This window comes from Tardiphaga sp. OK245 (assembly GCF_900108575.1).
Taxonomy (GTDB): domain Bacteria; phylum Pseudomonadota; class Alphaproteobacteria; order Rhizobiales; family Xanthobacteraceae; genus Tardiphaga; species Tardiphaga robiniae.
Genome location: NZ_FNWZ01000005.1, coordinates 345,164 through 573,772 on the forward strand (window position 1 = coordinate 345,164; position 228,609 = coordinate 573,772).

At 60.1% G+C, this 228,609-nt stretch carries 217 protein-coding genes, 1 tRNA gene and 2 pseudogenes (2 of these 220 only partly in view); 106 read left to right on the forward strand and 114 right to left on the reverse strand.

Translation table 11 applies throughout. The features are described 5' to 3' along the window. Positions 1-489, forward strand: partial view of a collagen-like domain-containing protein gene (locus tag BLW80_RS24695; RefSeq protein WP_093760588.1) — the 3' portion only. It extends 108 nt beyond the left edge of the window; 489 of the gene's 597 nt are visible here — the last part of the coding sequence; its start codon lies off the left edge, out of view; it ends in the stop codon at positions 487-489. 79 nt (positions 490-568) lie between these two features. Here BLW80_RS24695 and BLW80_RS24700 read toward each other — a convergent pair whose 3' ends face one another. Continuing rightward, positions 569-1,654: an alpha/beta fold hydrolase gene (locus BLW80_RS24700; protein ID WP_093760590.1), complete on the reverse strand. Its 1,086-nt coding sequence runs from the start codon at positions 1,652-1,654 to the stop codon at positions 569-571. A 234-nt stretch (positions 1,655-1,888) separates the two neighbouring features. On the opposite strand from BLW80_RS24700, the gene BLW80_RS24705 reads away from it, so the two are divergent. The 5 genes from BLW80_RS24705 (at position 1,889) to BLW80_RS24725 (ending at position 4,341) form a co-directional block, all read left to right on the forward strand. After that, positions 1,889-2,242: a hypothetical protein gene (locus tag BLW80_RS24705; protein WP_093760592.1), complete on the forward strand. Its 354-nt coding sequence runs from the start codon at positions 1,889-1,891 to the stop codon at positions 2,240-2,242. Between the two features lie 148 nt (positions 2,243-2,390). Beyond that, positions 2,391-2,636 carry a DUF2188 domain-containing protein gene (locus BLW80_RS24710; protein WP_068732250.1) on the forward strand — a complete coding sequence of 82 codons (246 nt, stop codon included), beginning with the start codon at positions 2,391-2,393 and terminating at the stop codon, positions 2,634-2,636. A gap of 16 nt (positions 2,637-2,652) precedes the next feature. Beyond that, positions 2,653-2,886: a DoxX family protein gene (locus BLW80_RS24715; protein WP_139285927.1), complete on the forward strand. Its 234-nt coding sequence runs from the start codon at positions 2,653-2,655 to the stop codon at positions 2,884-2,886. Positions 2,887-3,028: 142 nt separating this feature from the next. Then, a complete protein-coding gene (locus BLW80_RS24720; protein WP_068732246.1) occupies positions 3,029-3,634 on the forward strand; it encodes an MSMEG_1061 family FMN-dependent PPOX-type flavoprotein in 606 nt (201 codons plus the stop codon). A gap of 116 nt (positions 3,635-3,750) precedes the next feature. Beyond that, a complete protein-coding gene (locus BLW80_RS24725) occupies positions 3,751-4,341 on the forward strand; it encodes a hypothetical protein (protein WP_244528437.1) in 591 nt (196 codons plus the stop codon). Between the two features lie 21 nt (positions 4,342-4,362). On the opposite strand, the gene bfr is transcribed toward BLW80_RS24725, so the two are convergent. Both bfr and BLW80_RS24735 read right to left on the reverse strand, forming a co-directional pair. After that, positions 4,363-4,848, reverse strand: a complete 486-nt coding sequence (bfr, locus tag BLW80_RS24730) for a bacterioferritin (RefSeq protein WP_068732242.1) — start codon at positions 4,846-4,848, stop codon at positions 4,363-4,365. A gap of 150 nt (positions 4,849-4,998) precedes the next feature. Next, entirely contained in the window at positions 4,999-5,286 is a 288-nt protein-coding gene (locus BLW80_RS24735; protein WP_068732239.1) for a (2Fe-2S)-binding protein, read from the reverse strand. 379 nt (positions 5,287-5,665) lie between these two features. Here BLW80_RS24735 and BLW80_RS24740 point away from each other — a divergent pair, with 379 nt between their 5' ends. Both BLW80_RS24740 and BLW80_RS24745 read left to right on the forward strand, forming a co-directional pair. Next, complete coding sequence (locus BLW80_RS24740) at positions 5,666-5,992, forward strand: hypothetical protein (protein WP_093760596.1); 327 nt, start codon at positions 5,666-5,668, stop codon at positions 5,990-5,992. A 238-nt stretch (positions 5,993-6,230) separates the two neighbouring features. Then, complete coding sequence (locus BLW80_RS24745) at positions 6,231-6,527, forward strand: hypothetical protein (RefSeq protein WP_068732235.1); 297 nt, start codon at positions 6,231-6,233, stop codon at positions 6,525-6,527. 95 nt (positions 6,528-6,622) lie between these two features. On the opposite strand, the gene BLW80_RS24750 is transcribed toward BLW80_RS24745, so the two are convergent. From BLW80_RS24750 to ettA, 4 genes are all read right to left on the reverse strand, one after another. Next, positions 6,623-7,870: a lytic murein transglycosylase gene (locus tag BLW80_RS24750; RefSeq protein WP_244528449.1), complete on the reverse strand. Its 1,248-nt coding sequence runs from the start codon at positions 7,868-7,870 to the stop codon at positions 6,623-6,625. Between the two features lie 2 nt (positions 7,871-7,872). Continuing rightward, a complete protein-coding gene (locus BLW80_RS24755) occupies positions 7,873-8,499 on the reverse strand; it encodes a TIGR00645 family protein (RefSeq protein ID WP_093760598.1) in 627 nt (208 codons plus the stop codon). A 108-nt stretch (positions 8,500-8,607) separates the two neighbouring features. Continuing rightward, entirely contained in the window at positions 8,608-9,378 is a 771-nt protein-coding gene (tam, locus tag BLW80_RS24760; protein WP_089267385.1) for a trans-aconitate 2-methyltransferase, read from the reverse strand. Between the two features lie 13 nt (positions 9,379-9,391). Further along, a complete protein-coding gene (ettA, locus tag BLW80_RS24765) occupies positions 9,392-11,041 on the reverse strand; it encodes an energy-dependent translational throttle protein EttA (RefSeq protein WP_089267386.1) in 1,650 nt (549 codons plus the stop codon). 549 nt (positions 11,042-11,590) lie between these two features. Here ettA and BLW80_RS24775 point away from each other — a divergent pair. After that, complete coding sequence (locus tag BLW80_RS24775; RefSeq protein ID WP_093761147.1) at positions 11,591-12,550, forward strand: D-2-hydroxyacid dehydrogenase family protein; 960 nt, start codon at positions 11,591-11,593, stop codon at positions 12,548-12,550. 81 nt (positions 12,551-12,631) lie between these two features. On the opposite strand, the gene BLW80_RS24780 is transcribed toward BLW80_RS24775, so the two are convergent. Then, on the reverse strand, positions 12,632-13,810 hold the full coding sequence (locus BLW80_RS24780) for a L,D-transpeptidase family protein (protein WP_093760602.1): 1,179 nt from the start codon (positions 13,808-13,810) through the stop codon (positions 12,632-12,634). 358 nt (positions 13,811-14,168) lie between these two features. On the opposite strand from BLW80_RS24780, the gene BLW80_RS24785 reads away from it, so the two are divergent. Then, positions 14,169-14,972: a hypothetical protein gene (locus tag BLW80_RS24785; protein ID WP_093760604.1), complete on the forward strand. Its 804-nt coding sequence runs from the start codon at positions 14,169-14,171 to the stop codon at positions 14,970-14,972. A gap of 12 nt (positions 14,973-14,984) precedes the next feature. Here BLW80_RS24785 and sseA read toward each other — a convergent pair whose 3' ends face one another. The 3 genes from sseA to BLW80_RS24800 form a co-directional block, all read right to left on the reverse strand. Continuing rightward, a complete protein-coding gene (sseA, locus tag BLW80_RS24790) occupies positions 14,985-15,839 on the reverse strand; it encodes a 3-mercaptopyruvate sulfurtransferase (protein WP_093760606.1) in 855 nt (284 codons plus the stop codon). A gap of 117 nt (positions 15,840-15,956) precedes the next feature. Beyond that, on the reverse strand, positions 15,957-16,376 hold the full coding sequence (locus BLW80_RS24795) for a rhodanese-like domain-containing protein (RefSeq protein ID WP_093760608.1): 420 nt from the start codon (positions 16,374-16,376) through the stop codon (positions 15,957-15,959). Next, positions 16,373-17,554, reverse strand: coding sequence for a vWA domain-containing protein (locus tag BLW80_RS24800; RefSeq protein WP_093760610.1), 1,182 nt, complete (start codon positions 17,552-17,554; stop codon positions 16,373-16,375). Before BLW80_RS24800 ends, BLW80_RS24795 begins: the two co-directional genes overlap by 4 nt. 44 nt (positions 17,555-17,598) lie before the next feature. On the opposite strand from BLW80_RS24800, the gene BLW80_RS30045 reads away from it, so the two are divergent. The 7 genes from BLW80_RS30045 to BLW80_RS24830 all read left to right on the forward strand — a co-directional run bounded on the left by BLW80_RS30045 (position 17,599) and on the right by BLW80_RS24830 (position 24,163). After that, positions 17,599-17,862 carry a hypothetical protein gene (locus tag BLW80_RS30045; protein ID WP_139285929.1) on the forward strand — a complete coding sequence of 88 codons (264 nt, stop codon included), beginning with the start codon at positions 17,599-17,601 and terminating at the stop codon, positions 17,860-17,862. Continuing rightward, positions 17,859-19,775, forward strand: coding sequence for a diguanylate cyclase (locus BLW80_RS24805; RefSeq protein WP_093760612.1), 1,917 nt, complete (start codon positions 17,859-17,861; stop codon positions 19,773-19,775). The genes BLW80_RS30045 and BLW80_RS24805 overlap by 4 nt, the downstream gene beginning before the upstream one ends. A 217-nt stretch (positions 19,776-19,992) precedes the next feature. Further along, positions 19,993-20,235 (forward strand): GlsB/YeaQ/YmgE family stress response membrane protein, encoded by a 243-nt coding sequence (locus tag BLW80_RS24810; protein ID WP_068732215.1) that lies wholly within the window; start codon positions 19,993-19,995, stop codon positions 20,233-20,235. A gap of 94 nt (positions 20,236-20,329) precedes the next feature. Continuing rightward, on the forward strand, positions 20,330-21,172 hold the full coding sequence (locus BLW80_RS24815; protein WP_068732213.1) for an AAA family ATPase: 843 nt from the start codon (positions 20,330-20,332) through the stop codon (positions 21,170-21,172). A 192-nt stretch (positions 21,173-21,364) separates the two neighbouring features. Next, entirely contained in the window at positions 21,365-22,414 is a 1,050-nt protein-coding gene (locus BLW80_RS24820) for an aromatic ring-hydroxylating dioxygenase subunit alpha (RefSeq protein ID WP_093760614.1), read from the forward strand. Positions 22,415-22,418: 4 nt separating this feature from the next. After that, positions 22,419-23,174, forward strand: coding sequence for a GntR family transcriptional regulator (locus BLW80_RS24825; RefSeq protein WP_093760616.1), 756 nt, complete (start codon positions 22,419-22,421; stop codon positions 23,172-23,174). Between the two features lie 11 nt (positions 23,175-23,185). Continuing rightward, a complete protein-coding gene (locus BLW80_RS24830; RefSeq protein WP_093761149.1) occupies positions 23,186-24,163 on the forward strand; it encodes a PDR/VanB family oxidoreductase in 978 nt (325 codons plus the stop codon). A 3-nt stretch (positions 24,164-24,166) separates the two neighbouring features. Here BLW80_RS24830 and BLW80_RS24835 read toward each other — a convergent pair whose 3' ends face one another. Continuing rightward, positions 24,167-25,306, reverse strand: coding sequence for an MFS transporter (locus BLW80_RS24835; RefSeq protein ID WP_093760618.1), 1,140 nt, complete (start codon positions 25,304-25,306; stop codon positions 24,167-24,169). A 203-nt stretch (positions 25,307-25,509) separates the two neighbouring features. On the opposite strand from BLW80_RS24835, the gene BLW80_RS24840 reads away from it, so the two are divergent. Beyond that, positions 25,510-26,088, forward strand: a complete 579-nt coding sequence (locus BLW80_RS24840; protein ID WP_093761151.1) for a TetR/AcrR family transcriptional regulator — start codon at positions 25,510-25,512, stop codon at positions 26,086-26,088. A 3-nt stretch (positions 26,089-26,091) separates the two neighbouring features. On the opposite strand, the gene BLW80_RS24845 is transcribed toward BLW80_RS24840, so the two are convergent. Beyond that, entirely contained in the window at positions 26,092-26,685 is a 594-nt protein-coding gene (locus BLW80_RS24845) for a GNAT family N-acetyltransferase (protein ID WP_068732203.1), read from the reverse strand. A 70-nt stretch (positions 26,686-26,755) separates the two neighbouring features. Beyond that, entirely contained in the window at positions 26,756-27,691 is a 936-nt protein-coding gene (locus tag BLW80_RS24850; RefSeq protein ID WP_093760620.1) for an SMP-30/gluconolactonase/LRE family protein, read from the reverse strand. Between the two features lie 180 nt (positions 27,692-27,871). Here BLW80_RS24850 and BLW80_RS24855 point away from each other — a divergent pair, with 180 nt between their 5' ends. The 3 genes from BLW80_RS24855 (at position 27,872) to BLW80_RS24865 (ending at position 31,489) form a co-directional block, all read left to right on the forward strand. Continuing rightward, a complete protein-coding gene (locus BLW80_RS24855; protein ID WP_093760622.1) occupies positions 27,872-28,699 on the forward strand; it encodes an enoyl-CoA hydratase/isomerase family protein in 828 nt (275 codons plus the stop codon). A gap of 171 nt (positions 28,700-28,870) precedes the next feature. Beyond that, positions 28,871-30,097, forward strand: a complete 1,227-nt coding sequence (locus BLW80_RS24860) for an ABC transporter substrate-binding protein (protein WP_093760624.1) — start codon at positions 28,871-28,873, stop codon at positions 30,095-30,097. 198 nt (positions 30,098-30,295) lie between these two features. After that, the gene (locus BLW80_RS24865) at positions 30,296-31,489 is read left to right on the forward strand and encodes an ABC transporter substrate-binding protein (RefSeq protein WP_093760626.1); all 1,194 of its coding nucleotides are present in this window, start codon (positions 30,296-30,298) and stop codon (positions 31,487-31,489) included. A 12-nt stretch (positions 31,490-31,501) separates the two neighbouring features. Here BLW80_RS24865 and BLW80_RS24870 read toward each other — a convergent pair whose 3' ends face one another. Further along, positions 31,502-31,882, reverse strand: coding sequence for a hypothetical protein (locus BLW80_RS24870; RefSeq protein ID WP_170849791.1), 381 nt, complete (start codon positions 31,880-31,882; stop codon positions 31,502-31,504). Between the two features lie 118 nt (positions 31,883-32,000). Here BLW80_RS24870 and BLW80_RS24875 point away from each other — a divergent pair, with 118 nt between their 5' ends. Continuing rightward, the gene (locus BLW80_RS24875) at positions 32,001-32,210 is read left to right on the forward strand and encodes a hypothetical protein (protein WP_089267405.1); all 210 of its coding nucleotides are present in this window, start codon (positions 32,001-32,003) and stop codon (positions 32,208-32,210) included. Between the two features lie 49 nt (positions 32,211-32,259). Here BLW80_RS24875 and BLW80_RS24880 read toward each other — a convergent pair whose 3' ends face one another. Continuing rightward, a complete protein-coding gene (locus BLW80_RS24880) occupies positions 32,260-33,399 on the reverse strand; it encodes a hypothetical protein (RefSeq protein WP_093760628.1) in 1,140 nt (379 codons plus the stop codon). 274 nt (positions 33,400-33,673) lie between these two features. Beyond that, the gene (locus BLW80_RS24885; RefSeq protein ID WP_093760630.1) at positions 33,674-34,327 is read right to left on the reverse strand and encodes a glutathione S-transferase family protein; all 654 of its coding nucleotides are present in this window, start codon (positions 34,325-34,327) and stop codon (positions 33,674-33,676) included. Between the two features lie 179 nt (positions 34,328-34,506). Here BLW80_RS24885 and BLW80_RS24890 point away from each other — a divergent pair, with 179 nt between their 5' ends. Continuing rightward, positions 34,507-35,730, forward strand: a complete 1,224-nt coding sequence (locus tag BLW80_RS24890) for a polyhydroxyalkanoate depolymerase (RefSeq protein WP_093760632.1) — start codon at positions 34,507-34,509, stop codon at positions 35,728-35,730. 229 nt (positions 35,731-35,959) lie between these two features. On the opposite strand, the gene BLW80_RS24895 is transcribed toward BLW80_RS24890, so the two are convergent. Both BLW80_RS24895 and BLW80_RS24900 read right to left on the reverse strand, forming a co-directional pair. Then, positions 35,960-37,060 (reverse strand): helix-turn-helix transcriptional regulator, encoded by a 1,101-nt coding sequence (locus tag BLW80_RS24895; protein ID WP_139285931.1) that lies wholly within the window; start codon positions 37,058-37,060, stop codon positions 35,960-35,962. A gap of 239 nt (positions 37,061-37,299) precedes the next feature. Further along, a complete protein-coding gene (locus BLW80_RS24900) occupies positions 37,300-38,478 on the reverse strand; it encodes an MFS transporter (protein WP_093760636.1) in 1,179 nt (392 codons plus the stop codon). Between the two features lie 63 nt (positions 38,479-38,541). Between BLW80_RS24900 and BLW80_RS24905 the strand changes: the two genes are divergently transcribed. After that, complete coding sequence (locus BLW80_RS24905) at positions 38,542-39,342, forward strand: AraC family transcriptional regulator (protein ID WP_244528438.1); 801 nt, start codon at positions 38,542-38,544, stop codon at positions 39,340-39,342. 6 nt (positions 39,343-39,348) lie between these two features. Here BLW80_RS24905 and BLW80_RS24910 read toward each other — a convergent pair whose 3' ends face one another. The 4 genes from BLW80_RS24910 to BLW80_RS24925 all read right to left on the reverse strand — a co-directional run bounded on the left by BLW80_RS24910 (position 39,349) and on the right by BLW80_RS24925 (position 42,989). Next, positions 39,349-39,807, reverse strand: coding sequence for a RidA family protein (locus BLW80_RS24910; RefSeq protein ID WP_089267412.1), 459 nt, complete (start codon positions 39,805-39,807; stop codon positions 39,349-39,351). A gap of 34 nt (positions 39,808-39,841) precedes the next feature. Next, the gene (locus tag BLW80_RS24915) at positions 39,842-41,509 is read right to left on the reverse strand and encodes an AMP-binding protein (RefSeq protein WP_439064593.1); all 1,668 of its coding nucleotides are present in this window, start codon (positions 41,507-41,509) and stop codon (positions 39,842-39,844) included. Between the two features lie 144 nt (positions 41,510-41,653). After that, positions 41,654-42,472: an alpha/beta hydrolase gene (locus tag BLW80_RS24920; protein ID WP_093760642.1), complete on the reverse strand. Its 819-nt coding sequence runs from the start codon at positions 42,470-42,472 to the stop codon at positions 41,654-41,656. A gap of 10 nt (positions 42,473-42,482) precedes the next feature. After that, on the reverse strand, positions 42,483-42,989 hold the full coding sequence (locus BLW80_RS24925; RefSeq protein WP_170849792.1) for a MarR family winged helix-turn-helix transcriptional regulator: 507 nt from the start codon (positions 42,987-42,989) through the stop codon (positions 42,483-42,485). A 339-nt stretch (positions 42,990-43,328) separates the two neighbouring features. Between BLW80_RS24925 and BLW80_RS24930 the strand changes: the two genes are divergently transcribed. From BLW80_RS24930 to BLW80_RS24955, 6 genes are all read left to right on the forward strand, one after another. Beyond that, a complete protein-coding gene (locus BLW80_RS24930; RefSeq protein ID WP_093760644.1) occupies positions 43,329-44,504 on the forward strand; it encodes an ABC transporter substrate-binding protein in 1,176 nt (391 codons plus the stop codon). 102 nt (positions 44,505-44,606) lie between these two features. Further along, the gene (locus BLW80_RS24935) at positions 44,607-45,527 is read left to right on the forward strand and encodes a branched-chain amino acid ABC transporter permease (RefSeq protein WP_093760646.1); all 921 of its coding nucleotides are present in this window, start codon (positions 44,607-44,609) and stop codon (positions 45,525-45,527) included. Between the two features lie 12 nt (positions 45,528-45,539). After that, entirely contained in the window at positions 45,540-46,529 is a 990-nt protein-coding gene (locus BLW80_RS24940) for a branched-chain amino acid ABC transporter permease (RefSeq protein ID WP_093760648.1), read from the forward strand. After that, a complete protein-coding gene (locus BLW80_RS24945) occupies positions 46,526-47,278 on the forward strand; it encodes an ABC transporter ATP-binding protein (protein WP_089267417.1) in 753 nt (250 codons plus the stop codon). Before BLW80_RS24940 ends, BLW80_RS24945 begins: the two co-directional genes overlap by 4 nt. Further along, a complete protein-coding gene (locus BLW80_RS24950) occupies positions 47,278-47,976 on the forward strand; it encodes an ABC transporter ATP-binding protein (RefSeq protein ID WP_093760650.1) in 699 nt (232 codons plus the stop codon). Before BLW80_RS24945 ends, BLW80_RS24950 begins: the two co-directional genes overlap by 1 nt. Before the next feature lie 60 nt (positions 47,977-48,036). Next, positions 48,037-48,492, forward strand: a complete 456-nt coding sequence (locus BLW80_RS24955) for a cupin domain-containing protein (protein WP_089267419.1) — start codon at positions 48,037-48,039, stop codon at positions 48,490-48,492. 151 nt (positions 48,493-48,643) lie between these two features. Here the strand turns inward: BLW80_RS24955 and BLW80_RS24960 are convergent, their stop codons facing one another. The 5 genes from BLW80_RS24960 to BLW80_RS24980 all read right to left on the reverse strand — a co-directional run bounded on the left by BLW80_RS24960 (position 48,644) and on the right by BLW80_RS24980 (position 55,419). After that, positions 48,644-49,894 carry a flavin-dependent oxidoreductase gene (locus tag BLW80_RS24960; RefSeq protein WP_093760652.1) on the reverse strand — a complete coding sequence of 417 codons (1,251 nt, stop codon included), beginning with the start codon at positions 49,892-49,894 and terminating at the stop codon, positions 48,644-48,646. A gap of 137 nt (positions 49,895-50,031) precedes the next feature. Continuing rightward, the gene (locus BLW80_RS24965; protein WP_093760654.1) at positions 50,032-52,383 is read right to left on the reverse strand and encodes a bifunctional salicylyl-CoA 5-hydroxylase/oxidoreductase; all 2,352 of its coding nucleotides are present in this window, start codon (positions 52,381-52,383) and stop codon (positions 50,032-50,034) included. Positions 52,384-52,646: 263 nt separating this feature from the next. Next, positions 52,647-53,489, reverse strand: coding sequence for an enoyl-CoA hydratase family protein (locus BLW80_RS24970; protein WP_093760656.1), 843 nt, complete (start codon positions 53,487-53,489; stop codon positions 52,647-52,649). Positions 53,490-53,542: 53 nt separating this feature from the next. Next, positions 53,543-54,304, reverse strand: a complete 762-nt coding sequence (locus tag BLW80_RS24975) for an SDR family NAD(P)-dependent oxidoreductase (protein WP_093760658.1) — start codon at positions 54,302-54,304, stop codon at positions 53,543-53,545. Positions 54,305-54,390: 86 nt separating this feature from the next. Further along, positions 54,391-55,419: an AraC family transcriptional regulator gene (locus tag BLW80_RS24980; protein WP_093760660.1), complete on the reverse strand. Its 1,029-nt coding sequence runs from the start codon at positions 55,417-55,419 to the stop codon at positions 54,391-54,393. Positions 55,420-55,687: 268 nt separating this feature from the next. Here BLW80_RS24980 and BLW80_RS24985 point away from each other — a divergent pair, with 268 nt between their 5' ends. Both BLW80_RS24985 and BLW80_RS24990 read left to right on the forward strand, forming a co-directional pair. Next, positions 55,688-56,137: a cupin domain-containing protein gene (locus BLW80_RS24985; protein ID WP_093760662.1), complete on the forward strand. Its 450-nt coding sequence runs from the start codon at positions 55,688-55,690 to the stop codon at positions 56,135-56,137. 116 nt (positions 56,138-56,253) lie between these two features. Further along, positions 56,254-57,756, forward strand: a complete 1,503-nt coding sequence (locus BLW80_RS24990; RefSeq protein WP_093760664.1) for a flavin-containing monooxygenase — start codon at positions 56,254-56,256, stop codon at positions 57,754-57,756. Between the two features lie 161 nt (positions 57,757-57,917). Here the strand turns inward: BLW80_RS24990 and BLW80_RS24995 are convergent, their stop codons facing one another. After that, on the reverse strand, positions 57,918-59,093 hold the full coding sequence (locus BLW80_RS24995) for an acyl-CoA dehydrogenase family protein (protein ID WP_093761153.1): 1,176 nt from the start codon (positions 59,091-59,093) through the stop codon (positions 57,918-57,920). Positions 59,094-59,344: 251 nt separating this feature from the next. Between BLW80_RS24995 and BLW80_RS25000 the strand changes: the two genes are divergently transcribed. Genes BLW80_RS25000 through BLW80_RS25020 form a run of 5 tightly spaced genes read left to right on the forward strand, consistent with a single transcriptional unit; the run spans position 59,345 to position 65,064 of the window. Next, complete coding sequence (locus BLW80_RS25000; RefSeq protein WP_093760666.1) at positions 59,345-60,172, forward strand: alpha/beta fold hydrolase; 828 nt, start codon at positions 59,345-59,347, stop codon at positions 60,170-60,172. Continuing rightward, positions 60,169-61,452, forward strand: a complete 1,284-nt coding sequence (locus tag BLW80_RS25005) for an acyl-CoA dehydrogenase family protein (protein WP_231077637.1) — start codon at positions 60,169-60,171, stop codon at positions 61,450-61,452. Before BLW80_RS25000 ends, BLW80_RS25005 begins: the two co-directional genes overlap by 4 nt. A gap of 2 nt (positions 61,453-61,454) precedes the next feature. Further along, positions 61,455-62,993 carry a class I adenylate-forming enzyme family protein gene (locus BLW80_RS25010; protein WP_093760668.1) on the forward strand — a complete coding sequence of 513 codons (1,539 nt, stop codon included), beginning with the start codon at positions 61,455-61,457 and terminating at the stop codon, positions 62,991-62,993. After that, the gene (locus tag BLW80_RS25015; protein WP_093760670.1) at positions 62,990-64,084 is read left to right on the forward strand and encodes an NAD/NADP-dependent octopine/nopaline dehydrogenase family protein; all 1,095 of its coding nucleotides are present in this window, start codon (positions 62,990-62,992) and stop codon (positions 64,082-64,084) included. The genes BLW80_RS25010 and BLW80_RS25015 overlap by 4 nt, the downstream gene beginning before the upstream one ends. Beyond that, on the forward strand, positions 64,081-65,064 hold the full coding sequence (locus BLW80_RS25020; RefSeq protein ID WP_093760672.1) for a 3-hydroxybutyryl-CoA dehydrogenase: 984 nt from the start codon (positions 64,081-64,083) through the stop codon (positions 65,062-65,064). Before BLW80_RS25015 ends, BLW80_RS25020 begins: the two co-directional genes overlap by 4 nt. A 141-nt stretch (positions 65,065-65,205) precedes the next feature. On the opposite strand, the gene BLW80_RS25025 is transcribed toward BLW80_RS25020, so the two are convergent. The 9 genes from BLW80_RS25025 to BLW80_RS25070 form a co-directional block, all read right to left on the reverse strand. Beyond that, positions 65,206-65,970: an ABC transporter permease gene (locus tag BLW80_RS25025; protein WP_093760674.1), complete on the reverse strand. Its 765-nt coding sequence runs from the start codon at positions 65,968-65,970 to the stop codon at positions 65,206-65,208. Positions 65,971-65,977: 7 nt separating this feature from the next. Then, positions 65,978-66,760 (reverse strand): ABC transporter permease, encoded by a 783-nt coding sequence (locus tag BLW80_RS25030; RefSeq protein ID WP_093760676.1) that lies wholly within the window; start codon positions 66,758-66,760, stop codon positions 65,978-65,980. Next, a complete protein-coding gene (locus BLW80_RS25035) occupies positions 66,760-67,602 on the reverse strand; it encodes an ABC transporter ATP-binding protein (RefSeq protein WP_244528451.1) in 843 nt (280 codons plus the stop codon). The genes BLW80_RS25030 and BLW80_RS25035 overlap by 1 nt, the downstream gene beginning before the upstream one ends. 197 nt (positions 67,603-67,799) lie before the next feature. Next, a complete protein-coding gene (locus BLW80_RS25040; RefSeq protein ID WP_089267433.1) occupies positions 67,800-68,054 on the reverse strand; it encodes a DUF3297 family protein in 255 nt (84 codons plus the stop codon). Next, complete coding sequence (locus tag BLW80_RS25045) at positions 68,051-68,527, reverse strand: glutathione peroxidase (protein ID WP_093760680.1); 477 nt, start codon at positions 68,525-68,527, stop codon at positions 68,051-68,053. Before BLW80_RS25045 ends, BLW80_RS25040 begins: the two co-directional genes overlap by 4 nt. A 14-nt stretch (positions 68,528-68,541) precedes the next feature. After that, a complete protein-coding gene (locus BLW80_RS25050; RefSeq protein WP_093761157.1) occupies positions 68,542-69,945 on the reverse strand; it encodes an amidase family protein in 1,404 nt (467 codons plus the stop codon). Positions 69,946-70,745: 800 nt separating this feature from the next. Beyond that, positions 70,746-71,312 carry a c-type cytochrome gene (locus tag BLW80_RS25060; RefSeq protein ID WP_093760684.1) on the reverse strand — a complete coding sequence of 189 codons (567 nt, stop codon included), beginning with the start codon at positions 71,310-71,312 and terminating at the stop codon, positions 70,746-70,748. Between the two features lie 215 nt (positions 71,313-71,527). Continuing rightward, entirely contained in the window at positions 71,528-72,910 is a 1,383-nt protein-coding gene (locus tag BLW80_RS25065) for a PQQ-dependent sugar dehydrogenase (protein ID WP_093760686.1), read from the reverse strand. Positions 72,911-73,157: 247 nt separating this feature from the next. Continuing rightward, positions 73,158-73,415 carry a DUF6894 family protein gene (locus BLW80_RS25070; protein WP_089267437.1) on the reverse strand — a complete coding sequence of 86 codons (258 nt, stop codon included), beginning with the start codon at positions 73,413-73,415 and terminating at the stop codon, positions 73,158-73,160. Between the two features lie 291 nt (positions 73,416-73,706). Here BLW80_RS25070 and pqqA point away from each other — a divergent pair, with 291 nt between their 5' ends. From pqqA to BLW80_RS25145, 15 genes are all read left to right on the forward strand, one after another. Continuing rightward, positions 73,707-73,787 (forward strand): pyrroloquinoline quinone precursor peptide PqqA, encoded by an 81-nt coding sequence (gene pqqA / locus BLW80_RS25075; protein ID WP_089267584.1) that lies wholly within the window; start codon positions 73,707-73,709, stop codon positions 73,785-73,787. Positions 73,788-73,895: 108 nt separating this feature from the next. Continuing rightward, entirely contained in the window at positions 73,896-74,825 is a 930-nt protein-coding gene (gene pqqB, locus BLW80_RS25080) for a pyrroloquinoline quinone biosynthesis protein PqqB (RefSeq protein WP_093760688.1), read from the forward strand. A gap of 32 nt (positions 74,826-74,857) precedes the next feature. Further along, positions 74,858-75,628: a pyrroloquinoline-quinone synthase PqqC gene (gene pqqC / locus BLW80_RS25085; RefSeq protein ID WP_093760690.1), complete on the forward strand. Its 771-nt coding sequence runs from the start codon at positions 74,858-74,860 to the stop codon at positions 75,626-75,628. 10 nt (positions 75,629-75,638) lie between these two features. Further along, a complete protein-coding gene (gene pqqD / locus BLW80_RS25090; RefSeq protein ID WP_089267439.1) occupies positions 75,639-75,959 on the forward strand; it encodes a pyrroloquinoline quinone biosynthesis peptide chaperone PqqD in 321 nt (106 codons plus the stop codon). Then, positions 75,956-77,170 (forward strand): pyrroloquinoline quinone biosynthesis protein PqqE, encoded by a 1,215-nt coding sequence (gene pqqE / locus BLW80_RS25095; protein WP_093760692.1) that lies wholly within the window; start codon positions 75,956-75,958, stop codon positions 77,168-77,170. Before pqqD ends, pqqE begins: the two co-directional genes overlap by 4 nt. Continuing rightward, positions 77,160-78,137, forward strand: coding sequence for a prolyl aminopeptidase (gene pip, locus BLW80_RS25100; protein ID WP_093760694.1), 978 nt, complete (start codon positions 77,160-77,162; stop codon positions 78,135-78,137). The genes pqqE and pip overlap by 11 nt, the downstream gene beginning before the upstream one ends. Before the next feature lie 10 nt (positions 78,138-78,147). After that, positions 78,148-78,816, forward strand: coding sequence for a DUF4286 family protein (locus tag BLW80_RS25105; RefSeq protein ID WP_093760696.1), 669 nt, complete (start codon positions 78,148-78,150; stop codon positions 78,814-78,816). A 260-nt stretch (positions 78,817-79,076) separates the two neighbouring features. Then, the gene (locus BLW80_RS25110) at positions 79,077-79,700 is read left to right on the forward strand and encodes a hypothetical protein (RefSeq protein ID WP_093761159.1); all 624 of its coding nucleotides are present in this window, start codon (positions 79,077-79,079) and stop codon (positions 79,698-79,700) included. 29 nt (positions 79,701-79,729) lie between these two features. Beyond that, complete coding sequence (locus BLW80_RS25115; RefSeq protein ID WP_093761161.1) at positions 79,730-80,182, forward strand: DsrE family protein; 453 nt, start codon at positions 79,730-79,732, stop codon at positions 80,180-80,182. A gap of 338 nt (positions 80,183-80,520) precedes the next feature. Further along, positions 80,521-83,373 carry a bifunctional transaldolase/phosoglucose isomerase gene (locus BLW80_RS25120; protein WP_093760698.1) on the forward strand — a complete coding sequence of 951 codons (2,853 nt, stop codon included), beginning with the start codon at positions 80,521-80,523 and terminating at the stop codon, positions 83,371-83,373. A 64-nt stretch (positions 83,374-83,437) separates the two neighbouring features. After that, a complete protein-coding gene (gene gnd, locus BLW80_RS25125) occupies positions 83,438-84,466 on the forward strand; it encodes a phosphogluconate dehydrogenase (NAD(+)-dependent, decarboxylating) (protein WP_093760700.1) in 1,029 nt (342 codons plus the stop codon). A 5-nt stretch (positions 84,467-84,471) separates the two neighbouring features. After that, positions 84,472-85,998, forward strand: coding sequence for a glucose-6-phosphate dehydrogenase (gene zwf / locus BLW80_RS25130; protein WP_093760702.1), 1,527 nt, complete (start codon positions 84,472-84,474; stop codon positions 85,996-85,998). Between the two features lie 4 nt (positions 85,999-86,002). Then, on the forward strand, positions 86,003-86,743 hold the full coding sequence (pgl, locus tag BLW80_RS25135) for a 6-phosphogluconolactonase (RefSeq protein ID WP_093760704.1): 741 nt from the start codon (positions 86,003-86,005) through the stop codon (positions 86,741-86,743). A gap of 55 nt (positions 86,744-86,798) precedes the next feature. Further along, complete coding sequence (locus BLW80_RS25140) at positions 86,799-87,278, forward strand: gluconokinase (protein WP_093760706.1); 480 nt, start codon at positions 86,799-86,801, stop codon at positions 87,276-87,278. 11 nt (positions 87,279-87,289) lie between these two features. After that, the gene (locus BLW80_RS25145) at positions 87,290-88,099 is read left to right on the forward strand and encodes an HAD family hydrolase (RefSeq protein ID WP_093760708.1); all 810 of its coding nucleotides are present in this window, start codon (positions 87,290-87,292) and stop codon (positions 88,097-88,099) included. A gap of 40 nt (positions 88,100-88,139) precedes the next feature. Here the strand turns inward: BLW80_RS25145 and BLW80_RS25150 are convergent, their stop codons facing one another. Beyond that, positions 88,140-89,939, reverse strand: a complete 1,800-nt coding sequence (locus BLW80_RS25150; RefSeq protein ID WP_093760710.1) for a glycoside hydrolase family 15 protein — start codon at positions 89,937-89,939, stop codon at positions 88,140-88,142. 24 nt (positions 89,940-89,963) lie between these two features. Beyond that, positions 89,964-91,916: a 4-alpha-glucanotransferase gene (gene malQ, locus BLW80_RS25155; protein WP_093760712.1), complete on the reverse strand. Its 1,953-nt coding sequence runs from the start codon at positions 91,914-91,916 to the stop codon at positions 89,964-89,966. 198 nt (positions 91,917-92,114) lie between these two features. Here malQ and BLW80_RS25160 point away from each other — a divergent pair, with 198 nt between their 5' ends. Genes BLW80_RS25160 through treY form a run of 6 tightly spaced genes read left to right on the forward strand, consistent with a single transcriptional unit; the run spans position 92,115 to position 106,152 of the window. Next, positions 92,115-94,067, forward strand: a complete 1,953-nt coding sequence (locus BLW80_RS25160) for an alpha-1,4-glucan--maltose-1-phosphate maltosyltransferase (RefSeq protein WP_093760714.1) — start codon at positions 92,115-92,117, stop codon at positions 94,065-94,067. 10 nt (positions 94,068-94,077) lie between these two features. Beyond that, positions 94,078-97,377, forward strand: a complete 3,300-nt coding sequence (gene treS, locus BLW80_RS25165; RefSeq protein WP_093760716.1) for a maltose alpha-D-glucosyltransferase — start codon at positions 94,078-94,080, stop codon at positions 97,375-97,377. Further along, entirely contained in the window at positions 97,374-99,515 is a 2,142-nt protein-coding gene (glgB, locus tag BLW80_RS25170; protein WP_093760718.1) for a 1,4-alpha-glucan branching protein GlgB, read from the forward strand. Before treS ends, glgB begins: the two co-directional genes overlap by 4 nt. A 3-nt stretch (positions 99,516-99,518) precedes the next feature. Continuing rightward, complete coding sequence (gene glgX / locus BLW80_RS25175) at positions 99,519-101,597, forward strand: glycogen debranching protein GlgX (protein ID WP_093760720.1); 2,079 nt, start codon at positions 99,519-99,521, stop codon at positions 101,595-101,597. Further along, positions 101,594-103,360, forward strand: coding sequence for a malto-oligosyltrehalose trehalohydrolase (gene treZ, locus BLW80_RS25180; protein WP_093760722.1), 1,767 nt, complete (start codon positions 101,594-101,596; stop codon positions 103,358-103,360). The genes glgX and treZ overlap by 4 nt, the downstream gene beginning before the upstream one ends. Beyond that, positions 103,360-106,152 (forward strand): malto-oligosyltrehalose synthase, encoded by a 2,793-nt coding sequence (gene treY / locus BLW80_RS25185; protein WP_093760724.1) that lies wholly within the window; start codon positions 103,360-103,362, stop codon positions 106,150-106,152. Before treZ ends, treY begins: the two co-directional genes overlap by 1 nt. Before the next feature lie 230 nt (positions 106,153-106,382). On the opposite strand, the gene BLW80_RS25190 is transcribed toward treY, so the two are convergent. Next, positions 106,383-106,694: a polyhydroxyalkanoic acid system family protein gene (locus tag BLW80_RS25190; RefSeq protein WP_093760726.1), complete on the reverse strand. Its 312-nt coding sequence runs from the start codon at positions 106,692-106,694 to the stop codon at positions 106,383-106,385. Between the two features lie 155 nt (positions 106,695-106,849). Here BLW80_RS25190 and BLW80_RS25195 point away from each other — a divergent pair, with 155 nt between their 5' ends. Further along, on the forward strand, positions 106,850-107,014 hold the full coding sequence (locus BLW80_RS25195; RefSeq protein WP_081422059.1) for a DUF3309 family protein: 165 nt from the start codon (positions 106,850-106,852) through the stop codon (positions 107,012-107,014). 107 nt (positions 107,015-107,121) lie between these two features. Here the strand turns inward: BLW80_RS25195 and ligD are convergent, their stop codons facing one another. Next, the gene (gene ligD, locus BLW80_RS25200) at positions 107,122-109,845 is read right to left on the reverse strand and encodes a DNA ligase D (RefSeq protein WP_093760728.1); all 2,724 of its coding nucleotides are present in this window, start codon (positions 109,843-109,845) and stop codon (positions 107,122-107,124) included. Between the two features lie 144 nt (positions 109,846-109,989). Between ligD and ku the strand changes: the two genes are divergently transcribed. Next, the gene (gene ku, locus BLW80_RS25205) at positions 109,990-110,877 is read left to right on the forward strand and encodes a non-homologous end joining protein Ku (RefSeq protein ID WP_093760730.1); all 888 of its coding nucleotides are present in this window, start codon (positions 109,990-109,992) and stop codon (positions 110,875-110,877) included. A 19-nt stretch (positions 110,878-110,896) separates the two neighbouring features. Continuing rightward, positions 110,897-111,133 carry a hypothetical protein gene (locus tag BLW80_RS25210; RefSeq protein ID WP_139285934.1) on the forward strand — a complete coding sequence of 79 codons (237 nt, stop codon included), beginning with the start codon at positions 110,897-110,899 and terminating at the stop codon, positions 111,131-111,133. Positions 111,134-111,281: 148 nt separating this feature from the next. On the opposite strand, the gene BLW80_RS25215 is transcribed toward BLW80_RS25210, so the two are convergent. Then, positions 111,282-111,533, reverse strand: coding sequence for a DUF6496 domain-containing protein (locus BLW80_RS25215; RefSeq protein ID WP_093760734.1), 252 nt, complete (start codon positions 111,531-111,533; stop codon positions 111,282-111,284). A gap of 184 nt (positions 111,534-111,717) precedes the next feature. Here BLW80_RS25215 and BLW80_RS25220 point away from each other — a divergent pair, with 184 nt between their 5' ends. Next, the gene (locus tag BLW80_RS25220) at positions 111,718-111,987 is read left to right on the forward strand and encodes a hypothetical protein (RefSeq protein ID WP_093761163.1); all 270 of its coding nucleotides are present in this window, start codon (positions 111,718-111,720) and stop codon (positions 111,985-111,987) included. Between the two features lie 10 nt (positions 111,988-111,997). Beyond that, positions 111,998-112,972, forward strand: coding sequence for a 4-hydroxy-tetrahydrodipicolinate synthase (dapA, locus tag BLW80_RS25225; RefSeq protein ID WP_093760736.1), 975 nt, complete (start codon positions 111,998-112,000; stop codon positions 112,970-112,972). A gap of 181 nt (positions 112,973-113,153) precedes the next feature. Here dapA and BLW80_RS25235 read toward each other — a convergent pair whose 3' ends face one another. The 4 genes from BLW80_RS25235 to BLW80_RS25250 form a co-directional block, all read right to left on the reverse strand. Further along, positions 113,154-113,450, reverse strand: coding sequence for a hypothetical protein (locus tag BLW80_RS25235; protein WP_199712044.1), 297 nt, complete (start codon positions 113,448-113,450; stop codon positions 113,154-113,156). Positions 113,451-113,665: 215 nt separating this feature from the next. Then, complete coding sequence (locus tag BLW80_RS25240; protein ID WP_093761165.1) at positions 113,666-113,929, reverse strand: hypothetical protein; 264 nt, start codon at positions 113,927-113,929, stop codon at positions 113,666-113,668. 87 nt (positions 113,930-114,016) lie between these two features. Continuing rightward, entirely contained in the window at positions 114,017-115,675 is a 1,659-nt protein-coding gene (locus BLW80_RS25245) for an OFA family MFS transporter (protein ID WP_093760740.1), read from the reverse strand. A 200-nt stretch (positions 115,676-115,875) separates the two neighbouring features. After that, positions 115,876-116,124, reverse strand: a complete 249-nt coding sequence (locus tag BLW80_RS25250; protein WP_093760742.1) for a sulfurtransferase TusA family protein — start codon at positions 116,122-116,124, stop codon at positions 115,876-115,878. 70 nt (positions 116,125-116,194) lie between these two features. Here BLW80_RS25250 and mobA point away from each other — a divergent pair, with 70 nt between their 5' ends. Further along, positions 116,195-116,827, forward strand: a complete 633-nt coding sequence (gene mobA, locus BLW80_RS25255; protein WP_093761167.1) for a molybdenum cofactor guanylyltransferase MobA — start codon at positions 116,195-116,197, stop codon at positions 116,825-116,827. 54 nt (positions 116,828-116,881) lie between these two features. Then, on the forward strand, positions 116,882-118,090 hold the full coding sequence (locus BLW80_RS25260) for an ABC transporter substrate-binding protein (RefSeq protein WP_093760744.1): 1,209 nt from the start codon (positions 116,882-116,884) through the stop codon (positions 118,088-118,090). A 164-nt stretch (positions 118,091-118,254) separates the two neighbouring features. On the opposite strand, the gene BLW80_RS25265 is transcribed toward BLW80_RS25260, so the two are convergent. Continuing rightward, complete coding sequence (locus BLW80_RS25265; protein ID WP_093760746.1) at positions 118,255-119,226, reverse strand: TAXI family TRAP transporter solute-binding subunit; 972 nt, start codon at positions 119,224-119,226, stop codon at positions 118,255-118,257. Between the two features lie 148 nt (positions 119,227-119,374). Here BLW80_RS25265 and BLW80_RS25270 point away from each other — a divergent pair, with 148 nt between their 5' ends. Beyond that, complete coding sequence (locus BLW80_RS25270) at positions 119,375-120,352, forward strand: Bug family tripartite tricarboxylate transporter substrate binding protein (RefSeq protein WP_170849793.1); 978 nt, start codon at positions 119,375-119,377, stop codon at positions 120,350-120,352. A gap of 31 nt (positions 120,353-120,383) precedes the next feature. Here the strand turns inward: BLW80_RS25270 and BLW80_RS25275 are convergent, their stop codons facing one another. After that, positions 120,384-120,596: a DUF1328 domain-containing protein gene (locus BLW80_RS25275; RefSeq protein WP_093760748.1), complete on the reverse strand. Its 213-nt coding sequence runs from the start codon at positions 120,594-120,596 to the stop codon at positions 120,384-120,386. Positions 120,597-120,747: 151 nt separating this feature from the next. Between BLW80_RS25275 and BLW80_RS25280 the strand changes: the two genes are divergently transcribed. Both BLW80_RS25280 and BLW80_RS25290 read left to right on the forward strand, forming a co-directional pair. Continuing rightward, positions 120,748-120,823, forward strand: a tRNA-Ile gene (locus tag BLW80_RS25280). A 750-nt stretch (positions 120,824-121,573) separates the two neighbouring features. Further along, positions 121,574-122,098, forward strand: a complete 525-nt coding sequence (locus tag BLW80_RS25290; RefSeq protein WP_093761171.1) for an antitoxin Xre-like helix-turn-helix domain-containing protein — start codon at positions 121,574-121,576, stop codon at positions 122,096-122,098. Between the two features lie 165 nt (positions 122,099-122,263). Here the strand turns inward: BLW80_RS25290 and BLW80_RS25295 are convergent, their stop codons facing one another. Beyond that, positions 122,264-122,764: a hypothetical protein gene (locus BLW80_RS25295; RefSeq protein ID WP_093760752.1), complete on the reverse strand. Its 501-nt coding sequence runs from the start codon at positions 122,762-122,764 to the stop codon at positions 122,264-122,266. A gap of 974 nt (positions 122,765-123,738) precedes the next feature. Here BLW80_RS25295 and BLW80_RS25305 point away from each other — a divergent pair. Continuing rightward, on the forward strand, positions 123,739-124,041 hold the full coding sequence (locus BLW80_RS25305; protein ID WP_093760754.1) for a hypothetical protein: 303 nt from the start codon (positions 123,739-123,741) through the stop codon (positions 124,039-124,041). On the opposite strand, the gene BLW80_RS25310 is transcribed toward BLW80_RS25305, so the two are convergent. The 3 genes from BLW80_RS25310 to BLW80_RS25315 all read right to left on the reverse strand — a co-directional run bounded on the left by BLW80_RS25310 (position 124,038) and on the right by BLW80_RS25315 (position 125,140). Further along, positions 124,038-124,232 (reverse strand): hypothetical protein, encoded by a 195-nt coding sequence (locus BLW80_RS25310; RefSeq protein ID WP_093760756.1) that lies wholly within the window; start codon positions 124,230-124,232, stop codon positions 124,038-124,040. The genes BLW80_RS25305 and BLW80_RS25310 overlap by 4 nt on opposite strands. Positions 124,233-124,351: 119 nt before the next feature. Next, complete coding sequence (locus tag BLW80_RS30495; protein ID WP_170849794.1) at positions 124,352-124,525, reverse strand: hypothetical protein; 174 nt, start codon at positions 124,523-124,525, stop codon at positions 124,352-124,354. Positions 124,526-124,636: 111 nt separating this feature from the next. Beyond that, entirely contained in the window at positions 124,637-125,140 is a 504-nt protein-coding gene (locus BLW80_RS25315) for a YciE/YciF ferroxidase family protein (protein ID WP_068738671.1), read from the reverse strand. 193 nt (positions 125,141-125,333) lie between these two features. Here BLW80_RS25315 and BLW80_RS30500 point away from each other — a divergent pair, with 193 nt between their 5' ends. Continuing rightward, the gene (locus BLW80_RS30500) at positions 125,334-125,486 is read left to right on the forward strand and encodes a hypothetical protein (RefSeq protein ID WP_170849795.1); all 153 of its coding nucleotides are present in this window, start codon (positions 125,334-125,336) and stop codon (positions 125,484-125,486) included. Between the two features lie 165 nt (positions 125,487-125,651). Here BLW80_RS30500 and BLW80_RS25320 read toward each other — a convergent pair whose 3' ends face one another. Further along, a complete protein-coding gene (locus BLW80_RS25320) occupies positions 125,652-125,927 on the reverse strand; it encodes a hypothetical protein (RefSeq protein ID WP_139285936.1) in 276 nt (91 codons plus the stop codon). Positions 125,928-126,363: 436 nt separating this feature from the next. Between BLW80_RS25320 and BLW80_RS25325 the strand changes: the two genes are divergently transcribed. After that, on the forward strand, positions 126,364-126,543 hold the full coding sequence (locus BLW80_RS25325) for a hypothetical protein (RefSeq protein WP_093760758.1): 180 nt from the start codon (positions 126,364-126,366) through the stop codon (positions 126,541-126,543). A 108-nt stretch (positions 126,544-126,651) separates the two neighbouring features. Further along, the gene (locus BLW80_RS25330; protein WP_093760760.1) at positions 126,652-126,870 is read left to right on the forward strand and encodes a PepSY domain-containing protein; all 219 of its coding nucleotides are present in this window, start codon (positions 126,652-126,654) and stop codon (positions 126,868-126,870) included. 26 nt (positions 126,871-126,896) lie between these two features. Here BLW80_RS25330 and BLW80_RS30505 read toward each other — a convergent pair whose 3' ends face one another. Then, positions 126,897-127,064, reverse strand: coding sequence for a hypothetical protein (locus BLW80_RS30505; RefSeq protein ID WP_170849796.1), 168 nt, complete (start codon positions 127,062-127,064; stop codon positions 126,897-126,899). Positions 127,065-127,148: 84 nt separating this feature from the next. On the opposite strand from BLW80_RS30505, the gene BLW80_RS25335 reads away from it, so the two are divergent. Together BLW80_RS25335 and BLW80_RS25340 are read left to right on the forward strand one after the other, a co-directional pair. After that, on the forward strand, positions 127,149-127,331 hold the full coding sequence (locus BLW80_RS25335; protein ID WP_093760762.1) for a hypothetical protein: 183 nt from the start codon (positions 127,149-127,151) through the stop codon (positions 127,329-127,331). A 1,259-nt stretch (positions 127,332-128,590) separates the two neighbouring features. Continuing rightward, positions 128,591-129,268 (forward strand): Crp/Fnr family transcriptional regulator, encoded by a 678-nt coding sequence (locus tag BLW80_RS25340; protein ID WP_309948674.1) that lies wholly within the window; start codon positions 128,591-128,593, stop codon positions 129,266-129,268. Positions 129,269-129,618: 350 nt separating this feature from the next. Here BLW80_RS25340 and BLW80_RS30970 read toward each other — a convergent pair whose 3' ends face one another. The 7 genes and pseudogenes from BLW80_RS30970 to BLW80_RS25370 all read right to left on the reverse strand — a co-directional run bounded on the left by BLW80_RS30970 (position 129,619) and on the right by BLW80_RS25370 (position 132,970). Further along, on the reverse strand, positions 129,619-129,852 hold the full coding sequence (locus BLW80_RS30970; RefSeq protein ID WP_139285937.1) for an outer membrane protein: 234 nt from the start codon (positions 129,850-129,852) through the stop codon (positions 129,619-129,621). Positions 129,853-130,150: 298 nt separating this feature from the next. Beyond that, a pseudogene (locus BLW80_RS25350) lies at positions 130,151-130,293 on the reverse strand (CsbD family protein); the annotation flags it as partial. A gap of 599 nt (positions 130,294-130,892) precedes the next feature. Continuing rightward, entirely contained in the window at positions 130,893-131,054 is a 162-nt protein-coding gene (locus BLW80_RS30510; protein WP_170849797.1) for a hypothetical protein, read from the reverse strand. A 15-nt stretch (positions 131,055-131,069) separates the two neighbouring features. Continuing rightward, positions 131,070-131,318, reverse strand: a complete 249-nt coding sequence (locus BLW80_RS25355; RefSeq protein WP_139285938.1) for a hypothetical protein — start codon at positions 131,316-131,318, stop codon at positions 131,070-131,072. Between the two features lie 305 nt (positions 131,319-131,623). Then, complete coding sequence (locus BLW80_RS25360; protein ID WP_093760770.1) at positions 131,624-131,839, reverse strand: hypothetical protein; 216 nt, start codon at positions 131,837-131,839, stop codon at positions 131,624-131,626. Between the two features lie 143 nt (positions 131,840-131,982). Beyond that, positions 131,983-132,177, reverse strand: a complete 195-nt coding sequence (locus BLW80_RS25365) for a hypothetical protein (RefSeq protein ID WP_093760772.1) — start codon at positions 132,175-132,177, stop codon at positions 131,983-131,985. Between the two features lie 181 nt (positions 132,178-132,358). Beyond that, the gene (locus BLW80_RS25370) at positions 132,359-132,970 is read right to left on the reverse strand and encodes a hypothetical protein (RefSeq protein ID WP_093760774.1); all 612 of its coding nucleotides are present in this window, start codon (positions 132,968-132,970) and stop codon (positions 132,359-132,361) included. Between the two features lie 1,062 nt (positions 132,971-134,032). Between BLW80_RS25370 and BLW80_RS25380 the strand changes: the two genes are divergently transcribed. The 6 genes from BLW80_RS25380 to BLW80_RS30520 all read left to right on the forward strand — a co-directional run bounded on the left by BLW80_RS25380 (position 134,033) and on the right by BLW80_RS30520 (position 139,596). Next, positions 134,033-135,190: a sensor histidine kinase gene (locus BLW80_RS25380; protein ID WP_093760778.1), complete on the forward strand. Its 1,158-nt coding sequence runs from the start codon at positions 134,033-134,035 to the stop codon at positions 135,188-135,190. Positions 135,191-135,299: 109 nt separating this feature from the next. Next, positions 135,300-136,121, forward strand: a complete 822-nt coding sequence (locus BLW80_RS30515; RefSeq protein ID WP_170849798.1) for a hypothetical protein — start codon at positions 135,300-135,302, stop codon at positions 136,119-136,121. Positions 136,122-136,260: 139 nt separating this feature from the next. Then, entirely contained in the window at positions 136,261-136,491 is a 231-nt protein-coding gene (locus BLW80_RS25390; protein WP_093761175.1) for a hypothetical protein, read from the forward strand. Positions 136,492-136,999: 508 nt separating this feature from the next. Beyond that, positions 137,000-137,389: a hypothetical protein gene (locus BLW80_RS30070; protein WP_139285939.1), complete on the forward strand. Its 390-nt coding sequence runs from the start codon at positions 137,000-137,002 to the stop codon at positions 137,387-137,389. A 190-nt stretch (positions 137,390-137,579) separates the two neighbouring features. After that, positions 137,580-137,855, forward strand: a complete 276-nt coding sequence (locus tag BLW80_RS25400) for a hypothetical protein (protein WP_139285940.1) — start codon at positions 137,580-137,582, stop codon at positions 137,853-137,855. Between the two features lie 1,564 nt (positions 137,856-139,419). Further along, entirely contained in the window at positions 139,420-139,596 is a 177-nt protein-coding gene (locus BLW80_RS30520) for a hypothetical protein (RefSeq protein WP_170849799.1), read from the forward strand. A 135-nt stretch (positions 139,597-139,731) separates the two neighbouring features. Here the strand turns inward: BLW80_RS30520 and BLW80_RS25415 are convergent, their stop codons facing one another. Genes BLW80_RS25415 through BLW80_RS25425 form a run of 3 tightly spaced genes read right to left on the reverse strand, consistent with a single transcriptional unit; the run spans position 139,732 to position 140,643 of the window. Beyond that, the gene (locus tag BLW80_RS25415) at positions 139,732-139,995 is read right to left on the reverse strand and encodes a hypothetical protein (RefSeq protein ID WP_093760786.1); all 264 of its coding nucleotides are present in this window, start codon (positions 139,993-139,995) and stop codon (positions 139,732-139,734) included. Between the two features lie 59 nt (positions 139,996-140,054). After that, the gene (locus tag BLW80_RS25420; protein ID WP_093760788.1) at positions 140,055-140,408 is read right to left on the reverse strand and encodes a hypothetical protein; all 354 of its coding nucleotides are present in this window, start codon (positions 140,406-140,408) and stop codon (positions 140,055-140,057) included. A gap of 4 nt (positions 140,409-140,412) precedes the next feature. Next, entirely contained in the window at positions 140,413-140,643 is a 231-nt protein-coding gene (locus BLW80_RS25425; RefSeq protein ID WP_093760790.1) for a hypothetical protein, read from the reverse strand. 974 nt (positions 140,644-141,617) lie between these two features. Between BLW80_RS25425 and BLW80_RS25430 the strand changes: the two genes are divergently transcribed. Genes BLW80_RS25430 through dinB form a run of 5 tightly spaced genes read left to right on the forward strand, consistent with a single transcriptional unit; the run spans position 141,618 to position 144,590 of the window. Then, the gene (locus tag BLW80_RS25430; RefSeq protein WP_093760792.1) at positions 141,618-142,022 is read left to right on the forward strand and encodes a hypothetical protein; all 405 of its coding nucleotides are present in this window, start codon (positions 141,618-141,620) and stop codon (positions 142,020-142,022) included. A 43-nt stretch (positions 142,023-142,065) separates the two neighbouring features. Beyond that, positions 142,066-142,515: a hypothetical protein gene (locus tag BLW80_RS25435; RefSeq protein ID WP_093760794.1), complete on the forward strand. Its 450-nt coding sequence runs from the start codon at positions 142,066-142,068 to the stop codon at positions 142,513-142,515. Positions 142,516-142,517: 2 nt separating this feature from the next. Continuing rightward, the gene (locus BLW80_RS25440; RefSeq protein ID WP_093760796.1) at positions 142,518-143,240 is read left to right on the forward strand and encodes an SOS response-associated peptidase; all 723 of its coding nucleotides are present in this window, start codon (positions 142,518-142,520) and stop codon (positions 143,238-143,240) included. Then, positions 143,230-143,499, forward strand: a complete 270-nt coding sequence (locus BLW80_RS25445) for a hypothetical protein (RefSeq protein ID WP_139285941.1) — start codon at positions 143,230-143,232, stop codon at positions 143,497-143,499. The genes BLW80_RS25440 and BLW80_RS25445 overlap by 11 nt, the downstream gene beginning before the upstream one ends. Beyond that, positions 143,478-144,590, forward strand: a complete 1,113-nt coding sequence (dinB, locus tag BLW80_RS25450; protein ID WP_093760800.1) for a DNA polymerase IV — start codon at positions 143,478-143,480, stop codon at positions 144,588-144,590. The genes BLW80_RS25445 and dinB overlap by 22 nt, the downstream gene beginning before the upstream one ends. Before the next feature lie 5 nt (positions 144,591-144,595). Here dinB and BLW80_RS25455 read toward each other — a convergent pair whose 3' ends face one another. Further along, positions 144,596-146,983, reverse strand: a complete 2,388-nt coding sequence (locus BLW80_RS25455; RefSeq protein WP_093760802.1) for a PAS domain S-box protein — start codon at positions 146,981-146,983, stop codon at positions 144,596-144,598. Positions 146,984-147,145: 162 nt separating this feature from the next. Between BLW80_RS25455 and BLW80_RS25460 the strand changes: the two genes are divergently transcribed. Further along, positions 147,146-147,514, forward strand: a complete 369-nt coding sequence (locus BLW80_RS25460) for a hypothetical protein (protein WP_093760804.1) — start codon at positions 147,146-147,148, stop codon at positions 147,512-147,514. Positions 147,515-147,523: 9 nt separating this feature from the next. Here BLW80_RS25460 and xth read toward each other — a convergent pair whose 3' ends face one another. From xth to BLW80_RS25480, 4 genes are all read right to left on the reverse strand, one after another. Then, complete coding sequence (xth, locus tag BLW80_RS25465; RefSeq protein ID WP_093760805.1) at positions 147,524-148,294, reverse strand: exodeoxyribonuclease III; 771 nt, start codon at positions 148,292-148,294, stop codon at positions 147,524-147,526. A 118-nt stretch (positions 148,295-148,412) separates the two neighbouring features. Continuing rightward, a complete protein-coding gene (locus tag BLW80_RS25470; protein WP_093760808.1) occupies positions 148,413-150,668 on the reverse strand; it encodes a xanthine dehydrogenase family protein molybdopterin-binding subunit in 2,256 nt (751 codons plus the stop codon). Positions 150,669-150,688: 20 nt separating this feature from the next. Next, positions 150,689-151,702 carry an FAD binding domain-containing protein gene (locus BLW80_RS25475; protein ID WP_093760810.1) on the reverse strand — a complete coding sequence of 338 codons (1,014 nt, stop codon included), beginning with the start codon at positions 151,700-151,702 and terminating at the stop codon, positions 150,689-150,691. Beyond that, on the reverse strand, positions 151,699-152,208 hold the full coding sequence (locus BLW80_RS25480) for a (2Fe-2S)-binding protein (protein WP_244528439.1): 510 nt from the start codon (positions 152,206-152,208) through the stop codon (positions 151,699-151,701). The genes BLW80_RS25475 and BLW80_RS25480 overlap by 4 nt, the downstream gene beginning before the upstream one ends. 293 nt (positions 152,209-152,501) lie before the next feature. Here BLW80_RS25480 and BLW80_RS30075 point away from each other — a divergent pair, with 293 nt between their 5' ends. Then, on the forward strand, positions 152,502-152,855 hold the full coding sequence (locus BLW80_RS30075; protein WP_139285942.1) for a hypothetical protein: 354 nt from the start codon (positions 152,502-152,504) through the stop codon (positions 152,853-152,855). A gap of 119 nt (positions 152,856-152,974) precedes the next feature. Here BLW80_RS30075 and BLW80_RS25485 read toward each other — a convergent pair whose 3' ends face one another. The 3 genes from BLW80_RS25485 to BLW80_RS25495 all read right to left on the reverse strand — a co-directional run bounded on the left by BLW80_RS25485 (position 152,975) and on the right by BLW80_RS25495 (position 157,743). Next, entirely contained in the window at positions 152,975-153,583 is a 609-nt protein-coding gene (locus tag BLW80_RS25485; RefSeq protein WP_093760812.1) for a cysteine hydrolase family protein, read from the reverse strand. A 285-nt stretch (positions 153,584-153,868) separates the two neighbouring features. Then, positions 153,869-154,207, reverse strand: coding sequence for an integration host factor subunit beta (locus BLW80_RS25490; protein WP_093760814.1), 339 nt, complete (start codon positions 154,205-154,207; stop codon positions 153,869-153,871). Between the two features lie 353 nt (positions 154,208-154,560). Then, on the reverse strand, positions 154,561-157,743 hold the full coding sequence (locus tag BLW80_RS25495) for a GAF domain-containing hybrid sensor histidine kinase/response regulator (RefSeq protein ID WP_093760816.1): 3,183 nt from the start codon (positions 157,741-157,743) through the stop codon (positions 154,561-154,563). A gap of 567 nt (positions 157,744-158,310) precedes the next feature. Here BLW80_RS25495 and BLW80_RS25500 point away from each other — a divergent pair. The 3 genes from BLW80_RS25500 to BLW80_RS25510 all read left to right on the forward strand — a co-directional run bounded on the left by BLW80_RS25500 (position 158,311) and on the right by BLW80_RS25510 (position 160,929). Further along, complete coding sequence (locus BLW80_RS25500) at positions 158,311-158,763, forward strand: Hsp20 family protein (RefSeq protein ID WP_093760818.1); 453 nt, start codon at positions 158,311-158,313, stop codon at positions 158,761-158,763. A 110-nt stretch (positions 158,764-158,873) separates the two neighbouring features. Continuing rightward, positions 158,874-159,749, forward strand: coding sequence for an RNA polymerase sigma factor RpoH (gene rpoH, locus BLW80_RS25505; RefSeq protein ID WP_093761179.1), 876 nt, complete (start codon positions 158,874-158,876; stop codon positions 159,747-159,749). Positions 159,750-160,218: 469 nt separating this feature from the next. Then, on the forward strand, positions 160,219-160,929 hold the full coding sequence (locus tag BLW80_RS25510; protein WP_093760820.1) for an outer membrane protein: 711 nt from the start codon (positions 160,219-160,221) through the stop codon (positions 160,927-160,929). Between the two features lie 321 nt (positions 160,930-161,250). Here the strand turns inward: BLW80_RS25510 and BLW80_RS25515 are convergent, their stop codons facing one another. The 11 genes and pseudogenes from BLW80_RS25515 to BLW80_RS25560 all read right to left on the reverse strand — a co-directional run bounded on the left by BLW80_RS25515 (position 161,251) and on the right by BLW80_RS25560 (position 168,117). Continuing rightward, positions 161,251-161,730, reverse strand: coding sequence for a TspO/MBR family protein (locus BLW80_RS25515; protein WP_231079536.1), 480 nt, complete (start codon positions 161,728-161,730; stop codon positions 161,251-161,253). A 182-nt stretch (positions 161,731-161,912) separates the two neighbouring features. Continuing rightward, positions 161,913-162,527 (reverse strand): cupin, encoded by a 615-nt coding sequence (locus BLW80_RS25520; RefSeq protein ID WP_093760824.1) that lies wholly within the window; start codon positions 162,525-162,527, stop codon positions 161,913-161,915. A 127-nt stretch (positions 162,528-162,654) separates the two neighbouring features. After that, positions 162,655-162,837 carry a DUF3175 domain-containing protein gene (locus BLW80_RS31020; protein ID WP_502688636.1) on the reverse strand — a complete coding sequence of 61 codons (183 nt, stop codon included), beginning with the start codon at positions 162,835-162,837 and terminating at the stop codon, positions 162,655-162,657. A gap of 22 nt (positions 162,838-162,859) precedes the next feature. Continuing rightward, positions 162,860-163,018: pseudogene (locus BLW80_RS31025) on the reverse strand (hypothetical protein); the annotation flags it as partial. Positions 163,019-163,185: 167 nt separating this feature from the next. Continuing rightward, entirely contained in the window at positions 163,186-163,416 is a 231-nt protein-coding gene (locus BLW80_RS25530) for a hypothetical protein (protein WP_093760826.1), read from the reverse strand. Between the two features lie 141 nt (positions 163,417-163,557). After that, complete coding sequence (locus tag BLW80_RS25535; RefSeq protein WP_093760828.1) at positions 163,558-164,247, reverse strand: alpha/beta hydrolase family protein; 690 nt, start codon at positions 164,245-164,247, stop codon at positions 163,558-163,560. Then, a complete protein-coding gene (locus BLW80_RS25540; protein ID WP_093760830.1) occupies positions 164,244-165,485 on the reverse strand; it encodes a DUF763 domain-containing protein in 1,242 nt (413 codons plus the stop codon). The genes BLW80_RS25535 and BLW80_RS25540 overlap by 4 nt, the downstream gene beginning before the upstream one ends. 27 nt (positions 165,486-165,512) lie before the next feature. Beyond that, a complete protein-coding gene (locus BLW80_RS25545; RefSeq protein WP_093760832.1) occupies positions 165,513-166,070 on the reverse strand; it encodes an alpha-ketoglutarate-dependent dioxygenase AlkB in 558 nt (185 codons plus the stop codon). Positions 166,071-166,317: 247 nt separating this feature from the next. Beyond that, positions 166,318-166,932 carry a cell envelope biogenesis protein TolA gene (locus BLW80_RS25550; protein ID WP_093760834.1) on the reverse strand — a complete coding sequence of 205 codons (615 nt, stop codon included), beginning with the start codon at positions 166,930-166,932 and terminating at the stop codon, positions 166,318-166,320. Then, the gene (locus BLW80_RS25555; RefSeq protein WP_093760836.1) at positions 166,932-167,180 is read right to left on the reverse strand and encodes a hypothetical protein; all 249 of its coding nucleotides are present in this window, start codon (positions 167,178-167,180) and stop codon (positions 166,932-166,934) included. Before BLW80_RS25555 ends, BLW80_RS25550 begins: the two co-directional genes overlap by 1 nt. Positions 167,181-167,709: 529 nt before the next feature. Continuing rightward, positions 167,710-168,117, reverse strand: coding sequence for a BLUF domain-containing protein (locus BLW80_RS25560; RefSeq protein WP_093760838.1), 408 nt, complete (start codon positions 168,115-168,117; stop codon positions 167,710-167,712). A 375-nt stretch (positions 168,118-168,492) separates the two neighbouring features. Here BLW80_RS25560 and BLW80_RS25565 point away from each other — a divergent pair, with 375 nt between their 5' ends. After that, positions 168,493-169,983 (forward strand): PAS domain-containing HWE histidine kinase family protein, encoded by a 1,491-nt coding sequence (locus BLW80_RS25565; RefSeq protein WP_139285943.1) that lies wholly within the window; start codon positions 168,493-168,495, stop codon positions 169,981-169,983. Between the two features lie 820 nt (positions 169,984-170,803). Here the strand turns inward: BLW80_RS25565 and BLW80_RS25570 are convergent. Next, positions 170,804-171,196: a response regulator gene (locus BLW80_RS25570; RefSeq protein WP_093760842.1), complete on the reverse strand. Its 393-nt coding sequence runs from the start codon at positions 171,194-171,196 to the stop codon at positions 170,804-170,806. A 358-nt stretch (positions 171,197-171,554) separates the two neighbouring features. After that, on the reverse strand, positions 171,555-174,098 hold the full coding sequence (gene uvrA / locus BLW80_RS25575; protein ID WP_093760844.1) for an excinuclease ABC subunit UvrA: 2,544 nt from the start codon (positions 174,096-174,098) through the stop codon (positions 171,555-171,557). A 123-nt stretch (positions 174,099-174,221) separates the two neighbouring features. Between uvrA and BLW80_RS25580 the strand changes: the two genes are divergently transcribed. Further along, on the forward strand, positions 174,222-174,461 hold the full coding sequence (locus tag BLW80_RS25580) for a DUF2171 domain-containing protein (protein WP_093760846.1): 240 nt from the start codon (positions 174,222-174,224) through the stop codon (positions 174,459-174,461). 151 nt (positions 174,462-174,612) lie between these two features. Here the strand turns inward: BLW80_RS25580 and BLW80_RS25585 are convergent, their stop codons facing one another. Beyond that, a complete protein-coding gene (locus BLW80_RS25585; protein WP_502688632.1) occupies positions 174,613-174,936 on the reverse strand; it encodes an autotransporter outer membrane beta-barrel domain-containing protein in 324 nt (107 codons plus the stop codon). Between the two features lie 328 nt (positions 174,937-175,264). On the opposite strand from BLW80_RS25585, the gene BLW80_RS30525 reads away from it, so the two are divergent. Beyond that, positions 175,265-175,441 carry a hypothetical protein gene (locus BLW80_RS30525; protein ID WP_170849800.1) on the forward strand — a complete coding sequence of 59 codons (177 nt, stop codon included), beginning with the start codon at positions 175,265-175,267 and terminating at the stop codon, positions 175,439-175,441. Positions 175,442-175,712: 271 nt separating this feature from the next. Here BLW80_RS30525 and BLW80_RS25595 read toward each other — a convergent pair whose 3' ends face one another. The 10 genes from BLW80_RS25595 to BLW80_RS25645 form a co-directional block, all read right to left on the reverse strand. Then, positions 175,713-176,360 (reverse strand): hypothetical protein, encoded by a 648-nt coding sequence (locus BLW80_RS25595; protein ID WP_139285944.1) that lies wholly within the window; start codon positions 176,358-176,360, stop codon positions 175,713-175,715. 20 nt (positions 176,361-176,380) lie between these two features. Further along, a complete protein-coding gene (locus BLW80_RS25600) occupies positions 176,381-177,634 on the reverse strand; it encodes an efflux RND transporter periplasmic adaptor subunit (RefSeq protein ID WP_093760854.1) in 1,254 nt (417 codons plus the stop codon). Then, positions 177,631-180,813, reverse strand: coding sequence for an efflux RND transporter permease subunit (locus BLW80_RS25605; protein ID WP_093760856.1), 3,183 nt, complete (start codon positions 180,811-180,813; stop codon positions 177,631-177,633). The genes BLW80_RS25600 and BLW80_RS25605 overlap by 4 nt, the downstream gene beginning before the upstream one ends. A gap of 71 nt (positions 180,814-180,884) precedes the next feature. After that, the gene (locus BLW80_RS25610; protein WP_093760858.1) at positions 180,885-181,115 is read right to left on the reverse strand and encodes a hypothetical protein; all 231 of its coding nucleotides are present in this window, start codon (positions 181,113-181,115) and stop codon (positions 180,885-180,887) included. A 204-nt stretch (positions 181,116-181,319) separates the two neighbouring features. Beyond that, entirely contained in the window at positions 181,320-182,693 is a 1,374-nt protein-coding gene (locus tag BLW80_RS25615) for a sensor histidine kinase (RefSeq protein ID WP_170849801.1), read from the reverse strand. A 93-nt stretch (positions 182,694-182,786) separates the two neighbouring features. Then, the gene (gene rpoH, locus BLW80_RS25620; protein ID WP_283805525.1) at positions 182,787-183,797 is read right to left on the reverse strand and encodes an RNA polymerase sigma factor RpoH; all 1,011 of its coding nucleotides are present in this window, start codon (positions 183,795-183,797) and stop codon (positions 182,787-182,789) included. Between the two features lie 166 nt (positions 183,798-183,963). Next, a complete protein-coding gene (locus tag BLW80_RS30880) occupies positions 183,964-184,413 on the reverse strand; it encodes a hypothetical protein (protein WP_244528440.1) in 450 nt (149 codons plus the stop codon). A 124-nt stretch (positions 184,414-184,537) separates the two neighbouring features. Further along, positions 184,538-185,920: a sensor histidine kinase gene (locus BLW80_RS25635; protein WP_093760864.1), complete on the reverse strand. Its 1,383-nt coding sequence runs from the start codon at positions 185,918-185,920 to the stop codon at positions 184,538-184,540. After that, complete coding sequence (locus BLW80_RS25640) at positions 185,880-186,557, reverse strand: response regulator transcription factor (protein ID WP_093760866.1); 678 nt, start codon at positions 186,555-186,557, stop codon at positions 185,880-185,882. The genes BLW80_RS25635 and BLW80_RS25640 overlap by 41 nt, the downstream gene beginning before the upstream one ends. 95 nt (positions 186,558-186,652) lie before the next feature. After that, positions 186,653-187,069, reverse strand: coding sequence for a hypothetical protein (locus tag BLW80_RS25645; RefSeq protein ID WP_093760868.1), 417 nt, complete (start codon positions 187,067-187,069; stop codon positions 186,653-186,655). A gap of 363 nt (positions 187,070-187,432) precedes the next feature. Here BLW80_RS25645 and BLW80_RS25650 point away from each other — a divergent pair, with 363 nt between their 5' ends. The 4 genes from BLW80_RS25650 (at position 187,433) to BLW80_RS25665 (ending at position 191,931) form a co-directional block, all read left to right on the forward strand. After that, a complete protein-coding gene (locus BLW80_RS25650; RefSeq protein ID WP_093760870.1) occupies positions 187,433-188,509 on the forward strand; it encodes a type III polyketide synthase in 1,077 nt (358 codons plus the stop codon). Between the two features lie 112 nt (positions 188,510-188,621). Then, positions 188,622-189,251 (forward strand): methyltransferase domain-containing protein, encoded by a 630-nt coding sequence (locus BLW80_RS25655; RefSeq protein ID WP_170849802.1) that lies wholly within the window; start codon positions 188,622-188,624, stop codon positions 189,249-189,251. Beyond that, positions 189,248-190,396 (forward strand): NAD(P)/FAD-dependent oxidoreductase, encoded by a 1,149-nt coding sequence (locus tag BLW80_RS25660; RefSeq protein WP_093760874.1) that lies wholly within the window; start codon positions 189,248-189,250, stop codon positions 190,394-190,396. The genes BLW80_RS25655 and BLW80_RS25660 overlap by 4 nt, the downstream gene beginning before the upstream one ends. Further along, complete coding sequence (locus BLW80_RS25665; protein WP_349633253.1) at positions 190,393-191,931, forward strand: DHA2 family efflux MFS transporter permease subunit; 1,539 nt, start codon at positions 190,393-190,395, stop codon at positions 191,929-191,931. The genes BLW80_RS25660 and BLW80_RS25665 overlap by 4 nt, the downstream gene beginning before the upstream one ends. Positions 191,932-192,067: 136 nt before the next feature. Here the strand turns inward: BLW80_RS25665 and BLW80_RS31030 are convergent, their stop codons facing one another. The 5 genes from BLW80_RS31030 to BLW80_RS25685 all read right to left on the reverse strand — a co-directional run bounded on the left by BLW80_RS31030 (position 192,068) and on the right by BLW80_RS25685 (position 206,288). Then, positions 192,068-192,370 (reverse strand): DUF3551 domain-containing protein, encoded by a 303-nt coding sequence (locus BLW80_RS31030; RefSeq protein WP_139285946.1) that lies wholly within the window; start codon positions 192,368-192,370, stop codon positions 192,068-192,070. Positions 192,371-193,361: 991 nt separating this feature from the next. Beyond that, the gene (locus BLW80_RS25670) at positions 193,362-194,720 is read right to left on the reverse strand and encodes an HlyD family type I secretion periplasmic adaptor subunit (protein WP_093760876.1); all 1,359 of its coding nucleotides are present in this window, start codon (positions 194,718-194,720) and stop codon (positions 193,362-193,364) included. Positions 194,721-194,738: 18 nt separating this feature from the next. Next, on the reverse strand, positions 194,739-197,081 hold the full coding sequence (locus BLW80_RS25675) for a cadherin-like domain-containing protein (protein WP_093760878.1): 2,343 nt from the start codon (positions 197,079-197,081) through the stop codon (positions 194,739-194,741). Beyond that, positions 197,078-198,853, reverse strand: coding sequence for a type I secretion system permease/ATPase (locus BLW80_RS25680; protein WP_093760880.1), 1,776 nt, complete (start codon positions 198,851-198,853; stop codon positions 197,078-197,080). The genes BLW80_RS25675 and BLW80_RS25680 overlap by 4 nt, the downstream gene beginning before the upstream one ends. A 76-nt stretch (positions 198,854-198,929) precedes the next feature. Then, positions 198,930-206,288, reverse strand: coding sequence for a peroxidase family protein (locus BLW80_RS25685; protein ID WP_093760882.1), 7,359 nt, complete (start codon positions 206,286-206,288; stop codon positions 198,930-198,932). A gap of 505 nt (positions 206,289-206,793) precedes the next feature. Between BLW80_RS25685 and BLW80_RS25695 the strand changes: the two genes are divergently transcribed. The 3 genes from BLW80_RS25695 to BLW80_RS25705 all read left to right on the forward strand — a co-directional run bounded on the left by BLW80_RS25695 (position 206,794) and on the right by BLW80_RS25705 (position 209,715). Then, complete coding sequence (locus tag BLW80_RS25695; protein WP_170849803.1) at positions 206,794-207,465, forward strand: response regulator; 672 nt, start codon at positions 206,794-206,796, stop codon at positions 207,463-207,465. A 48-nt stretch (positions 207,466-207,513) separates the two neighbouring features. Further along, on the forward strand, positions 207,514-208,896 hold the full coding sequence (locus BLW80_RS25700) for a sensor histidine kinase (protein ID WP_093761185.1): 1,383 nt from the start codon (positions 207,514-207,516) through the stop codon (positions 208,894-208,896). Between the two features lie 159 nt (positions 208,897-209,055). Then, entirely contained in the window at positions 209,056-209,715 is a 660-nt protein-coding gene (locus tag BLW80_RS25705; RefSeq protein WP_093760888.1) for a response regulator, read from the forward strand. A gap of 282 nt (positions 209,716-209,997) precedes the next feature. Here the strand turns inward: BLW80_RS25705 and BLW80_RS25710 are convergent, their stop codons facing one another. The 8 genes from BLW80_RS25710 to BLW80_RS25745 are packed head-to-tail and all read right to left on the reverse strand — an operon-like array spanning position 209,998 to position 217,698. After that, positions 209,998-210,915, reverse strand: coding sequence for a dihydrodipicolinate synthase family protein (locus BLW80_RS25710; protein WP_093760890.1), 918 nt, complete (start codon positions 210,913-210,915; stop codon positions 209,998-210,000). A gap of 11 nt (positions 210,916-210,926) precedes the next feature. After that, a complete protein-coding gene (locus tag BLW80_RS25715; RefSeq protein WP_093760892.1) occupies positions 210,927-211,712 on the reverse strand; it encodes an SDR family oxidoreductase in 786 nt (261 codons plus the stop codon). A gap of 46 nt (positions 211,713-211,758) precedes the next feature. Continuing rightward, on the reverse strand, positions 211,759-212,442 hold the full coding sequence (locus tag BLW80_RS25720) for a GntR family transcriptional regulator (protein ID WP_093760894.1): 684 nt from the start codon (positions 212,440-212,442) through the stop codon (positions 211,759-211,761). Continuing rightward, complete coding sequence (locus BLW80_RS25725) at positions 212,439-213,458, reverse strand: Gfo/Idh/MocA family protein (protein WP_093760896.1); 1,020 nt, start codon at positions 213,456-213,458, stop codon at positions 212,439-212,441. The genes BLW80_RS25720 and BLW80_RS25725 overlap by 4 nt, the downstream gene beginning before the upstream one ends. Continuing rightward, positions 213,455-214,591 (reverse strand): ABC transporter ATP-binding protein, encoded by a 1,137-nt coding sequence (locus tag BLW80_RS25730; RefSeq protein WP_093760898.1) that lies wholly within the window; start codon positions 214,589-214,591, stop codon positions 213,455-213,457. Before BLW80_RS25730 ends, BLW80_RS25725 begins: the two co-directional genes overlap by 4 nt. Before the next feature lie 9 nt (positions 214,592-214,600). After that, positions 214,601-215,443 carry a carbohydrate ABC transporter permease gene (locus BLW80_RS25735; RefSeq protein WP_093761187.1) on the reverse strand — a complete coding sequence of 281 codons (843 nt, stop codon included), beginning with the start codon at positions 215,441-215,443 and terminating at the stop codon, positions 214,601-214,603. 11 nt (positions 215,444-215,454) lie between these two features. Next, positions 215,455-216,405: a carbohydrate ABC transporter permease gene (locus BLW80_RS25740; RefSeq protein WP_093760900.1), complete on the reverse strand. Its 951-nt coding sequence runs from the start codon at positions 216,403-216,405 to the stop codon at positions 215,455-215,457. 9 nt (positions 216,406-216,414) lie between these two features. Continuing rightward, on the reverse strand, positions 216,415-217,698 hold the full coding sequence (locus BLW80_RS25745) for an ABC transporter substrate-binding protein (RefSeq protein WP_093760902.1): 1,284 nt from the start codon (positions 217,696-217,698) through the stop codon (positions 216,415-216,417). A 194-nt stretch (positions 217,699-217,892) separates the two neighbouring features. On the opposite strand from BLW80_RS25745, the gene BLW80_RS25750 reads away from it, so the two are divergent. The 4 genes from BLW80_RS25750 (at position 217,893) to BLW80_RS25760 (ending at position 222,967) form a co-directional block, all read left to right on the forward strand. After that, positions 217,893-219,593, forward strand: coding sequence for an IlvD/Edd family dehydratase (locus BLW80_RS25750; RefSeq protein WP_093760904.1), 1,701 nt, complete (start codon positions 217,893-217,895; stop codon positions 219,591-219,593). Between the two features lie 201 nt (positions 219,594-219,794). Then, positions 219,795-220,001 (forward strand): hypothetical protein, encoded by a 207-nt coding sequence (locus BLW80_RS30090; RefSeq protein ID WP_139285947.1) that lies wholly within the window; start codon positions 219,795-219,797, stop codon positions 219,999-220,001. Positions 220,002-220,109: 108 nt separating this feature from the next. Further along, entirely contained in the window at positions 220,110-221,921 is a 1,812-nt protein-coding gene (locus BLW80_RS25755; protein ID WP_093760906.1) for an adenylate/guanylate cyclase domain-containing protein, read from the forward strand. Beyond that, positions 221,918-222,967 (forward strand): ABC transporter substrate-binding protein, encoded by a 1,050-nt coding sequence (locus BLW80_RS25760; protein WP_093760908.1) that lies wholly within the window; start codon positions 221,918-221,920, stop codon positions 222,965-222,967. Before BLW80_RS25755 ends, BLW80_RS25760 begins: the two co-directional genes overlap by 4 nt. A 270-nt stretch (positions 222,968-223,237) precedes the next feature. Here the strand turns inward: BLW80_RS25760 and BLW80_RS25765 are convergent, their stop codons facing one another. From BLW80_RS25765 to pdxR, 3 genes are all read right to left on the reverse strand, one after another. Beyond that, positions 223,238-223,558: a DMT family transporter gene (locus BLW80_RS25765; RefSeq protein ID WP_093760910.1), complete on the reverse strand. Its 321-nt coding sequence runs from the start codon at positions 223,556-223,558 to the stop codon at positions 223,238-223,240. A gap of 108 nt (positions 223,559-223,666) precedes the next feature. Next, positions 223,667-224,131, reverse strand: a complete 465-nt coding sequence (locus BLW80_RS25770; protein WP_093760913.1) for a carboxymuconolactone decarboxylase family protein — start codon at positions 224,129-224,131, stop codon at positions 223,667-223,669. Positions 224,132-224,281: 150 nt separating this feature from the next. Then, positions 224,282-225,703 (reverse strand): MocR-like pyridoxine biosynthesis transcription factor PdxR, encoded by a 1,422-nt coding sequence (pdxR, locus tag BLW80_RS25775; protein ID WP_093760915.1) that lies wholly within the window; start codon positions 225,701-225,703, stop codon positions 224,282-224,284. A 163-nt stretch (positions 225,704-225,866) separates the two neighbouring features. Here pdxR and BLW80_RS25780 point away from each other — a divergent pair, with 163 nt between their 5' ends. After that, positions 225,867-226,517, forward strand: a complete 651-nt coding sequence (locus BLW80_RS25780; RefSeq protein ID WP_093761189.1) for an FMN-dependent NADH-azoreductase — start codon at positions 225,867-225,869, stop codon at positions 226,515-226,517. 117 nt (positions 226,518-226,634) lie between these two features. After that, entirely contained in the window at positions 226,635-227,585 is a 951-nt protein-coding gene (locus tag BLW80_RS25785; RefSeq protein ID WP_093760917.1) for an alpha/beta fold hydrolase, read from the forward strand. 244 nt (positions 227,586-227,829) lie between these two features. On the opposite strand, the gene BLW80_RS25790 is transcribed toward BLW80_RS25785, so the two are convergent. Further along, a protein-coding gene (locus tag BLW80_RS25790; RefSeq protein ID WP_093760919.1) for an SDR family NAD(P)-dependent oxidoreductase crosses the window boundary here: on the reverse strand, positions 227,830-228,609 show its 3' portion. The gene runs 12 nt beyond the window's last position; only the last 780 of its 792 coding nucleotides appear in the window; its start codon lies off the right edge, out of view; its stop codon occupies positions 227,830-227,832.

Below are 228,609 nucleotides of genomic sequence, written 5' to 3' on the forward strand. Positions count from 1 at the left end.
GGCAAACCGGGCGTGGCCGGCAAGGCCGGCGCCAACGGCAAGCCGGGGCCTCAGGGCAAGCGCGGCGAAGCAGGCCCCCAGGGTAAGGCTGGCGTCAATGGTAAGGCTGGCGCCGACGGCAAGCCTGGTCCGATCGGACCGCAGGGCAAGGCCGGGCCGCAGGGACCACGGGGTGAACAGGGCCTTCAGGGCAAACCCGGTGTGCAGGGTGAAGCCGGGCCGCGCGGCGAGCAGGGTCCTCCCGGCACGCTGCCGAGCCTCGAGCAGATCATGCCGTGGCTGCACATGGTGTTCGACGCCTGGGAAGATCACCGCCAGATGCGCCTGCGCGAAGCCCAGGAGCGCGAAGAGGCCCTGCTGCGCGAGCAGCAGGAAGCCGTCGAACGCGTCGCTGCGATGATCGAGGCCGAAGCCGCCATCGCGGATGAGTCCGATGAAACCGACGACGGCAAGAAAAAGAAGAAGCGCAAGAAGAACAAGGACGACTAGCACCGCTGCGTCGTTCGATACGGACGCGCGACAACAGATCAGGCGACGCGCCGCAATGCCGGCCCGTCGCCTTTACTTTTTACATGGTCCGCTGCGGTGCGGTCTGCAGCAGCTCCTGAAGCTGCTGTTTGTAGAATTTCGCACCGCCTGTCGTGAGATGACCGCGGGTCTCGGTGCTCGCCGGGATCAGCAGCATCCTCGCATGTTTGATCCGCTTCAGCGCGGCATCCATCAACCCGGTCTCCGGCGGATTGCGCTCGTCATCGGCAGCGTTGATCGCGAGCACGACGGATGTGATCTTCTCCAGGCCTGCTGATGGATTGTAGTCGCGCGACGATTCCCACTGATAGAGGAAATCATTTGCATCGGCGACGAACGGCGCCTTGAGCCGGTCATCGACATTCTTGTCGGCGCCCTCGCCGGTCGGCGCCAGCATCTGATAGGCCAGCGTGCCGCCGGCTGTTGCGATGCCATACATCACGCTGGCAAATTTGATCATGCCAGGCTGCGATGTGTAGTTGCCGCCCTTGTAGTCGGGATCGGCGCGCACGGTCTCGATCATCATGCGCCGCATCATCCAGTTTCGCGCGCTCATCTCGGTTGGCTGCGAGGCCATCGGCACCAGGGCGTCCATCACATCAGGATATTTCGTGCCCCAGATCCACGCATGCATGCCGCCCATGGAATTGCCGATCACCATCCGCACATGCTTGATGCCGAGCCCTTCGATCAGCAGCCGATGCTGGGCATCGACCATGTCGTCGTAATTGTACTTCGGAAATGCGGTCTTCATGCCGTCAGAGGGTTTCGACGATTTGCCGTGGCCGACCGCATCGGGAATGATGATGTAGTATTTTGTGGCATCGAGCGGCTGGCCCGCGCCGAATAACTCGCCCGCAAAAGCAGGCGTCAATATGCTCTGCGCCGAACCGCCGGTGCCATGCAGCACCAGCACCGGCTGGCCGCTCGGCTCACCCACCGTCGTGTAATGCAGCTTCAACTCCGGCATCACATGGCCGGTATGAAACTTGAAATCCTTCGCGATCCAGTCGCCCTGCTTTGGCGCCGGATAATCAGCGGCGAACGCGGTCACGGCAGCAAGCGAAGCACATGTCACGACAGCAGCAGCGCACAACGCGCGCACAGAACGGCTGGGCATCGTCATCCTCCCCGGCGCAGCCATTTGATCGGGCCGCTTGACACAGATGCTAGCATGGCAGCACGAGCCAGGAGACCAACAGATCGATACTGCAGCGCAGCGATCCCCAGCTCGTCGCGCCGGGTATAATTTTTGGGCAGGCGTCGCCGCCATAGCTCGGGCTTAATCATCGCAAGAATCCGACTCGTCCCGTGCGGCACCCGGCGTCCGCGCGTGATGCAACACCGATGTGAGGTTCGCATGCGGGGATTGATTCAAGTGGTGCTGCTGGCAGCGCTTACCGTGATGGCGACGACCGCTCACGCCATCGATCGCGGCCAGTTCAGCGATGTGCCCGACGATATCCGGAACTGGTTCAAAAGCGTCATCAGCCCTAATGGCGTGCCGTGTTGCGATATCTCCGACGGCCATCGCACCGAATATGACGTCCGCAACGGCGCCTATTGGGTACCGATCGAAGGCATATGGACGGAGGTGCCGACGCGTGCCGTAATCCGCGATCGCGGCAACCCCGTCGGCGAAGCCGTCGTCTGGTATGTGCGCCATCGCGGCGAGATCATCATCAGCTGTTTCGTTCCGGCTGACGCCGCATGATGACGATCACGAAACGGTGCCAGGGTGCGGCCTTGCAATCCACAGGCAATCGGGCCCAATTTGAGGCTAATTCTGCGCGCGGCGCGTTAGGTCACTCTGGCCCCGCCGTCACCTCGCCGCGGGCACTACAGGATAAAGAGAGACTGATATGACGGAAGTGACCTATGTGATCGTCGAGCATGATGGCGGTTGGGCCTATAAGGTTGGCGCCGTCTTCTCCGAGCCGTATGCGACGCACGCACTCGCCACCGCAGCCGCCAAGCGCGCCGCGGCCGAGCAGAGGGTGCCGGGACGCACCGAGGTGATTGCCTATGAGGACGAAAAAGGGCAGTGGCACGAGGAAACTGCCTCGGGCAGTGATCGTCCCAACACCCACATCATCGACAAGGCCTGATCGCGAAGACAGGTGAATGATCCAACTGACATCAATGCGTCCAATGGCGCCGGCATTGCCGTATCTCGCCATGCCGGAGAAGTTGTTGCTCATCACGCCCGCCTGGGTGCCCTTCGCACGCGAACTCATCATCGCCAGCGGCGTCATTGAAATCGCCGCATCGCTTGCACTTGCGACACGCACACGGTTGCATTGCTGGGCCGGCGTCATCAATTGGCCCGGGCCACACAAAGACGCCACAGACTCATAACGAACGGGCCAAATCGGCAAACAACATTCGTTATGGAGTCGCGTGGTGACTCCGGCGTCGGTTGCGGTGCTGTCTGCGCGACTTTTCCGCAAGGCGCCGCCATGCTAGTTTTGCGTTATCAAATCACATCGGGAGAGCAGGCGTGACCGACGTCGCCGCAGACGAACTCCGCACCATTTATCCAACGCCGCATCCGCGCGTGATCGCCAAGGCGCGACCGACGCTCGATATGCACTCCAGCAAGTTCATCTCGCTGTCGCCGTTCTGCGTGCTTGCCTCATCGGGTCCCGACGGCACCGTCGACGCCTCACCGCGCGGTGGCGGCGTCGGCTTCGTGCGGATCGCCTCGCCGACCGAATTGCAGATGCCGGACCGTCCCGGCAACAACCGCATCGATACGTTCCAGAATCTGATGGCGGGCAGCGGCCATGTGCAGCTGATCTTCTTCGTTCCGGGCATCGACGACACCTTGCGTGTCAGCGGCGTCGCCAGGCTGATTAAAGACCCGGAACTGATGGCGTCGATGGAAGAGTTCGGCAAGCTCCCGCGCGCAGTGTTGAGCATCACCGTGACCGAAGCCTATTTCCATTGCGGCAAGGCGCTGATGCGCTCGAAGCTGTGGTCGCCGGAAGTACAGGTGAAGCGCTCCGTGATGCCGAGCATCTCCGAAATGGTTCACGACCAGACCAAACTCGGTGAGCCGATGACCCAGGAACAGATCGACGTCGCCTATCGCCAGCAGTTGTAGCTCGTCGGCCTCGTCCGGATCCAAAAGGAGATCCGGCAGCCGCGGCCATCCACGCACAACCTCTATTTGAAATTATCACCTAAGGTTGTATTGTCACGGCACTTGGGGAGAGCGTTGTGCGTGGCGTTGCGTTGATCCAGTTGATGACGGTCGCGGGCCTCATCCTAGGCGGCTGCGTGCGTGATCCATTCGTAACGGAGCGGGACGAAACCTATGCGGGCGAATGGCTGATCCCCCACCAGATCGACCGCATCACCGGCGCCGAATTGCCCAGCGCCTATGTCTTTGCCGAAGCGTCAAACAGCAATGTGGATTTTCCACGCGTCTCGTCATTGCTGCTGACATGCATCGATGGCGCGCCGCTGATCCGCTTCGCCTTTGATTTCAAGATCGGCAGCAACCGCAACACGGTGCTCGGCTATCGCTTCGATGGAAAAACTGGTCACGACGACGTCGGCTCGCGGGTCGTGCGGGGAAACCAGATCATCGTCATTGAAGACAAGGCAGAGATCGCAACCTTTGTCGGTGAGCTTGCCGGTTCAAAGACGTTGTATGTCCGGATCAGGTCGATCAACGGAGGCCGAACGGCCGTCGAATATCCGCTGGAGGGATCGACTGCCGCGATCCGCGCGGCATTCTCCAAATGCGATATGCCTAAACCGCCCCTGCCGGAACAGGGGCGGACGACATTGTCCGGCGTCTATTGAGACGCCGGAGATGATCCTGGCTTAGAACTCGCTCTCAAGGCCACCCATGTGCTTCTGGGTATAGAGATCGATGCCGATCCGCTCGATCAGGTCGAGCTGGGTTTCGAGGAAGTCGATGTGACCTTCCTCGTCCTTCATCAGCTTTTCGAACAGATCGCGCGAGACGTAATCCTTGACGCCGTGGCAATAGGTGGCGGCTTCTTCATAAAGCGTGCGGGCGCCGATTTCGGCAGCGAGATCGCATTCGATGATTTCCTTGACCGTCTGGCCGATGCGCAACGGATCGAGAACCTGCATGTTCGGGAAGCCGTCTAGGAAGAGAATGCGATCGGTAAAACGATCCGCGTGATTCATCTCTTCAATGGATTCCTTGCGCCACATCTTGGCCATGTCGACCAAGCCCCAGTGATTCAGGAGCCGGAAGTGCAGCCAGTACTGGCTGATCGCGGTGAGCTCGCTGCGCAGGCCCTTGTTGAGGAATTCGATGACCTTCGGGTCGCCCTTCATGATGTTCTCCTGTCTGCTGAACCCGTCCGAAACAGGCCCTCGTCTGAATTTAGAATGTTTCTAAATCAGATTCACCGACAGGACAACCCTTCTTTGCTCAATTCGGCAAGGAGCGTGGAAAAGCTGGAAAGCTGTTGAATTTATAAGTGCTTAGGCTGCTGCTTCGATCGAGGCAATATCTGCCAGTTCGATATGCGCATGAGTCTCGGTGTGAGACTGCCCGTGGGCCGCTGTATGCGGGCATCCGGCACAGCAGGACTTGGCGCAGGCGCCCAGCGCTTCGTCCATGATCTTCTTGATCGTCCGTACGCACCGTCCGCACTGGGCGCTGCAACCGAGGCATCCATAGACCTGCCCCGGCGTACGCGGCGGACGCGCTCCGGCAACGGCACTACGGACATCATGGTCGGAAAAGACGTTGCAGGAACAAACGATCATGAGATGAAGGCGAACTCGCAGGTCAGGACCCCTCTTGGATATGTAAGAGGCCGCCCCGATGCAAAAGGAAAACGCCGACTTTGAAGCTATTCCAAACTACTGATCGCATGAGAGAAATTGGAACGAATCTAAAATTCGTCTGAACCTCGCAAGCGCCGTGATCAGATGACGGCTAGCCGACAGAATGCCCCTATCCAGCAACCGCCTGCAGCGCGGCATGCCCTTGGGAGGGTCGCGGACCTCCGTCCGGAATGGCTTTAATATCAAGATGTAACCTGGATCGCGCGGTCCCGTTCATTGATCATTCAAGTGAAGTATGAAACTTTTCGCGTCAGGCAGCGCTATGTGTGAGCGAAGCCCGATTGAGAAAGGGAATGCCATGAAGAAAACTCTGATGGCCATTGCCGCCGTTGCCACCCTGGCCGTTTCCGCCATGGCTCCTACATCGGCAAGCGCGCAGCACTGGCGTGGACATGGCGGCGGTGGCGCGGTGGCTGCAGGTCTGATTGGCGGCGCCCTGCTTGGCGGCGCGATCGCTGCCGGTTCGGGATACTATGGTCCCGGCTATTACGGTCCCGGCTACGGCTATTACGGCCGTCCTGCCTATGTGGCCGGCCCCGGCTATTACGGCGATTGTTTCTGGCAACGTCAGCGTTTCTGGGACGGCTATGGCTGGCGCATTCGCCGCGTCCGCGTGTGCGGCTGAGATCGCAGGATCATGTGATCTCTGAGATCACTCCTGTCACGCATCGGAAACCTACGACATTTCCAGTGCATGATGCTTGCAATGGCCCGAAAAAACCGCTTTTTCGGATCACTGACTGGCTAACGTTTACATCGAATTGACGGTTGGGCGCTTCTAAGTGAGGCCGTCAGTTCGAATCGCAGCGTGAGTAGACCTTTAACCGTGCGTCGCTTGCGGCGCCCTTCTGGAGAGACTTGAGATGAAGAAGACGATTTCCGCCTTGCTCGCCGCCGCGACGGTTGCCGGCTCGCTGGTTGCTGTTGCGCCTGCCGCAAAGGCCGACGGTGGCCGCATCGCCGCTGGCGTTGCCGGTGGCCTGATCGGTGGCGCTCTCCTCGGTGGCGCCATTGCAGCCAGCCGTCCGGCTCCGGCCTATGGCTACGGCTACGCCCCCGCTCCGGTTTATGTCGAACCGGAATGCCGTGTCGTCCGCCAGCGCGTCTGGGACGAATATCGCGGTGTCTGGCGTTCGCGCCCGGTCGAAGTTTGCGATTGATCTGATCTGACGACCGCGCATTCGCGCGCACGATCCAAATTCAAAACCCGGCCGTTTACGCGGCCGGGTTTTTCGTTGGGCGATTGAAGGTGCGACTATCTTGCGTTCATCGCGCGCAACACCGTCTCGCTGGGCCAGCAATCGACCTTGAGGCCCGCTGACTTCTGATAGGCGCCGAGCGCGGCACGCGTCTTCATGCCGGCCTTGCCGTCCATCTTGTCGGCATAGAGACCAAGCCTCGTCAGGTGCCGCTGCATGGCCTCGACATCGGTGCTGCGCAACTGGTTCGATGCCGACCACGGCGTTGCAAAGGGCTGCGCATTGGCCATTCGATCACTGAGATGACCGACGAACAGCACATAGAGATCGGAGAAATTGTATTCCTTGATGACGAAATAGTTCTTCGTCGTCAGGAAGGCCGGGCCATAGATGCCCTCCGGCTGCAGCAGCGATGCCGACTGCGCCTGCTCCGCCGCGCTGAGCTTCTCGCCACGGACCGGAATGAAGCCGGCACGAATCCACTCCCCAATCGGCCGGGTGACTTCTGGCACACCCATCGTACAGTCGGCATTGGCCGGCGCACGCACTTCATAGGCCCAGCGCAGACCGCGCTGCCAACCCTTGTTCGTGAGTTGCTGCGCCGCTGATGCCAGCGCATCCGGCACCGACTTCCAGATATCGACACGGCCGTCGCCGTCAAAATCGACGCCGTGCTTATCCAGTTCCGACGGCAGGAATTGCGTGAGCCCCGTCGCGCCGCCCCAGGACACGCGCAGATCCTTGCGCGATACGTCGCCGCGCTCGATCAGCTTCAGTGCCGCGATGAACTCGCCGCGATACTGGTCCTTGCGGCGACCGACATAGGCTTGCGTCGCCAGCACGCGAATGCCGTCATAGGGCAACCCATACCGACCGTAATCGGTCTCGCGCCCCCAGATCGCCAGGATGATCGTCGCCGGCACGCCGAAGCGCTGCTCGATGGCGATGAGTGTCGCGCGATGCTTCTGCAACAGCCGCTGCCCCTCACCCGCCAGCCGGATGATGCTGGCTTCCTTCACATAGTCCGCAGGCACCTGCACGAATTCCGCCTGCGACGGCGCGCCAGTCGCAGGACGGCCGGGCAGAATGAGATCCGGAAGCTTGTAGTCCGGCTCCAGCCCGTGCGTGACCTCATCGAAGGTCTTGCGCGAGATGCCGGCTTGTTGGGCTTCCGGCCAGAGCGAAGCAATGAAGGTGGTGAAACCGGCGTCAGGTGCAGCAAACGAATGAACCGGAATGATCACCAGGCACAGGACAACGACGACTGAGAGCGCTCGCAGTGTCGTCCACATGCCCGGCTTCATCTTCAATGCGCGTGGCCTCCATGGCCCTGCTTGCCGTGACCGTTTTCTGGCGAATGCGCAACAACTCCGTTCGAGAGCTTGTCCACATAGGCGATGCCAACGGCCGAGAGAATGAACACGATGTGGATGATAGTCTGCCACATCACGCCTACCTCGGTGTAGTTCGTCGTGCGCGCGCTGGTGCTTCCGAGATTGCCGGCCTCGATGAAGGTGCGCAGCAGATGGATCGACGAGATGCCGATGATCGCCATCGCCAGCTTGATCTTCAGCACGCTGGCATTGACGTGGCTGAGCCATTCCGGCTCGTCCGGGTGGCCGTTCAGATTGAGCCGCGATACGAAGGTCTCGTAGCCACCGACAATCACCATCACCAGCAGGTTGGAAATCATCACAACGTCGATCAGACCCAGCACGACCAGCATGATCTGCTGTTCGCTGAAGTCGAACGAGTGTGCGATGAGGTGCCAGAGCTCCTTGAGGAACAGCACGACATAGACGCACTGCGCCACGATCAGGCCGATATAGAGCGGCAGCTGCAGCCAGCGCGAGCCAAAGATCAGCGCCGGAATCGGTCGCATCGCTCCGCCTTTTCCTCTGGGCGGCAATGGCGTTTCGGGCGTCATGGACATATCGGGGCTCGCTATGGGTCAAATCGGAATGCAATGGAAGCGCCGATCTTATAGCGGCGCGTTCTGGACGCGATGATGTCGTGAATGCGCGGCAACTGGCCGCATCAGCTATTTGACAGCGACAATGAAGATCCGCGGAAATTTCAGCAGAACCTTGCCATCCGCCTGCGGCAGATAGCTGGCGGCGATGCGCGCGGTATACTCAGCGATGTAAGCCTTGCGCTCCGGCGGCTCCAGCGGATCGACGAACGGACGCAGCCCGGTGCCCTTCACCCATTCCACGATCGCGGCGGCATCGGCCAACGCGTGATTGTAGACGGTGTGCCAGATCTCGACGCGGGAACACAGCGGCTGCAGCGCATCGTAATACGCGCCGGGCTTCGGCAGCGAGTCACGCAGCTCCGCAGCCTTTGAGAGCTGCGCGCGCCACGGCTCGAGATAGGCGACCTCGCGCATCAGGATGTGCGAGGGCTCGTCGAGATTATCCGGCATTTGCACGGCCAGCACGCCGCCGTCAGGCAAGGCACCGACCAGACGCTTCAGCTGCTTGATGTGATCAGGCACCCACTGAAACACGGCATTGGCAAACAAGACATCGGAGCCGGCCGGCGCTACCCAATGAGCGATGTTGGCTTCGATGAACGTCTGCGCGGGCAGACGTTCCCGCGCCTGCCGCAGCATATCGGCCGACGTATCGACACCGATGACCGACGCTTGTGGCCAGCGATTGACCAGAAGTTCCGTCGAGTTGCCAGGCCCGCAGCCGATGTCGACGACCTTGCGGGCATCGAGAAGCGGAATCTGCGCGAGCAGATCCCGTGCCGGCCTGGTTCGCTCGTCCTCGAACTTCAGATACTGCTGCGCGCTCCAGTCGGCCATTTGAGAGTTCTCCTCAGCGCGTCAGTTTCTTGTATTTCACGCGATGCGGGATGATCGAATCCTGCCCGAGACGACGCATCTTGTCCTTCTCGTAGTCCTGGAAGTTGCCTTCAAACCATTCGACATGGCTGTCGCCTTCGAAAGCGAGCATATGGGTCGCGATACGGTCGAGGAACCAGCGATCATGGCTGATGATCACGGCGCAACCGGCGAAGTCTTCCAGCGCCTCTTCCAGCGCACGTAGCGTGTCGACGTCGAGGTCGTTGGTCGGTTCGTCGAGCAGCAGGACATTGGCGCCGGACTTCAGCATCTTGGCTAGATGCACGCGGTTGCGTTCACCGCCGGACAATGCGCCGACCTTCTTCTGCTGATCGCCGCCCTTGAAGTTGAACGACGAGCAGTAGCCGCGCGAATTGACTTCCTTCTTGCCGAGCAGGATCAGTTCGTTATTGCCCGAGATTTCCTCCCAGACAGTCTTCTTGCCGTCGAGCGCATCGCGCGACTGATCGACATAACCGAGATGAACGGTCTCGCCGACGGTGATCGTGCCGCTATCGGGCTTCTCCTGGCCGGTGATCATCTTGAACAGCGTCGTCTTGCCGGCGCCGTTGGCGCCGATGACGCCGACGATACCGCCGGGCGGCAGCTTGAAGGTCAGATCGTCGATCAGCACGCGATCACCGTAGGCCTTGGTGAGGCCTTCGAAGTCGACGACGTTGTCGCCGAGGCGCTCGGCCACCGGAATGGTGATCTGCGCACCCTGGGTCTGCTTCTCGCTGGCCTTCTTGAGCAGCTCGTCATAACGCTGGTAGCGCGCCTTCGACTTGGCCTGACGGGCCTTGGGCGACGAGGCGATCCACTCCTGCTCGCGTTCCAGCGTCTTCTGATGGGCTGCGTCTTCGCGGCCTTCCTGTGCCAGGCGTTTCTGCTTCTGCACCAGCCAGGACGAGTAGTTGCCCTCGTAGGGAATGCCGCGGCCGCGATCAAGTTCGAGAATCCACGACGTCACGTTGTCGAGGAAGTAGCGATCGTGGGTCACGATCAGGATCGCGCCGGGATAGTTGCGCAGATGGCCTTCGAGCCACGACACGGATTCAGCATCGAGATGGTTGGTCGGTTCGTCGAGCAACAGCAGTTCGGGTGCATCGAGCAGCAGCTTGCAGAGTGCGACGCGGCGGCGTTCGCCACCGGAGAGCTTAGTGACGTCGGCATCGTCAGGCGGACAACGCAGCGCGTCCATCGCCTGATCGACCTTGCTGTCGAGATCCCAGAGGCCTTGCGCCTCGATCTCGTCCTGCAGCTTGGTCATCTCGTCGGCGGTCTCTTCCGAGTAGTTCATCGCCAGCTCGTTGTAGCGATCGAGAACAGCCTTCTGCTTGGCGACGCCAAGCATGACGTTCTCGCGGACGTTCAAAGACGCATCGAGCTGCGGTTCCTGTTCGAGATAGCCGACGCGCGCGCCCTGCGCGACCCAGGCCTCGCCGGTGTATTCCTTGTCGAGGCCCGCCATGATCTTGAGCAGCGTCGACTTACCGGCGCCGTTGACACCGAGCACGCCGATCTTGGCGTCCGGGTAGAACGACAAATGGACGTTGTCCAGCACCTTGCGGGTCGGATAGGCCTTGGTCAGACCCTGCATAAAGTAGACGAATTGGCGAGCCATCGTGATCCTTGAAAACCGTCGCGGGCGTGAAAAATGGGTTGTCGCTGATGTAGCGGCGTGGCCCCGAAAGGGCAACCGGGGGTCTTAAGGATTTGGTAACTCTGCACTTCTTCGAGGCAGCCATTATGACAATTAAAACCGCTTTTTAACGACTTCCGCCAAGAGTGCTCCCAGGGCGATCAATCATGCCCCTCGCGACTGAAGTCGCGGGCAGACAGGCGGAGCCTCGTCATGGCGATCATTACATCAGTCCCCTCTCCAGCCGCCGAAACCCGCGCGGCGCGCCCAGGCCTACTCCACGAAATCCGGACGTTCTGGCAGCTGTTCTTCGTCGCCGCCTTCGATCCTTACCGGCCCGAGCAGCATTACATGCGCGGCCCGGGCCCCGCCTGTCGCGCCAAGGACCCGTCCGCGCCGGTCCCGCCCTCACATTAAGCTGATCGCACTGCCGCCGACGATGCAGACGCTTGCGCACGCCCGCGAGGCGCGCAATGTGTCCATCCCCTGACGGCTTCAACACCGTCATCACCACACCGGATGGACGATCCCATGACGCGGCTGCGCTGTGCAATTCTCGACGACTATCAGAACGTGGCCTTGAGACTCGGCGACTGGAGCGTGCTTGACGATCGCATCGAGGTCACGGTCTTCGACAAGCCATTCGCGTCGGCAGACGAGGCAGCCACGGCGCTGAAGGATTTCGAGATCATCTGCGCCATGCGCGAGCGGACGCCGTTTCCACGCGCGATGTTCGAAGCGCTGCCGAAACTCAAGCTGCTGATCACCTCAGGCATGCGCAATGCCGCGATCGATTTCGAGACCGCCAAGGCTCATGACGTCACCGTCTGCGGTACCGCGATGGTGGGCAATCCGACGGCCGGCCTGACCATCGGCCTAATGCTGGAACTGACCCGCAAGATCGGCTTTGAAAACGCACGCATGAAGGCCGGCAAGCCTTGGCAGGTGACGATCGGCGAGGACATCGAAGGCAAGACACTCGGGATCATCGGCCTCGGTAAGCTCGGCAGCCAGGTCGCCGGCATTGCCCGCGCGCTGGGCATGAAGACGATTGCCTGGAGCACCAATCTGACACCCGAGGCCTGCGAAAAAGCCGGCGTGACCTACGCCACTAAGGAAGAACTGTTCGCCCAGGCCGACATCATTACGATCCACCTCGTGCTGAGTGATCGCTCGCGCGGATTGGTGTCACGGGTGGATCTCGCGCGGATGAAACCGACAGCCTATCTCATCAACACAGCACGCGGCCCGATCGTGGATGAAGTCGCGCTGCTCGAGACCTTGCAGGCCGGGAAAATTGCCGGTGCAGGTATCGACACCTATTCCCATGAACCGCTGCCGCTCGACAGTCCGCTGCGCAAGCTCGACAATGTCGTGATCACACCGCATCTCGGCTACGTCACCGCGGAAAATTACAAGCGGATCTATGCGGAGATGATCGAGGGCATCGGCGGCTGGTTGAACAGCGCCCCCGTCCGCAAGCTCAACTGACGCAAGCGTTCAAAGCGCAAAAGAAAACGGGCGCTGTGTGATCACACAGCGCCCGTTTTTCTTGAAATCAGCTGAAGGAAATCAGCGAATGCTGACCGGGGCCGGTAGCGGCTGAACCGATGTCGGCTGGGTACCGGGCAGCGGCGCCGGCGCGGCGCTGGCGCTCGGGCCGGGGACCGGCTGCGCGGAGGCGGTCGTTGCCGGAGCCTTGCCCGGCATCACCACCACGCGGGTGCCGACCTTGACGCGCTCGAACAGATCCGAGACGTCGTCGTTGAGCATGCCGAAGCAGCCCGACGACACGGACTTGCCGATAGTCGACGGCTGGTTGGTGCCGTGGATACGATACACGGTTGAGCCGAGATACATCGCGCGGGCACCGAGCGGATTACCTTCGCCACCCGCCATAAAGCGCGGCAGATAGGGCTGGCGCTCGATCATCTCGGTCGGCGGATGCCAATCCGGCCACTCTGCCTTGCGAGTGATCTTCTGCACACCGTTCCAGGTGAAGCCGTCGCGGCCGACACGGACGCCATAGCGCATCGCGCGGTTGTTGCCGAGCACATAGTACAAATAGAAGTTCGGCGTATCGACGACGATGGTGCCCGCGGGCTCCTTCGTGACGAAATTGACTTCCTGCCGGCGGAACTGCGGCGGCAGCTGCGCCGGACCGGTTTCCGGCTGATCTTCCGGAGGCAATGAAGCCACCATCACGGAGCTGCCATTGGCGCCCAGACCCTGTCCCTGCACCGAGCCGGTCACAGGGGCACCCTGCCCGCCCATGCCTTCAGGCGGACGCACTGCGCCATCGCCGTTGCCACGGTTCGAATAGACCACCGCTGGCGGCGCCATCGGGCGGCCGTAACGCGGGTCGTCGGGCGACATCACCGGGCCCTGCGGCATGGCGCGATCGGAATAAACCGGGGCAGCACCAGCAGGGCGACCGTAGCGCGGATCATCCGGAGACATCACCGGGCTCTGGGGCGCAATTCCGGGCGCGGATAGCCCCGTCATCGGCCGGCCACCGCGAGAGGGCGGCGCGTCATCTTCGTCGAGCGCATCAAAATCCGGCATGGCGTCCAGCGCGCGATCGGCGCGCGAATTGGCCGGATAGCCGCCCGGGGGGTAGTTGGGGTCGGCGGGGATCGAATAGCCGCTTGGCGTGCCCACAGGATAGCCCTGCGCCACCGCAAGCGAATGACCCGCGACGCTACCGAGAGCCACGGTCGCCAATGTCGTCAAAACACGCTTGATCATCATCGCCCTTGTATAAGCTCAAGCAAAAACCGGAACATGCTGTGAGATCGCGCAGGATAGCGGCGCATTCAAGACAATTCCGGAAAAAAGCTTCCCATTTCGGTCATATTCGCGAGATCACACGCCGGCGTGGCTATCTTGCCTCACCTCCGCTGAAATCACTGCTCAGGAATGCGTCCTCAGTTGTGCATCTCACTTTTTAACAAACGGTTCCTGAGGCCGTGCGTTATCCTCAAATAGTCCTGATTCGCGACGCTTTGGCGGCAGCCGATTCTGCGGAACGGGCCGCTTCCAGTGTTGTCACCGCGTCCCCGTCGTTCGAAAGCCTTCCACGGTCTGTCCGAAGGCGGAACTGCCATTCATGCTTCCGGGTTTCCGATTTCTGTTCGCAGCCGTCCTGCTCACAGTCTCGTTGGTGGTCTTCGGCCTTGGCGCCGCAGCCCTGCTGCGCTCTGCCCATCAGGAATTCGCGACCATTCCGACCAGGCGCGCGCCGCCGACCGTCTTTGCCCAGCAGCCCGTCGAAGCTCCGCCGACATTGGCCATGCTGCGCGTCGAAGCACCAGCCCCCACCCCTGAGACTGTCGCGCCGCCAGCGGTCTCCGTGACACCGGCGGCAGAACAAGTGCCCCCCAACGCGGCTCCTGCGGAGCCGGAAAAAATCGCCTTGCCCGAGACCGCCGCGCCCCCGGCGACGCCGGCCGCACAGGCTGTCGAGATCGCTGCCCCGGTGGCGGCGACGCCGAAGCCTGAAGTTGGAGCGAAGTCGGAAGCAACGAAAATCGAAGAGCGGGACCCTCTAACGACGGTTGCCGTCGCGCCAGCGACCTCCGTCGAACCAGTTGCTGCCCCTCCTCCCGAGCCTTCCACCGTTCCTGCACCAGCCGCCGCAGCAGAGGTTGTAGCAACGCCAGCGGGGCCACAGCCGACAGCCACGCTGACCGATGACGACGCAAGATTGTCTTCGACGAAAATCGCGATGCTGGGCGGACCGCCCATCGATACCGAGTCGGTTCCACTGCCGAAAGCTAAGCCTGCTGCAGAGCCCGCCAGGAAGATCGTGAAGAAGCGCGTCGTCGTCAAAAAGCGGCGTGTGGCCGCCAGGCCTATGGCGGCCGCTGCACCACAGCCGACCGATCCGTTCGGATTGCCGGTCGCGCGCTGACCTCGACCCCGGCTATGCCGGCCCGGTCGCGACGGGCGGACCGTCGGGCTGCCCCCATTCCGACCACGAGCCGTCATAGAGCGCTGAACCGCGCACGCCGAGACGATAAAGCGCCAGCGTCAACACCGCCGCAGATACGCCCGAGCCACACGTGGTGACGATGGGCTTGTCCAGATCGAGCCCCGTGCCGGTGAAGGCTGCGCGCAATTCTTCGAGCGGCTTCATCGTGCCGGTCGCAGAGTCGAACAACAGGTTGTAAGGCAGGTTGCGGCTGGCGGGGATGTGACCGGAGCGAATGCCCGCGCGCGGTTCAGGGACACTTCCCTCAAAGCGATTGGCGGCACGCGCATCGATCAATTGCTCTTTGCGCGAATCCAGATTGGCAACGACCTGCGCCTTGCTGCGGATGTACGATTTGTCGAGCGTGGCGTTGAAAGTGCCAGGCTTCGGTGACGACTTTCCGGTCTCCGTCGCGCGACCTTCGGCCTTCCATTTCTTCAGCCCGCCATCGAGCACCTTCACATTGGCGTGGCCGTAAGAGAGGAACATCCACCACGCCCGCGGCGCCGCGACCCAGCCACCCGCATCATAAGTGACGACCGTATCATCAGAGGAAATGCCGAGCGCGGCGATGTCGCGCGCGAACTGGTCAGCATCCGGATACATATGCGGCAACGGCACGGAGTGATCGGAGATCGCATCGACGTCGAAGAACACCGCGCCCGGAATATGCGCGGCGAGATAGTCATCGACCGGCAGCGGCAACACGCCGGGCATCTTGAACGACGCGTCGACAACCTTGACTTTGGGATCGTCGAGATGCGCGGCGAGCCATTCGGTCGAGACGAGAGGATCTGTGGATGTCATGCACAAGTGCCCTTTTATTTTGAAACACCGTCATGGCCGGGCTTGTCCCGGCCATCCACGTCTTCACTCGCGGCAAGACGTGGATACCCGGCATTCGCCGGGCATGACGGCCGAGAGTTACGAGTTCTTCGACGCCTTCGGCTCGACCTTCTCGACCGCACCGCCGGCATTGCGCCAAGCGGTGAAGCCACCGCCCAGATGCGCCACCGGCTTCAGGCCCATGTCGGCCGCGGTCTTGGCGGCCAGCGCCGAGCGCCAGCCACTGGCGCAATGGAAGATAAACTTCTTGTCTTCCTGAAAGATTGGCTTGCCATAGGGACTTTCCGGATCGATCCAGAATTCCAGCATGCCACGGGTGCAGGAGAACGAGCCCGGGATCTTGCCTTCGCGTTCGATCTCGCGGGGATCGCGGATATCGACGATGACCACATCCGGGCTTTCCGCCGCTTTCATTACGTCCTCGACGCTCATGGTCTCGATCTGCGCGTTAGCTTCGTCGAGCAGCGCCTTGTAGCCGCGGGTAATCGTCTGCGTCATGCTTTTCGCACCAGTTCCTTCATTGCACCTTCGAGACCTTCAATCGTCAGCGGATACATCCGTTCCGAGAACAGTCGCCGAATGATGGTCGTGGACTCCGAGTAATCCCAGTGCCGCTTGGCGACAGGATTGAGCCACACCGCATTCGGATAGGTCTGCGTGATGCGCTCCAGCCAGACCGAGCCGGACTCTTCGTTCACATGTTCGACCGAACCGCCGGGCACCATGATCTCGTAAGGCGACATCGAGGCATCGCCAACGAACACGATCTTGTAGTCATGGGCATATTTGTGCAGCACGTCCCAAGTCGGCGTGCGGTCCGTGAAGCGACGTTTGTTCTGCTTCCACACGCCTTCATAGAGGCAGTTGTGGAAGTAGAAATACTCCATGTGCTTGAATTCGCTCTTCGCCGCCGAAAACAGTTCCTCGACCTGCTCGATATGCGAATCCATGGATCCGCCGATATCGAAGAACACCAGCACCTTGACCGCGTTGCGCCGTTCCGGACGCATGTAGACGTCGAGATAGCCGTGATTGGCGGTCTCCCGAATCGTGGTGTCGAGATCGAGTTCATCCGGCGCACCGGTGCGGGCAAACTTGCGCAGACGGCGCAGCGCCACCTTGATATTGCGGATTCCAAGCTCGACGTTGCCGTCGAGATCCTTGAACTCGCGCTTGTCCCAGACCTTCACCGCGCGCCGGTGGCGGCTCTTTTCCTGGCCGATACGGATGCCTTCGGGATTGTAGCCTTCGGCACCAAACGGTGATGTCCCGGCGGTGCCGATCCATTTGTTGCCGCCCTGATGACGTTCCTTCTGCTCTTCAAGGCGCTTCCGCAGGGTTTCCATGAGCTTGTCCCAGCCCATGGCCTCGATCTGCTTCTTTTCTTCCTCGGTAAGATATTTCTCGGCGAGCTTCTTCAGCCACTCGGCGGGAATCTCCGCCTTTTCCATAGCGTCGAGCAGGCTCTCAAGCCCCTTGAAGACCGTGCCGAACACCCGATCGAACTTGTCGAGATTGCGCTCGTCCTTCACCAGCGCTGCACGGGACAAATAGTAGAAATTCTCCACCGACTGATCAGCGAGGTCGGCGTCGAGCGCCTCCATCAGCGTGAGATATTCGCGCAGGGTCACCGGGACCTGTGCATCGCGCAGCGATGTGAAGAATTGCAAGAACATGATTGACAGATTGCCCGACCACCCGCGTCCGTCAAGGGCCGGATGTGGTAGAAGCCTACACCGCCCCGTGGCGCGCCATCGCGGCGCACATCCGAAATAAGCGAGATTTATCAGCCAAACCGGAACGAATTCCGCGCCGCGGGATGGTGAAGCAATCCTTTGTCAGATTGCTGGTATTTGTTTCAACAATTCCGGCGTCAGTAACCACGCAGCGCGGTGTCCCGCCATCGGCGGGCATTCTTAGCTATCGTGAAAGCAACGACGGCCATGGTGATGGCCTGTTTTGCTGTCAACGTAGAATCGAATGACCGTACCCACCACACTGACCAGCAGTTCGCCGAGCCGACTCTCCGCGCCAGGTGTGATCGTCACGCTGTTCGTGCTGGCGATGAGTGCGTGCGTGCTCGGGCTTGTCGTCTGGAAGGCGCTCGATGCCCGCCAAACCGTATTGGCGCAAAGCGAGACCGACAGTCGAAACCTCGCACATTCACTGGTCGAACATGCGTCGCGCTCGATACAGGCCATCGATATCGCCATGAGCGGGATGGCGGATCTGCTGAAGTACCAAAACCCGCAGCCGGATCGCTTCAACACGTTTCTGGCCAACACGGCGAATGCGCTGCCACAGCTGCGCGAAATCGGTGTGTTCGACACGCGCGGCAACTGGCGCTATTCCTCGTTGCCGGAAACGCCAACGCACAATAATTCCGACCGCGATTATTTCACCTATCATCGCGACCACACCGACTCCAATATCAGGATCAACGCCCCCATCACGTCGCGGCTAACCGGCCGTACATCAATCATCCTGTCGAAGCGGATCGACGGCCCCGACGGCACCTTCAAAGGCGTGCTAACAGGCGCGATCGACAACCAGTACTTCAGCGATTTCTACAAAACATTCCAGATCGGCGAGAGCGGCGGCATCAGCCTGATCCGAAGCGACGGCATACTGCTGATTCACTGGCCATCGATGGAGGTTGGGAAGGACCTCTCTGGAACTCAACTCATTCAGACCCGTCTGAAACAGAGTCTGGCAGGCTTCTACAAGATTGATTCGCCGTTTGACGGTATCACCAAATATTTCAGCTACGAGCAAACCACGCAGTATCCGCTGATCGTTACAGTTGCGATTCCCGAGGATCAGGTGCTGGCCATATGGAAGAGCAACCTGCTGTCCGACGTTATCGTTGCTTCGGTCCTGCTCTGCACCGTGATCCTGCTCGCCGCACTGCTATCGACCCAGTTCCGCTTCCGTCTCAACATGGAAAACGCGCTTCGCGAGCGCGAGTCCCGCTATCGCCTGCTCGCCGACAACATCGCCGATGTTATTATTCTGCTCGATCGCTTTGGAAATATCGTCTTCGTCTCGCATTCGGTCGAATTCGTTTTGGGGCATAATCCGAAAGATCTGCTCGGGCGCTCCTGCTTCGAACTGGTGCACCCGGAGGATGTGGAAGCCGTGAAGGCGGCCAGCGCGCAATTGAAAGATCTCACAGCGAACCGCACCGTGATTTTTCGAACTTATCGTAACGACCATTCACTCGCTTGGGTGGAGGTTAACTTCAAACTGGCCACCCGCGAGATCGATCGCGACAAGGTCGAAATCGTAGGCTTGCTACGCGACGTCACCCTTCGAAAAAGCATGCAGGACGAGTTGACGTCGTTGAATACAAAGCTCGCCGAACTCGCGACCACTGACGGGCTGACGGGGCTCGCCAACCGCCGCACACTCGACGGCTTTCTGCGCCGCGTCTTTGAGCAGCACGACGAGATGTCGGTGCTGCTGATCGATGTCGACAACTTCAAGGGCTATAATGACAGCAACGGCCATCAGGCCGGCGACGAGTGCCTGAAACGCGTCGCATCCGTCATCGCCGACGCCACGATCAATACGCCGGCATTGTCCGCACGTTATGGCGGCGAGGAGTTCGCCATCGTTTTGCCGGACGTATCCGAGGCCGACGCGATCACAATCGCGGAAGCCCTGCGTCTTCGGGTCAGGGCATTGGAGATTCCAAATATGGCATCAACCCGTGGCCACCTGTCGATCAGCGTCGGCGTCGCCAGCCGGAACAGCCTGACCTCGAACGAAGCCGTCCTGGTCGGCGAGGCCGATCTGGCGCTTTACGAGGCCAAACGACGTGGTCGAGATTGCGTTGTCGCCAATTCGGCGCTGCAACGCGAATATTTCAGCGCAGGCTTTTCGCACAACGGCTGATCCTCCAATTGCCGCCAGACCGCCCGGCTTTTCCCCGCCATGATATGTTCTTCGTCATCGCAAAAGGTCCCGTGAAGTGCCCGGAATGGTGGCTGGACCTGACCAATAATTCAATTAAACTTCGCCCGGAAACGTGCCGGCTGGCCAAATTGGCCGACGGCTGATGATCACAACAGGAATGGCGCGTCACTTGATGTCGCCCGCGAAGGATTGATCCATGGGAATTCTCGCAGCATTGCTGATCGGTGCCATTGCCGGCTGGTTGGCCGGGTTGATCGTTCGTGGCGCCGGCTTCGGCCTGCTCGGCAATATCGTGATCGGCATCATCGGCGCACTGGTCGCTGGCTGGCTGCTGCCGCGCCTGGGTGTGAGCCTTGGCGTCGGGGCGATCCGCGACATCATCAACGCCACCATCGGCGCGGTGATCGTGCTCGTCATCCTGTCGCTGATCCGGCGCTGACGTCGCATCCCCTCACTCAGCGATCGCCTACCGCGATTCCCATCATTTTCGGCGGCGCGCGTCCGCGCGACAAGAAGAACAAGGCAAAGTCTCCATGAAATTTACCGGCACCGAAAACTATGTCGCGACCGATGATCTCAAGGTCGCGGTCAATGCCGCTATCGTGCTCGAACGCCCGCTGCTGGTGAAGGGCGAGCCTGGCACCGGCAAGACCGTACTGGCCGAGGAAGTCGCCAAGGCGCTGGGCGCACCGCTGCTGACCTGGCACATCAAGTCGACCACAAAGGCGCAGCAGGGCCTCTACGAATACGATGCCGTCTCGCGCCTGCGCGACAGCCAGCTCGGCGATCCCCGCGTCTCGGATATCGGCAACTACATCAAGCGCGGCAAGCTGTGGGAAGCTTTCACCCATGCAGAGCGACCGGTGCTGCTGATCGACGAAATCGACAAGGCTGACATCGAATTCCCGAACGACCTTCTGCTCGAGCTCGACCGCATGGAATTCCATGTTTACGAGACCGGCGAGACCATCAAGGCGGCAAAGCGCCCGATCGTGATGATCACATCGAACAACGAGAAGGAATTGCCCGACGCGTTTCTGCGCCGTTGCTTCTTCCACTACATCAAGTTCCCCGACATCGACACCATGAACCAGATCGTCGAGGTCCACTTCCCCGGCATCAAGCATCGCCTCGTCGCCGAAGCGATGCGTATTTTCTTCGAGGTGCGCGACGTGCCCGGCCTCAAGAAGAAGCCATCGACGTCGGAACTGCTCGACTGGCTGAAGCTGCTGGTCAATGAGGACATGTCACCGGAGATGCTGCGGGAGCGCGACCCGCGCAAGCTGATCCCGCCGCTGCATGGTGCGCTGTTGAAGAACGAGCAGGACGTGCACCTGTTCGAGCGGCTGGCGTTTTTGAACAGACGGGAAGTCTGATCCACCATCGAGGTATACAGCCTTCACGGAAAACCGCCCTCAGGGGCGGTTTTTTAATACCTATTCCGCAGATATTTTCCAATTTCAGTATACATAAACTGGTTCTAATTCCCGTTTTATTGAAGTATCGTCCCTTCAAACGCCATACCTGTATACAGACAGGACTCAAGAACTGCGCCACGGAGGAATACGATGCTCGCTTCATTCCCGCTGAACGCCTGGTACGCCGCCGCCTGGGATGCCGACATCAAGCACCAGCTTTTCCCGCGCACGATCTGCGGCAAGCATGTGGTGATCTATCGACGCTCCGATGGCGGCGTCAGCGCGCTGGAGGATGCCTGCTGGCACCGGCTGGTGCCGCTGTCCAAGGGACGCCTCGAGGGCGACACTGTGGTCTGCGGCTATCACGGCCTGAAATACAACGCGCAGGGCCGCTGCACCTTCATGCCCTCGCAGGAGACCATCAATCCCTCCGCCTGCGTGCGCTCCTATCCCGTGGTCGAGCGGCATCGCTTCATCTGGCTGTGGATGGGCGACCCGGCGCTGGCAGATCCGGCACTAGTGCCGGACATGCACTGGAATGACGATCCGGAATGGGCCGGCGACGGCAAGACGATTCACGCGAAGTGCGACTACCGCCTCGTGGTCGACAATCTGATGGATCTCACCCACGAGACCTTCGTGCACGGCTCCAGCATCGGTCAGGACGACGTCGCTGAATCGCCTTTCGATGTCACCCATGGCGACAAGACCGTGACGGTGACGCGCTGGATGAAGGGCATTGAGGCGCCGCCATTCTGGGCCGCGCAGTTGCGCAAGCCCGGTCCCGTCGATCGCTGGCAGATCATCCACTTCCAGGCGCCGAGCACGGTGAATATCGACGTCGGCGTCGCACCGGCCGGAACCGGCGCACCGGAAGGCGATCGCTCGCAGGGCGTCAACGGCTTCGTGCTCAATACGATGACGCCCGAGACGGAGACCACGTGCCACTATTTCTGGGCCTTCGTCCGCAACCACCGCATCACCGAACAGAAGATCACCACGGAAATCCGCGAAGGCGTCGCGGGTATTTTCCGCGAGGACGAGATCATTCTCGAAGCGCAGCAGAAGGCGATGACCGAGAATCCGGACCGCGTATTTTACAACCTCAATATCGATGCCGGTGCCATGTGGTGCCGACGGGTGATCGACCGCATGGTGGCAAAGGAAACTACGCCACCCAAACTGCAGGCGGCAGAGTAAAATCATGAGCGAACGCGATACCGAACGCTCCGTCTCGCAGACCGTGCGTGCGCAGCTCGCACTGCGCGACATGATCCTGTCCGGCACGCTGCGCCCGGGCGAGCGCATCAGCGAATTGCAGGCTGTGGAAATCACCGGCGTCTCGCGCACGCCGGTGCGCCTCGCACTGGTGCGTCTGGAAGATGAGGGTCTGCTGCAGGCGATCCCCTCCGGCGGCTTCATGGTGAAGGCGTTTTCCGAGCGCGACATTCTCGACTCCATCGAACTGCGCGGTACGCTGGAAGGCCTCGCAGCCCGCTTCGCCGCCGAGCGCGGCGCCAGCGCCCGCAACCTTGAACCACTGAAAGAATGTCTATCGGATCTGGATCAACTGGTGCGGCAGGATCCGATCTCCGTGGAAGCCTTCTCTGCCTATGTCACCATGAACGCCCGTTTCCATGCGCTGCTGACCGATCTCTCCGGCAGCGCGCCGGTGATCCGGCAGATAGATCGTGTTTCGGCGATGCCCTTTGCCTCGCCCAGCGCCTTCGTGATGGCGCAGTCAGCGCTGCCGGAAGCGCACAACATCCTGCTGATCGGCCAGGAACATCACCGCATCGTCGTCGACGCCATCGAGAATCGCGAAGGTGCGCGCGCCGAGGCGATCATGCGTGAGCACGCGCGGCTTGCCGTGCGCAATCTGCGGCTGGCACTGCGCAATCGCAATCATCTCGACCTGCTGCCTGCACTGGCATTGCTGACCTCGACACCGGCGGATTGACGGAGACCTTCATGCGTTTTGCAGAACACTGGATGGGATGCCGCGTCGAGGCCACGCGCAATGTGGCGCCGAACATTCGCGAGATCACACTGAAGCCGGATACACCGCTGCCGTCCTACCCTCTCGGCAGCCATATTAATGTCAGCCTCCTGATCGACGGCCAGCCACAGACGCGATCCTATTCGCTGGTGGGAGGACGCAGCAACGAGTTGCTGCGTATCGCTGTGCGGCTGGCACCGGATAGCCGCGGCGGCTCCAAAGCCATGTGGGCACTGCAAGTCGGCGCGCGGCTGGAGATCTCCAGCCCGTCATCGCTCTACGACATCGACTGGAATCGTGGGACATACTGCCTGATCGCCGGCGGCATCGGCATCACCCCGATCACCGGCATTGCCGCAGCGCTCCACAGCAAAGCCATCGATCTGCAGCTACACTATGCAGTGAAGGCTCGCAGCGAAGCCGCCTATCTCGATGAACTATCGACGTTGCTCGGCGACCGCCTGACGGTGCACGCCAGCCATGAAGGTGCTCGACTGGATTTCACCGCGACCTTTGGCGCCCTGCCTCCCGATGCCATCGTCATCCTCTGTGGCCCGATGCGCATGTTGGAAGCGGCCCGGCGCGAATGGAACGCCGCCGGACGCGCGCCCGCTGATCTGCGCTATGAAACATTCGGCTCCAGTGGTCTCCTGCCGACCACGGAATTCCGCGTCCGGCTGAAGGATAGCGGTGCCGAGATCGTGGTGCCGCAAAGCCGCTCGATGCTAGCAGCGCTCAACGAGGCCGGCTTCGAGGTGATGTCGGACTGCGAACGCGGCGAATGCGGGGTCTGCGCCATCGATGTCCTCGCCATCGACGGCGAAATCGATCATCGCGACGTGTTCTTCAGCGATCACCAAAAGAGCGGCAATACGAAGATCTGTCCCTGCGTCTCGCGCGTCGTCGGCACGGTGACGGTGGATACGTTGTATCAGCCGGACGCTGTCTGACCGTCAGCGTTCACCGCGCAGCGACGCAATCATCGACATGATCGCGAGCACGATGACCACGGCGCCATAGACATAGGCCACGACGGCCAGTCCGGCATATGGCACAGCCACACCTGCAGCGAGTGCCGGCAGGCTGAAGGCCAGATAGGACAACACATAGAACGCCGCCAGCAAACCGGCGCGCTGATGCGCCTCGGCGGTCGGCAGCAGCGTGCTCAGCGAGCCGGCGAAGGACGCGCCGAAGCCGAAACCTGCGATCACCGAACCGGCAAACAGCATCGCAACGCTGTGCTGCCAGATGCCGAGCAGCGAGACGAAGACGCCCAGCGACAGCGCGGCCGTGCCAATCACCAGCAACCGCTGCGCCGGAAGCTGCCGAAGGGCGGCCACGGTCAGTGCTGCAGCCAGCATCAGGGTCGCGACCACGACGCCCCCGACCCAAGGCGCGGAGACGCCCATCGTTGTTGCGACCACCGTGGGCATCAAGGACAGAGAGAAACCGCCCAACGCCCATGTGGCGACGGTGGCCGGTGCAACGCGCAGCAGCGCGGCGCGCGATTGGCTGGGCACGCGCACATGCGGCCGCAGCGAGGCCAGCGCACCCGATTTGCGCGACACGGTCTCGGGCATCATGAACAGCAGCACAATCATCACGGCCGTCAGCGCGAATAGAACCTCATAGACCAGATGCAGCGGATCGGGCGCGAAGGTGACGAGCGCCGCCGCGCCGAGCGCGCCGACCATCAGGCCAAGAAAGGCGGTCACGCTGTTGATGAGCGGTCCACGCTTGCGGTCAGTATCGAGGATCGCAGCGCCCAGCGCCGTTGTCGCCGTGCCAACGCAAAGGCCCTGCACGGCACGCGCGAAGATCAATTGCCCGACATCACTGGCATAGGAGAACAGCACCATTGCGATAGCATTCAGCAACAGACCGCCGAGAATGACCGGACGGCGTCCGACATAATCGGACAGGCCGCCGACTGTCAGCAGCGCGGCCAGCAGGCTGATCGCATAGACCGCAAACACCAGCGTGATCATCAGCGGCGAGAGGTGCATCGACTGTTGGTAGAGCCGGTACAGCGGCGTCACCGCGCTGCTGCTGGCCGCGACCAGCGCGGCCCCGGCAAAACTGAATGCCGTCATGGCCGATGGCTTCAACACCCAACCGGCTCTGGCTGGTGATGCTTGGGCATTGGAAACACAGGTCTTTTCGGCACTGCCTTGCATAGCTCATTCCTAAAAGCTAAATAGTTGCATTAGGCATCTAGGTCGCCCAAGACCTTAATGCAAATATTTTGCGTTAAGAATCTCAGTTTTTTGCACATGTGCGACCGTGGGAGACCGATGTGACGGTGAAGGAACGAGTCCGGATTGGTGGACGCAGCGCGCGGATACAGAGCGCCGTGCATGATGCTGTCCGCAAATTGGGGGCTCTTTCCACCCGAAACCAGATCACCGTGCCGCAAATCGCTGCCGAGGCTGGCGTGACGCCGTCGACCATCTATCGGCGCTGGGGCGATCTCTCCGCGCTGCTCGCCGACGTCGCCGTGGCGCGGCTGCGGCCGATCGCAGATCCCGACGACACTGGTGCGGTCGAAACCGATCTGCGCGCCTTCATCGAGCAATATGCCGAAGAGATGTCGTCCCCAGTCGGCCAGGCCTTGATGCGGGACGTGTTGTCGGCCCTCAAGGAGGGACTGCCCAGCGCCTGCGCAGGCTTCACCTGTGACCACCTCACCACCATCAACGCGCGTGCCAAAGCGCGCGGCGAGACGCCGTTCGATATCGACGAGGTGATCGACCATGTGGTGGCGCCGATCATCTATCGCGCGCTATTCAGCGAACAGATACCGACACCCGATTATTGCAATCGCCTGATTGACCGGATTTATCCGCCTGCCCGCAAGCGACGTGCTGCCAGTTGATCGTCAACGCGGCTTCTCGTCCAGCTGATAGGTCAGATGCGCCTTCACCGTCGGCCATTCGCCGGGCAAGATACTATAGACAACCGTGTCGCGCAGCGTGCCGTTCGGCGCAATCTGGTGATTGCGCAGGATGCCGTCCTGCTTAGCGCCGAGCCGCTCGATGGCACGACGGGACTGGTGGTTGAAGAAATGCGTGCGGAATTCCACCGCGATGCAATCCAGCTTTTCGAAAGCATGCTGCAACAGCAGGAGCTTGCACTGGGTATTGAGCGCGGTGCGCTGCACCCACTTGCCATACCAGGTCGAGCCGATCTCGACCCGGCGGTTGGCGGCATCGACATTCATATAGGTCGTCATGCCAGCGATCTTGCCGTCGGCATCCTTCACCGTGAATGGCAGCATCGCGCCTGATGCCTGCAGAGCGAGCCGACGGTCAATCTCGGCGCTCATCTTTTCCGGCGTCGGGATCGCGGTGTACCAGATCTTCGAAAGGTCGCCTGACTTGGCGGCCTCGATCAGGCCATCGCAGTGATCTTTGGCAAGAGGTTCGAGCCGGGCGTGAGGGCCAGAGAGCGTAACGGGTTCAAGCCACGGCATCGGTCTTCCTTCGTTCTAGACGCGCGATCGGACGCAAAACCGGCTTCCACTTTTGCTGATCGCGCTCGGGCTACTTGTTCAAGAAATTGAGCGGCAAGCCACCACGCGGCCAATCCATTGCGATCAGCTCGCCCTTGCCTGACAGCGTGATATAGGCCGTCTTCAGCTCGGGGCCGCCAAATGCGATATTCGTGGTGACGCGGTCGCCAGTTTGTATCTGTTCCACCAATTTTCCATCCGGCGCAATCACCGAGATGCAGCCGCTGACCAGTGTTGCGACGCAGACATTGCCGGAGGCTTCGACCGCGAGAGAATCGAACATCTGGTAACCGCCAAGGCCCGCAATGGGACGGCCGCGCTCACCGCGATAGATCACGTCACTCGGCTTTACCTCGCCGGGCGCGCCAACATCAAAGGCCCACAACCGCGCCGTCGGCGTCTCGGCCACGTACACAGTCTTCTCGTCCGGCGACAGGCCGATGCCGTTGGCCGGCAACATGCCGAAATGCCCTTCGACGACTTCGGTAGCACCCGGCTTCATGTAATAGAACGCGCCGACATCCATGTCGCGATGGCGACGCTTGCCGAGATCGGTGAACCAGAGCCCGCCCTGCTTGTCGAACACCAGATCGTTCGGTCCCTTCAGCGGATGCGCGCCGCATTTGTCGAACAGGGTTTCGACCTTGCCGTTAGAGAGGTCCACGCGCTGGATCGAGCCGCCGATATATTCATGTGGCTCCGGCGCGCCAGGCATGATGGCGCCGCGCGACGCCGCCCAGCTGAAGCCACCATTGTTGCAGAGATACATCTTGCCGTCAGGGCCGAGCGCTGCGCCGTTCGGGCCGCCCGGGATTTTCGCGACCACTTCCTTGCGGCCATCCGGCCACACCCGCGTCAGTTGCTGCGCACGGATCTCGACCAGAATGACGGAGCCGTCCGGCATCACCACCGGGCCTTCGGGGAATGCGAGATCGGTGGCGAGGACGCGGATGTTGGGGCTGGACATGGAAACTCCCTGACATTTTTCTTGGTTTGTTATCGCACCCTGGGTGGGCGACGCAGCGTGACGAAAGTAGAGCAAACATGTCCGGCGCTGCCAAGCCGCGCAAATGCATGGCCACTTGCGTGGAATTTCCATTCGGCTTTAGCTGCAATCAACGATAACGCGAAAAGTCCGAGGAAACCGATGCCGACCGACACCGCAGTTGCGCCTGAAGCCGATGACGAAGTGCTTTACTCTGTCGCCGATGGCATCGCGACCGTCACGCTCAATCGCCCGCAACGGCTGAACACGATCTCGCGTGAGATGCTGTCGCAGCTCAGCGAACTGTTCCTGAAAGCCGACGCTGATCCCGAAGTCCGCGTGATCATCCTGACGGCCACCGGCCGCGCCTTCTGTGCCGGGCTCGATATGGCCAGCGCCACCAAGGGCACCGGCATCGGCTCCGCCAATGACGCCAACAACAGCCGCACCACGCTCGATCTCAAGTCAGCGCCCCCGATCGTGATGTTCAACATGGAGAAGCCGACGATCTGCGCCATGAATGGTGCCGCCGCCGGCTATGGCATGGACGTCGCACTCGGCTGCGACATGCGCATCATGGCGGAGAGCGCAAAATTCGCTGCAGCCTTCGTCAAGCGCGGCGTAGTGCCTGAATCCGGCGGCACCTGGTTTCTGCCGCGCATGATTGGCTGGGCCAAGGCAGCCGAGCTGATCTTCACAGGCCGCACATTGTCGGCGCGCGAAAGCCTCGAAATGGGCCTTACCAACGAGGTGGTTGATGATGCGGAATTGATGACGCGCGCCAATGCCGTCGCGGCCGAGATTGCCGCCAATGCGCCGCTCGCAGTGCAGGCTGCCAAACGCATGATGCGCTCAGGTCTGTCCGAGAGCTTTGGCGACCACGTCCATCACGTGTTCCTGCAACTGCTGCCGCTGTTTCGCACAGCGGATTTCCGCGAAGGCATGGCGTCGTTTCTTGAAAAGCGCCCAGCCAAATTCACTGGCAAGTGAGCGCGACGCACAAACATAGACGCGGTGTTGTGCGCCGCGTCATGCTTTGCTGATTAAGTCAGCTTTCCAACTTCAAGGCTTGGTGCATACTCCCGGCATTCGAGCCGCATCACAAAAGCCTGCATAGACGGGCCGATGCGGTTGATCGAACCACAGGGAGGACACTTGACCATGCAGCATGACTGGAAAGTTCTGCGAGTGACTTTGCTCGCCGGCGTTGTCGTAGCGCTTACGTCCACCACAAGCCACGCGCAGAAGAAATACGATACTGGCGCCACCGATACCGAGATCAAGATCGGCAACATCATGCCGTATAGCGGCCCGGCGTCCTCCTACGCGACGATCGGAAAAACCGAGGCCGCCTATTTCAAGATGATCAACGAGAAGGGTGGCATCAATGGCCGCAAGATCACCTTCATCAGCTATGACGACGGCTACAGCCCGCCGAAGACGGTGGAGCAAGCGCGCAAGCTGGTCGAGAATGACGAAGTGCTGTTCATCATGAACCCGCTCGGCACGCCGGGAAATACGGCGATCCAGAAATACATGAACACCAAGAAGGTGCCGCAGCTATTCGTCTCGACGGGCGCCGCGAAATGGGCCGATCCGAAGAACTTCCCTTGGACCATGGGCTGGCAGCCGAGCTACCAGGCCGAGGCGCGCATCTACGCGCAATACATCATGAAGAATCATCCCGGCAAGAAAGTCGGCGTGCTCTATGCCAATGACGACTTCGGCAAGGATTACATCATCGGGCTGCACGAGGGGTTCGGCGATAAGGTCAAAGATTACATCGTCTCTGAGGTGCCTTACGAGACGGCGTCACCGACGGTGGATTCACAGATCGTGCAGATCAAGGCAGCCAATCCGGATGTCTTCATCAACATCGCCACGCCAAAATTCGCTGCACAGGCGATCAAGAAGGTCGGCGAGATGGGCTGGAAGCCCGTTCACATCGTCACCAATGTCTCGGCATCTGTCGGCAGCGTGATGAAGCCCGCGGGCTATGCCAACTCGCAGGACGTGCTCAGCGCGGCCTATATGAAGGATCCCAAGGATCCGACATGGAAGAACGATCCGGGCATGCTGGAATGGTCGGCCTTCATGGACAAATACTATCCCGAAGGCGACAAGGAAGACGGCGCCACCGTGTTCGGCTACGGCGTATCGCAGGGTATCGTCCAGGTGCTCAAGCAATGCGGCGATGACCTCACCCGCGAAAACATCATGAAGCAGGCGGCGAGCCTGAACATGGAGATCGGCATCTATCTGCCGGGTACCAAGATCAAGACCAGCCCGACCGACTTCAGCCCGCTGGAGCAACTTCAGATGCAGCGGTTCAAGGGCGAAAGCTGGGAGCTGTTCGGCCCGCTGATGTCCGGCGAGAAGAACTCGTAAGCGATACGCTCCGGCGTCCCCTCTCCTGAGCCAGAGGGGACGCACGCGTGCTGAGCCACGCGCTCTCGTTGCTGGCCCGCTCTCCTCAATCGTGCATACTCGACGCAAGCCGCGGCGATCGACGGTCCACTCAGATGGACCGCACCGCGGGCATACAAAACGTTAGAGGAAGCGATGCACAGGACACTGCCCCGCGGGATGACTCTCGCGCTTTCCGCGCTCATGTTCGGCGCGCTGGCCACGCCATCTCACGCGCAGAAGAAATACGATCCCGGCGCCAGCGACACCGAGATCAAGGTCGGCAACATCATGCCCTATAGCGGGCCGGCATCGTCCTATGCCTCGATCGGAAAATCGGAGGCCGCCTATTTCCGGATGATCAACGATCAGGGCGGCATCAACGGCCGCAAGATCAATTTCATCAGCTATGACGATGCCTACTCGCCGCCAAAGACGGTGGAACAGGCGCGCAAGCTGGTCGAGAGCGACGAAGTGCTGCTGCTGTTTAATCCCCTGGGCACCGCCACGAATTCCGCGATCCAGAAATACATGAACCTGAAGAGAGTGCCGCATCTGTTCGTGTCGTCCGGCGCCTCGAAATGGGCCGACCCAAAGCACTTCCCGTGGACCATGGGCTGGTCGCCCAGCTACCACAATGAGGGGCGCATCTGGGCTGCATGGATTCTGAAGAACCATCCCGATGCCAGGATCGGCGTGCTGTTCCAGAACGACGATATGGGGAAGGACTATTTCAGCGGCGTACGCGAAGGACTCGGCGACAAGGCCGACAAGATGATCACGGTACAGGCGAGCTTCGAGACCAGCTCACCGACAGTAGATTCGCAGATCGTCCAGATCAGGACCGCCAATCCCGATGTGTTCCTGAACATCGCCTCGCCCAAGTTCGCCGCGCAGGCGATCAAGAAGGTGGCCGAGCTGAACTGGAAGCCGGTGCAGATGCTGGTCAACGTGTCGCAATCGGTCGGCTCGGTGATCAAGCCCGCAGGCTTCGACAATGCGCAGGGCGTGATCAGCGCAGCCTATATGAAGGACCCCACCGATCCGCAGTGGAAGGACGATCCGACCATCAAGGAATGGCTTGCGTTCATGGACAAGTATTATCCCGACGGCGACAAGAACGACATCTACACGCTGTACGGCTTCGGCATCGCGCGCACGCTGGCGCATATCCTGGAGCGATGCGGCGACACGCTTACGCGGGAGAATGTGATGAAGCAGGCCACGAGCCTCGATTATGAGGTCGGCATCTTCCTGCCCGGTACCCGCGTCAAGACCAGCCCAACCGACTACAGCCCGCTGCAGCAGTTGCAGATGATGCGTTTCAAGGGCGAACGCTGGGAACTGTTCGGACCCGTGCTGAGCAGCGAGTAGGACAAGAGCGCCCTACTTCGCTGCATCCTTGGCGGGCGCTGGCGCATCCTTGGCCGCCGGCGCGTCTTTCGCGGCAGCCGGAGCTTCCTTCGCAGCCGGCGCCGGCTTCTTCTGCGCCGCCTGCAGCTCCTCCACCGTCTTCTGCAGGGCAACGACGGTAGCCTTCAGCGCCTCGACCTGACGGTTGGCCGCATCCAGCCGCTGTTGCTGATCAAGCCGCAGCTTGCCCAATGTCTGCTGCAGAAAATTGACATTGCTTTGCAGGCAGCTGGTGCGACGCTCCATGGTCTTTTCGACCGTGCAGATCTCGATTCCCGGCACATCCTGCGCCTGCGCCTTGGCGGCGCCCAAAATGGTCAGCAATGTCATCGCAAGGATTGTTCGGCCGCGCATCGTTTTCCCCATCATGTCCGTCATGCCGCCAAGACCAAGCGGTGCTGGCGCCCGGCTGTCAACCAGGTGTGATGGGAACGAAGAAGATGTCCGCCCGTTCCTTGGACCGGAGCACCTCATGGCGACGCGTGAACGACGGCTGGCCGAATTCGATGGCCAGGGTGATCCTGAGCCTGATCAGGTGGTGCAAGTGTTGTGCGAGGACCACAGCGGCACTTATCAGCTGCCCTTCCCTTGCCAGTTCATCGATGGCGAATGGCGCAATGCCGAGACGGGCAGCATGGTCGAGGCACGCGTGGTCGGATGGCGGCTGCCACGTACAGCGTGAGCGCCGTGTACCTGCTTCAGGGGCGGCGGTGCACTGCGCCGACGAGCGCTTACGCGTACAGATAGCCGACAGGCTTGCCCTCGGTCCGCAGGGGACGGATGTCCTTCTGTGTAATGATCTTGGCCGCCAGGCCGTCGATTTCATCGCGTTGGGTCGGCGTCCAGCTTCGAAGCTGCTCCATGCCTTTCAGCAGGCCAAGCCGGAGGACTTGCGTATTTTCGCCCATCCCGATGAGGCTGGTCGAATTCTTGCCCGCCGTCACCACATCACCGGCCGCAAGTTCGAACGTCTTCCCAGCACTATCCACGAATTCGGCCGTGCCGCGAATGACGCGATAGATGACAACCTCACCTCTCGCGAAAGAGGCGGCATCCACGGCCGCCGCGGAGCTCTTCGGCAAGAGGGACTTGCCATGCGGATCGGTTGCGATGATGTGACCGGTGACAAGATGACCGCTCGGAGCCTCGATGCCAATATCGCGCACATAGACGGGCGCCGCCGACTTGATGGTGTCATCAGCCAGCAGCTTGAAGAGCGCGTCCAGCGCCAGCGGATCCTGAAGCCAGAAGCCCGCGTTGTCGGGGCGATCATGCAGCGCATGGGTCCAGGCCACACGTGGTGTCTCGGCTTCGTCGATCTGATCCGGACCCACGATTGTCGGGTTCGGGAAGGTCGTCGGATCGGTTATGAAGGCTTCGAGAAACTTGCCGGAGTAGCCCATGGAGAGGGGATCGGGCACCACCGTCTGGGGCGTCTTCAGGTTCTCCTCGGTAGACAATCCCGACCAAGTGTAGAACAGCTGACGATGCACGATCGCGCTTTGCAGCATCACTGCGCCAGGGCCGACATTGTAGAAGCGCCCATCGTAATCGAAGGTGAACATGCCCGACGTGACCAGCACGAGCTGGAAGCCGCCTGGTGGAAGATGCAGATGGAAGTCGGTAGGGCCGGTGTCTTCGCGATAGATCGGCAGATTGGTCGCGACCTCATGAAGGAGGAAGGTTTCGTTGTTGGCGTGAAAGCCTTCATTAGCGCGGCTATAAAGTGCCTGCGGGCGATAGGTCGCCTCGTATGTCGTGTCCTTGTACCGATCGATCGCTACGAAATCCCCATGATTCAGGCGCAGAGGATCGCCGTTCGGGTGCTTGAGCCCAGGCCATTTGAGGTCGATCGCAGCATGTACATTCATGGGATCCTCCAACGTGTTTAAAAATACCCGGGGACCGAACTGTGATTGGCGCGCAATCGATCGGCAGCCAACGCAATGCGGCTCGCGAGAAATTGCTGCTATGCGAAAATCGCGCCAGCTGGCGTCAAAGGCGTTTTGATACCAATCGCGCGTGTTAGCAGGTGATCTGGCGGCCAAACCGCGCAAATCCCCGGGCGAGCGCTACAAATTCTGGATACAAGTTGAGCACGCCCTGCCCGATCCGTAAGCCGGCATGGCGTTGCCGAACTATCAATCAGTACTCAACCTCGAGCTCTTCGATATCGGTAGGCTCCTGCCTGGCTGCGGCAATCCATTCCTGCATTTCGGGCAGGTTCATCACCATGCTGGCATAGGCTGATAGCTGAGGATCGAGCTTGACGTCATAGGTCGCGAAGCGCGTCACCACCGGCGCATACATGGCGTCCGCCATGCTACGGGTGCCGAACAGGAAAGGGCCGCCGGACTTCGACAGACACTCGCGCCAGATTGTGCAGATCCGGTCGATATCGGCTTGCGCGCGCGACCAGACCTTGAAGTTCGGAAAATGCCCCTTGATGTTGACCGGCAGCGACGCTCGCAATGTCGTGAAGCCGGAATGGATTTCACCCGAAATCGAGCGGCAATGCGCCCGCAGGATGCGGTCCGCCGGCAATAGCTTTGCTTCCGGCATGATCTCGTTGAGATATTCGGCGATTGCCAGCGTATCCCAGACCACCGCCCCTTCATGGCGCAGGCAGGGCACCAGGATCGATGAAGACAGCAACAGGATCTCGGCCTTGGCGGAGGCATCGTCCGGCGCCGTAACGACTTCGTCGAACTCAAGGCCTGAGAATTTTGTCAGCAGCCACCCTCGCAATGACCACGACGAGTAGTTCTTGCTGCTGATGGTGAGTGTTGCGTTGGCCATGACTTATCCCCTTACGCCCGAACCCAGGCAGCCGGTCAGCCCTCGGGGTAACCGGTTCCCGGCTGCCCATTGCTTGTGCTGCTTTAATTTTATTCAGCAAACCACGTGCCAGTTTTCCAGACGAATTGACTCTTCTCTGGCTTCAATATTGCATAGCAACACAGCAGGGATAGCTCCGGATGATGTCAATGATGTATCAGGCCTACCAGAATCACATGGATCTGACAGCACCTTGGCGCACCGGTGCGTCTGCCGCATTGAAGTACCTCAATCTCGTCCCGGCCGGCACGTCCGAGAAACTGTTCGGCCGCCTCGCGGCAGCACTTGAGCTGATCTCACGCTCCGCCCTCACCTATCATCGGCCCGAATTCGATATCGGCAAGGTGATAGTCGGTAACAGCGAGCATGAGGTGACGGAAGAAGTCACCTTCAAGACGCCATTCGGATCGCTGCTACACTTCAAGAAAGAGAATGCACCGGAGCAGCCACGCATGCTGCTGGTGGCGCCGATGTCCGGCCACTTCGCGACGCTGCTGCGCGGCACTGTGAAGACCCTGCTGCAGGATCATGACGTCTATATCACAGACTGGCATAACCCCCGCGACATACCGCTCAATCAGGGCAAGTTCGGCCTCGACGAATACACCGAGCACCTGATCACATTCATGAACGAGCTCGGCCCGCGTTCGCACATGGTCGCGATTTGCCAGCCGTCCGTGTCGGCGCTCGCCGCTGCAGCTATCATGTCGGAAGACAATCACCCCGCGCGCCCGGCAAGCCTGACGCTGATGGCGGGCCCGATCGATACGCGCATACAGCCGACCAAGGTCAACGAGTTCGCCAAGAGCAAGCCGTTGAAGTGGTTCGAAGAGAACATGATCAACTACGTGCCGTTCCAGTGCAAAGGCGCGTTCCGGCAGGTCTATCCCGGCTTCATTCAGTTGACTGCATTCGTCTCGATGAATCTCGAGCGCCACATCAAGTCACATGTCGATCTCGCCAATCATCTCGCCAAGGGCGAGACCGAGAAGGCGGAAATCATCAAGACGTTCTATGATGAATATTTCGCCGTGATGGATCTGCCGGGAGAGTTCTATATCGACACCATCCGCGACGTGTTCCAGGAACATCTGTTGCCGCAAGGCAAGCTGACCTACAAGGGCCGGACCGTGAACTGCGCATCGATCAAGCGCATGGGGCTGATGACGGTCGAGGGCGAGAAGGATGATATCTGCTCGATCGGCCAGACTCTAGCAGCCCAGGATCTCTGCACCGGCGTGCGAGCCTATCGCAAAGTCCATCACATGCAGGCCGGTGTCGGCCACTACGGTGTATTCAGCGGACGCCGTTGGAACAACGAGATCTACCCGCTGCTGCGGGATTTTGTTCACGTGAATTCGTGAAACCCTGCGTTGTATACAAATAGTCGGGCGCTTCACCCAAATTGGTGACGCGGATGTCGCAGGAATAACCTACGTCGATACCGGGAATTGTTTCGCCGCTGCTTCAGCAGCATAGCAGCGGTTTCTCATTACCGCTTCGGCGGACCGTGTATTGACGACTGCACGATTTTTCACCGGACATACTTACGCATCAAGGCCGGCCATCGTGCCGGCCTTTTTCGTGGATTTTTCAGGCGTCCCGGTCCGGGATCAATTGAACTCGCGGCTGGCCCAGAAGCCGAACCAGGTCCACCTGCCGCTCGACGCCGGTTTTCAGGAAGACGGATTTCAGCTGGGTCCGCACAGTATTCAGGCTGACGCTCTGCATTTTCGAGATGGCGGTGACCGAGTTGCCATCGATCAAAAGGCTGGTGATCCGCGCTTCAGCCGGCGTCAAATCGAACAAAGCCTGCAGAAGCTCCGGACCCGGGCTGCGCTGCTGGTGGGTGATCGGCGTCAGGAGCAGGATCGACATAGCGCCCGCAAAAACATCGAGACCAGCCAAACGGAGCGGCAGCACATGCGCAATCAAGGGTGGGCTGTGCTCAGTCCCAGAAATTGGAATTGAACGGCCCGTTTTCGACAGAGATAAGGGCTTGCTCAGCGCCTCGATAAACATGGTCTGAGCGACCTGCGAGGCGAACTGCACCTGATCCTGCGCGCCAATGCCGACAATCGTCGTGCTGGAAATAAACCCAGGATTGGCCGCGATAACGCGCCCCTCCTGACTGACCGCACACGCGGGAAGGCCAATCATTTGAAGTGTCGCAACCGCCGTGCGGGCACGTTCGAAGCCCAGACGACCGGACAGCACCGCCGCACGGGCCAGATGAGGCCGGAGGCCATCCAGTTGATCCGCCACAGCGCGTTCAACCGGCCCCTTGGCGTAAGCCTTCTCTACCGAAATCACGAGCGTATCACCGGAGGGAGACCGTACCGAGGTACCGGCGCACCAGCCGAGACCCGCCGGCCGGAGAATGTCCCGGTAGAAGCTCTCATTGTCGAGTTCTTCCATTGTGAACCGGTCCAGGTCCGTCAGAAACCACGGCTCGTTTTCCGCGATTAGTCTGGCGCTTCGTGGATTCTTGGTCGCATAGGGACTCTTGGTCCAACGATCGATCCGCTCGCGAATTCTCTCAGATGACGTCCACCGCGGAATGCCGGGCGCGGATGCGAAAATCATCGCACCTTCGGCATCTGCCATCTCCGCCAGGCGATCAAACACCTGCGGCCAACGCTCCGGCAAAACTCCCGCTTCATAAATCTCGTCGACGAGCGTTTCAAAATTCACGGACGTATCCAGCAAAACGGTTTCCGGCGGCTCGCGTCTCGGTCATCACGGTCAGAAAGCAGCACCCATCATGCAACACCGCAGACACCGGACAATTCCCGAGACCATTCGGAAATCTGCGATCACGATGCTGATGTGCGCGAAATGCCACTTTCGCCAGCCGCCATTCAGGAGGCGAATGGTATTCACCGCCTAACTAGACCGGTCCCGTGCTGCTCGCCAGTGTCAAGCGAGAGGTTTTATGCCACAGGCGCTTTTGCTGGCGGCAACTCCCGCGGCAAAATCAATGCGGCGACGATCACCAGCGCCGACAAGGCGGCAAAGGCGTGCAACATCATGATGAAGCCACCCTGCTCGTACAACCATGCGACAAGCCCAACCGAGGCTCCCGCTGCGGTAAAGCCAACGAAATAACGCACGGCGTAGGCGCGCGATCGCCACTCCTCGCTTGTATACTTGCCGACGATCGCCTCATTGACGGTGATCTGCCCGAACAAACCAATGATGATTCCAATCGCGACGACAATCAGTGAGATGTTCGACTGCGACGCTGCGAAATACAGGAACGGTGCGAGCACCAGCGACAACGGAACGCTCACCGCCTTTAGCGAGTGCTTATCGATCAGCTTGCCGATGTTGTACTGGGTTGCCGCGCCGAAGACATAAACGCAGGCGGCAATGATGCCGAGCAATGCCGGGCTGTCCGTCATGTCGGACAAACGCTCGGCAAACAGTTTTGGCAGCGCGACGGTGATGGCGTTGAAGACGGTGGAGATCGCGACCACCGTGACCAACAGTGCAAGGATCACACGCCACATGTCGGACTTCGCGACGCGCGCTTGCGCCGCAGCCTGTTTGAATCCCGAGCGATCTTCATGTGCGACCTCGCGCATGAAGACAACACCAGCTGCAACAGTGACGAGGCCGGGAATGATGAAGGCCCAGCGCCAGCCGAGGAACTGACCAAGTACGCCGGTGATCAGTGCGGAAGATGCCACGCCGAAATTGCCGAACACGCCGTTAATGCCCATCGCGCTGCCGAGCTTGTCGGCATAGGAGACGATCATCGCCGTGCCGACCGGATGATAGATCGACGCGAATAGGCCAACCGAGAACAGCGCCGCACCAAGCTGCAAAGGCGTCTGCACCAGGCCGACAGCCATCATCGACAGACCGATGCCGTAGAAGAAGATCACCATCATGTGGCGACGGCTCCAGCGGTCCCCGAGCCAGCCAGTCACCAGCGAGCCGGCTCCAAACGCCATGAAGCCCGGCGTCGCATAGGGCAGCAACTCGGTATAGGTCATATTCATGGCCGGACCCATCACGAGCACCGCTGCCGCAAAGATCAGCATCGCGTAGTGGTCGATGAAATGGGCGACATTAACGAGGGTGATGACCCGGCTGGGGACGTTCATGAATCGATTCCTTGGCAACCTTGGAATGCCGTTATATGAGCTTGCTCTAACGGGATGTTGCCAATGAATGTCGCAGAACCGCCAATCCTGGACTTATCGGAGCGACGGCGCCCGGCGACGGACGGTGTCCACATCCTGGCGACGCGCTACCCCAAGGGTATCCGGCTGGACACTCATGCCCATCGCGAGGCGCAACTCGTATTCGCCGCTGCGGGCACTATGCAGGTCACGACTCCAAAGGGCCGCTGGCTGGTGCCACCGGATCGCGCGGTCTGGGTGCCGGCCCACCTGCCCCACGCCATCGACGTTCTGGCCGACATCGAGATGCGCTCGCTGTATTTCAACGTCGATTGGCTGGCGCGGGATCGACGCAATGGCGATCTCGCAGCGGAGTTCGTGGTTCGCGTGTCGCGCCTGTTGCACGAGTCGATCCTGGCGCTGTTCGATGGGCGCGATGACGTCGCACGGAATCGGTTGTTGATCGAGATTGCCATGCTCGAACTGCATCAGGCAGGCGATCCCGCGACGTTCATGCCGCTGCCGCAAGAGCCGCGCTGCCGACGTGCGGCGGAGATGGTGCTGACCGATCCGACGCAGACTTACGAGATCGAAACATTGGCGCGCACCGTCGGCACGTCTGCACGTACACTATCGCGGCTTTTTTCGGCAGAGACGCAATTGAGCTTCAAGAGCTGGTGTCAACGCGCCCGGATCGCAGAGGCGATCGAACGACTATCGATGAACCGCAACGTGTCGGTGAAGCAGCTCGCTGCCGATCTCGGCTATGCCAGCTTCTCGGCGTTTTCGCACGCGTTCCGGCAAGTGACGGGCAAGAGCCCGACAGAGTTTATCGAGGCGAAGTAGCGCCGCTTAGCGCGGCACCACCGCAGTCGCTTCGATCTCGACGCGCGCAGCGAGTTCAACCAGACGCACGACCTGCACCAGCGCCATTGCCGGATAGTGTGCACCGAATATCTCGCGATAGGCCTGACCGAGCGCTTTGAGATTGCCGAGATATTCTTCCATATCGACGACATACCAGGTCAGCCGCACGAGATGCTCGGGCTTCGCGCCACCTTCCGCGAGGATGTCGGAAATGTTCTGCAGTGCCTGACGCACCTGCGATACAAAATCCGGCTTCAGCTTCTCCTCGGCGTCCCAGCCAATTACACCACCGGTCACGACGATGCGGCCATCTGCCGTCATGCCGTTGGCATAGCCTTTGGGCTTCGGCCAGCCACTCGGCTGCAATGCGCGCGAAACGGATGCTGCAACATCGCCCTTTGCGTTTGGCACCACGGTCAATGTCGGGCCCTTTGGTGCATTCACCGGGCAATCCTCCCTGAAAGAAACGTCTTCAAACTTATGCGGCAACGGTCGGTGACGCGCCCGCCGCAGCCTGCTGGCGAAGCGCAAAGCGCTTCAGCTTGCCGGTCTCGGTCTTGGGCAGTTGCGTCACGAATTCGATGGCGCGCGGATATTTGTAAGGCGCGATCTCGCGCTTCACGTGGTTCTGCAACTCGGTCGCCAGCGCGTCGCTCCCTGCCTGACCGGGAGCGAGAACGACATAAGCCTTTACGATCATACCGCGATCGGCATCGGGGCAACCGACAACGCCGCAATCGACCACGGCTTCATGGGTGAGCAACGCAGCTTCCACGTCGGGGCCGGCAATATTGTAACCCGCCGACACGATCATGTCGTCAGAACGTGACTGGTACCAGAAGTAACCATCCTCATCCATCAGGAAGGTATCGCCGGTGATATTCCAGCCGTTCTGCACGAACTTCAGTTGACGCGGATCGGCGAGATATTTGCAACCCGTTGGGCCCTTGACGGCGAGACGGCCTAGCGTGCCCGGCGCCACTTCGTTGCCTTCGTCGTCAATGATCCTGGCCACATAGCCCGGCACCGGCTTGCCGGTCGAGCCCGGGCGGATTTCTTCCTCAATGGCGCAGATGAAGATGTGCAGCATTTCGGTGCCGCCGATGCCATCCATCAGCTTGATGCCGGTCGCCTTCAGCCATGCATCATAGGTGCCCTTCGGCAACGTTTCGCCTGCCGACACGCATTTGCGCAGCGTCGAAAGATCGTACTGATCAATCTTGCCGAGGATCGCGCGATAGGCGGTCGGCGCGGTGAAGCAGACCGTGACCTTGTGCTTGGCAACAGCCAGCGGCAGCTCGTCCGGGCCGGCCTTCTCGAGCACCACGAAGGACGCACCGATATGCAGCGGAAACAGCACGCCGCCGAAGCCGAACGTGAAGGCCAGCGGCGCCGAACCGATGAAGCGATCTTCCGGACTGGCGCGTAGCACATTGCGCGCAAAGCCGTCGCACACCGCAAGCATGTCGCGGTGGAAATGCATGGTGCCCTTCGGGTCGCCCGTTGTGCCCGACGTGAAGGCGATCAGGCAGATATCATCCGAGGCCGTATCGACGGCGGTGAATTCCGGGCTGGCCTCGGCGATCATCTTGTCGAGTTCGGCTTCACCGGCCCCCCAATAGACGACGCGCTTGAGTTCGGGCGAAACCGCCTTGGCCTTCTCCATCTCGTCCGACAGCTTGCTGTCGCATAACGCCAGCGAGATCTTCGCCTTCTGCAGCGGATAGGACAGTTCCTTGGCGCGCAGCAGCGGCATGGTCGACACGCAGACGCCGCCGGCCTTGATGATGGCGAGATAGGTCGCAACCATCATCGGATTGTTGGCCGAACGCAGCAGCACGCGACCGCCGGTAACCAGGCCAAGCTTGTTGACCAGCACGTTGCAGATCTTGTTCACGAGCTCATAGAGTTCGCGATAGGTATAGCTCTCGTTTAGCCCGATCATACACGGCGCATCGCCGCGCCCCTCGGCGACCCAGCGATCAAGAAACGGCACCACGCAATTGATGCGCGGCGGATAGTGAAATTCTGGCCGGGTGAACAGAAACTCCGGTAGCTGTTCCGGCGGGGGCATATTGTCCCGCGCGAACGTATCAACATGCGCCGTATAAGGCTTTGTCAGCTGAGTATCAGCGGCCATTGCAATGCTCCCGTCACGTCAGATGCCCGGCAACGTCATCCAAATATCATTTTAGACTTAAAACAGTTTTCCGCAACTGCGGAGTCTTGCGGCACGCCGAAATTTTCGGCTGACAACGTCGATTTGCGCGGATTGTTTAGGCAAGTCAGCCTAAAGCGTGGCCAGCGCCTTTAGCCGCAGCACCATGGCGGACTGCGGATCGGCCAGCGGTGCGACGGCGGTAAAATGATTTGCGCCGGGAAGCGCCTCGAGGCGCGCGGGAATATGGACACCCCAGGCATCGACAATGCTTTGGCTCTGCCGCAAATATTCGACGCCCTCGTCGCCGCCAACCACGGCATCGAGAGATCCGTGCGAAGGCGCCGGCCAGAACAACGGACTGACCTCACGGGCGCCGGCATCATTCAAATGCAATGCATTGTTGATCGACGTCGGCACCAGCGGCGCCAGATCGAACAACCCGGAGATCGCATAGGCGCCGACAATCAGGTCCTGCGGCAGCGCGGAATCGAGCGCGCGCCAATCCGTCGCCAGCATGCAGGCGGCGAGATGACCGCCCGCCGAATGGCCCGACACGACGAGCCGCCTGCCGAGCTTCGCCAGCTCGCGGGTCGCCGCACGCATCTGCGCGATGATATCACCGACCGAGACGTTCGGACACAAATCGTAGCTGGGGATCGCCACGCTGATGCCATGGCTGTTCAGCCCGCGCGCCAGATGGCTGAAGAACGAGGCATCCAGCGCCTGCCAGTAGCCACCGTGAATGAAGACGACAATCGGACCTTTGTCGCCAGCGGGAAAGTAGTCGATCGTGTGCCGTGCGCCTGAGCCATATGGAATGGCCCGCATCTGCACGCCGCTGTCGCGATAGGCTTTGGCGTCCTGTGCCCAGCCGGCGATCAGCGCAGAGCTTTCCGGCACTTTTGCGCGATTGTTGTATTCGGCTTCGAGATCGATCACTGCACTCACCGCGTCGCGTTTACGGCACCTTGCCGTTCGCTGCCTTTTGCGCCGCTTTCTGCGCAGAAGCCTTGGTCTTGGCCAGTAAACGCATCAGTTCGCGGACATCCTTCGGCGCCAGATCCGTGAAGATTTCAGCGATCCAGGTCTCGTGTTCTTCGGCCATCTTGCGGAACTCGGCGCGGCCTAGTTTGGTAAGCCGTATCACCTGCACCCGACGATCGGTGTCGGAGGTGCGGCGATCAACGTGGCCGGATTCCACGAGACGCTCGACCAGGCCGGTGACGTTGCCGTTCGACACCATCATCCGCTTCGAGACATCCGACAGGGTCATACCGTCGGGCACCTTGTCGAGCTGGGCCATCAGGTCGAAGCGCGGCAGCGTGACATCGAAGCGCTCGCGCAAGCGGCTGCGGACTTCGCCCTCGATCAAGGTCGTACAGGTCAAGAGCCGGAGCCACAGGCGCAGTTCGTCGCCGTGATCATCGGGAAGTTCGACGGCCTTGGTCTCGGAATCGAGAATCATGATGCAATCTTACCTGCTTGAAGCTCCTGCGGCGGCCGAGAGACCGGCAATCCACAATCTCGTACCGCCCCATACCGATCCTTTGACCTTCAAGGAATTTCCGTCCGACCGCAAGCCAAAACGCCGCAGCCTTGACCGCCGTCGATTTTGAATATTTCTTTAAGGTTCAAATAAATTGGCCTACGGTTTGCATAGCGTATTCGGCTGATTTCTGACGCCTGGAAGTCATTTACATTGCTTGCGGCTGCGCCCGTCGTGAGCATAATCTAGGCAAAAGAACAGAATTCTGGGTTGGCACGTTTTTCGGCTGCCTGTCGCGGCCGAGTGGAGGAGAAGTTAATGAAGCAGTCTTTCAAACTGGCCGGTTTGGCCGCCCTGATGATGAGCGTTTCGGCCATCCCGGCCATGGCGCAGGAAAAGATCAAGGTCGGCGTGATCGTGTCGCTGTCGGGCGCCGGTGCCGTGCTCGGCCAGCAGGCCCGCGACGGCTTCAATCTCGCGGTCAAGGATCTCGGCGGCAAGATGGGCGGCAAGGACGTCGAAGTCATCGTCGTCGATGACGAACTCAAGCCGGACGTCGCCGTGACCAAGGTCAAGGGCCTTCTGGAGCGTGACAAGGTCGACTTCGTGGTCGGCCCGATCTTCTCAAACATCCTGGGCGCGATCCACAAGCCGGTCACCGAGAACAAGACCTTCCTGATCTCGCCGAATGCCGGTCCGTCGAGCTACGCGGGCAAGGAGTGCAATCCGTATTTCTATGTGACATCGTATCAGAACGACCAGATCCACCAGATCCTCGGTAACGTCGCCCAGAAGCGCGGCTACAAGAAGATCTATCTGATGACCCCGAACTATCAGGCCGGCAAGGACTTCGTCGCCGGCGTGAAGATGGACTTCAAGGGCGAGATTCTCGAAGAGTCTTTCATCCCGCTTGGCACGCTCGACTTCCAGGCCGAGCTCTCCAAGATCGCATCGATGAAGCCTGATGCCGTGCTCACCTTCATGCCGGGCGGCATGGGCGTGAACCTCGTCAAGCAGTACAAGCAGGCCGGCCTGCTCGACCGCATTCCGTTCCTGTCGACCTTCACCGTCGATGAATCGACGCTGCCGGCTCAGCAGGACGCGGCGATCGGCATGTTCGGCGGCTCGAACTGGGCACCGACCCTCGACACTCCGCAGAACAAGAAGTTCGTGGCAGAATACGAGAAAGCCTATAACAGCGTGCCGGCGACCTACGCCTTCCAGTCCTATGACGCGGCGATGCTGATCAACAGCGCCGTCGTTGCCGTGAAGGGCGACCTCTCGGACAAGGCCAAGGTGGCTGCAGCCATGAAGAAGGCCGACTTCCCGTCGATCCGCGGCGGCTTCAAGTTCAGCAACAACGGCTATCCCGTTCAGGACTTCTTCCTGACCAAGGTCGCCAAGCGCGCTGACGGCAAGTTCCAGACCGAGATCGTCGAGAAGGTGTTCTCGAACTACGGCGATCGCTACGCCAAGGACTGCGCTGCGCAGTAATCGCCCTGGCGATCACTCATCACCGGGCCGTTGCCGCGAAGGCGGGACGGCCCGGTGTTTTATCGGCCCGTGTTTATCTCAGTATAGAAACCAAGTTATCTGATGACCCTCACGCTTGCCCTCGTCCAGATCCTGAACGGCCTGCAGTTCGGATTGATCCTGTTCCTGATCGCCGCCGGCCTCACGCTGGTGTTCGGCGTCATGGACTTCATCAATCTTGCACATGGCGTGCAATACATGGTCGGCGCCTATCTGGTCGCCGCCTTCACCGCCATGACCGGAAGTTTCGTCGCCGGCCTCGCACTGGCACTACCCGCTGCACTGATTTTCGGGCTCCTGCTGGAGATCCTGATCTTTCGGCACCTGTATGATCGCGACCATCTCGATCAGGTGCTCGCCACCTTTGGGGTCATCATCTTCCTCAATCAGGCCGTGAAATACATCTGGGGCGCTGCGCCGCTAAATGTTGCAATTCCTGACGCGCTGTCGGGCGCGGTCGAGATCACCGACGGCATGCTCTATCCGGTGTGGCGTCTCGTCATCATCGCCGTCGGTCTTGCTGTCGGCCTCGCGCTCTATCTCGTCGTCAACAAGACCAAGCTTGGCATGCTCGTGCGTGCCGGCGCCAGCAACGCTGCCATGGTCTCCGCGCTGGGCGTCAACATCCGCCTGCTGTTCACCATCGTGTTCGGCGTCGGCGCCATGCTTGCGGGCTTCGCCGGCGCCATGGTTGCACCGATCCTCTCGGTAGAGCCCGGCATGGGCGACAACGTGCTCATTCTTGCTTTCGTGGTGATCGTCATCGGCGGCATCGGCTCGATCCGCGGTGCCTTCATCGCGGCGCTGCTGATCGGTCTCGTCGATACGCTCGGACGTTTCTTCGCGCCCACGCTGCTCAAGCTGCTGCTCGATCCCTCGGCGGCCAGCCAGACCGGCCGCGCCATTGCGCCGATGCTGATCTATATCCTGATGGCTGCGGTGCTGTTCTTCCGGCCATCCGGCCTGTTCCCGTCCAAGCAGTAACGGGAGCAGACCATGAACAATCTCGTCGACCTCGACGCCCCCGCTTCGCCGGCTCTCGCAACGCCTCCGCGTGCCAGCCGGGCCTATGTGCTGCCGCTGATCGTGTTTGTGATCTTCGCCCTGGTGCCGCTCTCGGTGTTGTGGGGATCGCAAAGCTTCATCCTCGCGCTGGTCACACGCATCATGATCCTGGCGCTGGCTGCCATGTCGCTCGATCTGCTGATCGGCTACGGCGCCATGATCTCATTCGGCCATGCCGCCTATGTCGGCCTCGGCGCCTACAGCGTCGCGATCCTTTCCAGCCACGGAATCACCGACGGCTTCATCCAGCTTGCAGTGACGCTCGGTGTCTCGCTCATCTTCGCTCTCTTCACAGGCGCGATCTCGTTGCGGACCAAGGGCGTCTATTTCATCATGATTACGCTGGCTTTCGGCCAGATGCTGTTCTTCCTCGGCACGTCGCTGGCTGCCTATGGCGGTGACGACGGGCTAACGCTGGCATCGCGCAGCATGTTCTTCGGCTCGAAGTTCCTGAAGAACGATGTGGCGATGTATTACGTCGCCTTCGGCGTGCTGCTCGGCGCTTATCTGCTGCTCCGCGCCATCGTCGCGTCACGCTTCGGTCGGGTGCTACGCGGTATTCGCGAAAATCCCGTGCGCATGGAAGCGATTGGCTTTGCGCCGTATCGCTATCAGCTCACGGCCTATGTCATTGCCGGCATGATCGCCGGCGTATCCGGGTTTCTGCTTGCTAACCAGACCGAATTCGTCAGCCCAGCCTATACGGCCTGGCAGCGCTCCGGCGATCTGATTTTCGTGCTCGTGCTCGGCGGCCTCGGCTCGCTGCATGGCGCAATCATCGGCGCAGCCGTGTTCAGCCTGCTGGCGGACATCCTGTCGCATTACACGGAAAACTGGGCGCTGATCTTCGGACCCATTCTCATTCTCGTCGTGCTCTATGCCCGCGGCGGCATCACCGGCCTGTTCGGGAGCAAATCATGAGCAGCGCTCCGCTTCAGCTGCAGAACATCTGCAAGAACTACGGCGCCCTGCGTGTCACCGACGACGTGTCGCTGAATATCGAGGCCGGCGAATTGCACGCCATCATCGGCCCCAACGGCGCCGGCAAGACCACGCTGATCCACCAGATCTCCGGCCACGCGCAATCGGATTCCGGGCGCATCATTTTCGACGGTCAGGACGTGTCGCGGTTGCCGATGGCGGAGCGCGCGCGGATGGGCCTGGTGCGCTCGTTCCAGATCACCTCGATCCTGCCGCGCTTCTCCGCGCTGGAGAATGTCGCCATCGCCGTTCAGGCACGCAGCGGTTCGAGCTTCAGCTTCTTCGGCAATGCGTCGAAGGAGCCAGCGCTGAACGACACCGCCATGGCCCTGCTGTCGCGCTTCGGCCTCGCCGCTCGCGCAGGCGTGCCGGCTGGGCAGATGTCGCATGGCGAGAAACGCCAGCTCGAAATCGCCATTGCGCTGGCTGCAAAGCCAAAACTGCTGCTGCTCGATGAACCGCTCGCGGGCACCAGCCACGATGAATCACAGCGACTGATCAACACGCTGCAGGAGCTGCGCAAGGAGCTTCCCATCGTGTTGATCGAACACGATATGGACGCCGTGTTCGCACTGGCTGACCGCGTCTCGGTCCTTGTTTACGGACGCATCATCGCCTCTGGTTCGCCGCAGAGCATTCGTGACAATGCGGAAGTCCGCGCTGCCTATCTCGGCGAGGAGGCCGCCTGATGCTCTCAGTCTCAAATCTCCAGGCGGCTTACGGCGCGGCCAAGGTCCTGTTCGATATCTCGCTCACCATCAATGCCGGCGAGGTCGTCACCCTGCTCGGCCGCAACGGCATGGGCAAGACGACCACCATTAACGCTATCATGGGCCTGATCCATCCAACCGGCGGCACCGTCACATTCGACGACAAGCCGATGGCCGGGCTGCCGTCCTATCGCATCGCCCAGGCGGGCATCGGTCTCGTGCCCGAGGGCCGCCAGATCTTCCCGACGCTGACCGTCGAGGAAAACCTGGTCGCCACCGCCGCCGTGCGGCATCCGCCGGCACGCTGGACGCTGGACAAGATCTACGAGCTGTTTCCGCGCCTCAAGGAGCGCCGCAGCAATCTCGGCACGCAGTTGTCGGGCGGCGAGCAGCAGATGCTGGCCGTCGGCCGCGCGCTGATGACCAATCCGAAGCTGCTCATTCTCGATGAGGCCACCGAAGGCCTCGCCCCGCTCATTCGCCTTGAGATTTGGAATTGCCTGAAGAGGCTCAAGGCCGAGCGTCAGTCCATTCTGGTCATCGACAAGAATGTCGATGCGCTCGCCGGCTTCGCCGATCGTCATGTAGTGATCGAAAAGGGCCGCGTCGTGTGGACCGGCACATCCGAGCAGCTCAAGAACGACTCCACCGTGAAGGACCGTTTCCTCCACGTTTGATCAACTGTTTTCGAGTACCACCCGACGCGTCGTAATGCGTGACCCAAGGAAGGACCAACCATGAAAACCGAGATCGCCGGCATCACCCGCGCCAATGAAGGCATGCAGGGCATCACCTGGAACATCCTCGGCCAGACCTATGTGCCGAAGAACTGCACCGAGGATTCGTTCTCGTGGCACGCCACTTTCCCGCCCGGCACCTTCGTGCCGCCGCACATCCATCCCGACCAGGATGAGTATCTCTACATCCTCGAAGGCAAGCTCGACTTCTTCCTCGGCGGCTCCGAAACTTCTGCCACGCCGGGCGATCTGGTGCGCCTGCAGCGCGGAATTCCGCACGGCATCTTCAACAAGTCCGATCAGAACGCCAAAGTGCTGTTCTGGGTCTCGCCGAGCCGCCGGCTCTATGACCTGTTCTGGGCGATCCACAACATGAAAGAGCAGAAGCCCGAGGACGTTGTGGCGCTCGCTGCCGAATACAATATCCACTTCCTGCCGCCGCCTCCAGGGGCGTGAGCGTGGCTCTTCGTTCAGGCCACATACCATCATCGACGTCATGGCCGGGCTTGTCCCGGCCATCTACGTCTTAAGCGGCGCCCAAAACGTGGATGCCCGGGACAAGCCCGCGCATGACGAAAGCTAAATTCTCGATTTGCAGCGAGCTAGATCAGCCGTTCACCACGGCCAGCCCGGGCTGCGCCGCAAAGCCAGCCTTGTGCGCATAGCCCTTCACGATGGCTTCGCGCTGCGCGTAGCTCAACACGTTCTCGACATTGTCGAAGCCGTCCGGCGCAATCTGCTCCACGGCGTCAATGACGCCTTCCGGACCGCCGCGGCGGTTGGAGCGCACGATCTCGGCGGTCATCGGCAGGCGCTTGCGCTCATAGGCCATCAACGCCTGGCGCGGATGCTCGGCATGAGCCAGCGAGTCGGCCAGCGCGCGCGCATCGAGGATGGCCTGTGAGGCACCGTTCGAGCCGACTGGATACATCGGATGTGCGGCGTCGCCGAGCAGCGTCACGCGGCCGCCCGACCAGTACGGCAGCGGATCGCGGTCGCAGCAGGGATATTCCCAGAATTCCGGCGTCGCCGTGATCAGTGCAGGCACGTCGATATGCGGCACATTGAAACGCGCCACATGCGGCATCAGCTCTTCGCGCTTGCCGGGACGCGACCAGTCCTCGCGGCGCGGCGGCAGCGTGCCGCCCTCGCCGGTCTTCACCAGCACCGCCCAGTTTGTCAGCCGGTTGCCCGGCGTCTCACCTTCGGCAATCGGATAGACCACGACCTTGGCATGGAGACCACCGGCAACGATCATCGAGTTGCCGGTGAGGAAAGCCGGCCAGTCGCGCGCACCGCGCCACAGCATCAGGCCATTCCAGACCGGATGTCCTTCGTTCGGGAACAGCGTGCTGCGAACCTTGGAGTGGATGCCGTCGGCGCCGATCAGGATATCGCCGCGCGCGGTCTCGACATGATTGTTGTTGCGATCGAAGAAATAGGCGGTGACGCCGCCTTCGTCTTGCGTGAAGTGACCGAGCCGACGACCGGTGTGAATCGCCTCGGCGCCAAGGCGCTCTTCCACCGCACGATGGATCGCACTCTGCAGGCGGCCGCGATGGATCGAGAATTGCGGCACGTCATGGCCGGCGCCGAAGCCACGCTTCTCGCGCCAGACTTCCTGCCCGTGACGGTTGAGATAATGCAGCTCATCGGTGCGGATCGCCACCGCGTCGAGGCGATCGAGCAGACCGAGCCCGGCGAGTTCGCGGATCGCGTGCGGCAGCGTGTTGATGCCAACGCCGAGTTCGCGGATTGAGTCAGCCTGTTCGTAGAGCTCGCAATTGATGCCCCGCGCCCGCAGCATCAAGGCGGTGGTCAAACCGCCAACGCCGCCACCCACGATGATTGCTTTCATCAGCCCAACTCCACTTGATACAATGCCGTAGGACGGGTAGAGCCCTTGCGAACCCCATCAACGATACGCGCCGCAGTCATGGGTTTCGCTTCGCTCTACCCATCCTACGATTGTGATCAATAAACTCGCATGCCCAGTCATTCAGCTGCAAGTGGCTTTGCCGCCTCCGCGCGCATCTCCGCGCGGGTCTTCGGCTTAGCCTTAATTTTCAGGTCTTCGAAATCCTGCTTGTCCCTGACGCTGTTGCGGAAAATCTGGTCCTTGCCGGGCATATATTGTGGCGGGCAATAGGCGTCCTTTGCACCATACCAGGCCGCCGCCTTGATGGTGAAGGACGGGTCAGTCAGGTGCGGACGGCCGAGCGCGACGAGATCCGCGCGGCCGGCGGCCAGGATCGTGTTGACCTGATCCGCTGACGTGATGTTGCCGACGCACATGGTGGCGACGCGCGCCTCGTTGCGGACCTGATCTGAAAACGGCGTCTGGAACATGCGACCGTAGATCGGCCGTGACTCCTTGACGGTTTGCCCTGTCGAGATATCGGCGAGATCGACGCCAGCCTCGGCGAAGGCGCGGGCGATCTGCACCGCGTCGTCGCCGGTGTTGCCACCTTCGGCCCAGTCAGTCGCCGAGAAACGAACCGACATCGGCTTGTGCGCCGGCCAAGCCGCGCGCATGGCGGCGAATACTTCGAGCGGGAAGCGCAGCCGGTTCTCAAGCGAGCCGCCATATTCATCGGTGCGCTTGTTGGTCAGCGGCGACAGGAAGCTCGCCAGCAGATAGCCGTGCGCCGTGTGCATCTCGAGCATGTCGAAGCCACAGCGCTCGCCGCGGATCGTGGCGGCCACGAACTCTGCCTTGACGCGATCCATGGCCGCACGGTCGATCTCTGCGGGCACCTGACTATCCGGATAATACGGCAGCGGCGACGCCGACACGATGTCCCAAGCGCCATCGGCGAGCGGGCGGTCCATGCCGTCCCACATCAGCTTGGTCGCGCCCTTGCGACCGGCATGGCCGAGCTGCAGACAGATCTTCGCAGCCGACGTGCTATGCACAAAATCGACGATGCGTTTCCATTGCGCTTCCTGCTCGTCGGTCCACAGACCAGCACAGCCGGGGGTGATGCGTGCGTCACGGCCGACGCAGACCATTTCGGTGAAGACGAGACCGGCGCCGCCAATGGCACGCGAGCCATAATGCACCAGATGGAAATCGTTCGGCACCCCCTCTTCCGCCGAATACATGCACATCGGCGACACTACGGCGCGATTGGCAAGCACCATATCCCGCATCTTGAACGGCTGGAACATCGGCACTTCCGGCTTATCGACATCGACGTCGAAGCCCTGCGCCTGCACCTTCTGCGCAAACGACTTGTCGACTTCCTTGACGAAGTCCGGCGCGCGCAGCGTCAGGTTATCATAGGTAATCGCCTTGGCACGGGTCATGACGCCAAAGGCGAACTGCACGGGGTCGAAATCCCAAAAGCGATCCACGTGCTCGAACCAGACCAGCGACACATCCGCTGAATGCTGGATCTTCTCGACCTCCTCGCGGCGACCGTGTTCGTAGTCGTGCAAACCGGCCTCAACAGTGGGGGCCTTCGCCATTGCATCATGCAGCGCGATAGCATCTTCCATCGCCAGCTTGGTGCCAGAGCCGATGGAGAAATGCGCAGTCGCCTTGGCGTCACCGAGCAGCACCATGTTGTCCTTGACCCAGCGTTTGTTGCGGATCATCGGAAAATTGCGCCACATCGAGCGGTTGATCAACAGCTTGTGGTCGCCAAGGAACCACTTGAAGATCTCATGCATCCGATCAGCGGATTCCTGCTCGCCGAGGCCTTCCAGGCCGGCGCGCTTGAAAGTTTCAGGATCGGTTTCGAAGATCCAGGTCGAACGGCCAGCCTCATACTGATAGGCGTGGGCGATGAACGGACCCCACTCGGTTTCCTGGAACAGGAATGTGAAGGCATCGAGCGGCTTGGTCGAGCCCATCCAGGTGAACTTGTTCGAGCGCAAGTCCACTTCGGGCGCGAAGTGCTCGATATACTTGTTACGGAAGTGGCTGTTGATGCCATCGGCCAGCACGATCAGATCTGCATCGACGAAACGCGCTTCGTCGGTGATATCGACTTCGAACAGCAGATGGACGCCGAGTTCGCGGGCGCGATCCTGCAGGATCATCAGCAGCGTGCGGCGCGAACAGCCGCAGAAGCCGTTGCCGCCGACGCGGTGAACAGTGCCGCGGAAGTGCACGGCGATATCGTCCCAGTAAGCGAATTCCTGGGTGATGCGCTGATAGCTTGGAAGATCATATTTCTCGAAATTATCGAGGGTGGCGTCGGAAAACACGACGCCGAAGCCGAAGGTGTCGTCGGGACGGTTGCGCTCGTAAACCGTGATCTCTGCCTGCGGCCGCTGCTTCTTCAGCAGGATCGCAGAATAGAGGCCCGCCGGCCCGCCACCGATAATCGCGATCTTCATGACAGCCTCCGCAGTCGTGCCTGGATGGAGATATTTTAAACCTAAAACAATTCCTGGCAAGCCTGACAAACCGGCAATTCGCCAGCTTTGATGCACATCAAATTGTCAATCGGCGCGATGCATCTTGAATTTGCTCGCGCCCGCGCGAGGCGACTTGTTGAAACTCTGTCATGGCCGGGCCTGACCCGGCCATCCATCTTACCACCCGCATTGCCGCCAAGATGGATGCCCGGGTCAAGCCCGGGCATGACGGTGCGTGTGTCTCAATTCCCCTCGAACGTCGGCTTCTGCTTGTTCGCGAAGGCGTGGAACGCGCGGGCGAAATCCTCCGTGGTCATGCACAGCGCCTGCGCCACCGCCTCGGCTTCGATCGCCTCTTCCACCGACATCGCCCATTCCATCGACAGCATGCGCTTGGTCATGGTGTTGGCATAAGTTGGCCCCTCGGAAATCTGCTTGGCCAGTGTCTGCGCCTCGCTCAGCACCTCCGCCGGTGCGACGATGCGGCTGAAGAAGCCCCAGCGCTCGCCCTCCTCGGCCGTCATGAAGCGGCCGGTATAGAGCAGCTCCGAGGCGCGGGACTGACCGATGATGCGCGGCAGGATCGCGCAGGCGCCCATGTCGCAGCCAGCGAGGCCCACCTTGTTGAACAGGAAGCCGACCTTGGCACCTGTCGCCACCAGTCGCATGTCGGAGGCCATCGCCATGATCGCGCCGGCGCCGGCGCAGACCCCTTCCACCGCCGCCACGATCGGCTGCGGGCAGGCGCGCATCGCCTTGACCAGATCCCCGGTCATGCGTGTGAAGGCCGTGAGATCCTTCGTATTCATCTCGATCAGGGGACCGATGATTTCGAACACGTCGCCGCCCGACGAGAAATTGCCACCGGCGCCGGTAACGACCACGACCTTGACGTCGTCATCCATCGCGCAGGCACGGAAGAAATCGGTCAGTTCGCGATAGCTCTGGAAGGTCAGGGGGTTTTTGCGCTCGGGCCGGTTCAGCGTCACCGTCGCGATGCCATCAACTACCGCCAGCAGGAAATGCTCAGGCTTGAACTCGGCCAGCGGCAGCGTGACGGGATTGGCGACCTTGTTCTTGACCATGACTGACATATTGGCTCCCGGTAATTTGTTCGGTTCTTGTTGTTGCGGTTCGATCAGACTTCGCCGCCGGCGACGGCGACGCTCTGGCCGGTGATGGAACTGGCGCCGGCGCCGCACAACCACAATACGGCATCGGCAACTTCGCCGGGCGTCACCAGACGGCCCTGCGGATTGTGCTTCGCCAATTCGGCAACAGCTTGTTCGCGCGTACGGCCAGTCTTACTCATGATGTTGTCGATGCTGCCTTCGAGCAGATCGGTCTCGGTAAAGCCTGGGCACACTGCATTCACAGTGACACCGCTTTTCGCGACTTCCAGCGCCACCGAGCGCACGAGGCCGATGACAGCATGCTTCGCTGCACTATAGGCGCTGACATAGCCGTAGCCCTTGAGGCCAGCCGTCGAAGCAACCGCAACGATGCGGCCACTCTTGCGCTTGACCATCTCGGGCAGCACAGCCTGCGTCGCATAGACGACGCCCATGAAATTGACGTCCATCATGCGCTGGAACAGCGCGGCATCCGATTTCACGAATGGCGCAGACTCCGCAGCACCCGCATTCGCCACCAGAATATCGATCGGCTGGCGTTTCGCGGCATCCGCAATCGCGGCATTCAGCGCGGCTTGATCGGACACGTCGGCGGCCATCGCATGGTGCGCGTCACCAGCGGCAACGACCTCGTTCAGCACTGCAAGATTGCGACCCAGGATGGTGACGGTCGCGCCGGCCTGCACCAACGATGCTGCAATGGCGCGGCCGATGCCGCGGCCGCCGCCGGTCACCAGAGCGTGGGAGGAGCGAGACAATCCGGACATGCGTCACCTTCCGCAGGCTCTCCATGAGCCTGCCTGGATATTATTTTAGACTTCAAGCTTTTGCAAGAAAGCGGCAGGCCATGCTGCTAGCGGCTGCGGCGGAGCGTATCCGACGGGCTCTCGCCATAACGGGCACGGTAGAAGCTGGCCATCCGGCTCGGATGGGTAAAGCCAAGATCAAAGGCCATATCAATGACGCGCTCACCCGGCGCGGCCCGCAGCAACCTCGCATTCAAATGCGTCAGCCGGATATCGAGCAGTGCATCGGAAATCGACATGCCGAAATGCTTCTGAAAGCCGAGCTGCAGCGAACGTATCCCGATGCCAGCGGCTCGCGAGAGCCGATCGAGATCGAGCGGCTCGGTGGCATGGGCTTCGAGATAGTCCCGCGCCTTTCTCAGCACCGCCGGCAGCGGACCAAGGCGCGCCAGGGAGCGGTCGATGGTGTCGGTCAGCGTATGTCGCTGACCGGTCAGCAACAGTCCTATCACGGAGTCACGCAGGGTCGCCGCCATCATGGGCGAGATCTGCTGCCCGGGTCCGCGATGCTCCGCGAGATCAGCCAGGTACTCGAGCTGGGATCGGATCGCGAGACCGAACGGCGTATTGAGGTCGACCTCCGGATCGAACTCGATCACGGCACCAGATTTCTCTGCCAGCGCCGCCGCGCGCTCTTCTACCAGCCGCCGTTCGACCAGCAGGATCAGCTTGGCGCAATCGTCCTGCCAGACCATCTTTGTCGGCATGGTCGGCGACAGCAAGGACGCGGAACGCCCTGCCGACACCTCAATCGTCCGGCCGCCAGTATTTATCCGGGCACCGCCATGCATCGGGATCTGCAGCAGGAAGAAGCGATCGAGACAGCCGGGATCGATCGCCACCGAGCCACCATAGGAGACGTAGTTCACCGAGAAGCCATCGAACGCCGCACAGTTATGGAGCGCATGAAAGTCTTGCCGTGAGCTCTGTAACGGGTCCAGCGCATGCGGACAGAAAATACGCCCGATCGAGTCGGCGGCTTCGTCGATATCCCTGGTGAAGACGCGAGAGAACGCCGCAAGCCTTGCGGCGCGGGCCGGCTGGGCATTCCCTGATACGGCTGCGTCCAACACCATGGTCCGATCGCCTGCGTTATTTGAAGCCTAGACTATCCATGTCGCATCACGTCGCATAGTCGGCGCCGCGCCGTAAATATTGCCGTGCTGCACAACGAATGCGCAGGCCGGCGCCTGCCAAAGATGAGTGTGCAGCGCAACGCGCCTGCGCCCCTCCCCCTACCGGTAATTATTTCGTCGTTTGGATAGCGGATTCGTTCAACGGCTAGAGACAGGCCCCGAGGTCACGCAGCATCCTTGCAGACGTGAAACCCAAGGGAGCAGGACCATGGCGGCACTTGAAAAAGGCATTACCCAGAACGGCACCGGATATAACGGCACCACGTGGAATATCCTTGGACAGGTCTATTTTCCAAAGGCCGTGACCGACTCCACCTTTGCCTTCGAGACCAACAGCGATCCCGGTCAGTTCGTGCCGGTGCATATCCATCCGACCCAGGAAGAGTTCATCCTGGTGCAGGAGGGTATTCTCGACCTCAAGCTCGACGGCCAGTGGGTCCGCGCCCATGCCGGCGACCTCGTCCGCCTGCCGCGCGGCATTCCGCATGGCTATTTCAACAAGTCGGACAAACCGGCTCGCGCGCTGTTCTGGGTCTCGCCGACACAGAAGCTCGAAGCCTTGTTCAGGCAATTGCACAACATGAGCGACATCGAAGCCATCGTGCGGGTCTCCGCTGAGCATGAAGTGAACTTCCTGCCACCGGAAGCCAACGACTAGGCTCAACAGCCGAACGGCACTCAACACCCCACGCGAACGTTTCGCGCAGATGTCCGTCTGCGCGCGCGAACCCGCACGTCCGCGATCCAACGCCGCATTCAGACAGGAGACGAGCCATGGTCAAACAGAAGAGCGTTTGCGTCATCGGCGCCGGTATCGCCGGCCTTGCCGCCGCCAAATCCTTCACAGCATGCGGACACAAGGTCACGATGCTTGAACGCAGCGGCGACCTCGGCGGCGTCTGGGAGCCAGCCCGCTCTTATCCAGAGGTGCAGACCCAGAGTCCCAAGGAACTCTATCGCTTCACCGACAAGCCGATGCCGGCGAGCTATCCGGAATGGCCCAAGGGGCCGCAGGTCCATGCCTATCTCACAGATTATGCACGCGACTACAATCTGATCCCGCTGATGCGTTTCAACACGACCGTCGTGAGCATGAAACGCCGCGACGATGGCCTGCCCGGCTGGACGCTTGAGACACGCGATGCGGCTGGCAACACCGCGCAGGAAACATTCGATTTCGTGGCGGTCTGCACCGGGCAATTCAACGAGCGCAAGGAACTGCATCATCCCGGCGAAGACGCGTTCAAGGCCGCCGGCGGCGTGATCCTGCATTCGGCCGAGCACACGGATTCATCCATCGTCAAAGGCAAGAAGGTCATCGTGCTGGGCGGCTCGAAATCGGCCACCGATATCGCCGTGCATTCGGTCAATGCCGGCGCCAGCGCCGTTACCTTCGTCTATCGCGAGCCGGTCTGGCGCATTCCCTATTTCATCGGCGGCCTGATCAACTTCAAGCGCATCCTCTATATCCGCGCCCAGGAGGAGATGTTTCGGGGCTGGGGCCTGAGTGCGCTCTCGCGACTCAATCACGCCATTGCCAAGCCATTCATCTGGGCCAACTGGCGCGGGCTGGAGGCCATGTTGAAGACCCAGCTCAAGCTCAAGAAATGCGACATGGTGCCGGAAGGCCGTATCGAGGACGGCATCAACTGCTCGGCACCGATCGCCACGCCGAACTTCTTCCCGATGGTCGCTGATGGACGCATCAAGGCGGTCCGTGGCACCTTCGATCACTATGACGGCAAGACCATCGTGATGTCATCAGGCCAGCGCGTCGAAGCTGACGTTGCCGTGCTGGCAATCGGCTTCACACTCGGCGTGCCATTCCTGCCGCAGCAATATCGCGACAAACTCATCCAGGATGACGGTCAGTATCGGCTGTATCGCGTCATCGCCAATCCGGATTTGCCAGACATGGGATTTGTCGGTTTCAATTCCAGCTTCTGCTCGGTGCTGACGGCGGAAATGGCCGCCAACTGGCTGGTGCGCTATGCCGACGGCAAACTGGCGAAGCAGCCGACGGCAGCCGAGATGCATCGGAACATGGACGAGATGCTGCATTTCAAGCGCGTTGAGCGTCCGGCCGCCGGTGTCTATGGCGGACTGTGTGTGGCACCCTATCACTTCAAGCATTTCGACGAACTGCTCGACGACATGGGCGCCACCAGCAAACGGCGCAGCGCGCTGGTGGAGAAGTTCACGCCGCCGGATGCGGACGCCTATGCGCGGTTTCTTGCGTCGGCTCCGAACTACAAAGCGGAGGCGACAGCCGCGTAGCTTCACCCTCCATTGTCGTCCCCGCGAAGGCGGGGACCCATAACCACGGTCAGCGTGGTCCAAACGGCAGAGTTACCCCGACTGTGTTCCGACCAAATCTCCAGCGTGTATGGGTCCCCGCCTTCGCGGGGACGACACATGGATAGATTGGCGACTAACTACTACGCCCCCGTCTGCGCAGCCTTGATCAGCTCGCGACCGATGATAACCTTCTGGACTTCGGTTGCGCCTTCATAGATGCGCAGTGCGCGGATCTCGCGATAGAGCTCCTCGACCTTGACGCCCGACTGCACGCCGAGACCGCCGAAAATCTGCACAGCACGGTCGATCACTGTCTGTGCCGCTTCGGTCGCGAACATCTTGGCCATGGCGGCTTCGCGTGTGATGCGCGCCGCGCCCTGATCCTTGGTCCAGGCCGAGCGATAGACCAGCAGGGCCGATGCATCGATGGACGTGGCCATCTCCGCGAGTCCCGCTTGCGTCAGCTGAAGATCGCCCAGCGTATGGCCGAACATTTTCCGCGTGACCGAGCGATGCAGCGCCTCGTCGAGCGCGCGTCGTGCGAGACCCAGCGCGGCAGCACCGACGGTCGAGCGAAACACGTCGAGCGTCGCCATCGCGACCTTGAAGCCTTCGCCGTCCTTGCCGATACGGTTCGCCAGAGGCACGCGGCAATCCTCGAATTTCAGCGTGGCCAGCGGATGCGGCGCGATCACATCGATCCGCTCTGCAATCGTGAAGCCAGGCGTGTCCGCATCGACCACAAAGGCGCTGATGCCGCGCGCGCCGGATTCGCCAGTACGCAGGAACACCACATACTGGTCGGCAATGCCGCCATTGGAGATCCAGGTCTTGAGGCCATTGATGCGGACATGATCCGGACCATCAGGCACCGCCGTCGTCGTCATCGCAGCGACATCCGAACCTGCATCGGGCTCCGACAGTGCAAACGCTGCAATAGCCTCGCCGCTGGCGACGCGCGGCAGATAGCGCGACTTCAACGCTTCCGAACCGAACAGGCTGATCGGCCCGGTGCCGAGTCCCTGCATCGCGAAGGCGAAGTCCGCGAGACCGCTCTCATAGGCCAGCGTTTCGCGGATCAGACATAGCGAGCGCACGTCAAAGGTCGGAAACATTCCGCCATGGCTCGCCGGCACTGCCGCGCGCAACCATCCTCCATCACCAAGCGCCTTCACCAGACGTTTGCAGGAGCCATCGACGTCATGATGATCGACCAGACCGGGCAATGTCGCCTTGGCCCAGCGCGACAGGCCGGTGGCCAGTTCGCGGTGATGGTCCTCGAAAAACGGCCAGGACAAAAATGACTGATCGGACATGGCTTCCTCCCTCGATGCATCGGCAATCGACATTGTTTTAAACCTAAAGAAATTCCGGACAAGGGCGATGGCCGGACATCACAACATCGCCAAGCGGCAGGCGCATGGTCCATCACTCGGAGACCCGACCTCTAACAACGACGTGCCTCCGGATGAGGCAATCCACAACCCTTTAAGTCTAAAACTATCGCTTTTCATATATCTCGGACATGCTAGGATCGCCCTTGTCCGACAGCACAGGAGGCCTATGCGTGCCAAATTCTGCAGCCCTGACGACGAAGGACGGCCGCTTCGGCTTTGAGGCCAAAGGCGATTCCGCGGCAACGCCGCTGGTGTTTCTGCATGGGATCGGCGGCGCCGGCCGCGGCTGGCGCCACCAGCTCGAAGCATTCGGCGACCGCTACTACGCCATCGGCTGGGACATGCCGGGCTATGGCGGTTCGAAGCAACTTGAGGCTCCCAGCATCCCAGCCTTCGCCGAGGCGCTGAAGGACTTTCTCACGCAGATTGGCGCCAGGAAACCGGTGCTGGTCGGCCATTCCATTGGCGGCATGATCGTGCAGCGCTTCATGGTGGACTATCCCGATCTCGCCGGCGCCATCGTGCTGGCGCAGACCACCTCCGCCTTCGGCAGCTCCGACGGCGAATGGCAGAAGAATTTCATCGACGCCCGGCTTGGCCCGCTCGACCGTGGCGAGACCATGGTGTCGATGGCGCCGAAGCTGGTGGCAGGCCTGATCGGCGACAATCCGGATCCTGCCGGCCTTGAACTCGCACGCGACTGCATGGCCGCTGTGAAGCCCGACACCTACCGCGCCTCGATGAAGGCGATGATCGGCTTCGATCTGCGCAAGAACATTGCGGACATCAAAATACCGACTTTAGTCCTATCGGGATCGAAAGACAACAACGCGCCCGCGAAAACCATGGCCAAGATGGCGACCTTCGTGCCCGGCTCGACCTATGTCGAACTCGAAGGCGTCGGCCATCTCGCCAGTTTCGAACGCCCGCACGAATTCAATGAAGTACTCGCCGACTTCCTCAAAACCAGCCACAACCTTTCGGGGTCATCCTCATGAACAAGCCTGCCAGCAAGCCCGATCTCGACAGCATCGTTCTCGACAAGCCGATGTTCGATCCGAAGGCCTATCGTCTCGACGACGAGCAGGCCGGGCTGATCGCCAAGGCGCGCGAGCTGGCACAGGCCAATTTCGCCGGTCGCGCGGCGAAGTGGGATACCGAGGCCACCTTCCCGCTCGAGAACTACAAGGACCTGCACAAGGCGGGTCTGCTGGGCATTTCGATCCCGAAAGCCAATGGCGGTTCGGGCGCCGGCTATCAGACCTATTCGCTCGCTGCCGCCGAGATCGGCCGTTATTGCGGCGCCACGGCACTCACCTGGAACATGCATGTCTGCTCGACGCTGTGGTCCGGCCCGCTGGCCGATGACCTCGACATGGATGACCAGATGCGCGCCGAACAGCACCGCCGCCGCGCCATCCACTACAAGCGCATCGTCGAAGACGGCGCGATCTATTCGCAGCCGTTCTCCGAAGGCGGCGCAGCAGCCGCCGGCGGCGTTGCGTTCGGAACCGAAGCGAAGCCCGTCAAAGGCGGCTGGATCGTCAACGGCAAGAAGATCTTTGCGTCGCTGTCGGGCTTCGCCGATTACTACGGCGTGCTCTGCACCGAAGTCGCTGAGGGTGAGAAGGCTTCGCGCCGCAACACGCTGTATCTGGCGATTTCCGCCAAGTCCGAAGGCGTCTCCGTCGTTGGCGACTGGGACCCATTGGGCATGCGCGGCACGGTCTCCCGCACGCTGATCTTCAAGGACGTGTTCGTTCCGGAAGATGCAGCGCTGATGCCGCGCGGCGTCTACTTCCAGGCCGCGATGCGCTGGCCGCACATGTTCCTGACGCTGTCGCCGACTTACGTCGGTCTCGCGCAGGCATCGTACGATTTCACCGTGAAGTATCTCCGCGGCGAAATCCCGGGCATGCCGCCAGTCAAGCGGCGGATGTATCCGACCAAGCAGATCGCCGTGGCGCAGATGCAGATCAAGCTCGAACAGCTCAAGTCGACCTGGTTCCAGGCCGTGACCGAAGCCTGTGCCAATCCGAGCAAGGAGCAGGTGCTGCGCGCCTACGCCGCCCAGTACACCGTGATGGAAGGCGCCAACGAACTCGCCGCACTGGCGATCCGCACCTGCGGCGGTCAGGCCATGCTGAAGACGCTGCCGCTGGAGCGCATCTATCGTGACAGCCGCTGCGGTGCGCTGATGCTGCCCTGGACCGCCGAGCTTTGCCTCGACCGTATCGGCCGCGAGGCACTCTATGAGGCCGGTGAGAAAGACGAGTAATCGTGGATCTCTCCAGCCTCATCGCCCGCAACGCCGCGTTCACGCCAGACAAGCCCGCGATTCATTTCGAGGGCAAGACGCTCAGCTACGCCGTGTTCAACGCGCGGATCGAGGCGACGGCGAAGGCACTGAAGACGGAATGCGGCGTTGGTCGCGGTGATCGCGTCGCAATCCTGAGCATGAACAGGCCGGACTATCTCGTTCTGCTCTATGCCTGTGCCCGGCTTGGCGCGATCATGGTGCCACTCAACTGGCGGCTCGCAGTCGCCGAGCAACTGTTCATTCTCTCTGACGCCTCCGTGAAGGTGCTGGTGCTTGAGGAAGGCTTTGCGGCAATCCTGCCGTCGCTTGCGAAGGAGTTGCCGGATACGCGCGTGATCGCGCTCGATTTCGCGCCTGATGCCCCCGGCCAGACCTTCGACACCCTGCTCGCACGCGCCTCGGGCGACGGCCGCAATCCGCATACCGACCTCTCCTGCCCGCTGCTGATCGTCTACACGTCAGGCACTACGGGCCGCCCGAAAGGCGCCGTGCTGCGCCAGGAAGCGCTGCTGTGGAACGGCGTGATGAGCCAGCACATGCATGGCCTCACGTCAGACGATCATGTCCTGACCGTGCTGCCCTTCTTCCATGTCGGCGGCCTCAACATCCAGACCACGCCGGCGCTGCATCACGGCGCTACCGTAACAATCCATGCGCGCTTCACACCCGACTCCACGCTGGAAGCGATCACGCGGGAGCGACCCACCCTGACCGTTTGGGTACCCGCGATCATTCAGGCGATGAGCGAGCATCCCGCCTGGACTGCGACCGACGTGTCCTGCCTCAAGGCCGTATCCACCGGCTCCAGCATCGTGCCGCCGCATCTGATCGAACGCCTGACAGCGCGCGGCATTCCCGTGCTGCAGGTCTATGGTTCAACCGAGACCTGCCCGATCTCGGTCTATACGCGGCTGGGCGGCGACCTGTCGCGTACGGGATCGACGGGTTTGCCCGGCCTGTGCTGCGAAGCCATCATCATCGACGACGACGGCAACGAGCTGCCTGCCACTGCCACCGGCGAGATCGCGGTGCGCGGCCCGAACGTGTTCTACGAATATTGGGGCAACGAGGGCGCGACGCGCGAGGCACTACATGACGGCTGGTATCGCACCGGCGATATCGGCACGCGCGACGATGACGGCTATTTCTGGGTCCATGACCGCAAGAAGAACATGATTATTTCCGGCGGCGAGAATGTCTATCCCGCCGAAGTCGAACGCGTGCTGCTCGAACATCCCGATGTCGCCGATTGCGGCGTCGTCGGTGTGCCCGATCCGAAATGGCAGGAAGTACCAGTCGCCTATGTGCTGCTGCGGCCGAATTGCAGCGTGACCGCCGAGACACTGAAGGCCCATGTGCTCACGCAGCTCGCCCGCTACAAGCAGCCGCGCGACATTGTGTTCGTCACAGACCTGCCGCGCACCGCGCTCGGCAAGGTGCAGCATTTCAAACTGAAGCAGGTTCAGGCGGCAACGCCGAGCGACGGAGAGACCAATTGAAGATCGCAGTATTGGGTGGCGGCAACGGTTCGTTCGCAGCCGCGGGTGATTTCGCACTGCAGGGCCATGACGTCCGCCTGTGGCGCCGCGACGCCGAGGCTGTCGCCGAACACAAGAAGGCCGGCTCGCGCATCAAGGTCAAGAATGCGCAGGGCACGCACGATACGCAATTGACGCTGGTAACGACGGACATTGCGGAAGCGATCAAGGACGTCGAACTGATCCTGTGCCCCGCACCCGCCTTTGCGCAGCCTGATATCGCCAAACGGATCGCGCCGCACCTCAAGGATGGCCAGGTGGTCTATCTGCCGCCGGCGACCTTCGGCTCGATGATCTTTGCCAAGGCCGCACATGACGCCGGCAACACCGCCAAGGTCGCCTTTGCGGAAACCGGTACACTGCCCTGGCTCGCGCGTAAGCACGGCCCGTTCGAGGTCGCCATCACCATCCGCGCCAAGCGTCTGCCGACCGGCGTGTTCCCGCTTCACATGATGGACTATGCCTGCAAGGTCATCGACAAGGCCTTCCCCGGCGTCATCGAGCCGTGTGGTGATGCGTTGTCCGGTGCGCTGATGAATGCCGGTCCGATCATTCATCCACCGCTGATCGTGATGAATGCCGGGCCATTGGAGCATTTCCCGACCTGGGACATTCACAAGGAAGGCACCCAGCCGGCGATCCGCCGCGTCACCGACGCGCTCGACGCCGAGCGCATCGCGATCCGCGAGGCCTTTGGTTACAACGGCGCGCATTTCCCACTGGCGGATCACTACGCCAAGGAAGGCGAAGAGTGGATGTATGGCCGCGGCTCGCATGATCGTCTCACCGACAGCGGTGACTGGCGCGAGCACATCGTGCTCACCGAGCATCGCTACATGCGCGAGGACCTGCGCACCGGCCTGTCGTTTTTCCTGTCCTGCGCCCAGCTCGCTGGCGTCAAAACGCCACTGGTCAAGGCGTTCCTCGCGATTGGCGGCGCGATCTGCGGCGAGAACTTCCTGCAGGGTGGCCGCACACTCGCAAGCCTCGGCTTCGGCGATCTCGATCAGGCCGCGCTGCTGAAGCTACTGCGCGAAGGCTTTGCCGCATGAGCGCCCGTCCCGCCATTGCTTGTCTCGGCGCGGGCCGCATGGGCCGCGGCATTGCCGTTGCCTTTGCCTATGCCGGCCACAATGTCGCGATCGTCGACTTCAAGGCGCGCGACCTCGACAAGTTCAGGGCACTGGAAGCCGAGGCACTGGGCGAGATCCGCAAGACCTTTGCCAGCATGGCGCGGTTCGGCCTGCTCACTGAGGTTGATATCGAGACGCTGGTGTCGCGCGTCAGCGTCGTGCCGGAAGCCGGCGCAGGTGCCGCACTGAGCAGTTCCGCCATCATATTCGAAGGCGTGCCTGAAGTGCTCGACCAGAAGCGTGAGGCGCTGGCGCGCGCCTCACAACTCGCAGGCCCCACGCCGATCATCGCATCGACGACGTCGACCATCCTCGTCGATGACATCTCCAGCGCCGTCGAGCATCCCGAGCGCTTCCTCAACGCACACTGGCTGAACCCGGCCTATCTCGTGCCACTGGTCGAAGTCTCGCCCGGCGCCAAGACCGATCCGGCGATCACCGCACGCGTGAAGGAGATGCTCGAAGGCATCGGCAAGGTCCCCGTAGTTTGCGCCGCGACGCCCGGCTATATCGTGCCGCGTATCCAGGCGATGGCCATGAACGAAGCCGCGCGCATGGTCGAGGAAGGTGTTGCCAGCCCCGAGGATATCGACAAGGCGATCAAATACGGCTTCGGATTCCGCTTCGCAGTGCTGGGCCTCTTGGAATTCGTCGATTGGGGCGGCGGCGATATTCTGTATTACGCCAGCAAGTATCTCACCGGTGCGCTGAACAACGACCGCTACGCGTCGCCGGAGATCGTCGGCCGCAACATGGCCGAAGGCCGCATCGGCCTCAAGACGGGCGAAGGTTTCCTCAATTATGAGGGGCTCGATGTCGATGCCTATCGCGAGGGGCGGCTATCGGCATTCGTGGATCTGCTGAAGCACTTCCAGTTGCAGAAGCCGCCGGTGCTTTGAGACACCGCGCTCTACTCTCTCGTCATGCCCGGGCTTGACCCGGGCATTCATCTTTGCCGCAAACGCCGAAGATAGTTGGATGGCCGGGTCAAGCCCGGCCATGACGAACATTGGCAGATGAGTTCGGCGGCTGAGCCGACCTCACACTTCCGGAAAGCCCCGCAGCAGATAGCTGCGCAGCCAGTGCAGCAGGCTGTTCAGGATCAGACCCAGCATCGAGATCATGATCAGCGGGACGAACATGTCCACGGTCTGGAACGTGCGCGCAGCCTGGACCAGCATGTGACCGAGGCCGTCGGTCGAGGTGATCATCTCCGCCAAGAATACCACGATGCAGGAGATCACGAGGCCGATGCGGCAGCCGGTGAGGATCGATGGCATCGCGGCGGGCAGCACCACCTTGAACAGGATCTGCCAGCGCGGCGTGCCGGCGGCCATCGCCGACCAGATCAGCTTCTGCTCGACCATCGACGCGCCGTAATAGGTCGAGAGCAGGATCGGGAACAGCGCGTCGGCAGTCACCAGCGTGATCTTGGAGGCATGGTCGAAGCCGAGGATCAGCAGCAGCGCGGGATACAGCGCGATCTTCGGGATCGGCGCCAGCACGCGCACCAGCGGCTTGACGACGGCATTGACTGCCGGGCTCACCGCCGCCGCAAGCCCGACGAACACGCCGACGACCACGGCAATGCCGAAGCCGGCGAACAGACGGATCAGCGTCGCGGCGATATCGTGCAGGAAATCGCCGTTGAAGAAATCCTTCGCCAGCTTTCCGAACACGGCGCCCGGCGGCGGCAACAAGCTCGTCGGCGCGAAGCCGAAGGAGATCAGCGACTGCCACAGCGCGATGAACAGCACGATCGGCGTGATGCCCAGCAGAACCGAATTGATGCGTTCCTGGTTCATGTCGTGCTCACGTGAAGCTGAGAGGCATGTCGTCGCGCGGTTGCGACCAGCGCACCAGCGACAGGCGAAGCTTCTCGAAGGCCGCGTCGAAGATGATGCCCATGGCGCCGATGATCAGGATCATCGCAAACACCGTGTCGTATTGTGCCATGTCGAGCGAGTTGAACAGGATGTTGCCGGCGCCGGACTGGCGCGCGATCATCTCGGAGGTGATCATGGTGATCAGCGCCAGCACCAGACCCGTGCGGCAACCCGTGAGAATTTCAGGCAGTGCTGCCGGCAACACGATGCGGAGCATGCGCATCGGCGCCGACATGCCCATCGCCGCACCGGACCACAGCATCTTTTCTTCGACGGCCTTGGAGCCCTGGAAAGCGTGATAGATGATCGGCAGGCTGACGCCGAGGAAGATGACAAGGATCTTGGAGACGTCGCCGACGCCCATCCACAGCATGATGATGGGCATCAGCGCTGCTTTTGGCACCGGATAGATGATCATCATCAGCGGATTGAAGAAGGCCGCGACAGCCTTGATGCGCCCCATCAGCAGACCGAGCGGGATCGCAAACATTACTGCGAGCACGAGGCCGATGGCCATACGACGGATGGAATCGAGAATGTTCAGCAGCGATCCCTTGTCCCCGAGGATCGACGGAATGGCCTTGATCGACTCCAGAGCCGTTGGGAAGCTTTCGGTATCCAGCCGCAGCGAGGCAATCTGCCAGACACACAGCAACCCGATGCAGGCGAACAATGGCGAAAGTGTCTTGAGCACCCCGCGCACAGTCATCACAGATGGTCCTTGCCGTCGTCGATCATCTTTTCGATGTCGACGATGTATTTCTGGAACCGTGCGTCGAGCAGCAGATCGGCGCGCTTGCGCGGCCGCGGCAGATCGATATCGACGATTTCCTTGATCGAGCCCGGCGAGCGCGACATCACGATCACCTTGTCTGAGAGATAGACGGCTTCCTCGACCGAATGGGTGACGAACAGCACCGTCTTGCGCTGTGTATCCCAGATGTCGAGCAGATCGTTCTGCAGCCGCGTGCGGGTATGCGCATCGAGCGCGCCGAACGGCTCATCCATCAGCAGCACGGCGGGATCATAAGCCAGCGTGCGCGCGATCGCGACGCGCTGCTTCATGCCGCCGGAGAGTTCTTTCGGATAGAAATTCTCGTAGCCCTTGAGGCCGACCATCTCGAGCAGCTTGCGGCCGCGCGTTTCGGCTTCAGCCTTCTTCATGCCCTGCTGGCGCATGCCATACATGACATTGCCGAGCACGTTCTTCCACGGGAAAAGCGCGAATTCCTGAAACACCGGACCGCGATCCGGACCCGGTCCCGTGATCGCCTTGCCCTTCACCTTGGCAACGCCATCGGTGGGCTGCACGAAGCCGCCGACGATATAGAGCAAGGTCGACTTGCCGCAGCCTGAGGGTCCGAGGATCGAGACGAAGGCACCGTCTTCGATGGTGAGGTTGATATCCGACAGCGCCAGATGGCTTTGCTTGCCGGAGGTCTGGAAGCGCTGCGAGACGTGCTCGATCTCGATCATGGCTGAAGCGGGTTTGCGGCCGGAAACCGGTTCCGACTCGGCGTGAGCGTCCGAACGTAGCGACACCACCTGCATTCCCGGTCCTTCATTTGCCATGCACGCATTGCAATCACGACGGCCCGACTGTGTCCATCATGCTGACGGACGCAGCGTAGCCGGAAACTGCAATTACTTTAAGCTTCAAATTTATGCGGGCAACGCCTTTTTGCTAGTCAGCGCGTGCCGCGAACAGGGCAGCTTCCCGCAGCAGGACTTTCGGCGTTTTTGGTGCGTTAGTCGCGGAAATACGGCTCAACAGAGCCGGTCAGCTTGATCAGCAGCGGATTGCCGTACCGGTCCTTTGCCGCGCCGGCGGGCACCTTCACCCAGCCTTCGCTGACGCAATATTCTTCGACATTGGTCTTCTCGGCGCCCTTGAAGCGAATGCCGACATCGCGCTGCAGCACTTCGGCATTGTAGAACGGGCTTCGCGGATCGGTGGACAGGCGATCGGGCAGATCGGCTGATGCGTTGGTGTTGTCGGTCATAGCAGCGCCTCGATTTTCTCTCGCAGTGATTCAGGTTTGGCGGTCGGCGCAAAACGCTCGACGACCCGTCCGGAACGGTCGACCAGGAATTTGGTAAAATTCCATTTGATCCCCGAACCCAGCAATCCGGACTTTTCAGATTTCAGGTAATTATACAATGGATGCGCGTGAGCGCCATTCACGTCGATCTTCTCAAACAGTGGGAAGGTGATGTGGTAATTGGCCTCGCAGAAGCTCTCGATCGCCTTGGCGTCGCCCGGCTCCTGCGCGCCGAACTGGTTGCAGGGAAAGCCCAGCACGGAAAATCCGCGCGACGCAAAATCCTGCTGCAGCTTCTCCAGCCCGGCATATTGCGGCGTGAATCCGCAGGCGCTGGCGGTATTGACGATCAGCAGCACCTTTCCTTCGAACTGCTTGAGCGCGACAGGCTCACCTGTCAGTGCGTTCGCAGAAAAATCGGAGATGCCGGTCATCGCACTGATCCCTCTCAGGCCGTCACGGGGTCGCAAGGCATCGGCGGGGTACCGCCGGCCTCGATGGCTTCGCCGGCCAGCAGACACAGATCCTCGCGGTAACGGCCGGCGACGAGTTGCACGCCGGTCGGCGCACGGCCGACAAGACCCGTGGCGACGCTGAGCGCCGGCAGGCCCATGAAGGGAATTCCAATTTGTGGCATCTGGGCGGCCCAGACGCGATCGAACGATTCCTGGCCCTGCATATCCAGATGATCCGGGAACGGCAGCTCTCCGGACATCGGCATCAGCACCACGGCATAGCGCTGCAAGAACATTTCCCAGTCGCGCACGAAGGTGGAACGGCGCACCAGCGCGCGGGACAGGCCGCCATTCTCGAAGTCCTTGAGCTTGTCCTTCTGTCCGCGCAGACAGACCAGTGCTGCGGGATCGCCCTCGCGTTCGGCCGCATCCAGCATGCCCTGATAGCCATCGCCGAACCAGAGCTGCGTCTGCAAGGCGGCGGCCTCGCGCAGGGCCGGCGTGTTCTCGACTTCCTCGACGACCCACCCTGCCAGCTCCAGCCGCTTGCCGGCATCGCGCACAGCGGCTTCGACATCGGAGGTGATGGCGAGCCCGTCGGGCCGCAGGCACATGGCGGCGCGCTTCTCGCGCGTCGGTCCTTCGAGCGGCGCCGGCACCCACCAGGGATCGCGCGCGTCGGGCTGCGACATCGCGGCGAGGCCAAGACGGACATCGTTGATGGTGCGCGCCAGCGGGCCGGACACCGCGGTGATCTGGCCGGAAATGATGCGCTCGGGCAGCGCCTGATTGTAAGCCGCGATGCGGCCGAGCGTGGGACGCAACCCGTGCACGCCGCAGGCATAAGCGGGATAGCGAATCGAGCCCGCGATATCGGTACCATGAGCGATATGACCGATGCCGGCGGCGACCGCGCTGCCTGCGCCGCCAGACGAGCCGCCCGGCGTCAGCGAGGGATCGCGCGGGTTTTTGGTATCACCATAGAGCTGATTGGTGGTGAACCAGCGATAGGAAAATGCCGGGCAATTGGTGCGGCCGATGATGACGGCGCCAGCCTTCAGCAGATTGTCGATCACCGGGCTGTTGGTCTTAGCGATGATCTCGTTCTGGATCTTTACGCCATTCGATGTCGGATAGGTCGCGTAGTCGATATTCACTTTGACGGTGATGGGCACGCCGCCGAGCGGGCCGACATCGTCGCCGCGCGCAATCGCCGCATCGACCGCATCCGCCCGTGCCAGCGCCTCATTGGGTCGATGGTCGACCACGGCATTGATGGCAGGGTTCACAGCATCGAGCCGTGCGAGGCCAGCCACCGTCGCCTCCTTGGCGGACACCTTGCGGTCGCGAATGAGTGCGGAGAGGTCAGTTGCCGACAGGCGCCAGAGATCGTTCATGCAGTGCTCCATTGCTTGTCGCTTGTTAACGCAGGCGGCCGGAGATTGCCAATCGGCCAAACGCTCGCATTCTCGCGGCGCCGAAGCGTCCGAGGTTTGCGCATTCCTTCCCGCCCCCCTTGTGAGAGGGCGTGCGGAACGCCGGGTGCCCGTTGCACCCTTGGGCCTGATGCGAATGCGGTCTTCCGCAATTGAGAGTGCATCAGGACTTTCGGAGGCGCCGAGCAAGTGCCCGACGTTCCGCATACGGTGTTTTTTCGGTTGCCTGCACATCTGCCATGGCGAACGGTCCCATCACCAAAATTAATGTCCCAGGGCGGAGGGACAGGGTAGCCTCAAGCGAGTAAGCCGAACGCGTTTTGACTTGGTCGTCCGTCACACTGTCCAGGGAGTCTTTCCATCCCAAGATCGGCCGTCTCCTTGCCAGTGGCAGTGCTGGCGCAGATCCGTCCTGCCCGAAGACAGACGTCACCCGTGAACCGCGTAACGCCGCATCTCCGGCGTCCACCGCATCCAGCCCCGCGAACGTGACGATCGCACTCGCCCCTCTCATCGGGGCCGGACGAAGGGGAAAATAATCCACGTCGGGATATTGTCAATAAGAAATAGGAAAAAATGTTAGGTGCTGGCTCGCCGCCCCACACTCGTCATTCCGGGGCGTGGCCGGCTCTTGCCGGATGCGAACCCGAAATCCCAGCATGTTCAGCAAAACACTTCGAGATTCCGGGTTCGCGCTCTGCCGGCTTCGCCGGCGTCGCGCGCCCCGGAATGACCAGGAGCGGCGTATCCGCCGCTCCTGGTCACTTCACCCTTGCGAGAAAATAAGCCAGCTCCACGATCTGCGCTTCGGAGATCGACTGCATCACATCGGCCATGGTGGCATCGTAACCATGGCGGGAGTTGTCCTTGTATTCGCGCATGGTCTTGGCGAGGTAGTCCTCGCGCTGATTGGCGATGCGCGGAATGTTGTCGCGGCCGGAGAAATCAGCGTTGTGGCAGCTATCGCAGCGGAATTGCGAGGTCAGCGCCCTGGCGGCCTGCATCCGCGCGGGATCCCCGGCTTCGAGCGCGGCCGGCTTCGGCAGCGTGGCGAGATAGTCCGAGAACAGGCGCAGGTCGTCGTCGGTGAAATCCTTCACCATGTCATTCATCGGCTCCGCGACGCGGAGCTTCTCGCGAAACATGTAGATCTGGATCAGGGAATAAGCCGGCTGCTGCGCGCCGAGCGACGGCGTGTTCTCGGTTGCGGAGACACCCTTCTCGCCGTGACAACCGAGGCACGGCGCGGCCCGCTCGGTGATGGGTTCGGCGGCGAAGAGTGGGGACGTCGAGAGAAAAAGAGCTACGATGACGGCAAACGGGCGCATCGGCTTTGAACTTTCTGAATACTGAAACTCCGGCGTGGCGAATTCCTTCTCCCCGCTTGCGGGGAGAAGGTGAGGATGAGGGGGACTCTCACCGCGCTCGGAGCAAGTGGAGAGTCCCCCTCACCCGACTTTCACGCGCTTCGCGCGTTGCAGTCGACCTCTCCCCGCCCGGCGAAGCAAAGCTTCGCTAGGCGGGGAGAGGTGAGAAAACGTCGTCACTTCGCGCCCGCCACCTTCTGCTTGCCATAGGTGATGCGATAGATCGCGCCGTTCCAGTCGTCGGAGACCAGCAGCGATCCGTCCTTCATCTGCAGCACGTCGACGGGGCGGCCGACATATTTGTTGTCCTCGATGAAGCCGGTCAGGAACGGCTCGACGGATTTCACCGTGCCGTCCTTGTTGAGCTTCGCGACAACGACGTCACCGCCGAGCTTCGTTGTCTTGTTCCAGGAACCATGGCGCGCGATGAAGATCGCATCCTTGTAGGCGGCCGGGAACATCTTGCCGGTGTAGAACCGCATGCCCAGTGCCGCCGTATGCGACCCGAGCAGGCCGACCGGCGCGGTGTAGTCGGCGCAGGACTTGCCCCAGCCGAATTCCGGATCGAGGATATTGCCCTGCAGGCAATATGGCGCGCCGAAATCTTCACCCGCCTTGGTGACACGGTTGAGTTCATCCTCCGGCACCGCTTCCGACATCCAGTCGCGGCCGTTGTCTGTAAAGTACATCTGCTTGGTGGTCGGATTCCAGTCGAAACCGACGGTGTTGCGGACACCCTTCACATAGATCTCGGCGCCGGTGCCATCGAGATTCATGCGGCGGATCTGGCCATGGGCCTCGTCATGCAGCACGTTGTTGCCGGGCTGGCCGACCGGCACATAGAGCTTGTTGTCCGGCCCGATGCCGATGAACTTCCAGCCATGGGCTTCGTCCTTCGGCAGGTTGTCGTAGATCATGGTCGGCTTCGGCGGGTTTTCGAGATTGTCTTCCACCTTGTCGATCTTCGAGATCTTCGACAGTTCGGCGATGTAGAGCGTGCCGTCCTTGAAGGCGAGACCGTTCGGGCGATAGAGGCCAGAGGCCAGCACCTTTACCTGGCGCTTGCCGTCATTGTTGATGACCGCGTAGACCTTGTCGACAAGACGGGAGCCAACAAAGACCGTGCCCTTGTCGCCCTCGCGCATCGAGCGCGCATTGGCCATGCCGGCCGCATAGACTTCGATGTTGAAGCCGGCGGGCACTTTCAGTTTGGCAGTCGGCAGCTTGTCGGCGGCGGACGGAATCGGCGGCGGCGCGACGGGCGCGAGCTTGGCTGCGGCAGCGCCATCAGGACGACCGATCAGCGGCGAGCCGGGCGGCAGTGCAGGCGCGGCGGCAACGGCCGGTGCTGCGGGCGCCGGAGCGGCGGCTTGTGGTGCGGCCGGCGCAGGCGCCGCTGCGGGAGCAGCGGGCGCTGCACTTGGAGCTGCACTCGGAGCTGCTGCAGGAGCCGGTGTTGCAGGTGATGTATCGGACTGCTGGGCAAAAGCGCCGCTTGTAAAGACACCGATAAACGCACCGGCAAGCAATGCCCGGCGCGCGGACGTGTAGACACTCATGGATCTCTCCCCTTTTTACGGAAGCCTTCTCTGCTCGCAGCACATGAGATGCGCCGCCCCCGAGGCTTTCCGGATCGCACTGTTGGATATTTTTATGTCGCTGCGCAATCAAAACATCACGCGCGAGCAAGCCTGTGCGGATTCCCGCAATCGGCCAGAGCCTTCTCGGTTCTGATAGAATCAGAACCGAGAAGGCTCTGGCTTTTTGTATTGACGCGAACCGGTGCCCACGTCGCTCGACAACGCTCTAGTGCCGCGTTGCGGACTCATCGGTGGCATCGAGCAGTGCTTCGGTGAACGGAAATTCAAGCACGATCTCGCCGTCCTTGTCCGTGACTTCCAGCACCGCTTTGAGCAGATCGCTCGGCGTGCCCTCGGAGCGCAGCAATTGCAGGATCATCGACCGCGCCACATCCCAGGCATGATCGGGATCCCGCAGCTCCTCGCCTTCGGGATCGACCACCAGCTCGTCGTTGATGCGTGTGTTGAAGAAATAAAGCGGCATGGCAATTCTCTTGGCACTGGGCTTGGACGCGGACGCAGAAGACCTCAAACCACGCGAATATCCCGGAAGATGCGGCGGGCTGAGGACGAAACGATGCCTTTCAACCAAAGGCCTTCGCTATCTATGGAACGTTCTCGCCATTGCAATGTTGCAGCGCAATCGATTGTGCACTGCACGCATATTGTACCCCCATCGCTTCACATTGTGATGACGAAGTTGTTGGCGAACCTTTGAGCAGGGATTAGAGTTGTGGTTATGCAGTACCTGACTGCAGAGAAGCGGGAGATAAATATGGCCTGGAAAGCACCGAAGATCGTCGAAGTTGCAGTCGGCATGGAAATCAACATGTACGCCTGCGCGGCGCGCAAGTAAGACTTGAGCTCACGCTAAGATCTTAAGTTTTGGGGGGCGCCTTCGTCACTGACGGGCGCCCCGCGTCTTTTTACGAGACGCGAATTGGCCGGGATTCAGGGCGATCTCATGTTGCGTGTTGTCGTTCTTGGAGCCGCGGCCGGCGGCGGTGTTCCGCAGTGGAATTGCGGATGCCGGATTTGTCGTGCGGCGCGCAGCGAGCGACCCGAACTGCAGAGCGGCCAGGCCTCCATCGCGGTGTCGGCCGACAATGCCAACTGGTTCCTGATCAATGCCTCGCCCGACCTGCGACAACAGGTCACCGATACGCCCCAGCTTCACCCCCACCCCGATCATGTCAGACACTCGCCGATCGCGGGCGTGATCCTCACCAATGGCGAGGTCGATGCGGTGGCCGGGCTCTTGTCGATGCGGGAAGGTTCGCCATTTACAATCTATGCGCACACACGTGTGCTGGCGATCCTGAAAGCCAACAGCATTTTCAACGTGCTCTCGGACAAGAACGTGCGCCGCGAAGCCATCGAGATTGATACGTCTTTCGAACCGAAGCTGCAGGATGGCGTGCCGTCCGGCCTGGAGATGCTGCCCTTCACCGTGCCCGGCAAAAGCGCGTGGTATCTCGAAGGCCAGGCGCATCCGGCCGGCGAGGATGGTGACGGCGATACGCTGGGACTGCGGATTGCCGAAAAGGCCACCGGCAAGCATTTCTATTTTATCGCCGCCTGCGCGCGGGTGACACCCGAACTGAAACAACGCATTTCCGGCGCGCCGCTGGTGTTCTTCGACGGCACCGTCTGGCGCGATGACGAACTCATCGCGGCAGGATTGGGCCAGAAGACCGGCCAGAGCATGGGGCATCTGTCGATGTCCGGCGTGGATGGCGCCATCAGTGAACTGGCCGATGCCGGCATCGCCAGAAAGTTCTTCCTGCACATCAACAATTCGAACCCGGCGCTGCTGCATGATTCCACCGAGCGCGCCGCATTGACCACCGCCGGCTGGCAGATTCCCGGCAATGGCATGGAGATCACGCTGTGAACGCCCCAGGTGCTACCCTGACAAGTGCAAACATGATCGGCGACAACGCCATTTCCGCCTATTCGATTTCAGCTGCCGTGCCGCTGGAGAATGCCGCGCAACTCGAAGACACGCTGCGCCATATCGGCGCGACGCGCTATCACAGCCTGCATCCGTTTCATAAGCTGCTGCACGGCGGCAAACTCAACAAGGGTCAGGTGCAGGCCTGGGCGCTGAACCGCTACTATTATCAGAGCACGATCCCCATCAAGGACGCGGTGGTGATCTCGCGCTTCCGCGACCGTGCGACGCGCGTGGAATGGCGGCACCGGATCGAGGATCACGACGGTGATACCGGCGCAGAAGGCGGTATCGAGCGCTGGCTGAAGCTAACCGAAGGGCTCGGCCTCGACTCAGCCTATGTGGAATCCACCGAAGGCATCCTGCCGGCGACGCGTTTTGCCGTGGAGGCCTATGTGCATTTCGTGCGCGACAGGACGCCGCTGGAGGCCATCGCCTCGTCGCTGACGGAACTGTTCGCACCCAACCTGCATGAAGAACGCATTTCCGGCATGCTGAAGCATTATGACTTCGTCAATCCGGACATCATGAGCTATTTCAGCCGCCGCCTGACCCAGGCGCCGCGCGATGCCGGCTTCGCGCTGGATTACGTCAAGCAGCATGCCACGACGCCGGCCGAGCGCCGCGCGGTTTGCAATGCACTGATCTTCAAGACCAATGTGTTGTGGGTGCAGCTCGATGCGCTGTATCATGCCTATGTGGACGGGCATGTGCCGCCGGGCGCGTTCGTCCCGGCCAAGTAAGAAGGCAACGATGACGGAGTTGCGCAGCAATCGTCGGATCAGTGTCAGCGAGGCGAGCAAGCCGGTCTTGCCGCGCCACGCCAAGCTGAAGTTCGACGAGACGCGCCAGCGCTGGGTGATCCTGGCGCCGGAGCGCGTGCTGGCGCCGGACGATATCGCCGTCGAAATCCTCCAGCTTTGCGATGGCGAACGTAACGTCGCCGATATCATCGACCTGCTGGCGGCGAAATACGCCGCGCCGCGCGACGATATCGGTACCGATGTTCTCGCGATGCTGCAGGATCTCGCCGACAAGGGCTTTCTCACGCAAGCGCGGGAGAAGACAGCATGAGTCCTACGCTTACCGACGCCAGTCCCGTCTTCACCGATCCCGCCGACAGTCTCGCGATCATGGAGCGCACGCGCTCGACCGCGGAAACCTTCGGCATTCCCCTCGCCGTGCTGGCCGAACTCACCCATCGCTGCCCGCTGCAATGCCCGTATTGCTCGAACCCCGTCGAGCTCGATCGCGGCAGCACCGAGCTGACCACTGACGAATGGAAGAAGGTGCTGTCCGAGCTCGCCGAAATCGGCGTGCTGCAGATCCACTTCTCCGGCGGCGAGCCGACCGCGCGCAAGGACATCGTCGAGCTGGTCCAGCAGGCGACGGATGTGGGCCTGTATTCCAATCTCATCACCTCGGCGGTGCTGCTGACGCGCGACAAGCTCGCAGCGCTCGCCGATGCCGGGCTATGCCATGTGCAGATCAGCTTCCAGGGCAATGAGCCCGTGGTGGCGGACCGCGTCGGCGGCTATCGCAATGGCCACGTGAAGAAGCTCGAAGTCGCCAAATGGACGCGCGAGCTCGATCTGCCGCTGACCGTGAATGCGGTGATGCACCGGCAGAACCTGCATCAGCTCGCTGACATCATCCAGATGGCCGTCGATCTCGATGCCGACCGGCTGGAAGTCGCCAATGTGCAGTATTACGGCTGGGCGTTGAAGAACCGCGCCGCCTTGATGCCGACCATCGACCAGATCGACGAGACCAGCCGCATCGTCGAGGACGCGCAGGTGCGCCTGAAAGGCATTCTCGATATCGACTATGTCGTCCCGGACTATTACGCGCTGCGACCGAAAAAATGCATGGGCGGCTGGGGCCGGCAGTTCTTCAACATCTCTCCATCAGGCAAGATCCTGCCCTGCCATGCCGCCGAGACCATCACCGGGATGGAATTTGAATCCGTGCGCTCCAATCATTCGATCGCCTGGATCTGGCAGAACTCCGAAGCCTTCAACCGCTATCGCGGCACCGGCTGGATGCCCGAACCGTGCCAGAGCTGCGCGTTCAAGGAAGTGGATTTCGGCGGCTGCCGCTGCCAGGCCTTCGCGCTGACCGGCGATGCCGGGAATACCGACCCCGCCTGCACGCTGTCGCCTGTTCACGCCGAAATCTTCAAAATGGCCGAAACGGAATCCACTGAGGGCCGCGACCGCTTCATCTATCGCAACTTCAAAGGCGGCACGCTGGAGCCGGACGCGGACGACATCCATGGCCGCTGATGTCCCCGCCCCGGCGAGCGCGGACCTGTTCGCGCCGCTGACCTCGGAACATCTCGATGTCGGCGACGGCCACGCAATCCATGTGGAGAGCGTCGGCCGCAGCGACGGCATTCCCGCAGTCTATCTGCATGGCGGCCCCGGCTCCGGCTGCCAGCCCGATCACCGCCGGCTGTTCGATCCGCAGCGCTTTCACACCGTTCTGTTCGATCAGCGCGGCGCCGGCCGCAGCAAGCCCAAAGGCAAGCGCGAGGCGAACACGCTGCCGCATCTGATCGCCGATATGGAAACGATCCGCACCCAATTCGGCTTCGACAAATGGCTCGTGGTCGGCGGCTCCTGGGGAGCGACGCTGGCGCTGGCCTATGCGCAGGCCCATCCGGATCGCGTGACCGGCATCGTGCTGCGTGCAACGTTTCTCGGCACGCGGGAAGAATTGCACGATGTCTTCAACACCATGCTGCCGCGGCATTATCCCGGCCTGCATGGAGATTTTCTGAGCGCCCTTGCCGAAGCCGAGCGCGCCGATCCGCTGCCCAACTTCTATCGCCGCATTCTCGATGCCGATCCGGCCGTGCATGTCCCGGCGATCCGCGCCTGGGGCGGCACCGAAGCCATCCTGTCCGAAATCGCGCCGAAGCGCACACGGCTCGACCTTGCCGAGCTTGGCAACCAGACGCGGCCGATGCCGGCGACGCCAGCGATGGAAGCGCATTACTTCAAGCACGACTGCTTTATGCGGCCGCATCAGCTCATGGAAGACGCCGGCAAACTCACCGGCATTCCCGGCGTCATCATTCAGGGCCGTTACGACTTCCTCTGCCCGCCCGCGACATCGCATGCCCTGGCCAGGCGCTGGACGAATGCCGAGGTGCGCATCGTTGAAGGCGCCGGTCACAGCCTGTATGACCCCGGCATGCGCGATGCGGTCATGAAGGCCATCGCCGATGTGGCGTCGAAACTGAAATAGGACTTCTGGAATGCCGATCAAAGGCACGGGAATGCTGATGACGTCGATGGATATCGACGCCAGCCACGAGCAGGAATTCAACGCGTGGTACGACCGCGAGCATCTCGCCGAGCGTGTCGCCATCGAGGGCTTCAATGAAGCGAGGCGCTATGTGGCCGTGAATGCCAGGCCGAAATATCTCGGTCTGTATTCGACCAGGACATTCGACGTCTTGGACAGCGAGGCCTATCGCACGGCGCTGGCGAACCAGACGAAGTGGTCGCTGACCAATATCGGCCGTTTCCAGAACATGCTGCGTTCAGTGGCGCGGATCACCGTCAGCCGCGGTCAGGGCCGCGGCGCGGCGCTCGGGCTGGTGCGCATCCGGCCACCCGCCGACGGCGCTGACAGGCTGCGCAGCACGATCGAAGCACAGCTCGATCCCGGCAATTTGCACGGCATCATTTCGATGCATCTGATGGAGAGCGATCCCCGCCTCTCGAAGCCGCTCACCGACGATCCCGCCGCACCCAATCCCGCGGCGCGCGACTGGTATGTGATGATCGACGGGACGGATCTCGAAGCCGTCGCTTCGACCATGAAAGGCCGCTTCACTGCGGCCATTGCAGCGGCAAAGGCAGAGCTGATTTCCGAGGGGACCTACCGGCTGATGTGGGATCTCGCGAAGAGCGATCTTTGAATTCACGGTCGACGCGATGCTACCTAACCTCTCCCCGCTTGCGGGGAGAGGTCGGAGTCGGCGCGCAGCGACGGCTCCGGGTGAGGGGGAGTTAGAGGTGAAGCTCAGCAAAAGCCCCTCACCCCACCCTCTCCCCGCAAGTGCGGGGCGAGGGAGTGCATCGACCGCGCCCAGCGTCGATTGAACGCATCCCGCTTCTGACGCGACCAAGGTGAACTGGCCCGCAACGGGCCGCCTCACCTTGCGAGACGTCGATGACCATCCGTGTGCTGTCCCTTCTGGTTCTCACCTCCGCTCTGATCGTCGGCAGCCCGCTGGCGCGCGCCGAGGACGAGCCGGCCAAGGTCGATGCGAAGGCAGCCGAATTCAACAAGCGCATGTTTGCCGGCCCGCTGGGTCCGAAGCTGACCTATGCCTGCTTCGTCCGGCGCTATGACGCCGAGCATCTGGCGCGGCATCCCAAACAGAAGGTCAGCACCATGAAGCTGCTGGTCGTCGCCGGGCATCCGCCCGAGGAAAGCTATACGCCCTACTCGTTTCGGCTCGGATTCAAATATCGCCATCGCAAAGGCGACTGGGATTCCAGCGGTTCTTGCGGCCAGATCCAGGACACCGACAAGGGCCAGGAGGTGAAGTTCGCATGCAGCGTCGATTGCGATGGCGGCGGCATTGCGATCGGTCTGGCCAAAGACATCGACGCAACGCTGGTCCGCGTCGAGCGCGTCCGCATCTGGCAGAACAGCAAGCCCGATGAAGAACCCGGCGCCGACGCGCTCACCGGCGGCGAGGACGACAAGATTTTCCGGCTCGACCGCACGAATCTGAAGGAATGTGAATCCTTGATCACGGACCGCAAGGAACTCGCGGCGATGCGCAGCAAGTGAGCGTGATTGACGCCAAATCGGAGCCAACCATGAATCGACGCAGCCTATTGTGGACCGCTCTGTCGTCGATCGGCGCGGGACTGGTCGCCTCGCAGGCCAGCGCGGCAGCGACTGACGCAAAGCCACCTGCCAAGCTCAAGGTAGTCTATCACCTCGCCGATGCCGACAGGGTGAATTTCGCGCTCGGCAATATCCAGAATCATTTCGACGGTGTCGGCGGCCCCGACAACGTTACCATCGCACTGGTCGTGCTCGGTCCGGCGCTGAAGTCATTTGCCCGGGCTTCCACCAATCCCGACATTACCGCGCGGGTTAGCAAATTCACCAAAGCCGGCCTGCAACTGGCCGCCTGCAGCAACACCATGAAGGCGAAGGATGTGACGCTGGACGGCCTGCTGCCGGGCTTCACCATCGCCGACCGCGGCGGTGTGGTCCGGATCGCGGAGCTGCAGTCGCAGGGCTATCTGTACATCCGGCCCTGACTCGTAGCTCTTCGCCGTCATTGCGAGGAGCCCTTGCGACGAAGCAATCCAGTCTTTCTTCGCTTGTGCCCCTCTGGATTGCCGCGTCGCTTCGCTCCTCGCAATGACGTGAGGGCTGGAGGCGCTCCCCAACCCACAAAACCGACGCACAAAATTTGCACAATTGTCATGCCGCCGGGCCAATCTGGCGAACACGGAATTGCGATCCGGCTCCCGCGCCCTGAATGGAACCGTTCGGCTTGCCATGCGTATGGGTTTGGGGCGATCATTGGAACCGGGCCGCGGAACGTTTCGCGCGGCGATCGGCCTTTTGATAATTGTAAGCAGAACAAGGCATCATGAATCCCGTCAAAGCACTCGAATCTCACGGTCAGGCCGTCTGGCTGGACTTCCTCGCCCGCGGCTTCGTCGCCAAGGGCGACCTCAAGAAGCTGATCGACACTGACGCCGTGAAGGGCGTGACGTCGAACCCGGCGATCTTCGAGAAGGCGATCGGAAGTTCGGACGAATATGATGCCCCGATTGCCGAGGCGCTGAAGTCCGGCGACAAGTCGCCGGCTGATCTGTTCGAGTACATCGCCGTCGAGGACATCCAGCACGCCGCCGATGTGCTGAAGCCGGTCTATGACAAGATGAAAGGCGACGACGGTTTCGTCAGCCTCGAAGTCTCGCCTTATCTGGCCAATGACACCAAGGGCACGGTCACCGAGGCGGAGCGCCTGTGGGCGAGCGTCAAACGCCCGAATTTGATGGTGAAAGTACCGGCGACGCCGGAAGGCCTGCCCGCCATCGAACAGTTGATCGGCGAAGGCATCAGCATCAATGTGACGCTGCTGTTCGCGCAGAAGACCTATGTGGAGGTCGCCGAGGCCTATCTCAACGGTCTCGAAAAATATGTCGCCGGCGGCGGCGATCCCTCGCATGTGGCCAGCGTCGCCTCTTTCTTCGTCAGCCGCATCGATGCGCAGGTCGACAAGCAGCTCGACGACAAGATCGCTAAGGCCAATGATCCATCCGAGAAGGCGCGGCTCAAGGACCTCAAGGGCAAGGTCGCCATCGCCAATGCGAAACTCGCCTATCAGGAATATCTGAAACTGTTCGCCGGCCCACGCTGGGAGAAGCTGAAGGCCAAGGGCGCAAAACCGCAGCGCCTGCTCTGGGCCTCCACCGGCGTGAAGAGCAAGGACTATCGCGACACGCTCTATGTGGAAGAGCTGATCGGCAAGAACACCGTCAACACGGTGCCACCCGCCACGCTGGACGCCTTCCGCGACCATGGCGAAGTGCGCGACAGCCTCGAAGAGAATGTCGAGGACGCGAAGAAGGTGCTGGCTGATCTCGCCAAGACCGGCATTTCGCTGGACAAGATCACCACTGAACTGGTGATCGACGGCGTCAAGCTGTTCGCCGATGCCGCCGACCAGCTCTATGGCGCGGTGGCGCACAAGCGCGCGACATCGCTGGGTAACGGGATCGGATCGCAGAAGCTGGCGCTGGGCGACGGCATCACGAAGAAGGTCGCGACCTCGACCGAAGAGTGGCGTGCGTCCGCGAAGATCCGCCGGCTCTGGCACAAGGACAAATCGGTCTGGACCGGCGCGGACGAAGACAAGTGGCTAGGCTGGCTGAACAGCGCTTTTGACGAGAAGGCCAAGCTCGCCGACTACAACGACTTCGCCAAATGGGTGAAGGCGCAGGGATTCACCGATGCGGTCGTGCTCGGCATGGGCGGATCGAGCCTCGGGCCGGAAGTGCTGGCGCAGACCTTTGCCAAGGTGGCGGGCTTCCCGAAACTGCATGTGCTGGATTCCACCGATCCGGCGCAGGTGCGCGCCATGGGCGCTGCCGTGAAGATCGCCTCGACGCTGTTCATCGTCTCCAGCAAATCCGGCGGCACAACCGAGCCGAACGTGATGAAGAACTACTTCTTCGACGAGGTGACCAAGGCGGTCGGCGCCGACAAGGCCGGTTCGCATTTCGTCGCCGTCACCGATCCCGGCTCATCGCTGGAGAAGGTCGCGAAGACCCAAAAGTTTGCGCGCATTTTCCATGGCGATCCGACCATCGGCGGCCGCTATTCGGTGCTGTCGCCGTTCGGCCTGGTGCCGGCCGCTGCGGCTGGTGTCGATCTGGCCAAACTGCTGGATCTCACGCTGTCGATGGTCCGCTCCTGTGGGCCGGACGTGCCACCCGCTGAAAATCCCGGCGTCCAGCTTGGCCTTGCCATGGGCAATGCCGGGCTCGACGGCCGCGACAAGGTCACGATCTTGTCCTCGAAGAAAATCGCCGATTTCGGCGCATGGGCCGAACAGCTCATCGCCGAATCCACCGGCAAGGATGGTAAGGGCCTGATCCCAATCGATGGCGAGACGCTGGGCGAGCCCTCAGTCTATGGCACCGATCGCTTCTTTATCGATCTGCGCACATCAGGCGAAGACGACAAGGGACATGACGACAAGCTCGCCGCGCTGGAAAAGGCCGGTCATCCCGTCGCGCGCATCGTGATGCCGTCCATCGATCATCTTGGCCAGGAATTCTTCCGCTTCGAAATCGCGACGGCCGTCGCGGGATCGATTCTGGGCATCAACCCGTTCAACCAGCCAGATGTGGAAGCCGCCAAGATCAAGACGCGCGAGCTGACGGAAGCCTTCGAGAAGACCGGGTCGCTGCCGCCGGAGACGCCGGTGGTGTCGTCAAAGGAAGCCGATCTCTATACGGACGATAGCAATGCCGAACTGCTGAAGAAGGCCGGCGCCAATGGCGATCTGACGTCATGGCTGAAGGCGCATTTCCGCCGCGTCACGCCCGGCGATTACGTCGCGCTGCTCGCTTATGTCGAACGCGACGGCGAGCATATCGACACGCTGCAGCACATGCGGATGGCGGTGCGCGACAAGAAGAAGGTGGCAACCTGCGCCGAATTCGGCCCCCGCTTCCTGCATTCGACGGGCCAGGCCTATAAAGGCGGGCCGGATACCGGTGTCTTCCTGCAGATCACCGCGGACGATGCCAAGGATCTCGCCATCCCCGATTACCGGGCGTCGTTCGGTGTCATCAAGGCGGCACAGGCGCGTGGTGACTTTGGCGTGCTCACGGATCGCAACCGCCGTGCGCTGCGCGTCCATCTCAAGGGCGATCTCAAGGCCGGACTTGCTGTTCTCGACAAGGCGATGACTGCCGCATTGAACTAAACGACGATCCGCATGGCCCGGACATTGCTTCGGGTCATGCGCAATCAATAAAGGACATCACACAATGCAGCTCGGCATGATCGGTCTCGGCCGAATGGGCGGAAATATTGTCCGCCGCCTGATGAAGAACGGTCACAGTGCCGTGGTCTATGACAAGGACGCCAAGGCCGTCAGCGGCCTTGCCTCCGAAGGTGCCATCGGCGGATCGTCGCTCGAAGATTTCGTGAAGAAGCTCGACAAGCCGCGCGCCGTCTGGGTCATGTTGCCCGCCGGCAAGATCACCGAGACCACCATCGATGCGCTGACCAGGCTGCTGGAGCCTGGCGACACCGTCATCGACGGCGGCAACACGTTCTGGCAGGACGACGTCCGCCGCGGCAAGGCGCTGAAGGAAAAGGGCCTGTATTACATCGACGTCGGCACGTCCGGCGGCGTCTGGGGCATCGATCGCGGCTACTGCATGATGATCGGCGGTGAAAAGAGCGTCGTCGATCGGCTCGATCCGATCTTCAAGACACTGGCCCCGGGGATCGGCGACATCCCGCGTACGCCGGGCCGCGACAACAGCGATCCGCGCATCGAGAACGGCTACATCCATGCAGGCCCCGTCGGCGCCGGGCATTTCGTCAAGATGGTCCATAACGGCATCGAATACGGATTGATGCAGGCCTATGCTGAGGGCTTCGACATCATGAAGAACGCCAATATCGAGGCGCTCCCGGAGGCGCATCGCTTCGATTTGAATTTGCCTGACATCGCCGAAGTCTGGCGCCGCGGCAGCGTGATCCCGTCATGGCTGCTCGACCTCACCTCCTCCGCGCTCGCCAAGAATGAGACGCTGGATACCTATTCGGGCTTCGTCGAGGACTCCGGCGAAGGCCGCTGGACGGTGAATGCCGCCATCGACGAGGCAGTGCCCGCTGAGGTTCTGACTGCTGCGCTGTTTGCGCGGTTTCGCTCGCGCAAGGAGCACACATTTGCAGAGAAGATTCTATCCGCGATGCGCGCCGGTTTCGGCGGCCACAAAGAGCCCGATCAGCATCCGGATCCAAAACGGCAGGACGCGCCTGATATCATCAAACCAAAGGCGTAGCCCGCATGACCGAGATACAAGCTCCAGGCCCTGCCAAATCCAAGAAGAAGCCAGACCCTTGCGCATTCGTGATCTTCGGCGTCACCGGCGATCTCGCCCACCGGCTGGTCATCGCGGCGCTGTATAACCTGCAGGCGGCCGATCTTCTGCCGGAGAAATTCTGCGTCGTCGGCATCGCCCGCAAGGACATGACCGGCGCGGAACTCCGCGACGACCTGATGAAGGGCCTGAAGCAATATGCGACGCGCCCGGTCGACGACGCCATCGCGCAGAAGCTGCTCAATTGCGTCACCTGTATCGAGGCCGATCCGGGCGAGCCGGAATCCTTCGATCGCATGCGCGACCAGCTCGACAAACTCGAGGAAGCACGCGGCACCGGCGGCAATCGCCTGTTCTATCTGGCAACGCCGCCGTCGGCCTTCGCGCCGATCGCGCGCCAGCTCGGCCGCACCGGCATGCTGAAGGAAAACGGCTCGTGGCGCCGCCTCGTAGTCGAGAAGCCGTTCGGCACCGACCTTGAATCCGCGAAGAAGCTGAACAATGAACTGCTCGGCCTAATGAACGAGCAGCAGATCTACCGGATCGATCACTATCTCGGCAAGGAGACAGTGCAGAACATCCTGGTGCTGCGCTTTGCCAATGGCATGTTCGAGCCGATCTGGAATCGCAACCATATCGATCACGTGCAGATCACCGTGGACGAGAAACTCGGCGTCGGCCATCGCGGCTCGTTCTACGATGCGACCGGCGCGCTGCGCGACATGGTGCCGAACCATCTGTTTCAATTGCTATCGCTAGTCGCGATGGAGCCGCCCGCGCGTTTCGAGGCCAATGCGGTGCGCTCCGAGAAAGCTGAAGTGCTCGCCGCCGTCACCACGCAGACCGAAGCCGAAGCACTGCAGAATTCGGTTCGCGCGCAATATGTCGCCGGTCATGTCGGCGAGACCGATATCGGTGACTATCTGAAGACCAAAGACGTCAAGGATGGCAGCACCACCGAGACCTATGCAGCGATGAAGCTGTCGATCGACAACTGGCGCTGGGCCGGCGTTCCCTTTTATCTGCGCACCGGTAAGGCACTTGGTATCAAACGCACCGAAGTGGCGATCAAGTTCAAGCAAGCACCATTCGCCATGTTCCGTGACACGTCGGTGGAAAGCCTCGCCGAGAATTTCCTCGTCATCGCCGTGGAGCCGAATGAAGGCATCTCACTGAAGTTCAACACCAAGGTGCCCGGTCCGGCCGTGGAGATCGACGGCGTCGAGATGAAGTTCCGCTACAAGGACTACTTCCAGGCTGCGCCAGCCACGGGTTACGAGACGCTCATCTATGACTGCATGATCGGCGACAACATCCTGTTCCAGCGCGCCGATAGCGTGGAAGCCGGCTGGCGTGCCGTACAGCCGTTCCTCGATGCCTGGAAGAAGGCCGGCAAGGATGGGCTCAAGACCTACAATGCCGGCAGCGAAGGTCCCGACGAAGCCAACGACCTGCTCAAGCGCGACGGTCGTAGCTGGCGCGTGCTGAGCTGACGCCATGACAGCGCCCAATCGCCATATCGTCGTGGTCGAGGACGCGGTAGCGCTCGCAGAAGCCGCAGCCGAGCGGCTGATCGAACGCATCGAGGCCAATCCCGGCCGCATCGCCATCTGCATGACCGGTGGATCGAGCCCGAAGCGTCTCTATGAGTTGCTCGCTACCGAGCCTTACCGCAGCGAGATCCCCTGGGATCGCGTGCACTGGTTCATCGGCGACGACCGCTTCGTGCCGTCAGGCGATCCGCTCAACAACATGACTATGGCGCGAACAGCGTTTCTGGATGCATGCGCGCCGCTTGCGAATGTGCACCCGATCAAGACCGATGCGGCGGGCCCGGATGAAGCCGCGGCGCTCTATGCGCGCGAGCTGCAGTCCTTCTACGGTGCAGACAAGCTCGATAAAGCCAAACCGCTGTTCGATCTGGTGTTGCTCGGCGTCGGCCCCGATGGCCACGTGGCGTCGTTGTTCCCCAGCTATCCAGCCATCGAGATCAAGGACCGCTGGGTTGTCGGCGTGCCCGAAGCCCATGTGAAGCCTTTCGTGCCGCGCGTCAGCCTGACGCTGCCGGCACTCGCCTCATGCCGCGAGATGCTGTTCCTGATGAGCGGCGAGGACAAGCGCGCGATCCTGACCCGGGTGCTGAAGGGCGAGGATCTGCCAGCCAATCGCGCGCGGTCGGACGGCGAAACCGTGTGGCTGTGCGACAAGGCCGCCCTCCCGGACGACGCGCGTGGCTGACACCGTGCCCAAGACTCTGGCACCCAAGATCCTGGCACCCAAGGCTCTGGTGGTGATGGGCGTCTCCAGCTCAGGCAAGAGCACGATCGCGAAGACGCTTGCTGAACGCCTCGTCTGGCGCTTCGCCGATGGCGACGATTTTCACCCGAAGGCAAATATCGAGAAGCAGCGCGCGGGCCAGCCACTCACCGACGACGATCGCTGGCCCTGGCTGCAGGCCATGGCCGACGAGATCGACCGCGTCACCGCCGATGGCCAAAAGCTTGTCGTCGCCTGTTCTGCGCTCAAGCGCGCCTATCGCGATCTGCTATTGCACGGCCGCGACGACATTCGCATCATCTATCTCGACGGCTCCAGGGAGCTGATCGCCAAGCGCATGGCGGCGCGAAAGAATCATTTCATGCCTCCGACGCTGCTCGACAGTCAGTTCAAGACGCTCGAAATCCCCGGCCCAGACGAACGCCCGATGACAGTATCCATCGACGACGATGTCGATGGCATCGTCTCCGCCATCATCAAACAACTGCCGACCTGAAGGATCAGACCATGACCAAGATCGCTCTCGTGGTGTCCGATGTCGACGGCACGCTCGTCACCCACGACAAACGCCTCACCGACACGGCCAAGGCGGCCGTGAAGAAACTGGAAGACGCCGGCATCGGCTTCACGATCACGTCGAGCCGCCCGCCCGTCGGCATGCGCTTTCTGGTGAAGCCACTGGGGATCACGCTGCCGATCGGCCCGTTCAACGGCAGCTCCATGGTGGACGGCGACCTCAAGCCGATCGTGCAGCATCTGATCCCGGAATCCGCCACCAAGCGCGCTATTGAAGTGCTGGAAGACCACGGCGTCGATATCTGGATTTTCACCAATGACGAATGGGTGATCAAGCGCGACGACGGCAAATATGTGCCGCACGAGCGCGACACCATTCAACATGACGCCGTGATGGTGGATGACTTCTCGCCCTATCTCGCCAAGGCCTGCAAGATCGTCGGTGCGAGCCAGGATTTTCCATTGCTGGAACGCTGCGAGGGCGCGATGCAGAAGGCGCTGGGCGATACGGCTGTCGCGGTGCGCTCGCAAAACTATTATCTCGACATCACGCCGCCCAATCAGAGCAAGGGCACCTTCGTACAGGCGATGGCGCAGCGGCTGGGTATCTCCCTTGAGGCCATCGCCACCATCGGCGACATGCGCAACGACCTGCCGATGTTCAAGGTGTCAGGCATGTCGGTGGCGATGGGCAATGCGAGTGACGATGTGAAGTCGCAGGCGACGGATGTGACGACGTCGAACGAGGAGGAAGGCTTTGCGGCCGCGGTGGAGATGATTTTGAAAAGGAATGCCACGTGACGTAACCCCCTCCCCCTTGCGGGGAGGGTTAAGAGAAGAGCTACTTCGCCCGCTCCACCTTCTTCTCCTGCGGACGCTTGGCGCTCGCCAGATTATGCGCCACGGCGATCAACGCGATATGGGTCAGCGCCTGCGGGAAGTTGCCGGTCTGGCGTTTGACGCCGCTGTCATATTCCTCCGCCAGCAGGCCAACATCATTGGCGATCGCGACGACGCGATTGAACAGCTCTTCCGCCTTGGCGATCTCGCCCATCTTGATATAGGCCTCGGCCAGCCACAGGCTGCAGGCGAGGAACGCACCCTCCGCGGGCTGAACCTCGCCGGTGACCTCGCGCGGATCGTGGCGCAGCACGAAGCCGTCGCGTATCAGATATTTCTCGACCGCAGCGATCGTGCCTTTCACGCGAGGATCGTCGGCCGGAAGAAAACCCAGCGCCGGCAGCAGCAGGATGGCGCCGTCGAGCACGTCCGAGCCATAGGATTCCACGAAGGTGTTTTCGCGGGGATCGAATCCCTTCTCGCAGACGTCGCGATGAATCTCCTTGCGCAGCGCCTTCCACGTGTCGACGGGGCCTTTGAGATTAAAGGTCTCGGCGCTCTTGATGGCGCGGTCGAACGCAACCCAGCAGCCGACTTTCGACAGCACATAGTGCTTGCCGGGGCCGCGGCGCTCCCAGATGCCGTGATCGGGCTTGTTCCAGACAGAAGCGAGATGTTCGAGGATCTCGCATTCCACCGCCCAGGTGCCATCCTCGAGATCGAGTTTGGCAACGCGGGTCTGGTGGAAGGCGTCAATCAGTTCGCCATAGACGTCGAGCTGCAGCTGCGCATGCGCGGCATTGCCGACGCGCACCGGCAGCGCGCCGCCATAGCCGGGTAGCCAGTCGGCCTCCCATTCGAGCAGGCGGCGCTGCCCCATGATGCCATACATGATCTGCATCTCGGCCGGTGCGCCGGCGACAGCGCGCAGCAGCCAGCGATACCAGGCGCGGGCCTCATCCGTGTAGCCGCTGTTCATCAGCACCAGCAGCGTGAAGGTCGCGTCGCGCAGCCAGCAGAAGCGATAGTCCCAATTTCTGGAGCCGCCGAGCTTTTCGGGCAGCGACGTGGTCGGCGCCGCGACGATACCGCCGGATGGCGCATAGATCAGCGCCTTCAGCGTGATCAGCGAGCGCATCACGAGATCACGGTGCTCGCCTTTGTAGGTGCAGCGGCTGCTCCATTCCTTCCAGAATTCCTCCGTGTCCTTCAGCGCCTCGTCGACATTGATCGGCGCTGGCACTTTGAGATGCGAAGGCCCATAGGTCAGCACGAACGGGACGCTGTCGCCCTGTTTGACTTCGAATTTCGCGACGGTCGTGAGGTTCTCGCCGTGGGTCTCGACGGGCGTGTGCAGCACGGTCATGTCGGGCCCGCAAATCGCCAGCACTCCGCCGTCCTTGTCGCGCTTCACCCAGGGGATGGCCGCACCGAACCCGAAGCGGATGATCAGCTCCATCCGGACCGTCACCGTGCCGCGATCGCCGCGGACGATGCGCACCACATCAGAGGCGGCGCCGCGCGGCGGCATGAAGTCGATCAGCGTGATAGCGCCGTCGTCCGTCTCCAGCGTGGTTTCCAGAATGAGGGAGTCGCCGCGATAGCGCCGTTTGCACGCCGTGATCGGAGCGTCGGGCGTGATTTGCCAGCGGCCGTGATCCTTGGTGCCGAGCAGCGCGGTAAAGCACGCGTCGGAATCGAAGGCCGGCCAGCACAGCCAGTCGATCGATCCGTTGCGGTTGACGAGAGCGGCGGTCTCACAATCGCCGATCAGCGCGTAATCTTCGATATTGCTGTACAAAGTCTTTCCGCCACCTGACAAAATTTAGGTCAATGCGGACAAACTCCTGTCCGCGGTTGCAATGTGCAGCGCGTCACGATCGATCGACGTGGCCATCGTCTCCACCGTGGCCGGCAGCCGCTGCCGCCAGTTCGGATGCTCATTGATGGTGCCGGGAATATTCGGCTGATCGATCACACCCAACAGGTCTTCCAACGCGACGGCCAGCAAACGGGTCCGCGTGCGCGCGAGAAAGTGAGCGACGGCGTAGAAGTCTTCGGTATTGATGCCCTGGGCTCGCAGCGCCTCGCCGAGCATCTGCAGCGCGTAACGGCGGGCATCGTCGCTCTCGCCGGGATCGATGCCCAGCGAGCGCTTCAGCTGCAGATCGTGCAGGCTGCGCCAGCCGGCATAGGTCGGCAGATCATGGGTATTGAAGGTCACCAGTGCATTCGGCGCGTAATAATCGACGCCGCGGAAGGCATAGCGTTCATCGCGCTCGAACATCATCACCAGATACGACCAGATGCCCCAGGATGCGAGATGATCGCGGAAGCCGTCCGGCACGGTACCGAGATCCTCACCGATCACCACGCAGCGATTGGCGACGCTCTCCTGCGCCGTCACCGCCAGCAGCGCTTCGAGCGGCATCTTCACATAGGCGCCGTTGTCAGCGTCATAGCCATGCGGCACGACATAGAGGCGATTGAGGCCGAGCACATGATCGAGCCTGACGGCGCCGGCATAGCGCATCGAGGCACGCAGCATGTCCTTGAACGGCGCGAAGCCCTGCACTTCCAGCCCAGCCGCATTGAAGCCGGCGAGACCCCAGTTCTGTCCGGCGGGCTGCAGCGCATCGGGCGGCGCACCGACCGAGAGATGACGCGAGATCGCGATCTGTTCGTTCCAGGCATCGAAGCCGCCGGACTGCACGCCGACGGCGACGTCGAGATAAAGGCCGACGGGCATGCGGAGCTTCGTCGTCAGATCGAAACACGCCTTGAGCTGCAGGTCGGCATTCCACTGCACGTATTCGATGTAAGCTACGTCCTTGCCGTCCGGTCCGGCGCGGAAGGCGTCGCAGATCGCGTCATCGGGCAGCAGCCATTCCGACGGCCAGTCCCACCACGCGGTCTGGTACTGATGGCGCAGCACTTCGAAACAGGCAAAGCGCGTCAGCAGCGGCGCGCGCTCGGCGCGGAATGCGGCAAAGGCCTTCTGACGCTCGGATGTCGGATCGGCATAAAATGTCTCAAAGGCGGCACGCATCGCTGTCGACTTGACCGCGGCGATATCGACATAATCGACGAACTTGCTGGCGCGCATCTCAGCCAGCGTGTCGCCGCTATCGTTCGCCGCATATTCGGGCAGCGCCTCGACGTCTATATAGAGCGGATTGAGAAACAGCCGGCTGTTCGGCGAATACGGGCTGCATTCGGCCGGCCTGTCGTCGAAGAGCGCATGCAGCGGGTTGAGACCGACACCGCCGGCGCCGATATCGGCGGCCAGTCTGATCAGGTCCTGCAGATCGGTGAAGTCGCCGATGCCCCAGTTGCGCTCGGAGCGCACGCCGTAGAGCTGTACGGCGAGAATCCAGGACCGATCGAAGGTGCCGGGAAATGCCTTGGACGGCGCGACGATGAACGGCGCCTCATCGGGGAATTTCTTGGCGTCGACCAGCCTGAGCCGGTGCACGCCGACCGGCAGATCGCGCGGCCAGGTGATCTCGCGTCCCTCCGTCGTTCCCTCGGCGATAACCTTAACCCCGTCGAGAATTTTCCAGGTCAGGGGAAACGTGGCAGCCTCATTGAGGACCGTGCGGGCACCCTCGCCGGCCCGGACCACGACCGGACTCGCCACGAAGCGATGCGGTGTGCGCACCGGCATGGCGTCCAGAATGAGCTTAAGGGCAGCTTCGCCCGTGGTGTGCCACTGGCCCTGACCGTCGTGAAAACCGGTCTGGATTCCGAGTTCGGCAGCTTTAGTGAAAAGGTCCATTCGGCACGCTGTTTGCAGAGCAACAATCGAAAGTTGCTGGGAAATTTCTGAATTTGCGGAAGAGGATAGCCGATTTCAACGCGTCGATCTAAGCTGAGTTCCATGGGGAACCAAACCCCTGTCACGGGGCTTTGTATATGATCGCACCGTCTCTTTTTGAAAAATCGAACAGGGACGACACCTCATGATGGCATCACCGTGAACAGAACATCGCAAATCGTGGACACCGCCGGTATCGGCGGGGCTTTCCATATCGAAAACATCTATCCGATCATCGACGCCGGCCGCTTCCCGGTCAAACGCATCGTGGGCGAACCTGTCGCTGTCTATGCCGACCTGTACCGCGATGGTCACGAGATCATCGCCGCAGCCATCGTCTGGCGCCGCGAACAGGACCGCGAGTGGAATCGGGTCCCGATGACGCTGGAAGTGAACGACCGCTGGGGCGGCTCATTCATCCCCGATGGCATCGGACGCTATGTGTATGCGATCGAGGCCTGGACCGACGAATTCGCCACCTGGCGCCACGGCTTCGAACTGAAGCTGAAGGCCGGACAGGATGTCACACTCGATGCGCTGGAAGGCGCCGGTCTGATGACCAAGGCCCAGAATGGCGGGCCCGAGGCTTCGGCGCTCATCGTCAAGCAATGCGAGAATTTCCTGCAGACCGGCGACAATGAGCCGCTGCTGTCACCTGAACTGCGCACCGCAATGGCCGAGGCGCAGCTGCGCCCGGACCTGACGCGCTCGCCGCTGCTGCCGCTGATGATCGACCGTGAGCGTGCCCGCAACGGCGCATGGTACGAGATGGTGCCGCGCAGCCAGAGTACGGTGCCCGGCCAGCATGGCACGTTCCGCGACTGTATTGCCCGCCTGCCCGACGTGCAGGCCATGGGCTTCGACGTGCTGTATTTCACGCCGATCCACCCCATCGGCAAGACCAACCGCAAGGGCAAGAACAATTCGCTGACCTCCGAACCCGGCGATGTTGGCAGCCCCTATGCCATTGGCGGCGCCGAGGGCGGCCATGACGCGATCCACCCCGAACTCGGCACCATGGAAGATTTCCATGCGCTGATCGCTGCGTGCAAGGAGCACGGTCTGGAAGTGGCGATCGACGTCGCCGTGCAGTGCTCGCCGGATCATCCATGGGTCAAGGACCATCCAGACTGGTTCAAGCGCCGGCCGGACGGTTCGATGAAATATGCGGAGAACCCGCCGAAGAAATACGAAGACATCCACAATCCGGACTTCGACTGCGAAGATGCGGGATCGCTGTGGAACGCGCTCCGCGACATGCTGCTGTTCTGGTGCGATCAGGGCGTGAAGATCTTTCGCATCGACAATCCGCACACCAAGCCGTTGCGGTTCTGGGAATGGGCGATTCACGAGGTGCAATTGAAGCATCCGGACGCGCTGTTTCTGGCGGAAGCCTTCACGCGCCCGAAGCTGATGAAGGGCCTTGCCAAGCTCGGCTTCTCGCAGAGCTACACCTATTTCACCTGGCGCACCGCGAAGTGGGAGATCGAGCAGTATCTCAACGAACTGTGCGGCTATCCCGAGCGTGAATTCTATCGCCCGAACTTCTTCGTCAACACGCCGGACATCCTGCCCTATCACCTGCAATCCGGCGAAGCCTGGATGTTCAAGGCGCGGGTGGCACTGGCTGCCGCGCTGTCGTCGACCTATGGCATCTATAACGGTTTCGAATTGCTCGAACACGAAGCCATCCCCAGCAAGGAGGAATATCTGAACTCGGAGAAATACGAGATCAGGACCCGCGACTGGAATGCGCCGGGCAATATCAAGCCCTACATCACCGCGCTCAATCACGCGCGCCGCGCCAACGCGGCGCTGCAGCAGACCTCCAACCTGCGCTTCATGCCGGTCGACAACGACAACATCATCGGCTTCGTCAAGGAGTCGGTGGATGGCACCAATACAGTCGCCGGCGCCATCGCGCTGTCGCGCGATCCGTATGAATTCTGGCTGCCGATCGACACGCAGGTGATGGTCGATGGCGAGCGGCGCAATGTTGCCGCCGTCGAGAACATCATTACCGGCGAGCGCCATGGCGTCGAATGGGGCGGCATCCGCCTGCGTCTCGATCCCCAGCGCGATCCCGCCATCTTCTTCCGTTGCCTCGCCTGAAAGCGTTGACATGAACGTAATGACCGATATCGACGTTAAAGCGAAACAGCGCGCCGAGGAGATCGACAAGCTCTGGTACAAGGACGCCATCATCTATCAGCTGCATGTGAAGACCTTCGCTGACAGCAACCATGACGGCATCGGCGACTTTATCGGCCTGACCGAGAAGCTGGATTACCTGCAGGATCTCGGCGTCACCACCATCTGGCTGATGCCGTTCTATCCGTCGCCGGGCCGCGACGACGGCTACGACATCGCCGACTATGGTTCGATCCATCCCGACTTCGGCACGATGAAGGATTTCAAGCGCTTCATCCACGAAGCCAAGCGCCGTGGCCTGCGCGTGATTACCGAACTCGTCATCAATCACACGTCGGACCAGCATGACTGGTTCAAGCGCGCCCGCCGCAGCCCGGCCGGCTCTTCTGCGCGCAACTGGTATGTCTGGAGCGACACCGACCAGAAATATCAGAGCACCCGGATCATCTTCACCGATACCGAAAAGTCGAACTGGACCTGGGACCCGGAGGCCAAGGCCTATTACTGGCACCGCTTCTTCTCACATCAGCCGGATTTGAATTTCGACAATCCGCGCGTCGTCTCTGCCGTGGTGCAGGTGATGAAACGCTGGCTGGATGCCGGCGTCGATGGCTTCCGTCTGGACGCGATCCCCTATCTTGTCGAGCGCGACGGTACCAATAACGAGAACCTGCCGGAAACGCACAAAGTCATCAAGCATTTGCGCGCCGAACTCGATGCCTATGCGCCGGGCAAGCTTCTGCTCGCCGAGGCCAATCAATGGCCGGAGGACGTGCAGGAATATTTCGGCAACAGCGACGAATGCCACATGGCGTATCACTTCCCGCTGATGCCGCGCATCTATATGGCGCTGGCGCAGGAGGACCGTTTCCCGATTACCGACATCATGCGGCAGACGCCGGATATTCCCGGCGATTGCCAGTGGGCGATGTTCCTGCGCAATCACGACGAGCTGACGCTGGAAATGGTCACGGACGTCGAGCGCGACTATCTGTGGTCGACCTATGCGAACGATCCGCGCGCGCGCATCAATGTCGGCATTCGCCGTCGCCTGGCGCCTTTGATGGACAACGATCGGCGCAAGATCGAGCTGCTGGACTCGTTGTTGCTGTCGTTCCCCGGTACGCCGATCATCTATTACGGCGACGAGATCGGCATGGGCGACAATATCTATCTCGGCGACCGCAACGGCGTACGCACACCGATGCAATGGGCACCCGACCGTAATGGCGGCTTCTCGCGCGCCGATCCCGCGCGGCTCTATGCACCGCCGATCATGGATCCAATCTACGGTTATGAGTCGGTGAACGTGGAGGCGCAGTCGCGCAGCCTTTCGTCACTGCTGTCGGCGACCAAACGGCTCATTGCTGTCAGAAAATCGACGCTAGCTTTCGGTCGCGGCACCATGACCTTCATTCGCCCCGACAACCGCTCCGTTCTCGCTTATGTGCGCCAGCTCGGCGACGAAGCGATTCTTTGCGTCGCCAACCTGTCGCGCGCCGCGCAGGCCACCGAACTCGATCTGTCGCCGTGGAAGGAACGCGTGCCGCTGGAAATGCTCGGCCGCACCAAATTCCCGCCGATCGGCGATCTGCCTTACATGATCACGCTGGCGCCTTACGGGTTCTACTGGTTCCAGCTGCAGCTCCGCGATGTCTCCGAACATTCGCAGCCGCCGGTGGTACCGGAATTCGAAACGCTGGTGGTGCCGCTTGGCTCGACCTGGATGACTCTCGCCCGTACGCGCGGTGTGTTCGAGCGCGACGTGCTACCCTCCTTCCTGGCGCGTAGCCGCTGGTATCCGGAGCGACAGCCAAAGGCGATCCAGCCCATGCTCACCGGCGCGATCCCGTTCTGCGAGATCGGCGACAATCGTCCATGGCTGGTGTTCTTCGAAACCACGCAGCGCAATGTGGCGACGCGCTATCTGCTGCCCATGCAGATCGAGTGGACCCGCTTCGACCGTGAACGCTACAATCCGAAAGCCTTTGCCGCTGTCCGCCAGGGCGCACGCGAAGGCACCCTGCTCGATGTCGCCACCGACCACATCTTCATTGCGCTGCTGCTGCACAATTTGCGCATTTCACTGACCGTCGAAGAAGAGGGCAACCGTCTGGAATTCCGGCCAACGACCAAGCTTGCCGAAAAGCCGGCTGCGCCGCTGGAGAACATCCGTGCGGTCGAAACCGAACAGTCCAACAGCACTGCATTGGTCGACAACGACTATGTCGTGAAGATCTATCGCAAGCTGCAGGCCGGCATCAATCCGGAGATCGAGGTCAGCCGTTTCCTGACGGATATCGCCGGTTTCACCAATACGCCGGCTCTGCTTGGCAGCGTCGAACTGGTCGAGGGTGATCAGCGCACCGCCGTCGCCATCGTGCATGCCTTCGTGCAGAATCAGGGCGATGCCTGGACCGTGACATCGGCCTATCTCGACCGTTTCGCCGATGAGCAGCGTCTGCTGGCGGTGGATGACCACGCCCCGCACAGTGAAGAGCAGGTGCCGTATCTGCTCTATATGTCGCAGACCGGCCGCCGCGTCGCCGAGATGCAGATGGCACTGGCCAGCCGCGACGACATCCCGGATTTCAAGCCGGAGCCGACGTCGCCTGACGATATCAGGCTCTGGATCAACGAAATCGTCACGCGTGCGGAGCCGGTATTTAGTGCGCTCGCCCAGCGTCGCAATGCTGCAAAGGATTCGGATCGCGCACTGATCGATCAGGTGCTGGAACTGCGCCACGGCTTGCGGGGGTGGCTGACCGAGCTGCTGCCGGAGAATATCGACGGACTGAAGATCCGCCATCACGGAGATTTCCATCTCGGCCAGATGCTGATCGTCAAGGATGATATCTTCATCATCGACTTCGAGGGTGAACCGCGCAGGTCGATCGATGAGCGCCGCCGCAAGGCGCCTGCTGCACGTGATATCGCCGGGCTCATTCGCTCGATCGATTATTCGGCAACGGCAGCGCTGGAACGCGCGCTCAAGGTAACTTCGGACGACACCGGCAAGCTGGCTGCGGCACTGGACGCCTGGCGGGAACGTGCCACCACGGCTTTCGTTGACGCCTATCGCGAGACCATGACCGATGCGCGGCTGTGGCCGGCAGACGCGGGAGCCACCAAGGAAATGCTGAACTTCTTCCTTCTGGAAAAGGCGCTTTATGAAATCGAATACGAACTTGCGCATCGGCCGGATTGGCTGCGGGTGCCACTGACTGGCATCCTGCGCATTCTGAACCAGTATTCTGAGGAAGCCGTATGACCAATTTGCCCGCCGAGGCTTACGCAATTGTCGAAGGCCGCCACTCCGATCCATTTCACTATCTCGGCCCCCACAAGGAGGCCGACAAGACGGTCGTGCGCGCTTTCCTGCCCGAAGCCGTGAAGGTCGATGCCATTGATGATCACGGTGCGGCGACCGCGTTGGAGCGCGTGCATGACGCCGGGCTGTTTGTCGGCGCGCTGGCCAATGGCTCGACCAAGTATCAACTGCGGGCGCGCTATGGCGACAGATCTGTCGATCTTGACGATCCTTATCGCTTTCCGCCGATCCTCACCGAATTCGATCTCTATCTGCTCGGCGAAGGTACCCATCAGCGGCTCTATGACAAGCTCGGCGCCCATCCAATGGTGCTTGAAGGCGTCAGCGGCGTCGGCTTCGTCGTGCTCGCGCCCAATGCGAAGCGTGTCAGTGTGGTCGGCGATTTCAATTTCTGGGACGCGCGGCGTCATCCCATGCGCGTGCGCGGCCCCGGCTACTGGGAGCTGTTCATCCCGGGCGCGACACCCGGCGATCACTACAAGTTCGACATCATCGGCCCGCATGGACAGTTGACGCAAAAATCCGACCCGATGGCCTTCGCCGCCGAGCTGCGGCCCTCCACAGCGTCCATCGTGCTCGACGAAACCAGGATCCCGCATCCGCGCCCTGCCCCGGATCACATCAATGCGCTGAACAAGCCGATGTCGATCTATGAGGTGCATCTGGGCTCGTGGCGCCGCAAGGGTGACAATGAATGGCTGACCTATCGCGACCTCGCAGAGACGCTGCCGCGCTATGCCCGCGATCTTGGCTTCACCCATGTGGAATTCCTGCCCGTCAACGAACATCCGTTTGACGGTTCATGGGGCTATCAGCCGACCGGCATGTTTGCGCCGACGAGCCGCTTCGGCACGCCGGCAGAATTCGCATTGCTGATCGACGCTTGCCATGCCGAAGGGCTCGGCGTGCTGCTCGACTGGGTGCCCGGGCACTTCCCGGATGATCCGCATGGCCTCGGCAATTTCGACGGCACGGCCCTTTATGAACATGCCAACCCGCTGCAGGGCCGGCACATGGACTGGGGCACGCTGATCTACAATTACGGCCGCACCGAAGTCGTGAACTTCCTCGTCTCCAACGCGCTGTTCTGGCTCGAGCGTTACAATGTGGATGGGCTGCGCGTCGATGCCGTCGCCTCGATGCTGTATCTCGATTACAGCCGGGAAGCCGGCGCCTGGATTCCGAACAAATATGGTGGCCGCGAGAATATCGAGGCCGTCAGCTTCCTGCGCCGCTTCAACACCGAAGTCTTCGCCAAATTCCCGAATGCGACCACTGCAGCTGAGGAATCCACTGCATGGCCGCAGGTCTCACGCCCCGTCGAATTCGGCGGGCTCGGATTCGGCTACAAGTGGAACATGGGCTGGATGCATGACACGCTGAATTACATCAGCAAGGATCCGATCTATCGCAAGTACCAGCACAACGACATTCTGTTCGGGCTGCAATACGCCTTTTCGGAAAATTTCGTGCTGCCGCTATCGCATGACGAAGTCGTGCACGGCAAAAAATCGATCCTTGGCCGCATGCCCGGCGACGACTGGCAGCGTTTTGCGAATCTGCGCGCTTATTATTCCTTCATGTTCGGACATCCCGGCAAGAAGCTGATGTTCATGGGCTGCGAATTTGCCCAGGAGCGCGAATGGAATCATGACACATCGCTGGACTGGCACCTGCTTGAGCAGGACAAGCATGCCGGCATCCACTCGCTGATCCGCGATCTCAACGAGCTGTATCGCAACCAGCCGGCACTGCATGAACTCGATTGCGATCCCGCCGGCTTCGAATGGATGATCACCGACGATGCCGGCAACAACGTCTTCGCCTGGCTGCGCAAGGGCGCCAACCCGCGCACGCAGTGCCTCGTGGTCGTGAACTTCTCGCCGAACGTCTATCACGATTACCGCGTCCGCGTGCCGTTCACCGGCACCTGGCGCGAGGTGTTGAATTCCGACGCCGCGCATTATGGCGGCAGCAATGTCGGCAATTCGGGCGAAGTCATTGCCAAGGGGCTTGTCCCCGAACTCAGTCTGACCCTTCCACCGCTGGCCGCACTCTTTCTCGTACCGGAATTCTAGAGCATGAGACTATCCGCCGGCATGCCCTCCCGCCTCGGCGCAAGCTGGGACGGACGGGGGACCAACTTTGCCTTGTTCTCTGCGAACGCCACCAAGGTCGAACTGTGTCTGTTCGACAGCCAGGGGCGGCGCGAGCTCGAGCGCATCGAACTGCCCGAGTATAACGAGCACGTCTTTCACGGCTATCTCAACGATGTCTCGCCGGGCCAGCTCTATGGTTATCGCGTGCACGGCCCCTATGAACCGGAGCATGGACATCGCTTCAATGCGCACAAGCTGCTGCTCGACCCCTATGCCAAGAAGCTGGCCGGGCGTCTCGTCTGGAGCGATGCACATTTCGGCTATCGCACCGGCTCGTCGCGCGAGGACCTCTCCTTCGACCGCCGCGACAATGCACGCGGCATGCCGAAGGCCGTGGTGGTCGACGAGACCTTCAACTGGGGTCGCAAGGAAGCGCGCCCCAGCGTGCCGTGGGAAGACACCATCATCTATGAGGCGCATGTCAAAGGCCTGACGCAGACACGCAAGGACGTGCCGCCAGGGCTGCGCGGGACCTATCGCGGACTGTCGTCGCCGTCGATGATCGAGCATCTCAAACGGCTTGGCGTTACCACCATCGAGCTGCTGCCGGTGCACAGCTTCGTCGATGACCGGCGTCTAGTCGAGATGAAGCTGGTGAATTACTGGGGTTACAATACCCTCTCCTTCTTCGCCCCGGAAGCGCGCTACGGCACCGACAATCCGCTCGATGCGTTCCGCACGACGGTCGCGCGGCTGCATGATGCGGGCATCGAGGTGATGCTCGACGTGGTCTATAACCACACCGCCGAAGGCAATCATCTCGGCCCGACGCTGAGTTATCGCGGCATCGACAACGCCTCCTATTACTGGCTGATGCCGGACAATCCACGATTCTATGACGACTTCACGGGCTGCGGCAGCTCGATGAACCTTACGCATCCGCGCGTGTTGCAGATGGTGATGGATTCATTGCGCTACTGGGTCGAGGTGTGTCACGTGGATGGCTTTCGTTTCGACCTTGCAACCACGCTGGCGCGCGGGCCGAATGGCTTCGATCGCAATAGCGGTTTCCTCACCGCCATCCGGCAGGACCCTGTTCTCGCGAACGTCAAAATGGTCGCGGAACCCTGGGACCTCGGCATGGGCGGCTATCAGGTCGGCGCGTTTCCGTCGCAGTGGTCGGAATGGAACGACAAATATCGCAGCGCCATGCGCCGCTACTGGAGCGGCGAAGGCTCGCTGATCGGCGAAGTCTCCAGCCGCATGACCGGTTCGTCAGACGTGTTCAATCATGACGGCCGCAAGCAGCGCGCCGGCATCAACCATGTCACCGTGCATGACGGTTTCCCGCTGGCGGATCTGTTTGCCTATAACGAGAAGCACAACGAGGCCAATGGCGAGGACAATCGCGACGGCTCCAGCGACAATCTGAGCAACAATTTCGGCGTCGAGGGCCCGACCGACGATCCCGAGCTGCTGGCGCTGCGCCGACAGCTGCGCAAGAACCAGCTCGCCTGTCTGTTCCTCGCGCAGGGCGTGCCGCTGCTGCTGGCCGGCGACGAGGTCGGCAATACCCAGGGCGGTAACAACAATGCCTATTGCCAGGACAACGAGATCGGCTGGGTCGGCTGGGACAATCTCGGCGACAAGGACGACGATCTCACCGACTTCATCGGCCATATGGCGCAGCTGCGACAGCGCTTTCCGCAGATCACCACGCAACGCTGGCTCGACGGCCGCCGTGCCGATGGCAGCTATGGGGTACTGTGGCTGACGCCCTCGGCCGACGAGATGACCGAGACGGACTGGGCTTTTCCAGACGGGCGCTTCCTGTCCTATGTGCTTAGCGCTTCCGGCGACAACACCAACCCGATCTTCATCGTGCTGAATGCGGCGCCTGAGGGCATCCCGTTCAAGCTGCCGAAGATGCTGGAATACAAGAACTGGCGGCAGGTACTGAACACCGCCGACGAAAAGCTCTCCATCGCTATCCTGCCGCCCGGTAGCGATATCGATGCGCCGCCGCGCTCGGTGCTTGCCTTTGCGGGGACGCCAGCATGAGCGCTCATTCGTTCGGACCACGGCTCACTGAGAAAGGCGCGATCTTCCGCCTCTGGGCGCCGGCGGCGCAACGCGTCGACGTGGTGCTTGGCGATCAGACACATCCGCTGAAGCCCGGCGATGACGGCTGGTTCGCCGCCGAGATTTCCGATGTGAAAGCCGGCGCCACCTATCGCTTCAGGATCGACGGCAAGACCGACGTGCCCGACCCCGGCTCACGCTTTCAGCCGAACGATATCGCCGGCCCTTCCGAAGTGATCAACCACAAGGCCTATCCGTGGCGCGCGACCGACTGGCGCGGGCGGCCGTGGGAAGAGACCGTGCTGATTGAAACCCATGTCGGTACCTTTACGCCGCAGGGCACCTATCGCGCGATGATCGACAAGCTCGATCACCTTGTGGCGACGGGGATCACCGCGCTCGAATTGATGCCGCTCGCCGATTTCGCCGGCAAGCGCAACTGGGGCTATGACGGCGTATTGTGGTACGCGCCGGATGCGATGTTCGGCCGCCCGGAGGACCTGAAGGCGCTGATCGACGAGGCGCATCTGCGTGGGCTGACGGTGTTTCTGGACGTCGTCTATAACCACTTCGGCCCGGAAGGGAATTACATCGGGCAATATGCGCCGTCCTTCTTCGGCGATGCGCATACGCCGTGGGGCTCGGCGATCAACTATCACCTGCCGGAGGTGCGGGCCTACGCGATCGAGAATGCCGTGGCGTGGCTGCGCGACTATCGCTTCGATGGGCTCAGGCTCGATGCCGTGCATGCGATCCCCGAACAGGGCGAGATCCCGATGCTGCACGAGCTGAGCCGCGAGGTCGGCAAGCTAGCCGCCGACACCGGCCGGCTGATCCATCTGGTGCTTGAGAACGACGACAACCGCGCCACTCTGCTCGATCCCGCCACCAACCCGCCGCGCGGCAAATATCGCGCGCAGTGGAACGACGACTATCACCATGCCTGGCACGTGCTGCTCACCGGCGAGGACAAGGGCTATTACAGCGACTACGCACCGAAACCGCTCGATCATATCGTACGGGCGCTGGGCTCGGGCTTCGCTTATCAGGGCCAGTCGTCGGCGCATCGCGACGGCGCACCGCGCGGCGAACCATCAGGCGAACTCGCACCGGCGGCCTTCGTGAATTTCCTGCAAAACCACGACCAGATCGGTAATCGTGCGCTTGGCGATCGGCTGGAGACCTTGGCCAAGCCCGAGGCCATCGAAGCTGCGCTGGCCGTTACATTGCTGGCGCCGATGGTGCCGATGCTGTTTCAGGGCGAGGAATGGGGCTCGAAAGTACCGTTTCCGTTCTTCTGCGATTTCGAGGGCGATCTCGCCAATGCCGTACGCAATGGCCGCAAGAAGGAATTCGCCAGCGCCTACGAAAAGTATGGCGACGAGATCCCCGACCCGCTGGACGAGAGCTCGTTCCGCTCGGCCTTCGTCGATTGGGACAATCGCGAAACGACCACGGGCAAGACGCGGCTGACGCTGGTTCGCGAGCTGCTCGCATTGCGCAAGCAGCATATCGTGCCGCGCCTCGCTGGCGCACGGTTCGGCCAGGCTGAGGCGAGCGACGACGGTTTGCTCACGGCTTTCTGGACAATGGGTGACGGCAGCAGGCTGCATCTCACGGCCAATCTTTCCGACAAGGAAATGGCGGCTACGCAGCCCACATCCGGCACGACAATTTGGGGCAACACCAGCATCGGCGTGGGGACGCCGTGGTCCGTCGCATGGCGGATCGGAGATCAATAATGGCGCCTGCGATTCCCGTCGCGACCTACCGTATTCAACTCACCAAGGATTTCGATTTCGACGCCACCGCGGGCATCGTCCCCTATCTGAAGGCGCTTGGCATCACCCATCTCTATGCCTCACCCTTCATGAAATCGCGCGCCGGCTCGACCCATGGCTATGACATTGTCGATCACACCAAGCTCAATCCGGAGCTGGGCGGCGACGAAGGTTTCGAGCGCCTGAGTGCCGCGCTGAAGGCCAACGATATCGGCCTGATCCTCGACTTTGTGCCCAATCATGTGGGCGTGCATTTCGCAGATAATCCGTGGTGGCTCGACGTGCTGGAATGGGGACAGGCCTCGCCGCACGCCGTCTCCTTCGACATCGACTGGGACACCCTGCCCTATCGCGCACGCGGCGGCCTGCTGCTACCGATCATCGGTAGCTCTTATGGCCAGGCACTGGACAACGGCGAGATCGAGCTGAAATACGACGCCGAGGAAGGCAACTTCTCGGCCTGGTATTTCGAACATAGGCTGCCGATCGCGCCGGAGCGCTACAGCGAGATGCTGCGCACCATCGTCAAGGAAGCCGACGCCGGCAACACGCCAGCCGGCCGCGCAATCCTGACACTCGCGGCCAAGCACAAGGGCCTCCGCCATCCCAACCGGCGGGAAGCGCCGGCTTTCAAGCAGCAACTGGCGTCGATCGACGGCGCTACCGAGGTTATCACGCGCGGCCTCGACGCCTATCGCGCTGGGCTGGATCGGCCCGCCCAGATTCAGGCCATGCACATGCTGCTGGAGCGCCAGCACTACAAGCTCGGTCAGTGGCGCCTGGCATCGAGCGAGATCAATTACCGCCGCTTCTTCGACGTCAATACGCTGGCTGGTCTACGTATCGAGGACACCGATACGTTCGAGGCGATCCATTCGCTGGTCAAACGGCTGATTACCGAAGACAAGCTGCAGGGGTTGCGGCTGGACCATATCGACGGCCTTCACGATCCCTCGCAATATTTCCAACGGCTGCGCCGGCTGATCCGCGAGGCGCATGGCAACAGCACCAAACCGTTCTATGTCGTGGTCGAGAAGATTCTCGGCGAGCACGAGAAGCTGGTGCCCTTCGCCGGCGTGCATGGCACCACCGGCTATGAATGGCTCAATGTGATCACGCAGGTGCTGGTCGAAGAAAAAGGCCTGGAACCACTGGGCGAAACCTGGCGACAGGTGAGCAACGTCTCGCCGAAATTCGAACCGCAACTGGTGGAAGCCAAGCGCCGCGTGCTCGATACGCTGCTGCTCAGCGAATTCACCGTGCTGACGCGTCTGCTGGCACGGATCGCCAACGGGCATTATTCGACGCGCGACTTCTCCGCCGACACGCTGCGTCAGGCTTTCGAACTTTACGTGCTGCATTTCCCGGTCTATCGCACCTATCTCTCCACCGCCGGTCCATCTGCCCTCGACCGGCAACTGATCGCCACGACCATCGAGAAAGCTCGCGCCGACTGGTTCGGCGCCGATGAAGGCTTGTTCGACTTCTTGCGCGACGCTCTGACGCTGGACCTGCTGAAGCCTGGCCGCCCCGCGCATAGCAAGCCGCGGGTGCGACGCTTTGCATTGAAGGTGCAACAGTTCACCGGGCCGACGATGGCGAAGTCGCTCGAAGACACCGCCTTCTATCGCTATCATCGCCTGCAGGCGTTCAACGAAGTTGGCGGCGAGCCGGCAGCGGAAGCGATACCTGTCGCCACGTTCCACGAGATAATGATCACACGCGCGCTCGAGCGGCCGCATGGCATGACTTCGACCGCCACCCACGATACCAAGCGCGGCGAGGATGCCCGCGCGCGTTTGCTGGCGCTGGCCGAAATGCCCGGTGAATGGGCCAGTGCTGTCAGCCGCTGGAAGTTGCTGAACGCGCCGCATCTGGTTGTTGACGGCGAGATGCGCGCACCCTCCGCAGCGTTCGAGTATATGTTGTATCAGGCGCTTATCGGCGCCTGGCCGCTCGGCGGGCAGGACAATTCCTTCCTCGAGCGGATGCAGGCCTATGCGCTGAAGGCGGCGCGCGAGGGCAAGCAGGAAACGAGCTGGCTCAACCCCAACGACACCTATGAGAAGGGTCTGCGCACGTTTCTGGAGCGCATTCTCGACCCGGCCCAGTCGCCGGAATTTCTTGCAGCGCTCGAGACCTTTGCCAAACGCACATCGCTGATCGGCGCGTTGAATTCACTCAGCCAGATCACGCTGAAAGCGACCATTCCCGGCATGCCGGACTTCTATCAGGGCACCGAATTCTGGGATTTCTCGCTGGTCGATCCCGATAACCGCCGCCCGGTGGATTTCGCCGAACGCGCGAAAGTGCTGAAGGCACTGCAGCAACCGGATTGGGCGGCGCTGGCGCAGCACTGGGAAGATGGCCACATCAAGCTCGCCTGGACGCGCGAGCTTTTGAAACGCCGCACCGAGATGGCAGCCGTCTTCACCGATGGCGATTACGAACCACTTGAAGTGACCGGACCTCATGCCGCGCACATCATCGCCTTTGCTCGGCGGCATCAGCGCGACGCGGCAATCGTCGTGATCCCACGTGTTTTTTCCGAAGCGACACAAGGCGGGCGGCATTGGCCGGAGGCGACGGCCTTCGACGCGACAGTGATCGCGCCCGGCTACCTCGTTGAAGGTTCTGCGCAGAAGAACGGCGCGATTCAGCTCGCCGTTGCCAAGCTCTTCAGGCAGATTCCGATGGCGATCGTGAAGGCACATGCCGCGCCGAAACGCATTCGTTCGACGCGTTTGCGATAGCACACACGACAAGGCCGCCCGGGATCGATGGCCGGACGGCCTGGCGGATGTCGTGCCGACTCGAGAAAGGTCGGTTCCCTTCCTCCGCGTGCTCAAAGCTTTTCATCAAATTGTTTGCGAGTGGTTTACGATCAAACTCGTGTGCGCCGCACTATCGCACGGCATTTTTATGCTGCAGAGCGGCAGGCACGGAACATGCGTGAGATTTTCTGCACGCCGCAATCGCCGCTTCAACTCTTTTTCGTGAGCAGCAGATTTCCGCGCGATTTGATCGCTGCCTGCGCCACCTCGGCGAAGCGCTGCAGGAGCCAAGGCAGCACCACTTCGACGGTGACATGATCCTCGGCAACATCGACATGACCGGACGCCGCCTGCCCCATGGCACGGACGCGGAAGATCATCCGGTCGCCGTCCCAGCGCTCCTCGTCAACTTTCAACATTGGTACATTAGTTGCTGCGCGTGTCAGTCCTGTCTTGAGCCGGCGCGCAGCTTCCTCGCGGCCGAGACTGTGCGGAATGGAAACGACGAGCGGTTCAGACATCTCATGATCCTTTGTTAGCTCACACGGATGTAAGCGCGATTTCGCCCGACGGTAGTCGTAATCAAAGTTTCACTCATGGAACCTTGGGGATGCCTGCGCGTTTTTATCGCATGAAGGCAGCAGGCTTGTCCGTCTGCCAGGCTGAGGAGAAATCCATGTCCATTGGTACTATCATTCTGATCATTCTGATTATCGCCTTGCTTGGTGGTTTCAGCGGCATCGGCGGCGGTCCGTTCTACGGCACCGGCTATTACGGCGGCGGTGGCCTTGGCCTCATCGTGGTAATTCTGCTGATCCTCCTGCTGCTTGGTAAGCTGTAAGAGCGGATATTGATTTCAAGGCGCGCGATCCGGAAGGATCGCGCGCTTTTCCATGTGCGTACGCTCTCACCGTCATCACCCGCGAAAGCGAGTAATGACGGTAAGAGTCATTTCAGTTTCCCGATCGCCGACTTGATCGACGACGCAGCATCCTCGTAACCCGCCCACGCCTTGCTCTTCGCCATTAGCGACGGGACGCTGCGCACAGTGAAATTCTTCGGATCCAGATCTTTGCGCAACTGTGGCCATGTCAGCGGCATCGACGCCGTGGCCCCCTTTCGCGCCCGCGGCGACAGCACCGAGACCGCAGTCGACATCCGGTCGTTGCGCAGATAGTCGAGGAAAATCTTTCCACCACGCAGCTTCTTCGACATGTTGAGGAGGTAGCGCTCGGGGTCGTCACTGGCCATCTGCTGGCACACGGCCTGCGCAAAACTCTTCGCCGTTTTCCAGTCGACCTTGTCCTTCGCGCCGTGCAGCAGTGGCGCCACCACATGCAGGCCCTTGCCGCCGGTCGTCTTGCAAAAACTCTCCATGCCGAGGCGCGCGAGCCGTTCGCGCATCTCGCGTGCCGCATCCATGACGGCAAGGAACTCCACATCAGGCGCCGGGTCGAGATCGAACACCAGACGCCCCGGTGTATCCGGCGCATCAGGCGCGCAATTCCACGGATGCAGTTCGAGCCCGCCGATCTGCGCGACGGCCGCGAGACCCTCGACGCGATCGATCTGCAGGTAAGGCTTGCGGTCACCGGAGACTTTCACGAGTTCGAGCAGGTTGGATGTCCCCGGCATTGCGTGGCGCTGGAAGAACTGCTGCCCGTCGATGCCGTCGGGCGCGCGCACGATCGAACACGGGCGACCCTTGAGATAGTCCATCATCCAGTCGCCCACGGCTTCGAAATACACCGCGAGATCGCGTTTGGTAACCGGCTCGCCATCGCCGGCATCCGGCCATAGCTCCTTGTCGGGTTTGGAGATCGATACGCCCATGACAACGGCATTGCCTGCCGCAGCTTTTGAGGGCGAGGTTTTTCTTGCGGAGCTTTTGGCAGTCTTCTTCGCGCTGCGCTTCGGCGTCGGCTCGACAAGTTCGGTCCTCTTGGGAGTCTCGGCCTCGACCTCATCGGCCGGCTTGTCGTGCCGCAGCCCCTTGAATGACGCCTGACGCACCATGCCCGCGCCGGTGAAGCCTGCGAATTCGATCTCGGCCACCAGTTCGGGCTTGAGCCAGTGCACGTCCCGGCCACCCGGCGGCGTCTCCTTGCCGCCGAACGGGCTGGTCTTCGCCGCCGCTTTCTTCAATGCCGGCATGATGCGCGTGACCTTGTCCTGGCCGAAGCCGGTGCCGACGATGCCGACATAGGCCAGATGATCGCCTCTGTTGACGCCGACCATCAGCGACCGGAACTTGCCGGCATTGCTCTTCCATCCGCCGATCACGACCTCATGGCCGGCCCGGCATTTGGCCTTGGTCCAGTTTTGCGAGCGGCCGGACACATAGGGCTCCGACAGCTTCTTGGAGACGATGCCTTCCAGCGACAGTTTGCAGGCCGACTGCAGAATGGCGTCACCACCAGTCTCGAAATGATCAACATAGCGAATGAGGCTTTCCTTGCGACGGCCGCGGGCTTTGTCGAGTAGCGCCTTCAATCGCTCCTTGCGCTCGCCAAGCGGCAGCTTCCGCAGATCTTCGCCTTCGGCGAACAGAAGGTCGAACGCGAAAAAAATAAGCGTATCGGTCTCGTCATCCGACAGCGCCGCCTGCAGCGCCGCGAAATCCGGCGCGCCATGAGCGTCAAGGCCGACGATCTCGCCATCGATGATCGCATCCGGCAGGCCGGTGGCTTCCTTGGCGATGGCCTGAAACTTGTCGGTCCAGTCGAGCCCCTTGCGTGTCTTCAGCGTGGCCTCTCCGTCTTCGACGCGGAGCTGCACGCGATAGCCGTCGAACTTGATTTCATGCGCCCAGCCATCCGCGGAGGGCGGCCGATCCACGACGGTACAAAGTTGAGGCGCGACGAAACCAGGCATCTTCGCGACCTTGGCCGGCTTCGCCGATGGTTTGGCCGCCTTCCTTGTCACGGCATTTTTGCCTGCAGCTTTCTCGGTCCTCGCCCCCCCTACATCAGCCTTGGTCTTGCCGCCCCTATTAGCGCGCGCATCGGCAGCACTGCCCTCGCTGGAATCCCAGATAGCATCGGGTTTGATCTTTGCCGTTTTCGCGATCATGAACGGTTTCGGCGCCTTACCCTTCCCCGCGGCGATGGCGCTCATGCTGCGGCCGGACGCCACTGACTTGTCATCGTCGAGGATGGTGTTGGCCTTGCCCTCCTTCGCGAAGTCGTCGCGATGCTTGATCAGCAGCCAGTTGGTGCGCTTGCCGCCATTGCGGTCATGCTTCATGCGCACCAGCACGAAGCCGCCATGCAGCTTCTCGCCGTCCAGCGTGAATTTCAGGTCGCCCTTCTTGAGGCCCTTGTCCGGATCGTCGCTCTCCCAATAGCCACGGTCCCACAGCTGCACCGTGCCGCCGCCGTATTGTCCGCGGGGAATCGTGCCTTCGAAATCGCCGTAGTCCAGCGGATGGTCCTCGACCTCGACAGCGAGGCGCTTGTCGGCGGGGTCCATCGATGGCCCGCGCGTGACGGCCCAGGACTTGAACACGCCGTCCATCTCCAGCCGCAGATCGTAATGAAGCCGCGTGGCATCGTGTTTCTGGATCACGAAGCGGCGGCGCTTCGCCGGCGCGACCACGATCTGGCCGGAGGGCTCCTCGGTGAGCGCGAAATCGCGTTTCCGGCGGTAGATCTGAAGCTGCTTGTCGGCCACACCGTCCCCCACTCAACACATTGGGCGCATGATCCGGCCCGGAACCAAAACCGGCAACTGCCGTTGAAGTTCCTGGAAATTCACGCCAGCGCAATACTTTGCGGCCTGTGCGCTTCATTCTGTAGATCGAGTTGGAGGACGAGTATGGCCCCGCCCCGCGCCTATTGGAAAGGCTCTCTCAAGCTGTCGCTCGTCACCTGCCCGGTGGTGCTGTATCCGGCCGCGACCTCGGTGGAGAAAACCAAATTCCACATGATCAACCGTGAGACCGGCAACCGGCTGAAGCAGCAGATGGTGGACGTCGAGACCGGCGATGTCGTGGAGAAGGAACAGAAGGGCCGCGGCTACGAGATCAGCAAGGGCGAATATGTCGAGATCGAGAAGGAAGAACTCGAGGCCGTGCAGATCGAGAGCAATCACACCATCGATATCGACAACTTCGTACCGCGCGACGAGATCGATCGGCGCTATCTGAACAACCCCTATTACATCGCGCCCGACGGCAAGGCCGGTGCCGATGCGTTCGCTGTGATCCGCGATGCCATGAAGGACAAGGATCGCGTGGCGCTGGCGCGCATCGTGCTCACCAATCGCGAGCACATCATCGCCATCGAGCCGCTCGGCAAGGGCCTGCTCGGTACTACGCTGCGTTTCCCTTATGAGGTACGCGATGAGGACGACTATTTCGACGACATCAAGTCGCCGAAGATCTCCAAGGACATGATCGACCTTGCGGTACATATCCTCGACAGCAAGGCGTCGCATTTCGATCCCAGCAAGTTCAAGGATGAATATGAGACCGCGCTGAAGACGCTGGTGAAGCGCAAGGCCGCGGGCAAGCCGGTGAAGGTCGTCGAGAAGGAGGAGAAGCCGGACAACGTCATCAACCTGATGGATGCGCTGAAGGCGAGCCTCAAGGGTGGCAAGGGCAAGTCGACCAAACGCGCTTCGTCGTCACGACCACATGTGGCACGCAAGCGTCCGGTCAAGAAGGCTGCGCGGTCATCGGCGCGACATCGCAAGGCAAGCTGAGCGCATGAAGATTTTGGGAATGATCATAGGCATCGCGGTGATGACGACTGTGGCTGCGCCGGCACAGCAGCTGCAGACACGGGAATGCAACGCCTCGAATATCGCCTTCGTCGCCGAAGCCATCGCCAAGATGGCCGAAGGCAAGCAAAAGAAGACCGCTTCCGACGAGATCGGCCTAGCCAGCGAAGCAATGGCGGAGGGCAAGGACGATGAATGTAAGGACCACCTGCTGAAGGCGACGCTGCAGACCAAGTGAGGCGATGACGCTTCGGTCGAAACTGTCATGGCCGGGCTTGTCCCGGCCATCTACGTCTTTTCTCTCCCCAAGACGTGGATCCCCGGAACAAGCCCGGGCATGACGAAGATTGGTTCATATGCGTCGATCAACGTACATCGGCGCAGCCTCAGGCCTTCGTCGACTTCCGGGATTTTTTGGCCGCTTTCTTTTTCCCCGCCGTCTTCTTGTTGGCTTTCTTCACCGTCTTTTTCTTCGGCACCTTCTTGCCCTCGGCGCGAGCTTCCGACAGGCCGATGGCGATGGCCTGCTTCGTGCTGGTGACCTTCTTGCCCGAGCCACCGCTTCGCAATGTGCCGGCCTTGCGCTTCTTCATGGCTCGCGCGACCTTCGCGGCGGCCTTCTTGGAATATTTCGCCATTCCATGCTCCCGTTGTGATCGAAACGATCAATCGTCATCATCGGTGATGGTTCCGCGTGGGTGATGTGCGAACGGACGCACTTATGAAATCCCTATAACGCGGCACTGCCGCTCATCTCGTTTTCAAACGGGCGGCCGATCATCTTGCAGCTATTCGCTCAAGCGAATGAACTGGAGACTGCAAGTGATCACCATCGAACCTCCCTCGTGTAGCTCATCCCTCGTTTTCATCGGCAAGAACGGCCGCGGCCAGTGGGTCGCGCAGGAGCAGAACGGCCTGTTCGGCGGTCTGTTCGTCAGCCGCGCGAACGCTGTGCGTTACGCGCTGTTCGAGAACGGCCATCGTCCCGAATCTATCATCGAGACAGCGGGCCTCATCGAACTCGATATGAACGCCCTGCCCTTCACGGCAGCAACCTCTGTCGAACTGTTACAACAACGGCGTGTCGCCTGAGCTTCTCACTATGCCCACAGTTGCTCTTCGGGCTCACGCCCTCCCGCAAGCTCATGCCTCCCATCACGCCAACGACTGGCTGCACGGCATCATCGCCGATCTGCCGACGCCGTTCGACGCGCATGGCGCGCTCGATCTCCTCACTTTCGCGCGGCTGTGCGAGCGACAGGTCTGTGCCGGCGCCAGTGCCATCGTGGTCGGCGCGACCACCGGCGAAGCCGACACGCTCACCTCGAACGAGCGCGCCACGCTGATCCGGACTGCCGCCGGCGTCGCCCGCGGGCGCATCCACGTCATTGCCGGCGCGGGATCGAACTGCACCAGCCGCGCCATTGAATCGACGCGGCTGGCATGGGCCGCCGGCGCCGATGCCGTCATATCGGTCGTGCCATATTACAACCGCCCGACGGCAAGTGGCATCGCAGCGCATTTCCGTGCGATTCTGGAGGCGACATTGCTGCCGGTCATTGTGCATGACGCACCGTCGCGTTGTGCCCGTGCGCTGTCCGACGACACGCTCATCGGTCTCGCCGCCTCGCCGCGATTGATAGGCCTGCGCGACGACACCGGCGACGCCGGACGGCTGGCGCGATTGCGACCGCTGCTGCCAGCGGGCTTCCGGATGCTGACGGGACAGGACACCGCAGCCCTGCCTTATCTGCTGCTCGGCGGCGACGGCGTTGTCTCCGCGATGGCCAATGTGGCGCCGCAGCTCTGCCGGGGCATGTATTACGCGGCCCGCCAGGGATGCCCGCGCTATGCGACGACCATCTCCGACATGCTGGCGCCGCTCGCAGCAGCTCTGCCCCCGGACCAGGTTACATCGGCAGTGAAATATGCATTGACCCTGCGGGGCCTGGGGAATGCCGCCGTACGCCTGCCGCTGACGGCGCTCACAGAGACCGAGCAGTGGCAGGTCTACACCGCGATGGAGGCGATCTGGGCACAGCCTGACGATGCGCCGCCCCTGCGCCGCGCCCGCTAGGATTGCGGACGCGTCCGTTCGTGCTTCTCACGACATTTCGGGCCGGGTCCGCGCATATAATGCGCGGCCGGCCGATAGACAGCAGGTCCAATGACGAAACGCCATAGTCGGGCGAGAACGCCCGGCATGATGGTCGCATAGGAGGCAATACGCGCAAACAGCGCCGCAGAACGGTCCCCGCTCATGGGACGCTCCGGCGATCCGGAAGCACCGGCGTATCGGCGGCGCGCACACGGACGCGCGCCAGTTCACGCCGCGCGCGGCGCATCTTGTCGGCCACCAGGGCCATGTGGATGGCGGCGAAGAAGCCCTTGATGTGGTTACGCGTCAGCCTGATGGCTACGCAGAGCCGTTTCCATTGGATATCGCCCGAGTGATGGACGATCGGCGGCTGATTGCGGCTGATGAGATAGGAGCGATAGGCGCTGTCGGCCGAGAAATCGTGCAGCTGCGTATCGCGATTGTAGAACATCGTCATGGTCGTTGTCCGTCTTCTCAAATCCCTGGCGCATGAGCGCGTCGGGATGATGAGAAGATGCGGACATCGCCATATGAAATCGAGACGGGCAGCCGCGCTCGTTCATAAGCGCGGCATAAAGATCAGGCTGATGGCCCGAAGCCCGTAGGATGGGTTTCGCTCCGGCACTACGCGCCTGCGCTCTACCCATCCTACGACCCGGCTCTTGCTACGGCTCAGCTCTTGGCCATGCAGTCTTCGATGTAGAACCAGCGGTCGTCGCCGGCGAGGCCCTTGACCTTGACGTCCTTGCGGCAGGCCTTGAGCTTGCCCTTGTTGGCGCTCCACTTCGCCTTCATGTCCTTCAGACTCTGCTTGTTCAGCTTCATCTTGGCGGGCGCAGCAGGGGTTACCGGCGTCGCAGGCGCCTGTGCCGAAGCAACGCCCATTGAAGTCACAACGAACAGTGCGGCCACGAGGCCCGTAGTGATGCGTGTCATCATTATCCCCGAATGTGCTTGTTTTGAAGATTGTTCGTCAGATGTGAAACGGGACCGGAAGCTTTCGCCGCCAGTCCCGCGCAGGTTTTACTGGAAGATGCGCGCGGCGCTCTGCAGCGTCAGCCAGACACCCCAGCACAGCGGGACACCGACAAAAGCCCAGAAGGCAATGGCTGCGCCATCGAAACCGCCCTTGCCAATGCCATAGGAGCCTCCGCCGGCCGACGCCGCCTCGGCGCCCTTGGCCTGCAACTTCGCGACTTCCTCCGGCTTCATAAACCAGTGCGGCGCCAGTGGCTTCACCAGCATGTTGCAGATCAGTCCCAGCACCAGCATGCCGGCGAGGATGTACATCGTGAAGTCATAGACCTGCGCCCGCGGCACGCCGGCAGCGATCTGGAATTCACGGATGTAGTTCACTACCACCGGACCGACGATGCCCGCAGTCGCCCAGGCCGTCAGCAACCGGCCGTGGATCGCACCCACGAACTGGGTGCCGAAGATATCGGCGAGATAGGCCGGGATGGTCGCGAAGCCGCCGCCATACATCGAGAGGATGATGCCGAAGGCCAGCACGAACAGAACCTTGCTGCCCATCGCCGCGAAGGTCGGCACCAGTGCATAGAGCACGATGCCGAGAATAAAGAACGTGTAGTAGGTGTTCTTGCGGCCGAGCTTGTCCGACAAAGACGCCCAGAAGAAGCGGCCGCCGATGTTGAACAGCGAGATCAGACCCGCGAAGCCGGCTGCGATGCCGGCGATCGCCGTCTTCTGTGCTGCTGAGAGCTGGCTGAAGGAGAGATCCGGCGCGCCGATCAGCTTGCCCGCGAAGATTTCCTGCAGCATCGGCGAGGCCATGCCGATGACGCCGATGCCCGCCGACACGTTCAGGCAGAGCACGCCCCAGATCAGCCAGAACTGTTTGGTCTTGTGCGCATTGTCGAGATGCACGTGGCCGGTGGTGATCATCGCATTCGCAGTAGCCGGCGGGGTCCAGCCTTCCGGCTTCCAGTTCGGTGGCGTGATGCGATAGGAGAACGCGCCAATGGTCATGAACACGAAGTAGATGACGCCCATGGCCAGGAAGGTCTGCCAGACGCCGACATCGGTCGGAGTCTTGAAATAATTCATCAAGAGGTTAGCCAGCGGCGAGCCGATCATCGCACCGCCGCCGAAGCCCATGATCGCCATGCCCGTCGCCATCCCGCGACGATCCGGAAACCACTTCACCAGCGTCGATACCGGCGAGATGTAGCCGAGGCCGAGACCAACACCGCCGATCACGCCGGAGCCGATCCACAGCAGCCAGAGCTGATGCGCGTAGACGCCGATCGAACCGAGCACGAGACCGCCGCACCAGCACATCGCCGAGACGAAGCCGGCCTTGCGCGGACCGACCCGCTCGAGCCAGCCGCCCCAGATGGCGGCGGAGACGCCGAGCAGCACGAAGAACAGCGTGTACATCCAGCCGAGGCTGGCGACCTTCCAATTACAGGTGGTGGTGAACAGCTCGGTGGCGAGGCTCATGCCCTCGCACACCTCCTTCGAGGCAGGTGTCGTGATTGCTTGCGACAGCGGCAGCCAGAACACGCTGAAGCCGTAGGCCATGCCGATACAGAGATGAATACAAAGTGCAGCAGGTGGAACCAGCCACCGGTTGAAGCCGGCGGTCGCAATGATGCGTTCGCGTTCCAGCAATCCTGGCTTGGTGCCAGACAGTGTTCCGGCGTTGCCCACACTTGTCATGAAAGTTCTCCCCTGCAGCCGACCCTTCTGAGCCGGTCTGCGATTTGAAAAAGTCGCTTCGTCAATTCCCCTGCGGCGCGCGGACAAAGATTCACGCACGCTCGCACTTTAGAACAGGGCCAGAAGCGACTGCGGGAGTCGATAGTCCAAAGGTATCAGGAGCGAAAATTTATCAATGATTTCCACTGCATCGCAGCAATTCAATCGCGATTTGCAATCGCAGCATTTCGTTTTTCGATGAAGAAAACGATCACATCGCCACTGCGTTCGGAGGCTTCGATCTGATCGCCGCTTTGCTGAATCAACGCAGGGATGTCGATCACCGCGAGGGGGTCCGTGCAGTGGACTTCGAGGCGGTCGCCGACCGACAGTGCCTTCATCGCCTTGCGCGTCATCAGCGCCGGCAACGGGCATTTCAATCCGGTCAGGTCGAGCTTGGTCACGGGCATCGCGCGGTTCCACTTGGTGCAACTGCGTTATATCGGGCTGGCGTCAAATGTCATATGCAGCGGTATGGCGATGACGAACACATATCCGGCCACGCTGGGCGTGCTTCTCGCGGGCGGTCTCGCGCGCCGGATGGGCGGCGGCGACAAGCCGATGCGCGAGATTGGCGGCCGCAGCATCCTGGCCCGCGTGATCGCGCGCATCGCACCGCAATGCGATGGGCTGGTGCTGAATGCCAATGGGAATCCTGCGCGATTTGCGTCCTTCGGTCTGCCGGTGATTGCCGACGACGTCGCGGATTTCCCCGGCCCCCTCGCCGGCATTCTCGCAGGTCTGGAATGGACAGCCGTCAACCGACCGGATGTCACATGGATGCTCAGCGTCGCCGGCGACTGCCCGTTCCTGCCGCGCGATCTCGGCACCCGCTTGCATCAGGCCCGCATTGCGGAGAATGCGCAGCTTGCGGTCGCGTCATCGGCCGGACAGTCGCACCCCGTCGTCGGCTTGTGGGATGTCTCCCTGCGCCATGAGTTACGGCACGCCCTCGTCAACGAGGACATCCGTAAGGTCGGCCGCTGGACATCCCGCTACGCGCTCGCGACCGTGGAATGGCCGACTGATCCTGTCGATCCGTTCTTCAATGCCAATACGATGGATGACATCGCGGAAGCCGAACGGCTTGCATTGCTCGACGACAAAGCCTGACCTAAGCTTCTCCCAACACGCGACCGAAGTGTCGCGACAAATGGGAGGACCTTCATGCGCGGCACATCTTTGTCCGTGATCTCAAGCATTGCACTTGCTCTCCTCGCCTCAACCGCCTCGGCCCAGGTCTCCGACGACGTCGTCAAGATCGGCGTGCTCACCGATATGAACGGCCCAGCCTCGACGCCCTCCGGCCAGGGTTCGGTGACGGCCGCGCAAATGGCCGTGGATGATTTCGGCGGGACCGTGCTGGGCAAGCCGATCAGCATCATCATCGGTGACCATCAGCTCAAGCCCGATGTCGGCGCCAGTCTCGCGCGGCGCTGGTACGATGTCGATCAGGTCGATCTCATTGTCGACGTGCCGGTGTCTGCCGTCGGCCTCGCCGTGCAGAACGTCGCCAACGATCGCAAGCGGCTGTTCATCACCCATTCGACCGGCGCCGCGGACTTCCACGGCAAATTCTGTTCGCCCTATACGATGCAATGGGTGTTCGACACCCGTGCGCTCGCCGTCGGCACCGCGCAGGAAGTCGTGAAGCGCGGCGGTGACAGCTGGTTCTTCATCACCGATGATTTCGCCTTCGGCCATGCGCTGGAGCGCGACGCATCTGCCGTCATCACCAAGACTGGCGGCAAGGTGATCGGCTCTGTACGCCCGCCATTCGGCGCATCGGACCTGTCGTCCTTCGTGCTGCAGGCGCAGGCCTCGAAAGCCAAGATCATTGGCATCGCCGGTGGACCGCCGAACAACATCAACGAGATCAAGACCGCCGGCGAATTCGGCGTGTTCAAAGGCGGCCAGCAGATGGCGGCGCTGCTGGCGCTGATCACCGACATCGACTCGCTGGGGCTACAGACCGCACAGGGTCTGCTGCTGACCACCGCCTTCTACTGGGACATGGACGACAAAACTCGCGCCTGGTCGAAGCGCTTCTTCGAGAAGACCAAGCGGATGCCCACCATGTGGCAGGCTGGCGTCTATTCCTCCACCATGGTCTATCTCAATGCCATCAAGGAAGCCGGCACCGACGAGCCGCTGAAAGTCGCCGCCAAGATGCGCGAGAAGCCCATCGAGGATTTCTTCGCCCGCAACGGCAAACTACGCGAGGATGGGTTGATGGTGCACGACCTGATGCTGGTACAGGTCAAGTCGCCCGAAGAGTCCAAGTATCCGTGGGACTACTACAAGATCCTCGCAAAGATTTCCGGAGAGGAAGCATTCGGGCCGCCGGACCCGGCCTGTGTGTTGGGAAAGAAGTAAGGCGGGAAGAAGTAGAGCATCGTAAACTCCATAGTCGTCCCCGCGAAGGCGGGGACCCATAACCACGGTCAGCGAAAGAGAAGCGACAGAGCGGTGGCGATAGCGCTCTCACCAATTCGACAGCGGCTATGGGTCCCCGCCTTCGCGAGGATGACATCGACCAACTACTTCACCAACCCAATTTCCCGATAGTACTTCAGCACACCCGGATTGATCAGCGCCACATCCGGCGCCGCCGCGACCGTATTGCTCGCTGTCGTCTCCTTCGCCTGTGCGAGCCGCGCACCGAGCGTGGCTTCGGCGCCGTGCAGTGTCTTCGCCAGACGATAGGCGACCTCATCCGGCAGCGTTTCGCGCGCGAGGATGTAGCTCCACGAGCCCACCGACGCGATCGGCATCGGCTGGTTCGGATAGCTGTTGGCGCCCACCAGCATCGGCTTGAGGAAGGCGTGCTTGGCACGGATCTGCGCGATCTCCGCCGCATCGGGCGCAATGAAGCGCGCGCCGCCGGGGCTTTCGCCCATGGCCTTGAAGCCGGGCCAGCCCAGGCCCGCCCCCCACAGCGCGGCGACGCGGCCGTCCTGCACCATCGCCGGACCGTCGCCGGCGCGGTCGAGATAGACCGCCTGAAAATCCTTGTCCTGATCGAGGCCGATCCCGTCCAGCACATAGCGCGACAGGAACACGAGGCCGGAGCCTTTCGCACCGAAGGCGATCGGCTTGCCGACGAGATCGCGAATCGTCTTGTAGGGACTGTCGGCGCGCACCACGAACATGCCCGGATTGGAATACAGCGCGGTGATGATCTTGAGCTTCGTCGGCGCCCGGCCGATGCCCTTGAACGCTTCATAAGCGGGCTCGCCGGCTACCAGCGCGAGATCGAGCTGACCGGCCTCGAGTAACGGGATGTTCTCGGTCGAGCCTTTGGTGTTGCGCGTCGCCAGCGTCAGCGACGGATCGGCCTTGTTCATCACCTCGGCAAAGGCGTCGCCATAGAGCGGGAAGCCGCCGCCGGGCGTCGCCGTGCCGAGACTCAAGCTGAGAGGCATGGTGGTCGACATCGGTTTGGCTCCCTCCTGCGCAATGGCCGTCGTGACAGTCAGGAATGCTGCGCAAACAAGCGGCATCATTTTCATGGGGTACCTCGACGTCGATCGGCCTGCATCGTTCGACCAAGCTTGTAGGCAAAATCCGAATTCTATGAAAGCATGGAGGTAACGGGCGGCAAGCCCGATCGAACGACGTCGCGCATCAGCGCTGCGATTTTCATGTCTGGGAGGAACTATGATCGCTTTTCTGCGTGCTGCTGTGCTGTGTCTCGTCGGCTTCGCCAGCCTCGCCACGACAACCCTCCCCGCCTCCGCCGCCGGTTATCCCGATCGCCCCGTGCGCTGGCTGATCGGCTTCGCTGCCGGCGGCCCCGTCGATATCGTGGCGCGCATCATGGCCCAGTGGCTGTCGGATCATTTCGGCCAGCAATTCGTCGTCGAAAACCGCGCTGGATCGGGCGGCAATCTGGCCGCCGCCGCGGCCGTGACCTCGGCGCCGGACGGCTATACGCTGCTGTTCGTCGCACCGAACAACGCAATCTCGGCCTCGCTCTACAAGAAGCTGCCGTACGATTTCATCCGCGACACCGTGCCGGTCGCCAGCATCATGCAGCTCACCAATATGCTGGTGGTGTCGAATGGCATGCCCGTGAAAACGGTCCAGGAGTTCATCGACTACTGCAAGGCCAATCCCGGCAAGATCTCCTATGCGTCCTCGGGCAATGGCACCTCGGTGCATATGTCGGCCGAATTGTTCAAGGCGATGACCAAATGCGACATGATCCACGTGCCCTATCGCGGCTCGGCGATCGCCTTTCCTGACATCATCTCCAACAAGGTGCAGTTGATCTTCGACAACCTGCCCACGGCGCTCGAACAGTCGCGGGGCGGCACCGTCCGCGCGCTCGGCGTCACCTCGCCGCAACGCTGGCCCATCGTGCCGGATGTCCCGGCCATTGCCGAGACGGTGCCAGGCTTCGAGTCCATCGGCTTCTACGGCATCTCCGCGCCGAAGGGCACGCCGCCGGAGGTCATCGCCACCCTCAACAAGGCTGTGGGCGAAGCGCTGAAGGATCCGAAGCTGATCGCACGGCTCGCCGAGACCGGCGGCGTGCCGAAGCCGATGACGCCCGAGGAATTCGGCAAACTGGTTGCCGCCGAAACCGAGAAATGGCGCAAGGTGGTGGAATTCGCCGGCGTCTCGGTCGACTGAGCCAGGGTCGATTGATCCGGGGGCGACTGAGCTAGACGCTCACCGCGACCATGGCGGGCAGCAGCTCAGAACTGCTGACCGCCCCGGCCACGAGATAGGCGAAGCCCAGCAAAGCCAGGAAGCCGAGGAAGAACAGCGCAAAGAAGATGATCGAGAGCTTCTTGGCGAAAGCCGAAATGTTGGTGAGGCCGAGGCCGCCGGCAATCAGGGAAATGATCAGACAGATGACAGCCCAGCGAAACACCCGCGCCTCCCTACGTTGAAATTGCGCGGGCCAACGCCACCGCCCGGCCAAAGTTCCGCCCCCGGGAACGCGGCATTGCCCACAGGCGATGGCCGATATAAGGAATGCCTGCACCGCCGTCCCCGGCTCTCACGCCCGCTGGACGCCGGCGGGGCCTGTAGCTCAATGGTTAGAGCCGACCGCTCATAACGGTCTGGTTGCAGGTTCGAGTCCTGCCGGGCCCACCAAGGATTTAGTGTTTTGTGCAGACACTTTGAGAACGACTCGATTATCGCTTTGAGAACGACTCGATTTCGTTTTGAGAACGACTCGATCTCCCACCCCGTTGACATTCCTGACGAATTTCGCCTCGATTTTTCGCCGATTTTTGCGCGCGAAAAAACCGAGGGGGGTCCGATCAAGCTTTCCGAGGCATCATCCATGAACAAAGCTCTCAAGAAGCACGTCTTTCGCGAAGGCGAAGTGGGCGGCACCGCCTTCAGGGCGACTCTCGATCAAGGCAGGGCGGCTCTACCATGTGCCGATCGCATCCCTTGAAGTCGAACCACGCGTCCGCCGGGTTCTTCCGGGGAAACGTCTGCTCGGCGGCGCCCCGGAGCAACATGTCGGCGGCAAACGTTTGATTGTCCAATTGCCGGATAGGTCGCCATCGCTGTGCAATCATCGGTGCCGCCTTGTACCAAAGATTCCGGACGCACTGAGCGAAGTCGTCCGCGAGACGCGGACCGCCGGCTTGACCGAGCCCGTGCTCGACAAGAAGTTGGACGGCATCTCGACGCGTTGCGCGAGAGTACGGAACGGCGGCAGCTCCCGCCCCCTGAACGGCTCGGCGGGTGCAGAACGGACCTCTAGAGCTGGCGGATAATCCGCGCCTTCATCTTCCATTCCGGCTCGAGCAGCGTAAGCGCGTGCGCCTAAGGGATTACAGTTTGTCCGAATTTGGACTATATTCGTATCTGACAAAGGAGCGGCCTACTTTGAATAACCGCGAACCGACCCGAGCTGAGACAGTAAGGGGCCCTCAGCGTCTTGATAACTCACGATTTGCTCCCGCCAATCGAAGGCGGCTTAGCGCTCCAGCTTTACGGACCTTCCTCGCTATTGCGGATCTGTGGGGATTGACGGAAGAGCAGCGCCTTCTGGTCCTCGGGTATCCATCCCCGTCCACTTACTATAACTGGTGCAAGCATGCGCGTGAGCACGGCGCGTTCGTGCTTGATGTGGACGTTCTCACGCGCATTTCAGCGGTATTCGGTATTCACAAAGCGCTGGGGATTCTCTTTCCACAAGGACGGCTCGGCGTTGACTGGCTGAGAAGCCCACATAATGAGGTCGTCTTCGGCGGACATCCGCCGCTCGACCTCATCACTAACGGGTCTCAAGATGGGTTGCTCTCGGTGCGTCGTTTCCTCGAAGGCGCGCATGGCGGTCTCTACATGCAACCTAACACGATAGACGAGGCCTTCACGCCGTACGACGACACGGAGATCGCCCTCCGGTGATGGACGCCCCCCTCGCCGCGACCTGCCCATAGCCTGAAGCACGCCCCAGTTTTCTTTAACGAAGCCGGCCTCAACCAACTATTGAACGAACGTAGTCAACTGTGACTGCCTATCCAGATGGACGACACCGTCAATGTCCTATTCACGAGCGGCACTGAGCAGCTATTACCCCCGACCAACACCTTGGCGATAGCCACATTCGGGATCCCGTGAAATCAGAAGCGGGTCGACGATAGGTAGCCACTGCATAATCGCAGCTTGAGAGCCCACGTGACGGAAGCTGCTCACAGGCGCATCCCGCAGTTGCTTGATCAGCCGAGCAAAGAATTGCTCCGCGCTTTCAAGTTCGCCGTCCGAGCAGCTGCCACTTGCGACCTCCGCAAAGAGCTCCAGCATAACGTCCCCGATACGTGTGGGTTCACAAGCGAGCGCGATCTCCGTCAATTCATTCAGCACAGCTGGCGAGATAGCATCTGCTGTCGGGAGCAATTTCTTGTCGATGAAATCGCGATGATGGCGCCGCCAGTCGCGCCACATCATCTGGCTGTATTCGGGCGAAAATCTTTCCAGCGGCAACCCGTCAACGCGACGCTGATCGAGCTCGATCGTAATCGACAATCGCTTCAGGAAATCTTTGATTTCTTGGAGTATTGGCGTCTTGGTCATTATCTTCGCACCTGGTTTTCGATCCGCTCAACTCACGTATCGCAGCTCTAGCCTCTAAGAGAACGATATCTCCTGAAAGCGGTACGCCTCAAATGCGATAGGGAAGCTAAGTGCGGTTAGCTTCCCTATGACGGGCTTTTCCTCGATTTTATTTCTGAAACGTTGACACCGTGCTCGCCTCAGCGACGGAGGAAAGCGGATCGCAGGGTCGCCCTCAACGCTCCTTATCACGACCGTTCACCAGCCCGCCCCTCGAAATTCAGAGAACTAGAGTAGGCTACGAGAAATGACCGCGCGGCCAATGATTTGACCATTTACACCTTAGTTCGGCGTTTTCGCGCGCTTCGACTTGCCTCGTCATTTTGGCTTGAGCGACCCACGCGCGTCTTGCGCTACCATCAATTCCACTATTCCTTGAACTTGGCGCATCGGACAGACGACGCTCAGCCTGATGTCCCAACGGACTGTCCCGGCCACCGCTACGCGTTTGAGGCCTCGCGCTCCCTCGCGCGAACCTGAAAACAGAAGACGCTATACATTGGCTTCGTCAAGCTCCAGTGGGGACCTATCGCCTTCCAGCCCTTTTGCTTGAAGAGATCCTAGAGGTTCGAGGCGACAAGCCTATGGTGAGGCCAGAGAACGCCGACAGCCGACGCGATGAGTAGGCTTCGTGTCAGCTATTCGCACAATTGACCCACCGCTTGTGACCACCACGCGCGGTAAGCGTTTGTATCTGTACTACTTACTATCTCAAGCGTTTTCAGATTGAATGGCGCCCAGGGGCGGCTCCGCATTGCAAGACACATGATTTTTTAGGTTGATCCGAGACGCTACCAAAGTCGATACCAACAATTTGCGAATGCTGACTGAGTTTTGCCGGGACAACGAATGCCCGGCCGCCAGCGTGCGGATATCGTCGACCAGCACCACCGGCAGGCAGACTACGGCACCATTCCCGATATGGGTAGGGCGCGTTGCTTTTCGATGATACCGATCACCTGGGAGCGTGCTTCGCCAAAAACCGCTTCGATATGGATAGCAGCGAACAGTTAAAGAAGGCCGATCAGGTCACTTGGGACGGCTTCCCTATGGGCCTTCAACCTTCCCAGTTGGAATCCTGCTCGCAGATGATGCCGGCAATGCCGATGGCCGGAAATTCGAAGACCGGCCCATTTCGTCCTATCAAGAAATCGGCGAGCGACAAGGAGCGTGCTCACTCTGCGAAAGCGACGCTCCGTAAATCATTGCAGAAGCAGCGAGCTATGCAGCGCGCCTAGCTGTTGCGCTGAAGATCGTTCTGCCGAAGGAACGAGAGGCCATGCACCGCAAGGCGGTGATGATCGGTCTCCCCCTCACTGTGCAGTTGGTCAAGATGCTGGGAAAGCTGGGCGCGGACGCCAGGTGCTTCCGAATGTCCTGAGAGGGCGCCATAAATATCGATGGCGCGGTCGACGGCCGGGATGTTCATGGCGAGCTTTCTGATGGCCACAGCCACCCGTTCACCGTCGCCATGTGCGACAGTTGTCGGAGTCAAGTCCCGCTACTTCCGATCGTTCCGAAGTTTCTCAGTTCTCACTCGGAGCCAGGTCATCTCACCGGATGATGGATCGAGTTGGCATTCAGCCAGTCCTCGTTGTCTGCAGCTGAGATCCAGTAGTGTGCCATCTGTAAAAGCCGGAGAGCTTCAGCTTGGTCCGTGGCTTCTTTTGCCTGTCTCGCTGCATCGGATGCCATCAACCGAAACGACGTACCTTGGCGCATTTTCGCTCTCCATGTCAGCGAAAACATAAGCCACTGTTGCGCTAAAGGTTTCTTCGACGGGTGGGAGGACTTACGTAGTCCGCCTCCAGTGACGGAGCCGGACATATAGGCTTAGAGATCTTGCTCTGCTTCGACGTTGACGACAGATTTGGCCAGCGCGGTCAACGCAACGTCGGTGGCCTTCTCTTCCTTCAACGTGGCATCGAGAAGCGAGACAGCTTCAGGCATCCCAAGCTCCTTCGCCCAGGTCGCCAGCGTGCCGTAGCGGGAGATCTCATAGTGCTCCACCGCCTGCGCCGCGGCAGCAAGACCGGCATCGAGAGCGGGCATGCCCTTGTATTCGGTCATGATCTCTGCGCCTTCCTTGGTAATGCCCATGATGGCCTCACACTTCTTGGCGGTCGGCTTCTTGCCGAATATCTTGAACACGCCTTCGAGCCGCTTGATCTGACCGGCGGTCTCCTTCTGATGCTTCAGAAAGGCGGCCTTGAGTTCTTTCGATTGTGCGGCTTTTGCCATTTTCGGCAGCGTGGCTAGAATCTTCTTCTCGGCGAAATAGACATCCTTGAGGGTGTCATGGAAAAGGTCGGCAAGAAGCTTTGGCTTTTTGGCCATGGAAAATTTCCTCCAGTGGCCCCGGTGAGCTGGGGCGGCTTATCACGCCAGCCCAACAGACCGCTGGAACTTAAGTTCCGATGAGGAGCTGCACTGCGCTCTTCTTTCCAAAACGCGATGGCCGCTGTTCAGTTGCCCTTTATAGCGCCCAACGAAAAAGGCCCCCGTGAGGGAGCCTTTTGATTAAAGAGCAATGAGCTCAGCGGTGGCCGTGGTGCATTCCGCGATGCATGTGACCATGACCGCGCTTCACAATAACAACCTTGTTGGCACGATGCCCGCGATGGTAGCCGCCGTGATGGCCGCCGCCGTGCCGCACCACTACGGTCTGAGCATCAGCCTGTGAAGTAGCGGCAGGAACAGCGATGCCGATGGTAGCGAAGGCAGCGAGAGCCAAGAGAACCTTGCGCATTATCTTCTCCTTTGAATGAGCGGAGATTGAATGCGCGGCGGTACGGTCCGTTCCGTGGTCTAAGGATAAATTTCCTGAACGATTATTCAGGAAGCGCCGTCAAACCTGCTCTTGCTTGCGCCGTAGCGCCTCTACTGCCGCCATACCCGCAGACACCATGCCACCGAACGTGCGCTCACCCGCATTCACGCGCTTCAGTATTTTCTTGGCGACGAAACAGCGGTTCTTGTGGCTGTCCAACTCGCGCGGCAAGACCTCGCAGGCTTTGGTAAGGGCTATCTCCATCTCGAGAATTGTTCGCTTGTCGACCGTCTGTGCGACCAATCGCGGTGCGCCGGCGAGTGGCCGTCCGCCAATTCCATCTTCCATCAACATGACGACCTCCCTTGTTTTCCCCTATATCGCGCGTTCGGTGTTTTGGTTCCTTCAATGGGGCCTGCGGTGCTTGCGGTGCTTGCGGCGCCTACCGACCTTGGCAGCCCATTGATTACGCGCCACGCTGCAGCGCACCATCAATTCATTCTGGACCCTGCGATCTACCGTCGCTACGCTTTGCACAAGTTCGCCTCAAGATGCGAGCGCCGATGACAGAGATTACAGGGAGAGACCATTGAACGTTCTTCAGAAGACGAATCGGAATACCCCAGATGAAGCCACTATTATTGCGTGGGGGCTTTTTTGCTTCATCTTGGTATCGGCCATTACCATGATTGGTCTCTACGTTGGTTTTCGGCATTAGATAGTGAAAGCCCCCGTGGACGATCCGGCGGGCTTTTAATTTTTCAACCTCTGCCGGCGACGGCCCCATCAGATGAAATACTGGAGAGACGATTTCGAGCTCAACTGGACGCTCCGCGATATCGGTGGCGGCCGGCTGAAGCTGTCCCCGATCACGGAAGACCAACTCAGCGAACTCCTAGAGATGGGCCTCGTCGAAATCGTGGACGACCAGGTCAAACTGACGGAGGCCGGAAATCGGAAGATCCAGTGAAGCCTTCTACCGAAGGACGATTTTCCGGTATTCTAATTTGGCTCACACAGAACAAGGGAGGCTGCGATGAACAGGCTTGCTGCAGTTATTCTCTGAGGAGTCTTGCTAATGGGCGCATCGACTATGGCGCGAGCTGATCAGCCTGGACCGGATTGGATGCCAATGGAGCAAGTAAAGGCGAAGGTCCTGCAGTCCGGCTACTCGCAGGTTACCAAGCTCGAGGCTGATGATGGCCGATGGGAAGGTAACGGCATCAAGAATGGTCAAAAGATGGACTTTCACGCAGATCCGAAGACTGGCGTGATCGTCTCTGAGAAGCTTGACTAGCCTTTGCGGTCTGCGGTGAAGGGGAGCTACTTCCTCACCTTCCTTTTTTTCTTTTCAGCTTTCAGAGCCTCGGCTTGCGCGCGGAATGCTTCAGCCAGGTCGTGCATCCGCTCAGCATGCTCGGTGTCTTCCGAGCGATGAGCAACGGCCTCGGCTTTCTCAGCTTGCTTCTTGAACGACTTCGTTGATTTCATAGGAAAGTTATGCCGCAACCCGGGAAGTAGTTCCACCTGCTGCCGGCGCTATCGTACGCCCTCCGGACGACGTAGGCTTTCGGGATGAAACAGTCCGACACTTACCGCGCGAACGCACTCAACTGCGCCGAGATGGCTGCTGCAGCCGAAAACGAGCCGGCCAGGAATCGGTTCAAGCGCATGGAAACGGCATGGCTCGCATTGGCCGAAGAAGCGGACTGGCTCGATGGCGAGGCTTCGCCGAAACCTGATCTGTCGCGCAAGTAGAGCATGCCCGATCCAGAAAAGAACTGAAACTTTCGTGCTCCCGTGTCGTATCCGGATTGATCATACCGCGAGGAGCACGTTTTTGACTTATGACGATCAGATCGAAACAGCGATAGCAGATCAGGACATCGACAGATTGATAAAATTTGCTTACGGCGGCACATGCAGGTGCACTACCGTCAAAGGCGAACCGATGTGCGTCTGCAAGATGTTAGCGACGGCACTTCGCTCCAAAGTTGTTCCACGTTCACTTTTCAAGAATAGGATTGAGCGAGTTGCCTCAATCTAACGGCTGATGGATTTGCGGTCGGAGTTAACGCAGGATGACAGCGACCGAATCTTGACCCCAGAAGCCTCGCTTCGGTCGGCCCGGCGGTAGAGCGACCTACCCGCCGGGCCTTTAAGCGACAATGTTCCCTAACGTTGCTGTTCGAGCAACCAGACAACACCCTCCAGTATCGACAAGCCGGTCAGGCCCGACGCGCACTGCCTAGCTTCCAAGGATGTCACTCTTCGATCGCAAGCTTATGCTGCCTCAACTTGCGCGATGAGCCTCGGTCGAGGACGCCACCGATCACATGCAGAAGTCCGCCCCTGGAAGGCACCAGCGCGATTACATTGCCAGCAACGTGGAGACGACGCGACGGGTGGCAAGGATCCGGGTGGCAAAACGGCGAAGGTGCACCGCAAAAACATTGAGATCCGCTCTCGGTAATTCGTGTCAAATGATACGATGTCACCTCCCGGCTTGTGGTTCCATCCCGAGGAACCATTGGAGGAACCGACATGAATGAGCGTCAGCTGATAACCCGCGCATGGCAAGATGCGGACTTGGAGAAGCTCAAACAGTTGCATGCAGAGGGGGCTACGCTTCTACGAGCATGTGCGGCTATGAAGCGACCAATGGCTTCCGTCAAAAAGCGAGCTCGTGAACTTGGCCTGCATTTCGCAAGTGTTCGAGAAGTTCGGCGCGAGATCAGCGCTCGCGAGCAAACCCAATGACAGTTATTGGGTCTACAGTGCCGAAATGCCCGAAGTGCAGTCGCAAGATGACGTCATTTGAAAAGGGAGATTCGGAGTTCAGATGCTCAAAGTGCGAGGTCGATCCGATGGAGCGCAGCAAGGGTTGGCTTTCGAGCGAGTTGAAGCCACCGTCAAGATGACTAGGATGCTGAGCGCAGCCGAACAGGTTCAGCCCGTAGGAGGCTCCAATCGACCCTCTAGTCGTCCTTATAAAAAAACTGAAAGAGCACTCGCACCTGAGCCAAGAGGACCTTTTGGAGATCCGCCGGCTGCCGTGCTCTGTACGCGAATTGGATAGTCATGAGGACTTCATTCGGCAGGGCGATCGACCCAAGGTGTCCGCCATCGTCGTCGAAGGGATGCTCGCTCGGTATCATCTCCTGCCAAATGGCGCGCGCCAGTATTTGTCCTTTCATCTCGCTGGCGACATGCCGGATTCACAGTGTCTTTTCATCGAGGTGATGGATCATGCCGTCTGCGCGATCGGCAAGGCCGTCGTCGCCTCGGTCCCGCATCGGGACTTGATGAAGTTATTCGATAGCAGGCCAAAGGTTGGCGCTGCAATCTGGCGTGAAACCCTGATTGACGCAGCCATCTTCCGTGAGGCAATCACGAACAACAGCGCGCGATCTGCTCCTGCCCGCATGGCTCATCTCTTCTGCGAACTCTTCTACCGATCGCGGGCTTCCGGCTTGACGCGTGACGATACGTGTATTCTGCCGATAGGTCTTAATCAGCTGGGAGAGGCTCTCGGGCTGTCGCTAGCTACCGTAAACCGCGCTTTGGCCAACCTTCGAGACACCGATCTTGCCGACTTCAAGAGCGGGTCTCTCACCATCAGAAATTGGGCGGGTCTGGCGGACTGCGGCGAGTTCAATCCCCGCTACTTGCATCTGCGACGCGAGCCGTTCTGACATCGCGAATGTCAACGAACAGCGCAATGGCGGCACCTATGCCAATCTCAAGACCGCTGTCGAGTTTGTCGAGAGGCTGCACAACGCGATCACGGTTCTTAGCATCTCGGCGGTGGTCGCGGTCTGACCGACACTAGCCTCTGACCAAATCCCGGTAACGCCTTCCCGACATTGGCCGAGATTATGCGTAGGCAGGGAAAAGGCCCGGCTTTCGCCGGGCCCCGGTCTGCTGAATTCAGTGTTCGGACTTAGAAGTTTGAGCCGCCCCAATTGAAGTGATAGTTGATGCCACCCTTCACAGGGTGGGTGGTGGCACCAAGCTCCAGACCGCCGGAAGCAAATGCAGTCAGTTAGCGTTCGCTGCCGTAGTCGGCATAGATGTACTCACCCTTGAGCGACCAGTTGGGGGCGAACATGTATTCCACGCCAGCGCCGACGGTCCAGCCCGACAGCACTTTGCTCTCGCTGAGGCTGCCGCCTAGGGCGGCGATCGAAAAGCGAATATCGGCCCATGCGTAGCCGCCCTTGGCGTAGAACGCGCTGCGCCTGATGTCACACCGACGCGACCGGCGACACCGCCGAATGAACGAATCTTATCCTCAAGCGTGACCGGAAATGCCGAACAAGCCGGTCTAGCTGTGTCGTGATACCGCCGACGTTGACGCGATCCGACCAGCCGAAACCACCCATGACACCGAGATAAAAGCCCGACCAGTGGTAGCCTACCGGAATCGGAGCGAGCGAGCGCTTTAGTGTAGGGACGAGCTGCTAGATCGGCGGCAGCTGCGCCCAGGTTAAAACGACCGCGGCCATCGCGGCTGATTACCAACTCTGACGTCCATACCAGTCGTCGACTTCCTTCGTGGTCTGGTCCTTGGCCTAGCCATAACGCTCTTGAAGATCACCCTCGAGTTGCTCCCGTTTGCCGTTGATGACGTCGAGGTCATCGTCAGTGAGCTTGCCCCACTGCTCCTTGACCTTGCCCTTCATCTGCTTCCAATTCCTTCGACCCTGTTCCAATCCATTTTTCTCTCCCTTGTTAGTGGGATGAACGCCGTGAGGGGGTGCGAAAAAATTTAGCTTCACCCCTTGACCGAACGCGGCGAAAATCTACATCGACAATCGCCTTTAAACGAAAGGAGTGAGGAGGCCCTACATGACAAGCAGTGCCATGTCGATGAATGAAATCCACGCAAATTCTCTGCTCGCTAGCACCTTCACGCACCCACGGGAGGTTCTTGCGAATCCCTTCTTAGACGCCCTGCAAAAGAGATGCATCCTAGCTGCTTGGGCATCAGATGCGTTTACTGTCGAAGGGAAGCCGTGGCTGCGCCAGATTCCAGGCTCCCATGAGACTGTTAGGATCGGTGATATTCTCGCAGCTCTCCGATCCCTTGATGAGGATGACGGTCCCCCACCGAAGACGTCGCGAATGCCGTTGCCGGAGGCACCGATTCGTGTCCGAGCTGTGGGCCAGACCGCAGGAGAGGATCGACGCCGCCGTCTAGTGGACATCCATCCATAAGGCGCGAAACCATTTTCGCAAAGAAGCCGCCCGAGCATATTGCTCGGACGGCTCAATCGTCGACCCATCGAAAAGATCGATGCAAGTCCGCCGCAATCGTCAATGAGTGTCGGTCCTTTTCCACTTTTCAAGGTCCGGCTTTTCTCGGTCCTGATCAAACTGTTCCTTTTCCGGCACGCCTCTCCAGGGCTTGTCGGTTTGTTTCGTTGGAGCCCAATCTGACTCCGTGTGGGGATCATCTTTGGGAGTTTCTTTGCTCATGGTCCCTCCGAAATGTTACTTGCCGGCGCCGATGTTGCCGCCCTTGACGTTGCCCAGCGAGTTGTCCCCCTGCCCCGAATTGCCATTGTTGCCCTTCAGCGCGGCGTTCCCACCTGTATAAGTGTGGCCGGATTCGGTCGTCATGCCCTGTCCCGTGACGCTCTGGCTGGGATGGCGCGCGCGGGATTTCTCGGCGGAAGCACTGGTCATCGCGGCAGCCGCGAGGAGAAGCGCCGCAGCGCCGATCATCGTAATCTTTTGCATGGAGTACAACCTGTCTGTTCGTGAAGCCCTTGCTTTTCGAACGTGGGGTCACCGGACTCGTTCCGTGCTTATCTCAAAGTGCCGAGGCACATCACGAAAGCGAAGTCGGTAAGGCCCTTGGATGATGGCTAAATGCGAAGTATGCGCGCATAATGAGAGCATGAAGGTTTATGTTGAGAACATTGCACCGCCCGGTCCGCTACCCGCTTCTACGGAGGCCCCGGACCTGCAATCTGTACACCGCGCCACCCCGCCCCTTCCGCCAGAGAAGCTGGTGCACGCCAGGATCACCAGCGCAAATAAAGTCAGGCTTTGATGGGCGCTATCGCCTTCGCTCGCCAAATCGCCAAACGCAGTTCAGCTTCATCTGCCTGTACAACCGTTTGGGCGTCACGAAACAGATGAGATATTTTCCATCCCTCGATGTTTCCATGCCTGCTTGTCGAAAACTGTCGCAGCTCGGTGGCAACGCCGGTGAGCCGAATCTTTCGCTCTATATCGATTTGATATGAGGCGTTCATTGATCGCCGCTCCAATGTCGGCTTTCAATAAGTGTCTAAGCGCCCAAAGGTTGCATGTCAGGCTATATTTCTACTCAAGCTAGTGCCGCGGCGAACGTCTAACCTCGCAGCGAGCAGGAGATAGGGGTCAAACTTTGATTTGACTACTTGCCGACGTGGGCAATCGACATAAGAGCCAGCGGCTGGACCGTATCCTCGCCATGCACGATTGCTGCTTTTTGCTTTTGAAGATGCAAAACCAGATCGCAGATGCGCCCTTTCGTTAAAGCGTCTACGTCCCTGGCGAAACCAAGATATCGAGTAATCTGATCTTCCAGGCTGATGCACTTGGCACACATAATGCGCTCCCATTGCGGGCGGGAGCTGTGCTCTCATCACTGATTAAAGCCAAAATCCGAGCAGTGATGGAGGTCAAGTAACGCGACCGGCTCTGGTTCCCGCACTCCGGGCAACGTGCGTGCGATCACCTACACCGCGTGACGACTTGCTTGATCGTTCTGAGCCCCGGCGCTCTGTAGCTCAGGCCATGCGCGAGAAAAAAGAGCCAGGATCGAGTGGCACCTCTTTGCCTTTTTCCTTAAGCCAAGCTTCTTGAGTGAGCGCGGTATTCGCTTTCAGAAGCTCGATTATCGGTGCCTTAGTGATCCGCGCGTTGAGCGTGCCGACGGGATCCTGCTCGTCGTTGATCACTGCGCCGAAAGACTGCAACACCGCCTTGATCCGGCCTGCACGATCTTCGGCAAGATCAGGACCGACCATTTTGTCCCCGGCGAAATCGACCTTGTCGGCAAGAAACCTGTATTCGTCGGCGATTTCGACGGCACCGCTGTTGTTGATTCTCGCGATAACCTTGCCGTTGACTTTTATTTCGGTGTGAATGTTTTTGGTCTGATTGTCGGCCAAGCCATCCCCGCTTGGTGGACCCAATTCTGCGCCCGACGCGAACGCCTCGGCTGGACTGATCACCGGATGATCTGCCAGCCATATGGCTTTCATCTCCTCGGCCGTTGGCTTTTTTTGCGGCTCAATTGTCTCGATCGTGCGAAGCTCGGCATCCGAGATTTGCGACGGCGGCGCGGGCATGCCGACCTGAGGTGACGATACCAATCCAAACTGGGAAGCGCCGATCATGTGCCCTTCGATCCTTGTTCGATTCGCGTCGTCGATATCATCGCCAGAGCTTAAAGAAAAACTTAACCGGCGCTGAAGACATCAGCTCGAATGGCGGCTCCCGCCTTTTAACCCTGAGCCTCGGGGGCGTTTCATTCTCCGTTGGCGATGGCGTCTCTGACCATTCGGTTTACGGCAGGGCTCTTAACTCCAAACCGTTCTGCAATCAGCGACGAAAGAACCCCTGATCGATGCAGTTCGAGAACCTGTCGGCAGCGTGCTTCATAATCTCTGAGGTCGTATTCCCTGTGCTGTGGGAACGCTTATGGACCGCCCCTCAGATGAGAGAACACTTTATGAGCCTGCTCGGAAAAGTCCTGTGCACTTTGTGCCAAGAGAGAGAGATTTTCTCGACCGCTGAGAAGGTGTTGTCCAATCGCAACGCGCCATCCTGTTCCGCTCGCGGGAACCCAGACGGTTCTTCGTCAGGCGGGATCAGTGTGTTTTGATTGGTTCGCCGGAGGGGGTTTTAAGAACCAATCTATTTTGACAGGTTCCGGCAGCCGCCGCGCGAAAATGCCGGCGGTTTTTTTATTGCGAACAAGATTCTAAACAAGCTGCAGGTGGCCTTACTTCTTTGGATTGAAGTGCCCGTCCAAGGTTTTGATGCTTCCAGGCGAAGGTTGCTTCTTCGCGAACCCTTTGGGGGTGATCGCCGCCCTACCATTCTGGAGCGTCGGCAGATTTGGCCTGATGCTCTCGGGACAGCTGCGCCCTCTTGTACTAATCGGCCCGCAAGATCCCCTCGTCGGTTGCGCGCGCAACCTTCGTTAGCCGCTGCACTTCGCACAGAGTCTTCTCGTCATTTGCAACTGTCATGATTTACCTTGTCTCCCGGCGTTCGCGGGGACCTCGTGCCAATGCACTCTATGATATTAAGTTCCGTCTCCGACGCCTGATCCGTGGGAATAAATACATCGACATCAAACGGTAGAGCGAGTACGAGTCAGGCATCACCTCCAAATCAACAGGCACTCGGTGACTGAGGGCCCTGCAATGCTCCCGCCGCAACGAGGAGCATTTATGGTGATTTCAACTGGCGAAACGAACGTACTGGTCGTCGAAGACGAGATGGTTCTGCGTATGCGCGCCGTCGATATTGTCGAAGACGCAGGATTTACTGCAGTCGAAGCAACCAATGCTGATCAGGCCATCAGCGTGCTCGAAGCACGATCCGACATCTCGCTTCTGTTTTCAGACATCCAGATGCCAGGGAGCATCGACGGACTGAAGCTCGCACACGCGGTTCATGAGAGATGGCCCGACATCAAGATCATCCTTGTTTCTGGTCAGATCAATCCGTCGGCTGAAGAGAAGCCTGAGAATAGCCGGTTCTTTGGTAAGCCCATTGACAGTAAACAGATGATCGCTGAACTGCAGGACATGATCGGCAAAGGCGCGCTCGAAGTTGTCTCTGGACAGGCAGCTTCGATTGCTAATCCGACATCGGGCACACATTCTGCTGCCGAGGAAACCCTGACGGCCGAAAACGACAGCTTGCGACTGTTGTTGGAACAGGCCGGAATAGACGCCGAGTTACTGCTCGCCCAAGCGGGGATAGACGCGAAGGAGCGCGAAGCTGCCGATAAGCTGCAACAACTTGTCCTTGGGGAATTGCATCATCGGATCAAAAACACGCTCGCGACGGTCAGCGCTATCGCGTCGCAAAGCCTGCGAACCGCTACAAGTATCCAGCATGCGCAGCAAGCGATTGAGGGGCGGCTTCTCGCTCTCGGTCGAGCGCATGACCTGCTGATGCAGGTGAGTTGGGCCGGCGCCGAGCTTGGAATGACCCTCCGCAAGGCCATAGAGCCTTTTGACACGAAGATTGCTGGCCGCTTCGTTCTATCAGGGCCGGAACTTGATATCGCTTCGGCTGCGGTGATCGCACTGGCGATGACAATCAACGAACTTTGCACAAATGCCACGAAATTCGGAGCTTTGTCAGACCCCGCGGGCCGCGTGAAGATAGAATGGACGGTCGACGGTCCATCACAGCGTCTTTCCCTAAAATGGATAGAGACCGGCGGCCCCCATGTCTATTCGCCTACACGCCGAAGCTTCGGCACGCGCATGATGGAGTCGCTAGGGCAGCAGTTGAACGGCTCTGTCCATCTGGCTTACCCGCCATCGGGCTTCACTTACACTCTGGATGTGCCCGTTGCTTCGATAAATAAATAGGGCCTGGAGGTCCTGGTCGGACTCTACTTCGCTGCCGGTGCCGGGCGGTTGCGAGAGAACAGGTCTCGCCTCGCGTATTAACTTCCATGATCCCACCAGCTTCGCCTTGATGGCGATCGACACCCTCACCGAAGCGGACATGAGCGTGATCGACACGCTCGATGCCATCGAGACCGTCCAAGCCGAGGCCGTGTCGGAGCTGGTCCTCGAGGCACCGGCCGTTGATGGCGAAACCTTCGAGCTTGTGATGGCGAATGTCGATGACGACATGGTCGAGAAAGCCGTCCTCGCCGTCGCAAAGACGATCGAGCCGGGCGTGACGGCCAGTCGCCAGGAACGACCCACTTCAAGGTGCTTGACCGCCGTTCAATTGCGGAGTTGGGTTGTGTCCTGGTTGACCCGGTTTGATATACCTAGGTCTGATGATCAGACATCACCCGTCGCACCGTCTAATCACATTATGGCTGCGCGGAGCAACGCAGCGGCAAATTCAGAGCGGCCGCACAGTCTGTTTTCCCTCCGCGCGCTACTTGTCTGTGAAGAACGTCAAGAGTACTTTGCCCTTTTCGCCGATCAGGCAGAGGAAAGTCCGGCGCGTATCTTGTTTGCCCTTCTCCAGATAAGCGTCGCCGATGACGATGGTCCTAATGGGCGTGTCTTCAACTTTCGTGTTCGCCTTCGCTACGGTCATCCCGTCCACATCAAAAGTGACATCTTTTACCGCGGGATTTCGTTCACGAAGAGCGATCAAGCCGGTTGTCCGACATGCTTCCAACTCCGGATTTGCGCCCTGAGCGAACGACGGATGGATCGACATCCCGAGTGCCAACGCCGCTACGGCAGTCAAACAAAGGGCTCTAAGTTCGCACATGAACAGTTCTCCGGTTTAATGCTGCTGAATGTACCGCGAGCTCGGGTCCGGGCGCGGTGATGCAGAACAAGACGAGTGTGTTCGGATAGTTCCATTTCAACGCGAAATCTGCATTGCAGCGCCCTGGGGCGAGATCAAACACCCAGCGGTGGAACAACCCGGACATGGCGCACTTAGACTAGCCAACCGAGGAATGAATATGTTGAGATTTATCACGCTTGTAGCTGCGGCGTCCTCTTTCCTTGCTTTTCCGGTGCTCGCGCAGCAAGGAGGCACCGATCAGGAAAAGGCCGCGTGCGCGCCCGATGTTAAAAAATTCTGCGCGCGGGTCATTGACCAAGGTGACTTAGTGATCCTGAGCTGCCTGCAGCAAAACCGCGCCAACATCTCAAAAGCATGCAATCAAGTGCTCGTCGATCACGGACAGTAGGATTCGTAGAGGCTGACTTGATCGTGACTTTAGCGAAAAACAGCATCATCAACTCCGGCACTGAAATCGGTCCTGTATTTAGGGGCTTCCTGTATATCCTGGACGATCTCAGCGTCCCCAAACTTAACTCAGTTTGGGGTTCCCGGTGGGTTGAAACGCGATAGCACCAACGCGCTTGGAATTGTGGCTAAGACCGCGCGCAGTCGTGCCTGCGGAGTGACACTCGACCACTTGACGCGGAACTGGTTCATGCGGACCCGGGATGTAGGTTGGCGATGCCTTAGAACGTTTACTCCAATAGGCATCATAGACCGGTCGCACGCCTCCCTGGAACAGTCGACGCGCACTGTGCCGCCAATAACAACGTCGGCTTCAGTTTCCTGAAGCTCCATCCCGGCGTCACAGCCGACGACGCTTTGGAGATGCCGAGCCAACTTCTCTCTACGATTGAGCAGAGCCTGCAGGCCTTGCGGCCACCAAGTTGCACCGGATGTCAACGAAGAGTGCAATGGCCGGAGCCTCAAACGCGGCGGAAGGCTATAGCGCGCGCAACCGATCTCGGACGGGTCCTTATCGCACCGCCATCATTCCCACTGCACTCAGCCATCAAGAATTTTTTGCTGACCCACGCCGGGCCGTCGCTCCTGAGCATCGCAGGGAAATGATCGGATCAAACCAGCCTGTCCGGTATGAAGCACTGATCACGTACCGGGCTTTGGATGCCGTGGGCGCTGTCATTCAAGAGCAGGCGAGTTGCACCTTTAACTCGCTAAGCGGGGGCGACGCGCCAAATAAGACAGGCTGGGTCTTGATTGACGGCGAGTACAATCTGGACTGGGTCAAGCGGCAGAATCCCAATTCTAGAGAGAGGTTCTTTCGCATACTCAAAAATTCGTAGCGTAGAATCGGCTGGATGCCGCGTTCCTGAACAAACAAGGATTGAGCATGACGCTGACCATCAAGACGAAGTACGGCGCCCAATGGACCGAGCCGGTGAAGGTCTATTTCGGCTCACACTAACGCCGTGACGCCCTCCCCGCCATCGGGTAAAATGGCGGGATGCATCAAACTCGCATGAAATGCCGCCGATGTTGAAGCAGAATACGTTAGTCGCTCTCGGTATCTGCTGTATTGGCTTTATGCTGTGGTTTGGCCTGTCTCAACTGACGAGTTTGTTCTCAACGGGCGAGTTGTTCGGTCGATCTCACGGTACAGAGGGGCCGAGCCAATTCAGTATGATCACTTACGAAAGCGATCCGCTTAATTTCTTGGCTGCTCTCGGCACGGCCGCGGTACTGACGGTGTTCGGACTATACTTGTTCGTCAAGCTGCTGCTGCGCATCGGGCTGTGGTGGGGACGCTAGTGGAGAGTTCCTTCCTCCTGACCAGTCCCCCGTGAAGCCCTCACCGCCGTCCATATGGCGGGATGCAGGACCATGTTTTCTCTTCTAGGGCGTGTACTCATAAATCGCGCGCTTAAGGGTCGTCGTGATATGCCACACTGGTCAAGTTTCACGAGATCGAAGAGCAAGGAAAGCATGGGCCCGCGCGGACAAAATTGATGGAGCCGCCGGCAAAGATGGAGCCGGGGCAGGTAATCTGAAATGGCTAAATGACCAAAAAACTTGCTCTTCTTGTCATATTGGTCGGATTGAGCTTGTGGTTTCTGTGGGGCCTAAATAGACCGTACCACTTCGCGGAAAATGCCTTCGCGATAAGCGATCTGAGGACGCCTGAATCCAACACGGCTTTGGTCTCTTTGACGTGTCCGAGAGAAGCAATAAGAGACCGCGAGACTTGCGGTTGCATCCGAACCGCGATCTACGCCAACACCAGTATGTTCGAAAGATATCTCTTCACTTACGCTAATAGCTGGATTTCAGGCTACGGCGTTTGGCAGGGCGGCAGAAGCGCAGGACTGACAGTCCCTAAGATCAGAAAAATGTCCGACCGAGTGTTTCGGTTGGTCCCGGAGCTAAGTCGTCAGTGCGAAATCGAACGCGCGGCCCAATTGAACAGCCCGCAATCTATAAAATAGAAATGTCCGCTGCGGGTCATTCGCGTCGTTTTTAACATGTTTGCGGCATGTCCGATACACAAGAAAAATGCCCCTCACACGATCACTGTTCGTAGCATCTCGACGGGCGTCACGGGCTGGCCGACTCCAGCCTCTGACTAATCCCGCGAGATCGGTCCCATGGCGAGACGCCCGATTAACAAGACCTGGACGCCTGAAGACATCGCGCGACTGATCAGCCTCGCTGAGAGCAGCGCAACGGTTCTGCGCGCCGTTGCCACCCTTGGACGGCCGGCGATGCGATCGAAGTATTCCTGCTTTCGGTGGCCTAGCTCTTGGCTCACAACAGCAATAGAGGCAAGCCCAGCACCAACAGGAAAATGACGAGAACGCCAAGTCCTAGATTATCGTCGCCCTTTACGTCTCTTGAGGCTGTCGGTTCGAGCGTCGACATTTGTCAGCCTGACAATAAGCCAGCCACTTTACGACGAGCCATCCAACGCCCGTCTGCTGGCGCCTGAGATAGATTTGATTTCCACCCATTACCATCGTCACCATCGTCATGGCCCCTCTAGGAGGCCGCTCGAAGCGGGCGAGCTTCAAGAGCTTCCATGTATTGAGCAATGGCTCTGTTTGAGAGTAACAGGCGGCTCCGTATCCCCTGCCGTATCATGGTTTCAACCGAGTGGAGTAGAGTGTGCGAGCAGAACTCGGCGTCCTCGATCTCGCCTACCCGTTCCAGATAATCCCATGCAATCTGAATCGCCTCTTCCATAAGGACAGCGAGGTGAACCAGTTGGGCAGGATTGTTTCTCATGCCTATCAAACGGCACGAATTGGATTCGTTCCGCGCAAACCGGGAACGCACGATTAAACCCGAGGTCATGAACATATAAAAGAAAGGACAGGCTATGAGCGTCGAGAAAACAAACCCGGCAAGCGAAGACGACCGCGATAAGCAGGACTGGGGTAACCAATCACAGAGCAACGAGCCCTGGAAGCAGAACGCTCAGAACACCACCGACCCGAGCCTGCCGGATACACCAAAGCCGGACTTGGAGAAGTGGAAAGACACCAACACCCACTGACCAACAAATAGCCCGCCGCACCGGAGGACTCCAATGCGACGGGCCTTTTCGAAGCCGCGTTGGGGCGCGGCCTCACTGATTGAATGTGAAGTTACCTGAAACGTTCCGGGGTCCGACCAGCGACCTTCCGTACCGCTAGTGCCGTTCGGAGAGCCGATCGTAGTTTTCTTTCACGATTGTTCTGAGGTCAGCGCAGACGGCTGATTGGGATGACCCGGCCGCAAGATCAAGGAACGCCCGACCGAAGGCTTTCGTCTTTTCGCGGACCATTAGATCAGCTTCATCCCATGCGGCCGTCCCCCCAAGCATAAAAACTTGCATACGTAATGCGACGACCCGGCTCGCTTCGAAGCCGAGAAGGGAAGCTTCGGTCATTGCGACGAGAGTAGATGCAAACATGATGGCTCCAATGGCGATAGTTCCGGCTCTAAACGGACGGGACCGCATTGGAACACCGGCTATCGAGCATCGTTCCCCGGCAGGTGCGTAAGCTGCCCCGCGGCTGCAACGTCGCGCGCCGCATTCAGCGCTGTAACGGCGATTTCTCGAAGCCGATCCCGCGGAAAGTTCAGCCGAAGCATGGCTTGGAAGCCGAGTTCGTAGTTTCCGAGAATTTCCTGCTCGAGCACAAGCGCGACGGCTTCTATCTGCGCCTGGGAGGGTGGCGGATCTGGAACGATATCGGCTGACAACTTTCTGATGGAGCCGCCCGCCGCGAGGACGGCCTCGGACATCAAGACACCTATTTGGACGTTCAGCGCGCCTAGTTTCAGCAAGCCGTCGACAATTTCGCGAGCGGGATCGTAACTCATCTGCCTACCAACGGCGCCGCCGTGCGATCGCTGCCCCGAAAAGAAAAGCAACCAAGAGGGCGCCCAATGGCGCGTCCCGTGTGACCTTTGCCAGAATGTCCAACGGTCTGCCGGGCTTGCGGCCCTCGTCGATCGCTGAGCTGACCCGGTCGGCGGCGTCTTTGACGCCATCGATGACGACATCTTTCAAATCCTCGGCCGGCTCGGCAGCCGGTAGTGGCGTTTCGTGTGTCATTTTGTGATCTCCTCGCTGCAGCAGCACAAGCTCGCGATCGGGCATATCGTTCCAACCAAGTCGGCACGACACTCGGTTAGTGGGACAAGGTGTGAAGCCCTGGGAGTGACGCCGGCCAAATGGCGGCATGGGAACGTTATGATCTGCAAGCCGTTCGTTCATCCATGGCGGCAAGGTGCGGCCACAAGGATGTGTCATGCCAGCCGATCAAGAAACAGTCGTCGCCCCGCACGAAACTCCACAGACCGATCACACGCCTGTCCCAGCCAAAATGCTGACCATCGGACTGGTCGTTTGGCTGCTAGTAGGCGGGTTGGCGGTGCTCGGCGCATACGCCTTTCTCCTTCGAGGTTGATCAAGCCTTCCCTGGACCGAGAGCAGGAGCCGTGCCCGTGCTTCCTCGTTGTCCTGCTGCCCCCGTGACGCCCTTCTCGCCATCAGCTAAAATGTCCGGCATGAAAGCTGACAGTCGGCTAGCAGTATTTTGTCTCGTGTGTTTCGCTATCTTGATAGCGGGCATCATGGTCGAGAAGTTCTGGGATTGTCGTCTCACGAAAGGCCTGACGGAATCGGAGTGCTTGTTCACGCCTGCTCCGTATACCGTGCCCTAGCGGACGCCCACTGAGGCGGCCTCACTTTCCGCGCTCGATGTCACGGGCCTGTTGTTCCAGTTCGTCAGTAAGTTCAAGAATACGTCTGGCCGTTTCAGGATCAGTGGTCATACGCGCCATGGCCCGATACTTATCGACCTTGTCACGAAGCTCTCTGACTGTGCGCCTTGTATGCATCTCGTCCTCCGCGTCTATAGCGTGACGCGGGAAGGAGAAATTGGTTCTTTAGAACGTCTCCAAATCCGCCTCTGCCGAAATTAAAGTGGCCAATAGGTTCAACGCAGGCCAGTACCCGCCGTTTAGAGGGGGAGATTCAACCTCCACGGACTCGACTTTTGTTCTTGATATGTTCTAATTGAAGGCATGAGTGACAGACCCGCAAGCTGGCGCATGCCGACGCCAAAACAGATGGAAAAGCTGGCTTCCAAGCTAGACCGGCAACCCGAACCTGCCAGCCCCATGCCCGGCCCTGCGGACGACCTGCCGGAAGCATATTGGGACTCGATCGTCCGGGATCCTCGCGGTCAGATCTGCACCGGCGTTCCCATCCAGCAACGGCGCCTATCGGAAATTCCACGCCATGTTCTGCGTGTCGCCTGCCGACGGTGCGACCGCATCGTGGAAATTCAGACCGTGGATGCTGTGCGCCTCTACGGAGCCCATGCCGTCTGGAAAGACGTCGGCAAGAAGTTGCTCGACAACGGCTGCCAAGAACGCACAGGACGCCTTGAGGAAGACGGGTGCTGGCCGTCATTTGAGACGACATAGTATTTTTGATTCTTCTTTTTGACCGTCGCGCCTGGATGCCCATATGGCTCCGAAATATCATCCCACGCCCCTCTCCGGCGGCGACCGGAAAGCTCTGAGCAAAGAGCTCCGGAAAGCGCGCGGGATGACTGCCATCCTTGCCACCCAGTCCGACGAGATGAGGTCGAAGGGCGACGCCCTGATCAGGCAGGCTGATCGGCTTCTCTGCGAAAGCTGGAACGAGCGCATGTGGGCGGACGGTGAGCCGATAGATCCTTCCCCAACGATTGATCAGGCCATCAACGGCGGCTTCCCCTGGCTGGAGATTGAATGCTCGCGGTGCAAGACGCCAAACAACATCGACCTCGCTGCGCTACGCTGTCCGCCAACCACCTTCGTGCATGATCTCGCCAGCAAGCTAAGATGCGAGAAATGCAGAAAGGCCGGGAAGCGGCCGTCCGCGACGCTGCAACAGTTAGGCGAGCGACCGCGGCAATTGCGAACGGACACTTGATAATGTGCAATCTCTATTCGATGACGAAGAACCAGGACGCCATCCGCCGGCTATTCAATTTCGACGTCGACAGCACCGGGAACTTGCCTGCAATGTCAGGCATCTTCCCTGACTATGCGGCACCGATCGTGCGCAACGCCCGCGGCGGACGGGAATTGACGCTGGCGCGTTGGGGGATGCCGTCGTCCCAGAAGGCACTGCTCGAAGCCACTCAGAAACGCGCTGCCAAACTGGCAGCGAAGGGCAAGCAGTTCGACTTCAAGGAATTACTCCGGATGGAGCCGGACGGCGGTACGACCAACATCCGGAACGTGAAGAGCGCCCACTGGAAGCGCTGGTACGGGACCGAGCACCGCTGCATCGTTCCGTTCACTTCGTTTAGCGAGTTCAACAAGGATGCCGGTGGCGACATTTGGTTCGCACTCGACGAGAGCCGCCCCCTCACCTGCTTCGCCGGCCTGTGGACAAACTGGACTTCCGTTCGGAAGGTGAAGGAAGGCGAGACGACCAACGACCTATTCGCGTTCCTCACCACCGACGCCAACACCGAGGTATTCGCAATCCATCCGAAAGCGATGCCTGCCATCCTCACCAAGCAGGAGGAGATCGACGTCTGGATGAATGCCCCGTGGGACGAGGCCAAGTATTTGCAGCGCAAGCTTCCAGACGGATCGCTTAAGATCGTCGCCCGAGGTCAGAAAGAGGATGGTGCCGATGCGCAGTGAATGGATTGCCGCCCTCGCCATTATGCTGCCCGCCGCCGCGCCGGCGCAAGACATCACGCAGCGCCCTGTCCGAACCGAGCGTATCTCGGGCGTTCCGGTGGGCGTGGGCCTTTACGAGGTCGCTCCCGACGGGACCGTCCTGATCGACTGGCGCGCCGTCGAGGCAGCGGCCGAGGGCTCCGCCGATCGCGCATCCACTCCGGTCGCGAAGGCGATGCTGGCGATCAGAGACAGCAAATGGAAACCGATGGCCCGGTGACGGACGACGTCGCGCCGGAAATCCGACAGCGTAAGATCATCCATATCGACATGGACGCCTTCTACGCATCAGTCGAACAGCGGGATAATCCAGAGCTTCGCGGCAAACCTGTCGCCGTCGGCGGCTCACGGGAGCGCGGCGTCGTGGCAGCAGCGAGCTACGAAGCCCGCAAATTTGGCGTCCGCTCGGCGATGCCGTCCGTTACGGCCAAGCGTCAGTGCCCAGATCTGATCTTCGTGAAACCGCGCTTCGAGGTCTACAAGACTATCAGCCAGCAGATCCGCGAGATCTTCGCCGAGCACACGCCGATCGTCGAACCGCTATCCCTGGACGAGGCTTATCTGGACGTCACCGAAAACCTTCAGGGTATTCGACTAGCGCGCGACATTGCGCTAGCGATCCGCGCTAAAATCAAGGACGAGACCGGGCTTAACGCCTCCGCCGGCATCTCCTACAACAAGTTCCTGGCCAAACTCGCCTCCGACCATCGCAAGCCAAACGGTCAGTATGTCATCTCTCCGGAGATGGGCCCGGCCTTCGTGGAGACGCTGCCCGTCAGCAAGTTCCACGGCATCGGCCCGGCGACTGCGGCCAAATTCAGTGGATTGGGTATCCAGACAGGCCTCGACATCCGGAACCAGTCGCTGACATTCCTGGAAGCGCACTTCGGCAAAGCCGGGACCTATTACTACTGGATATCACGCGGCATAGACGAGCGTCCTGTCCGCGCCAACCGCATCCGGAAATCCATCGGCGCCGAGAACACTTTCTTCGACGACCTCACCGAGTTCAACGCCATGGTCGCTGCGCTGCAGCCACTGGTCGACAAAGTGTGGCAGCACTGCGCGAACACCGGAAACCGCGGGCGAACCGTCACGCTGAAGGTGAAGTTCGCTGACTTTGAAATCATGTCACGAAGCCAATCAATGCCGACAGCCGTATCAAACCGTGGAGAACTCGAACGGGTCGCAATATCACTTCTCGAGCGCTCAATGCCACTGCCGAAAGCAGTGCGGCTGCTCGGTGTGTCGCTATCGACACTTCGGACGAAGGGGGACGACGCGCAATCCCAGTTCCAATTACCAATCTAGCAGCGCTAGGCCGATTCAGTCCGTCGGTCAGTGATCGCCTTGCGCAGCGTGCGCGACAAAAGCTCAACCGAATACGGCTTCTGGATGAGTTCAAAGCCTGTATGGGCGTTTTCGGCTAGAACGTGGCTGTAGCCACTTGTCAGAACGACCGGCAATCCAGGGTATTGGTCGCGGATAATCGTGGCCATCTCCACCCCGTTCATGCCGGGCATGATGACGTCCGAAAACACAAGGTCGAATGCGAATTCGTCCTTGGCTAGAACGTCCAGTGCCGCGGAAGCTGACGTCACCCAGTCGGTTGCATATCCGAGATCCTGCAGAAGCTCTGTCGAGAATCCCCCGACGTCCGTATTGTCCTCGACAACAAGAACGCGGTGCCCCCGCCCGCTTGTCGCCGCGCTTGCTAATGGCGGCGCGCTGCTTTCGACTTCGGCGCCAGTTTCGGCCCGCGGCAGATAAATTGTGAACGTCGCGCCCGCTCCAAGCGTGCTTTTGACGCCGATCTCGCCGCCCGTCTGTTTGGCGAACCCGAAGGCCTGACTCAAGCCGAGGCCCGTTCCTTTTCCCACGTCCTTGGTCGTGAAAAATGGCTCAAAAATCGCATCCAGGTACTCGCTAGCTATGCCGACGCCAGAGTCAGTTACGGAGACCGCGATGAAGTCGCCCTCCTTCAGAGGATGAGAACGCATCCCCGGAATCGAGTCGACTGCCGCGACACCAATGACGAGGCGCCCTTCGCCGTTCATGGCGTCGCGTGCATTAACAGCGAGATTGACCAACGCGGTTTCGAACTGCGTTATATCGGCCATGGCGAACTGGGCGGCAGTATCAACTTCCAGATCAATCTGAATTCGGCCGCCGACCAGTGGTCGGATCAGATTCGCCACGCTCGCGACCTGCGTACAAACATTGAAGACGCGCGGAGCAAGCGGCTGTCGGCGAGCGAACGCAAGCAACTGTCCGGTCAGCTTGGCCGCACGGTCAACTGTATCGGAAATCGCGTCGATATACCGCCCTCGTCTCTCATCTGGAAGATCGCGCCGACGAAGAAAATCTGTGGCTGACCTGATAATCGTCAGGAGATTATTGAAGTCGTGCGCCACGCCTCCGGTGAGTTGTCCGACCGCCTCCATCTTCTGAGCCTGGCGCAGAGCGTCCTCGTTCCGGCGACGCTCGGTCACATCGACGGCCTCTGCCAAGACGGCTGTAATCCTACCTCCACTGCCAAATACCGGGCGCATGGCGAGGTCGAGATGCCGCTCCGTCCCGGATAGGTTCAATTGAACTTCGGCGCGCCACGCATCGCCGCTCAGTGCGGTTTTAAACGCGCTGAGAACTCGTTCGGGCATACGGGGCGTCGCAGTAAACCAGGGCGTATCCCAGAACGGCATCCCAAGCACTGTCTTCGCTTCGACCGCGATGGCGGCAAGTGCGACCGCGTTGGCGAAAACGAGCGTACCATCGAGCGCGAGCAATCCCTGATATTGGTTGGTCGTCTCCAAAATGGCTCGTAAATGAGCCTCGTGGGTATGAAGTTGCGCGGTTCGCTCTTCAACCCGCCGTTCAAGCACCTCATTCAACCCACGTAGTTCGATCTCTGCTTCTTTTGCAATCGTGATGTCGTGGGCAACCCCAATAAAGCCGATATGCTTACCCGCCGGGTCCCATCGGGGTTGCGATTCGGATCTGACCCAACGCCACGCGCCATCCGCACGTCGATATCTGCTTTCCAGCACGAACGGCTTTAGGGATGCCTCACCTGCAATGCTCTCGCGCATGACGCGCGCCATATCGTCCGGGTGAAGGATGGTCCTCCAATCGAAAGCCAACGCTTCTTCATATTCAAGGCCAAGAAATTCCAGGTAGGCTTTGTTTGCGAAGGACCGCGTCCGATCAAGACGTGTCACCCACATCGGGACTGGCGCACTGTCGGCGATCAATCGGAACCGCTCTTCACTCTCGCGTAGCGCCTCTCTGGCGATCGCACGTTCCGTGATATCGATATGAGCGCCGATCATCCGCAGCGGTCGACCTTCTGGATCACGCTCGATACGCGCCTCCGCCACGATCCAGCGAATTTCCCCGTCGCTGGGCCGAATGATGCGATACTCCGAAGAATAACGTTCCGCATTGCTTTTCAGAAGGTCCAGAAATTGCCGCTCAGCGCGCTCCCGGTCGTCCGGATGAAGCCTGGCGACCCAGTCTTCATGTGTCTCGTTTGCAGCTTCAGGGGGTAACCCGTGTATGGCGAGATATTCAGGTGATCGTCGGTTCTGAAATCCATCGCGCAGGTCGACGATCACACCGCCGACTTTCGCGATCCGTTGCACCTCCGCGAGTTCGCTTTCCCGATCGCGCAGGGCCTGTTCGGACGCTGTCAGTTCGTTCGCCACGGCTTCCTCGCCATCATGCGGCGGTCGGCCGCTCTCACACTGCTTAGCAAGGCGCAGGGGTAAAGTCCGCTAAAACGGCGTGCCCTAGGAGATCGCAACTCAATAACATGACGCAGAGTTCCAGCTTCTCGCCTATCTGGCATTTATGCTAAACATTATCTTATGAAGAAAACGACAGTAGCAAAGCAAAAATTAAAAGGCCGACCTGCGACCGGCCAAACGCCAATGCTCGGCTTTCGCGCCGCAGACGAACTACGCGGCAGGATTGTTCATTGGGCCGAATTTCAGCCGGACGCTCCGAGACTCTCAGAAGCTGTGCGCCGCCTTGTCGAACTGGGCCTTACCGTTAAACCGTCTCGCAGAAAGAACGTCGCTCATAGAGCCCGTGCCAGTGAGATGGCCGCCGGCGCAATCGACAAGCTGACGGACAAGGGCGCCAGTGCGGACGATCAGGCCAGTCGGAAGCGGCGCCTGCTCAAAGGGCCCGAGGAATTCCGCGACGTCCGGGTTGATCGGAAAGCCAAAAAGTAAGGAATAGCACTACTTCAGCACTATCCACGCTGGAGCATGGTCGCTTGCATCCAGCTTGCCGCGCACCTTTCGGTCGACACCGGCCTGCGCAAGCCGCGGGCTCAGCGCAGGACTGAGAAGCAGATGGTCAATGCGAAGGCCAGCGTCACGCTCGTAGCAGTTCCGCCAATATGACCAGAACGTATACATCGGCTCATCCGGATGCTGCTCGCGCAGCGCATCGATCCACCCCTTCTTGAGGAGCTTGCCGAACGCCGCCCTGCTTTCCGGCTGCACGAGCGCATCCTTGTCCCACGACTTGGTCGAGTAGATGTCGAAGGGCGTTGGCACGATGTTGAAGTCGCCGGCGATAACAGCAGGAGCACCGGACTTGAGCAGTTTGCCGGCGTGGGCGTTCAGACGCTTCAGCCAGGCGAGCTTGTAATCGAACTTCGGTCCCGGCTGCGGATTGCCGTTGGGTGCGTAGACGCAGCCAACGAGAACGCCGTCGACGGCAGCCTCGATGTATCGGCTCTGGTCGTCGCTCTCGTCACCAGGCAACCGCCTGCGCGTTACCACGATCTTGGATTCTCTAGCGAGGATTGCGACGCCATTCCAAGTCTTCTGCCCAACCCACTCGGCAAAATAGCCCGCCTTACGCAGCGCATTTTCCGGGAATTCGGACTTGGCGGCCTTCAACTCCTGAAGACAGGCCACATCCGGTTTCGACGACTTCAACCATGCCAGCAGATTGGGCAATCGCTTGTTGATATCGTTCACGTTGAAGGTAGCGATCTTCACGCGCTCTCCTGATCCGAGGCTTACGGACATTTAGCTCAGTCATGCAGCGGCCCGGGCCCCAAAGCCGACAAGTGAAGCTCCATCGGCGTATGCCACCCTTGGCCTGTACGAGATGAACTCAGGACGGTCGTGGAGCGTTCAAAATCTTGTCAATCGTGATGGGAAAATCACGCACCCGCACACCAGTTGCGTGAAAGATCGCATTAGCGACGGCAGACGCGGTTCCCACGATGCCGATCTCGCCCAGGCCCTTGACGCCAAGAGGGCTGACCTTGTCGTCCTTTTCGTCGACGAAGATCACTTCAATATCCTCGATGTCGGCATGGGCCGGAACGTGATATTCGCCGAGATTGGCATTCATAATCTTGCCGAGGCGATGATCCGTCATGGCTTCCTCGTGAAGCGCCATGCCGATTCCCATCACCACACCGCCTAGGATCTGGCTGCGGGCCGTCTTGGGATTGAGGATCTTGCCCGCCGCCGCCGCGCAGACGACGCGCGTCACGCGAACGACACCCAGATCTTCATCCACGCGCACTTCCACGAACACGGCGGAATTCGTGTAGCTGATGTATTTCAGCATCTGCCGCAGGTTCGGGCTGACTTTGCCCTGCTCGGTGATTTCCGTGAGCTCGGCGGCGTGCATGACTTCGAAAACGGAAAGCCCGCGCGCCGGATCATCCGTCCGGAAGATGCGTCGATCCCGAACCTCGACGTCTTCGAAACTTGCATCCGCAATAGGCGAATTGGCCATCTTCCTGGCTTGCTTGAACAGAGAATGCTTGACCGCCTCACATGCGGCCTGAACTGCCGAGCCGTTTGACGCTGCGGTCCACGAACCTCCTTCGACCGGCGACATCGGCAGAGTCGAATCGCCGATCCTGGCCTGAACGTCTCTGAGTGGTAATCCGAACGCTTCGGCGCCGATCTGCGTCAGGATTGTCCAGGTCCCAGTGCCAATATCGGACGCCGCCGTTGCCACCTCCAGCGTCCCGTCCACCTTGAGAGTCGCAGTAGCCTGGGCCTTTTGCAGGAAGGCGTCCCACATTCCCGTTGAGACGCCCCATCCAATCAACTCGCGACCCTCCCTCATGGCACGCGGCTTGGGGCTTCGCTTCTCCCATCCAAATGCCGCAGCGCCCTTGCTGTAGCATTCCAGAAGCGCCTTGGATGTGAACTGCTTGTTGGTGTTTTCATCCTTCGAGGCGAAATTAATCCGCCGGATTTCGAGCGGACCGATACCGAGTTCGTATGAAAGTTCATCGAGCGCGCATTCGAGCGCTGTCACGCCGATTGCTGCGCCGGGTGCGCGCATGTCACACGGCGTGGCCGTATCGAGCTTGGCAAGCTGATAGGTCAGCTTGACGTTGTCGCAGTGATACATCATGCCCGACCAATTGACGACAGCCTCCTGATAATCCTCGTAATGGGAGGTCGAGGCAACGGCATCATGCATAATCGACTGCAGCCTCCCATCGCGATCGGCGGCGAGCGAGACGGTGTGGAAACTGTCCGGCCGGTAGCCGATATGAAACATCTGCGCGCGCGTCAGCGACACCCGGACCGAGCGTCCGAGTTCGAGACTGGCCATGACGGCGAAGAACAATTGGTGCTGCGGCCGCAAGCCGGCACCGAAGGCGCCGCCTACATAATGATTGACCAGGCGGACATCCTTGCTCCGCAGTCCGAACACTGAGGTGACATAGCCCTGCGCATTCTGCGAGCCCTGCGTCTTGTCATAGATCGTCAGCTTGCCGTCGCCCTCGAACACGCAGGTGGTGGCGAACATCTCCATCGGATTGTGGTGCTCGGCATTGACCCGGTAATCGCGGCTGATCTTGACGGGTGCATCTTGAAACGCCTGCTCAGCGTCGCCGCGCGGGTCCGGCGGCGGCGGAATACCGCTACGCTTCTTCGGAGGCACATAGGCCTCTGCCCGCTTCGCCTTAAGCTCGGTACAGTGCGCATCGACATCATAGGCAATGCGAACCAGGGAGCCCGCATCGCGGGCGGCCTCGAACGTTTCGGCGACAATCAACGCGACCGGCTGACCGTCAAACAGGATACGGTCCGAATGCAGCGGCCGGAACGGATGGCCAGGAGGCGCGACTTCGTCCCGCCAGCTACGATCAAGCCATGCCGCCTTGCTGCGATTTTCGTGCGTGAAGATTTCGACGACGCCTGGAAACTGCCTTGCTGCATCCAAGTGCATCGCCGCGATCCGTCCAGCGGCGATCGTACTACCAACGATGTAGCCATAGAGCAGATCGTCAGCAGGATACTCCGCCGCGTAGTGCGCTTGGCCGGTCACCTTCAGCCTACCGTCGACCCGGTTTGTCGGACGTCCGATATGCGTGATTTCACCAACTGACATGCGATGTTCCCGTTAACTTTCTAGTGGAGCGATTTGTCGGCCTGGTCCTGCGGCGTGCCCGCAGCCGCCTGCTCCAGGGCACGAACGATAGCGCGGCGAGCAAGCTCGATCTTGAAGTCGTTGTCACCCTGCCCCTTCGCATCACGAAGAATGAAATCAGCGACCTGCGTAAAGCTCTGGTTCCCGACTCGCTCGCCTTTCAGCGACTTTTCGGCGTCGAAATCCCGCCATGGCTTATGCGCGACCCCGCCGAGCGCGATCCGGGCGTCCTGAATGACGCCCTCATCCACGCGCAGCGCGGCGGCGACGGAGATCAGCGCGAAGGCATAGGACAGCCGGTCCCGGATCTTGAGATAGGTGTGATGGGCACCGAAGTCGGGCTCTGGGATAATGATCGATGTAATGAGCTCGCCCACCTTGAGCGTATTGTCGCGTTCGGGCTCTCCGCCGGGGAGGCGGTGGAAACCAGACATTGGAATCGATCGCTTGCCCTCCGGCCCCTCGACTTCGACGGATGCATCGAGTGCAGCCATCGCGACGCACATGTCCGACGGATGGACCGCAATGCAGCTATCGCTCGCGCCGAGAATGGCGTGAATGCGATTGACGCCGCCAATGGCGGAGCAGCCACTTCCTGGCTGTCGCTTGTTGCAGGCTGTGGACGGATCATAAAAATAATAGCAGCGGGTTCGCTGCATCAGGTTTCCCCCGGCTGTAGCTGCGTTTCGCAACTGCGGCGATGCGCCGGCAAGAATGGCGCTTGACAGTATGGGCCACTTTTCCCGAACGTCTCGATGCCACGCCAGATCGGTATTGGTAACCAGAGCGCCGATGCGCAGTGCTCCGCCGGAAGTGATTTCGATCGATTTGAGCGGAAGCCGGTTGATGTCGACCAGCCGCGACGGCTGCGCCACATCGTATTTCATGAGGTCGACGAGATTGGTGCCACCCGCCAGCGCGCGCGCTGCAGGTTCATTCAGCGCCGCGATGGCATCGGCCACTGTGGCCGGGCGGATATATTCGAACCGGTTCATTCGGCGGCCTCCTTCGCCGCGATGCGCGGCATCAGCACGTCCTCGACCGCGTCGGCGATATTGGTATAGGCGCCGCAGCGACACAGATTGCCGCTCATATGCTCGCGTATCTCGGCCCGACTACGGGTGTGACCTTCCGCCAGCAGGCCCGCCGCTGAGCAAATTTGGCCAGGCGTACAGTAGCCGCATTGAAACGCGTCGCGCTCGATGAAGGCGACCTGCAGCGGATGCAGTTCGCCGTTCTGAGCCAGACCTTCAATAGTGGTGATCTCGGCGCCATCGCGCGATACCGCGAGTGCTAGGCACGAATTGACGCGTTTGCCATCGACGAGCACGGTACAGGCGCCGCATTGTCCCTGATCGCATCCCTTCTTAGTCCCGGTGAGCGAGAGGCGCTCGCGCAACAGGTCTAGCAGCGTCACCCACGGCTCTACTTTGAGCTCGTGCAACGTTCCGTTGATCGTCAGGGAAATTGGGATCTGTGGGTGAGGTGGGATCTGGTTCACGGGGGGCGCCTCGCTATGCGTTCGCCATCAGAACCATTCTAATCGTAGGATGTTCCGTTTTCTTCCGCCCTCAGGATCGGCTTGCCCGCACCGGTCGGCGAGGCCAACCTTCCCGCTTCTGGCGTCTCAGGCGCGCCGTGGGAAGGCCGCGAGGATGCTGTCGGAACCGCCTCTGGCAAATGGGTGAAGGAGAAGCGAGTGTTGTTCCAGCGTTGCGTGATGTCCGTCGCCAGGAACAACAAACGAGCAAGTTAATTCATCCAGCTCGGGGCATGACAACGAACGAGGACAATATGAAGAAGACGTTGATAGCAGTAACGGCAACGGCACTGATGATTGCTCCTGCTGCATTCGCACAGAGCGGTGCAAATCCGAGCGCGCCTCAGGTCAATTCCGCAGGCAACGGCGTTACACAGCCCGGCACCACCAGTACAGGGACGGCAGTCGATCGCCCGACATCGAGCACCCCACACGCGGCGCCGCACGCTGCAGGATCGCAGACTGGCAACAATGCGAGCTCCCTTAGTGGATCGAACGCAGCGACTGGAACTACCGGGTCTAACAGCTCTGCCGAAGGTCGCACTTCGGGCGGCGGCGGCGGCGGTGCTGGTGGTGGCGCAGGTGGTGGTGCCGGCGGCGGCAACTAGCGCGTGATGCCAGCCAGAAGGAGACCCCGATGATCGGGGTCTCCTCTTTATGGGTCTTGGTCGCCCGCGCCGGTGGCGCGCCAAACACTTCGCTCGTCCGGCCCTAGCCCTAACTGCATTCAAGCCTGCGACCATCTTTCAAGGATCTCGGCACAATCTGCCAGTTCGATCTGTAGGTCGAAACGCTGGGCGTACACGCCAAGTAAGGCATCGTGAGTTTCGTCAGCTGAGCTGCACATCGCGTCTTGGGCAACGATGATTCGATAGCCCAGATCAACGGCACTCAAGATGGTTGAGAGAACGCAGACGTCAGTCTCCGCGCCGCTTACAATCAAGGTATTGACGTTACCGTCTTGCAGAATATCGTGAAGTCTTCCATTCGAGAACGCAGAATACGCAGACTTGTCGCAGACAATCGCCGGTGGGACATGTCGCTGCAAAGGGGGCATAAGCTCGAGGAGTTGCGGGTCCAGACGTTCGCGCGTGACCACCCGCCATTTTTGGAAGTAGCTCTGCCACATCCCATTTGCATGCTCGGGCGACGCCGGGGGAATAAAGCGCGTAAAGACAGTCCGTGCCGGGTCACGCTCGACGAGGCTTTCCACCGCCGGGATGACACGTTCGAGCCAAGGTGTCGGCCAAGGCCCTTCGGGACCGAACAGCCTCTGCATGTCCAGACACAAGTGCACTGCCCGACTGGTGTCTATTCTTGATCGGAGCTCGCCCATCTCAGGTCCACGTCCTGCGAAGTCTCTTGTAAGTCCACCAGCAAGAACCTGCGGTTGCCGCCCATACCAGAGATGCCAGCGCCAAGCTGCTCCAGGGAGCCGCGGCATTTAGGAGGACTGCCAATAAAGTAGCGGATGTCGTTGAGGTTTCCGCCTATTCGTTTGTGACACGCAGTATGCATTTTCCCCAGACAGGAAAGAATCTGCGCGTGAGGAAAGCGCCGGTCCTTGGCGATCGCGCCTAAAATGTTTTCAGACTTCCCCCTACGATTAGACAAAGCTGGTTTAACTCCCCGAAAAACCAGCGGCCGGTCTTGAGGCAGCGCTCATTTCCGGCGCGGCATTTTCGCGATTCAGGCGATCGCGCATTTCCTTTCCGGCCTTGAAGAACGGAAGGCTCTTTTGGTGCACGGTAACATGTTTTCCAGTACGTGGGTTGCGGCCTGCACGAGCGGGGCGATGCCTTACCGAGAATGCGCCGAAACCGCGAAGCTCAGCCCGATCACCGCGTGCCAGCGCAGCGACGATCTCATCGAGAATCGCGTTCACGATGTTCTCAAGGTCCCGCTGGTAGAGGCGCGGGTTTTGCTTAGCGATGCGTTGAACAAGTTCGGATTTGACCATCGTGACGTCGGAAATTTAGCGGGAGGCCGCATTTCCTCGATCTGACTTGCGCTGTCAAGACGCAATAAATCGGGGCATCGTCGAAAAACCTGACGCGGCGAGACCTATTGATCTGCACTCACCAATCTTGCAGCGGGACCAAATCATCCACTTCTGCTTACATAATCCAAGTGCGTATATCCCAATCGATTTGCTGTCTGTTCCTGATATTGAGGCCTCCGTGCACCTTCGATCTGGCTGATGGGCATTAGCCGAGGAGCGTCAATTGATCGCGCTGATCGAGGGAATACGTCGGCAGCCAGAGCTCCTGTATCTGTTGTTTTCATTCAGCTTAAGGCGCCGCAGCTTTGTACTTAGAGGCCGTCAAGCAACGCCCTGACCTTTTCTGCAAGATCGTTGATTGTATAAGGCTTTGAGATCAGATGCGTACCCGCGTCCAGAACGCCATTATGGACTATGGCGTTTCGCGTATAGCCCGTGGTGAACAAAATCTTGGCGTCGGGCAACAGCGGTTGGAGGACTTTTGCGAGCTCACTGCCTGTCATTTCGGGCATCACCACGTCCGTGAAAACCAAATCAGGCCGTGAGCCGTTCTCAATGAGGTGAATAGCTTCTCGCGCGCTTGCAGCTTGTATGACCGAATAGCCAAGTTCTCGAAGCGTCTCGACAGAAATCGCTCGCACGCGTTCTTCGTCCTCAACCACCAGGACCAGCTCTTGATGCTGCCCCACGTCTGCGCGCACCGCCCCAGTCGGAGCATCGGTCGTAACCTCGCCGTAGAAACGCGGCAGGTAGATTTTCACGGTCGTACCAACATCAAGCTCCGAATAAATCTTTACATGACCGCCCGACTGACGCACGAAGCCGTATACTTGACTAAGGCCAAGGCCCGTGCCTTTTCCGACCTCTTTGGTCGTGTAAAACGGATCAAAAACTTTGTTCAGCACATCGCCGCTGATACCGGCGCCGGTGTCGGTCACTGCGATGAGAACGAACTGACCCGGTTCAATTGAGTACTGTCGGGCATACGCCGAATCCACGGACGCGTTCATCGTTTCGATCGTCAGTTTCCCTCCTTGAGGCATGGCATCACGTGCATTGACTGCGAGGTTGAGTATCGCGCTCTCAAGTTGAGCCGGATCGGCTTGGACATTCCACACACCCGCTGCGAGCACCGTCTCGACTCCGATTATCTCACCCAGCGACCGATCGAGGAGCTCGCTCATACCCGCAATCATACGATTCACGGCGATAACTTCCGGCGCTAAGGGCTGCTGACGGGAAAAGGCCAGTAGACGCTGAGTTAAAGTGGCCGCCCGGTTCGCGCCGTCCAGGGCTCCATCGATGAAGCGGGTGATGTCAAAGTCACCCTTTGCCAGCTTCCGGCGGGCTAAATTCAAGCCGCCAATGATCACGGCGAGCATGTTGTTAAAGTCGTGAGCTATCCCTCCAGTCAATTGGCCAACCGCCTCCATCTTTTGGGCCTGCCGCAGCTGCTCCTCCGCCTTCGAACGCTCGGCAATCTCTGCAGCCACGCGCTGCTCCAGACTGATATTGAGTGCCTGCAGTTCCGCTTCGGCCCGTTTTCGCTCGGCGAGCTCCCTTTCGGCGGCTGCAAACAGTCTCGCATTGTCGATGGCTGTCGCCGCATGCCCCGCAATCCCCAAAAGCGCCGTTTCATGTTCTTCCTGGAACTTGCCGGTTTCTTTATGGCCAAAGAACAGTCCCCCCAAAACGTCGCCGGTGCGCGAGATGACCGGTACCGCAAGATACGAGCGCACCGGAAGGTGGCCTTCGGGCATTCCCTTGCGGGGAACGTTCTTGCCATATCGCGGGTCGGCGAGGATGTCTTCCGATCGGACCACCGCCGTGCCAAGGAACGTCGGCTCAAACACGGCTGTATTTCGCGGCATCGGAAAATTCGCGAATGCCGATCTGGGCACGCCTGAGAGCGCGTAGAGCATGTAGCTCCCGCCCTCAGGCGAGAGAACATTGTAGAAGAATGCCCCAAATTCCGCGCCGCAGAGCTCAAGGCCAGCATCCGTAACGGTCTGGACAATGGTCTCCAGATTACGCTCCCTGGCGACGGTTGCCCCCGTGTCATTCAAGATTCTGAGATGCCGATCGGTTTTCTTACGCGCCGTGATGTCAATGACAGTGCCAACAAAGCGCACTGCGTTGTGATTGACGAATATTGCGTCCCCCGTCGCAGCGAGCCAACGTTCGATTCCGTCCTCGATCCCAATCGTCCGATACTCGATGCGATACGTCTCGGGGGAGGAAGGGTCCAGCGCTTTGGTCACCGCGCGATGAACACGATCGCGATCGTCAGGATGGAGCCCCGCAAGAAACGATTCTTCATATGAAATCTCGGCTTGGGAGGACAGGCCAAACAGGGCTTTACATCTCGCGTCCCAGCGAAGGACGTTATGTATCGGGTCAAAGTCCCACGTTCCGATACCGGCTGCGTTGTTAGCAAGGCCGAGGCGTTCTGCGGCTTCGCGCGCCACCTCTTCAGAACGGACCCGCTCAATGTGAGCCCACGACCTTTCGGTAACTTCCCCGAGAAGGGCCAGCTCGCCAGCGGCCCAGCGATGAGCGGTCTGATGATGTATTGCCATCAATGCCGTTAAGCAGCCTTCTTTGACGAAGGGCATGCAGATGGTGGATCCGATCCCAATATCCTGGAAGGTTTGGGCTTCTTCCGGATCCAATTCTTGAGCATTGTCATTGATGATCAACGGCCGGCCATTACCGAGCTCTTGAACGGCCTTTTTGCCGAAGTCAGCAAGGCTGTAGTGACCCAAGATGTGTTTCGCGCCAGGTGCTGCCCAATCCCCGCGAATAGTGAAGCCGTCCTGATCTTCATCCATGTCAGCATAGGCGCAGTTAGACACGTTGAGGTGCTGGCCTAGCATCCGGGTCGTGATTGATAGAATTTCGTCGGCCCTCCTGCACTTCGCGGTCTCTTTGCCGAGTTCATCCAGAAAGGCAAGACGGGCTTCACTCGCCCGTATAGTTGCCTCTGCTCTACGACGTTCTACCGCAGTCCGGGTCCGGTCAGCGACCTCCCGTACGAGGTCAAGTTCGGCGTCTGACCATTCTCGAGCTTCAGCATTGTTGAGATAGAGCAACGCCACTACGCCGTTTGGCTCAAGGATAGGCATGTTCACCAAGGCGCGTGCTGAAATAAGCTCGAGGGCCCTCGCTTGATCTCCTACTCGACCATCTTTCTGAGCGTCAGCAAACACGACGGTCATGCCGCGCTTCAGATCCTCAATGTAGCTGCCGTAGTCGCGGAAATGCAGAACGCCAGCAAGGCTTGTTATGCCCGGCGCATTCCAGTCACGGCTTATCGTGATCGTTTCAGCGGAAGGGTCAATTGTTCCATATCCGGCGCGGCTGACACCGAAAGCCCGCCCTAAGGTTTCCGCAGCGGCGTACGCAAGGTCATCAGGGTCTGATATCTGGCGTATATGATCGCCTAATGTGGAAAGCACCTCGTTACGCAGCTCCGAAGCCATCATTCCCGTCATACCAAGTCCTCAGCTGTCGGCAGCTGTACAAGGTCGCCACAACTCGAAGTGCTTCGAACGGGACTGAGAAAAAGGCTCACGTGACCCCATAAATTCAATAAAATTCGGAATTTGGTCAATTCGTTGCCGGCCGTCAGGTTCCAATTTTCCGTTTGGCCAGGTTAGCTGACCGCCGCGATTGCGAATTATTCAGCTGATAGGCTTTGCGACCGTCAGAGAGTCGAGGAGTCCGTTCACCCCGGACAAGGAATGCGTTCGTACCGCCTGGGGCATCGGATGGCATTGCTGTCGAAGAAGGAAAGCCCGTGATGAAACGCCCGTCGTCGCGAGAAGCCCGCCGCATCTGGCGGGCTCGCGATCAGTCGTCTCGACCGCAATCGGCTAATCGCCCCTTACTCGGGCGTGCCCTGGCGGAAGCCAAAAAAAATTGCGCCCCCCCTTGAAACTTTCCGCCAGTTTTTTTTATTTTAGTGCTGCTGGACGCCAGAGGTTGGGTCCAGTGTGAGGCGGACGCCGGGGGTGTCCGGCGCCTGCTCATACCCATCTTGCTCATTGGAGGATTGGGCTATGAAGACTTACGACTTTGCTCCGCTTTGGCGCTCAAGCATTGGCTTCGACCGCCTGTTCGACCTCGTGGATGCCGCACAACGCGCCAACGAGGACCATTTTCCCCCATACAATATCGAGCGTGTCGGGGACGACCGATACCTCATTTCGCTGGCTCTGGCGGGTTTCTCGCCGGACGAGATCAGCTTGACGGCAGAGCAGAACGTTCTGACGGTCGAGGGCCGCAAGGGCGAACAGAAGCGTGACTTCCTGTTCCAGGGCATTTCTGGTCGCGCGTTCAAGCGGCAGTTCAACCTTGCCGACCACGTCCAGGTGACCAGCGCGACTTTCGAGAACGGCCTGCTGCAGATCAACCTGATCCGCGAAATTCCCGAGGCTATGAAGCCGCGTAAGATCGAAATCAACGGCGCTTCCCGTTCTAACGTCGAGCAACTTGAAGCCAGGGCGGCCTAACGCCTTTATCGATCGCTTTGTGCAATCGTTCCGCGATGGCTTCGGCCGTCGCGGACCTGCGTGACATTTGGCATCGCGCTGATCACTCGCGAAATCGTCAGGAGGCAGGGATGACCCACTTCGCACTTCCAGCCTTGGCCGCTGGAGAAGGCCTTACGAATTATCTCACCGCTATCAAGCAGTTTCCACTCCTCAAGCCTGAAGAAGAGCTCGCCTACGCCAGGCGCTTACGCGAAGACGGCGACAGGGACGCTGCCTATCATCTTGTGACAAGCCATCTCCGTCTGGTCGCCAAGTTGGCGATGCGCTATCGCGGCTATGGGCTGCCTATCGCCGACGTCATTTCGGAAGGTAACATCGGCCTGATGCAAGCCGTGAAGCGATTTGATCCGTCTAAAGGTTTCAAGCTTGCGACCTACGCCAGCTGGTGGATCAAGGCAACGATCCAAGATTACATCCTGCGATCATGGTCGATCGTCCAGATTAGCGCTACGTCCACCCAAAAGCGGCTGTTCTTCAACTTGCGCCGCTTGAAGAGCAAGATCGCAGCTCTTGAAGAGGCCGATATGCAGCCCGACCACGTCGCAACGATCGCGCGTCGCTTGAATGTATCCGAGCGCGAGGTCATTGCGATGAACCGCCGGTTCCTCGGAGACATGTCGCTCAATGCGACTTCACGAGAGGACGACGAAGAGGGAGCTGAGTGGCTGGAGCGCCTTCCTGATCCTGACTCCAATTTTGAAGAAGATGTCGCGGAACGTAGCGAGCTTAACTGGCGGCGGCAGGTGCTGACGCGAGCACTCGCCCAATTGACCGCCCGCGAGCGGCGCATCATCGAAGCACGATGGCTGTCGGACACTCCTCTAACACTTGATGAGCTGGCGGCAGAGTTGAGCGTGTCACGGGAGCGGGTACGACAGGTAGAAGTTAGAGCGCTCGAAAAGGCCCGAGCGTATGCAGCATCGCTCTCGAGTGTTGACGCGTAGTGAACGCCAATGAGCGCGGGCTCGCCAAACTCCACAGGTTTATGCCATTAAACCAAACAAACGAGAGGGAGTTAGGGGGCACTGAGGTGCCCACAAGGCCTTAAGTAACGGCTGCTAGCGGATCTTCCGGAGCCTGCCTCAGTCAGTTTGGCCTGGTCCTTCAAGACCTCGACCAGCCCTATCCACCGGCTCGCCGAGTTGACTTTCAGTAATCGGCGACAGCTTCAGCCAGTTGGCGTAGATGTCGCGGAGCGTCCATCCGAGATCGAAATCGTCCTGCCAGTTCTGCACTTATTTTCTTTAAAAATGGACCCGCCGCGGACTTCGCGACCAGCGTGAAGAACCAAATCGGCGGCCTGCCTTCGCTCTTCAGCCCGTTTCAAAAATCCAAGCTGTGGCGGATTGGTGACAGCCTTGGGAAACACGCGGAAATAATATTGGAATCGCGGAAAACTTATAGGGGATTCCAATGAACAAGTATGTGTTGGCCACGGCCGCTTTGGCCTTAAGCGCTGCATCGGCCTCGGCCGCCGATTTGGCGGCCCGCCCGTATACGAAGGCTCCGCCGGCTCCTGTCGCAGTCGGTTACAACTGGTCAGGCTTCTATGCCGGCGTCATGGGCGGCTATAGCTGGTCGGATCGCATCCGTGTTGACGGTTTCACCGCTGCGTCGAGCGACATCAATGGAGGCTTTGGCGGGGGGACCATCGGCTACAATTGGCAGACGCCGGGCAGCAACTTCGTTTGGGGCCTTGAGGTCGACGCGGCAGGTGGCGACGTCAAGTACCGCGAAACGGGGCTGTTCGGCATCGTCCCGGTTACCGCGGAAGATAAGATCCGTGCCTTCGGCAGCGTCACGGGTCGCCTTGGTGTGACCTCGGGGGCGGCTCTTTTTTACGTGAAGGGCGGCTACGCCTGGGCTGATAACCGCCTTTCATTCACCACTCCTGGCGTGACGCTCTTCTCAGAGAGCAAAGTTCACTCAGGCTGGACCGTCGGTGGCGGCGTCGAGTACATGTTCGCTCCGAACTGGTCGCTAAAGGGCGAGTACATGTACGCCGACTATAGCAGCGAGCGTTACGGCACAGTGCTAACCGGTTTCACGGACCTTGGGGTGACGACGCATACTGTTAAGGGCGGCATCAACTACCACTTCAACTGGGGCGGGACCAGCTTCTAAGCCCATGTATGAAGACCGGGGCCCGGCGAAAGCCGGGCCTTTCTCGTCCTAAGGTAACCTCTGCCAATGGTTGGGAGGCGTTACAAGATTGGTCACGACGCCGGAGTCGGCCATACCGTAACGCCAGTCGAGATGCTACGAACAGTGATGGTGTGAGGGGCGTTACTTTTATGTAGCCTCTCTGCGATATCGATAGCGACATTGAGATCAGCATAAGTGCCGCCAGTGCGCTGGCTATTCACGAGAACCTCATAGTCGCCTGGTTCACCACGCATGCTTTCCCGCCTCCGGTAATAAGCGCGTATATTTTCGGGTCCGGCATCAGTTGAGTGATACGATCCGACCATTGAGAGCTGCGGCGAACAATATCCACGCCAGATACGGTAGCAGCAATGCCGCGGCGAAATAATTGACTTTAATTGCGGTGGCAATCGTCACCGCAATTGCAACGACCAAAAGCAGGATCACGATCAGTCCAGCCAGCAAATTGTGATTGCCAAAGAAAATAGGTGACCAAACTGCATTTAGCAAAAGTTGGATAGCGAATGCAGCGAGTGCCAGCGTACGCAGCGAGGACGGCGGCGCCTCCCAAATCAGCCACACCGAAATTGCCATCAAAAAATAAAGGATAGGCCAAACGATCGGAAATGCCGCGCGCGGCGGGGTCCACGACGGTTTCGCCAGGGTCGCATACCAAGTGGGAATCTCGGGAACGGTGACCTTTGCTCCCAATGCAGCTACGCTGAAACAGATGGCAAGGGCGCACATCAGTGACGCGGTGGAAGAAAAAGTAAGGTTCAAGTGGGTACTCCATTGGCGTTTATCGCGACAAACTTAGCGCGCTTTTTCTCTGTCGGCCAAGAGCGAGATGCCCGAGAAAGACCTCAACGATCGTTTCCTCGATACCTCAAGGACCTCTATTGCGCGGAGAGCAGATCTACAAAGCGCTGCCCAAAATGGCCATGGCGCCGACCAACCCCTTATCAACGTGATTTCTTTGCCGTGGACCACAGCTGCGCCATTGGGCCAGTGGCTCCATAAATCGGGTCCTTGCTCGGCTTGATAACCTTGGCAATTCGTTTGATTGCTTCCGGCCGGGCGCGGCTATCGGTGCATTCGTCGTACGTCCCTTGCTCGGGATAGGCTCCCACTACTTGAAATCCTCGACTTGCCTTGATGAGACGATGTCCGGTTCCAGCGGGCAGCACCGCGACGTCCCCTGGATAGAGCGTCAACACGCGCCCCTTTGGACCCCCAAATTCGAGGGCGGCACGGCCTCGCGCCACCCCAAGAACTTCGTGAACCTGCGAATGGTAATGCACAAAATCGTAGACGGTGTCCCGCCAGGACCGGCCCCAATTATTTTCGGCGAAGATCACATCCATGATTGTTGCTGCTTTAAAACGCCTTGTCGAAACATTGATAGCTCCCCGGTAGAGCAGCACAGGGAAGCGAGGATTATTGGGAATGAGACCGTCGTCCGAAAACATCATCGAAAGGGGTTTTCGCGTTAGGACAAAGCCGGACAGCGCTTCCCTGTCTGGACGATCTTCGACCAGCCTTCTACCGATGTTTTTGATTTGGTCCTTGAGCGGCATTGATCTCTCCCGAAGCGAAGCGCCGCGATCTCAAAATATCAATGGCCCCTTATCGTGCGCTCCAAGATCGCATTGTTGCGATGCTAGCCGAAGGCCGCTTGCTTTCTTTGTATCCTTGCGCCGTCGTTTATGCATGACCGAACTCTTTCTTCAGTTCTGCTTTTGCCTCTTCTAATCGTGACACGTGCGTGGTCCTCCCGGCACGATTGATGTGAAATGTGAGCGTCGATAGCGCCGACCGGTGGGGATTTGCTTTTCGGGAACCGCCATGTCCTGCGGAACGTTTTGAACAATGCGATTTTCGTCGGATCTGTCAGCTTGAAAACGCCTTGTCTAAGATCCGACGCGTCGCTTGTCTTCGTAACATGCCGCGACCATCTCTTTTTGACCGATCGTGCCGTTGTCCCGCGAGCTCGTTTTGGGTTGATTTCGCTTTGGACAACCTCCTCGCCCCGCTGCTGTGATTTTCTTCCAATATTGAGCCATGGCAACTGCCGCTTCGCTAGCTTTATACCGTCTTTCCGATCGCCTCAGCGTAGGTTGTGTGTGGGAGCGCACGGAAGCACTGCCGATCAACGCTCGGAAGAATGCGGCGTTCCTAGAAAGATACATCACTTGGTACGCCTGAACCAAAACGTGCGCGCGCAGGCCCCGGTTTCTAACGGCCTGGCGATGCATCCTCCGGGCCGATGGTCCTCTCCACTTCACGGGCCGTGCGGAAATCGTCCATGCGATCGGTGTTCGGGCCGAGTGCGGCTTCCTTGCTGAGCCAATGATACACGCGACCCACGGCCCGCTGCAGGACTTTCGGTCTGCCCGGACGCATGTTGCGCGCTCTGCAGATCGCACGTTCGGCATAAGCTTTAAAGTAATCGACTGCGTCAGACATCGGTGCTCCCCTCAGAACCTACGGCGGGACAAGCGAGCCGGCAATTGGGCGGTCGAACCAAAGCCAAGACGCCGTCGTGGATGTCAAAGAGACAACGGAGAACCCTTCGAAAGGGTCCAGCCGGCTCATGGCTGCCCGAGGTTAATTCTTCAGGCGCTCCGCCCACTGTGAGATCATGAGTGCAATTTCGGACACCACTTCCTGGTTGGTCCGTCCGCTGCGGACCGGGATATGAAAGCCGTGATCGGCACCATCGATCAGGCGAGAGGTCGCCCTCGATCTCAAGCCTTTGCAGACTTGGCGTAGGAGCGCGGGCTCCGCCAGCTTGTCACGTGTTCCCTGGATGAAGAGCATTGGGATCCGAATGCCCGCGAGATGTTCGGCCCTTATGATCGAAGGTTTGCCGGCGAGATGCAGGGGGAAACCGACAAATGCCAGCGCGCGTACGCCTTCGATCGGATCTTCTGCCTGCGCCTGCGAGGTCATGCGCCCGCCGAATGACCTGCCGCCCGCTATAATTAGCATCCCGCGGCATCGACGGCGGGCCTCCGCCGCGGCCAATCGTATGGCCGCATGGGCGACCGCCGGACTGTCGGGGCGCTTGCTGCCCTTCTCCATGAACGGGAACTGGAAGCGCAAGGTCGCGATGCCATGGCCATAAAGCTTCGCAGCAACATCTTCCATGAACGGATGCGTCATGCCAGCGCCTGCCCCATGGGCAAAGACGAAACAGGCTCGCGCGTTCCGCGGCTTCATTAGGAGGGCTGATAGCGCGAGCGCGTCCTTTCTCTTCAGCGTCAGGGGCGTTACGGGCGGCAGCCGGGTGTTCATTTCGCTGCCGACCGCTCGCCGAATCGCTCCTCCAAGCCGAAGACCGAGCGACCGCCGAGCGCGGAGGATGCCTGTAATTCACCATCCACGAAATCCTCGAAGCACGGACCGCTTGCCGTTTGTTCGAGGCGGCGAGCCTGGTCGTCGAGCCGTTTCAGAGTCTGCATCTCCTCGTCTCTGCCGAGCTTGGCGTTCTGGACGGCTGTTTTCAGCACGCGGATGGTCTCGTCGTAGACCTTGATCGGCACCGGGTACGGGTGACGATCCTTGCCTCCATGGGCGAGTGAAAAACGCGCCGGGTCGCGGAAGCGGTACGGCGCGCCATGGACGACCTCGGTCACCATCGCAAGCGAGCGGACCGTCCGTGCGCCGACGCCCGGCGTTAGCAGTAGCTCGGGAAAGTCGAGCGGCCCGCGCTCGGCAGCCGCGGCGAGCGTGCCATGAAGGCGCCGGGTGAACACATCGCTCGAGCGGACGTCGTGATGCGCCGGCATGACGAGATGCGGCAGGAGGGGCTGGGCAGGCCCACCACCAGTCAGTGCTGCGAACTCGTCGACGATGCCGTCGGGGCCCAAAGCCGTCAGCAGGTCCAGTTGCGCCGTCCGGGAAGGTGCGGCGCGCGCATCCGTCAGATTGACGACGTTCCCTTGAAACGGACCATCGATGGCGCTGTGCGGCTCGTCGACGAAACTCGTCAGGTTCTCGGAATGCCAATGGTAGCGGCGGGCCTGTTTCTTGTCGCCGTTCATACCTTGCTGGACCACCGTCCATTTGCCTTCGTCGGTGACGAAGAAGCCGTGCAGGTAGAGATCGAAGCCGTCCTGGATGGCTGCGCTATCGACCTTGGCGACGAGACGGCTCGCGCGTGTCAGGGCCGCGCCATCGAATCCGATGCGGTCGCCGAGCGCATGAAGTTCGTCAGGCGTTTTCCGCGAATGCTGGCCCCGACCTCCGCAGACGTGGATACCGAGTTCGTCCTGCAGCGGCCCCAGGCCCCGCTTCAGAGCACCGATGACGCTGGTCGTGATCCCCGACGAATGCCAGTCCATTCCCATCACCGCGCCGAAGGACTGGAACCAGAACGGATGGGACAACCGCCGCAAAAACTCGTCGCGACCGTAATGGTGGACGATCGCCTGGGTGACGACGGCACCGAGCGCTGACATGCGCGCGGCCAGCCATGGCGGAACCCGTCCACCATGCAAAGGAAGATCGGCGCTGCCGGTCCGTTTCGCCATTCGTCCTCGATATCCGATTCTTTGCCGTTAGGGGCTACGCTCGACCATCGTCCGGAAGGTGATGGAGTAGCGTTTGGCCTCGACGGCCGGAATGCTGTGTTCCCATACCGACCGCGCCTCGCCGGACATCATGTAGATCGAACGGGACTTCGCTTCGAGGGTGAAACGCTCGAACTTGGTCGAAGCGGGCCTGCGAAATCGGAACTTGCACATCGCGCCCAGCGACAGGCCGAAGATCCGATCGAAGTGCGGCTTGTCCCTGTGCCAACCGATCCCGACTCCGACGTCGTATTCGGTGCAGAGAACTTGCTGTATGCGCGTACTGGGTCCACCGAAAGTCTCGACGCGATGTGAGACATCGGCGAGCCATTCAGGAATCAGCTCGGCTTCAACGAGGCGGCGTGCCGTATAGTCGTAGCTGAACCCGAAGGAGGCTACGCGACGCTTGCCCTCATACTGGCCGAACTGAAACGGCTGGAGGGGCAAGTCGGCCACCTGGGCTATAAGGTCGAGCGCTTCCGCTTCCGAAACGAAGTCGTCGACATACCGGAGGCCTTCGGGACCTGTCGTGTTTTCCGTAAACAAGCTGAACTGGTTGGACAGTGGATTTTACCAAGGCTGTGGATCTACGATCCTAGTTATGGAGCCGTAGTAAGAAGTCAAAGGTCGGGCAGAGCCGGCACATCATGACCGGCCGAACAGAAACGGCGCGTACGCGATCGCAAGGAGGATCAGCGCCAGCGGAAACGCGGCGGCGATGCAAATTTTATCGGTGTTGCGAAGCTGCATGCCTACGAAACCGAACGATCGGAGTTCCGTTCCAATGCCGGCCTTAGTCGCCGCCCTTCTTCACCCGATGTAAACTGGCAGCTAGCTTCTCGCGTTGCTGCTCCCAGCGCCGTCGCTCCGCTTCCGCGCGCTTGTCGATTTCGTCTCGTTCCCCTTGTATCGCGGCTTCCCTCGCGTCGTGCTCCTGTTCAGCGGCATCAAAGGCTCCTTGGGCGTTTGCAACCTGCGCTGCTTTCCGCTCTCGCTCCTTGGTCCTGGCTCGTTCTTCCTTGCGCTGGTCGGCCTCGCGTTTCCGCCGCTGTTTGTCGAAGGCGGCCGCGGCCCGACGTGCTTGCACGTTGTCAACTTTGGCCGCTTTGACCCGAGGCGCGGCCCGCTTCCGCAGCGCTGACACTTTCTTGGGGGCCGCAAGGTCTTTCGGAAGTTCACTCGTCTCCTCGAACGCGCCATTGGTGCCGACCGCTCTCCGCAAAACGGTGCCGGGATGCGCGATTGTTGCCGAGACGATTGCAGGGTCGTCAGTCTCCTTGGCGAAGCCCTGGTGAAACAGGTTGCTGTCGGCGCCCCAGATATCGAGCGCGGCCTTCATGGACGGCGCCGCGACGGCCAAGTCGAAAAAGCCGATCGATGTCTGGTAGGTCTTGAGCTTCCGGGTCATCACTCGCAGGCCGGACAGGTGTCGGCCAAGCCATCGAGCACTTTCTCGATGGCTTTCACCCGTTGCTCCTTGTTCTTGCCGGAGAACTTTCGATGTTCGGCGATCGATCTTGCGTAATCCACGGCATGGTGGCTGTGACGAAGCCGCATATAGCCGTGATTTGGACATGGCGCGATGGCGTGGGCCTCAAGGAGGATATCCGTCGCCCACATGGATAGGGTCTCGGCGTCGTTCGTGTTCTTCGACATAGTCATGTCTCTCTAGGGAATTTTTTCCGAAAATGGGATTTGGCGTTGACCGGAAATCAGACATGCCGTTCCGGCGTTTTGACATGCGAGAATGTGTCATCGTCGAACATACCTTGAAAACAGCTAGGCTATTCTCGAGTTCCTTCTCGGTCTTAAAGGCATTCGCCATGCCTTGCGTCAAATCCGCCACAATACTGACGGTCGCCGGATCTTTTTCGCTTTCGGCGGGGTGTTCCGAAGCCTCGCATCGGCGGAGCCAGACCGCGAGTAAGGGATTGCAAGACGCTATCCATCGCGGCCAAGGGTAGGTCTTTGCTACAAAACGGGCTTTACAGCATCGCATTCAATGCCCCGGCAAGCGCGGAGGAGCCGGCGTCGTCGTGCTGTTTGACGGCGTTTTGCTTGGTGGCGATTCTTCTCTGCTGTACAAGGGCGCTTACGAGCAGCGAGACGGGAAGTTCTAAGCGACTGTCCGGACATCCGGTTGGAGGTCCGTCTCAAGTTCAGGGCGCCCGTCTGAGGGCACCATTTACGTCTGGTTTTGGCTGCACGCCAACAGGAAATCCAGAGCCGACATCGCATCCAGATATCGCAATTTCACACGGCCGTTCACCCCAACCGCTTCGTCGACTAACGTCTGATCAGGCACCCGCTTGAAGCCCATTGCCCAGTTCGGAAACAGCCGGTCCCCATATCCAATGCCGCGCTGGAGCAAGCTGATATCTCGATGCCGCGGATCGACGCTGATACGGCCGTAAACTTCGATCACATTCTCCGGCTCTCCCTCAAGCGCTTGAAGAAAGTCGCCGTCGGAATAGACAAGCATGCCTGTTATATGCGCGGCATCATTCCGCGCCCTTGCCTTCTGCAATAGCTCGGAAAGATCCCCGGGTGAAAACGGCTGATTTGCAGTGCTAAGATACAAAATACGAAACACGAACGACCTCCACCTCCGTCAACGCCGGCTTCCGGAGAGAGTTCAATGGTGCCTGAACGGCAACGTCCGCCGCCGACCGGCGCCGCCCCCCTGAGCTCACCCGAGCAAGTGTCATCAAGGTTGCCGAAGGCCCTCCCCGACTTCTCAATGATTTACGGTACCGACCCGGTGACGTTGCGAAAAGCCATGGCTGGCGCCGATCAAAAGGCAGCTTTGCGCCCGAAGCGGAGGTCCATCCCAGATCAGCTTTGCCCCAAAGCAGCCATGGAGGCCAGCTTTAGCCATTTCCCACTTGTGTGAACGCGCCTAAGATGGTGAGGGATAGCTGTGTTCCGCTGATTTGGACCAGGTACCAACAGCATCAGGGGAGTGGCCGTGACGGGCTCGGTGTCTGACGAACCTTTCCCGTTCGGCGGTGGTGAAAATGGCGCTCTTATTCGTGCGCTCGATTGGTCCAACACCGGTTTGGGGCCAATCCCCGAGTGGCCAGAAAGCTTGAAGACCACGGTTAGCGTATTGCTGCGCTCCCCAGTTCCCATTGTGCTCTTGTGGGGACCGGACGGCATCATGCTTTACAATGACGCCTATTCTATTTTTGCCGGAGGACGTCATCCCCTCCTGTTCGGCTCAAAGGTGCGGGAAGGTTGGCCCGAGGTGGCCGACTTCAACGACAACGTGATGAAGGTCGGCTTGAGCGGGGGCACGCTCTCGTACCGCAACCAAGAACTGACCCTTCATCGTTCAGGCGTTCCTGAGCAGGTCTGGATGAACCTCGATTACAGCCCAGTGTTGGGCGAGGATGGTCGTCCGGAAGGCGTTCTCGCCATTGTCGTGGAAACTACTCAGCAGGTGTTGGCAGAGCGAGCGTTAGGCATCGCGGAGGAGCGACTACGACAAGCTCTGAACGCTTCTGGGATGGTAGGTACGTTTAGTTGGCATGTACAGTCCGACACCTTCTATTCCGACGCGCGATTTGCTGAGATGTTCTCGGTCGATCCCGCCAAAGGAGACAAAGGTGCTCCGTTGTCGGAGTATCTAGCTGGTGTTCATCCCGAGGATGTTCGACGGATCGCCGATGCCGTGAACCACACTGTCCTCACCCGGGAAAAGTATGTTCAAGAGTATCGGCTTCTTCAGAAAGACGGGAGTATCCGCTGGGTCGAGATGCGCGGTGAATGCCTCTACAGCGAGAATGGTAAGCCGGGCCGCTTCGTTGGTGTGGTGATCGACGTGACCAATCAGAAGAACGCACAAGAGCGTCAACGATTGCTCGCTCGCGAAGCGGATCACCGAGTAAAAAACATTTTCGCCAATTTCCACTCAATGATTAGTCTGAGTGCACGGAGTGCCGGAAGCCCAAAGGAGATGGCTCAAGCTCTTCGTGGCCGATTGGACGCGCTGTTGCGAGCCAAGGATCTTGTCCGTCCAGGTATCATGGGTACTGAGCACGAGAGCGAGCAGACAACGATGGACGCGCTGGTGCGCACCGTGTTGCAGCCTTATGAAGATGGCTCGCCTGACCGCATCGTCATAAGCGGACCCAACGTGCCAGTGGGAGCAAAGGCCGTGACGGGCCTTGCTTTAGTGTTGCACGAGACGGCGACGAATGCGGTCAAGTACGGGGCCCTGTCAAGGCCGGATGGTTCGATCCATGTCACATGGAACGCGAGCGGTGACTACTTCAGTCTGGACTGGGACGAAACCGGCGGTCCTGAAATTCATGTAAAACCGCAGACGCGTGGCTTTGGTAGCACTCTCATCGACCGCAGTGTGACCGGAGAACTGGGAGGCCGGATCGAGCATAACTGGCTGAGAAACGGTCTTAGGCTAAAGCTGAGCATTCCTCTGCAACGCCTTTTAGTTTGAACGTGCATAGCCGATCGACACCTGATCGAAGGTCCGCTTCGCACCCAGAAGCTGCCACAGCGGGTTATCGGTGTCGCCGATCCTCGATAGCACCCCCTTGTCTCGCAGATCGGCCCTTATCTTGCGTACGCTTGGCAGCTGAATACCCAAATCGCACGCCTTCATTTTGACTGACGTAATGGCCGGCGGAGCGCTGCTGCGGCACGTAGAGCAGACGCTCCGCTGTCGACCAGTGCTTTCAGCTTGGCAACGTCGTCCGTGTCCCATTGCTACGCAAGAAGGTGCCTGCTCACGGCTATTTCTCCATCGGTCGAAGCTCGCCCTCCAACCAGCCTGCGGCTTGGATCGCGGGATCTGGCTCAACGGCGGTATTGATGAAGCTGCACTTTGGGCATTCGTAGGAATGCACAACGAAGCCCTTTTCCGGGAGGGAGCATCTGATCCAGTGAGTGGCGGCTCCGCAATTTTGACAAGGTGGAGTTCGGGTGCGCGGCATGGCAGCACGTCATGAGTTACAAAAGTCCACGCTTGATAATATTCTTCAAAACACTTGCTATCAAGGAGAAGTGGAGCCGTTCAGACTGAACTAATGCGCTCAATCCTGTTTTCGAACAGTGAGCGCGTAACAACCTTGGAGCGAAGTGCGTTCGCCAACATCTTGCAGACGCACATCGGTTCACCTTTAACGGTCGTGCACCTGCGAGTGTCTCCGTATGCAAATCTTATCAGTCTATCGATGTCGCGATCTGCGATAGCTGCTTCAATCTGGTTGTCATAGGTCAGGAAAATCTCGGCTGAAGAGGATAGTGATGAAGCGCAATTAAGAAGGGTTTTGACCGCCAACGTTGAGAAGTTGTGCCACCGCCGTCAGTAGCTGTGCCGGTGCAAAAGGCTTTGTCAGGAGGACACTGTTCGGCACGCCTTGGGAAGCCCATTCCGCGGCGCTATCCCCGGTCATATATACGACAGCCAGTTCAGGATCGATCGCTCTTGCGTGCCTGGCTACATCCCACCCCGATAGTGTGCCGGGACTCAACTTTATGTCGGTCACCAGTGCGCGGTATTTGGGTGCGGAACTATCGAGTAGTCTAACCGCCTCATCCCCGGACTTGGCAACGATGACTTTGAATCCGCCATCGCCCAACGTCTCTTCAACTATATTTCGGATCAGCTCTTCGTCTTCAACGAGCAGGATTACTGGAAGGTCTTCCACTGATGCGCCCCTGTTGACAGCCGGAAGCGACGGTCGCGCTACAATTGATGGGGCAGCGAAAAGTTCCAATAAACCTTTGATGCTGAGAAGTGGCTCTAGGAAAAGGGCGAGGCGTTCGGTGACGACGGGACAGCATTATCGCGGGCGATCGAAGCTCTAGTGCCTTCAAAGGCGTTCGACAGAATGAACTCGATTCACTCGTCGGTATGTCTGCAGCGATAGCCCTTTTCAGGTCGGCGGCTGACTTGTCGGTGGGCGCGGATCAAGTTCTCCGAGGTAGCGCGTTATCGATCAGCAACGGGCTGACAAGTTTTACGATCGACGCTAAAGCCAACTGAGGCGCAAGTTGATCGGATCTCTAACCGATTAAGGCTTCCAGAAATTTGGCAGTGCGGCTTTCGGTATTGCGCGCAACCTGTTGGGGTTCGCCGGCGGTCACGACGGACCCGCCCTCAATGCCTGCGCCAGGGCCCATATCGATCACCCAATCACTTTCGGCGACCACTGCCATGTCGTGTTCGACGACGACCACGGTGTTGCCGGCATCCACCAGGCCTTGAAGCTGCGCCATTAGCTTTTCGACGTCTGAGGGATGCAATCCAGTGGTCGGCTCATCCAGTACATAAAGTTCCGCCCCCCGCTGAGCCCGTTGCAACTCGGTGGCGAGCTTGATCCGTTGGGCTTCGCCGCCACTGAGTTCCGTCGCGGACTGACCGAGTCTAATGTAACCGAGGCCGACCTCTCGAATGACGCCCAGCGAACGTCGTAGTAGCGCATTTTTCTCGAAAAAGGCGAAGGCATCGTCCACCGTCATGTTCAACACGTCAGCAATGGATTTGTCCCGGATCCTGATTTCCAATGTTTTCGCGTTGTAGCGCGCCCCGTGACAGGTCGGACATGGTGCGTAGACTGACGGGAGGAAAAGCAATTCGACGGTGACGAAGCCCTCACCTTGACAGGTTTCGCAACGTCCTTTGGCGACATTGAATGAAAAGCGGCCGGCATCATAATGCCGTGCCTTGGCCTGCTTCGTGGCCGCGAACAGCTTTCTGACGTGATCGAAAAGCCCCGTATAGGTGGCGAGATTCGACCGCGGGGTGCGTCCGATCGGCTTTTGATCGACGACTACGAGACGTTTTACGTGCTCCATGCCCGCGACGATGTTGCCGCCTAACGTTTGAACGGCGGTTTCCAGAAGGTCCCCTTCGTCTGGAGCGCCCCGGTCCTCTTCGCCGCTCTTGTGCCCCAATATTTCTCCAACCTTCTCGACTAGAAACTGAGTGATCAAGCTGGACTTGCCCGACCCCGAGATGCCGGTCACCGCGGTAAACACACCGACAGGAATGTCGACGTCGAGGTCCTTGAGATTGTTGCGGGTGACACCGCGAAGTTGAAGCTGACCTCGCGGGAGACGGCGCCTTCGATCGAAGGGCGTTGCGCTCCCGAATAGGTGGCGCCTTGTTTGAGACGCTTCGACGTCGGCAAGTCCTTTAGGAATACCGCTGTAAAGCACCTCGCCCCCGTGAACGCCCGCCGCGGGGCCGACATCGACTATCCAGTCCGCGTGGCGGACTACATCCAGTTCATGTTCGACGACGAAAAGCGAATTGCCCGCTGCCTTAAGCCGGTCCAGCGCTCGCAGGAGAGCTTCGGTGTCGGCTGGATGAAGTCCAGCGGAGGGCTCATCCAGAACATACACTACGCCAAACAAGTTCGACCTAACTTGTGTCGCCAACCGGAGCCGCTGCAATTCGCCAGGAGACAATGTCGGGGTGCTGCGCTCGAGCGCGAGATATCCCAAGCCGAGATCGAGCAGAATCGCCAATCTCCCGTTTAGATCTTCCAGAATGCGCTGGACCACGAGAGCTTTTTCCGGATGGTTTTTGGGCATTTGAGATTTGCCTTGGAGATACGGTGCGATCAACTCGCGAACGTCCTTCAAAGGAAGCTCAGACAGTTCCGCAATATCCAAGCCTGCGAATCTGACCGAGAGGGCTTCGGGCTTAAGCCGTTTTCCCCGACATACCGGGCAACGGCCGCTCAGCATGAATTGCGAAACCCGCCGCTTCATCATCGCGCTCTGCGTTGTTGCGAACGTCTGCAAGACGTATTTGCGTGCGCCGATGAAGGTGCCCTGATAACTCGGCTCTTCCTTGCGTCTGAGGGCACGCCTCACCTCGGCTGGCGTGTAACCGGCATATACCGGGACGGTGGGCTGTTCCTCGGTAAAGAGTATCCAGTCGCGGGTTTTCTTCGGCAGTTTGCGCCAGGGCGTATCCACGTCATGACCGAGAGTTACCAGGATGTCCCTCAGATTTTGCCCCTGCCAGGCGCTCGGCCAAGCCGCCACGGCTCGCTCTCTTATGGTGAGCTTGTCATCTGGAACCATCGAGGCCTCGGTAATATCGTGGATCCGACCGATTCCGTGACAGTGAGGACAAGCGCCTTCGGGAGTGTTGGGCGAAAATGACTCGGCATAGAGCAGTGGTTGTCCACGCGGGTAGTCGCCGGCGCGCGAATACAGCATGCGCAGCAGGTTCGACAACGTCGTCACACTGCCGACCGACGAGCGTGTCGTCGGCGATCCGCGTTGCTGCTGTAAAGCCACGGCCGGTGGCAGACCTTCGATTTCGTCCACCTCCGGAATGGACATCTGATTAAACAATCTTCTCGCGTAAGGGGACACCGACTCAAGATAACGCCGCTGCGCTTCGGCATAGAGCGTGCCGAAGGCCAGCGAGGATTTGCCCGATCCCGACACCCCTGTAAAAACGACAAGTGCATTGCGGGGGATGTCGACGTCGATATTCTTCAGATTGTGCTCGCGAGCTCCGCGAACCCGCACGAAGCCCTCATCGAAGGGCGAGCCGGCATTGTACGAACCCCGTCTTCCTGCGTACATCTTGCCCTTCCGTGGAACTTTGGCCGCGATTTCAACCACAGATGAAACTTTGGCGGAGGAGTGCGGTTCCCCCCAACGGATATCCTTAGCGTTGCAGAAGCCTCAACAACATAGGAGGTCGAGATGGTCGACACGTCGCAAATCAAAGAGCATATGGACGTCATCTCGTCGGACAAAAAGGTCGTCGGCAAGGTCGATCACCTGGATGGCGTGCATGCGATAAAGCTTACCAAACGGAGCTCGCCAGACGGGCAGCACCATCACTTCATTCCCGTCGATTGGATCGACTACGTCGATCAGCATGTCCACCTCAGCAAATCGGGAGTAGAAGTGACGGCGCACTGGAAGCACGGGCGGAGCTAGCCTGCTAGTTGGAATTCTACTTGTGACCTCTGGCCGGGGTATGGGATTGTTGCGTAGCCTTTCGCATGGCATTGGTGACTCGGTGGCCAATCTCTCGCAGCTTCGCAAGCTAGAGCTTGGAGGCCGGATTTCCCATGGGATCCAGCGCTGGTTACTGGATAATAGCGAGTTCGCCACCAGCCGCTTGGCCGGCGCCAGATATTCGCCGTTTCGAATGCATGGAAACATCGTACCGCACCACAGCCTTGCCGGCGTAGCTGCGCGTGACATCCGAGAACTCGCCTTCAAAGGTGCCGGCGACCGCCCATTCGTTCGTCCATTTCATCTCCGCGGATGCGGTCGTCGACGCAACATCGCGAGCCTGTGCCGCGCCGTTCACGACGAAGCTCGCACCGCGCAGCATCTGGAACGTCGCCGAAGCGAAACGGTCGGTGTTGAAATCATGCGCCCATGCGACTCGGCTGCGCAGGGTCAAGATCGCGTCCATCACGGCAAACGACTTGTCGGTGCGGAAGCCGAGTTCACTGCGGGTGCTTGGTCACCGTCTTGCCAGCATACGCCATGCGAAGGCATTGGCACCGCCGCCGGTCTCTGCACAATGGGTGCGCGCGCGAGAGATGAGTGCCTGGGGAGAAGGAAGCCTTAGACCTCTGTCAACGAGCGAGAGCCAATCCGTTGAAAACTCTTCTTAATGGTCCCACGGTGAGTGCAGTATGACACTGCAGACATCTACTCGATGAAACGTTTGGTCCTTGACAACGCCTCCGCTTATCTCCGTTCCTAACCAGTCGGAATGGAACGACGTGGAGATGCTCGTCCATCGCAAGGTGACCAGTGAAGACTATGCGCTTTCGGTGATGGATGCGTTAGACGGCCTTTATGCTGAAGGCGCCGCATCGACCAAGTTCTTCGGTCTCCACATCCATCCGTGGATATCAGCCCAGCCGACGCGGTTTCGCCATCTAAGTGAGATTTGTTGAGCATATCGTCGGCCACACTGAAATTTGGCACGCGACCACGGGAGAAATGGTGTCCACGGTCAAGTGAGATTAGACTACTCCAATGTGGGGACGATCATTCTGTTACAAGCGCAATCAACCTGCTGTTCAGAATGCCATTTTTGCAGCCGTATAAGGTGCTTTCGCGGATTGGGCGTAGTTCGTCACCGCCCCTATCCGGAGGTTCGGAATCCAGTGTTGAGCAGTCCGCTTTGCGCCAGAAGAAGTCATAGGCACAGCTCTGCACCTTAAGTCAGCAGCCCGAAAGCGCGGTTACCCCTGGCGTCGCCGTGGCACCCGTGGCATTGGCAGCCGCCATCATGCCGGGAGCGGCAAGGTTCATCGAGACGGTCTCGTTGCAGGCCGTCGCGTTCGGTGTAGGCATCGTCGCCGACAGGGCGATACTGGTGTCGCCGAGGATGGCAGTCGGCGCCTCAAGCGTGCCGGGCAGGACGCTGGAAATCAGCGGAGTCGTGAGCGGCAACGATGAGGGGTCGCTTGGGCTGGTATTCCCGTTCAGGATACAGCTGCTGGAGTCCAGCGGGCTACCAACCGGCGTGGTCGGGGTGGCCGTACCGGTCGCGCTACCGAGATTCGTCGTCGAGATCGTTCCCAGAGCGGCGGCGGGTGTCGCCGCACTGGGCGCTGTGGTTGGCGCGCAATTGATAACGGTACCCGGCGTTGTCGGATCCGACGCCAGCGGCACCGGAGCCAGGCTGGTATCTGCTGCTCCCGGAAGCGTTGCCGCGGAGAACGGACTCGGGCCGTTGAGCGGCGAGGAAACCATCGTACCAGGAGTGGTTGGAAGCCCCATCGACGTCGTGCCCATGGTCGAGACCTGCGCCAGAACCGCATCACAGCCCAACAGCGATAGCATCAAAACGCCCAACAGTCGCATCATCGCTACGTTTTCTTTCCTGCTCACACCGCCTGCTTGTGGGCTTTCACCTTCTGACCTTCGGCCAGATTCACCATCGGATTCAGTACCACCTCGTCGCCTGCCTTGATGCCGTCACGCACTTCCAACGAGGTGCCGAAATCGCGCGCGATGGTGATCTTGTGCATATGGACGATGCCATTCTCCGCAACGGCCACTTGCGTGCCCTCGGCGTTGAAGATCACAGCATCTGCCGGCACGATAAAGGCGGACGTCTTGCGCGGAACGTGCAGATCCACGGTGCAATAGATTCCCGGGCTGAGCGCCCCATCCGGATTGGGGATGTCAACTTCGGTCAACAACGTCCGGCTGCCGGGCTGCAACGCAGAGGCGATCCGCGTGACGGTGCCGTCAAACACCCGATTGGGAATTTCCGGAACGTGGACGCTCGCTTTCACGCCGGGAGTCACACCGAACGCTGCGTCCTGCGGCACGAATAGCTGAACGCGGACGACATTGCTGTGCATCAGCGTATACATGAACGTGGATCCGGACTGAACCAGGCTGCCATTGTCGATATTGCGCTGGGTGATAACCCCGTCAAACGGTGCGACCACGCGCTGATAGGCCTTCTCCTGCGTGAGAATCCGGATCTGCGCCTCTTGCGCGGCGATGTTGGACTGCGCGACTCCGACCGCCGCCTGCTGGGCCGCTAGTGTCAGCCGGTCGTTGTCGCCCTGCTGCAGCGTCAACCAACCCTGCTTCACGAGCCTGCTGTCGCGGCCGTTGGTGGCGTCCGCCAGATCGCGGCTGGCCTGGGTCTGCTGCAACGCAGCCTGGTTCTGTTTCAGCGTGGCCTGAGCCTGAGTGATCTGGTGATCGAGTTCCGGCGCGGTGATCTCGGCCAAAAGGTCGCCAGCCTTGACCCGATCGCCAATGTCTACATAGCGTTTTTCAACATAGCCGCTGGTGCGGGCAAAGATATTCGCCGCTTCGAATGCCGTGGTGGTGGCCGGCAGCGAGATGTCGTTGCTGCCGGTGCTGTCGCTGATAACCGCGACCTTCACGCCCGGGACCAGATCGCGGAGTTCCTTTGCTGTGTCCGCCACGGCCTGCTGCGCCTGCTCGTGCCGCCAGAAGCCGAAACCGAGACCGCCGCCGAGTAGCAACAGGACCGCCAGAACCAGCATCAGCCGGGCCTTGGAGCGAGGCCGCACCGTCGGCGGATCCGCCTGCCGATTTACCACGGACGGCTCTTCTTGCGTCCGCGCCTCATGCAACCTCTGAATCCCGGTCATGAACTTGCCTCCTCAAAGACGCCGTGTTGCGGCTGGCCGTCGACGCGTTTGCGCAACAGCGAAAACAAGTACGGCACGATCAAAAGCGTGGTCGGCGTCGCAAACAGCAATCCGCCGATCACAGCGCGGGCGAGCGCTGCATTCTGCTCCTCCCCCGCGCTGCCGATCGCCATCGGAATCATGCCGACGATCATCGCCGCCGCGGTCATCAGCACCGGCCGGATCCGGGTGTGGCCGGCGCGAATTGCGGCCTCGAACGCAGAATGCCCTGCGAGTTGCTGCTCGCGCGCGAAGGTAACCAACAGGATCGAATTCGCCGACGCCACGCCGACTGCCATGATCGCGCCCATCATCGACGGCACGTTCAGGGTGGTGCCCGTGATGAACAGCATGGTGACGATGCCGGCCAGCGTCGCCGGCAGCGCCAGCATCACCACAAAGGGGTCGCTGAAGTTCTGGTAGTTCACCACCATCAGGAGGTAGACGAACACAGCAGCGAACAGCAAACCGATACCGAGGTTGACGAAAGCATCGTTCATGCTCTGGATCTGGCCCAGTACGACAATGCTGTTTCCGGGCTTCATCTCCTTCTGCAAATCGGCCGTTACCTTGTTGATGTCGGCGGAGATCGCGCCGAGATCGCGGCCCTGTGCGCTTGCATAGACGTCGTAAACCGGCTGCACGTTGGCCTGGTTCAGGTTGGTGGGCAGCGGCTCGCGCTTGAAGGTCGCGACGTTGCTGAGCATTCCCGGCACCGGCTGGCCACCGACGGTCAGCGTACTCGACACCGGCGTATTGCCGTAGGCGTTGAGCGAATTGACTCGGTATTCGGGTGTCTGCACTGCGAGATAATAAGGAATGCCAGATATCGGATCGGTCCAGAAATTCGGCGACACCTGCGACGAGGAACTCAGGCTGACATTGATATTTGTCGCGATCGTACTGGCATTGAGTCCCAGCTGCGCCGCGCGGGTACGGTCGATCTCGGTATAAAATGATGGCGCGTCAGTTTCCTGCTGAAGATGCGCATCGACAATGCCGGGGATCGCCGCGATGCGCTCCCGCAGCTTCTGCGCGATGGCAAGGTCACCGGGATCGTAGCCGACGGTCCGGACGTCAATCTGGGCCGGCAGCCCGAAATTCAAAATCTGCGTTACGATATCGGCGGCTTGGAAGTAGAACACCTCTTCAGGGAATGCGGCCGGCAGCACTTCACGCAGCCTGCGGACGTAATCCGCCGTAGGCTTGTGACCTTCTTTGAGCTCCACCTGGATAATGCCGTCATTGACACCGATGGTTGAGCCGTCGGTAAAGGCAAGATTATAGGGTCGGGCAGGCAGGCCGATATTGTCGACGATCAGGCTGCGCTCGTTCTCCGGAACGATCTGGCGGATCTTGTCCTCCACCTGCTGAAAGATTTTTTCGGTGGCGTCGATCCGCGTGCCGGCGGGGGCACGGACGTGGAGCTGGATCTCGCCGCCGTCGATCAGCGGGAAGAAATCGCGGCCGACAGAGACCAGCATGACGCCGCCGAGGCCGATGATCAGCACTGCAGCCACCGGCACGGCGACGCGATTCTTGAGCAACTGGGTCAGCAGCGCGACGTAGCCCGTACGCATCCGCTCGAAGCCGCGCTCGAACGCACCCGACAGCCGCGCGAACGGCCCCTTCGGATGGCCATCGTCTGGGCCGTGCTTTTCGTACCGCAGCAGCAGCCCGATGGTGATCGGGGTGAGCGTCCGCGACAGGCCGTAGGATGCCAGCATGGCGAACACGACTGCAAGGCCAAGCGGCGTGAACAGATATTTCGCGGGGCCATCGAGGAACACCACCGAGGTGAAGACGCAACTGATAGCCAGCGTCGAGACCAGCGTGGGGATCGCGATGCCGGCTGCGCCATGCAGGGTCGCGTCCGGCAGCGCCATGTGCTCCTCGGTCAGCAGCCGATGCGTGTTCTCGATCGTCACCGTGGAATCATCGACGAGAATGCCGACCGCAAGCGCGAGGCCGCCGAGCGTCATCGTGTTGAGCGTTTCGCCAAGGAAATACAACACGACGAGCGACGACAGGATCGCCAGCGGGATCGAGATCATCACCACAAGCGTTGAGCGCCATGATCCCAGGAAGAGCAGAATCATCAGCGCCGTCAGGCCGGCGGCGATCGCGCCTTCGTGCAGCACGCCCGTCACCGATGACTTTACGAATACGGACTGATCGAACAACTCGTTGATCTTTAAGCCGGCGGGCGCTGCTGCCCGCGCTTGTTTAAGCACGTCCTTGACTGCGTTGACCACGGTCAGCGTCGAGGCGTTGCCATTCTTGACGATACTCAACAGCACCGAACGCCGGCCGTCCTGGCGCACGATATTCTGCTGCACTGCCGACCCGTCGCGAACCTGGGCAACGTCCTTCAGAAAGATCGTCGCGCCGTTGACAAACTTGACCGGGATCATGTTGAGGTCAGCGATGCTGGCGGGCGTCGCGTTTGTACGCATCGTATACTGCTTGTCGCCGATCTTGGCGGTTCCGGTTGGCAGCGTCAGGTTCTGAGTGTTGACCGCGTTGACGACATCGAGCGGCGTCAGTCCGCGCGACAGCAGCTTGTCAGGATCGAGATCAACCATAATCTGGCGATACTTGCCGCCAGCCGGGGTAGGTAGCGTCACGCCATGCACCGGCGCCAGCTGTTGCCGGACCCTGTAGATGCCGAAATCATACAACTGCTGTTCATTCAGCGTATCCGAGTTGAGGCTGAGCTGCAGCACCGGAACGCTGGAGGCATTGAACTGCACCACGATTGGCGGCTGGATGCCAGGCGGCATCAGCGCACGGATTGCATTTGTAGCCGAAACGATCTGAGAAATTGCGAGGTCGAGATTGACGTCGGGTTGGAAGTAAATCTTCTGAATCGAAAGCCCGTTCAGAGTTTGTGCTTCGATATTCTTGATGCCGTTGACGTTCGCGCTGATGGAGTACTGACTGTAAGTCGAGACCCGATCTTCCATCTCAGGTGTTGAGAGACCCGTATAGCTCCAGATCACCGTTACGACGGGAATTCGAATCTCTGGAAAGATGTCGGTCGGCATTGAGCGAATGGCAACGCCACCGAGAAACAGAATCAGCACTGCCACCACGTAATAGGTATACGGAAATCTCAATGCAAACCGCACGATGCCCATTGCTCGCTCCCAGATTGTCCGTCCGTGGAAGAATTCTGCGACCGCCCTGGGCGCCGCATGAAAGCAGAAACTCAGCAGCGGCAGATGTTCAGTGACTTGTCGAGTTGTTCGTCCAGCAGATGCTGCCGCGCATCGAACCTTGAAAGTCGCTGCTGTTCGTCCGCGTTCGCATCTTCGTCTGACAGAAAGCCATTCGGGGTCGGCTGGGCATGCCCCACCGGAGCCGGCAGGGGCTTCGATGCAACGATGGATTCACGGGCCATCGCGGCATTCGGAGCTGCTGCGATAGCGATCAACGCCATGAAGACTGCTGACACTATTGGCATGAGATTTGAGCGCATTGGATCATTCCTTCCTTGACACCAACCGGATTGGCGATCCAGCGGCGCGCTATCGTTGCTTCTTTGGAAGAAATAATGATGCGATGCCGCGGGCCAACTAAATAACGATTTAGGAAACGGCGTCCCGAGCAACGGACAGCGATCTCGCGGCGATGTGATCGCGGTCTAGACTTTTATCTCGGAAGCGTCAGGAAATCCGATTTCGATCACGCACCCCGCCCCCGAAAGAATCGTCAACCGAAAGCCGTGCAATTTGGCAATCGTGGCAACAAGAGTGAGGCCAAGCCCAAGACCTGGTGTCTTGCGAAACGCATCGGAACGGTAGAACCGCCGCAGCACCGCACTACGCTCATGTTCGCTTATCCCCGCGCCGGTGTCCGTGATCCGCAGGATACTCTCGCCGTCCCCGGACACCGTCGTGATCTGGACCTGCCCACCCCGCGGCGTGAACTTGATGGCGTTATCGACCAGATTGGCGATCGCTTCCATCAGCAGGTCACGATCTCCCTCGACGATCGGGGCATGAACGATATCGGTGCGCAGCGTGATGCCCTTATCTTCGGCGATCGGTGCATAGAGATCGCGGACGTCGTGCAGCAGTTCCTCCAGTGCGACCTTACCGAATCCGGTGGAGCGACGGTTGTTCTCAATCTCGGCCAGCCTCAGCAGCGCCGCGGCAATGGCCAGCGACTGGTCCATGCTCGCGATGGCCTTGTCGACCACAGATCGCAGTTCGGGCAGCGTCCTGGCGTTGTTTCGGCCGCGCTCCAGCGCCAGGCGTGCCCGGGTCAATGGGGTCCGCAGGTCGTGCGCGATGTCATTGCCGACTCCGGCAATCGTGTGGATCAGCGTTTCGATCTCATCCAGCATGCTGTTGACCATGCCGGCGAGTTGAGTGAACGGATCGCGACCGCGATTAACCGGGAGCCGTTCGTGCAGACTGCCCGCCACGATGCGCTGAATGCGCTCATTAACGCCCGCGATCCGACGTTCGGCGCGCAGACTGAGCAGTGCGCCCAACGCGAGGCATAGCAGCAGAGCCGGGATCAGACCGAGAGCCAGAGCTTGGCTGACAACCATCGACAGCTGAATCGCCTCATCGACATAGCGGCCGATCACCAATATCTCGCCGTCCGGCAACTGCTGGCCGATGCCCTGAACGGTTAGTTGCTCCGGGCCAGCGGGGCGCTGCCTTATGATCTCGACGGTCTGCACTGTGGCATCCAACCGCAGCGTCGCCGGCGGGCGCTCGAGATTGCCGGCGACCCGGCTTCCATCCGCCCGGAACAGGCCGATGAAATGCACGTCGCGCGAATCCTGGCTGAGTTGAAGATGAAGCGCGTCGAGCCTGCGTTCATTCGGCAATGCCGCCACCGTTTTCAGCTGCAAGGCGATGACATGGTCGGAGCGGGTCACTAGCAGACGGTCGGTCTTCCAATAGATGAAGCCGAACAGGACCAGCACGAACAAAGAAAGCGCGACAGCCGCGACCGTAGCGGCGCGGAAGGTTGAACTACTCGCAAACTCGGCCAGATTCATCGCGTGAGCGGCCCGTGAGGGACATTTGGGCCGCCAACATAACGGATTTCCCGCGCTTGCGCGATTCGTCATCGTCCGCTGGAATGACGCAATTCAATGCGTTGCCAGCGCCGGGGCGCGGGTGTGACGTCGATCGTGCGAAAGCTTGCGCGCCGCCGACTGCACCTTCTCGAACGCCCGCTGCTCGATCTGGCGGATCCGCTCGCGCGACAGCCCATAGTGCTGCGCGAGGTCTTCGAGCGTATCCGGTTCGTCAGCGAGATAACGCGCCTCGAAGATGTGCCGCTCGCGCGCATTGAGTACGTCGATCGCGTGCACCAGAACCTGACGACGATGATCGATTTCGTCCTGCTCGACCGTGATCAGTTCTGGTGTGGGCGCCTGATCGATCAGATAGTCCTGCCGCTCGGCGGCGCCCTCGTCATCGTGCACCAGCGCGTTGAGCGAAGCATCACCGCCGAGCCGACGGTTCATGTCGACGACGTCCTTCTCGGCCACGCCCAGATCGGTGGCTATCAGGGTCACCTGGTCGGGCCGCAAGTCGCCGCCTCCCAGCGCCGAAATCCTGCTCTTGGCCGAACGCAGTTTGAAGAACAATTTCTTCTGACTCGCGGTGGTGCCGATCTTCACCAGCGACCATGAGCGCAGGATGTAGTCCTGGATCGCCGCACGGATCCACCACACTGCATAGGTGGAGAAGCGGAATCCCTTGTCCGGGTCGAACCCGTCAAGGGCCTGCATCAGACCGAGATTGGCCTCCGACGTGATCTCCGACAGCGGCAGGCCGTAACCACGATAGTTCATGGCCATCTTGGCGGCGAGGCGTAAGTGGCTGGTGACAAGTTGCTCGGCTGCAGCACGGTCGCCGTGATCGCGCCAACGTGTCGCCAGCACGTATTCCTGCTCACGTGCGAGCATCGCAAAACGCCGGATATCGGTTAGGTAATTCAGGGCGGCGTCGGCTGCCGCAGGCGACCGCAGCCCGATCGGAGCCGCCAGACCAGGCGCCGGTGTGGAATACTCTGTCGACGTTCCATCGGTATTCATGTCGGCCGCTCCGCTACGATTGATCTGTTGCTGATCGATGTCCGGGGCCGATGTCACGGCCTTTGCGGACGATCCTGAGAAGATAGCGGTGGCGGTCGCGGGAACCATTAAATTACAGGTTAAGGATATAAATTCGAATTCAGGTTCGGCTCGCGGCACGCACGAAGCCGGCGTGACGTGGCTTCCGCAACGTCACGTCGGCGATGCCTTGCAGCACGGTTCGTCAGCTGCAGCCGGCGACCCAGGGATAATGGTTGGGATGCAGCGGGCCGTAAACATACGGACAGCCGTAGCCATAATCATCGTAGTAGCCCGGGAAGCCGAAGCCACGGCCGGTATGTCTGACGAGGTGATGCCCGGTAAAGGCGTGCGATCCGAAGCTGTCTCCTGCGAAACGCTGGCCGCCTAATCCGCCGAGATGTTCGCCGCCGATTCCACCCACATGACCGGCGGCGATGCCTGCCATATGGCCGCCGCCGACACCGGCTCCGAAGCCGCCCATGTGACCACCACCGAAGCCGCCGCCAAAGCCGCCCATATGGCCGCCACCGCCGCCGAAACCACCACCGTGCCCACCACCTCCTCCGCCGCCGCCGCGTGCATCAGCGGCGGTGGCCAGCAGGCTCAATGCCAGCGCAGCCGTTGCGAATACCTTGAATGTACGTCCTTTCATGATCTCATCCTTTCCATCGATGCCGCTGTTGCCGTGAACGTCCATCCGACGTCGAGGCAACAGCGTGATCTACGAAACATGGTGAGCGGACACGGCGAGACGATTAAAATGCCCTTTAGACAGATCACCTTTCCGGCAATGGACAGGCGATCTCCGCGACGCAGCCGGGACCGGTCGACAGCGTCAACCGGAATCCATGCAGCTCGACGATCGCGGAAACCAGGCTGAGGCCAAGACCGGTGCCAACAGTCCTGCGACTCTTGTCGGAGCGATAGAACCGCCGCAGCACTGCTTCACGCTCGTCTTCTCCAATGCCGGCTCCGGTGTCCGATATTCTGATAATGACATCGCTGGGCCCTCGCACGAGAGCCAGCTGGACGCTTCCATGGGGCGGCGTGAACTTCACCGCGTTATCCACCAGGTTGATGACGGCCTCCTGCAGCAGATCGCGATCGCATCGGACAATGGCATCGTCGTCGACATCGACGCGCAGGCTGACCTGCTTGTCTTCGGCGATCGGTTCGTAGAGGTCGCAGGCCTCACGCAGCAAACCCGCCAGCACGACGTCACCGAATCCTCTGCGGTCGCCATAATGTTCGATCTCTTGGATACGCAGCAGGCTGGTGATAATGGTAAGCACTTCGTCAACGCCAGCGATCGCGCGGTCGGCGACCGCCTGCAGGTCCGCGACCGTCGTGGCATTGGCGCGGCCGCGCTCGAGGCCAACGCGGACACGGGTCAGCGGCGTGCGCAGATCGTGCGCGATCTCGTTGCCGGTCCCTGCCATTTCGGTGACCAGCACCTCGATCTCGTCGAGCATACCGTTGGCGATGATGGCCAGCTTGTCGAAGGGGTGGTCGAGGTTGGCCGTCGGAAGTCGCTCGCGCAAGTCGGCATCGATAATGCGCCTGACCTGTGCATGGAGTTCATCGACACGACGCTGCACCCGCAGGCTGAGCACGCCACCGATCGCGAGGCTGAGGGCGCCCGCCACCGGCAGACCGAGCAGCAGGGCGCGGCCGATCGCCGCCGCCAATTCCTTGAGTTCGCCGCTATGGCGCGCGATGACCAACACTTGGCCGTCAGGCAAGCGACGACCGATGGCGCGCACGGACATCGATTCCGGCTTGTGCGGATCGATCCTGACCACCTGAGTCGCATGAATCTGCGCGTCGATCGCCAGTTGCGGCGGGATATCGCGCAGATTGCCGGCGATCCGTTTTCCGTCAGCTGTGAACAGACCGGCCAACCGGGTCCGGCGCGGATCGGACGCCAGGCGGTCCTCGATGGCGATGACCCTGCGCTCTGGCACGTCCGAAGCGATCGCCTCGCTCGCCTCCGCGATCGAAACGTCCATGTCGGCCCGCATCGAGCTGCCAGCCTCCCAGTACACGAAGGCTGAGAACAAGAGAATGCAGAGCGCGATCGCAATGGACGTCCACCGGAACGTCGTCGTGCGGACGAAATCAGGAAGGCGCACGAAGAATAAATCCTGCGCCGCGGACATTGTGGATCATTGGCGGATCGCCCGGCGTGTCTACCTTGTGCCGTAGCCGCCCCATATGGACATCGACAAGATTAGTGTCCGGGACGAATTTATAGTTCCAGACCTCCTCCAGCAGCATCGCCCGCGTCAGCAGCTGCTCGTTCCGCTGCATCATGTATTCGAGAAGGCGGAATTCCCGCGGCAGCAATTCGATCTCCCGCTCGCCACGTCGCGCGGTGCGCTCGATCAGGTCGAGTTCGAGCGGCCCCACCCGCAACATGGTTTCCCGCGTTTCGATCGGACGGCGTAACAGGGCCTCGATCCTCGCCACGAGTTCGACGATCGCAAAAGGCTTGGTCAGATAGTCATCGCCGCCCATACGTAATCCGCGGACGCGATCATCGACCGCTCCAAGCGCGCTCAAGATCAGTACGGGCGTGCGAATCTGGTCATGCCGCAGCGCCTCGACGATGGTGAGTCCGTCCATTCCCGGTAACATGCGATCGACGACCATCAAGTCCGGCTTGATGGAGCGGGCCTTGTCGAGTCCCTCGATGCCGCTCGCGGCGTGTTCGACCTCGAAGCCGCGCTGCGTCAGTTCGGCCACGAGTTCCTCGGCGGTCTCACTGTCGTCCTCGATCAGCAAAATCTTGGTCATCTGGAGTATCTCGGGCACCGTTTGATCTGAAGACACGATAAGGTGCGACCGCGCCGTAGCGTAACGTAAAACGTCGTCATTTTGTCGAAACTCGGTCATTTCGTCCATCCGATCGGTGCAAACCTGGCCGCTGCGACAGATACCGAGGATCCCGGGATCGGGTACGGCGTTGCTCCGGCGTCGGTATGCCGTGTCGCCATGATTTGCCGGGCCAGGCGGCGGAGCTTTTCCTCGTGTCCGTAGCAAAGCACGGCCTGCGCCATGTCGATTACGTCCGGTCCTCGCGATACCAGTTCTGCAAACACATCCTGATCCCTGTCCGCCATCGGCCGAAGATTGATATCAGCAACCATCTTGTCGGTCGCAGAACAGCTGTTGAGAGCGAACGGACTCGCTCCAATGAAAGCGGCCGCAGTGGCCGGGCGACGCTCAATCGCTGCCGATTGAAACGGCGGCGACTTGTGCGGCGGGCGCGCCACCGCAAATGCGGTTGCGGCAAGCAACAGCGACACCCCTAACGAGATCGCACCTTGTCGAACGAACGACGTCAGAATTCCAAGCATCGACCCACCTGCGAACGGCGCTTACTGATGCAGCAGCCATCGGAACGCGCCCAGCCAGACGGCGGACCCATGGCCACAACATCTTCGGAAGGCTTGTGTTCTTCAATTAAATACGAATTTAACTTGCGACGCAGTGACGTCCCATGCGCAACGATTGCCGGCCAGACACCTGCCATCGACCCCGCCGGCAGCGACCGAAGCAGAGCGTCGGTCCGTTCTTAAATCGCAATTTAATCGCTCCGCGGACTTTCTTTGCTATCTCGACCTTCATCGGCCGGCGCTCATACGGCGGAGGCATACGGAGGGATTCCCTTGCCAGCAGTTTATATCAATCGGGTCGCAACGGCTGTGCCGCCTTACGACGTTCATGATGCCTTTCGCCGCTTCGCACGGTCAACGCTCCATCTGGCCAACCCGCGTCAGGCGCGGCTGTTCGAACGCATGGCCGACAAGTCCGGTATCGAGCACCGCTTCTCGTGCCTTACGCCGAGCAATCGGCCAGAAGGCGACCATTTCGATGCCGGCGGCTTCTATGCCCGTAGTGATTTTCCCGATACGGCGACGCGGATGGAGCAATATGAGCGACACGCGCCCGAACTGGCGCAAGCCGCCGTCGATCGGCTGCATCTCGGAGCGGATCGTGACCGCATCACACACCTGATCGTCACCAGTTGCACAGGCTTCTCCGCGCCTGGCGTCGACATCGATCTCATCGCGCGTTGCGAGCTTCCGACGACGGTCGAACGCACCGTGATCGGCTTCATGGGTTGCTACGCCGCCATCAACGCGCTGAAGCTGGCCTATCACATCGTCCGCTCCGAGGCGTCGGCGCGCGTACTGGTGGTCAACCTCGAACTCTGTACGCTGCATCTCAAGGAAACCGCCGATCTCGAGCAGATGCTCTCGTTCCTGCTGTTCGCCGACGGGTGCGCGGCAAGCCTTGTGAGCGCCGAGCCGTCCGGCATCGCGCTCGACAGTTTCCGCGCAATGCTGGTCCCCGATACCCGCGATCTGATCACATGGAACATCCGCGATGCCGGCTTCGACATGGTGTTGTCGGGACGCGTTCCGGCCGTCATCCAGGACGGCCTACGGCGGAGCGCCGATGAGATATTGGCCGGAGCGCCCGCGGCGTCGATCGACCTGTGGGCAGTGCATCCCGGCGGCCGGAGCGTTCTCGACGCGGTGGAGCGAGCCTTCGCGCTGGCGCCGACCGCGCTGGCCGCGTCGCGCGACGTGCTGCGCCGTTATGGAAACATGTCGTCGGCGACGGTCATGTTCGTGATCGAGCGGCTGATGCGTTCGGACGTACGCGGCCGCAGCGGGTGCGCGATGTCGTTCGGGCCCGGACTGATCGCGGAAACCATGCTTTTTCGAACCGCGGCCTGACCTCATGAGCACATTCAGCACCACCCACGCTGCAGCGACGGACCTGTCGCAGCGAAGCACCGAAGCCGAATGGCTGGACAGTGCCGACGCAAGTCCAGAAGAGCTCGAACTTGTGCTGCGCGACCTTGCCCGCTTCAACGGCGCGATGCTCGGGCACCGAGCGGTGATTGCCTGGCTGGACGCCGCCATCCAGCGGATACCTGAAGGCACCGAGCTCACGCTCGTCGATGTCGGTTGCGGCTATGGCGACCTGCTGCGAGCGATCCGCAGCTGGGCCGCCGGGCGCGGCCGGCAGATCAAGCTGATCGGGCTCGATCTCAATCGCGAGACGGTCCGCATCGCGCAGTCGGCGACAGGCAACGATCTCAATATCGAATATCAGGTGATGGACATCTTCAATTTCATCCCACCCTCCCCCATCGACTTCGTCGTCAGCAGCTTGCTCACGCATCATATGTCCGACGAGATGATCGTGACGTTCCTGCGCTGGATGGAGAGGAACGCGCGGCGCGGCTGGATGATCTACGACCTGCAGCGCCACCGGGTGCCGTTCCATTTCATCGGCCTGATGGGCTGGCTGACGCGGCTGCATCCCATTGTCATTCACGACGGCCGGATCTCGGTTGCGAGAGCCCTTACCCGCGCGGAATGGACAGCACGGTTACGCGATGCCGGGATCCCGCCGCGCGCGGTGCGCCTGCGATGGTTCCTGTTCCGCTTCGTGATCGGACGTGTGCGATGATCCAGGTCGAGACAATCGTCATCGGCGGCGGGCCGGCCGGCAGCGCGGTGGCCTGCGGTCTGGCCGGTCATGGCCACGACGTCATGCTGATCGAGCGCACGGCGACCTCCCAGCACAAAGTGTGTGGCGAATTCCTCAGCGTCGAGACACAACTGCTGTTGCAACGGCTGGGCGTCGATCCGCTGGCGCTCGGCGCGGTGCCGGTCGATGAGGTGGCGCTGTATTCCTTGCGACGCAGCGTGACCTCGGCACTACCGTTTCACGGGCTGTCGCTGTCGCGCTATCGTCTCGACGCCGCGCTGCTGCGACACGCGCATTTCAGCGGCGCACGCCTGCATCGCGACGTGACGGTAAAAACGGCGAGACGCGATGGACCCGGCTGGCTGGTCGTGTGCGACAACGGCCATACGGTGAGTTGCCGGAACCTCGTACTGGCCACCGGTAAGCTGGGTCTGCGCGGCATCGACGACACGCGCGACGGCTCGCAGGTCGGGTTGAAAATGCACCTGCGGCCTAGTCCGGACATTCGCCGAGCGCTCGAGGGCCGGGTCGAGCTTTACTTTCTGGAGGCCAGTTATATCGGCCTCGAACTGGTCGAAGACGGTATCGCCAACCTCTGCATGGTGCTGCCGGGTGAAGCCATGAGCCAGTTCGGATCCGGCTGGCTTGCGCTGCGCAACCATGTGGCAGCGGCGCTTCCCGCACTGGCGGAGCGGCTGGCAGACGCCGAGCCGCTGTGGGACAAGCCGAAGGCCGTGGTCTGTCCCAGCGGCGGGCATCTTCATCGCGAGCGAAACGCTGCGGCCTATCGGGTCGGCGACCGTCTCGCCCACATCCCACCCTTCACCGGCGACGGCCTTGCCATCGCCCTTGGATCGGCCGCGCTGGCAGTCGCGCATATCCGGGAGGGCCTTTCACCTGATGTGTATCTGGCGGCCGCGCGAAAATTCACGGCCGGACCGATCCGGCTGGCGAGCATCGTCTCCTGCCTTGCCGGGCATCGCATCAGCCGAAACCTGATGTTCGCCGCGGCCACGCGCGGCCCGGGCCTGATCAGCTCGATCGTCCGCCGCACCCGGTTGACCCGCGCGATGGATAGCCTTGACCCTGCCGTGCTGCCTGCCCCACCGCTCGTGAGCCCATGACGACCCTGCGCACCGAACCGCCCCTCGCTGACACCCGCACATGGTTTGGCTTTGTCCTGATGTGTCTTGGGATGTTCATGGCGATCCTCGACATTCAGGTGGTCGCAACATCGCTGCCGACCATTCAGAATGCCCTCGCCATCTCCCCGGAGACGATGAGCTGGGTCCAGACCTCCTATTTGATCGCCGAGATCATAGCCATTCCCCTGACGGGCTGGCTGACGCATGTGCTCTCGATGCGCTGGCTCTTTGCCTCCGCCCTCGCGCTGTTCACGCTGGCGTCGATCGGCTGCGCCGCGAGCGGCACCTTCGCCGCCCTCGTGTCGTTTCGTGTGCTGCAGGGATTCGCGGGCGGCACGCTCATCCCAGCGGTGTTCGCCGCAGTCTTCCTGCTGTTCCCGCCGCGCAACCAAGGTATCGCCACGACGATCGCCGGCATCGTGGCGGTGCTGGCGCCGACGGTCGGCCCTGTGGTCGGCGGCTGGATCACGCAGACCTGGTCCTGGCACTGGCTGTTCCTGATCAATGTCGTTCCCGGGCTGATCGCTTGCGTTGTGACGCCTCCTCTGCTGCCCCGGCAACAGCTGAACTTTGGCGGCGTTGCGGAAATCGATTGGCGGTCGCTGCTTCTGATGGCGATGTCGCTGGCCACTCTGGAGATCGGACTAAAGCAGTCACCCCATGATGGCTGGGTGTCAGTCACCTGCACGGGTCTGTTTACAATCAGCGCGCTCTGCGGCGGCCTGTTCGTCCGACGCACATTGCGCGCTGCCCATCCTGTCGTGCAGCTTGGCCCGTTCCGAAACCGCTCATTCGCGATCGGATGCGCGTTGAGCTTTTGCCTGGGCGTGGGCCTGTACGGCTCGGTCTATCTCATCCCGGTTTTTCTGGCTTACGTCAGGGGTCACGACGCCCTGCAGATTGGTTCGACGATGCTGGTGACCGGCGCCGCGCAACTGGCGATGTCACCCATCGCCGTCGCGCTGGAACGGCGGCTCAATGCGCGCTGGCTGACCGCCGCAGGTTTTGCGGTGTTTGGTATCGGGCTCGCCCTCAGCATGTTTCAGACACGCGACACCGATTTCAACCAGATGTTCTGGCCACAGATCGTTCGCGGCATCGCTATCATGTTCTGCCTGTTGCCGCCGACCCGCTTGGCGTTGGGCTCGCTGCCGGAAGCGCAGGTGCCGGCAGCGAGCGGCCTGTTCAACCTGATGCGCAATCTGGGCGGCGCGATCGGCATCGCGCTGATTGACACCATCCTATACAGCCGCGCCCACATCTACGCCTCTGCGTTGCATATGCGGTTGTTATCGGGAGACCCCACGGCGGCAATGGCCATTGGCCTCGATCCCACATTGCTGACAAGCGGTCTCTCCGGCCCACCCACTCCTGCCATGGAAGCCCTGGTCCGGCCCATGATCGAAAAGACGGCCTTTGTCTGGAGTGTGAACGATGCTTGGGCGATGCTGGCAGCAACGGCGCTGCTTGCCGTGCTGCTGGTGCCGTTCGCATGGGGCAGGCGCGAGCGGTAGTTCGGCCCGGGCGAGCGGCGCTCCGCCGCTATCTCGAGAAGCGAAAGACACGTTCCACGGCGTGCCCTTCTTCAAGATGATCTCATTTCCCGCACAAGAGATTTTATCGACCGGGCCGTGCCACTCGCGAAGGCGCTCAGTACCGGGCACGCCACCCGTCAGGCGTTCGCTCATAACTACCGCGGAAATCGATGTTCTCCACACAGTTGGCGTGCATGTCGGCCGCGGCCTGCAGACATTCCCGATAATCATAGTAGCCGCAGATCTGCGGTGCGCCCCCTGGACCATTGGATGAGCCTGGCAACAGACAGAATGGCGACGCGTCACGGTGCAGTGGCGTAGCTTCGGCGGGTTGCGATCTCAGCGCTGCAAACGAAAGCGCGACGGCAATGGCAAAGGCCGCGGTGAGATACCTGGGTTGTCGATTGAAAATCATCATTCATCTCCATCTGCTGTGAACCTCAAATCGTGCCGCTCGTGATCCCGCAGTCGCGTCGATCGGAAAAGCGCGGTTGCAAAGCCTGCGAGACGGGCAGCCGAGGGCTACGTTTCCGAGATCATCGTGCGCTGGAAATGGAAGATTTTCTTCGCACAAGTCTCATACAGAAGAGATAGGAAATTCTATGTATTTCCCGAATAAATACGTGTTTAACTTTCGAACGCTCTCGGAGCGACCCCGATCGACGTTCGGAATGAAGGTCTGACTGACAGCGGGAAATCGACCTCTGGAATTTTCCGCAAGGTTTCAAAGAGGGTGCCATCATCTTCGGCACAAAGCAGCGATTCACGCTGAAAAAAGGTAACAAGTGCGGATGGAGATTCTGCACTTGATCAAGGCAGATCAGGTCGAAGCACTCCTTGCCCGTCACTTACTGACTCACGCCTTCCCCCGTGCAAACTTGAGGGTGTATCGAGGCAGGTCGGATCACACCTACATTTTCACACCACGGCGCGATGCTAACGGATATGAACGTGGTTGTTGTCCGAGAGGGCAGGAACTGGAAGGGCGCGCGATAGGTTTTGCGCTCGGAACGATAGGTTTGGAAAAGCATTTTATGACTCAGTCAAAGCCCTCGAAATTCATAACGGTAGCTCAAGAAGCCCGCGTGCGTTTGCTTTGCACCTAGCAATCGTTGGCAGTCTGCACTCGGGCCAATCGCAATCGGTGTCATTTGGCACTTCGCTGCCCCCGAATTTTCCGAAGGTCTGCTTTGCGCCACAAGCGACCAATTGCGAATAGGAGGTTTCACGCTTCCAAGAAGAACAATAGAAAAATCGATGGGCTAGTGGACGAGAGACGAGCTGAGATCGATCCTTTTCCGCGTTTCCATAGCAGCATCGCGTAACAGCGCATTAGATACAGCTAGCACTCCATTGATACTTCGCGCGTTTCCATTTGTTCGAGGGGATTGGCGCTGAGTGCCGATGCCTCACCGCTCTCTAAACGCGCGGTTCATTTGGTCGGCAAATGGCTTGACAAGGTATGACATTGCACTCCTCTCCTGCGTTGTCACAAAGACCTCCGCAGGCATTCCCGGAACTAGCCTGATCCCCTTTAACTGATTTAGCGCGTCCTCAGTTTTCAGCAAATGGACGTAGGCAATGTAATGCTCCTGGCCCGTTGTGGGGTCTCGCGAGGAAGCCGGCGAGACCATGCCCAACAAACCCTTCATTTCCGGCGTCGTGGTACGGTTAAATGCTGTAAGACGAACACGCGCGGCCTGCCCTTCACGAACCTGGTCAATGTCATTGGGCGAGATCTTGATTTCAAGTTTTAGCTCCGCGCTTTCCGGAACCACAGTGGCAATCCGCGCGGCTGGCGTAATGACGCCTCCAATTGTAAATGCCGAGAGTTCATTGATATAGCCAGTCACCGGCGATTTGATTTCTGTTCGCGATAACCGATCCTCGATCGCAAGCTTGCGCTCGCTCAGTTCTGAAATCCGGGCATCGACGGTACGCAGATCACGCTGAGCTTCGGTGCTCGCGTTTTGGTCGACAGCAATGACCTGCACCTTGATTTCGCTGGCGCGAACCTTCGCTCTGGCGATGCTGGCAGATATCTCGCCTCTTTCACCAAGTATTCTAGCCCAATCCCGATGAACCGAGTAGACGCGAGTATACTCAACGATCTTCTTTTCGAAGAGACCGTCCATCTTGTCACGCTCGGCGCCAACCAGCACTATCTCGTGTTCTTTGGCCGCAAGACGAGCCTCCATTCCTTTAATTTCCTCTCCAGTTTGGCTAATACTGAGCCCAAGTTGCTCCTTCTGACTATCCCGGCCGATCTTGTTGCCGGCAAATAATCGCGTTTCGCCATGAACTACGCTGTCGGCAGAGGCCGAAAGACGGAAGAGATCAGCGGGAAATTCGATGCCGTCCAAATTATCGCGCTCCGCGATCAAGCGAGCTTGCCGGCCCAATGCCTCGCCAAGTTGTGAGCGCACTATGAGCAACTCGGCCTTAATCTGAACGTCGTCTAGCGTCGCAAGTACTTGCCCTTCTTGGACAAGATCCCCTTGTCGGACCGCAAGCGACTTAACGATGCCGCCGTCCCGATGCTGCACCTCCTTGAGGTTTTGATCGACCTTTACAACCCCGGAAGCGACAATCGCGCCTTCTAAGAGGGCGAGTGCCGCCCAGCCTCCCAGTCCCGCGATCAAAGCTACAACAAGCGCCGAGCCAGCAACCATTCTGGGCCAAAGCCGGAAAGATTTTTCGTCCGTGACTGTGCCCTTAGAGCCAATTGAAGCTGCCGCAGAGAAATGATCTAGAGTCTGATGCTTCATAATTAATTCCACACTGAATCAGGTGATAGCTGTAGAAAATTGGAGATGGTGGTGTCCGAGCAATTCAATCGAGTAGAAGTCGTCAGCGTCAAGGCGATCATGAACGTCCACCAATGTGACATCGACGCCAGCGTCACGGTTCTCAAACCGAAAACGGATCGGGCGATTGTCAACCCCGCCAGATAGGTAAATGTCGTCGAATAAGTCGGCTACGGATTCGGCACCAACTTCTCCAAAATAACTAATTTCGTAGGTTGCGGCCACGATCCGATCGCCAACTGTGAAATCGGTAATCTTACGTACGGTCATGGCCGACTGATCGCCTTCGCCCCGCTGATAGAATTCAAAAGTGTCGTCGCCCGCTCCTCCGCTCATGGAGACATCACCTGCACCAGCGATAAGGCGATCGTCGCCCGACCCGCCGATAACCTCCTCGAAGTCAGCGATGAGATCCTCGCCCACGTCGGCCCCGCTTGCGGTGCCGCGCCTTAGATCAATCGTCACGCTCAGCGTGGCGGATGAATAATCCAAGGTATCGTGCCCATCACCGCCGCTGTAGTCGTCACTGGATGCATCAGCAGCGGCAACCACCCGATCAGATCCCTCGCCGGCATGAACCATATCGCGCCCTGCTCCGTCAGCGAGCAGATCATCGCCGGATCCGCCGTACAGCACGTCGTCTCCCGCGCCGCCATCCATCCAGACTGCCTCCAGCGCATCGGCGGAAATGCGGTCACTGCCTGATCCTCCGATAATTCTCTCAATGCTAGAGATCTCGTCGCTGCCCACGTCGATGCCGGTCACGTTCTTGGCCGTCAGGTCGGCCACAATGCCCGCTGCTGATGCGGAATAATCGAGCGTGTCGGATCCTGTCTCGCCTGCATAAATATCGTCGGCCGCGTCCGCTGCAGCGATCAGGTAGTCGTCGCCCGCACCGCCCCGAACCGCGTCGGATCCGCCACCATCGGAAAGAACATCGTTATCGCCTCCGCCCTCCAACAGGTCGTTGCCAGCTTCTGCGACAATAACATCGCGACCTGCCCCACCTGAGAGCTTGTCATTACCGGTGCCACCATAGAGTGTGTCGGTACCGTCACCTCCTTCGGCCTTATCGTCTCCTTCGCCCGCCAGCAGGAGATCGTTTCCTGCCCCGCCGAAGATGACATCATTGCCCTCATCGCCCATCAACGTGTCGTCGCCATCTTCGCCGAACAGCAAGTCGTTGCCCGATCCGCCGAACACGATGTCATTGCCGACGCCAGCGAACACGATGTCCTCCCCCGCCCCCGCATAGACGATATCGTTGCCAGAACCCGACACGATGTGGTCATCGCCAGCATCACCAGCGATGCGATCAGCCGCCTCGCGTGAATCAATATTGTCGTCGCCATCCCCGCCAAGAATGGTGTCGGCGCAATGCGTGCCGAGCAGGCTGTCGTCGCCCGTAGTACCTAAGATAGGGGGCGCTTCGACTATACTGAAATATGCGGTCTGAACAACGGACACCTGACCATCGCTAATCGTGTAGGTGAGCGTCACATCGCCAGTCATGGCACCGTTGCGGACGAATTCCCATTCGACGTCTGACGTCCGGGTGAGCGTTCCCGATGAGGACGACAAACCGACTACTGTGAGGGAATCTCCGTCTGCGTCCGAAGCTCCGGAGAGCAACCCCAGCAGCGGTATCAGGAACGTCTGACAACCGACCATGTCTTGTAGACGCACTGGTCCCGTTACCCGCGGGGCGCGGTTTCGGGCTTGATCCGCATCCGTCGGCCCGGGCTCAAGAGCAGGAGGCTTGTCGACCACACCAAGTCGCGGCAGCGGCTCAGGACTCTGGCCGCCACCTCCTCCTCCGCCTCCTCCGCCTCCTCCGCCTCCTCCTCCTCCGCCATTTCCCGGCAAAGACGGGCCAGGCGAGCGATGATCGGTCGCGGTCTTCATTTCGTCGGCGAATGAGCCTGTATCTACCCGAACCACCGCCGGTCTTACGGACTCCTTGGGATCCCGGCTCTCATTTACCGGAAATGCGGCATCCAATGGTGCAGAAATGCGAAGCGGGCTCACGCTGTCTGACGATTTCGCGAGAACCGGGGTGACGTCCTCGCTATCTGCGCTACCGATAACGGTGTCCTGCACGGGTGCGCCTTGCTCGGATGCGTCGTCTTCCCGCTCCTCCTTATCGTCCCGGGCTTCGAGCCGGATTGGCAAAAAGCTCTTTAGATATGCCGCGCATGCGGTAAGGAAGAGCAGAAAGGCAAGGGGGATGATGCTGCGCTTGCCATTCTGCTGCTCGACAAAATCCTCGCGCAACGTCTGCTTTGCATGCGCTTGCTGCGTGAGAGCCTTTACGGTGATCATGCTGGCCTCCGCGCCTCGACGTTGAATGCAGGTTCGTTCGGGACAGGGACAGCCTCGGAAGCTGAAGTTGCGGCCGGCCGCAAGCCCGGAGTCATGATGTCGTGCTTGTCGCCGAACGCGACCAGGCGTCCGTTCTGTACAATCGCGACCAGGCCGACCGCGACCAGCGCGCTCGGCCGATGGGCAATGACGATAGTGATCCCGCCGCGCGCACTGATACCCTCGATCGCCTTTGTCAGGGCCTCCTCACCTTCCCCATCCAGATTCGAATTGGGTTCGTCCATGATAACGATGAACGGATTGCCATAAAGCGCGCGCGCCAGAGCGACCCGCTGCCGCTGTCCCGCCGAGAGCGCCGCGCCCTGCGGCCCAAGCTCGGTGCGATAGCCGTCGGGCATCTTCACGATCATGTCGTGAACACCGGCGGCCCGGGCCGCGGCGACAACCTTGCGATAATCCGGGGCCGGCTCGAACCGGCAGATATTCTCCTCGATGGTGGCGTCCATCAGGCTGACTTCCTGTGGCAGATAGCCGATGTGCTGGCCGATTTCGTCCTCGCGCCATTGAGTGAGATCAGCGCCATCCAGCCGGACATTGCCGCGTAGCACGGGCCAGATGCCGGTCAGGGCTCGCACCAGGGTGGTCTTGCCACCGGCGCTGGGACCAATGATGCCGAGCGCCTGCCCGGCCTCGAGTTCAAAGCTGATATCGCTCAGGATTACCTGGCCCGAGCCTGGGACCGCAACCGTCGCTTTTTCAACGCTAAGACGCCGGCTCGGCACGGGAAGCTGCATCGGTTGATCGACGGACGCTAACGCCACCACCGTATCGCGAAGCCGCTGATAGGCCATCCGCGCGGCGATGAAGGACTTCCAGTTGCCAATCGCCAGGTCCACCGGCGCCAGGGCACGCGCAGACGCTACCGAACAGGCGATGATCGCACCTGCCGAGAGTTCGTTCTTGATCGTCAGATATGCACCGAGACCAAGCACCGCTGACTGCAACAGCATACGCAGCACCCGGGACACGGCGGCGAATGTGCCGGTGATATCGTTGGCCTTGGTTTGCAGTTCCAGATGTTCGCCGTTGGCGTCGTTGAAGCGCCCCACGGCGCGGCCGGCGAATCCCATCGCCTTGAGGACGTCTGCATTACGGGCGTTGCTGTCGGCGATCGTGTTGCGCACGATCGCCGCCTTGCGGGTGGAAAGGCTGAGCCGCTTTGTGAGAATTTCGCTGACAACCGTCAGAACTGTGAGCACGAAGGCGCCCGCGAAAGTCAGAGCACCCAATGACGGATGCAAGAAGTAGATGAACGCTAAGTAGATTGGCATCCATGGCAGATCAAACAGCGCCGCCGGTCCCTGACTTCCGAGGAAGCCACGCACCGTATCGACGTCGCGCCCGCGCTCAAGCGCCTCGGACGTCGAGAACCCGAATCGTGGCATATCGATCGCCACACGGTGCGCGAGCGGCGCCACTTTCTTGTCCAGCCGTGCGCCGACGCGCACCAGAACCTGGGAGCGGATCACGTCGAAGGCTCCCTGGAACAGATACAGGCCAATTGCCAGTGTCGAGAGCACCAAGAGCGTTGGAATGCTGCCGCTGGTGAGCGCCCGGTCGTAGATCTGCATCATGTAAAGCGACCCGGTCAGGGCCAGCACGTTGATCATCCCCGAGATCAGGAAGAGGAAGATAACGATGCCGCGGAAGCCGCGTGTCAGCTCGGCGAGGTTCCGCCGCTTGCCTGGCGTCAGTTCTTTGGACTTGGCCATGCCTATGCGTCCTGATTGGGGAATTGGAGAGAAGACAGGCAGGCAGGCGGCGCGGGGCGCCGCCTGCCTGTTGGTCTCAGAGACCGACGTTCGTGGCAGTCAGGTTATGGTGACCTGCAACCTCGAACTTGAAGTCCGCATCGGTATTCCCGTCGATGTTACCCTGGACGACGGTGAACTCGCCGTCTTCGCGCGTCTCGAAGGTCACCGCGAGTTGGCCCGCCGCGGTGAAGGCGGCGCCGCCGACCAGCGTGAAGCTCTGGTCGCCCGCCGCGCCGATGCTTGCGTCGATGGCCGTCAGATCGAGCCGGTCACCGGGTTCGAAGCCGAGAATGGTGTCGCCCTCGGCGGCCGAAGCCGAAGTGAACCTGAACGTGTCGCCACCAGCTCCGCCATGCATCACGTTGACTACATTGCTCGCGGTGATGGTGTCGCTGCCGGACCCGGTATTGACGTTCTCAATGCCCCAGATGGTGTCGTTGCCCGTCTGGGAACTGGACGCCGTTCCGTTCGACATGGGCCCGGATCCCAGGTTGACCGTAACGTTCACGGTCGCCGCGGACATGTCGAGCGTGTCGATGCCGTTGCCGCCGTCACTGTCGTCGCCGAAGTAGACGTCGTTGCCGTCGCCGATCTCGGCCACGATCAGATCGTTGCCGGCACCGCCGAACACGGAGTCATCTCCTGCACCGGCATTGATGAAATCGTTGCCTGCCTCGCCCAGGATGCGATCCGCACCTGCATCACCGTAGATCATGTCGGCATGGCCACCACCGAACACCTGGTCGTCACCACTGCCGGCGAAGATGACATCCCTGCCGTCACCACCATTGACGAAATCCGCTCCGGCGCCTGCCGAAATCGCATCGGCTCCAGCGTGCCCCATCACGACATCGTCTCCGTCGAAAGCGACGATGTTGTCGTCCTGTACCGTTCCGACCAGTACGTCGGCCTGAGCCGTTCCGGCTCGAACACCACCGGTTCCTGAACCGGCAGCATCGGTGTCATCGTCGTCCTCACAGTCATCATCGCTATCGTCGTTGCCAGCCGTATCGTCGTCATCCTCGTCATCGTCGTCGTCATGGTCGCCGAACTGCGGGAGGCCATCCGGACTGGTGAAGGAGATGCTCTGGCTGGCGCTCGTCATCGTCGTCACGCCATTCGCATCGGTCGTGACCTCGTAATCGCCTGGAACTGCCCCTTCCGGCAGCCGGATCACGTCCTGCGGCCGCAACGTCCCGATGATAGTATCGTTACCGCCGTTCGAGCGGAACACGATGCGGTGCGCCGAGGTCAGGGCCGAGATATCGACAGTATCATCACCGGAATTGCCGTCGATGGTGATGGTGCTGAAGTTCAGGCTCGTGAACGGCGCATTGAAATTGCCGATGACCTGGATCGTGTCGCCGTTACTCGTACCTCCATCCGGAGTTGTCGGATTGTTGCCGTTGTTGATAGTGGTATTGAGCGTATTGACCGAGATCTCCTCGATATTGTCGAGTTCAGCAATGACCGTCGTCGTGCCGGCGACCGTGCGAGTAATGATGATCTCGCTATTGGCTCCGGTTACCTGGACCCCAGCTGCCAGGGCTGCTGCCCTGGCATAGATTATGAAAGTCTCGGCAGTGCCGTCTCGTCCGTTCACCACGAAGGTGTCGGTTGCACCGGCCTCGCCGTTGACCATGTCGAAGCCGTCGGTATCGCCCGCCGCGTTGGCATTCCAGTTGATGGTGTCGTTACCGGTGCCGGCGAGGATGGTGTCGTTACCGGTGCCGCCGCTAACCGTGTCGCCGCCGTCGCCGGCATTGATGTGGTCATTGCCGGCACCGCCGGTAATCGCATTGACGGCGGTGTTGCCGACGATGATGTCGTTAGCTCCGGTGCCGGTGATGTTGGCCGTGGTAACGCGGTTGATCGTCACCGTGGCCGGGTCGGTCAAAGTCCCGTCGCTGCTGGTGTAGGTGAAGGAGCCGCCGGCTGTCGCATCATCGGAGAGGGTGATAACCCCCGCCCCCAGTGCCGGTCCAGCTGCAAGGCCGGTGGCACCGCCCACTGCAGTGATAGTGATCGGGGAACCCTCGGGGTCCGTATCGTTGGCGAGCAGGGCTGCCTGCAAAATGGAGAACGAGGTGTTGGCGGCCACGTTGGTGATGACCGTGTCGTTATTGGCGGCCGGTGCGTCGTTCGTGGCGGTAACATTCACTGTCGTCGTGGCGACCGCGCTGTCGAGCAGGCCGTCATTGACAGTGACTTGTAGGGTGCGTGCGCCAACGGTCGGATTCTCCGAGTTGTTGGAGTAGCGGACCTGCCCGATCGCTGTCTGGTAGTTGGCGAGCGAGGTGCTGCCAATCAGGGTCAAGGTGATCTGACCGGCAACGCTGGTGTCGACCGCCGATGTGATGCCGCCTGGCAGCCCACCAAGTACCGTCAGCAGATCGCCTGCACTGGCATTTGTGAGAATGACACGGGCCGAGGCCATGGTCGCGCCGTCATCGGTGATCCGAGAACCAGCGGCGATTGCGACGGCCGCGCCATTTTCTACGTAGTTCGTCACATAGTTGTTGCCTGGAGTGCCGGGCGTAGTGGTGGTCGTGGTGGTTGTGGTCGCGATGTTGAAGTTGTTGATCAGGACATATTCGCCGGCGCTGATCGCACTGGAGACGAACCGGATCGCCGAATTCGGACCTGCACCAATGAGATTCAGAGCAACGCTGAACGTATCCGCGCCGTCGCCTCCTCCTGAGGTTTCGTTGATCGTCGTCAGGACCGTGAAACTTCCAGGCGCAAACGATCCGGACTGAGAGTATTGAACTACAATGGACTCGCCGGCATCGATGCTGCTGGTGCCGTTGTTCCGATCGTAATCGAATGAAAGCGTGGCGGTCGTCACGCCGCTGAGATTGACAGTGCGCGTGATCTGCGCACCGTCGCCGGCGGTGAAGCGCAGCTCGTTGGTTCCATTGTCGAGCTGAATCTGGCCGCCGGTGACCACATTGCCGGTCGTGGTATCGTTGGTCTCGACCCAGGGTGCCCCGCCCCAAGCTACGCTGCCGTTGCTGTTGTTATGAGCAGCGGTATCGAACGTGTCGCGATAGGCTTGCGCAACTGTCGTGGTTGTCGTGGTGATGACGTCGCCGTTGAGATCCAGCGTCGGGGCCAGCAGCGAGATGTCCTGGTCGGTAAAGTCCAAGACCTCGATGTTACGCAGCGTGTCCGTACCGTCGGTCGCCAGACCCCCGGTATGGGCTACGGTAATGGTGCCATTGGGATTGAAGGTGATGTCATATTCGGCCCGTGCGCCGGAGAACACGGCCGTGTCGACGTCTGCAACACCGTTGCTGTCGACAGTCTCGCCATTGGCTTCCTGCGTGGTGCTGTTCCGGATCGTGCGGACGATACCCAGCTGGCCCGGATTGATGGTGCCATTGAACATGCTGGCTGCAAGGGTGGTCATGGAATTATGCAGCGCGATCGGTATGCCCGCATGCTCGGTATCACCGGGTGCGAAAACGCCGATCTGCACGTCGAGCCATTTGTCGCCGTCGATGATGTCGTCGCCTTCCTGGCCGGTGATACGGTCGCTGCCGTCGCCGCCAAGAATGATGTCGCCGGCGCTATACTCAGTGACGCCAGCGCCCAGAACCGCCTGCAGACCGGCAATCAAGGCGATGCCTTCGGCGTCGAGTGCACTGCCCTGGTAGCCTTCGGTACCCCCCTGGAGAGTGGGGAGGCGATCGGCGGCGAGTAGGTTGGTGCCGGTCAGCACGTCATTGAACCGCGTGCCCGACAGGCCTTCGACCGACTCATACTCGTCGAGCGCAGCATTCTGGGGCAGCGTCGGGGCCTCGTCGAATATGATCGGGATCGACAGGTCGGCGTTCACGAAGTTCGGATTGTCCTTGTAGGTTGCCCAGTCGAAGCCGGACATGCCCACCATCTTGCCGCGGCCGGCGCTACCGACGAAAATTTCGTCGCCGCCCTCGCCGATGAACTCGTCGAACCCGCCATCGCCCAGGAATACATCGTGCCCGTCAATGGTGTCGTGCGAGAAGATCTCGTCGAAGTTATCGCCCGGCGCGCCGTCGAAGGTCCCGGTTTCGATCCAGTCATTGCCCTCGTTGCCGAGAATGCGCTCAGCGTTCTTGTTGCCGTAGATAAAGTCGTTGCCGGTTCCGGCGAAGACCTCCGAGCCCATGTCGGTGCCCAGGAAGATGAAGTCCTGACCGTCATTGCCCATGACGAGATCAAGGCCGGGTCCGGCATGTACCACGTCGTTGCCGGCACCGGCCTTGATGTTGTCGTCGCCGCCGCTATCCTTGATGATGTCATCGCCATCGCCACCGTTGATGATGTCGTTGCCGAAGCCACCTTCGAGCTTGTCGTTACCACCGTCGCCGAACAGCGTGTCGTCACCGATACCGGCAATCAAGGTGTCCGCAAGCTCAGTGCCGCCGAGAACCACGTGTTCGCCGCCGGTGTAGCGCAGGTAGTTTGTGTCTGTGCCGGGGGTCGTCGGGTCGTTACGGACCACCAGGGGTGTCAGGATGCCGCCGCCCACCGGATCGGTGCTCTCAAGTATCCCATCGCCGTTTAGGTCGTTGAACTGGCGGGTTGGATTCACTTCCAGGATAAGACCGGGAGTGGAGAACACATCCGACGGCAGGTGAGTTGCGTCGGTATTGCGCATGATCATCGCAGCGAAGGAGTTGTTCTCCATTTCACCGAACAGATGCAGACCATCAAGGCGCTGCAGGTAATAGAACCGGTCGCCACTCTGCAGGTTCTCCATTTGGACTTCGAAGACGAAGTTGAAGGTGGAGCCAAGCATGCCACCGAAGGGCATGATCGCTTCCGCAAGGCCGCCAATCCAGAGGTCGACGTTGTTGAGACCGCCAAGCGCTCCGGCTGCGCCATAGGCGCCCAGACCGTTGAGGAAGTCAGACGCGTCTGCTGGAACCGCAAGGCCGCCGACAGAGAGACCGCTGATGATGGTCAGCGCCGCGTCGCGCTTGCCCTCAAGCGTCGTCTGGCTCGTGATCAGCGCATGGGTGCCGTAGGATGCGATGAAGTTGATAATGGAGGCTTCGTTCTTGAGATGGCCGGCGAAATCGACCCAGCTCTCATAGGGCTTGAGCAGGGAGTCTTCGTTGGTTGCCTCGTAGAACTGCCGCCGAGCCTCGTTCAGCGTGGGCACGCCGGTGTCCCGGCCACGGGCCAGGTTGATGGTCGCGAGATCGAGCGGCAGGCCCAGCAGGTTGTTGCGCAATGCGCTGGTGACGAACTCGTCGATCTGGTTGCCGGCCTGTCGCGTCATGCCGCGGATGATGGCACCCGCCGCGATGTCGGCATTGACGGTCCCGGTGGTGCCGTTGTTCATGAACTGCAGCGGATTGAGGAAACCTTCAATCAGGCCGATATGGTCTGAGTTGAAGTTCGGGTCGAAGCGATCAATCGTCTCGGTCAGCATCGAGTGGCCGAAGCGATAGACCACATGCGCGAACTCGGCGACGATCGAGGGGTCGAGTGTGACATCGTAGCCGTCGGGAACCAGGAACACGTTGATATTGGGCTGGATCTTGCGGGCGAACTCCTCGAACACCAGATGCTGATACTGCATCTCGGTGCCGAACTTGGCCGCCTGGAACAGGCGTTCGCCATCCCAAATGAGGCCCGCCGCGCTAGCCGGCACAGCCGCCACGTCATTGATCAGCCATTCGTTCAGGAATGCCACCGCCTCCGCCTGCGATGCGCCTCCGTCGAGCATCGCTGTAGCGTCCGCCAATACGACGGCCTTGGTGTGTTCGGCGAGCCGGTTATGCTCGGAATGGAAGACGTGATGGACGGCGGTCAAGCCGATGTTCTCGTTGGCGCGGCCGTCACCGGCGACGAAATGCGCGTCGAGGAGTTCGTTGTCGTATGAACCGTCTTCGGCTGGCCCGTTCTCCGGGTTGCCCAACCCGATTGTGATGTCGCCATCCTGGAGACCCGTCGGAACTGCATTGTGCGCGATGTCGGCAAGGAAGGCGTGACCGGTCCGGACCGCCAGATGGACTAGGTCAGGCAACGCATCGGCGTCCGGGCCATCCGCCACAAAATTCACGAGGCTCAACGGGGCGCCAGGGGTGCCTGAAGCCAAGAACTGTGGCGGCCCCGCCATCACGACCTGCGGGAAACCCGTAACAGGATCCGGGATGAAGTTGCCGTATGCGTCGGTTGCAAGCAGAGGCAGATTGCCGACATGAGCATCGACCAGTTCGATTCCGAGGATGTTGCGTGCCTGCGCCTTCAGGTCGGCCCAGGTCGCCATACCACCATTGACGCCCTCGATGAGTCGGCCGGTTGCGACCGGCTCACCAGCGGCGTTAAGCTCATATTCCCGCAAGAACACCTGATGTGACGGGTGCGAGGTATAGGTCTGGTTCTGGTCAACGAAGGAGGTGGTGGTGTTGACGGGACGGTCGGTATCGTCCGCGGTTCCCATCACGCCATCGGCGCCAGGTCCCGCCAAGGTGGCGCGAGTCAGCACCATGAAATTGGTCGTTCCACCGGGAACGTATAGCGGATCGTCCGGCATCAGCGGGATGAATACGGTGCCGTTGCCGCCTTTGGCGACGAGGTCGAGCCCGTGATCGAAGAACTGGCCGAAGAGTGTGAACCATGAGTTGAAGGGTGCAGACAGGCCCTCGTCCGGGGCCGTGTTGGTGATCTTGACGTTGGCACCTTCGAGCTCGATGCCGTTCGTGCTGAGCATCGCCATAAGGTCATCATCAACAGCGTCCAGAGCCGTCTGTGCGGCTAAGAGGTTCGCTGCGGTGACTGCGGCCGCATCTATAAGAGCTTGATTGCCTGGGCTGGCGGACAATGCGGCCTGCGCTTCCGCATCCGCCCGTTCGGCGTCGGACACAGCCTTGAACTCGTCAGCGAGCGGCGCGTACGCGGCCGAAATCTGCGCCGTGACAGTCATCTGGTCGGCCGGCGCCACTATCCCGGCACGCTGCAGCCCGGTCAAAATGGCCGACGGGTTGCCCAGCGTCTGATCCACGATCAGGTTGGAGATCGTTCGGACATAGGGATCGAACACATCGCCGGGACCGGCAGTTCCGGGGCCGTCATTATCGACACCCGGCGTATAGGTGACGGGCACCATCGGCGCGGGCCCCGGCCCGTCGGGATCGACCATGATGGTGCGGAATTGGGTGCCCAGCCCCTCGGGAAATTCATTGTCAGCAGCACCCAGCTGCGGGTTCAGCAAGTTGTTGTATGTCCCGTCGACCGTGCGCAGGCCCCAACTAAGATTGTAGGTCGGTATGGACCCGGTCGGTCCGAACAGGGGTTTGCCCTGAGCGCCGCCCGTCCGTTCGAACAACGCATGGTCCTCAGCGATCTTGATCTGCGCGAGGATGAAATCGAGATCGCTTCTGATGTACGAGACCATAGTGCTCTCCTGTTGCTAGAGCCATGCCGTCATTGGCCACGGGTCTGGCCATTTTTCTGACGGTCGAGATGCTCTACAAGTTGCACCTGCTCCGGCTTCGAAGAAACTGAGAAAGGTCTGAGCGTCGCTAAGTCAAAGGTCGCACGATCATCAGACCTTTGTCTGAGGATCGGTAAATTAATAGCGACCCGCGCTGCAGCAGGAAAATCTGGTGCACCGCGAAGTCGGGCGGGGATTGTTCGACACTCAGCAGCTTGACCACAAGCAACCAGACGATAGAGAATGAGGAACGATCGTCCCCTGACATTCTTTCTAATGCGACCTTCACGAATATTGTCTCGCCGGCCGTGAAGTCACATCAACTACACTCGGCGGTGCTCGTCACGGAATACACGCAACGTCTCCGACGGCGCGGTTTCCAAGCATGCAACCTGACACTCATCAATGCTCAGCGTTCTCGACAAGCCGATCGCCCTTCGTTGATTATTTAGCGAGGTCAAAAGCAATGAAAGTGGTGGATATTGCTGTGGTGGACGGCCATCCTCTGATGATCGAGGCGGTCAGCGCTCTGGTCGGCCGAACGGCGGGCGTTAAAATCGTAGACACCGGGGCAAACGCCAATGACGTAATTTGTGTCGCGTCCAGAAGCCGGCCGCGCGTTTTGATAACTGATGTCGATCTGCCAGGAAACATTTTTAGCGCAATAAAGATTGTGACCCTCATGTCGCCCGAAACGAAAGTACTGATTTTTACCGCCGCCTCCGGCGTAGCGCCTGCTGTGCGGGCACTAAACGCGGGCGCGATGGGCTATGTGCTTAAACTCAACGCTACAGCGGACCTTCTGAGCGCCATCGCGGCTGTCGATCAAGGGCAAACATATATCACGAAAGCTTTTTCGGCTCAGGCTGCCTTTTCTTTAAAAAATGAAACGCTTCGTCGAAGAGCCGCGGAAGCGGTAACGTTGAATATGCGCGACGAACAGATCATTCGATTACTTGTACGCGATCAGTCCAATGAGGAGATCAGCGACGCTCTGCGGATTTGCAAGACGGATGTTGAGCACCACGTGGCACGCCTGACGCAGAAAATGCACGCTAGAAATCGACTCGAAGCATTAATCTCCGCCTGCCACCTTGAAAAGACGGCCAACAGAGTGAAAGCCCCGACAATCAACTGAAAATTTAAAATTGCCAAGCTCGCGACTATGCTGCGCAATGGAGGCCGAATGTTTTTTCAATCCGGCGGTCTTGGCAAACGATCAAGACTCCTTCGGCAGTTCTTGAGCGCAGCGGCCGCTACTATTTTCCTTTCGATGGCTCTCCTGTCCTACTTCATCTCCCGCCAGCTTGAGTCCAGCCTGACGCAGACTGCTGCGGAGGAAGGTGCCATTGTAATCGACATACTCCTCGGTCCATCCCTCCAAGAGCTTGCTACGTCCAAGACGCTTTCGCAGCGGCAGACAGAAAAACTGGACGAATTATTGAAAATAGCACTTGGCGACCGCACCAAGGCTGTAAAGATCTGGCTGCGGGACGGCACGCTAATATTTGCGACTGACAAACAGCTAGTCGGCCAGAAATTTCCGTCGCTTCAATTGGACACTGCCTTTAGTGGCAGCGCATTTGGCTCGCTAACCAATTTAGGAAAGGAAGAGAACCAAGCAGAACGACATCTAGAGCTGCCTCTCATAGAGATATACGCACCAATTTATCGAAGCGGTACCCGCGAAATCATTGCCGTGGGTGAAATTTATAATAGCGGCCTTCGCTTGCAGTCTGAATTGAAGTCGTTTCGCTGGGCTGCGATAGGTGTGGTAGGCGCAGTGACTGCCCCAATGATGCTGGCTCTTCTATTTCTGGTGTGGCGGGCTAGCGCCGTTGTGACAGGCCAGCGACGGGAACTTCAGAAAAAGGTGACCGAAGCCACGGCATTGTCAATTCAGAACGTTGAGCTTCGACAAATCTCCGAGGCGCTCAAGGACGATGTATTTCACTCAAACGAGCGCTTGCTGAGTCAGATCGGTCAAGACCTGCATGATGGTCCAGTGCAACTAGTCAGCATTCTAGCTCTCAAACTCAGCGAACTAAATTATCAAAATCACTCGGAGCTGGATATTGATAAATCAGAAAGCGAGTTGAAAACCAATGTCGTAGATCTTACAGCCACCATTCTCCGGGAACTGCGCGACATCTCAGTTGGTCTCGTGTTACCCGAACTCGATGGACTTAGCATCGCTGAAACTTTGAATTTTGCTATAGATCATCATGAGAAGATCACAAGCACATCGGTCAAACGCACAGTAGGCCCAATAGCTTTTGAAGCTTCCGCAGCACTTCGTGTATGCGTATTTCGCGTAGTTCAGCAGGGACTGAATAATGCCTACATTCATGGAAAGGGCCAAGAGCAGCGTTTAGTCGCATACGAAACTAATCAGTGCATCACCATCACTATCACCAATCGTGCGCAATTTTCGTATGAGAACAAGATGCGGATAGGCGGACTAGGGCTGCCCGGGCTGCGCCGCCGTGTCGAAGCCTTGGGTGGCAGCTTCAGTACAAATCGAACCGAGGAAACAATGTGCGTGAAAGTCACCTTTCCGCGGCATTAGCGGTCGACTCAAAATGACCATCGACAATGTCCAAAAAGCGATGAGGTTGGCCGCAAGAATTTCTATTTACACACTGATCTTGGAGAGCTTAGTCTGTGTGCATATTTTTTATGCGCGTTTATTCATAGAGATCTCGGCCATATTGTGAGGCGTCCGGACATGATCTCCATTGCTTTGATAGACGACCATCCATTGATGGTCGAAGCAGTTACCTCATTGCTCCTGCGAACCGGCGGGTTTCAAATTCTGGCCACCGGCGGTTCAGCGGACGATGTGATTGAAATCTGCAGGACGACAAAGCCACAAGTCATGGTGGTTGACCTAAATATGCCTGGAGACGTCTACGCGGCCATAACTTCAACAGTCACTTTGGAACCTTCGACGAAGGTTATTGCCTTCACAGCCGCAACAGGGGTCGAACCTGCAATCCGGGCGCTTGATTCAGGCGCAAGCGGCTACGTGTTAAAGGGCAGCAGCGCTCGCGAACTCATCGACGCTATAATAGCTTCCGTTGGAGGTGAGACTTATATTACACAGCATTTTGCAAGCCGCGTTATTGCGGCACTGAGAGACACGTCATTGCGCCGACGGGCTGCGGAAGCGGTCAAGCTTAGCACGCGCGAACAGCAAATCGTCCGTCTCCTGTTGCATGGAAAAACAAACAAGGAGATTGCACTGACAATCCATATCAGTGAAAAAACTGTGAAGCATTACATGACACTCCTGATGCAAAAGCTTCAGGTTCGTAATCGCCTCGAAGTCGTGATCGCAGCGCAAAAGCTAGATGCCCGTTCTGGATCCGTGGGCATGCACTCATAGCGGTTGTGTATTCGCCAAAGCCTCAAAGCTCCAACATAGACACAGGGCTCTCTTTTAGCCGACGTTGGTGCTGGTCGCAGCGCAGTACCGAAACAGTTAGAACGGGTTTTTCTCGGCGGCGATCGAATACGACGATGTCCCAGGTGGTCGAATCGTGGTGGGGCTCATGCTTACCTAGGCTAATTGCTTCCGCTCGCCCGACGGGATCTAGAGTTGCGACGGTGCACTAGGAGGGGTGCAAATATCGCCTTAACGCCATAAGCGGGCGCCGCTTGTGACCGATTACCTCACAGCCCGCTCCAAACGCGACAGCAGATAGTCGACTTCCTCGCGCGCCTTCGCCGAGAGGGCCGAGCCGGGCTTGCGCTGAGCATCCGATACCAGGAATCCGCGCTTCATCATCACATATTTCCGCACCGCAAGGCCCACACCTTGCTGCTGCTCGTAACGCAAGAGCGGCAAGTGCGCGTCGAACAAATCATGCGCCTCGTCGCGCTTGCCGGCCTTCTGCAGCTTGACCAGCTCGACGAGCATGTCAGGGAACGCGTAGCCGGTCATCGCGCCGTCTGCGCCACGCTCCATTTCAAAATCGAGGAACAGTCCGCCATTCCCGGTCAGAATCGAGATCGGCCGCAACGACCCTTCAGCCTGGAACGCACGCAGCGTCGATATCTTTTCAAGACCCGGCCAATCTTCATGCTTGAGCATGACGCAGGACGGGTTCTCCTGGACGATCTGGCGGATGACTTTCGGTGTCATCTGTACCGACAGTGTCAAAGGATAGTCCTGGATCACGAACGGAATGTCGGATCCGATCGCTTCGATCGCCTGACGGTAATAGCCGGTGATGTGATCGTCGGTACGCAGGCTCGGCACAGGAGCAATCATCACACCCGCCGCGCCGTTCTCCATCACGGTTCGCGACAGCGCGCGCATCGCTGCGAAACCGGGCGCCGAAACGCCGACGATCACCGGCAGTTTTCCGAAACCCTTCACGAAATGCTTAGCAATCGCGATCGATTCCTCGGGCTCGAGCTTCGGCGCCTCACCCATGATGCCAAGCACCGTGACGCCGGTTGAGCCAGCCTTGAGGTATCCGTCGATCAATGTGCCGAGCGAGGCCTCATCAAGACGACCATCGGGATGAAACGGGGTGGGGGCGATTGGGAAGACGCCAGAGGCGGTTGCGTCGAGAGCCATGATTTGATCCTTCAGATGCTAGTAACGAGACCACCATCGACGCGGATGACCGAGCCGTTGACGTAAGATGCGCGGGTGCTGGCGAGAAAGGCGACCACATCAGCATATTCTTGTGGCTCACCATAACGGCCGGCAGGAATACTGGCGGTGCTCTCCGCAGACACGTCCTCGACGGAGCGACTTTCACGCTTTGCCTTCTGCTCGTCCAGGAAACGGATGCGACTGGTGGCAACCCGGCCTGGAAGCACGATATTGGCTGTGATGCCGTCACGCCCAACTTCGCGGGCCAGCGTCTTCGACCAGCCCACGAGCGACAATCGCAATGCATTCGAAATGCCGAGATTGGGAATCGGCGACACCACGCCAGACGATGTCGATGTCACGATACGTCCCCATTTGCGGGCGCGCATGCCGGGCAATACGCGATCGGTCAGCGTGATGACCGACAGCACCATCTGCTCGAAGCTCCTGCTCCACAGTTCCGGGTCCTGCCCGGCAGCAGGCGTCGGCGGCGGCCCACCGGTATTGTTGACAAGGATGTCGATGGGGCCGAACGCTGCCTCGATGGCACTGACGCGCGCATCCATCGCGGCACGATCGGCCAGATCGAAAGCGGCGGCCATCGCGTCGCCTCCACCCTGCTTGATCTCCGCGACGACACGATCGAGCGCGGCCGCGTCGATGTCGGCAAGCGCGACACGCGCGCCTTCACTCGCCAGCGTCTTCGCGATAGCGCTTCCAAGGCCGCCACCGGCGCCAAGCACCAGCGCGACCTTGCCCTGAAGTCCGAGATCCATGTCCTGTCCTTTTTCGAGATGCGGAATCGATATGCGTGTTGGCCTGTCAGTCCGGCCCTAGATTTGGGCCGGGCACGGCCACGCGTTGCAGGTAATCGGCCTTGCTGGAGTGCATGTGCTCGACGCAGAGCTGCGACAGCGCCCAATTGTCGTTGCCACGCAGCAGTGAAATCATCATATCGTGCTGCTGGATCGACACCTGCAGCCCGTTGTGATCGGCAAGGTTCTTGGCACGCATGGGCAGTGTCAGGCCCATGTAATCCTGCAGCGATCGCACCAGATACGGGTTTCCGCACGCCGCAAACAGAGCGATGTGGAACGCGTCATTGGTGTCGTGAATGCCGCGCAAATCGCCGCGCTCGGCATACCGCACATATTCTGCTTGAATGGCTTCGAGCTCCATGATCAGCGACGCCTTGGCTGGCAACGGGATCATCAGTGCGGCCTGGCGCGTGAGCATCTCGCGCACTTCATAGATCTGCTTCACCTCAGCCGTCGAATAGGAACGCACCGTCGCGCCCACATTCTTCTCCCTCTGGACGATGCCGGTATGCTCGAGATGCACCAGCGCCTGGCGCACGAAGTGCCGCGAGGCACCATAGCGTTCCATCAGGTTGTCTTCGATCAGCCGCGCGCCGGGCGGTAATCGACCAAAGATGATATCCTCTTCGACACGTCGGATGATCTCGGCCTGTTCATCGGCGCGTGACGCAATTTTGGTGACGGTCATCTGGCATTGCCTCGAGATGCTTCGCGCCCTGACAACCGGTAGCAATCCTCGACAAGGCGCAGGGTTTGCAGATTGTCCGCGGGAGAGGTCTCGAAAGGCGCGCTGCTTTGCAGCGCATCGATGAAATGCGCGATGGTCGCATCGTAGGAACCCTGATAGGTCGCAGCGAGATCGTAGGCGCGGATCTCGCTTTGCGCGTCCGTCAGCTTCAGCTGCGTACCTTCGAGCCGAATTGAGCCAATCGTGCCAAGGATTTCGAGTTGATCGGCCTGCGATATCGGCGCGCCATGAGCTGCAAAGCTCGCGAACAACGACACACCGGCGCCGCCGCGGGATCGCATCTGGATCACGGCACCGTCTTCACCCGCAATATCCGGACATGTTTGGGTCAGCGCCGCCGCGATCACATCCAGCGGGCCTAGCAGCATGCGCAAAGTATCGAGATGGTGAATTAGCACTTCAGCCACCAGCATGCGGGACTCGCCGCGCATGAACGGCTGGCGCTCGATCGCAGGATATTGGCCGTTTGCATCGGGAATCGTGCCCGATGTCAGCAGCGTCAGACGGGCAGCTGTCACCGCCCCGATACGACCGTCCCTGATCCAGGATGCGGCATCGCGATAGTGTGCACGAAAGCGCCAGTTCTCATGCACCATCAACCGGATGCGACCCTCGACATCACGAGCCAACGCCTCGGCTTCTGCGAGTGTCGGGGCGAGCGGCTTCTGGCAAAGCACCGGCAGACCACGATCGGCGACGAGGCGTACCAAAGGCGCATGGAAGGCTCGCGGCGCAGCAATATCGACCGCATCGAGTTCACATGCCGCCAGCATGTCTTCCGCGCGCGAAAAGCATTGCCCGATACCGAACTGCCGGGCGCGCGCAGCAGCATTCTCCGACGAGGGATCGGCGATCGCGACGACCGCGGCACGCCCCGCGAGCTTCTGCCATGCCAGCAGATGATATTGCGTGACCCACCCCGCACCAATCAATCCGATCCGCAACGGCTTGCTCATTGCCCGATATCCCGACGCTTCTCGCCGATGACGGCCCGGCCCGTCGTTGCGTCAAACACGAAGACTGCATTGACCGGGAAATACAGATCGACGGTCTCGTCGATGGCGACAGGCACATGACGCGGCAATCGCGCCGTCCACTCCACGCCGGGTTCGATTTCGACCAACAGCAAGGTTTCCGCGCCCAACGGCTCCACCGCGATCGTACGCCCCCGCACATGGCCCGCAGGCGCGCTGCCCAACGCCGCCTTGTTGATATGCAAATCCTCGGCGCGCACGCCGATTGTCACTTTTTGGTCTACCAGCTTTCCCAATAACTGAGGCGACCAGCGCGTCAGCGCCGTCTCAAGGCTCTGGCTTCGTGCCACAGAGCTTTCATTGGCCGAAGCGACAACCGCCGTCGCCAGATTCATCGGTGGCGATCCCAGGAATCGGGCGACGAACGTGTCCGCCGGCTCCCAATAGACGTCGAGCGGCGCGCCGATCTGAGCAACGCGACCGGCATTCATGACGCAGATCCGCGTTCCCATGGTCATGGCCTCGACCTGGTCGTGGGTCACATAGATCATCGTCGATCCCAGCCGCTTGTGCTGCTTGATGATCTCGCTGCGGGTGTTGACGCGTAGTGCAGCGTCGAGGTTGGACAGCGGTTCGTCGAATAGGAACACCATTGGCTCGCGCACCATGGCGCGCCCGAGTGCGACACGCTGGCGCTGGCCGCCGGACAGCGCGCTGGGCTTGCGCGTTAGCAGCGGCGTCAGACCAAGAATATTCGCCGCATCCTGCACCCGGCGTTCGATCTCGGCAGCGGCGAAATTGCGCCGGCGCAGACCGAAGGCGAGATTGTCCGCAACGCTCATATGCGGATAGAGCGCATAGGACTGAAACACCATCGCGATGTCGCGATCCTTGGCCGGCACCTGATTGACCACGCGATCGCCGATCGAGAGCTTGCCGGAGCTGATCTCTTCCAGGCCTGCGATCATGCGCAGTGTCGTCGACTTGCCACAGCCTGAGGGCCCGAGCAGAACCATGAATTCGCCGTCGCCGATATGAAGATCGACCTTATCGACCACCACCGGACCGGTCGGCCCATACTGTTTGGAGAGTTTGTCGAGGGTGACAACGGCCATGGCTGCCTCTTACTTGATTGCGCCGGCAGTCATGCCGCGAATGAGTTTCTCGGAGAAGAAGACGTAGACGATGATCACCGGAATGACGGAGATCATGACGCCGGTGGCGATCATGCCGATGTCCTGGAAATGATCGCCCATGAAGGCGCGAATGCCGACCGGCAGCGTGCGCTTGTCAGGATCGGTGATCAGCACGACGGCAAACAGAAACTCGTTCCAGAGCTGGATAAAGTTCAGGATCAGCGTGGTCGCAATCGCCGGCATGCCGATGGGCAGCACGATGCGCCGGAAAATTTCGAGATCGCCGTAGCCATCGATCTTGGCAGCGTCGAACAGATCCTGCGGAATGCGCGCAAAGAACCCTTCCAGCAGATAGACTGTCAGCGGCAGCTGCAGCGACACATAGACCAGCGTCAGCCCGAGCAGGCTGTTGTAAAGATTGTAGTCGACCAGGATCTGATACAGCGAGATCAACGTAATCTGCGGCGGGAAAATGATCGACGAGAACAGGATGCCGTAGACCAGCCGGTTGCCGCGGAAACGATAGCGCGCCAACGCATGCGCTGCTGCGGCGCCAAGCAGCGTCACGACGGCGACGGCGCCCACCACGACAATCGTGGAATTCCAGAAATAGGTCGCAAAATCGGAATCGACCCAGGCGATCCGGAACTGCTCCCAGTGGAACACTTTGGGCCACGCATAGTGGTCGGCGCTGATTTCGGCGGTGGTGCGCACCGACATCGTGGCGAGCCACAGGAACGGTCCCAGCGTGTAGATAGTGTAAAGGCCCAGCACGAGAGCGAGCGCTCCGCGGCTGAAGAAACGCGGCAAAGGTGCGCGTTCCGCAAGCATGGCAGCCACGATCAGTACTCCAGACGTTCGCGGGTCGCCAGAAGGCGATTGAGGATGATGACAGCGGCGCAGACCACCACGAACCACACCGACGCGATGGCGGAAGGATATCCGAGATCAAAGGTGTTCCAGTTGAAAGCACGCTTGTAGACGTAGGTGGATACGGTTTCGGTCGCCCATAGCGGGCCGCCCTGGGTCATGATCCAGACCAGATCGAAGATCTTCATCTTGCCGATGAAGGCAAGAATATAAAGGTTCAGCAAGGTCGGCCGCAGCATCGGCACAATGACGTAGCGCAGCTTGGCGCCCCAGCCGCAATTGTCGAGTTCGGAGGCTTCTAGTACCTCGCGCGGCAACGAATGAATCGCCGCGAGACAGACCACCATGTTGAAGCCTGCCCATTTCCAGGCATGGGTCACGATGAGTGCGCCGAGCGCTAAATTTGGATCACCGAGCCAGGACGACGCCAGTGCCCCAAGCCCGACGGCGCGCAGCATGGCGTTGAGGATTCCCCAGTCGTAGTTGAATATCCACATCCAGAGGATCGCGACGACGACGTAGGATAGAAGGACCGGAGTGAACCACGCGACCCGCAGGAAGCGCGCGGCAGGAACGCCCGCATATAGCGCCAGTGCGAGCAGCAGGCCTGTCACAACATCGAGCACGGGCGCGATGAACGACCAGATGAATGTGTTCCGCACCGACACCCAGAACGTCTCGTCGGACATCAGCGCGCGATAGTTATCCAGGCCGACGAAGGTCGCATCGAGACCTTCAATGGTGAAGAAGCTGTCATAGAAGGTTCGAAACGCCGGATAGGCGGTCAGTCCGATATACACCGCCAAAGCCGGCGCCAGAAAGACGGCCAGCACCCACCAGCTCGCCCGGCGCGGATCGGCCAGCGAGGGGGCTGCGTGCTGAGCCCCCTCCTCGGCAGCGGATGGAATGCTGATCGATGTCATTGTTAGTACTCAGCTCTTGAAGCAGGCGCTGTCCATCTTCTCCGCGGCTTCCTGAACGCTCAGAAGGCCAGCCGGAAAAGCGTTGTTCATGACCTGGGTGTAGGTCTCCGCACACTTGGCGCGGTAATACAGCAGAGGCGTGCCGAAGAAGTATTTGACGTTCTTGTTGCGTGCGTTGAGCTCCGCAAAGTAGTCCTTGCGCGGGCTGTTGATCTTGGCCGGGTCGGATTTCAGACCGGTCTGCAGCGAGACCTGCTCCATCCACTTGGTGCCATTCTCGACGGTGGCCATGGATTTCATCAGCGCACCGGCGCAATCCTTGTTCTTGCTCTTTGAATACATCACGAAGCTGCCGGCGACGGCGAGCGTCTTGCAGTCCTGACAAGCGCCCTTGTCCATTGCCGGAAATTGCATGATGCCGAGCGGGAAATTGGCCGGCATGCCACCACCTTCCGGTGGCGCAAAGGCGCGACCCGTGAACCAGCTCGGATCCGGGAAGGTCAGCGCGCCCGGCGTGTTGTAGAAATAGAAGTGGGACTCACCGAGCTTCAGCGTGGAAAAACTCTTCGGATAGGCACCGGCATCGACCAGCCCCTTCATCCAGGTCATGACTTCAACGACGCGCGGATCCTTGAACGACAGCCCACCATTGAGCAGCTTGCCATAGTCCTCGATACCGAGCTTACGCAGCAGCGACTCGAACAGAAGCAAGCCACCCGGGAACGGACGATCGCCGACGCCCTGCGACACCGGGGTGATGCCGGCGGCAACGCCCTTCTTCACCAGATCGGTGAACTGCTCCTGCGTTAGCTGGAACGACGCCGGTACATCCACGCCGACCTTCTTGACCGCGTCCTTATTGTAGTAGAGCTCGACCGTATAGGCCTCGACCGGCAGGCCGTAGACTTTGCCCTTCGATGTCCAGGCTGGTTTCGACCAGTCCTCGTATTGCGCCAGATCGACATAGCTATCCAGCGGTTCGAGGAAGCCTCCGGCGAGAAATTCCGGCTGATCCGGCTCCATGTAGAAGATGTCGGGCGCCTGCCCGGTCCGCACCGCTGATTTGGCCTGGGTGTAGAGATCCGCTTTCGGGATGAAGCTGAGCTTGACCGAACACTGCTTGTTCGCAGCCTCAAAGTCCTTCACCCGCGTCGTCACCCAATCCTTCTTGGCGGGCTCGTCGGGCCAGTTGCTCCACATCGTGATCTGCGTGGCCTGCGCAAAAGCGGGAGCAGCGCTCGCGATGGTGGCCGCCGCGACAACCGCAGCCAGTCCAATTCTCCGTGCCGTCATGGTGATCTCCTCCGGATGTCTGTTTTTTATTGGGCCGGACCCTGGAACAGGTCCAGGTATATTGTCAATAATAAATATCCAATTCCGCGGTATTAGCGATTATATCCGCTATATCGAATAGGATTATTGACAATTTCAACGACGCCAGCGATGTAACGAAGAAAATCGGCTTTGGTGGCCGCAGGGGAAACGACATGTCCAAAGGGCTTCGCAAAGGGCTGACAAACTATGGCGACGCGGGATTTGCGCTATTTCTGCGCAAGGCGTTCATCAAGGCGATGGGCTATTCCGACGATGCGCTGGAGCGCCCGATCGTTGGAATCACCAACACCTACAGCGACTACAATCCGTGCCACGGTAACGTCCCTGCCATCATCGAGGCGGTGAAGCGCGGCGTGATGCTGGCCGGCGCGATGCCGATGGTGTTCCCGACCATCTCGATCCACGAAAGTTTTGCGCACCCCACCTCGATGTTCCTGCGCAACCTGATGGCCATGGACACCGAGGAGATGATCCGCGCGCAGCCGATGGACGCCATCGTGGTCATCGGCGGCTGTGACAAGACGCTGCCGGCCCAGATCATGGCCGCGGCATCCGTCAATCTGCCGACGGTGGTGATCCCTGTCGGCCCCATGGTCGTCGGTCATCACAAGGGTGAGGTGCTCGGCGCCTGTACCGATTGTCGCCGCCTCTGGAGCGCGCACCGCGCCGGCGAGATCGACGCCGAGGAAATCGAAATCGTCAACGAACGCCTCGCGCCGTCCGTCGGCACCTGCATGGTGATGGGCACCGCCAGCACGATGGCCTGCGTTACGGAAGTGCTGGGCCTGTCGCTGCCGATGAGCGCGACCATCCCTGCCCCGCACGCCGAACGTTTCCGTCTCGCCGAAGCAAGCGGCAAGCGTGCCGCCGAAATGGCGGTAAGCGGCGGACCACGTCCCTCGGAATTACTGACACCTGCAGCTTTCCGTAATGCCACCGTTGTCATGCAAGCGATCGGCGGCTCCACCAACGGCATCATTCATCTCACCGCCATCGCCAACCGAACACCCTATGGTTACGATCTCGACATGCTCGACGAGATCGGCCGCATTGCGCCCGTGCTGATCGATCTGAAACCGTCAGGTGCGCACTATATGGAACATTTCCATCATGCTGGCGGCGTTCCGAAATTGCTCGCTGAGCTCGGCGATCTCATCGATGGCAGTGCGCCGACGATCGCAGGCAAATCGCTCGGCGAGATCGCGGCCGAAGCTGAGATCGTCCCTGGTCAGGACGTCATCCGGCCGCGCAGCAATCCGATCAAGGCCGAAGGCTCCATGGCCGTGCTGTACGGCAACCTCGCACCAGGTGGCGCGATCATCAAGCGCTCGGCCGCGACGCCGCGACTGTTGCAGCATACCGGCCGCGCCGTGGTGTTTACCTCTGTCGAGGAAATGGCACTGCGGATCGACGATCCCGATCTCGACGTAACGGCCGACGACGTTCTGGTGCTGCTGAACACCGGACCCAAAGGCGCACCGGGCATGCCGGAAGCGGGCTACCTGCCGATCCCAAAAAAGCTCGGCCGACAGGGTGTGAAGGACATGGTGCGCATTTCAGATGCCCGCATGAGCGGCACTGCATTTGGCACCATCGTGCTACATATCACGCCCGAATCCGCGGTGGGCGGCCCGCTCGGGCTGGTCCGCGACGGTGATCAGATCAAGCTAGACGTCGATGGGCGGTCCATCAACCTCCTGGTCGATGAAGCCGAACTCGACAGGCGCCGCGCGGCACGGTCAACGGTTCATGCAAATCTGCCTGACCGCGGATACGCTCGCCTGTTTCAACAGACGGTGACCCAAGCCGACGAAGGCTGCGACTTCGATTTCATGATCGCGAAGAAAAACTGATTGATCGTCTTATTTCACGATAGCGACAGGCGATTTTCCGCTTTGCGCTACGTGCAGTCATTGCAAATTTGGACAGTTGGATTGAGAACGGCTTCTTTCTAGCGCAATCGAAAATATTGTTTCCAGTTCCGCCGTCGCGTTCAGCGATTTCGGTAACGTTGTCAGGGCTATTCCGCTTGGCGACCTTGGTGAGACGACCGCATGTCCCATGAAGACGTACGGTTGTTTCGTGCCAAGGGGCTGCACGAAACAATTGTTCCCGCTGACGAAACCATTCTTTCAAGCGACGCAACCGGCATGAAACACGATCGGACTAACACACAGAGCTATAGCCCGGCGGCCAATGCCGCTCCTCACCGGATTACGCGAGCCAGGATAGCACAGCGCATCTTCGCTGAAGGCTGCTGAGCATTTTATAGACAGCAGAGGCGCAACGCGTAAAGCGCGGCATCACCGGGGTTCGACGCGCGTGATCGCCGAGAATGGCCTACACGACATTTGACAGGATGCGGAGGCATGATTGTCCGGGACAGACTCAGCGGACTTTTCAGAAAGTATTTTCTGATCCTGTTTGTCGCGGTCTCTGCGCCCGTGGCCATCAGCGGGCTCGTCGAGGCGCGGTTCAGTTACTGGGATCAGCGCGCACGGCTAGACCAGCTTTTAGGCGTGCAGGCCGCCAGTGCCGCATCCGAGATACACGATTTCATCTTCGGTATTGCAGATCAGCTCGGTTGGCTAATCCAGACGCCATGGACGAGCCAACCCGATGAGGGTCGCAAGACCGACGCGCTACGGTTGTTTCGCCAAGCACCGGCTGTTGTAAGCTTGACCCTCTTGGACAACAATTTCAAAGAGCGCTTACATGTCGCCCGTATCGGCCTCAATCGCATCGATAGCCAGATAGATCGCTCTGACGATCCATTAGTCAGGACGGCGCAATCCAACAGGATCGCGTTCAGCGCCATCAGCCTCAATCGGGGCTCGGAGCCGTACATGACAATCGCTGTTGTCGGCAATCGCCGCGCGGTCGGCGGGATCATTGCTGAGGTCAACCTCAAACTCATCTGGAACGTCATCGCTGCGATCAAGGTCGGAAATGCCGGCCACGCGTTTGTCCTGGACCGCGCAGGATGGTTGATCGCCCACCCTGACATAAGCCTGGTACTCCGCGGTGCAGAGGAAGCCACCTCCAGGCCTTTTCGCGCCATTCGCGATAAGATCAGCAATGCGGGCCCGAGTCTGGCAACCGGTGTCGATCTGCGCGGCGACGCAGTCGCCGCCGTGGCAGCTGAGGTCGCCGGGCCAGACTGGACGGTGGTCGTGCAACAGCCGCTGTCCGAGGCCTTCGCGCCGATCTATCGCGCGTTCTGGAGGACGATCAGTCTCCTCGTGATAGGCACGCTATTTGCCGGTCTGCTCGCCTACGCACTTGCCCGAAAGATGACCTCACCTATCAGGATTCTCGAGGAGGGCACCAAACGGATTGGTTCCGGCGATTTCGGTCATCGCATTTCCATCCGAACCGGTGACGAATTCCAGCGTCTCGCAAATGCCTTTAATCAGATGTCATCGCAGCTCGCGCTGGCGCAACAGCATCAACAGCGAATCGAGCGATTGAAGCGTTTTTTCGCGCCCCAGGTTGCCGATCTCATCGACAAATCCGGCGACGATAGCGTGCTGGATGGCCGGCGGACCGAAGTAGTTGTGATCTTTTGCGATCTTCGCGGGTTCACAGCGTTCTCCGCCGAGGCGGCTCCTGAACAGGTTATTCAGGTGCTATCGGACTATTACGAAGCCGTTGGGCGTGTAATCACGCAACATGAGGCAACACTCATCAACTTCACGGGTGACGGACTGATGGTGCTCGTCAACGCCCCGGTCGCTGTTTCCGAACCGGAGCTAAAGGCGCTCGATATCTCAATCGAGATGCAAAACACCGTGCAGCTGCTGATGAACGACTGGCGGATTTGTGGATTCAATATCGGGTTCGGCGTCGGCCTCGCGAGTGGGGCGGCCACGGTCGGCCGTATCGGCTACCAGGATCGGTTCGATTACACGGCTATCGGCAGTGTCGTTAATCTGGCATCGCGGCTGTGCGCATCGGCGGCTGATGGAGAAATCCTGCTGAATGCCGAGTTGGCCGAAGCGATAGGGTGCCGGCGCGCGATCTCAGCGCGAGGCAATCGACGACTGAAGGGATTCGGGGACGCTGTCCCGGTATTCAACGTGGCCTTCCCCCGCGGCAAACCTGCCATGAGCAAAGCTGGTCGACGGAACGACGAATGTCACGAATTATGCGCCTCCATCGCGCCGAACGGTGATGCATGACCCGCACAATCACCGCTTCGCTTTCCCCCGATCTTCGACAGACACCGGATGGCGCAACAAGGCTCCTTCGCCGGCGAGACGTCCTGGGCCTTCTTGCATGTTCGGCACTTGTGGGTCGCCCGAAGCCTGCGAATGCCTCCCCTCTTCCTGCCATTGGATATCTTTGCCCCGAAACGCCGGAGTTGTTCGCCAGTCGACTCGCTGCATTCCGGGCCGGGTTGCAGGAGGCAGGCTTTGTCGAGGGCGAAAACGTTCGGATCGACTATGCGTGGGCAAACGGCCAGTACGAGCATCTGCCCAGACTTGCGGCCGACTTGGTGAATCGACCGGTCGATGCGATCGTCGCGGCAGGAGGCGCGCAAGCAGCCCTTGCAGCCAAAGGGGCCACCACGACGAAGACCATTGTGTTCGAAATGGGTGGAGATCCTGTGCAAATCGGCGTCGTTGATAGTCTTTCCCGACCTGGTGGAAACATAACAGGCATTTCCAGCCTGAGCGTAGATGTGTCGCCTAAACGCCTCGAACTGATGCATGATATGGATCGCAATGCCCGTACGCTAGCGGTTGCGGTGAATCCAGCCAGCCCGACAGCAGCCTCGCAGTTACAGAACATGACCGCTGCCGCGGACACGCTCGATATCAAGCTTCATGTCGTTCAGGCCAAAACAGAGAGCGATTTCGATCCTCTCTTTGCGACTTTGGCGAAGAACGCAATCAGCGGTGTCGTTTTCACCTCGGATCCATACTTTGCCTTCAGGAGTCGCCCCATCGCACATCTCGCGCTCAAGTATCGCATACCGGCGATCACCCAATCGCGCGACTTCCCAATCGCGGGCGGCCTGATGAGCTACGGAGGCGACTTTGCTCAATCCCATCGACGGGCAGGAGTCTATGCCGGACGCGTTCTCAAAGGTGAGCAGCCTCACGACCTTCCCGTCCAACTGGTCACCAAAGTCGAGCTTGTGATCAACCTCAGGACTGCCGTCCAGCTTGGCCGCGAGTTTCCGTTGTCGCTTGCCATCGGCGCCGATGATGTCGTTGAGTAGCCTCACCGGCCATAGCCAACGTTGCTGTTCAGACGCCTTCTCAATCCAAGGTCCGCTTTACGACGCTACAAGCGGACCTACGATTCTATAGCTCTCCGCCGACCGCAAGAACTGCACCTTTAGAAGGCGTCCGTGCATTGTGGCTAGTCTTGTCATTTGAAAATATCTTGGGCGATCCGTGGAGGCTGCGAGCCGCCGAGCCTTCGTGGCAGCTCATTAACACCGTCGCCGATACCCGAGCTCGACGTCGTTGAATTCCGCACCCAATCTTCAGGCCTTTGCTACCCATCTGAGCCCGATCACACCCGCCAGAATGAGCGTGATGCACAGCAGCCGCGTCGGCGAGGCGGATTCGTCGAGCAGCACGATACCCAATACCGCAGTCCCGGCAGCGCCAATGCCCGTCCAGACCGCGTAGGCCGTCCCCATTGGCAATGCCCGGAGCGACATTGACAGCAGAATGACGCTGGATAGACCGGTCGCGACGGTCAGCGCGCTGGGTACGAGCCGTGTGAAGCCGTCAGACCATTTCATGCAGATAGCGAAAGCGATTTCGAGAACGCCGGCGACGCCGAGAATGGCCCATGCCATGGCGGATACTCCGTTGATTGATTTGCCAGCCACTCCGGCCAAGCAAGGTTCGGTGATCAATCGCCAGCGCTGCGGCGCAGATAGCGGCCGCGCGCTGGCGACACGGATTCAGGCTGCGGCGACAGTAGCCACTGCGGCGGGAATAGAGCGGAAACCGACGCCGAAGCGGTTAAAGGCATTCATCAGACCGATCGCATAGCTGAGATCGGCGATTTCCTTGTCGCTAAACTCCGCGGCGACAGCCTCATAGTCGGACTGTGGAATGCCGGTCTCAGCCACGCGCGTCACGGTTTCCGCCCACGCAAGCGCGGCCTGTTCACGCTGTGTAAACAACGCTGAGGCGTCGCGCCATACTGGCACCAGCACGAGCTTCTCGATCGCAATGCTGGATTTGAGTAAGTCGCGGGTGTGCATGTCGACGCAATAGGCGCAGCCATTGATCTGCGAGACCCTGAGATAGACGAGATTGATCAATTCCGTCGGAAGGCCGCTTTTCTGAATATAGACATAGACGCCTCCGAATGCCCGGTACCCCTCAGGCGAGGCTTTTGCGTAGTCGATACGGTCGGTCATGATGAATTCCTTTCAAGTGTTGGTTGAAGGATTCCATCGTGCGTTATCGTGGCCTATGTCAGAAGGTCCATATTATGGCTTACGGCCTGGGCCAAGATCGTCGCCCGGCCGATGCGTCCCACACGTATCAGAGACGGGTCTCCATGACGATCACATCAAGGTCAGGATACGCTTGCCGAAGTTTTCGGCGGTGCGCTGTGAATCAATATTCGTAAAATTGAGAAGCAGCGCCGAGGCGGTCTGCTCGCCGGAGATCCAGTCCGTCAGCGCCTCTGCATACAGCCCATCCTTTCGCATGCGCGTAACAAGCCGACGGTCAGAGCGCTGGCCCTGTAGACGCAGGATCAGATGCATTCCGCCAGGCGATGAGTCGATCCGCACGTATTTCCCCAGCACGCCCTCCAAACCGGCTTTTGTTGCTTCACGCCTTTCGGCATAGAGCTTGCGCATCCGCTGAATATGGCGGGCGAAATGGCCTTCGGTGATAAAAGCCGTGACGATCGTCTGTGTCAGCTCCGGATTGCCAGCAGCCAACACCTGGCTGATCTCTTCGAAGCGTTCGACCTGTGACGGCGGCACGACCAGATAGGCGAGCCTAAGGCTGGGGAACAGCACCTTGCTGAAGGTTCCTGCATAAAGAACGCGCCCGTCCCGATCGAGGCTCTTCAATGCGGGTAAAGGACGGCTCACATAGCGATACTCGCCGTCATAGTCGTCCTCAACGATCCACGCGTTGTTCCGTGTCGCCCAGTCTAGCAACGCCATTCGCCGTGGCAGTGTTAAGGACACGCATAGAGGACTCTGATGCGCCGGCGTAACTACTGCTGCGCGCGCGCGCGGTGCGAGCCTGATGCCATCGGAAACCATCATGCCGTCGCGATCCACTGGGATCGGCACCGTCGTCGTGTTCATATGACGTAGGATCTCGCGCGTCGGCGGATAGCCGGGGTCTTCGACCCAGACGCGATCGCCTGCCTTCAACAAGGCATGCCCGATCAGTTCAATGGTGTGGCGATATCCCGATGTCAGGAATATTTGGGAGGGCGAGCAGTCGATCCCGCGCGAGACCTGGAGATACGCTGCGATCTCGGCACGCAGGGGCGGCAGCCCGTAGATCGCGGGATGCACCATCGCGGATGGCTGCATCGCGCGTACGCAGCGTGCGCCGAGACGAGCCCAGATCTTGCGTGGAAACATGTCCAGTGCCGGCAGACCCATCTGAAACGGCAAAATCGTATCCGGGCGAAAGCTCGTTGCAGCGAGGCTAGTATCAACCTGACGGATTGGGCTCGGAACGGGGGCTTGCAGCTTGAGCCCGGGCGTAACGATGGTGCCGGCCTGTCCCTTGGCCTGAATGTAGCCCTCGGCGGCCAATAGCGAATAGGCGGTCTCGATCGTCCCGCGCGCCAACCCAAGTTCCTTGGTCAGAGCCCGAGCAGAAGGAATGCGGTCGCCCGGCTTCAATGAACCGCGAGCAATTGCATTGCGGACCCGATTGTAGATTTGGCGATAGAACGGCTCCGCCGCGGCTGGATCCAGCGGCGAGAACTTGCCGGCCTTCAAAATGGTCATGGCGCCAACTCTGCGGATGCGTTTGCTCGACGATAGCATTAGTCCGAACGACAATCATGGCCTAGTCACGCGATTGTTTCATGGACCTTGGATGCGGGGCGAGCGGCCTGCAATGATCGCGACATCCCAGACCGCATATCTCCAACACCGAAAGAAACGGAAGATGAAAATCCTTCATGTGATTTGCAGTCCGCGCGGGCATGCCTCCGAGAGCCACAAGCTTTCGCACAGGATTATCGATTTCCTATTGAAACGCGATCCAACCGCGATGGTTGTCAATCGCGAGATTGGCGGCGGCGGGTTGCCGCACATCGACAGCTGTTACGCGACGGCTCTTGGCTCTACACAAGAATCCTCCGCCGAAAGGGATCCGAGCGGATCGATATCGCAATCCGATGAGCTCATTCGCGAGCTCGAGAGTTCGGATTGCGTGGTCATTGCGACACCAATGCATAACTTCACCGTACCCTCAACGCTGAAGGCGTGGATCGATCATGTCGTGCGCGTCCGTCGCACGTTCCGGGCGACCCCAGATGGATATGTCGGGCTGCTCCGGGACCGCCCGGTCTTCGTGGCCGTATCGTCAGGCGGACGATATTCAGGTCAAAGGGCGCATCAGCCGGATTTTCTAACGCCTTATCTTCGAGCCAGCCTCGGTACCATTGGGCTGCGCGACCTTGTCTTCTTTGCCATCGAAGGCACGGCACTCGCGCCGGATACTTTGGCCGACGCCAGGACCACAACTGATCAGGCGCTTCAGAGCTACTTTGCCCAGTCAGGCAGTGTGCCGACATACGCGCCGATGGTCGTGTGATCCATGCACCGCGGAGCAGTCATGGCCCAGTGCACAAGGCAGTTCTTGGTTCTTACGAATGAAGCCGAATGGCAACACATCGAGCGTCTTGACGCGAAACCATGAAAGGAATGAACCATGTCGAAATTGCTCCCAATGATCACCGCAGCGACCCTCACGCTTGGCGCTTCGATCTCTCCCGCGGCCACACATGAAGATGTAGCTCGACCAATAGCCGAGATCGGCTTTGTCACACTCGACAAGGACATCACAGTGCGACAGATGGTGATCCGTAACCCACGATCAAAGGGCGTCGTGCTTTTGCTGCACGGCTTTCCCGAAACGCTCCACGCCTGGCAAGCCGTTGCCGAGTCCCTTACCGATGAATACGAAGTCCATGCATTCGATTGGCCAGGCTATGGTCAGTCCTCACGGCCGTCGACCGACAAGTTCTCCTACGCGCCCAGCGACTACGCGCGCGTACTGAAGGAATATATCGTTAAGGCGGGCATCGAATCGTCGAAGCTAATCATTTATGCGACCGACATCGGGGCCCTGCCCGCACTTCTCGCGGCGCTTGAAGAGCCCGGCATTGCACGTACGATCATCGTCGGGGATTTCGCCCCGTTCAACCGCCCGCAATATATGCATGAACGCCTGCGCGACCTGAAGGCGCCGGCGACGTCGGACCAGATCCGTACTCAATATTACCAGAATAGCGGCCAGGTTATCGAGAACGCCTTCAAGGGCGGACTGCCCATTGAATCGCAGTTCTTCATCTCAACGACTTTCAAGCAGGATATGCTGGCGGGGTGGAGTCAGGGCGCGCTGACCTCTGGCGATGCTTTCTATCATTATTATTCGCACTTCACGCGCGACGAGGAATATCTTGAGGCCAATATTTCACGGCTCACAACCCCGGTGAAAGTCGTTTGGGGTGAGAAGGACATCTACATCGGTAAGCAGATGGGCACCGAGTTTGCGACGAAAGCAAAGGCCGACTTCACCTTGCTCTCTGGCGTTGGCCACTACGCCCATCTCCAGGACCCGAAACGGGTCGCCGCCGAAATTCGCGCCGCGGTTAGATAAAATCTCTCTCGCGACAGCGTTCCGAAGTCAAATAGCACCATGTGGACAACGGCCCACATGGCGGTGCGCTTTTCTAATGGCTCACAACAAGCATGTTGGCTCCCGAAGTGGCACAGGCACTGCCAACTCACATCGTGTCCGCTTTGCGCCATAAGCGGTCATGGAAATCTTGCATTCGTTCCGTGCGAGACGCGCGCCGCCGACGCTCTGGCCAACAGATTGCGCGTCTCTCTACTATCTCTTATCAGGCAATATTATAGCGCGGAGCTGGCTTGCCGGTTTGAGTCGCGGCGAAAAGTGCCGAGCGTGCCTCGTCGTACCTATCCCAGAGAGTCGCGTCGGCGACCGACGGCCAAGTAACCTTCTCGCCGTTGTCTAGGCCCGACAATGCCGCATCGACCATGTTCTCAGTCGTCATCACCGCTTCCTGGTTGAGTGCCGAGAGAGGAATTCCGGAGTTGTCCCATATCTCAGTTGCGGTTGTAGCCGGGTTGACCAACTGAACCCTGACACCGGTGTTGGCGAGCTCTTCTTGAAGGCCGCGCGTAAAATTTATAACAAAGCCCTTCGTGCCGCTGTAAACAGCGCTGACCGGCAGCGCGTGAATCCCGAGCACCGAAGCAATGTTGATGATCAAGCCGTCATTCGCCCTCACGAAGGCCGGCAGAACGGCATGGGTGAGGCGCGTCAAAGACGTCATGTTGAGCGCAATCTGCGCGAGCGAGTCCTGAAGGAGAGACTGTGCAAGCGGTTTCAGCCGAGCCAAACCAGCATTGTTTACCAGGATTCGGACTGTCGGATTGGTTGATAGAACGCGCTCAACCTTGGCGATGTCATTATCCTTTTCGAGGTCAGCCTGAAGCGCTTCGACGTTTACGCCGTGAGCTTTCCGGATCTGGTCGGCTACATCCTCAAGGCGATCAACGCGCCGCGCTACAAGCACAAGGTCGTAGCCGCGCTTGGCAAAACGATCGGCGTAGACGGCGCCGATACCCGAGGACGCTCCTGTGATAACAGCGGTTTT

Coding starts and splice junctions, on each gene's coding strand:
- BLW80_RS25310 (WP_093760756.1), bottom strand. CDS start 124,232: ATGAACATCCCGGCCGTCGACCGCGCCATCGATATTTATGGCGCCCTC.
- BLW80_RS25510 (WP_093760820.1), top strand. CDS start 160,219: ATGAACAAGTATGTGTTGGCCACGGCCGCTTTGGCCTTAAGCGCTGCA.
- sseA (WP_093760606.1), bottom strand. CDS start 15,839: ATGACATCCACAGATCCTCTCGTCTCGACCGAATGGCTCGCCGCGCAT.
- BLW80_RS24700 (WP_093760590.1), bottom strand. CDS start 1,654: ATGACGATGCCCAGCCGTTCTGTGCGCGCGTTGTGCGCTGCTGCTGTC.
- BLW80_RS25745 (WP_093760902.1), bottom strand. CDS start 217,698: ATGACGGCACGGAGAATTGGACTGGCTGCGGTTGTCGCGGCGGCCACC.
- treZ (WP_093760722.1), top strand. CDS start 101,594: ATGAGCGCTCATTCGTTCGGACCACGGCTCACTGAGAAAGGCGCGATC.
- rpoH (WP_093761179.1), top strand. CDS start 158,874: ATGACCCACTTCGCACTTCCAGCCTTGGCCGCTGGAGAAGGCCTTACG.
- BLW80_RS25530 (WP_093760826.1), bottom strand. CDS start 163,416: ATGTCTGACGCAGTCGATTACTTTAAAGCTTATGCCGAACGTGCGATC.
- ku (WP_093760730.1), top strand. CDS start 109,990: ATGGCCCCGCCCCGCGCCTATTGGAAAGGCTCTCTCAAGCTGTCGCTC.
- BLW80_RS25520 (WP_093760824.1), bottom strand. CDS start 162,527: ATGCCGCTCAAGGACCAAATCAAAAACATCGGTAGAAGGCTGGTCGAA.
- BLW80_RS24825 (WP_093760616.1), top strand. CDS start 22,419: ATGAGCGAACGCGATACCGAACGCTCCGTCTCGCAGACCGTGCGTGCG.
- pqqA (WP_089267584.1), top strand. CDS start 73,707: ATGGCCTGGAAAGCACCGAAGATCGTCGAAGTTGCAGTCGGCATGGAA.
- BLW80_RS30075 (WP_139285942.1), top strand. CDS start 152,502: ATGAAGAAGACGTTGATAGCAGTAACGGCAACGGCACTGATGATTGCT.
- BLW80_RS30505 (WP_170849796.1), bottom strand. CDS start 127,064: ATGAAATCAACGAAGTCGTTCAAGAAGCAAGCTGAGAAAGCCGAGGCC.
- BLW80_RS24980 (WP_093760660.1), bottom strand. CDS start 55,419: ATGGTGTTGGACGCAGCCGTATCAGGGAATGCCCAGCCGGCCCGCGCC.
- BLW80_RS30500 (WP_170849795.1), top strand. CDS start 125,334: ATGAGCTCAGCGGTGGCCGTGGTGCATTCCGCGATGCATGTGACCATG.
- BLW80_RS24815 (WP_068732213.1), top strand. CDS start 20,330: ATGAAATTTACCGGCACCGAAAACTATGTCGCGACCGATGATCTCAAG.
- BLW80_RS24865 (WP_093760626.1), top strand. CDS start 30,296: ATGACTCTCGCGCTTTCCGCGCTCATGTTCGGCGCGCTGGCCACGCCA.
- pdxR (WP_093760915.1), bottom strand. CDS start 225,703: ATGACCATTTTGAAGGCCGGCAAGTTCTCGCCGCTGGATCCAGCCGCG.
- BLW80_RS25320 (WP_139285936.1), bottom strand. CDS start 125,927: ATGTTGATGGAAGATGGAATTGGCGGACGGCCACTCGCCGGCGCACCG.
- BLW80_RS25400 (WP_139285940.1), top strand. CDS start 137,580: ATGTTGAAGCAGAATACGTTAGTCGCTCTCGGTATCTGCTGTATTGGC.
- BLW80_RS24850 (WP_093760620.1), bottom strand. CDS start 27,691: ATGTCCAGCCCCAACATCCGCGTCCTCGCCACCGATCTCGCATTCCCC.
- BLW80_RS30090 (WP_139285947.1), top strand. CDS start 219,795: ATGTCCCATGAAGACGTACGGTTGTTTCGTGCCAAGGGGCTGCACGAA.
- BLW80_RS25070 (WP_089267437.1), bottom strand. CDS start 73,415: ATGCCGCTTTATTTCTTCAACACACGCATCAACGACGAGCTGGTGGTC.
- BLW80_RS25705 (WP_093760888.1), top strand. CDS start 209,056: ATGATCTCCATTGCTTTGATAGACGACCATCCATTGATGGTCGAAGCA.
- BLW80_RS25365 (WP_093760772.1), bottom strand. CDS start 132,177: ATGTGTGCCAAGTGCATCAGCCTGGAAGATCAGATTACTCGATATCTT.
- BLW80_RS24735 (WP_068732239.1), bottom strand. CDS start 5,286: ATGATCGTTTGTTCCTGCAACGTCTTTTCCGACCATGATGTCCGTAGT.
- BLW80_RS25240 (WP_093761165.1), bottom strand. CDS start 113,929: ATGACACGCATCACTACGGGCCTCGTGGCCGCACTGTTCGTTGTGACT.
- BLW80_RS25500 (WP_093760818.1), top strand. CDS start 158,311: ATGAAGACTTACGACTTTGCTCCGCTTTGGCGCTCAAGCATTGGCTTC.
- BLW80_RS25660 (WP_093760874.1), top strand. CDS start 189,248: ATGATCCAGGTCGAGACAATCGTCATCGGCGGCGGGCCGGCCGGCAGC.
- BLW80_RS24750 (WP_244528449.1), bottom strand. CDS start 7,870: ATGAAGCCGGGCATGTGGACGACACTGCGAGCGCTCTCAGTCGTCGTT.
- BLW80_RS25190 (WP_093760726.1), bottom strand. CDS start 106,694: ATGTCTGAACCGCTCGTCGTTTCCATTCCGCACAGTCTCGGCCGCGAG.
- tam (WP_089267385.1), bottom strand. CDS start 9,378: ATGGCCGACTGGAGCGCGCAGCAGTATCTGAAGTTCGAGGACGAGCGA.
- BLW80_RS25535 (WP_093760828.1), bottom strand. CDS start 164,247: ATGAACACCCGGCTGCCGCCCGTAACGCCCCTGACGCTGAAGAGAAAG.
- dapA (WP_093760736.1), top strand. CDS start 111,998: ATGCCCACAGTTGCTCTTCGGGCTCACGCCCTCCCGCAAGCTCATGCC.
- pip (WP_093760694.1), top strand. CDS start 77,160: ATGGCCGCTGATGTCCCCGCCCCGGCGAGCGCGGACCTGTTCGCGCCG.
- BLW80_RS25685 (WP_093760882.1), bottom strand. CDS start 206,288: ATGGTCTCGTACATCAGAAGCGATCTCGATTTCATCCTCGCGCAGATC.
- BLW80_RS24710 (WP_068732250.1), top strand. CDS start 2,391: ATGACGGAAGTGACCTATGTGATCGTCGAGCATGATGGCGGTTGGGCC.
- BLW80_RS25710 (WP_093760890.1), bottom strand. CDS start 210,915: ATGGCTCTCGACGCAACCGCCTCTGGCGTCTTCCCAATCGCCCCCACC.
- BLW80_RS25735 (WP_093761187.1), bottom strand. CDS start 215,443: ATGCTTGCGGAACGCGCACCTTTGCCGCGTTTCTTCAGCCGCGGAGCG.
- pqqD (WP_089267439.1), top strand. CDS start 75,639: ATGACGGAGTTGCGCAGCAATCGTCGGATCAGTGTCAGCGAGGCGAGC.
- BLW80_RS24955 (WP_089267419.1), top strand. CDS start 48,037: ATGAAAACCGAGATCGCCGGCATCACCCGCGCCAATGAAGGCATGCAG.
- BLW80_RS30880 (WP_244528440.1), bottom strand. CDS start 184,413: ATGAAAGGACGTACATTCAAGGTATTCGCAACGGCTGCGCTGGCATTG.
- BLW80_RS24975 (WP_093760658.1), bottom strand. CDS start 54,304: ATGTCCGGATTGTCTCGCTCCTCCCACGCTCTGGTGACCGGCGGCGGC.
- BLW80_RS24945 (WP_089267417.1), top strand. CDS start 46,526: ATGAGCAGCGCTCCGCTTCAGCTGCAGAACATCTGCAAGAACTACGGC.
- BLW80_RS24855 (WP_093760622.1), top strand. CDS start 27,872: ATGCCGACCGACACCGCAGTTGCGCCTGAAGCCGATGACGAAGTGCTT.
- BLW80_RS25380 (WP_093760778.1), top strand. CDS start 134,033: ATGGTGATTTCAACTGGCGAAACGAACGTACTGGTCGTCGAAGACGAG.
- BLW80_RS25555 (WP_093760836.1), bottom strand. CDS start 167,180: ATGTCGAAGAACACGAACGACGCCGAGACCCTATCCATGTGGGCGACG.
- BLW80_RS24940 (WP_093760648.1), top strand. CDS start 45,540: ATGAACAATCTCGTCGACCTCGACGCCCCCGCTTCGCCGGCTCTCGCA.
- BLW80_RS24985 (WP_093760662.1), top strand. CDS start 55,688: ATGGCGGCACTTGAAAAAGGCATTACCCAGAACGGCACCGGATATAAC.
- BLW80_RS24775 (WP_093761147.1), top strand. CDS start 11,591: ATGACGCGGCTGCGCTGTGCAATTCTCGACGACTATCAGAACGTGGCC.
- BLW80_RS25025 (WP_093760674.1), bottom strand. CDS start 65,970: ATGAACCAGGAACGCATCAATTCGGTTCTGCTGGGCATCACGCCGATC.
- BLW80_RS25635 (WP_093760864.1), bottom strand. CDS start 185,920: ATGTCCGCGGCGCAGGATTTATTCTTCGTGCGCCTTCCTGATTTCGTC.
- BLW80_RS25420 (WP_093760788.1), bottom strand. CDS start 140,408: ATGAGTTACGATCCCGCTCGCGAAATTGTCGACGGCTTGCTGAAACTA.
- BLW80_RS30515 (WP_170849798.1), top strand. CDS start 135,300: ATGGCGATCGACACCCTCACCGAAGCGGACATGAGCGTGATCGACACG.
- BLW80_RS24890 (WP_093760632.1), top strand. CDS start 34,507: ATGATGTCAATGATGTATCAGGCCTACCAGAATCACATGGATCTGACA.
- BLW80_RS30070 (WP_139285939.1), top strand. CDS start 137,000: ATGGCCGGAGCCTCAAACGCGGCGGAAGGCTATAGCGCGCGCAACCGA.
- BLW80_RS25210 (WP_139285934.1), top strand. CDS start 110,897: ATGATCATAGGCATCGCGGTGATGACGACTGTGGCTGCGCCGGCACAG.
- treS (WP_093760716.1), top strand. CDS start 94,078: ATGAACGTAATGACCGATATCGACGTTAAAGCGAAACAGCGCGCCGAG.
- BLW80_RS25470 (WP_093760808.1), bottom strand. CDS start 150,668: ATGTCAGTTGGTGAAATCACGCATATCGGACGTCCGACAAACCGGGTC.
- BLW80_RS24805 (WP_093760612.1), top strand. CDS start 17,859: ATGACCGTACCCACCACACTGACCAGCAGTTCGCCGAGCCGACTCTCC.
- BLW80_RS25540 (WP_093760830.1), bottom strand. CDS start 165,485: ATGGCGAAACGGACCGGCAGCGCCGATCTTCCTTTGCATGGTGGACGG.
- BLW80_RS25045 (WP_093760680.1), bottom strand. CDS start 68,527: ATGACCGGCATCTCCGATTTTTCTGCGAACGCACTGACAGGTGAGCCT.
- BLW80_RS25005 (WP_231077637.1), top strand. CDS start 60,169: ATGAACAAGCCTGCCAGCAAGCCCGATCTCGACAGCATCGTTCTCGAC.
- BLW80_RS24715 (WP_139285927.1), top strand. CDS start 2,653: ATGATCCAACTGACATCAATGCGTCCAATGGCGCCGGCATTGCCGTAT.
- BLW80_RS31030 (WP_139285946.1), bottom strand. CDS start 192,370: ATGATGATTTTCAATCGACAACCCAGGTATCTCACCGCGGCCTTTGCC.
- BLW80_RS25390 (WP_093761175.1), top strand. CDS start 136,261: ATGTTGAGATTTATCACGCTTGTAGCTGCGGCGTCCTCTTTCCTTGCT.
- BLW80_RS25550 (WP_093760834.1), bottom strand. CDS start 166,932: ATGACCCGGAAGCTCAAGACCTACCAGACATCGATCGGCTTTTTCGAC.
- BLW80_RS25065 (WP_093760686.1), bottom strand. CDS start 72,910: ATGAGTGTCTACACGTCCGCGCGCCGGGCATTGCTTGCCGGTGCGTTT.
- BLW80_RS24970 (WP_093760656.1), bottom strand. CDS start 53,489: ATGGTCAAGAACAAGGTCGCCAATCCCGTCACGCTGCCGCTGGCCGAG.
- BLW80_RS25725 (WP_093760896.1), bottom strand. CDS start 213,458: ATGAGCAAGCCGTTGCGGATCGGATTGATTGGTGCGGGGTGGGTCACG.
- pgl (WP_093760704.1), top strand. CDS start 86,003: ATGACAGCGCCCAATCGCCATATCGTCGTGGTCGAGGACGCGGTAGCG.
- BLW80_RS25445 (WP_139285941.1), top strand. CDS start 143,230: ATGCGCAGTGAATGGATTGCCGCCCTCGCCATTATGCTGCCCGCCGCC.
- uvrA (WP_093760844.1), bottom strand. CDS start 174,098: ATGTACGCAGGAAGACGGGGTTCGTACAATGCCGGCTCGCCCTTCGAT.
- BLW80_RS24875 (WP_089267405.1), top strand. CDS start 32,001: ATGGCGACGCGTGAACGACGGCTGGCCGAATTCGATGGCCAGGGTGAT.
- BLW80_RS24960 (WP_093760652.1), bottom strand. CDS start 49,894: ATGAAAGCAATCATCGTGGGTGGCGGCGTTGGCGGTTTGACCACCGCC.
- BLW80_RS25770 (WP_093760913.1), bottom strand. CDS start 224,131: ATGACCGACCGTATCGACTACGCAAAAGCCTCGCCTGAGGGGTACCGG.
- BLW80_RS25270 (WP_170849793.1), top strand. CDS start 119,375: ATGATCGCTTTTCTGCGTGCTGCTGTGCTGTGTCTCGTCGGCTTCGCC.
- BLW80_RS24860 (WP_093760624.1), top strand. CDS start 28,871: ATGCAGCATGACTGGAAAGTTCTGCGAGTGACTTTGCTCGCCGGCGTT.
- BLW80_RS30495 (WP_170849794.1), bottom strand. CDS start 124,525: ATGCGCCAAGGTACGTCGTTTCGGTTGATGGCATCCGATGCAGCGAGA.
- BLW80_RS25105 (WP_093760696.1), top strand. CDS start 78,148: ATGCCGATCAAAGGCACGGGAATGCTGATGACGTCGATGGATATCGAC.
- BLW80_RS25050 (WP_093761157.1), bottom strand. CDS start 69,945: ATGAACGATCTCTGGCGCCTGTCGGCAACTGACCTCTCCGCACTCATT.
- BLW80_RS25195 (WP_081422059.1), top strand. CDS start 106,850: ATGTCCATTGGTACTATCATTCTGATCATTCTGATTATCGCCTTGCTT.
- BLW80_RS25250 (WP_093760742.1), bottom strand. CDS start 116,124: ATGCCCGTGACCAAGCTCGACCTGACCGGATTGAAATGCCCGTTGCCG.
- BLW80_RS25145 (WP_093760708.1), top strand. CDS start 87,290: ATGACCAAGATCGCTCTCGTGGTGTCCGATGTCGACGGCACGCTCGTC.
- BLW80_RS24785 (WP_093760604.1), top strand. CDS start 14,169: ATGCTTCCGGGTTTCCGATTTCTGTTCGCAGCCGTCCTGCTCACAGTC.
- treY (WP_093760724.1), top strand. CDS start 103,360: ATGGCGCCTGCGATTCCCGTCGCGACCTACCGTATTCAACTCACCAAG.
- glgX (WP_093760720.1), top strand. CDS start 99,519: ATGAGACTATCCGCCGGCATGCCCTCCCGCCTCGGCGCAAGCTGGGAC.
- BLW80_RS24885 (WP_093760630.1), bottom strand. CDS start 34,327: ATGGCCAACGCAACACTCACCATCAGCAGCAAGAACTACTCGTCGTGG.
- BLW80_RS25120 (WP_093760698.1), top strand. CDS start 80,521: ATGAATCCCGTCAAAGCACTCGAATCTCACGGTCAGGCCGTCTGGCTG.
- BLW80_RS25695 (WP_170849803.1), top strand. CDS start 206,794: ATGAAAGTGGTGGATATTGCTGTGGTGGACGGCCATCCTCTGATGATC.
- bfr (WP_068732242.1), bottom strand. CDS start 4,848: ATGAAGGGCGACCCGAAGGTCATCGAATTCCTCAACAAGGGCCTGCGC.
- BLW80_RS25435 (WP_093760794.1), top strand. CDS start 142,066: ATGGCTCCGAAATATCATCCCACGCCCCTCTCCGGCGGCGACCGGAAA.
- BLW80_RS24905 (WP_244528438.1), top strand. CDS start 38,542: ATGAATGTCGCAGAACCGCCAATCCTGGACTTATCGGAGCGACGGCGC.
- BLW80_RS25485 (WP_093760812.1), bottom strand. CDS start 153,583: ATGGGCGAGCTCCGATCAAGAATAGACACCAGTCGGGCAGTGCACTTG.
- BLW80_RS25740 (WP_093760900.1), bottom strand. CDS start 216,405: ATGACATCGATCAGCATTCCATCCGCTGCCGAGGAGGGGGCTCAGCAC.
- BLW80_RS24800 (WP_093760610.1), bottom strand. CDS start 17,554: ATGTTCTTGCAATTCTTCACATCGCTGCGCGATGCACAGGTCCCGGTG.
- BLW80_RS25640 (WP_093760866.1), bottom strand. CDS start 186,557: ATGACCAAGATTTTGCTGATCGAGGACGACAGTGAGACCGCCGAGGAA.
- BLW80_RS25245 (WP_093760740.1), bottom strand. CDS start 115,675: ATGACAAGTGTGGGCAACGCCGGAACACTGTCTGGCACCAAGCCAGGA.
- BLW80_RS25610 (WP_093760858.1), bottom strand. CDS start 181,115: ATGGCGTTGATCGCTATCGCAGCAGCTCCGAATGCCGCGATGGCCCGT.
- BLW80_RS25360 (WP_093760770.1), bottom strand. CDS start 131,839: ATGAACGCCTCATATCAAATCGATATAGAGCGAAAGATTCGGCTCACC.
- BLW80_RS25335 (WP_093760762.1), top strand. CDS start 127,149: ATGAAACAGTCCGACACTTACCGCGCGAACGCACTCAACTGCGCCGAG.
- BLW80_RS24780 (WP_093760602.1), bottom strand. CDS start 13,810: ATGATGATCAAGCGTGTTTTGACGACATTGGCGACCGTGGCTCTCGGT.
- malQ (WP_093760712.1), bottom strand. CDS start 91,916: ATGGACCTTTTCACTAAAGCTGCCGAACTCGGAATCCAGACCGGTTTT.
- BLW80_RS25295 (WP_093760752.1), bottom strand. CDS start 122,764: ATGACCAAGACGCCAATACTCCAAGAAATCAAAGATTTCCTGAAGCGA.
- dinB (WP_093760800.1), top strand. CDS start 143,478: ATGGAAACCGATGGCCCGGTGACGGACGACGTCGCGCCGGAAATCCGA.
- BLW80_RS24965 (WP_093760654.1), bottom strand. CDS start 52,383: ATGAAGATCGCGATTATCGGTGGCGGGCCGGCGGGCCTCTATTCTGCG.
- BLW80_RS24835 (WP_093760618.1), bottom strand. CDS start 25,306: ATGACGGCATTCAGTTTTGCCGGGGCCGCGCTGGTCGCGGCCAGCAGC.
- ettA (WP_089267386.1), bottom strand. CDS start 11,041: ATGGCTCGCCAATTCGTCTACTTTATGCAGGGTCTGACCAAGGCCTAT.
- BLW80_RS25675 (WP_093760878.1), bottom strand. CDS start 197,081: ATGATCACCGTAAAGGCTCTCACGCAGCAAGCGCATGCAAAGCAGACG.
- BLW80_RS25370 (WP_093760774.1), bottom strand. CDS start 132,970: ATGATCGGCGCTTCCCAGTTTGGATTGGTATCGTCACCTCAGGTCGGC.
- BLW80_RS25755 (WP_093760906.1), top strand. CDS start 220,110: ATGATTGTCCGGGACAGACTCAGCGGACTTTTCAGAAAGTATTTTCTG.
- BLW80_RS30510 (WP_170849797.1), bottom strand. CDS start 131,054: ATGAGCAAAGAAACTCCCAAAGATGATCCCCACACGGAGTCAGATTGG.
- BLW80_RS25750 (WP_093760904.1), top strand. CDS start 217,893: ATGTCCAAAGGGCTTCGCAAAGGGCTGACAAACTATGGCGACGCGGGA.
- BLW80_RS25680 (WP_093760880.1), bottom strand. CDS start 198,853: ATGGCCAAGTCCAAAGAACTGACGCCAGGCAAGCGGCGGAACCTCGCC.
- BLW80_RS25715 (WP_093760892.1), bottom strand. CDS start 211,712: ATGGATCTCGGACTTCAGGGCAAGGTCGCGCTGGTGCTTGGCGCCGGT.
- BLW80_RS25785 (WP_093760917.1), top strand. CDS start 226,635: ATGTCGAAATTGCTCCCAATGATCACCGCAGCGACCCTCACGCTTGGC.
- BLW80_RS24705 (WP_093760592.1), top strand. CDS start 1,889: ATGCGGGGATTGATTCAAGTGGTGCTGCTGGCAGCGCTTACCGTGATG.
- BLW80_RS25780 (WP_093761189.1), top strand. CDS start 225,867: ATGAAAATCCTTCATGTGATTTGCAGTCCGCGCGGGCATGCCTCCGAG.
- BLW80_RS25430 (WP_093760792.1), top strand. CDS start 141,618: ATGAGTGACAGACCCGCAAGCTGGCGCATGCCGACGCCAAAACAGATG.
- BLW80_RS25330 (WP_093760760.1), top strand. CDS start 126,652: ATGGGCGCATCGACTATGGCGCGAGCTGATCAGCCTGGACCGGATTGG.
- BLW80_RS25460 (WP_093760804.1), top strand. CDS start 147,146: ATGAAGAAAACGACAGTAGCAAAGCAAAAATTAAAAGGCCGACCTGCG.
- BLW80_RS24930 (WP_093760644.1), top strand. CDS start 43,329: ATGAAGCAGTCTTTCAAACTGGCCGGTTTGGCCGCCCTGATGATGAGC.
- BLW80_RS25060 (WP_093760684.1), bottom strand. CDS start 71,312: ATGCGCCCGTTTGCCGTCATCGTAGCTCTTTTTCTCTCGACGTCCCCA.
- BLW80_RS25475 (WP_093760810.1), bottom strand. CDS start 151,702: ATGAACCGGTTCGAATATATCCGCCCGGCCACAGTGGCCGATGCCATC.
- BLW80_RS25665 (WP_349633253.1), top strand. CDS start 190,393: ATGACGACCCTGCGCACCGAACCGCCCCTCGCTGACACCCGCACATGG.
- BLW80_RS25265 (WP_093760746.1), bottom strand. CDS start 119,226: ATGAAAATGATGCCGCTTGTTTGCGCAGCATTCCTGACTGTCACGACG.
- BLW80_RS25140 (WP_093760706.1), top strand. CDS start 86,799: ATGGGCGTCTCCAGCTCAGGCAAGAGCACGATCGCGAAGACGCTTGCT.
- BLW80_RS25440 (WP_093760796.1), top strand. CDS start 142,518: ATGTGCAATCTCTATTCGATGACGAAGAACCAGGACGCCATCCGCCGG.
- BLW80_RS25580 (WP_093760846.1), top strand. CDS start 174,222: ATGGTCGACACGTCGCAAATCAAAGAGCATATGGACGTCATCTCGTCG.
- BLW80_RS25235 (WP_199712044.1), bottom strand. CDS start 113,450: ATGACGATGTTCTACAATCGCGATACGCAGCTGCACGATTTCTCGGCC.
- BLW80_RS24900 (WP_093760636.1), bottom strand. CDS start 38,478: ATGAACGTCCCCAGCCGGGTCATCACCCTCGTTAATGTCGCCCATTTC.
- BLW80_RS25495 (WP_093760816.1), bottom strand. CDS start 157,743: ATGACGGGAATGATGGCTTCGGAGCTGCGTAACGAGGTGCTTTCCACA.
- BLW80_RS25425 (WP_093760790.1), bottom strand. CDS start 140,643: ATGACACACGAAACGCCACTACCGGCTGCCGAGCCGGCCGAGGATTTG.
- BLW80_RS25700 (WP_093761185.1), top strand. CDS start 207,514: ATGTTTTTTCAATCCGGCGGTCTTGGCAAACGATCAAGACTCCTTCGG.
- BLW80_RS24935 (WP_093760646.1), top strand. CDS start 44,607: ATGACCCTCACGCTTGCCCTCGTCCAGATCCTGAACGGCCTGCAGTTC.
- BLW80_RS25605 (WP_093760856.1), bottom strand. CDS start 180,813: ATGGGCATCGTGCGGTTTGCATTGAGATTTCCGTATACCTATTACGTG.
- BLW80_RS25600 (WP_093760854.1), bottom strand. CDS start 177,634: ATGACCGGGATTCAGAGGTTGCATGAGGCGCGGACGCAAGAAGAGCCG.
- gnd (WP_093760700.1), top strand. CDS start 83,438: ATGCAGCTCGGCATGATCGGTCTCGGCCGAATGGGCGGAAATATTGTC.
- BLW80_RS25355 (WP_139285938.1), bottom strand. CDS start 131,318: ATGCAAAAGATTACGATGATCGGCGCTGCGGCGCTTCTCCTCGCGGCT.
- BLW80_RS25020 (WP_093760672.1), top strand. CDS start 64,081: ATGAGCGCCCGTCCCGCCATTGCTTGTCTCGGCGCGGGCCGCATGGGC.
- BLW80_RS25040 (WP_089267433.1), bottom strand. CDS start 68,054: ATGACCGACAACACCAACGCATCAGCCGATCTGCCCGATCGCCTGTCC.
- BLW80_RS24740 (WP_093760596.1), top strand. CDS start 5,666: ATGAAGAAAACTCTGATGGCCATTGCCGCCGTTGCCACCCTGGCCGTT.
- BLW80_RS25035 (WP_244528451.1), bottom strand. CDS start 67,602: ATGCAGGTGGTGTCGCTACGTTCGGACGCTCACGCCGAGTCGGAACCG.
- BLW80_RS24845 (WP_068732203.1), bottom strand. CDS start 26,685: ATGCCGTGGCTTGAACCCGTTACGCTCTCTGGCCCTCACGCCCGGCTC.
- BLW80_RS24755 (WP_093760598.1), bottom strand. CDS start 8,499: ATGTCCATGACGCCCGAAACGCCATTGCCGCCCAGAGGAAAAGGCGGA.
- BLW80_RS24880 (WP_093760628.1), bottom strand. CDS start 33,399: ATGAATGTACATGCTGCGATCGACCTCAAATGGCCTGGGCTCAAGCAC.
- BLW80_RS30520 (WP_170849799.1), top strand. CDS start 139,420: ATGAGCGTCGAGAAAACAAACCCGGCAAGCGAAGACGACCGCGATAAG.
- pqqB (WP_093760688.1), top strand. CDS start 73,896: ATGTTGCGTGTTGTCGTTCTTGGAGCCGCGGCCGGCGGCGGTGTTCCG.
- BLW80_RS24745 (WP_068732235.1), top strand. CDS start 6,231: ATGAAGAAGACGATTTCCGCCTTGCTCGCCGCCGCGACGGTTGCCGGC.
- BLW80_RS24810 (WP_068732215.1), top strand. CDS start 19,993: ATGGGAATTCTCGCAGCATTGCTGATCGGTGCCATTGCCGGCTGGTTG.
- BLW80_RS24925 (WP_170849792.1), bottom strand. CDS start 42,989: ATGATTCTCGATTCCGAGACCAAGGCCGTCGAACTTCCCGATGATCAC.
- BLW80_RS25215 (WP_093760734.1), bottom strand. CDS start 111,533: ATGGCGAAATATTCCAAGAAGGCCGCCGCGAAGGTCGCGCGAGCCATG.
- BLW80_RS24795 (WP_093760608.1), bottom strand. CDS start 16,376: ATGACGCAGACGATTACCCGCGGCTACAAGGCGCTGCTCGACGAAGCT.
- BLW80_RS25720 (WP_093760894.1), bottom strand. CDS start 212,442: ATGACCGTCACCAAAATTGCGTCACGCGCCGATGAACAGGCCGAGATC.
- BLW80_RS24820 (WP_093760614.1), top strand. CDS start 21,365: ATGCTCGCTTCATTCCCGCTGAACGCCTGGTACGCCGCCGCCTGGGAT.
- BLW80_RS25490 (WP_093760814.1), bottom strand. CDS start 154,207: ATGGTCAAATCCGAACTTGTTCAACGCATCGCTAAGCAAAACCCGCGC.
- BLW80_RS24995 (WP_093761153.1), bottom strand. CDS start 59,093: ATGTCCGATCAGTCATTTTTGTCCTGGCCGTTTTTCGAGGACCATCAC.
- pqqE (WP_093760692.1), top strand. CDS start 75,956: ATGAGTCCTACGCTTACCGACGCCAGTCCCGTCTTCACCGATCCCGCC.
- BLW80_RS25670 (WP_093760876.1), bottom strand. CDS start 194,720: ATGAAGCATCAGACTCTAGATCATTTCTCTGCGGCAGCTTCAATTGGC.
- pqqC (WP_093760690.1), top strand. CDS start 74,858: ATGATCGGCGACAACGCCATTTCCGCCTATTCGATTTCAGCTGCCGTG.
- glgB (WP_093760718.1), top strand. CDS start 97,374: ATGACCAATTTGCCCGCCGAGGCTTACGCAATTGTCGAAGGCCGCCAC.
- BLW80_RS25730 (WP_093760898.1), bottom strand. CDS start 214,591: ATGGCCGTTGTCACCCTCGACAAACTCTCCAAACAGTATGGGCCGACC.
- zwf (WP_093760702.1), top strand. CDS start 84,472: ATGACCGAGATACAAGCTCCAGGCCCTGCCAAATCCAAGAAGAAGCCA.
- BLW80_RS25415 (WP_093760786.1), bottom strand. CDS start 139,995: ATGTTTGCATCTACTCTCGTCGCAATGACCGAAGCTTCCCTTCTCGGC.
- BLW80_RS25030 (WP_093760676.1), bottom strand. CDS start 66,760: ATGACTGTGCGCGGGGTGCTCAAGACACTTTCGCCATTGTTCGCCTGC.
- BLW80_RS24870 (WP_170849791.1), bottom strand. CDS start 31,882: ATGCGCGGCCGAACAATCCTTGCGATGACATTGCTGACCATTTTGGGC.
- mobA (WP_093761167.1), top strand. CDS start 116,195: ATGACGAACACATATCCGGCCACGCTGGGCGTGCTTCTCGCGGGCGGT.
- BLW80_RS25325 (WP_093760758.1), top strand. CDS start 126,364: ATGAAATACTGGAGAGACGATTTCGAGCTCAACTGGACGCTCCGCGAT.
- BLW80_RS24990 (WP_093760664.1), top strand. CDS start 56,254: ATGGTCAAACAGAAGAGCGTTTGCGTCATCGGCGCCGGTATCGCCGGC.
- BLW80_RS24950 (WP_093760650.1), top strand. CDS start 47,278: ATGCTCTCAGTCTCAAATCTCCAGGCGGCTTACGGCGCGGCCAAGGTC.
- BLW80_RS24830 (WP_093761149.1), top strand. CDS start 23,186: ATGCGTTTTGCAGAACACTGGATGGGATGCCGCGTCGAGGCCACGCGC.
- BLW80_RS25615 (WP_170849801.1), bottom strand. CDS start 182,693: ATGAATCTGGCCGAGTTTGCGAGTAGTTCAACCTTCCGCGCCGCTACG.
- BLW80_RS25760 (WP_093760908.1), top strand. CDS start 221,918: ATGACCCGCACAATCACCGCTTCGCTTTCCCCCGATCTTCGACAGACA.
- BLW80_RS25765 (WP_093760910.1), bottom strand. CDS start 223,558: ATGGCATGGGCCATTCTCGGCGTCGCCGGCGTTCTCGAAATCGCTTTC.
- BLW80_RS25595 (WP_139285944.1), bottom strand. CDS start 176,360: ATGATGCGACTGTTGGGCGTTTTGATGCTATCGCTGTTGGGCTGTGAT.
- BLW80_RS25260 (WP_093760744.1), top strand. CDS start 116,882: ATGCGCGGCACATCTTTGTCCGTGATCTCAAGCATTGCACTTGCTCTC.
- BLW80_RS25315 (WP_068738671.1), bottom strand. CDS start 125,140: ATGGCCAAAAAGCCAAAGCTTCTTGCCGACCTTTTCCATGACACCCTC.
- BLW80_RS25115 (WP_093761161.1), top strand. CDS start 79,730: ATGAATCGACGCAGCCTATTGTGGACCGCTCTGTCGTCGATCGGCGCG.